The sequence below is a fragment of the Pseudomonas sp. MBLB4136 genome (assembly GCF_051904765.1).
In the GTDB taxonomy this organism is placed as follows: domain Bacteria; phylum Pseudomonadota; class Gammaproteobacteria; order Pseudomonadales; family Pseudomonadaceae; genus Aquipseudomonas.
Window position 1 is genome coordinate 3,892,230 of the sequence record NZ_CP196713.1, and the last position, 219,996, is coordinate 4,112,225.

The 219,996-nt window shown below is 65.6% G+C and carries 228 protein-coding genes, 8 tRNA genes, 6 rRNA genes and 2 riboswitches (2 of these 244 running past the window's edge); of the genes, 93 read left to right on the forward strand and 149 right to left on the reverse strand.

The window, feature by feature from the left end; all coding sequences use genetic code 11:
- Positions 1-144: the 3' portion of a hypothetical protein gene (locus ACSX1D_RS17735; protein ID WP_439859759.1), read on the forward strand. It extends 36 nt beyond the left edge of the window; the window shows 144 of its 180 coding nt (coding positions 37-180); its start codon lies off the left edge, out of view; its stop codon occupies positions 142-144.
- Here ACSX1D_RS17735 and ACSX1D_RS17740 read toward each other — a convergent pair.
- The 3 genes from ACSX1D_RS17740 to ACSX1D_RS17750 form a co-directional block, all read right to left on the reverse strand.
- Positions 141-1,343, reverse strand: a complete 1,203-nt coding sequence (locus tag ACSX1D_RS17740; protein ID WP_439859760.1) for a multidrug effflux MFS transporter — start codon at positions 1,341-1,343, stop codon at positions 141-143. The two genes, ACSX1D_RS17735 and ACSX1D_RS17740, sit on opposite strands and share 4 nt — an antisense overlap.
- Before the next feature lie 108 nt (positions 1,344-1,451).
- Positions 1,452-4,571: an efflux RND transporter permease subunit gene (locus ACSX1D_RS17745; RefSeq protein ID WP_439859761.1), complete on the reverse strand. Its 3,120-nt coding sequence runs from the start codon at positions 4,569-4,571 to the stop codon at positions 1,452-1,454.
- Positions 4,572-4,583: 12 nt separating this feature from the next.
- The gene (locus ACSX1D_RS17750; RefSeq protein ID WP_439859762.1) at positions 4,584-5,729 is read right to left on the reverse strand and encodes an efflux RND transporter periplasmic adaptor subunit; all 1,146 of its coding nucleotides are present in this window, start codon (positions 5,727-5,729) and stop codon (positions 4,584-4,586) included.
- A gap of 147 nt (positions 5,730-5,876) precedes the next feature.
- On the opposite strand from ACSX1D_RS17750, the gene ACSX1D_RS17755 reads away from it, so the two are divergent.
- Positions 5,877-6,500, forward strand: a complete 624-nt coding sequence (locus ACSX1D_RS17755) for a TetR family transcriptional regulator (protein WP_439859763.1) — start codon at positions 5,877-5,879, stop codon at positions 6,498-6,500.
- A gap of 22 nt (positions 6,501-6,522) precedes the next feature.
- Here the strand turns inward: ACSX1D_RS17755 and ACSX1D_RS17760 are convergent, their stop codons facing one another.
- Complete coding sequence (locus tag ACSX1D_RS17760) at positions 6,523-6,720, reverse strand: heavy-metal-associated domain-containing protein (protein WP_439859764.1); 198 nt, start codon at positions 6,718-6,720, stop codon at positions 6,523-6,525.
- 156 nt (positions 6,721-6,876) lie between these two features.
- Between ACSX1D_RS17760 and ACSX1D_RS17765 the strand changes: the two genes are divergently transcribed.
- The 3 genes from ACSX1D_RS17765 (at position 6,877) to cueR (ending at position 10,146) form a co-directional block, all read left to right on the forward strand.
- Complete coding sequence (locus tag ACSX1D_RS17765) at positions 6,877-7,266, forward strand: hypothetical protein (RefSeq protein WP_439859765.1); 390 nt, start codon at positions 6,877-6,879, stop codon at positions 7,264-7,266.
- A 64-nt stretch (positions 7,267-7,330) separates the two neighbouring features.
- Positions 7,331-9,748 carry a heavy metal translocating P-type ATPase gene (locus tag ACSX1D_RS17770; protein ID WP_439859766.1) on the forward strand — a complete coding sequence of 806 codons (2,418 nt, stop codon included), beginning with the start codon at positions 7,331-7,333 and terminating at the stop codon, positions 9,746-9,748.
- Positions 9,745-10,146, forward strand: a complete 402-nt coding sequence (cueR, locus tag ACSX1D_RS17775; RefSeq protein ID WP_439859767.1) for a Cu(I)-responsive transcriptional regulator — start codon at positions 9,745-9,747, stop codon at positions 10,144-10,146. Before ACSX1D_RS17770 ends, cueR begins: the two co-directional genes overlap by 4 nt.
- A 206-nt stretch (positions 10,147-10,352) precedes the next feature.
- Here cueR and ACSX1D_RS17780 read toward each other — a convergent pair whose 3' ends face one another.
- Genes ACSX1D_RS17780 through ACSX1D_RS17795 form a run of 4 tightly spaced genes read right to left on the reverse strand, consistent with a single transcriptional unit; the run spans position 10,353 to position 13,989 of the window.
- Positions 10,353-10,940 (reverse strand): HAD family hydrolase, encoded by a 588-nt coding sequence (locus tag ACSX1D_RS17780; RefSeq protein ID WP_439859768.1) that lies wholly within the window; start codon positions 10,938-10,940, stop codon positions 10,353-10,355.
- On the reverse strand, positions 10,937-11,806 hold the full coding sequence (gene tesB, locus ACSX1D_RS17785) for an acyl-CoA thioesterase II (RefSeq protein ID WP_439859769.1): 870 nt from the start codon (positions 11,804-11,806) through the stop codon (positions 10,937-10,939). Before tesB ends, ACSX1D_RS17780 begins: the two co-directional genes overlap by 4 nt.
- Positions 11,807-11,827: 21 nt before the next feature.
- On the reverse strand, positions 11,828-13,429 hold the full coding sequence (locus tag ACSX1D_RS17790; RefSeq protein ID WP_439859770.1) for a SagB/ThcOx family dehydrogenase: 1,602 nt from the start codon (positions 13,427-13,429) through the stop codon (positions 11,828-11,830).
- A complete protein-coding gene (locus ACSX1D_RS17795; RefSeq protein ID WP_439859771.1) occupies positions 13,426-13,989 on the reverse strand; it encodes a GNAT family N-acetyltransferase in 564 nt (187 codons plus the stop codon). The genes ACSX1D_RS17790 and ACSX1D_RS17795 overlap by 4 nt, the downstream gene beginning before the upstream one ends.
- A 68-nt stretch (positions 13,990-14,057) precedes the next feature.
- Here ACSX1D_RS17795 and ACSX1D_RS17800 point away from each other — a divergent pair, with 68 nt between their 5' ends.
- The 4 genes from ACSX1D_RS17800 (at position 14,058) to ACSX1D_RS17815 (ending at position 19,580) form a co-directional block, all read left to right on the forward strand.
- The gene (locus ACSX1D_RS17800; RefSeq protein WP_439859772.1) at positions 14,058-14,978 is read left to right on the forward strand and encodes a histone deacetylase family protein; all 921 of its coding nucleotides are present in this window, start codon (positions 14,058-14,060) and stop codon (positions 14,976-14,978) included.
- Positions 14,979-15,309: 331 nt separating this feature from the next.
- Positions 15,310-17,250 (forward strand): DNA topoisomerase III, encoded by a 1,941-nt coding sequence (locus tag ACSX1D_RS17805; RefSeq protein WP_439859773.1) that lies wholly within the window; start codon positions 15,310-15,312, stop codon positions 17,248-17,250.
- A 314-nt stretch (positions 17,251-17,564) separates the two neighbouring features.
- Positions 17,565-18,224, forward strand: a complete 660-nt coding sequence (locus ACSX1D_RS17810; RefSeq protein WP_439859774.1) for a TIGR04211 family SH3 domain-containing protein — start codon at positions 17,565-17,567, stop codon at positions 18,222-18,224.
- Positions 18,225-18,341: 117 nt separating this feature from the next.
- Positions 18,342-19,580 carry a TIGR03862 family flavoprotein gene (locus ACSX1D_RS17815; protein WP_439859775.1) on the forward strand — a complete coding sequence of 413 codons (1,239 nt, stop codon included), beginning with the start codon at positions 18,342-18,344 and terminating at the stop codon, positions 19,578-19,580.
- 299 nt (positions 19,581-19,879) lie between these two features.
- Here the strand turns inward: ACSX1D_RS17815 and ACSX1D_RS17820 are convergent, their stop codons facing one another.
- The 3 genes from ACSX1D_RS17820 to ACSX1D_RS17830 all read right to left on the reverse strand — a co-directional run bounded on the left by ACSX1D_RS17820 (position 19,880) and on the right by ACSX1D_RS17830 (position 22,389).
- On the reverse strand, positions 19,880-21,226 hold the full coding sequence (locus tag ACSX1D_RS17820; protein WP_439859776.1) for a DEAD/DEAH box helicase: 1,347 nt from the start codon (positions 21,224-21,226) through the stop codon (positions 19,880-19,882).
- A gap of 71 nt (positions 21,227-21,297) precedes the next feature.
- Positions 21,298-21,909, reverse strand: a complete 612-nt coding sequence (locus ACSX1D_RS17825; RefSeq protein ID WP_439859777.1) for a 3'-5' exonuclease — start codon at positions 21,907-21,909, stop codon at positions 21,298-21,300.
- A gap of 3 nt (positions 21,910-21,912) precedes the next feature.
- Positions 21,913-22,389 carry an NYN domain-containing protein gene (locus ACSX1D_RS17830; RefSeq protein WP_439859778.1) on the reverse strand — a complete coding sequence of 159 codons (477 nt, stop codon included), beginning with the start codon at positions 22,387-22,389 and terminating at the stop codon, positions 21,913-21,915.
- 89 nt (positions 22,390-22,478) lie between these two features.
- Between ACSX1D_RS17830 and ACSX1D_RS17835 the strand changes: the two genes are divergently transcribed.
- The 3 genes from ACSX1D_RS17835 (at position 22,479) to ACSX1D_RS17845 (ending at position 24,221) form a co-directional block, all read left to right on the forward strand.
- Positions 22,479-23,042: a cysteine hydrolase family protein gene (locus tag ACSX1D_RS17835; protein ID WP_439859779.1), complete on the forward strand. Its 564-nt coding sequence runs from the start codon at positions 22,479-22,481 to the stop codon at positions 23,040-23,042.
- Positions 23,043-23,103: 61 nt separating this feature from the next.
- The gene (locus ACSX1D_RS17840; protein ID WP_439859780.1) at positions 23,104-23,766 is read left to right on the forward strand and encodes a YciC family protein; all 663 of its coding nucleotides are present in this window, start codon (positions 23,104-23,106) and stop codon (positions 23,764-23,766) included.
- A gap of 44 nt (positions 23,767-23,810) precedes the next feature.
- A complete protein-coding gene (locus ACSX1D_RS17845) occupies positions 23,811-24,221 on the forward strand; it encodes a VOC family protein (protein WP_439859781.1) in 411 nt (136 codons plus the stop codon).
- A 25-nt stretch (positions 24,222-24,246) separates the two neighbouring features.
- Here ACSX1D_RS17845 and ACSX1D_RS17850 read toward each other — a convergent pair whose 3' ends face one another.
- The 4 genes from ACSX1D_RS17850 to ACSX1D_RS17865 all read right to left on the reverse strand — a co-directional run bounded on the left by ACSX1D_RS17850 (position 24,247) and on the right by ACSX1D_RS17865 (position 26,122).
- Positions 24,247-24,615, reverse strand: a complete 369-nt coding sequence (locus ACSX1D_RS17850; protein ID WP_439859782.1) for a hypothetical protein — start codon at positions 24,613-24,615, stop codon at positions 24,247-24,249.
- Between the two features lie 90 nt (positions 24,616-24,705).
- Positions 24,706-24,993, reverse strand: a complete 288-nt coding sequence (locus ACSX1D_RS17855) for a transporter substrate-binding domain-containing protein (RefSeq protein ID WP_439859783.1) — start codon at positions 24,991-24,993, stop codon at positions 24,706-24,708.
- Complete coding sequence (locus ACSX1D_RS17860) at positions 24,993-25,838, reverse strand: SDR family oxidoreductase (RefSeq protein WP_439859784.1); 846 nt, start codon at positions 25,836-25,838, stop codon at positions 24,993-24,995. Before ACSX1D_RS17860 ends, ACSX1D_RS17855 begins: the two co-directional genes overlap by 1 nt.
- Positions 25,839-25,882: 44 nt before the next feature.
- Positions 25,883-26,122, reverse strand: coding sequence for a CDGSH iron-sulfur domain-containing protein (locus tag ACSX1D_RS17865; protein WP_439859785.1), 240 nt, complete (start codon positions 26,120-26,122; stop codon positions 25,883-25,885).
- A gap of 109 nt (positions 26,123-26,231) precedes the next feature.
- Between ACSX1D_RS17865 and ACSX1D_RS17870 the strand changes: the two genes are divergently transcribed.
- Together ACSX1D_RS17870 and ACSX1D_RS17875 are read left to right on the forward strand one after the other, a co-directional pair.
- Positions 26,232-27,263 carry an endonuclease/exonuclease/phosphatase family protein gene (locus ACSX1D_RS17870; protein ID WP_439859786.1) on the forward strand — a complete coding sequence of 344 codons (1,032 nt, stop codon included), beginning with the start codon at positions 26,232-26,234 and terminating at the stop codon, positions 27,261-27,263.
- A 112-nt stretch (positions 27,264-27,375) separates the two neighbouring features.
- Entirely contained in the window at positions 27,376-28,122 is a 747-nt protein-coding gene (locus tag ACSX1D_RS17875) for a substrate-binding periplasmic protein (protein WP_439859787.1), read from the forward strand.
- A gap of 13 nt (positions 28,123-28,135) precedes the next feature.
- Here ACSX1D_RS17875 and hrpB read toward each other — a convergent pair whose 3' ends face one another.
- A complete protein-coding gene (hrpB, locus tag ACSX1D_RS17880; protein WP_439859788.1) occupies positions 28,136-30,670 on the reverse strand; it encodes an ATP-dependent helicase HrpB in 2,535 nt (844 codons plus the stop codon).
- Between the two features lie 139 nt (positions 30,671-30,809).
- Here hrpB and ACSX1D_RS17885 point away from each other — a divergent pair, with 139 nt between their 5' ends.
- The 4 genes from ACSX1D_RS17885 to ACSX1D_RS17900 all read left to right on the forward strand — a co-directional run bounded on the left by ACSX1D_RS17885 (position 30,810) and on the right by ACSX1D_RS17900 (position 33,291).
- Positions 30,810-31,226 carry a polyribonucleotide nucleotidyltransferase gene (locus tag ACSX1D_RS17885; protein ID WP_439859789.1) on the forward strand — a complete coding sequence of 139 codons (417 nt, stop codon included), beginning with the start codon at positions 30,810-30,812 and terminating at the stop codon, positions 31,224-31,226.
- Positions 31,227-31,303: 77 nt separating this feature from the next.
- Positions 31,304-32,158 (forward strand): cation diffusion facilitator family transporter, encoded by an 855-nt coding sequence (locus ACSX1D_RS17890; protein WP_439859790.1) that lies wholly within the window; start codon positions 31,304-31,306, stop codon positions 32,156-32,158.
- A 342-nt stretch (positions 32,159-32,500) separates the two neighbouring features.
- Positions 32,501-32,980 (forward strand): Lrp/AsnC family transcriptional regulator, encoded by a 480-nt coding sequence (locus ACSX1D_RS17895; RefSeq protein WP_439859791.1) that lies wholly within the window; start codon positions 32,501-32,503, stop codon positions 32,978-32,980.
- A gap of 92 nt (positions 32,981-33,072) precedes the next feature.
- A complete protein-coding gene (locus tag ACSX1D_RS17900) occupies positions 33,073-33,291 on the forward strand; it encodes a DUF2788 domain-containing protein (RefSeq protein ID WP_439859792.1) in 219 nt (72 codons plus the stop codon).
- A 40-nt stretch (positions 33,292-33,331) separates the two neighbouring features.
- Here ACSX1D_RS17900 and ACSX1D_RS17905 read toward each other — a convergent pair whose 3' ends face one another.
- Positions 33,332-33,898 (reverse strand): pseudouridine synthase, encoded by a 567-nt coding sequence (locus ACSX1D_RS17905; protein WP_439862360.1) that lies wholly within the window; start codon positions 33,896-33,898, stop codon positions 33,332-33,334.
- A 204-nt stretch (positions 33,899-34,102) separates the two neighbouring features.
- On the opposite strand from ACSX1D_RS17905, the gene ahr reads away from it, so the two are divergent.
- Positions 34,103-35,137: an NADPH-dependent aldehyde reductase Ahr gene (ahr, locus tag ACSX1D_RS17910; protein WP_439859793.1), complete on the forward strand. Its 1,035-nt coding sequence runs from the start codon at positions 34,103-34,105 to the stop codon at positions 35,135-35,137.
- 81 nt (positions 35,138-35,218) lie between these two features.
- Here ahr and amn read toward each other — a convergent pair whose 3' ends face one another.
- The 6 genes from amn to ACSX1D_RS17940 all read right to left on the reverse strand — a co-directional run bounded on the left by amn (position 35,219) and on the right by ACSX1D_RS17940 (position 42,375).
- The gene (gene amn / locus ACSX1D_RS17915) at positions 35,219-36,691 is read right to left on the reverse strand and encodes an AMP nucleosidase (protein WP_439859794.1); all 1,473 of its coding nucleotides are present in this window, start codon (positions 36,689-36,691) and stop codon (positions 35,219-35,221) included.
- 72 nt (positions 36,692-36,763) lie between these two features.
- On the reverse strand, positions 36,764-37,093 hold the full coding sequence (locus ACSX1D_RS17920; protein WP_439859795.1) for a DUF3703 domain-containing protein: 330 nt from the start codon (positions 37,091-37,093) through the stop codon (positions 36,764-36,766).
- Positions 37,090-37,581, reverse strand: coding sequence for a PaaI family thioesterase (locus tag ACSX1D_RS17925; RefSeq protein WP_439859796.1), 492 nt, complete (start codon positions 37,579-37,581; stop codon positions 37,090-37,092). Before ACSX1D_RS17925 ends, ACSX1D_RS17920 begins: the two co-directional genes overlap by 4 nt.
- A gap of 4 nt (positions 37,582-37,585) precedes the next feature.
- The gene (locus ACSX1D_RS17930) at positions 37,586-39,238 is read right to left on the reverse strand and encodes an acyl-CoA dehydrogenase family protein (protein WP_439859797.1); all 1,653 of its coding nucleotides are present in this window, start codon (positions 39,236-39,238) and stop codon (positions 37,586-37,588) included.
- Entirely contained in the window at positions 39,235-39,876 is a 642-nt protein-coding gene (locus ACSX1D_RS17935) for a TetR/AcrR family transcriptional regulator (protein WP_439859798.1), read from the reverse strand. Before ACSX1D_RS17935 ends, ACSX1D_RS17930 begins: the two co-directional genes overlap by 4 nt.
- 90 nt (positions 39,877-39,966) lie before the next feature.
- Positions 39,967-42,375 (reverse strand): 7TM diverse intracellular signaling domain-containing protein, encoded by a 2,409-nt coding sequence (locus ACSX1D_RS17940; RefSeq protein WP_439859799.1) that lies wholly within the window; start codon positions 42,373-42,375, stop codon positions 39,967-39,969.
- Positions 42,376-42,676: 301 nt separating this feature from the next.
- On the opposite strand from ACSX1D_RS17940, the gene ACSX1D_RS17945 reads away from it, so the two are divergent.
- The 5 genes from ACSX1D_RS17945 (at position 42,677) to ACSX1D_RS17965 (ending at position 46,743) form a co-directional block, all read left to right on the forward strand.
- The gene (locus tag ACSX1D_RS17945) at positions 42,677-43,471 is read left to right on the forward strand and encodes a hydroxymethylpyrimidine/phosphomethylpyrimidine kinase (protein ID WP_439859800.1); all 795 of its coding nucleotides are present in this window, start codon (positions 42,677-42,679) and stop codon (positions 43,469-43,471) included.
- 13 nt (positions 43,472-43,484) lie between these two features.
- On the forward strand, positions 43,485-44,114 hold the full coding sequence (gene thiE / locus ACSX1D_RS17950) for a thiamine phosphate synthase (RefSeq protein ID WP_439859801.1): 630 nt from the start codon (positions 43,485-43,487) through the stop codon (positions 44,112-44,114).
- Positions 44,115-44,168: 54 nt separating this feature from the next.
- Positions 44,169-45,458, forward strand: a complete 1,290-nt coding sequence (gene hemL, locus ACSX1D_RS17955) for a glutamate-1-semialdehyde 2,1-aminomutase (protein WP_439859802.1) — start codon at positions 44,169-44,171, stop codon at positions 45,456-45,458.
- Positions 45,458-46,102, forward strand: coding sequence for a DUF6962 family protein (locus ACSX1D_RS17960; RefSeq protein ID WP_439859803.1), 645 nt, complete (start codon positions 45,458-45,460; stop codon positions 46,100-46,102). Before hemL ends, ACSX1D_RS17960 begins: the two co-directional genes overlap by 1 nt.
- 92 nt (positions 46,103-46,194) lie before the next feature.
- Positions 46,195-46,743: a tetratricopeptide repeat protein gene (locus ACSX1D_RS17965; RefSeq protein WP_439859804.1), complete on the forward strand. Its 549-nt coding sequence runs from the start codon at positions 46,195-46,197 to the stop codon at positions 46,741-46,743.
- A gap of 111 nt (positions 46,744-46,854) precedes the next feature.
- Here ACSX1D_RS17965 and ACSX1D_RS17970 read toward each other — a convergent pair whose 3' ends face one another.
- Positions 46,855-47,178 carry a DUF1820 family protein gene (locus tag ACSX1D_RS17970; protein ID WP_025167604.1) on the reverse strand — a complete coding sequence of 108 codons (324 nt, stop codon included), beginning with the start codon at positions 47,176-47,178 and terminating at the stop codon, positions 46,855-46,857.
- Between the two features lie 130 nt (positions 47,179-47,308).
- Here ACSX1D_RS17970 and miaB point away from each other — a divergent pair, with 130 nt between their 5' ends.
- From miaB to lnt, 5 genes are all read left to right on the forward strand, one after another.
- Entirely contained in the window at positions 47,309-48,637 is a 1,329-nt protein-coding gene (gene miaB / locus ACSX1D_RS17975; protein WP_439859805.1) for a tRNA (N6-isopentenyl adenosine(37)-C2)-methylthiotransferase MiaB, read from the forward strand.
- 147 nt (positions 48,638-48,784) lie between these two features.
- On the forward strand, positions 48,785-49,786 hold the full coding sequence (locus ACSX1D_RS17980; protein WP_439859806.1) for a PhoH family protein: 1,002 nt from the start codon (positions 48,785-48,787) through the stop codon (positions 49,784-49,786).
- Positions 49,779-50,252, forward strand: a complete 474-nt coding sequence (gene ybeY, locus ACSX1D_RS17985) for an rRNA maturation RNase YbeY (protein WP_439859807.1) — start codon at positions 49,779-49,781, stop codon at positions 50,250-50,252. The genes ACSX1D_RS17980 and ybeY overlap by 8 nt, the downstream gene beginning before the upstream one ends.
- A 31-nt stretch (positions 50,253-50,283) precedes the next feature.
- Complete coding sequence (locus ACSX1D_RS17990) at positions 50,284-51,123, forward strand: HlyC/CorC family transporter (RefSeq protein ID WP_439859808.1); 840 nt, start codon at positions 50,284-50,286, stop codon at positions 51,121-51,123.
- A gap of 127 nt (positions 51,124-51,250) precedes the next feature.
- Positions 51,251-52,771: an apolipoprotein N-acyltransferase gene (gene lnt / locus ACSX1D_RS17995; RefSeq protein ID WP_439859809.1), complete on the forward strand. Its 1,521-nt coding sequence runs from the start codon at positions 51,251-51,253 to the stop codon at positions 52,769-52,771.
- Between the two features lie 4 nt (positions 52,772-52,775).
- Here lnt and ACSX1D_RS18000 read toward each other — a convergent pair whose 3' ends face one another.
- A complete protein-coding gene (locus ACSX1D_RS18000) occupies positions 52,776-53,555 on the reverse strand; it encodes a YdcF family protein (protein ID WP_439859810.1) in 780 nt (259 codons plus the stop codon).
- A gap of 95 nt (positions 53,556-53,650) precedes the next feature.
- A complete protein-coding gene (locus ACSX1D_RS18005; protein ID WP_439859811.1) occupies positions 53,651-54,100 on the reverse strand; it encodes a hypothetical protein in 450 nt (149 codons plus the stop codon).
- Between the two features lie 201 nt (positions 54,101-54,301).
- Between ACSX1D_RS18005 and leuS the strand changes: the two genes are divergently transcribed.
- From leuS to lipA, 6 genes are all read left to right on the forward strand, one after another.
- On the forward strand, positions 54,302-56,908 hold the full coding sequence (gene leuS / locus ACSX1D_RS18010) for a leucine--tRNA ligase (RefSeq protein WP_439859812.1): 2,607 nt from the start codon (positions 54,302-54,304) through the stop codon (positions 56,906-56,908).
- Positions 56,909-56,966: 58 nt separating this feature from the next.
- Positions 56,967-57,575, forward strand: coding sequence for an LPS-assembly lipoprotein LptE (locus ACSX1D_RS18015; protein WP_439859813.1), 609 nt, complete (start codon positions 56,967-56,969; stop codon positions 57,573-57,575).
- A gap of 43 nt (positions 57,576-57,618) precedes the next feature.
- Complete coding sequence (gene holA, locus ACSX1D_RS18020) at positions 57,619-58,665, forward strand: DNA polymerase III subunit delta (protein WP_439859814.1); 1,047 nt, start codon at positions 57,619-57,621, stop codon at positions 58,663-58,665.
- Positions 58,666-58,751: 86 nt separating this feature from the next.
- The gene (gene arfA, locus ACSX1D_RS18025; RefSeq protein ID WP_439859815.1) at positions 58,752-58,910 is read left to right on the forward strand and encodes an alternative ribosome rescue factor ArfA; all 159 of its coding nucleotides are present in this window, start codon (positions 58,752-58,754) and stop codon (positions 58,908-58,910) included.
- A gap of 72 nt (positions 58,911-58,982) precedes the next feature.
- A complete protein-coding gene (locus ACSX1D_RS18030) occupies positions 58,983-60,263 on the forward strand; it encodes a lytic murein transglycosylase (protein WP_439859816.1) in 1,281 nt (426 codons plus the stop codon).
- A gap of 130 nt (positions 60,264-60,393) precedes the next feature.
- Positions 60,394-61,446 (forward strand): lipoyl synthase, encoded by a 1,053-nt coding sequence (gene lipA, locus ACSX1D_RS18035; RefSeq protein ID WP_439859817.1) that lies wholly within the window; start codon positions 60,394-60,396, stop codon positions 61,444-61,446.
- Positions 61,447-61,531: 85 nt separating this feature from the next.
- Here the strand turns inward: lipA and lipB are convergent, their stop codons facing one another.
- From lipB to ACSX1D_RS18090, 11 genes are all read right to left on the reverse strand, one after another.
- The gene (gene lipB, locus ACSX1D_RS18040) at positions 61,532-62,161 is read right to left on the reverse strand and encodes a lipoyl(octanoyl) transferase LipB (RefSeq protein WP_439859818.1); all 630 of its coding nucleotides are present in this window, start codon (positions 62,159-62,161) and stop codon (positions 61,532-61,534) included.
- Complete coding sequence (locus tag ACSX1D_RS18045; protein ID WP_439859819.1) at positions 62,161-62,439, reverse strand: DUF493 domain-containing protein; 279 nt, start codon at positions 62,437-62,439, stop codon at positions 62,161-62,163. Before ACSX1D_RS18045 ends, lipB begins: the two co-directional genes overlap by 1 nt.
- Before the next feature lie 67 nt (positions 62,440-62,506).
- Entirely contained in the window at positions 62,507-63,667 is a 1,161-nt protein-coding gene (locus ACSX1D_RS18050; RefSeq protein WP_439859820.1) for a D-alanyl-D-alanine carboxypeptidase family protein, read from the reverse strand.
- 122 nt (positions 63,668-63,789) lie between these two features.
- Positions 63,790-64,797, reverse strand: a complete 1,008-nt coding sequence (locus ACSX1D_RS18055; RefSeq protein ID WP_439859821.1) for a septal ring lytic transglycosylase RlpA family protein — start codon at positions 64,795-64,797, stop codon at positions 63,790-63,792.
- Positions 64,794-65,804: a lytic murein transglycosylase B gene (gene mltB, locus ACSX1D_RS18060; protein ID WP_439859822.1), complete on the reverse strand. Its 1,011-nt coding sequence runs from the start codon at positions 65,802-65,804 to the stop codon at positions 64,794-64,796. Before mltB ends, ACSX1D_RS18055 begins: the two co-directional genes overlap by 4 nt.
- A gap of 17 nt (positions 65,805-65,821) precedes the next feature.
- Positions 65,822-66,925 carry a rod shape-determining protein RodA gene (gene rodA / locus ACSX1D_RS18065; protein WP_439862361.1) on the reverse strand — a complete coding sequence of 368 codons (1,104 nt, stop codon included), beginning with the start codon at positions 66,923-66,925 and terminating at the stop codon, positions 65,822-65,824.
- A gap of 38 nt (positions 66,926-66,963) precedes the next feature.
- Positions 66,964-68,853 carry a penicillin-binding protein 2 gene (mrdA, locus tag ACSX1D_RS18070; RefSeq protein ID WP_439859823.1) on the reverse strand — a complete coding sequence of 630 codons (1,890 nt, stop codon included), beginning with the start codon at positions 68,851-68,853 and terminating at the stop codon, positions 66,964-66,966.
- Between the two features lie 13 nt (positions 68,854-68,866).
- Entirely contained in the window at positions 68,867-69,334 is a 468-nt protein-coding gene (gene rlmH / locus ACSX1D_RS18075; RefSeq protein WP_090445204.1) for a 23S rRNA (pseudouridine(1915)-N(3))-methyltransferase RlmH, read from the reverse strand.
- Between the two features lie 12 nt (positions 69,335-69,346).
- The gene (gene rsfS / locus ACSX1D_RS18080) at positions 69,347-69,706 is read right to left on the reverse strand and encodes a ribosome silencing factor (RefSeq protein ID WP_439862362.1); all 360 of its coding nucleotides are present in this window, start codon (positions 69,704-69,706) and stop codon (positions 69,347-69,349) included.
- A 37-nt stretch (positions 69,707-69,743) separates the two neighbouring features.
- Entirely contained in the window at positions 69,744-70,403 is a 660-nt protein-coding gene (gene nadD / locus ACSX1D_RS18085; RefSeq protein ID WP_439859824.1) for a nicotinate-nucleotide adenylyltransferase, read from the reverse strand.
- Positions 70,396-71,664: a glutamate-5-semialdehyde dehydrogenase gene (locus ACSX1D_RS18090; protein ID WP_439859825.1), complete on the reverse strand. Its 1,269-nt coding sequence runs from the start codon at positions 71,662-71,664 to the stop codon at positions 70,396-70,398. Before ACSX1D_RS18090 ends, nadD begins: the two co-directional genes overlap by 8 nt.
- A 385-nt stretch (positions 71,665-72,049) precedes the next feature.
- Here ACSX1D_RS18090 and ACSX1D_RS18095 point away from each other — a divergent pair, with 385 nt between their 5' ends.
- From ACSX1D_RS18095 to ACSX1D_RS18105, 3 genes are all read left to right on the forward strand, one after another.
- Positions 72,050-72,322, forward strand: coding sequence for a hypothetical protein (locus ACSX1D_RS18095; RefSeq protein WP_439859826.1), 273 nt, complete (start codon positions 72,050-72,052; stop codon positions 72,320-72,322).
- Positions 72,323-72,437: 115 nt separating this feature from the next.
- Entirely contained in the window at positions 72,438-73,154 is a 717-nt protein-coding gene (locus ACSX1D_RS18100) for a DNA-3-methyladenine glycosylase (RefSeq protein WP_439859827.1), read from the forward strand.
- Complete coding sequence (locus ACSX1D_RS18105) at positions 73,151-74,467, forward strand: bifunctional DedA family/phosphatase PAP2 family protein (protein ID WP_439859828.1); 1,317 nt, start codon at positions 73,151-73,153, stop codon at positions 74,465-74,467. Before ACSX1D_RS18100 ends, ACSX1D_RS18105 begins: the two co-directional genes overlap by 4 nt.
- Before the next feature lie 16 nt (positions 74,468-74,483).
- Here ACSX1D_RS18105 and ACSX1D_RS18110 read toward each other — a convergent pair whose 3' ends face one another.
- Genes ACSX1D_RS18110 through ACSX1D_RS18120 form a run of 3 tightly spaced genes read right to left on the reverse strand, consistent with a single transcriptional unit; the run spans position 74,484 to position 76,159 of the window.
- Positions 74,484-75,074, reverse strand: a complete 591-nt coding sequence (locus ACSX1D_RS18110) for an LON peptidase substrate-binding domain-containing protein (protein ID WP_439859829.1) — start codon at positions 75,072-75,074, stop codon at positions 74,484-74,486.
- A 9-nt stretch (positions 75,075-75,083) separates the two neighbouring features.
- Positions 75,084-75,800, reverse strand: a complete 717-nt coding sequence (locus tag ACSX1D_RS18115) for an LrgB family protein (protein WP_439859830.1) — start codon at positions 75,798-75,800, stop codon at positions 75,084-75,086.
- Entirely contained in the window at positions 75,797-76,159 is a 363-nt protein-coding gene (locus tag ACSX1D_RS18120; RefSeq protein WP_439859831.1) for a CidA/LrgA family protein, read from the reverse strand. Before ACSX1D_RS18120 ends, ACSX1D_RS18115 begins: the two co-directional genes overlap by 4 nt.
- Before the next feature lie 242 nt (positions 76,160-76,401).
- Here ACSX1D_RS18120 and ACSX1D_RS18125 point away from each other — a divergent pair, with 242 nt between their 5' ends.
- The 7 genes from ACSX1D_RS18125 (at position 76,402) to ACSX1D_RS18155 (ending at position 83,586) form a co-directional block, all read left to right on the forward strand.
- A complete protein-coding gene (locus tag ACSX1D_RS18125; RefSeq protein WP_439859832.1) occupies positions 76,402-76,857 on the forward strand; it encodes a MaoC family dehydratase in 456 nt (151 codons plus the stop codon).
- Between the two features lie 129 nt (positions 76,858-76,986).
- Positions 76,987-78,714: a C13 family peptidase gene (locus tag ACSX1D_RS18130; protein ID WP_439859833.1), complete on the forward strand. Its 1,728-nt coding sequence runs from the start codon at positions 76,987-76,989 to the stop codon at positions 78,712-78,714.
- Between the two features lie 32 nt (positions 78,715-78,746).
- Positions 78,747-79,388 (forward strand): oxidoreductase, encoded by a 642-nt coding sequence (locus tag ACSX1D_RS18135; protein ID WP_439859834.1) that lies wholly within the window; start codon positions 78,747-78,749, stop codon positions 79,386-79,388.
- A 30-nt stretch (positions 79,389-79,418) separates the two neighbouring features.
- Entirely contained in the window at positions 79,419-79,772 is a 354-nt protein-coding gene (locus ACSX1D_RS18140) for a DUF5629 family protein (protein ID WP_439859835.1), read from the forward strand.
- A 17-nt stretch (positions 79,773-79,789) separates the two neighbouring features.
- On the forward strand, positions 79,790-80,401 hold the full coding sequence (locus ACSX1D_RS18145; protein WP_439859836.1) for a class I SAM-dependent methyltransferase: 612 nt from the start codon (positions 79,790-79,792) through the stop codon (positions 80,399-80,401).
- Between the two features lie 93 nt (positions 80,402-80,494).
- Positions 80,495-83,113 (forward strand): EAL domain-containing protein, encoded by a 2,619-nt coding sequence (locus ACSX1D_RS18150; RefSeq protein ID WP_439859837.1) that lies wholly within the window; start codon positions 80,495-80,497, stop codon positions 83,111-83,113.
- 101 nt (positions 83,114-83,214) lie between these two features.
- Positions 83,215-83,586, forward strand: coding sequence for a thiol-disulfide oxidoreductase DCC family protein (locus ACSX1D_RS18155; RefSeq protein WP_439859838.1), 372 nt, complete (start codon positions 83,215-83,217; stop codon positions 83,584-83,586).
- Between the two features lie 6 nt (positions 83,587-83,592).
- Here ACSX1D_RS18155 and ACSX1D_RS18160 read toward each other — a convergent pair whose 3' ends face one another.
- The 3 genes from ACSX1D_RS18160 to mpl are packed head-to-tail and all read right to left on the reverse strand — an operon-like array spanning position 83,593 to position 85,874.
- Positions 83,593-83,895 (reverse strand): YceK/YidQ family lipoprotein, encoded by a 303-nt coding sequence (locus ACSX1D_RS18160; protein ID WP_439859839.1) that lies wholly within the window; start codon positions 83,893-83,895, stop codon positions 83,593-83,595.
- Positions 83,888-84,520 carry a flavin prenyltransferase UbiX gene (gene ubiX, locus ACSX1D_RS18165; RefSeq protein WP_439859840.1) on the reverse strand — a complete coding sequence of 211 codons (633 nt, stop codon included), beginning with the start codon at positions 84,518-84,520 and terminating at the stop codon, positions 83,888-83,890. The genes ACSX1D_RS18160 and ubiX overlap by 8 nt, the downstream gene beginning before the upstream one ends.
- 1 nt (position 84,521) lies before the next feature.
- Complete coding sequence (gene mpl, locus ACSX1D_RS18170) at positions 84,522-85,874, reverse strand: UDP-N-acetylmuramate:L-alanyl-gamma-D-glutamyl-meso-diaminopimelate ligase (RefSeq protein ID WP_439859841.1); 1,353 nt, start codon at positions 85,872-85,874, stop codon at positions 84,522-84,524.
- Positions 85,875-86,228: 354 nt separating this feature from the next.
- Between mpl and ACSX1D_RS18175 the strand changes: the two genes are divergently transcribed.
- A complete protein-coding gene (locus ACSX1D_RS18175) occupies positions 86,229-86,684 on the forward strand; it encodes a GNAT family N-acetyltransferase (protein ID WP_439859842.1) in 456 nt (151 codons plus the stop codon).
- 63 nt (positions 86,685-86,747) lie between these two features.
- On the opposite strand, the gene ACSX1D_RS18180 is transcribed toward ACSX1D_RS18175, so the two are convergent.
- Positions 86,748-88,340 (reverse strand): protein kinase, encoded by a 1,593-nt coding sequence (locus ACSX1D_RS18180; protein ID WP_439859843.1) that lies wholly within the window; start codon positions 88,338-88,340, stop codon positions 86,748-86,750.
- 124 nt (positions 88,341-88,464) lie between these two features.
- Here ACSX1D_RS18180 and ACSX1D_RS18185 point away from each other — a divergent pair, with 124 nt between their 5' ends.
- The 6 genes from ACSX1D_RS18185 (at position 88,465) to ACSX1D_RS18210 (ending at position 94,486) form a co-directional block, all read left to right on the forward strand.
- Positions 88,465-89,304 (forward strand): zinc-dependent peptidase, encoded by an 840-nt coding sequence (locus tag ACSX1D_RS18185; RefSeq protein ID WP_439859844.1) that lies wholly within the window; start codon positions 88,465-88,467, stop codon positions 89,302-89,304.
- Positions 89,305-89,381: 77 nt separating this feature from the next.
- Entirely contained in the window at positions 89,382-89,909 is a 528-nt protein-coding gene (gene ppa, locus ACSX1D_RS18190; RefSeq protein ID WP_439859845.1) for an inorganic diphosphatase, read from the forward strand.
- Positions 89,910-90,340: 431 nt separating this feature from the next.
- A complete protein-coding gene (locus tag ACSX1D_RS18195; protein WP_439859846.1) occupies positions 90,341-91,024 on the forward strand; it encodes a hypothetical protein in 684 nt (227 codons plus the stop codon).
- A 325-nt stretch (positions 91,025-91,349) separates the two neighbouring features.
- A complete protein-coding gene (locus ACSX1D_RS18200) occupies positions 91,350-92,204 on the forward strand; it encodes a DUF6502 family protein (RefSeq protein WP_439859847.1) in 855 nt (284 codons plus the stop codon).
- Entirely contained in the window at positions 92,201-93,577 is a 1,377-nt protein-coding gene (locus ACSX1D_RS18205; protein WP_439859848.1) for a DUF5666 domain-containing protein, read from the forward strand. Before ACSX1D_RS18200 ends, ACSX1D_RS18205 begins: the two co-directional genes overlap by 4 nt.
- Before the next feature lie 156 nt (positions 93,578-93,733).
- Positions 93,734-94,486, forward strand: coding sequence for a hypothetical protein (locus tag ACSX1D_RS18210; protein ID WP_439859849.1), 753 nt, complete (start codon positions 93,734-93,736; stop codon positions 94,484-94,486).
- A 153-nt stretch (positions 94,487-94,639) separates the two neighbouring features.
- Here ACSX1D_RS18210 and ACSX1D_RS18215 read toward each other — a convergent pair whose 3' ends face one another.
- Together ACSX1D_RS18215 and ACSX1D_RS18220 are read right to left on the reverse strand one after the other, a co-directional pair.
- Entirely contained in the window at positions 94,640-96,004 is a 1,365-nt protein-coding gene (locus tag ACSX1D_RS18215; protein ID WP_439859850.1) for a heavy metal sensor histidine kinase, read from the reverse strand.
- A complete protein-coding gene (locus ACSX1D_RS18220; RefSeq protein WP_439859851.1) occupies positions 96,001-96,684 on the reverse strand; it encodes a heavy metal response regulator transcription factor in 684 nt (227 codons plus the stop codon). Before ACSX1D_RS18220 ends, ACSX1D_RS18215 begins: the two co-directional genes overlap by 4 nt.
- Before the next feature lie 193 nt (positions 96,685-96,877).
- Here ACSX1D_RS18220 and ACSX1D_RS18225 point away from each other — a divergent pair, with 193 nt between their 5' ends.
- The 4 genes from ACSX1D_RS18225 (at position 96,878) to ACSX1D_RS18240 (ending at position 98,661) form a co-directional block, all read left to right on the forward strand.
- Positions 96,878-97,132 (forward strand): DUF2933 domain-containing protein, encoded by a 255-nt coding sequence (locus tag ACSX1D_RS18225; protein ID WP_439862363.1) that lies wholly within the window; start codon positions 96,878-96,880, stop codon positions 97,130-97,132.
- A 100-nt stretch (positions 97,133-97,232) separates the two neighbouring features.
- On the forward strand, positions 97,233-97,448 hold the full coding sequence (locus ACSX1D_RS18230) for a hypothetical protein (protein ID WP_439859852.1): 216 nt from the start codon (positions 97,233-97,235) through the stop codon (positions 97,446-97,448).
- 107 nt (positions 97,449-97,555) lie between these two features.
- Positions 97,556-98,371 (forward strand): redoxin family protein, encoded by an 816-nt coding sequence (locus ACSX1D_RS18235; protein ID WP_439859853.1) that lies wholly within the window; start codon positions 97,556-97,558, stop codon positions 98,369-98,371.
- Between the two features lie 89 nt (positions 98,372-98,460).
- Positions 98,461-98,661, forward strand: a complete 201-nt coding sequence (locus tag ACSX1D_RS18240; protein ID WP_439859854.1) for a heavy-metal-associated domain-containing protein — start codon at positions 98,461-98,463, stop codon at positions 98,659-98,661.
- Positions 98,662-98,740: 79 nt separating this feature from the next.
- Here ACSX1D_RS18240 and bufA2 read toward each other — a convergent pair whose 3' ends face one another.
- Positions 98,741-99,001 carry a BufA2 family periplasmic bufferin-type metallophore gene (gene bufA2 / locus ACSX1D_RS18245; protein WP_439859855.1) on the reverse strand — a complete coding sequence of 87 codons (261 nt, stop codon included), beginning with the start codon at positions 98,999-99,001 and terminating at the stop codon, positions 98,741-98,743.
- Between the two features lie 289 nt (positions 99,002-99,290).
- On the opposite strand from bufA2, the gene ACSX1D_RS18250 reads away from it, so the two are divergent.
- The 7 genes from ACSX1D_RS18250 to ACSX1D_RS18280 all read left to right on the forward strand — a co-directional run bounded on the left by ACSX1D_RS18250 (position 99,291) and on the right by ACSX1D_RS18280 (position 105,328).
- Positions 99,291-99,488, forward strand: coding sequence for a co-regulatory protein PtrA N-terminal domain-containing protein (locus ACSX1D_RS18250; RefSeq protein ID WP_439859856.1), 198 nt, complete (start codon positions 99,291-99,293; stop codon positions 99,486-99,488).
- A gap of 211 nt (positions 99,489-99,699) precedes the next feature.
- Positions 99,700-101,478 carry a copper resistance system multicopper oxidase gene (locus tag ACSX1D_RS18255; protein ID WP_439859857.1) on the forward strand — a complete coding sequence of 593 codons (1,779 nt, stop codon included), beginning with the start codon at positions 99,700-99,702 and terminating at the stop codon, positions 101,476-101,478.
- Positions 101,479-101,490: 12 nt separating this feature from the next.
- Positions 101,491-102,576, forward strand: a complete 1,086-nt coding sequence (locus ACSX1D_RS18260) for a copper resistance protein B (RefSeq protein WP_439859858.1) — start codon at positions 101,491-101,493, stop codon at positions 102,574-102,576.
- Between the two features lie 9 nt (positions 102,577-102,585).
- Positions 102,586-103,422 carry a c-type cytochrome gene (locus ACSX1D_RS18265; RefSeq protein WP_439859859.1) on the forward strand — a complete coding sequence of 279 codons (837 nt, stop codon included), beginning with the start codon at positions 102,586-102,588 and terminating at the stop codon, positions 103,420-103,422.
- Positions 103,423-103,444: 22 nt separating this feature from the next.
- Positions 103,445-103,879 (forward strand): DUF411 domain-containing protein, encoded by a 435-nt coding sequence (locus tag ACSX1D_RS18270; RefSeq protein ID WP_439862364.1) that lies wholly within the window; start codon positions 103,445-103,447, stop codon positions 103,877-103,879.
- Between the two features lie 192 nt (positions 103,880-104,071).
- Positions 104,072-104,584 carry a TlpA family protein disulfide reductase gene (locus tag ACSX1D_RS18275; RefSeq protein ID WP_439859860.1) on the forward strand — a complete coding sequence of 171 codons (513 nt, stop codon included), beginning with the start codon at positions 104,072-104,074 and terminating at the stop codon, positions 104,582-104,584.
- 3 nt (positions 104,585-104,587) lie between these two features.
- Positions 104,588-105,328, forward strand: a complete 741-nt coding sequence (locus tag ACSX1D_RS18280; RefSeq protein ID WP_439859861.1) for a cytochrome c biogenesis CcdA family protein — start codon at positions 104,588-104,590, stop codon at positions 105,326-105,328.
- A gap of 66 nt (positions 105,329-105,394) precedes the next feature.
- Here ACSX1D_RS18280 and merR read toward each other — a convergent pair whose 3' ends face one another.
- Positions 105,395-105,796, reverse strand: a complete 402-nt coding sequence (gene merR, locus ACSX1D_RS18285) for an Hg(II)-responsive transcriptional regulator (RefSeq protein ID WP_439859862.1) — start codon at positions 105,794-105,796, stop codon at positions 105,395-105,397.
- Between the two features lie 74 nt (positions 105,797-105,870).
- Here merR and ACSX1D_RS18290 point away from each other — a divergent pair, with 74 nt between their 5' ends.
- From ACSX1D_RS18290 to ACSX1D_RS18325, 8 genes are all read left to right on the forward strand, one after another.
- Entirely contained in the window at positions 105,871-106,218 is a 348-nt protein-coding gene (locus tag ACSX1D_RS18290; RefSeq protein ID WP_439859863.1) for a mercuric transporter MerT family protein, read from the forward strand.
- Between the two features lie 13 nt (positions 106,219-106,231).
- Positions 106,232-106,507, forward strand: a complete 276-nt coding sequence (gene merP, locus ACSX1D_RS18295; RefSeq protein ID WP_439859864.1) for a mercury resistance system periplasmic binding protein MerP — start codon at positions 106,232-106,234, stop codon at positions 106,505-106,507.
- A 7-nt stretch (positions 106,508-106,514) separates the two neighbouring features.
- Positions 106,515-106,736, forward strand: a complete 222-nt coding sequence (locus tag ACSX1D_RS18300) for a GDCCVxC domain-containing (seleno)protein (protein WP_439859865.1) — start codon at positions 106,515-106,517, stop codon at positions 106,734-106,736.
- Positions 106,737-106,858: 122 nt separating this feature from the next.
- Entirely contained in the window at positions 106,859-107,638 is a 780-nt protein-coding gene (locus tag ACSX1D_RS18305; RefSeq protein ID WP_439859866.1) for a sulfite exporter TauE/SafE family protein, read from the forward strand.
- Positions 107,639-107,742: 104 nt separating this feature from the next.
- Positions 107,743-107,985: an exodeoxyribonuclease VII small subunit gene (locus tag ACSX1D_RS18310; protein WP_439859867.1), complete on the forward strand. Its 243-nt coding sequence runs from the start codon at positions 107,743-107,745 to the stop codon at positions 107,983-107,985.
- Positions 107,982-108,869 carry a (2E,6E)-farnesyl diphosphate synthase gene (gene ispA, locus ACSX1D_RS18315; protein ID WP_439859868.1) on the forward strand — a complete coding sequence of 296 codons (888 nt, stop codon included), beginning with the start codon at positions 107,982-107,984 and terminating at the stop codon, positions 108,867-108,869. Before ACSX1D_RS18310 ends, ispA begins: the two co-directional genes overlap by 4 nt.
- A 158-nt stretch (positions 108,870-109,027) precedes the next feature.
- Positions 109,028-110,926, forward strand: coding sequence for a 1-deoxy-D-xylulose-5-phosphate synthase (gene dxs, locus ACSX1D_RS18320; protein WP_439859869.1), 1,899 nt, complete (start codon positions 109,028-109,030; stop codon positions 110,924-110,926).
- A 72-nt stretch (positions 110,927-110,998) separates the two neighbouring features.
- Positions 110,999-111,230: riboswitch (cobalamin riboswitch) on the forward strand.
- A 100-nt stretch (positions 111,231-111,330) separates the two neighbouring features.
- A complete protein-coding gene (locus ACSX1D_RS18325) occupies positions 111,331-113,274 on the forward strand; it encodes a TonB-dependent receptor family protein (protein WP_439859870.1) in 1,944 nt (647 codons plus the stop codon).
- A gap of 53 nt (positions 113,275-113,327) precedes the next feature.
- On the opposite strand, the gene ACSX1D_RS18330 is transcribed toward ACSX1D_RS18325, so the two are convergent.
- From ACSX1D_RS18330 to nrdR, 13 genes are all read right to left on the reverse strand, one after another.
- Positions 113,328-114,125, reverse strand: coding sequence for a cobalamin-binding protein (locus tag ACSX1D_RS18330; protein WP_439859871.1), 798 nt, complete (start codon positions 114,123-114,125; stop codon positions 113,328-113,330).
- Entirely contained in the window at positions 114,125-114,541 is a 417-nt protein-coding gene (locus ACSX1D_RS18335) for an MFS transporter (RefSeq protein WP_439859872.1), read from the reverse strand. Before ACSX1D_RS18335 ends, ACSX1D_RS18330 begins: the two co-directional genes overlap by 1 nt.
- Entirely contained in the window at positions 114,538-115,158 is a 621-nt protein-coding gene (ribA, locus tag ACSX1D_RS18340; RefSeq protein ID WP_439859873.1) for a GTP cyclohydrolase II, read from the reverse strand. Before ribA ends, ACSX1D_RS18335 begins: the two co-directional genes overlap by 4 nt.
- 124 nt (positions 115,159-115,282) lie before the next feature.
- The gene (locus ACSX1D_RS18345; protein WP_439862365.1) at positions 115,283-115,930 is read right to left on the reverse strand and encodes a retropepsin-like aspartic protease family protein; all 648 of its coding nucleotides are present in this window, start codon (positions 115,928-115,930) and stop codon (positions 115,283-115,285) included.
- Positions 115,931-115,947: 17 nt separating this feature from the next.
- Positions 115,948-116,682: a substrate-binding periplasmic protein gene (locus ACSX1D_RS18350; RefSeq protein ID WP_439859874.1), complete on the reverse strand. Its 735-nt coding sequence runs from the start codon at positions 116,680-116,682 to the stop codon at positions 115,948-115,950.
- Between the two features lie 11 nt (positions 116,683-116,693).
- Entirely contained in the window at positions 116,694-117,206 is a 513-nt protein-coding gene (locus tag ACSX1D_RS18355) for a phosphatidylglycerophosphatase A family protein (RefSeq protein ID WP_439859875.1), read from the reverse strand.
- Positions 117,199-118,167 carry a thiamine-phosphate kinase gene (thiL, locus tag ACSX1D_RS18360; RefSeq protein ID WP_439859876.1) on the reverse strand — a complete coding sequence of 323 codons (969 nt, stop codon included), beginning with the start codon at positions 118,165-118,167 and terminating at the stop codon, positions 117,199-117,201. Before thiL ends, ACSX1D_RS18355 begins: the two co-directional genes overlap by 8 nt.
- Before the next feature lie 17 nt (positions 118,168-118,184).
- Entirely contained in the window at positions 118,185-118,676 is a 492-nt protein-coding gene (gene nusB, locus ACSX1D_RS18365; RefSeq protein ID WP_439859877.1) for a transcription antitermination factor NusB, read from the reverse strand.
- Positions 118,673-119,149, reverse strand: a complete 477-nt coding sequence (gene ribH / locus ACSX1D_RS18370; RefSeq protein ID WP_213641459.1) for a 6,7-dimethyl-8-ribityllumazine synthase — start codon at positions 119,147-119,149, stop codon at positions 118,673-118,675. The genes nusB and ribH overlap by 4 nt, the downstream gene beginning before the upstream one ends.
- Positions 119,150-119,200: 51 nt before the next feature.
- Entirely contained in the window at positions 119,201-120,295 is a 1,095-nt protein-coding gene (ribBA, locus tag ACSX1D_RS18375; RefSeq protein WP_439859878.1) for a bifunctional 3,4-dihydroxy-2-butanone-4-phosphate synthase/GTP cyclohydrolase II, read from the reverse strand.
- 12 nt (positions 120,296-120,307) lie between these two features.
- On the reverse strand, positions 120,308-120,970 hold the full coding sequence (locus tag ACSX1D_RS18380) for a riboflavin synthase (RefSeq protein ID WP_439859879.1): 663 nt from the start codon (positions 120,968-120,970) through the stop codon (positions 120,308-120,310).
- A 166-nt stretch (positions 120,971-121,136) separates the two neighbouring features.
- A riboswitch (FMN riboswitch) is annotated at positions 121,137-121,302 on the reverse strand.
- An 86-nt stretch (positions 121,303-121,388) separates the two neighbouring features.
- A complete protein-coding gene (ribD, locus tag ACSX1D_RS18385; RefSeq protein WP_439859880.1) occupies positions 121,389-122,507 on the reverse strand; it encodes a bifunctional diaminohydroxyphosphoribosylaminopyrimidine deaminase/5-amino-6-(5-phosphoribosylamino)uracil reductase RibD in 1,119 nt (372 codons plus the stop codon).
- Positions 122,507-122,971, reverse strand: a complete 465-nt coding sequence (nrdR, locus tag ACSX1D_RS18390; protein WP_439859881.1) for a transcriptional regulator NrdR — start codon at positions 122,969-122,971, stop codon at positions 122,507-122,509. Before nrdR ends, ribD begins: the two co-directional genes overlap by 1 nt.
- A 130-nt stretch (positions 122,972-123,101) precedes the next feature.
- Here nrdR and ACSX1D_RS18395 point away from each other — a divergent pair, with 130 nt between their 5' ends.
- The 4 genes from ACSX1D_RS18395 to ACSX1D_RS18410 all read left to right on the forward strand — a co-directional run bounded on the left by ACSX1D_RS18395 (position 123,102) and on the right by ACSX1D_RS18410 (position 125,587).
- The gene (locus ACSX1D_RS18395) at positions 123,102-123,536 is read left to right on the forward strand and encodes a hypothetical protein (protein WP_439859882.1); all 435 of its coding nucleotides are present in this window, start codon (positions 123,102-123,104) and stop codon (positions 123,534-123,536) included.
- Positions 123,533-124,189, forward strand: coding sequence for a class I SAM-dependent methyltransferase (locus tag ACSX1D_RS18400; RefSeq protein WP_439859883.1), 657 nt, complete (start codon positions 123,533-123,535; stop codon positions 124,187-124,189). The genes ACSX1D_RS18395 and ACSX1D_RS18400 overlap by 4 nt, the downstream gene beginning before the upstream one ends.
- Before the next feature lie 86 nt (positions 124,190-124,275).
- A complete protein-coding gene (gene trxA / locus ACSX1D_RS18405; RefSeq protein ID WP_439859884.1) occupies positions 124,276-125,148 on the forward strand; it encodes a thioredoxin in 873 nt (290 codons plus the stop codon).
- Between the two features lies 1 nt (position 125,149).
- Positions 125,150-125,587, forward strand: coding sequence for an acyl-CoA thioesterase (locus ACSX1D_RS18410; protein ID WP_439859885.1), 438 nt, complete (start codon positions 125,150-125,152; stop codon positions 125,585-125,587).
- On the opposite strand, the gene ACSX1D_RS18415 is transcribed toward ACSX1D_RS18410, so the two are convergent.
- Complete coding sequence (locus tag ACSX1D_RS18415) at positions 125,584-125,934, reverse strand: hypothetical protein (RefSeq protein ID WP_439859886.1); 351 nt, start codon at positions 125,932-125,934, stop codon at positions 125,584-125,586. The genes ACSX1D_RS18410 and ACSX1D_RS18415 overlap by 4 nt on opposite strands.
- A 123-nt stretch (positions 125,935-126,057) precedes the next feature.
- Between ACSX1D_RS18415 and ACSX1D_RS18420 the strand changes: the two genes are divergently transcribed.
- The 4 genes from ACSX1D_RS18420 to ACSX1D_RS18435 are packed head-to-tail and all read left to right on the forward strand — an operon-like array spanning position 126,058 to position 129,210.
- Entirely contained in the window at positions 126,058-126,654 is a 597-nt protein-coding gene (locus ACSX1D_RS18420; protein WP_439859887.1) for a DUF2796 domain-containing protein, read from the forward strand.
- 47 nt (positions 126,655-126,701) lie between these two features.
- Entirely contained in the window at positions 126,702-127,409 is a 708-nt protein-coding gene (locus tag ACSX1D_RS18425) for an ABC transporter ATP-binding protein (RefSeq protein ID WP_439859888.1), read from the forward strand.
- Position 127,410: 1 nt separating this feature from the next.
- A complete protein-coding gene (locus ACSX1D_RS18430) occupies positions 127,411-128,676 on the forward strand; it encodes an ABC transporter permease (protein WP_439859889.1) in 1,266 nt (421 codons plus the stop codon).
- A gap of 9 nt (positions 128,677-128,685) precedes the next feature.
- Positions 128,686-129,210: a DUF3299 domain-containing protein gene (locus tag ACSX1D_RS18435; RefSeq protein ID WP_439859890.1), complete on the forward strand. Its 525-nt coding sequence runs from the start codon at positions 128,686-128,688 to the stop codon at positions 129,208-129,210.
- Positions 129,211-129,360: 150 nt separating this feature from the next.
- Here ACSX1D_RS18435 and ACSX1D_RS18440 read toward each other — a convergent pair whose 3' ends face one another.
- Genes ACSX1D_RS18440 through ACSX1D_RS18465 form a run of 6 tightly spaced genes read right to left on the reverse strand, consistent with a single transcriptional unit; the run spans position 129,361 to position 134,231 of the window.
- Positions 129,361-130,458, reverse strand: coding sequence for a hypothetical protein (locus tag ACSX1D_RS18440; protein WP_439859891.1), 1,098 nt, complete (start codon positions 130,456-130,458; stop codon positions 129,361-129,363).
- A 1-nt stretch (position 130,459) separates the two neighbouring features.
- Entirely contained in the window at positions 130,460-131,152 is a 693-nt protein-coding gene (locus tag ACSX1D_RS18445) for an energy transducer TonB (RefSeq protein ID WP_439859892.1), read from the reverse strand.
- Positions 131,152-131,562, reverse strand: a complete 411-nt coding sequence (locus ACSX1D_RS18450) for an ExbD/TolR family protein (protein ID WP_439859893.1) — start codon at positions 131,560-131,562, stop codon at positions 131,152-131,154. Before ACSX1D_RS18450 ends, ACSX1D_RS18445 begins: the two co-directional genes overlap by 1 nt.
- 11 nt (positions 131,563-131,573) lie before the next feature.
- A complete protein-coding gene (locus tag ACSX1D_RS18455) occupies positions 131,574-132,059 on the reverse strand; it encodes a MotA/TolQ/ExbB proton channel family protein (protein ID WP_439862366.1) in 486 nt (161 codons plus the stop codon).
- Between the two features lie 55 nt (positions 132,060-132,114).
- Entirely contained in the window at positions 132,115-133,464 is a 1,350-nt protein-coding gene (locus ACSX1D_RS18460; protein ID WP_439859894.1) for a MotA/TolQ/ExbB proton channel family protein, read from the reverse strand.
- Positions 133,461-134,231, reverse strand: coding sequence for a DUF3450 domain-containing protein (locus ACSX1D_RS18465; protein WP_439859895.1), 771 nt, complete (start codon positions 134,229-134,231; stop codon positions 133,461-133,463). Before ACSX1D_RS18465 ends, ACSX1D_RS18460 begins: the two co-directional genes overlap by 4 nt.
- 187 nt (positions 134,232-134,418) lie before the next feature.
- On the opposite strand from ACSX1D_RS18465, the gene ACSX1D_RS18470 reads away from it, so the two are divergent.
- Positions 134,419-135,102, forward strand: a complete 684-nt coding sequence (locus ACSX1D_RS18470; protein WP_439859896.1) for an OmpW/AlkL family protein — start codon at positions 134,419-134,421, stop codon at positions 135,100-135,102.
- Between the two features lie 61 nt (positions 135,103-135,163).
- Here ACSX1D_RS18470 and ACSX1D_RS18475 read toward each other — a convergent pair whose 3' ends face one another.
- Genes ACSX1D_RS18475 through ACSX1D_RS18490 form a run of 4 tightly spaced genes read right to left on the reverse strand, consistent with a single transcriptional unit; the run spans position 135,164 to position 138,896 of the window.
- Positions 135,164-136,099 carry an NAD-dependent epimerase/dehydratase family protein gene (locus ACSX1D_RS18475; protein ID WP_439859897.1) on the reverse strand — a complete coding sequence of 312 codons (936 nt, stop codon included), beginning with the start codon at positions 136,097-136,099 and terminating at the stop codon, positions 135,164-135,166.
- On the reverse strand, positions 136,089-136,976 hold the full coding sequence (locus ACSX1D_RS18480) for a sugar nucleotide-binding protein (protein WP_439859898.1): 888 nt from the start codon (positions 136,974-136,976) through the stop codon (positions 136,089-136,091). Before ACSX1D_RS18480 ends, ACSX1D_RS18475 begins: the two co-directional genes overlap by 11 nt.
- 22 nt (positions 136,977-136,998) lie before the next feature.
- Positions 136,999-137,490 (reverse strand): single-stranded DNA-binding protein, encoded by a 492-nt coding sequence (locus ACSX1D_RS18485; RefSeq protein WP_439859899.1) that lies wholly within the window; start codon positions 137,488-137,490, stop codon positions 136,999-137,001.
- Positions 137,491-137,507: 17 nt separating this feature from the next.
- A complete protein-coding gene (locus ACSX1D_RS18490) occupies positions 137,508-138,896 on the reverse strand; it encodes an MFS transporter (protein WP_439859900.1) in 1,389 nt (462 codons plus the stop codon).
- Between the two features lie 134 nt (positions 138,897-139,030).
- Here ACSX1D_RS18490 and uvrA point away from each other — a divergent pair, with 134 nt between their 5' ends.
- Complete coding sequence (uvrA, locus tag ACSX1D_RS18495) at positions 139,031-141,865, forward strand: excinuclease ABC subunit UvrA (protein ID WP_439859901.1); 2,835 nt, start codon at positions 139,031-139,033, stop codon at positions 141,863-141,865.
- A 48-nt stretch (positions 141,866-141,913) separates the two neighbouring features.
- Here the strand turns inward: uvrA and katG are convergent, their stop codons facing one another.
- The 61 genes from katG to tyrS all read right to left on the reverse strand — a co-directional run bounded on the left by katG (position 141,914) and on the right by tyrS (position 193,135).
- The gene (katG, locus tag ACSX1D_RS18500) at positions 141,914-144,064 is read right to left on the reverse strand and encodes a catalase/peroxidase HPI (RefSeq protein WP_439859902.1); all 2,151 of its coding nucleotides are present in this window, start codon (positions 144,062-144,064) and stop codon (positions 141,914-141,916) included.
- 470 nt (positions 144,065-144,534) lie between these two features.
- On the reverse strand, positions 144,535-145,890 hold the full coding sequence (locus ACSX1D_RS18505) for a Na+/H+ antiporter NhaC family protein (RefSeq protein ID WP_439859903.1): 1,356 nt from the start codon (positions 145,888-145,890) through the stop codon (positions 144,535-144,537).
- A 167-nt stretch (positions 145,891-146,057) separates the two neighbouring features.
- Positions 146,058-146,444 (reverse strand): 50S ribosomal protein L17, encoded by a 387-nt coding sequence (gene rplQ / locus ACSX1D_RS18510; RefSeq protein WP_439859904.1) that lies wholly within the window; start codon positions 146,442-146,444, stop codon positions 146,058-146,060.
- Between the two features lie 42 nt (positions 146,445-146,486).
- Positions 146,487-147,488, reverse strand: coding sequence for a DNA-directed RNA polymerase subunit alpha (locus tag ACSX1D_RS18515; protein WP_213641485.1), 1,002 nt, complete (start codon positions 147,486-147,488; stop codon positions 146,487-146,489).
- Positions 147,489-147,510: 22 nt separating this feature from the next.
- Positions 147,511-148,131, reverse strand: a complete 621-nt coding sequence (gene rpsD / locus ACSX1D_RS18520; protein WP_213641486.1) for a 30S ribosomal protein S4 — start codon at positions 148,129-148,131, stop codon at positions 147,511-147,513.
- Between the two features lie 17 nt (positions 148,132-148,148).
- Positions 148,149-148,538 carry a 30S ribosomal protein S11 gene (gene rpsK, locus ACSX1D_RS18525; protein ID WP_013789773.1) on the reverse strand — a complete coding sequence of 130 codons (390 nt, stop codon included), beginning with the start codon at positions 148,536-148,538 and terminating at the stop codon, positions 148,149-148,151.
- 30 nt (positions 148,539-148,568) lie between these two features.
- Positions 148,569-148,925, reverse strand: a complete 357-nt coding sequence (gene rpsM, locus ACSX1D_RS18530) for a 30S ribosomal protein S13 (protein ID WP_255837044.1) — start codon at positions 148,923-148,925, stop codon at positions 148,569-148,571.
- Between the two features lie 133 nt (positions 148,926-149,058).
- Positions 149,059-149,175, reverse strand: a complete 117-nt coding sequence (rpmJ, locus tag ACSX1D_RS18535) for a 50S ribosomal protein L36 (RefSeq protein WP_002555468.1) — start codon at positions 149,173-149,175, stop codon at positions 149,059-149,061.
- A 28-nt stretch (positions 149,176-149,203) separates the two neighbouring features.
- Positions 149,204-150,532, reverse strand: a complete 1,329-nt coding sequence (gene secY, locus ACSX1D_RS18540; RefSeq protein ID WP_439859905.1) for a preprotein translocase subunit SecY — start codon at positions 150,530-150,532, stop codon at positions 149,204-149,206.
- Entirely contained in the window at positions 150,533-150,967 is a 435-nt protein-coding gene (gene rplO / locus ACSX1D_RS18545; protein ID WP_318643704.1) for a 50S ribosomal protein L15, read from the reverse strand.
- Positions 150,968-150,970: 3 nt separating this feature from the next.
- A complete protein-coding gene (gene rpmD / locus ACSX1D_RS18550; protein WP_298118328.1) occupies positions 150,971-151,150 on the reverse strand; it encodes a 50S ribosomal protein L30 in 180 nt (59 codons plus the stop codon).
- A gap of 2 nt (positions 151,151-151,152) precedes the next feature.
- The gene (gene rpsE / locus ACSX1D_RS18555) at positions 151,153-151,653 is read right to left on the reverse strand and encodes a 30S ribosomal protein S5 (RefSeq protein ID WP_255837040.1); all 501 of its coding nucleotides are present in this window, start codon (positions 151,651-151,653) and stop codon (positions 151,153-151,155) included.
- A 3-nt stretch (positions 151,654-151,656) separates the two neighbouring features.
- Positions 151,657-152,007, reverse strand: coding sequence for a 50S ribosomal protein L18 (gene rplR, locus ACSX1D_RS18560; RefSeq protein WP_255837039.1), 351 nt, complete (start codon positions 152,005-152,007; stop codon positions 151,657-151,659).
- 10 nt (positions 152,008-152,017) lie between these two features.
- Entirely contained in the window at positions 152,018-152,551 is a 534-nt protein-coding gene (rplF, locus tag ACSX1D_RS18565) for a 50S ribosomal protein L6 (RefSeq protein ID WP_255837038.1), read from the reverse strand.
- A 12-nt stretch (positions 152,552-152,563) separates the two neighbouring features.
- Positions 152,564-152,956, reverse strand: a complete 393-nt coding sequence (gene rpsH / locus ACSX1D_RS18570) for a 30S ribosomal protein S8 (RefSeq protein WP_160347652.1) — start codon at positions 152,954-152,956, stop codon at positions 152,564-152,566.
- Between the two features lie 183 nt (positions 152,957-153,139).
- Positions 153,140-153,445 (reverse strand): 30S ribosomal protein S14, encoded by a 306-nt coding sequence (gene rpsN, locus ACSX1D_RS18575; protein WP_439859906.1) that lies wholly within the window; start codon positions 153,443-153,445, stop codon positions 153,140-153,142.
- A 13-nt stretch (positions 153,446-153,458) separates the two neighbouring features.
- Entirely contained in the window at positions 153,459-153,998 is a 540-nt protein-coding gene (gene rplE, locus ACSX1D_RS18580) for a 50S ribosomal protein L5 (protein ID WP_013789764.1), read from the reverse strand.
- 20 nt (positions 153,999-154,018) lie between these two features.
- Positions 154,019-154,333 carry a 50S ribosomal protein L24 gene (gene rplX, locus ACSX1D_RS18585; protein WP_009397501.1) on the reverse strand — a complete coding sequence of 105 codons (315 nt, stop codon included), beginning with the start codon at positions 154,331-154,333 and terminating at the stop codon, positions 154,019-154,021.
- An 11-nt stretch (positions 154,334-154,344) separates the two neighbouring features.
- Positions 154,345-154,713, reverse strand: coding sequence for a 50S ribosomal protein L14 (gene rplN, locus ACSX1D_RS18590; protein WP_003243907.1), 369 nt, complete (start codon positions 154,711-154,713; stop codon positions 154,345-154,347).
- A 23-nt stretch (positions 154,714-154,736) separates the two neighbouring features.
- On the reverse strand, positions 154,737-155,003 hold the full coding sequence (gene rpsQ / locus ACSX1D_RS18595; protein WP_031303185.1) for a 30S ribosomal protein S17: 267 nt from the start codon (positions 155,001-155,003) through the stop codon (positions 154,737-154,739).
- A 2-nt stretch (positions 155,004-155,005) separates the two neighbouring features.
- Positions 155,006-155,197 (reverse strand): 50S ribosomal protein L29, encoded by a 192-nt coding sequence (gene rpmC, locus ACSX1D_RS18600; protein WP_002555481.1) that lies wholly within the window; start codon positions 155,195-155,197, stop codon positions 155,006-155,008.
- On the reverse strand, positions 155,197-155,610 hold the full coding sequence (gene rplP / locus ACSX1D_RS18605) for a 50S ribosomal protein L16 (protein ID WP_003243901.1): 414 nt from the start codon (positions 155,608-155,610) through the stop codon (positions 155,197-155,199). Before rplP ends, rpmC begins: the two co-directional genes overlap by 1 nt.
- A 12-nt stretch (positions 155,611-155,622) precedes the next feature.
- The gene (gene rpsC / locus ACSX1D_RS18610; RefSeq protein ID WP_318643766.1) at positions 155,623-156,309 is read right to left on the reverse strand and encodes a 30S ribosomal protein S3; all 687 of its coding nucleotides are present in this window, start codon (positions 156,307-156,309) and stop codon (positions 155,623-155,625) included.
- Positions 156,310-156,322: 13 nt separating this feature from the next.
- Positions 156,323-156,655, reverse strand: coding sequence for a 50S ribosomal protein L22 (gene rplV, locus ACSX1D_RS18615; RefSeq protein ID WP_003103908.1), 333 nt, complete (start codon positions 156,653-156,655; stop codon positions 156,323-156,325).
- 13 nt (positions 156,656-156,668) lie between these two features.
- The gene (gene rpsS, locus ACSX1D_RS18620) at positions 156,669-156,944 is read right to left on the reverse strand and encodes a 30S ribosomal protein S19 (protein ID WP_010486981.1); all 276 of its coding nucleotides are present in this window, start codon (positions 156,942-156,944) and stop codon (positions 156,669-156,671) included.
- 16 nt (positions 156,945-156,960) lie between these two features.
- On the reverse strand, positions 156,961-157,785 hold the full coding sequence (gene rplB / locus ACSX1D_RS18625; RefSeq protein ID WP_255837033.1) for a 50S ribosomal protein L2: 825 nt from the start codon (positions 157,783-157,785) through the stop codon (positions 156,961-156,963).
- Between the two features lie 14 nt (positions 157,786-157,799).
- The gene (rplW, locus tag ACSX1D_RS18630) at positions 157,800-158,099 is read right to left on the reverse strand and encodes a 50S ribosomal protein L23 (protein ID WP_069901955.1); all 300 of its coding nucleotides are present in this window, start codon (positions 158,097-158,099) and stop codon (positions 157,800-157,802) included.
- The gene (gene rplD, locus ACSX1D_RS18635; protein WP_439859907.1) at positions 158,096-158,698 is read right to left on the reverse strand and encodes a 50S ribosomal protein L4; all 603 of its coding nucleotides are present in this window, start codon (positions 158,696-158,698) and stop codon (positions 158,096-158,098) included. The genes rplW and rplD overlap by 4 nt, the downstream gene beginning before the upstream one ends.
- A gap of 12 nt (positions 158,699-158,710) precedes the next feature.
- Complete coding sequence (gene rplC / locus ACSX1D_RS18640) at positions 158,711-159,346, reverse strand: 50S ribosomal protein L3 (RefSeq protein ID WP_439859908.1); 636 nt, start codon at positions 159,344-159,346, stop codon at positions 158,711-158,713.
- Positions 159,347-159,429: 83 nt separating this feature from the next.
- Entirely contained in the window at positions 159,430-159,741 is a 312-nt protein-coding gene (gene rpsJ, locus ACSX1D_RS18645; RefSeq protein ID WP_213641498.1) for a 30S ribosomal protein S10, read from the reverse strand.
- Between the two features lie 141 nt (positions 159,742-159,882).
- Complete coding sequence (gene tuf / locus ACSX1D_RS18650) at positions 159,883-161,076, reverse strand: elongation factor Tu (protein WP_015278291.1); 1,194 nt, start codon at positions 161,074-161,076, stop codon at positions 159,883-159,885.
- A 30-nt stretch (positions 161,077-161,106) separates the two neighbouring features.
- Positions 161,107-163,236 (reverse strand): elongation factor G, encoded by a 2,130-nt coding sequence (gene fusA, locus ACSX1D_RS18655; protein WP_439859909.1) that lies wholly within the window; start codon positions 163,234-163,236, stop codon positions 161,107-161,109.
- Between the two features lie 30 nt (positions 163,237-163,266).
- Positions 163,267-163,737: a 30S ribosomal protein S7 gene (gene rpsG / locus ACSX1D_RS18660; protein WP_008089143.1), complete on the reverse strand. Its 471-nt coding sequence runs from the start codon at positions 163,735-163,737 to the stop codon at positions 163,267-163,269.
- Between the two features lie 108 nt (positions 163,738-163,845).
- A complete protein-coding gene (gene rpsL, locus ACSX1D_RS18665) occupies positions 163,846-164,217 on the reverse strand; it encodes a 30S ribosomal protein S12 (RefSeq protein WP_003186084.1) in 372 nt (123 codons plus the stop codon).
- Positions 164,218-164,363: 146 nt separating this feature from the next.
- Entirely contained in the window at positions 164,364-168,563 is a 4,200-nt protein-coding gene (gene rpoC / locus ACSX1D_RS18670) for a DNA-directed RNA polymerase subunit beta' (protein WP_439859910.1), read from the reverse strand.
- Positions 168,564-168,627: 64 nt separating this feature from the next.
- Positions 168,628-172,701, reverse strand: coding sequence for a DNA-directed RNA polymerase subunit beta (gene rpoB, locus ACSX1D_RS18675; RefSeq protein WP_439859911.1), 4,074 nt, complete (start codon positions 172,699-172,701; stop codon positions 168,628-168,630).
- Between the two features lie 219 nt (positions 172,702-172,920).
- Entirely contained in the window at positions 172,921-173,289 is a 369-nt protein-coding gene (gene rplL / locus ACSX1D_RS18680) for a 50S ribosomal protein L7/L12 (protein WP_255837027.1), read from the reverse strand.
- Positions 173,290-173,372: 83 nt separating this feature from the next.
- On the reverse strand, positions 173,373-173,873 hold the full coding sequence (gene rplJ / locus ACSX1D_RS18685) for a 50S ribosomal protein L10 (RefSeq protein ID WP_213641505.1): 501 nt from the start codon (positions 173,871-173,873) through the stop codon (positions 173,373-173,375).
- 212 nt (positions 173,874-174,085) lie between these two features.
- Entirely contained in the window at positions 174,086-174,781 is a 696-nt protein-coding gene (rplA, locus tag ACSX1D_RS18690; RefSeq protein ID WP_439859912.1) for a 50S ribosomal protein L1, read from the reverse strand.
- On the reverse strand, positions 174,782-175,213 hold the full coding sequence (gene rplK / locus ACSX1D_RS18695; RefSeq protein ID WP_213641507.1) for a 50S ribosomal protein L11: 432 nt from the start codon (positions 175,211-175,213) through the stop codon (positions 174,782-174,784).
- 116 nt (positions 175,214-175,329) lie between these two features.
- The gene (gene nusG / locus ACSX1D_RS18700; protein WP_255837023.1) at positions 175,330-175,863 is read right to left on the reverse strand and encodes a transcription termination/antitermination protein NusG; all 534 of its coding nucleotides are present in this window, start codon (positions 175,861-175,863) and stop codon (positions 175,330-175,332) included.
- Positions 175,864-175,872: 9 nt separating this feature from the next.
- On the reverse strand, positions 175,873-176,241 hold the full coding sequence (gene secE / locus ACSX1D_RS18705) for a preprotein translocase subunit SecE (protein ID WP_439859913.1): 369 nt from the start codon (positions 176,239-176,241) through the stop codon (positions 175,873-175,875).
- Between the two features lie 43 nt (positions 176,242-176,284).
- A tRNA-Trp gene (locus tag ACSX1D_RS18710) sits at positions 176,285-176,360 on the reverse strand.
- Between the two features lie 53 nt (positions 176,361-176,413).
- Positions 176,414-177,607 carry an elongation factor Tu gene (gene tuf / locus ACSX1D_RS18715; protein ID WP_015278291.1) on the reverse strand — a complete coding sequence of 398 codons (1,194 nt, stop codon included), beginning with the start codon at positions 177,605-177,607 and terminating at the stop codon, positions 176,414-176,416.
- Positions 177,608-177,692: 85 nt separating this feature from the next.
- Positions 177,693-177,768, reverse strand: a tRNA-Thr gene (locus ACSX1D_RS18720).
- 26 nt (positions 177,769-177,794) lie between these two features.
- Positions 177,795-177,868 (reverse strand) — tRNA-Gly (locus tag ACSX1D_RS18725).
- 24 nt (positions 177,869-177,892) lie between these two features.
- Positions 177,893-177,977 (reverse strand) — tRNA-Tyr (locus ACSX1D_RS18730).
- A gap of 133 nt (positions 177,978-178,110) precedes the next feature.
- The gene (locus tag ACSX1D_RS18735) at positions 178,111-178,791 is read right to left on the reverse strand and encodes an SPOR domain-containing protein (RefSeq protein ID WP_439859914.1); all 681 of its coding nucleotides are present in this window, start codon (positions 178,789-178,791) and stop codon (positions 178,111-178,113) included.
- Positions 178,792-178,793: 2 nt separating this feature from the next.
- The gene (locus ACSX1D_RS18740; protein WP_439859915.1) at positions 178,794-179,543 is read right to left on the reverse strand and encodes a pantothenate kinase; all 750 of its coding nucleotides are present in this window, start codon (positions 179,541-179,543) and stop codon (positions 178,794-178,796) included.
- Positions 179,533-180,486 carry a bifunctional biotin--[acetyl-CoA-carboxylase] ligase/biotin operon repressor BirA gene (gene birA, locus ACSX1D_RS18745; protein ID WP_439859916.1) on the reverse strand — a complete coding sequence of 318 codons (954 nt, stop codon included), beginning with the start codon at positions 180,484-180,486 and terminating at the stop codon, positions 179,533-179,535. Before birA ends, ACSX1D_RS18740 begins: the two co-directional genes overlap by 11 nt.
- Before the next feature lie 136 nt (positions 180,487-180,622).
- Positions 180,623-180,738, reverse strand: a 5S ribosomal RNA gene (gene rrf, locus ACSX1D_RS18750).
- Positions 180,739-180,878: 140 nt separating this feature from the next.
- Positions 180,879-183,769: ribosomal RNA gene (locus tag ACSX1D_RS18755) — 23S ribosomal RNA — on the reverse strand.
- 250 nt (positions 183,770-184,019) lie between these two features.
- Positions 184,020-184,095: transfer RNA gene (locus tag ACSX1D_RS18760), tRNA-Ala, on the reverse strand.
- Positions 184,096-184,126: 31 nt separating this feature from the next.
- Positions 184,127-184,203 (reverse strand) — tRNA-Ile (locus ACSX1D_RS18765).
- Positions 184,204-184,268: 65 nt separating this feature from the next.
- Positions 184,269-185,805: ribosomal RNA gene (locus tag ACSX1D_RS18770) — 16S ribosomal RNA — on the reverse strand.
- 386 nt (positions 185,806-186,191) lie between these two features.
- Positions 186,192-186,307, reverse strand: a 5S ribosomal RNA gene (gene rrf, locus ACSX1D_RS18775).
- A 140-nt stretch (positions 186,308-186,447) separates the two neighbouring features.
- A 23S ribosomal RNA gene (locus tag ACSX1D_RS18780) occupies positions 186,448-189,338 on the reverse strand.
- 250 nt (positions 189,339-189,588) lie between these two features.
- A tRNA-Ala gene (locus ACSX1D_RS18785) sits at positions 189,589-189,664 on the reverse strand.
- Positions 189,665-189,695: 31 nt separating this feature from the next.
- Positions 189,696-189,772: transfer RNA gene (locus ACSX1D_RS18790), tRNA-Ile, on the reverse strand.
- 65 nt (positions 189,773-189,837) lie between these two features.
- Positions 189,838-191,374 (reverse strand): 16S ribosomal RNA (locus ACSX1D_RS18795).
- The 16S, 23S and 5S rRNA genes sit together here with 4 tRNA genes alongside, the layout of an rRNA operon.
- 561 nt (positions 191,375-191,935) lie before the next feature.
- A complete protein-coding gene (gene tyrS, locus ACSX1D_RS18800; RefSeq protein WP_439859917.1) occupies positions 191,936-193,135 on the reverse strand; it encodes a tyrosine--tRNA ligase in 1,200 nt (399 codons plus the stop codon).
- 213 nt (positions 193,136-193,348) lie between these two features.
- Here tyrS and ACSX1D_RS18805 point away from each other — a divergent pair, with 213 nt between their 5' ends.
- Positions 193,349-194,770: a peptidoglycan DD-metalloendopeptidase family protein gene (locus tag ACSX1D_RS18805; RefSeq protein ID WP_439859918.1), complete on the forward strand. Its 1,422-nt coding sequence runs from the start codon at positions 193,349-193,351 to the stop codon at positions 194,768-194,770.
- A gap of 5 nt (positions 194,771-194,775) precedes the next feature.
- On the forward strand, positions 194,776-195,867 hold the full coding sequence (locus ACSX1D_RS18810; RefSeq protein ID WP_439859919.1) for an anhydro-N-acetylmuramic acid kinase: 1,092 nt from the start codon (positions 194,776-194,778) through the stop codon (positions 195,865-195,867).
- A gap of 75 nt (positions 195,868-195,942) precedes the next feature.
- Here ACSX1D_RS18810 and erpA read toward each other — a convergent pair whose 3' ends face one another.
- The 4 genes from erpA to argC form a co-directional block, all read right to left on the reverse strand.
- Complete coding sequence (gene erpA, locus ACSX1D_RS18815) at positions 195,943-196,293, reverse strand: iron-sulfur cluster insertion protein ErpA (RefSeq protein ID WP_208707100.1); 351 nt, start codon at positions 196,291-196,293, stop codon at positions 195,943-195,945.
- Positions 196,294-196,371: 78 nt separating this feature from the next.
- On the reverse strand, positions 196,372-196,782 hold the full coding sequence (locus ACSX1D_RS18820; protein ID WP_439859920.1) for a bactofilin family protein: 411 nt from the start codon (positions 196,780-196,782) through the stop codon (positions 196,372-196,374).
- A gap of 9 nt (positions 196,783-196,791) precedes the next feature.
- Entirely contained in the window at positions 196,792-197,523 is a 732-nt protein-coding gene (locus ACSX1D_RS18825) for a DUF6776 family protein (protein WP_439859921.1), read from the reverse strand.
- Complete coding sequence (gene argC / locus ACSX1D_RS18830) at positions 197,523-198,557, reverse strand: N-acetyl-gamma-glutamyl-phosphate reductase (protein WP_439859922.1); 1,035 nt, start codon at positions 198,555-198,557, stop codon at positions 197,523-197,525. The genes ACSX1D_RS18825 and argC overlap by 1 nt, the downstream gene beginning before the upstream one ends.
- 135 nt (positions 198,558-198,692) lie before the next feature.
- Between argC and hemJ the strand changes: the two genes are divergently transcribed.
- The 4 genes from hemJ to ACSX1D_RS18850 all read left to right on the forward strand — a co-directional run bounded on the left by hemJ (position 198,693) and on the right by ACSX1D_RS18850 (position 202,112).
- Complete coding sequence (hemJ, locus tag ACSX1D_RS18835; RefSeq protein WP_439859923.1) at positions 198,693-199,121, forward strand: protoporphyrinogen oxidase HemJ; 429 nt, start codon at positions 198,693-198,695, stop codon at positions 199,119-199,121.
- Positions 199,122-199,148: 27 nt separating this feature from the next.
- The gene (locus ACSX1D_RS18840) at positions 199,149-200,111 is read left to right on the forward strand and encodes an NAD(P)H-dependent flavin oxidoreductase (RefSeq protein WP_439859924.1); all 963 of its coding nucleotides are present in this window, start codon (positions 199,149-199,151) and stop codon (positions 200,109-200,111) included.
- Between the two features lie 121 nt (positions 200,112-200,232).
- Positions 200,233-201,201, forward strand: coding sequence for a DUF805 domain-containing protein (locus tag ACSX1D_RS18845; RefSeq protein ID WP_439859925.1), 969 nt, complete (start codon positions 200,233-200,235; stop codon positions 201,199-201,201).
- A 119-nt stretch (positions 201,202-201,320) separates the two neighbouring features.
- Positions 201,321-202,112: an SDR family NAD(P)-dependent oxidoreductase gene (locus tag ACSX1D_RS18850; RefSeq protein ID WP_439859926.1), complete on the forward strand. Its 792-nt coding sequence runs from the start codon at positions 201,321-201,323 to the stop codon at positions 202,110-202,112.
- A gap of 12 nt (positions 202,113-202,124) precedes the next feature.
- On the opposite strand, the gene ACSX1D_RS18855 is transcribed toward ACSX1D_RS18850, so the two are convergent.
- Positions 202,125-203,609, reverse strand: coding sequence for an AAA family ATPase (locus ACSX1D_RS18855; RefSeq protein WP_439859927.1), 1,485 nt, complete (start codon positions 203,607-203,609; stop codon positions 202,125-202,127).
- Between the two features lie 78 nt (positions 203,610-203,687).
- Between ACSX1D_RS18855 and ACSX1D_RS18860 the strand changes: the two genes are divergently transcribed.
- Both ACSX1D_RS18860 and coq7 read left to right on the forward strand, forming a co-directional pair.
- A complete protein-coding gene (locus ACSX1D_RS18860; protein ID WP_439859928.1) occupies positions 203,688-204,026 on the forward strand; it encodes a histidine triad nucleotide-binding protein in 339 nt (112 codons plus the stop codon).
- 114 nt (positions 204,027-204,140) lie between these two features.
- Complete coding sequence (gene coq7 / locus ACSX1D_RS18865; protein ID WP_439859929.1) at positions 204,141-204,788, forward strand: 2-polyprenyl-3-methyl-6-methoxy-1,4-benzoquinone monooxygenase; 648 nt, start codon at positions 204,141-204,143, stop codon at positions 204,786-204,788.
- A gap of 58 nt (positions 204,789-204,846) precedes the next feature.
- Here coq7 and speD read toward each other — a convergent pair whose 3' ends face one another.
- Both speD and ACSX1D_RS18875 read right to left on the reverse strand, forming a co-directional pair.
- Positions 204,847-205,641, reverse strand: coding sequence for an adenosylmethionine decarboxylase (gene speD, locus ACSX1D_RS18870; protein WP_439859930.1), 795 nt, complete (start codon positions 205,639-205,641; stop codon positions 204,847-204,849).
- Positions 205,642-205,860: 219 nt separating this feature from the next.
- Positions 205,861-206,283 (reverse strand): OsmC family protein, encoded by a 423-nt coding sequence (locus ACSX1D_RS18875; RefSeq protein ID WP_439859931.1) that lies wholly within the window; start codon positions 206,281-206,283, stop codon positions 205,861-205,863.
- Positions 206,284-206,522: 239 nt separating this feature from the next.
- Here ACSX1D_RS18875 and crp point away from each other — a divergent pair, with 239 nt between their 5' ends.
- Positions 206,523-207,167, forward strand: coding sequence for a cAMP-activated global transcriptional regulator CRP (gene crp / locus ACSX1D_RS18880; RefSeq protein WP_208707113.1), 645 nt, complete (start codon positions 206,523-206,525; stop codon positions 207,165-207,167).
- A 54-nt stretch (positions 207,168-207,221) separates the two neighbouring features.
- Here the strand turns inward: crp and trpC are convergent, their stop codons facing one another.
- From trpC to rpe, 6 genes are all read right to left on the reverse strand, one after another.
- On the reverse strand, positions 207,222-208,058 hold the full coding sequence (gene trpC, locus ACSX1D_RS18885) for an indole-3-glycerol phosphate synthase TrpC (protein WP_439859932.1): 837 nt from the start codon (positions 208,056-208,058) through the stop codon (positions 207,222-207,224).
- On the reverse strand, positions 208,055-209,104 hold the full coding sequence (gene trpD, locus ACSX1D_RS18890; RefSeq protein ID WP_439859933.1) for an anthranilate phosphoribosyltransferase: 1,050 nt from the start codon (positions 209,102-209,104) through the stop codon (positions 208,055-208,057). The genes trpC and trpD overlap by 4 nt, the downstream gene beginning before the upstream one ends.
- Entirely contained in the window at positions 209,101-209,697 is a 597-nt protein-coding gene (locus tag ACSX1D_RS18895) for an aminodeoxychorismate/anthranilate synthase component II (RefSeq protein WP_439859934.1), read from the reverse strand. Before ACSX1D_RS18895 ends, trpD begins: the two co-directional genes overlap by 4 nt.
- Positions 209,698-209,709: 12 nt before the next feature.
- The gene (trpE, locus tag ACSX1D_RS18900) at positions 209,710-211,188 is read right to left on the reverse strand and encodes an anthranilate synthase component I (protein WP_439859935.1); all 1,479 of its coding nucleotides are present in this window, start codon (positions 211,186-211,188) and stop codon (positions 209,710-209,712) included.
- 261 nt (positions 211,189-211,449) lie between these two features.
- Complete coding sequence (locus tag ACSX1D_RS18905) at positions 211,450-212,139, reverse strand: phosphoglycolate phosphatase (protein WP_439859936.1); 690 nt, start codon at positions 212,137-212,139, stop codon at positions 211,450-211,452.
- Positions 212,136-212,810 (reverse strand): ribulose-phosphate 3-epimerase, encoded by a 675-nt coding sequence (gene rpe, locus ACSX1D_RS18910; RefSeq protein ID WP_439859937.1) that lies wholly within the window; start codon positions 212,808-212,810, stop codon positions 212,136-212,138. Before rpe ends, ACSX1D_RS18905 begins: the two co-directional genes overlap by 4 nt.
- A gap of 134 nt (positions 212,811-212,944) precedes the next feature.
- Between rpe and ACSX1D_RS18915 the strand changes: the two genes are divergently transcribed.
- Complete coding sequence (locus tag ACSX1D_RS18915) at positions 212,945-213,931, forward strand: alpha/beta hydrolase family protein (protein ID WP_439859938.1); 987 nt, start codon at positions 212,945-212,947, stop codon at positions 213,929-213,931.
- A gap of 15 nt (positions 213,932-213,946) precedes the next feature.
- Here the strand turns inward: ACSX1D_RS18915 and ACSX1D_RS18920 are convergent, their stop codons facing one another.
- From ACSX1D_RS18920 to ACSX1D_RS18930, 3 genes are read right to left on the reverse strand one after another with little or no spacing between them, the layout of a single operon-like run.
- Positions 213,947-214,708, reverse strand: a complete 762-nt coding sequence (locus ACSX1D_RS18920) for a TerB family tellurite resistance protein (RefSeq protein ID WP_439859939.1) — start codon at positions 214,706-214,708, stop codon at positions 213,947-213,949.
- A 1-nt stretch (position 214,709) separates the two neighbouring features.
- Positions 214,710-215,381, reverse strand: coding sequence for an N-acetylmuramate alpha-1-phosphate uridylyltransferase MurU (murU, locus tag ACSX1D_RS18925; protein ID WP_439859940.1), 672 nt, complete (start codon positions 215,379-215,381; stop codon positions 214,710-214,712).
- Positions 215,378-216,403 carry an aminoglycoside phosphotransferase family protein gene (locus ACSX1D_RS18930; protein ID WP_439859941.1) on the reverse strand — a complete coding sequence of 342 codons (1,026 nt, stop codon included), beginning with the start codon at positions 216,401-216,403 and terminating at the stop codon, positions 215,378-215,380. The genes murU and ACSX1D_RS18930 overlap by 4 nt, the downstream gene beginning before the upstream one ends.
- A 125-nt stretch (positions 216,404-216,528) precedes the next feature.
- Here ACSX1D_RS18930 and ACSX1D_RS18935 point away from each other — a divergent pair, with 125 nt between their 5' ends.
- Entirely contained in the window at positions 216,529-219,288 is a 2,760-nt protein-coding gene (locus ACSX1D_RS18935; RefSeq protein ID WP_439859942.1) for an LPS-assembly protein LptD, read from the forward strand.
- A gap of 4 nt (positions 219,289-219,292) precedes the next feature.
- On the forward strand, positions 219,293-219,996 hold the 5' portion of the coding sequence (locus ACSX1D_RS18940; protein WP_439859943.1) for a peptidylprolyl isomerase. Its footprint extends 565 nt past the window's final position; 704 of the gene's 1,269 nt are visible here — the first part of the coding sequence; the start codon lies at positions 219,293-219,295; the stop codon falls past the right edge of the window.

Genomic DNA, 219,996 nt, shown 5'->3' on the forward strand with positions numbered 1-219,996 from the left:
GGGCTGCGCTGGCAAGTCAGTTTCGCCAAGCACAGCGTGAGCTTTCGCAGCGAGGCCGAGGCCCGCCTGTTCGTCGCCACCCTCGAGGCACGCCTGCGCGCCCCGCACCCGCTGCCGCCGGCCGAGCAACGCGCCGCCGGCTAGCCGGGGCCTCCGCTCAGCGGCTGCGGCAGCCGCCGCTCGGACCACAGGGTCAGGCGCGATGCCATGGTGGCCAGCACGCCACAACCGCAGATCACCGCCGCCATCGGCCAGGCCGTGCCGTCGTGCAGCGCACCGACCAGGGCCGCGGCACTGGCGGCGATGGCGAACTGCAGGCTGCCGAGCAGGGCCGAGGCGCTGCCGGCATGCCGCCCCTGGCCGGCCATGGCGCAAGCCGTAGAGTTGGGCAGCAGCACGCCGAGGCTGGCGATGCAGCCGAACAGCGGCAGCAGCAGCGGCCACAGCGCCGCGGGCTGGCCCAGGGCAACGACCAGCAGGGCCAGGCTGCAGGCCAGATAGAACCACACCAGGCGCCGCAACCAGTAGCCCGGGCCATGGCGCGCCACCAGCCAGGCATTCAGCTGGGCGGCGAGGATGAAGCCGGCGGCATTGCTGCCGAACAGCCAGCCGTAGTGCGCCGCCGGCACGCCGTACAGCTCGATGAAGACGAAGGGCGAGCCGGCGATATAGGCGAACATCCCGGCGATCGACAGGCCGCCGGTCAGGGCGTGGCCGATAAAGGGCCGGTCGCCCAGCAGCCGGCGGTATTCGCCCAGAACGCCACTCAGGGACGCCGGGGCGGCCTCCTGGCTCAGTGTCTCGGGCAGCCACAGCGCTACCGCCAGCATGCACAGGGCGGCGAACAGCGCCAGGCAGAGGAAGATCGACTGCCAGCCCAGGCTGCTCAGCAGCAGGCCGCCGGCCAGGGGCGCGAGAATCGGCGCGATACCCATCACCAGCACCAGCTGGGAGAACACCTTGGCCGAGGTGATCGGGTCGCACAGGTCGCGCACCACCGCGCGGGTCACCACCATGCCGGCGCAACCGCCGAGGGCCTGGACGAAACGCGCGGCGATCAGCGTCTCCAGGCTGCTCGCCAGGGCACAGGCCAGGGACGCCAGGCCGAACAGCAGCACCCCGACCAGCAACGGCCGGCGCCGGCCGAAGCGGTCGGCCAGGGGGCCGTAGACCAGCTGGCCGAGGGCCAGGCCGACGAAATAGGCGGCCAGGGACAGCTGCACGTGCTCGACGTCGGTGGCGAAGGCCCGCGCCAGGGTCGGGAAGCTCGGCAGGTAGAAGTCGATGGCCAGGGGGCCGAAGGCGCACAGGGCCCCGAGGATCAGCAGCAGACGTAGGTTCATTCGCTCTCTCGCATGTTGCGCCCGGAAGGCTGCCGGCACCGGCCCAGTCAGTAGGGTACGCCGCGCGCACCGAAAAACTGCCCCCTGCCGGGGTGCGCACGGCGCACCCTACATACTTTGCTTGCCCCTCCCGGTGAGTTTTTCGGCCAGGGATTCGACCAACAGGTAGAACATCGGGATCAGGAAGATCGCCAGCACGGTGGCCGCCAGCATGCCGCCGATCACCCCGGTGCCGATCGAGTGGCGGCTGGCCGAGCCGGCGCCACTGCTGATGGCCAGCGGCAGCACGCCGAGGATGAAGGCCAGCGAGGTCATGATGATCGGCCGGAAGCGCAGCCGCGCCGCCTCCAGCGCCGACTCGAACAGGCCCATGCCCTGCTGGCGGCAGAGCACGGCGAATTCGACGATGAGGATGGCGTTCTTCGACGCCAGGCCGATCAGGGTGAGCAGGCCGACCTGGAAGTACACATCGTTTTCCAGGCCGCGCAGCCACACCGCGAGAATCGCCCCGAACACGGCGAAAGGCACCGCGGTGACCACCGCCAACGGCAGGGTCCAGCGCTCGTACTGGGCGGCGAGAATCAGGAACACCATGATCAGGCCGAAGACGAAGGCGATGCTGCCCGAGCCCTGGGTCGCCTGTTCCTGGAACGCCGAGCCGGTCCAGCCGATGCTGTAGTCGCTGCCCAGCACCTCATCCGCCACCTGCTGCACCGCCGCCAGGGCCTGGCCGGAACTGTAGCCGGGCGCCGGCCCGCCGAGGATCTTCGCCGCCGGGTAGACGTTGAAGCGCGCATAGGTGTCGGGCCCGAGCACCCGCTGCACCTTGACCAGGGTCGCCAGCGGTACCAGCTCGCCGCCGGCCGCGCGCACGTAGACCTGGGACAGGTCCTCCGGCTTGCGGCGGAAGTCCGCCTCGGCCTGCAGGCTGACCTGGAAGGTGCGGCCGTACAGGCTGAAGTCGTTGACGTAGTAGCTGCCGAAGGTCGCCTGCATGGCGGTGAATACCTCGTTGATCGGCACGCCCAGGGCCCGCGCCTTGGTGCGATCGAGGTCGATGTAGTACTGCGGCACGTTGGCGCTGAAGGTGCTCTGCACCCCCGCCAGCTCGGGACGCTGGCGCGCCGCCTCGAGGAACGCCGCGACCTTCTGCGCCAGCTGCGCGGTGCCGCCGCCGCTGCGGTCCTGGATATAGCCCTCGAAGCCGCCGGTGGTGCTCATGCCGCGGATCGGCGGCGGGTTGAAGGTCATCACCATGCCGTCCTTCTGCGCCGCGCCCATGCCCATGAACGCGCGCGGCAGGTTGCGCGCGTCGAGCTCCGGCGTGGTGCGCTCGCTCCAGTCCTTGAGCGGCACGAAGGACACCCCGGCATTGCTGCGGGTGCCGAAGGTGAGGATGTCGAAGCCGGCGAAGGTCACCACGTTCTCCACCGCCGGGTGGGCCATCAGCTGCTCGGTGACCTCGCTGGTCAGCGCCTCGGTGCGGGTCAGAGACGCCGCCGGCGGCAGGAAGTAGGCGTTGATTACGTAGCCCTGGTCCTCGCTCGGCACCAGGGAAGACGGCACCCGGCCGAACAGCACCAGCATCAGCGCGATCATCGCGCCGAACAGCAGCAGGCCCAGGGCGCTGCGCTTGAGAAAGAAGCGCACGCCGGCGCTGTAGCCGTCGGTCAGCCGCTCGAACAGCCGGTTGAAGGCGCGCAGCGGCGCCGCCGGCTGCTGCTGCCCGGGCTTGAGCAGCAGCGCGCAGAGCGCCGGGCTCAGGGTCAGGGCGACGATGCCGGAGATCACCACCGACACGGCGATGGTGATCGCGAACTGCTTGTACATCTCCCCGGCCAGTCCGCCGAGGAAACCCACCGGCACGAACACCGCGCAGAGCACCAGGACGATGGCGACGATCGGCCCGGTGACCTCGCCCATCGCCTTGATGGTCGCCTCGCGCGGCCCCAGCTTGTCGTTGTGCATCACCCGCTCGACGTTCTCGATCACCACGATGGCGTCGTCCACGACGATGCCGATGGCCAGCACCATGCCGAACAGGGTCAGCAGGTTGATCGAGAAACCCAGCAGGTACATGCCGGCGAAGGTGCCGATCAGCGACACCGGAATCGCCAGCACCGGGATCAGCGTGGCGCGCCAGTTCTGCAGGAACAGGAAGACCACCAGCACCACCAGCACCAGGGCCTCGAAGAAGGTGTTGATCACCTCCTGGATCGACACCTTGACGAACTTGGTGGTGTCGTAGGGGATCTTGTAGGTGATGCCCTCGGGAAACTTCTGCGCCAGGCGCGCCAGGGTGTCGCGCACCGCCTGGGCGGTGTCCAGGGCGTTGGCCCCCGGCTGCAGATAGATGCCGAAGGCGGCGTTCTGCTGGCCGTTGAGAGAGGTCATCAGCGAGTAGTCCTGGGCCCCCAGCTCGATCCGCGCCACGTCCTTGAGCAGCAGGCTGGCGCCGGTGGCATCCGAACGCAGGATCACGTTCTCGAACTCCTCGGGGTCGGTGAAGCGGCCCTGGGTGGTCACCGTGTAGGTGAAGTCCTGCTCCTGCTGCAGCGGCTGCTGGCCGAAGCTGCCGGCGGCGAACTGCGAGTTCTGCTCGCGGATCGCCGCGACCACGTCGCTGGGGGTCAGGTTGAACTGCGCCAGCTTGTCCGGGCGCAGCCAGATGCGCATGGAGTAGTCCTTGGAGCCGAACTGGCGGGCATCGCCGACCCCCGGCAGGCGCTTGAGCTCGTCGATCACGTTGATCAGCGCGTAGTTGCTGATATACACCGGGTCGCGCGAGCCGTCGGGGGAGAACAGGTTGACCACCTGGAGGATGTCCGAGGACTTCTTCTCGACCCGCACCCCCTGCCGGCGCACCTCTTCCGGCAGCTTGGCCAGGGCCGCCTGGACCCGGTTGTTGACGTCGATGGTGGCCTGGTCCGGATCGGTGCCGACCTGGAAGTACACCGACAGGCTCATGGCGTTGCCGCCGGAGTTGGACTGCTGGTAGATCATCCCCTGCACGCCGTTGATCGACTGCTCCAGGGGCGCCGCCACCGTCTCGGCGATCACCTGGGCGCTGGCCCCGGAATAGCTGGCGCTGACCGACACCTGGGGCGGCAGGATCTCCGGGTACTGGGCGATCGGCAGGGCGCGCATGGCCATCAGGCCGGCGAGAACGATGACCACGGAGATGACCGAGGCGAACACCGGGCGGTCGATAAAGAAGCGTGAGATCACGGGCAACGCTCCTCAGGACTGCTTGTCGGTTACGGCGGTGGGCGCGGCGATGCTCACCGGGGCATCCGGGCGCACCTTGGGCAGCCCCTCGACGATCACCCGTTCGCCGGCGCTGACGCCGGACTCGATCACCCAGCGGCCATTGGCCGTGCGCCCGGTGCTGACCTGACGCTGACGGGCGATGCCCTGCTCGTCCACCACATAGACGAAGGTGCCGCGCGGGCCCTGGGCGACGGCGCGCTCCGGCACGGTGATGGCGTTGGCCAGGCTGATGCCCTTGACCAGCACCCGCACGAACTGGCCGGGCAGCAGCTGCTGCTCCGGGTTGGGCACCACGGCGCGGACGCCGACGGTACCGGTGCTGCGGTCGACCAGGCTGTCGGTGAAGTCCACCTTGCCCTCCAGCGGATAGCGGGTACCGTCGCCGAACTGGATCTCCACGCGCATCTGCTTGCCATCCAGGGTCAGGGCGCCGCTCTGCAGACTGCCGCGCACGTTCTCCACGTCACGATCGGGGGCGGCGAAGTTGACGTAGATGGGGTCGAGCTGGGTGATGCGGGTCAGCAGGCTGGCATTCGGATCGCCGGCGATCATCAGGCTGCCCTCGGACACGGTTTCCTTGCTGGTGATGCCGGAGATCGGCGCCTCCACCGTGGTGTAGTCGAGGTCGATCTGCTTGGACTGCACCTCGGCCTCGGCGGCCTGGATATTGGCCTTGCTCTGCTCGAAATTGGAGATCGCATTGTCCAGCTCGCTCTCGCTGGCGAAGCCCTTCTTCTGCAGCTCGCGGATGCGCTTGAGGTCGCGCTCGGTCTGCCGGTAGCGCGCCTGCTCCTGGGCCAGCGCGCCCTTGGCCCGCGCCAGGGCGGCCTGGTAGGTACGCGGGTCGATGCGGAACATCACCTGGCCCTGCTTGACCGGGCTGCCCTCCAGGTAGGTGCGCTCCTGCAGGATGCCGCTGACCTGGGCGCGCACCTGCACCTCGCGAAAGCCCGCGGTGCGAGCCGCATACTCGAAGACCAGCGGCAGTGGCGCGGCCTCGACGGTTTCCACCAGCACTTGCGGGGGCGGCGGCGCGTCGGCCGCCTGGACGGCAGACAGCCAGATACTGCAGGCGAGAACGCCGAGGGCGAGAGGAAGGTGGCGGGCAAAGGACATGGGTGTCTCCGGGACAGCGCGGGGCAGAGTGCAGAAGGAAGGGGATGCTAGTTACATACAAGGCTGTTTGTAAACGCCTGACTGGCGCTAAAATCACGACAGACTGTTGCACAGACCTTGAGCCTAGCCGGAGCGCCCCCGACCGCCATGCGCCGCACCAAAGAACAAGCCGAGCAGACCCGCGCCGAGATTCTCGCCGCCGCCGAGACCCTGTTTCTGGAAAAAGGCGTGGCCCATACCGGCCTGGAGCAGATCGCCAGCCACGCCGGGGTGACCCGCGGCGCGGTGTATTGGCACTTCGCCAACAAGGCGGACCTGTTCAACGCCCTGCTCAACCAGGTGCGCCTGCCACCGGAACAGCTGGCCGAGCGCCTGGCCGGCTGCGACGACGGCGCCCCCCTGCTGTCGCTGCGCAACCTGATCATCGAAGCCATCGAGAACCTGGCCCGCGACGAACGGCAGCGGCGCATCTTCACCATCCTCCTGCACCGCTGCGAGTTCACCGACGAGTTGCGCGAGGCCGAGCGCCAGCACAGCGACTTCGTCAACCTGTTCATCCGCCTGGTGGAGGACCTGCTCAGCCGTCCCGCATGTCAGGCGCGCCTGCACCCGGGGGTGACCCCGCGCCTGGCCGCCCGTGCCCTGCATGCCCAGGTGGTCGGCCTGTTCACCGACTGGACCCGCGACCCGGCGCTGTTCGATCCCTGGCAGGAGGCTGCCGGCCTGATCGACGCGGTGCTGCGTGGGCTGGTCCGCGACTGGCGGGCCTGAGTCCTGGCCGGCACATGGCCGCTCAAGCCAGGCTGACGCTATAGCCCTCCTCGAAGATCGCCTCGATCAGCGCCTCGCTCGGCAACGGGCTGTCGATGCGTACCTCGCCGGCGACCAGGTCGACCTGCACCTCGGCGAGCGGATCGCGATCGCGCACCGCGTCGGTAATGGCCCGCACACAATGACCGCAGCTCATGCCCTGCACCTTGAACACCTGCATGGTTCCACTCCTCATGTTGCCCATGGCCCGGCCGGGATGGCCGCTGGCTCGAGGCCAGTGTCCGCCTTGCCATGGCGGCAAGGTCAAGACCGGCGCTTGCCCGGTCGGCGAAGCTCGACCAAGCTCAAGACTCCCCCGCCGACTGGGAGCCACCGCATGTCCCGCTGGATCCTTGCCCTGCTCGCCTGCCTGCCCTGCACCCTCGCCGCGGCCCAGGCGCTGGCTCCCGCGACCACCCAGGCCGCCGGCTATGCCGTACTGATCGTCTCGCGCGAGCGCCTGCAAGTGGCCACGCCCTGCGAGATCGGCCTGTACCTGCACGAGCAGCTGGCCGCCCGCCTGCACCAGAGCCAGTCGGTGGCCTTCAACCTGCCACCCGGCAAGGTCGCGCTGCGCCTCGCCAGTCTCGGCAGCGGCAGCTGTCAACCCGGCATCGCCGCGCCCCACCGCGAGGAGGTCGACCTGCAGGCCGGCGAAGTACGGCGCCTGCGTATCTCCCAGGATGCCAGCGGGCTCCATCTGCTGGCGGCGCCGAGCATGCCATGACCGGGGCTTGACCTTACCCATGGGTCAAGGTTGATCCTAGGGGCGAACCCAAGGGAGACCATCCATGTCCAGCCTGACCACCTTCGATCTGCCCGTAGCCGGCATGACCTGCGCCAGCTGTGCCGGCCGCGTCGAGCGTGCCCTGCGCAAGCTGCCCCAGGTCGCCACCGCCAACGTCAACCTGGCCAGCGAGCAGGCGCGCGTCGAGGCGCCCGAAGGCAGCCTTGCCGCGCTGATCGCCGCCGTCGAAGGCGCCGGTTACCAGGTGCCGAGCGAGCCGCTGGAACTGGCCATCGACGGCATGACCTGCGCCAGCTGTGTCGGCCGCGTCGAACGCGCCCTGACCCGGCAGCCGGGCGTGCTGGCGGTCAGCGTCAACCTGGCCAGCGAGCAGGCGCAACTGCGCATCGCGCCAGGAACCGATCCACAGCCGCTGCTGCAGGCAGTCGCCGATGCCGGCTATTCGGCCAGCCTGCTGGATATCGACAAGCCGACCCGCCCCAGCGCCGAGCGACTGCTGCAGCGCGAGCGCTGGCACCTGCTGGCGGCCATCGTCCTGTCGCTGCCGCTTGTGATCCCGATGCTCCTCGAGCCCGTCGGCCTGCACTGGATGCTGCCGGCCTGGCTGCAGTTCGCCCTCGCCACACCGGTGCAGTTCTTCCTCGGCGCCCGCTTCTACCGCGCCGCCTGGCAGGCCCTGCGCGCCGGCGCCGGCAACATGGATCAGCTGGTCGCCCTGGGCACCAGCGCCGCCTACGGCCTGAGCCTGTACCAATGGGCAGTGGCTCGGCCCGGGGTCATGCTCGAGCTGTACTTCGAGGCATCGGCGGTGATCATCGCCCTGATCCTGCTGGGCAAGTACCTGGAAAGCCGCGCCAAGCGCCAGACCAGCAGCGCCATTCGAGCCCTGCAGGCCCTGCGCCCGGATCAGGCCCGGCGCCTGCGCGACGGCCGCGAGGAAATGGTCGCCCTCAGCGCCCTGGCCCTGGGCGACCGCATCCTGGTCAAGCCCGGCGAGCGCTTCCCGGTCGACGGCCAGGTGCTCGAAGGCCAGAGCCACGCCGACGAGGCGCTGATCAGCGGCGAGAGCCTGCCCCAGCCCAAGCAGCCAGGCGATGCGGTCACCGCCGGGGCGATCAACGGCGAGGGCCGCCTGCTGGTCGAGACCACGGCCCTGGGCGCGGAAACCGTGCTGGCCAAGATCATCCGCCTGGTCGAAGACGCCCAGGCGGCCAAGGCGCCGATCCAGAAGCTGGTGGACCGGGTCAGCCAGGTGTTCGTCCCGGCGGTGCTACTGATCGCCCTGGCCACCCTGCTGACCTGGCTGCTGCTCGGTGAGTCCCTGACCACGGCCATGCTCAACGCCGTGGCGGTGCTGGTGATCGCCTGTCCCTGCGCCCTCGGCCTGGCCACCCCGACCGCGATCATGGCCGGCACCGGGGTGGCGGCGCGCCACGGCATCCTGATCAAGGACGCCGAGGCCCTGGAGGTCGCCCACGGGGTCGCGGTGGTGGCCTTCGACAAGACCGGCACCCTCACCTCCGGCACGCCGAAGATCGCCCACCTGCAGGCCCTCGATGGCGACGATGACGAGCTGCTGCGCCTGGCCGGCGCCCTGCAGCGCGGCAGCGAGCACTCGCTGGCCAAGGCCGTGCTGGACGCCTGCAGCGAACGCGAACTGAGCCTGCCCGAGCTGGCCGACAGCCAGGCGCTGCCCGGCCGCGGCATCGCCGGGCGAATCGGCGAGCGGCGCCTGGCCCTGGGCAATCGCCGCCTGCTCGAGGACTGCGCCCTGCAACCGGGCGAGCTGGCCGAGCAGGCCCGGCAGTGGGAGGCCGAGGGTCGCACCCTGTCCTGGCTGCTGGAGCAACAACCGCAACCGCGGGTGCTGGGCCTGTTCGCCTTCGGCGACACCCTCAAGGACGGCGCCGCCGAGGCGGTCGCCTACCTCAAGGAGCAGGGCATCGACAGCCACCTGATCAGCGGCGACAACCGCGGCAGTTGCGCCGCCGTGGCCGAGACCCTGGGCATCGGCCAGGTGCATGCCGAGGTGCTGCCGGCGGACAAGTCGAAGCTGGTCGACGAACTCAAGGCCGGCGCGACGGTGGCGATGGTCGGTGACGGCATCAACGACGCGCCAGCGCTGGCCGCCGCCGACGTCGGCATCGCCATGGGCAGCGGCACCGACGTGGCCATGCACGCCGCCGGCATCACCCTGATGCGCGGCGACCCGCGCCTGGTGCCGGCGGCCCTGGACATCAGCCGGCGCACCTACAACAAGATCCGCCAGAACCTGTTCTGGGCCTTCATCTACAACCTGGTCGGCATCCCCCTGGCCGCCCTGGGCCTGCTCAACCCGATGATCGCCGGCGCGGCCATGGCCGCCTCCAGTGTCAGCGTGGTGAGCAACGCCCTGCTGCTCAAGACCTGGCGACCCAGGTCCCTGGGCTCGACACAGGCGAACACGGGAGACGCGCGATGAATATCGGCCAGGCCGCACGCAAGACAGGGCTCAGCGCCAAGATGATCCGCTACTACGAGTCCATCGACCTGCTGCCGGCCGCCGGACGCAGCGACAGCGGCTACCGCCAGTACGGCGCCCAGGACCTGCACCGCCTGGCCTTCATCAAACGCGCCCGCGACCTCGGTTTCTCCCTGGCCGAGGTGGCCAAGCTGCTGGCCCTGTGGCAGGACCGCGGGCGCGCCAGCGCCGACGTCAAGGCCCTGGCCGCCGGGCATATCGCCGAGCTCAACCACAAGATCGCCGAACTGACCGGCCTGCGCGACACCCTGCAGGAGCTGATGGACCACTGCCAGGGCAACCACCGCCCCGACTGCCCGATCCTCAGGGACCTGGAGTCCGGCGGCAGTCACCACTAGCCGAACGAACGTTCCGTCGGGTGCGCCTGCGCACCACCGGGCAATCGGACACCGGGTGCGCGCGGCGCACCCTACTCGCCTGGGAACGCCGCAGGGTGGATGACGCTTTCTTCATCCACCTCGGCGACACAATCGGTGGTTCGATGAGAGTGTAGGGTGCGCCATGCGCACCACTAAGTGGCCCCCAGCGGGCGCGCGGCGCCCCCCTACAGCGCCTGCTGCAACGCGTGGCAATCCACGGCGAAATGATCGACCAGCTCGGGCCAGGGATTGTCCGCCAGGTTGACCAGCACGCTGCAGGCCCCGGCGGCGCGGGCGCATTCCAGGTCGAAGCGGTAGTCGCCGACCATCACCAGCTCGCCCGGTGCCACCTGCCAGCGCTCGGCCAGGTGCAGCAGGCCGCCGGGGTGGGGCTTGGGCGGCGCCTCGGCGCGCCCGACTATGTCCGCCGTGGCGAAGCAGTCGCCCAGGCCGATCGCCTGCAGGGTCAACAGCGCCAGTTCGTGGGCGTTGCGGGTGAGGATGCCGAGCCGGCAGTCGCGCGCCCGCAGGGCCCGCACCAGCTCGACGGCCCCCGGCGCCGGCCGCGCCCGCAGCGCCAACTCACGCTCATGCTCGAGCAGCCAGGCATGCTTGGCCGCCGCCTCGTCCTCGGGCAGGCTCGCCAAATGCTGGAGGATGTCGTGTTCCTGGGGAATCGCCAGGGTGCGCTTGATCGCCGCGAAGTCATGGGCCGCCAGGGTCAGGGTGCCGTCCATGTCGAACACCCAGTGGCGCGCCGCAGCCAGTTTCACTTCCAGTCCTCGCGCAGGCGGATCAGGCCTTCCTGGGCCACCGAGGCGACCAGCTGGCCCTGGCGGTTGAACACGCTGCCACGGGAGAAACCGCGGGCATTGCCGGCCCAGGGGCTGTCCATGGAGTACAGCAACCAGTCGTCCAGGCGCAGGTTGCCGTGGAACCACAGCGAGTGGTCGAGGCTGGCGACCTGCATGAAGCGCTGCCAGACCGACACGCCGTGGGGCAGCATCGAGGTGGTCAGCAGATTGAAGTCGCTGGCGTAGGCCAGCAGGTACTTGTGTAGCTGCGGATCGTCCGGCAGCTCGCCGGCGGCGCGGAACCACACGTGCTGGACCGGCTCGCTGCGCTCGGGGGCGAAGGGGTTGGCCACCGTCACCGGACGGATCTCGATCGGTTTGGCACCCACCACCCGCTCGCGGATGCGCTCGGGCAGGGCGTCGGCGACCAGACTGGCCAGCTCGGTCTCCGACTGCAGGCCTTCCGGGCCCGGCACGTCGGGCATCGGATTCTGGTGGGCAAAACCCTCCTCGTCGTACTGGAACGAGGCGCTGCAGGTGAAGATCGGCTGGCCCTTCTGGATCGCCGTTACCCGCCGGGTGCTGAAGCTGCCGCCATCGCGGACCCGGTCGACCTGGTAGACCACCGGCAGGCTGGCGTCGCCCGGGCGCAGGAAGTAGCCGTGCAGCGAGTGCACGTGGCGCTCGGCCTCGACCGTCTGGCTGGCCGCCGACACGCACTGGCCGAGCACCTGGCCGCCGAACAGCTGGCGGAAGCCCAGGTCCTGGCTGACCCCGCGGAACAGGTTCTCTTCGATGGCCTCCAGGCTCAACAGGGCGACCAGTTCGTCCAACACCTGACTCATGCTGCATCTCCTCTGGGCCGCCTAGGTCGGCGGCAAACGGTGTTCGGGATAGGCCGGCAAGGTGGACAAGCGTTCGTCCCACAGGGCACGGCCGATGGTGAAATGGTAAAGACTTTGCCAGCGGCTGTCGGCAAGTCCGAGCAATTCGTGCACCGCCTCGTCGAAATAGCAGCCGATGCCGGTGGCCGACAGCCCCGCCGCCTCGGCCTCCAGGTACAGCAGCTGGCCGATCTGCCCGCACTCCCAGTACAGCCGCGGGTAGCGCCAGGGGCCATCGGCCAGCGCCGCGTCGAAGCGCGCCAGCATGGCCACCGCGACGCAACCGTCGCTGGCGATGTCCTGGCCGCAGGAGAGGAAACCGGCCAGGCCGCGGGCGTCGCCCTCCAGCAGGCGGTACAGCGGCAGCTCGGCGTCGACCCGCTGCCACAGGAAGTCCTCGCGCAGGCCGTCCTGGATCTGGCCATCGCTGCGCGCCAGCCAGTACAGGCCGGGCATCAGCCCCTGCACCCGGTGGACGAACAGCAGCAGGTCGACCGCCGCCGGCTCGCCGCTCACGGCCAGGGGCACCGGCGAGTTGGCCGGCAGCAGCCGGCGCAGCCAGGCCAGCAGCAGCTCGGCGTGAATGCCGCTCTTGCCGTCCATGGCCTGGGCGCTGCGCCGCCGATGCAGGATCGGCCGTAGCGGCAGTCCCGGGTTGTCCGCCTGAAGCCGCCCCGGCTCGGCGTTCCAGGCGGTGACGGGCAGGGCCGGGGCACGGCACAGCGCATGCACCCGCGCCAGCTCCGGCCAGTCGCGGTAGTGACGCGACAGGCGATTCGGCGCGCCGGTCAGCTCAAGCCGAGCGATGCCTTGCAGCAGCGTGCCAGGCAAGGCGAACTCGGCGTCCTGGGCCGGGCCGACCCACAGCAGGCAATCGCCGTGCTCAGCCTCGTGGAAGCCCTCGCGGTCCAGCCCCAGCAGGCCGTCCAGGCGCGCCTCGGCGACCCCGCGCAGCAGGCGCACCTGCCAGCCCAGGGTACTGGCGGCAATGGCCACGGCGGCCAGGGCGTGGCCGAGGTCGTGCTGGCAATAGCGATAGGCGCGCTCGCCGTACTTCCAGGCCTCGCGCCAGAGGATGCTGGCCAGGCCGAGCAGCAAACCGCCGGCCGGCAGCGCCTGGCTCAGCGGCTCGGCCAGGGCCGCCGGCAGCTCGGCGCGCACCTCCAGGGCGTGCGCGTCCGGCGCGTAGTGGGCCAGCAACGCCCCCTCCTCCAGGCTGCCCGCCGGCAACAGCAGGTAGGCCTCGGTCGGGTGCAGGTTGCCGGACGAGGGGTTGACCCGCAGCGCCCAGCGGTTGCCGCCGGCCTCCTTCCAGGCCGACAGCCCCAGGCTGTCGTACAACAGCTGGGAGACGCTGGCCCGGTTCAACGGCGCAGGCGTGCCCAGGGGCGCGGCAAACACCGCGTCGTAGCCCGGCGACTCCTCCAGCGGGCGCTGGTACAACTCGATCAGCCGGGCGCCGGCGTAGCGGCGAAACGGCGCCGGCTGGGTCGCCCAGTCCAGCCGCCCCGGGCCCGGGGCGAAGCGCTGCGGCTGGTGCTTGCTCAGCTGGTGGTAGGCGCGCACCTGGTCGATCTCGTTCATCGGCCCGCCTCCCAGTCGGCGCGACTCAGGCGATAGAGCATATGCCGGCGCAGCCGATGGCCTTCCGCCAGGGCCGGATGGTCGAAGTCGCCGGCCGGATCGTGGCGCATGCCGATGGCCTGCATGAGCCGCTGCGAGGCTAGGTTTTCCGGCGTGGTGAAGGACACCACCTGCGCCAGGCCCAGCCGGGTGAAGCCACAGGCCAGGGCCGCGCGCGCCGCCTCGCTGGCCAGGCCCTGACGCCAGTGGCTGCGGGCCAGGCGCCAGGCGATCTCCACCGCCGGGCAGAACGGCGCGGCGAAGGTCACCGGGCGCAAGCCGGTGAAGCCGATGAAGGCGCCGCTGTCCTTGCGCTCCAGGGCCCAGAAACCGAAGCCGTGCTCGGCGAAGTCCGCCTCGATGCGCTCGGCCACGCGGTCGCTCTGCTCAGGGCTGAGGCAGGCGGGAAAATGCCGCATCACCTCGGGGTCGCCGTTCATGGCGGCGAAGGCCGCCCGGTCATCGGCGCGCCAGCGGCGCAGCAGCAGGCGCGGGGTGTGCAGTTCGATCGAGGCAGGCATCGGCCCTCCGCTTGAGTCAGAACCGGCGGCGCCGCCATACTCGTACGCTGCCGAAAAGAGCCCATTGTATGCCGCTGCCGCTGGTCTACCACGACGATTACAGCCCGCCCTTCCCGGCCGAGCACCGCTTCCCCATGGACAAGTTCCGCCTGCTGCGCGACCACCTGGTGGCCAGCGGCCTGGTCACCGACGCCGAACTGCTGCGCCCGGAACTCTGCCCACCGCAGGTGCTGGCCCTGGCCCACTGCCCAGCCTATATCGAGCGCTACATGAGCGGCGAACTGCCGCGCGAGGACCAGCGCCGCCTCGGCCTGCCCTGGAGCGAGGCCCTGGCCCGGCGCACCGTGCGCGCGGTGGGCGGCTCGCTGCTGGCCGCCGAACTGGCCCTGCAGCACGGCCTGGCCTGCCACCTGGCCGGCGGCACCCACCACGCCCACTACGACTTCCCGGCCGGCTTCTGCATCTTCAACGACCTGGCGGTGATCGCCCGCTACCTGCTGGCGGCCGACCAGGCGCAGCGCGTGCTGATCTTCGACTGCGACGTGCATCAGGGCGACGGCACCGCGCGGCTGCTGGCCGACTGCCCGGAGGCGATCACCGTGTCGCTGCACTGCCAGCAGAATTTCCCGGCGCGCAAGGCCGAGAGCGACTGGGACATCCCCCTGCCCCGGGGCATGGGCGACGCCGAATATCTGAAGGTGGTGGAGGATGCGCTGAACTACCTGCTGCCGCTGTACCAGCCGGACATCGTGCTGTACGACGCCGGCGTCGACGTGCACCGCGACGATGCCCTGGGCTACCTGCAATTGAGCGACCAGGGCCTGGCCGCCCGCGACGAAGCGGTGCTCCGCCACTGCCTGGGCCGCGACATCCCGGTGATGGGGGTAATCGGCGGCGGCTACGACAAGGACCGCGCCGCCCTGGCCAGACGCCACGGCATCCTGCATCACAGCGCGGCCAGGGTCTGGGCCGAGCGCGGCTTGGGCTGAACGATTCGCCCAGCCAGTAGCCTGGATATCCCCCTCGGTGGAAAAGGCTCCGCCGTTTTCCACCCTACGCGAGCTGGCAGGCCATGCAGGGTGGACAACGCTCCGCTTGTCCACCGATCGGCTAGCCTGGATCCCCCTGTACTCGCGCACGATCACAAGTCGTACCGGCGGCGAGCCCACCCCGCCGCGCCCGCTGGAAAACACTCCCCCCTGCTGACTCAAGGCAGATGATTCGGCGACACATTAACTGTACATGCATACAGATAATTCTTGCCCGAACGGCGCTTTCTGCCCATGCTTGGCGCCATCGCGACCCTCAGTGCCGAGCGCCATGCGTCTATTTCTGTGTGAAAAACCCTCCCAGGCCAAGGACATCGCCAAGGTGCTCGGCGCCAACCGGCGTGGCGACGGCTGCTGGCTCGGCGCCAACCTGACGGTGACCTGGTGCATCGGCCACCTGCTGGAGACCGCGCCGCCGGATGCCTACGACGCCCGCTACAAGCGCTGGAACCTCGCCGATCTGCCCATAGTCCCGCAGCAGTGGAAGATGCTGGTCAAGAGCAAGACCGCCGGCCAGTTCAAGGCCGTCAAGCGCCTGCTCGGCGAGGCCGACGAGCTGGTGATCGCCACCGATGCCGACCGCGAGGGCGAGATGATCGCCCGCGAACTGGTCGAGCACTGCCGCTTTCGCGGGCCGATCCAGCGCCTGTGGCTGTCCGCCCTGGACGAGGCCTCGATCCGCAAGGCCCTGGCGGCGCTCAAGCCGGGGGCCGCGACCTTCAACCTGTACCACGCGGCGCTCGGGCGCTCGCGCGCCGACTGGCTGATCGGCATGAACATGAGCCGGCTGTTCACCCTGCTTGGGCGCCAGTCCGGCTACCAGGGCGTGCTGCCGGTGGGCCGGGTGCAGACGCCGACCCTGCGCCTGGTGGTGGACCGCGACCGCAGCATCGCCGCCTTCGTACCGGTGCCCTACTGGGCCATCGAGGTGCAGCTGGAAAGCGCCGGCACGGCCTTCAATGCCCAGTGGCGCGCCGCGCCGGATGCCTGCGACGAGCAGGGCCGCTGCCTCATCCAGGCGCTGGCCCAGCAGGCGGCCGATGCCATGACGGCCGCCGCCAGCGCCCGCCTGGAGCGCCTGCGCACCGAGCGCATGCGCGAGGTCGCGCCCCTGCCGTTCGACCTGGGCACCCTGCAGGAAGTCTGCTCCAAGCGGCTCGGCCTGGGCGCCCAGGAGACCTTGGACATCGCCCAGGCGCTCTACGAGACCCACAAGCTCATCACCTACCCGCGCAGCGATTGCGGCTACCTGCCATTGAGCCAGCACGGCGAGGCGCCGGCGATCCTCGCGGCCCTGGGCCGCGCCGATCCGGCCTTGGCCGAGCTGATGCCGCATATCGATCCGCAGCGCCGCTCGCGGGCCTGGAACGACGCCAAGGTCGCTGCCCACCACGGCATCATCCCCACGGCAGTCGCGCCGGACCCAAGCCGCCTGGCCGGCAAGCCACGCGCGGTCTACGAGCTGATCCGCGCCCGCTACCTGGCGCAGTTCCTGCCCGACCACCAGTTCGACCGCACCCAGGCCGACTTCGACTGCGCCGGACAGGCCCTGCGCGCGGTGGGCAAGCAGATCGTCGAGCCCGGCTGGAAGCGCGCCCTGCCCCAGGCCCTGGCTGCGGCCAGGAACGGCGACGACACCGCCACGCAAGCCCTGCCGTCCCTGCGCGAGGGCCAGGCCTGCGCGGTCGCCGCCGTGCACCTCAAGGACCAGCAGACCCAGCCGCCGAAGCCCTTCACCGAGGGCGACCTGATCAAGGCGATGAAGAACGTGGCCAGGCTGGTGGACGATCCGCGCCTCAAGCAGAAGCTCAAGGACACCACCGGCATCGGCACCGAGGCGACCCGCGCCGGGATCATCCAGGGCCTGCTCGAGCGCGGCTACCTGCGCAAGCAGGGCAAGGCCCTGGCCGCCACCCCGGCCGCCTTCAGCCTGATCGACGCGGTGCCCCGGGCCATCGCCGACCCCGGCACCACCGCCATCTGGGAGCAGGCCCTGGACATGGTGCAGAGCGGCGAGATGAGCCTGGACGAGTTCGTCGCCAAGCAGTCGGCCTGGATGAGCAAGCAGGTGCAGCGCTGCGCCGGCTTGCGCCTGAGCATCAGCGGCCCGGCGGCGACCCGCCCGGCTGCCGCTCCCTGGAAGAAGAAACGTCGGGCGGGCAAGGCCAAGACGGCCACCAGGCGCCCGCGCAAGACCCCGGCTCCGGGCTGATCGCGCCGCGCAATGGCACCGGTGTAGGCCTTTCCCGCCCCCGTCTTGCTCGCCTCGCGCCCCTCGCTTCAGCCATCGGCGTCACGCGCCCGGTAGGACGCCTCGCCGAAATGAGTGAACCCACGGCGACATGAGCGGTCTGTGTCCGGGAGGCCTCAGGGATGACGCGGCGGGTCCAGATCGATTCCCCCTCCTCTCGCCCGACCGCTCCGGGCGTGCCAGCCGGGTCGGCTGGCACCACGCGCAGGGCAGCGGCCCCTGCTTTCACCGGCCCGGTCATCGGGGCCTTTACCCTTATTCACGTGAAGATAGCCATGTCCCCAACCCATCACCTTTCGTCCCCGGGCTCCGGCCTTTCCCGACGCCTGCGTCGCGTCTTCGCCGGCGCCCTGCTCGGCCTGCTGGCCAGTGGCCTGGCCCAGGCCGCCGGCAATCAGCGCTGGGTCAGCGACAGCTTGCAGACCTACGTGCGCAGCGGCCCGACCGACGGCTACCGCATCGTCGGCACCCTCAAGTCCGGGCAGAAAGTCGAGCTGCTCGCCACCCAGGGCGACTACAGCAAGGTGCGCAGCGAGTCCGGCGACAGCGTGTGGATTCCCAGCCGCGACCTGCAGGAGATGCCCGGCCAGGCCGAGCGCCTGCCCCAGCTGGAACAGCAGGTGACCGAACTCAGCGCCCAGCTCAAGAACATCGACGACAGCTGGAAGACCCGGGTCCAGGGCCTGCAGGAGACCCTGGACTCGCGCAAGGCGCTGATCGACGAGCTGCAGGCCACACGCAAGGCCCTGACTGCAGAACTGAGCGCGACCCAGTCGGAGCTGCGCAGCACCCAGGCCCAGCTGGGCGATGAGAGCAACCGCCTGCTAATGCGCTACCTGGTCTATGGCGGCGGCATCGCCGGCGCCGGCCTGCTGCTTGGGCTGATCCTGCCGAGCATGACCCGCCGGCGCAAACGCAACGATCAGTGGTCCTGAGGCGGTCGCGGGCTGCCACGTCCCGCTAGCGCACGAGCGTTGCTCAGGCATCCTCGGAGGCGTCGACGGCGCGCTGCGGTAGAATGCGCCGTCTCCACCTCGACTCGCCCCGCAACCATGACCGATTCCCCACGCGCCCCTGCTCCACACGTCGCCATCATTGGCGGCGGCCCCGCCGGCCTGATGGCCGCCGAGGTGCTGGCCCAGGCCGGCGTTCGCGTCGATCTGTATGACGCCATGCCCTCGGTGGGCCGCAAGTTCCTTCTGGCCGGGGTCGGCGGCATGAACATCACCCACTCCGAGGCGAAGGACGCCTTCCTCTCGCGCTACGGCGCGCGCCGCGAGGCGATCGCCCGGCTGCTGGCGGACTTCGACGCCGACCGCCTGTGCCAATGGATTCATGGGCTGGGCATCGACACCTTCGTCGGCACCTCGGGCCGGGTGTTCCCCACCGACATGAAGGCCGCGCCGCTGCTGCGCGCCTGGCTCAAGCGCCTGCGCGAACTGGGCGTGCACATCCATACCCGGCATCGCTGGCTGGGCTGGACCGCGGACGGCGCCCTGCATCTGGCCACGCCAAGCGGCGAGATAAGCGTGCAGGCCGACGCCACCCTGCTGGCCCTGGGCGGCGGCAGCTGGGCGCGACTGGGCTCCGATGGCGCCTGGGCGGCGCTGCTGCAGGGACGCAGCATCGAAGTCGCACCGCTGCAACCGAGCAACTGCGGCTTCGAGGTGACGGACTGGAGTGCGCTGCTGCGGGAGAAGTTTGCCGGTGCGCCGCTGAAGAACGTCAGCCTGCGCCTGGACGACGAACCGCAGCGCCTTGGCGAGTTCGTCCTCACCGCCACGGGCGTCGAAGGCAGCCTGGTCTACGCGCTGTCGGCCGCCATCCGCGAGCGGATCAACCAGGCCGGCAGCGCCACCGTCTACCTCGACCTGCTGCCGCAGAGCCCGCTCGGCAAGGTGCAGGCGGCGCTGAGCAAACCACGCGGCTCGCACTCCATGGCCAAGCACCTGCATCGCCAGGTGGGCATCGACGGGGTCAAGGCCGCGCTGCTGCGCGAGCTGGCGCCGAAAGACTGCTTCGCCGAACCGGCGCGCCTGGCCGCCGCACTCAAGACCCTGCCACTGGCGCTGGTGCGACCGCGGCCGCTGGACGAGGCCATCAGCAGCGCCGGCGGCGTGCCGTTCGAGGCGCTGGATGAACGACTGATGTGCACGCGGCTACCCGGCCTGTTCTGCGCCGGCGAGATGCTCGACTGGGAAGCGCCGACCGGCGGCTACCTGCTCACCGCCTGCTTCGCCAGCGGCCGCGCCGCCGGGCTGGGCATGCTCGACTGGCTGAAAAACCCGTAGGGTGCGCCGCGCGCACTATAGCCAACGCGTGCTGATGCCATTGGTGCGCATGGCGCACCCTACTGTTTCCGGCCGCCCTTGGCCGGGCGTGCTGCCTACCTCAATGCGGCCGCGACAGGTGATCGCCCCAGAACGGTGGGTTACGCGGCACCATTATCGGTTGCCGACCAAACCTCATCACGCCGCTAACCCACCCTACGGGTTGGAGTTGTTGCTGAGCCCGTAGGGTGCGCCGCGCGCACCATGGCCCACGAGTGCTGATGCCATTGGTGCGCATGGCCTCGGCGGCCCCGCGCACCCTACGGCTTGCGGCTGCCCTTGGCCGGCTTGCCGGCAAAGCTCGGCACCTTGCGCACTGCCTTGGCCTTGGGCGTATCGTCTTCCTCGAACCAGTTGCCGAGGTGGATCTTGCCCTTGCCGGCGGCCTTGCCCGCACCGGGTATCAGTTTCTGCTTGGGCTTCTTCGGTTTCTTCAGCACCACGCCGCCGGCCTGGGTGACGGGCACGCGATGGTCGGGGATGAAGTCCGGTTCGTCGACGCGCTGGATCACCTGGTTGATCAGGGTCTCGATGGCCGCCAGGTGTTCCACCTCGTCGGCGCATACCAGCGACACCGCCTGGCCCGTGGCCCCGGCGCGACCGGTGCGGCCGATGCGGTGCACGTAGTCCTCGGCGACGATCGGCAGGTCGAAGTTGACCACCAAAGGCAGGTCGTCGATGTCCAGGCCGCGGGCCGCCACGTCGGTGGCCACCAGCACCTGCACCTCGCCCTGCTTGAAGCGTTGCAGGGCGCGCAGGCGGGTCGGCTGCGGCTTGTCGCCGTGGATCGCCTCGGCATCGATGCCGGCCTGCTGCAACTGCGCCTCCAGCTCGTCGACGCCCTTGCGGGTCTTGGCGAACACCAGCACCTGGCTCCAACGCTTTTCCTGATACAGGTGCAGGAACAGCTCGGCCTTGCGCTTCTTGTCCACCGGGATCAGCCATTGCTTGACCGACTTGGCCGCGGCGTTGCGCGAGCTGACCTCGATCGACAGCGGGTCGCGCAGCAGCTCCTTGGCCATGGCGCGGATGGCCTCGGAGAAGGTCGCGGAGAACAGCAGGGTCTGGCGCTTCTTCGGCAGGGCGCAGAACAGCTCGTCCAGCTCGCGGGCGAAGCCCAGGTCGAGCATGCGGTCGGCCTCGTCCAGCACCAGGGTCTGCAGCTGGTTGAACTTCACCGCGTTCTGCCGGTACAGGTCGAGCAGCCGCCCGGGGGTGGCCACCAGCACGTCGAGGCCCTTGCGCAGCTTCATCATCTGCGGGTTGATGCTGACCCCGCCGTACACCGCGTAGCTGCGCAGCGGCAGGTGCTGGCCGTAGGCCTGGAAGCTCTGCTGCACCTGCTCGGCCAGTTCGCGGGTCGGCACCAGCACCAGGGCGCGCACCGAGTTGGCCGCCACCACCGGCCCCTCCATCATCAGTCGCTGCAGCAGCGGCAGGGCGAAGCCGGCGGTCTTGCCGGTGCCGGTCTGCGCCGCGGCCATCAGGTCGCGGCCCTTGAGGATCGGCGGAATGGCCTGGGCCTGGACGGGGGACGGGGTCTGGTAGTCGAGGCCGGCGAGGCTGCGCAGCAGCGGCTCGATCAGGCCGAGGGAGGCGAAAGTCATGGCGATTTAACCGGGCGTCAGCGCGCGAATGCAAAGACGCGCAGTTTACCAGCCCCGGCGCCGGCCGGCGCTCAGTTCAGTCGCGCCAGGGTCTGGGCGATCTTCGCCGCCGGCACCTTCTGCAGGCGGCACAGCAGCTCGTGGCTGACCTCGGCAATGCCATGGCGCTCGCGCAGCAGTGTCGCCATGAAGGTCAGCAGGTTGGCCGCCATCTCGGCGTCGGCCAGGGCGCGGTGGGCCTGGCCGGTGTCCGGCAGGCGGGCCCAGCGGTTGAGCACGCCGAGCTTGTGGCTGGGCGCCTGGGGCAGCAGGCGCCGAGCCAGCAACAGCGAGCAGGCGAAGGGCAGCAGGCGCCGGCGACCGACCAGGGCCAGCTCGGCATCCCAGAACTTCTGGTCGAAGGAGGCGTTGTGCGCCAGCAGCGGCGCATCGCCGACGAAGTCGGCCACCTCGTGCATCACCTGGGCCGCCGGCGGCGCGTCGCGCAGCATGGCGTTGCTGATGCCGGTGAGCTGCTCGATGAACGGCGGCACCCGCACGCCGGCGTTCATCAGGCTCTGGTAGCGGGCGACGATGCGCCCGCCCTCGACCAGCACCACGCCGACCTCGGTGGCGCGGGCTTGCTGCGCCGGGGACAGGCCGGTGGTCTCGAAGTCGAGCACGGCGATAAGTTCGGCGGGCATGGTTCAGTTTCTCAACAGCAGATTGCCTTCGATCGGCACGTAGCGGCTGGCCGCGCGCACCAGCGATTGCGCGGTCAGCCCCGGCACGCCGTAGGCCACCGCCTCGACGCCGTAGCTGCGCACCTTGTCCAGCAGCAGGTCGAAGTCGCCGTCGCCGGAGGCCAGCACCACCTGATCGACCCGCGGCGCGGCGTCCATGATGTCGATGGTGATGCCGACGTCCCAGTCACCCTTGGCCGAACCGTCGCTGCGCTGGATATAGGGCTTGAGCTTCACGGTGAAGCCGAGGTTGCGCAGGATCTGCTGGAACTGCTGCTGCTTGGCGTCGCCGCGATCGATGGCATAGGCGTAGGCCTCGACGATCTGCCCATGCTGGCCGATGTCGGCCCACAGCGCGGCATAGTCGAAATGGCAGCCATGGGCCTGGCGCACGGTGTAGTAGAGGTTCTGAACGTCGGCGAATACGGCGATTTTCTTCACCGGGAATCCTCGGCAGGCGGCTGACGGGCGGGAGCGCGCGGGTTAAATTCGACGCCCAGTATGCCAGCCCGCGACCAAGGACAGTCGAAATGCTCAAGCAAGACGCTCATAGCGCGCCCACCGCGGCCCTGTTGATCATCGATATGCAGCAGGGCATCCGCGACCTGGCGCTCCCGCGCAACAATCCCCGGGCCGAAGCATGCATCGCCGCCCTGCTCGCGCGCTGGCGCCGGGCCGGCTGGCCAGTGGTGCACATCCGCCATATGTCCCGGCAGGCCGATTCGGTATTCGCCCCTGGCCAGCCGGGCGCGCGGTTCCAGCCCGAACTGGCGCCCCAGCCCGGCGAGGCGGTGTTCGAGAAGAACGTCACCGACGCCTTCGTCCACAGCGGCCTGGAGCGTTGGCTGCATGTGCGCGGCATTGGCCGGGTGGTCATAACCGGGGTAGCCAGCGAGAACTCGGTGGAGGCCACGGCGCGCAGCGCCAGCAACCTGGGGTTCGTCACCCGGGTGGTGGCGGACGCCTGCTACACCTTCGCCAAGCGCGACTATGGCGGTCGCCCGCGCAGCGCCGAGGAGGTGCACGACATGGCCATGGCCAACCTGCGCGACGAATATGCCGAGGTGCTGCAGAGCGGCGCGCTGCTGGATTAGCCGCGCGCTGGGGCGATCGGCTAGAGTGGGTGCCTGCTCACTCGACGATGATGTCCTATCGATGAATCCCCTCCTCGCCCTGCGCGACGCCCTGTTCTTCTTCAGCCACAACCTGGTCGCCATCGCGGCGCTGTGCCTGCCGCTGGTGGTGCTCGAGGGCGTGGTGCAGCAACAGGTGACCGGCATAGTCGGGCTCGACTCGGCGATGCCCTACCGCCTGCTGGTGGGCCTGCTGTTCTACCCGCTGTACACCGGCGCATTGATCCTGTTTCTCGATGCACGCAGCGAGGGCCAGGTGCCGCGTCTGCGCGACCTGCTCGCCGCCAGCCTCGGCCTGTGGCCGCGCTTCGCCCTGTTGGCTGGGCTCAGCGCCCTGGCGATCATGCTCGGCGCATCGCTGTTCATCCTTCCCGGGCTGTGGATCATGATCAAGCTGTCGTTCGCCGAGTTCCTGCTGCTTTTGCGCGGCCTCGGCCCGCTGAAGGCGCTGCAGGAAAGCTTCGAGCTGACCACCGGCTATTTCTGGCAGATCCTGCTGTGTGTGCTCGGGGTGATGGTGCCGCTGTGGCTGCTCGACTGGGCGACCCAGGCTGGCGAGGGCGAGCAGCCCGATCTGTTGCTCGGCCTGCTGCTGTACAGCCTCAATGGTTTCCTCCAGCTGTTCGCCACCGTGGTGCTGTTTCGCCTGTTCATGCTGCGCAGCGCGCTGCCGCTGGAGGACTGAAAACGGGCTAGGCTGGGAAGGTCGTTTTCTCGGAGCAGAACCCCATGGCCGACGCCACCCCCAGCATCCTTTCGCACATCTCCCTGGGCAGCAATCGCTTCGACGAGGCCGTTGCCTTCTATGACCAGGTGCTGCCGACGCTCGGCTGCCGACGTATCCTCGCCCACCCCGGCGCCGTCGCCTACGGCCGCGACTACCCCGAGTTCTGGGTGCAGCGGCCCCACGACGGGCGCCCGGCCAGCGTCGGCAATGGCAGCCACGTCGGCTTCATCGCCCCTGAGCGGGACGCGGTGGATGCCTTCTACCGCGCGGCACTAGCCGCCGGCGCCCGCGACGAAGGCGCTCCCGGCCCACGCCCGGACTACGGCGAGCCCTACTACGGCTGCTTCGTCCGCGACCTCGACGGCCACAAGATCGAAGCCACCTACTGGGACCCGCACGCGCTCCAGGAATAGCGCAGCGGCACACAGCCTTGCGGCGTCAGGGTGTCTGCAGCTGGTAACGCTGCGCCGCCCGCGCGATCCAGCCTTCGGCCTGGAGCTGCCCGAGGGCCTGGCTCAGAAGGCGGTGCTCGTCCGGCAAAGGCCGCCGCCGGGACAAGCCGATGTACAACTCGGTGCGCACCGGCGGGTGGTACGCCGCCTTGGCGATGCGCGCGGCCCAGCGCGGCTGGCGCAGTTCGTAGTCGACCTGGCAATCGGTGCCGATCACCGCCCCCAGGCGCCCGCGGGCGAGCATTCCGAGCAGCTGGGCCTCGTTGTTGACCGCCGACTGGTGCAGGTTCCGATCCGAATCGTACGGTTCGAAGTAGGCTGAGCCCAGCACCTGGCCGACACGCAGCCCGCCCAACTGGTGGTAGCTGTGCAGCGCCGACGCCTGCTCGGGGCTGGTGTAGAAACGCGGGGCGCAGGCGAAATAGGGGCGCGCGAGGTAGCGGACCTAGGCTTCGCGTTCGGCGGTCTTCGCCAGCCCGGTCATCAGGTCGGCCTTGCCCTGCTCCAGCGCGGCCGGGCCGCGGGCCCAGGGCGCACGCCATACCTCGAAACGCAGGCCGGTGCGCTGGCTCAGCTGCGCCAGCAGGTCGATATCCAGGCCGCGCAGTTCGCCGTGGTCGTCGAGCATGCGAAGCTGCGGCCAGAGGTCGGTCATCACCAGCAGCGGCGCGGGCTGCGCCGCCTGCAGCGCACTGCCCAGCACCAGCAGCAGGGCCAGCACGCCGGCGCGCATCAGGCGCGGCCGGCCCGCTGCGGCTTGAGTCCCGACAGGCGCGGCAACAGCACCCGCTCGAAAATCCGTGGAAAGAATCGTGCGAGCAGCCGCGCGCGCCAGTCGACATTGGACAGGATCAGCAGGCGCTTGCGCTTGAGCGCACCATGGTAGATGGCCTCGGCGACATCCTGCGGCGACGCCACCTTGCCCATCGCCAGCGGTGGCTGGGCGGCCACCGAGCCATCGCCGACCAGGGCGTTCTTGCGCAGGTCGGTGGCGGTGAAGCCGGGGCACACCAGCATGACGTTGACCCCCGAGCCCTTGAGCTCGTAGCGCAGGGTCTCGAACAGGCCGTGCAGGGCGTGCTTGCTGGCGTTGTAGGCGCTGCGGTAGAGCAGAGGGGCGAAGCCCGACAGCGAGCTGAGCACGATGACCTGGCCGCGGCGGGCGATCAGGCTGGGCAGCGCCGCCTGGGTACAGTGCACGGCGCCAAAGTAATTGACCGCCATGACCCGCTGGAACACCTCCAGCCCGGTTTCGGCGAAGCTGCTGCGATGGGTGATGCCGGCGTTGTTGACCAGCACGTCGATGCCGCCGAAGCGCTCGATGGCCAGGGCCACGGCCCGCTGCACCGCCTCGGCGTCGGCGACGTCGCAGACCAGGCCCAGGGCCTCGGCGTTGTGATGGTCGTCCAGATGCTGCACCAGGCTGTCCAGCGCCTGCTGCTGCAGGTCGAAGATCACCAGCCGCGCCCCGGCCTGGGCCAGGCGCACGGCCAGGGCGCGACCGATACCGGCGCAACCGCCGGTGATCAGCACCACCTTGCGGTCGAATACTTTGTTGGCGAACACCTTGCGGTACATACCCTGCCCCCCGGCATCTCTTGCTCTTCGGCTCCCGGCGCTCACTACAACCGGTTATGGCTGCCATCGCAACAGGGTGGCGTGCCGGTGTGCTTGCAGCCGCAAAAATACAAGGTATCACTGCTTTCGGCATGGTACTTCAACGGCGACAGGCCGGTTCCCTTGTGGCTGCCGTCGCAGAAGGGCTGATTGGCGCTGCGTCCGCAGCGACACCAGAAGTAGTCCTTGCCGGCGATCACCTCGACCGCATAGGGGCCGCGCTGGGCAATCAGTGCTTCGGTCATTCCCGCATCCTCTTGGGCGAGCAGCAGGGCGAGGGTCGGCGCGAGGGCGCATCTCCGGTATGCTCGCGTCCTTCCAGCATAGTTCAAGGCCCCCTGGCCCCGCCTGCCCATGCCTCTGCCGCGCCCATTGCGTCTCGCCCTGCTCGGCCTCGCGCCGACCCTCGCCCTGCTGCTCGTCCTGATCTATGGCCTGGCCTGGCGACCGGCCGCGCGCGAAGCCGCTGCGATCGCCTGCGCCGCCCAGGCCCCGGTGCTGCAGCCGGGCCAGGCACTGAAGGTGATGACATGGAACGTCCGGTACCTGGGAAGCGGGCAGCACGATCCCGGATACGACCCGGCGCGGGCGCTAGAGAATGTGCTACGGGTGCTGCGCGAGGAACAGGCCGATATCGTCCTGCTGCAGGAGCTACAGGGCGGCGGCGCCCAGCAGGACCAGCTGGCGCGCCTGCAGTCGCACCTGAGCGAGCTGTACCCCTGCAGCAGCCAGACGCCATACTGGAAGGCCGGGCTTGTCGCCCCCTTGCACGCCGGCGGCAGCGCCGAGCTGAAGCTGGCCACCCTGAGTCGCTACCGCCTGAACCGCGCCGAACGCCTGCAGCTGCCGCGGAAGCCGGCCAACCCGCTGCAGCAGCCGTTCCAAGCGCAGCGAGCGCTGCTGGTCAGTTACCTGGCGGTGCGTGGCGGCGGCCAGCTGGCGGTGGTCAACAGCCAACTGGACAGCGCCGCCGAAGGCGCTGACACCCAGCGCCGGCAGGTGGCGATGACCGCCCGCCTGCTGCAACGGCTGCAGCGCCAGGGTACGCCCTGGCTGCTCGGCGTCGACCTCAACCCGCTGCGGCCGGAGCAGCAGCCGAGGCCGGCCGTGAACAGCCGCGGTGACGCAGCGGGCGAACTGGCCCGACTGGCCAGCCGCTACCCGATGATTCCCAGCCTGGAGCAGGCCAGCGGCCCGCAGCAGGCTGCCTGGCACACCCACTTCGCCAAGGATGGGCACGAAGCGGGCGCCGGGAGCACCCTCGACTACCTGCTCCACAGCCCACGCCTGACGCCGCTGGATGCCCAGGTGCGCCAGCACGACACCCGCGACATCGCCGGGCATCTGCCACTGCTGGCCCGCCTGCTGCTGCCCGCGCTCGACTAGACTGATTCGGGATGACTGCAACGCGCGCTGGACAAATGCCTTGGCACTTGGCCATTCTCCGTGGCGCGAACTCCTGATAACAACAAGACGGCCAAGAGCCGCCGGGTCCTCGATGCCAAGACTCCTCTGCCTCGTCCTTGTTGCGGCCCTGTACTGTGCGACCAGCCAGGCCCAGACCGTCACCGACAGTCCGCGGCCGGTGATCCAGGTCGGTTTCTATGAGTTCCCCCCCTACTCCTACTGCGACGAGCAGGGCCGGCCCCAGGGCCCCGCTCTGCGCCTGACCGAGCGTCTGCTGCAACAGGCCGGCTACCAGGCGCATATCCGCGCCTATCCCAGCGCCCGTCTGTACAGTGAACTGCAGGATGGCGGCGTGCATATCTGGCCCGGCGCACCGGGCAAGCCCGAACTGGCGGAGCACACCCTGGAAAGCCGCACGCCTCTCGGCGAGGCGGTGCTCAACCTGTATTTTCGCCGCGATACCCTGCTGCCACGCATCCCCGACGACCTGTACGGCCGTGGACTGATCCTGATCAGCGGCTACAGCTACTGGCCGTCGGTCAATCGCCTGATCGACGACCCGGCCCTGGATATGCGCCAACACCGCACCGGCAGCCACGCCTCGGCGCTGGAAATGCTGCAGCGCGGGCGCGGCGACTTCCTGCTGGACTACCAGGCCCCGGTCGAGCTGGCGCGCAAAGAGCTGGGCATGCCGGAGCTGCCCTTCGTCCAGTTGCACCGCCTGCCGCTGAGGCTGATCATCTCGCGCCATGCCCCGGGCGCAGAGGCCCTGCGCGATGCCCTGGACCGCGCCTACCAGGAACTGCAGGCCGCCGGCGAGGACCTGCGCCTGCATTGAGCACCACGCTGCCTCACTTGCGCGGTTTGGCCCGCGCGGTGGGCTCGGCGATCAGCGGATCGTCCGGCCAGTAGTGCTTGGGATAGCGCCCCTTGAGGTCCTTCTTCACTTCGGCATAGGTGCTGGCCCAGAAGCTGGCCAGATCCTGGGTCACCTGCACCGGCCGCCGCGCCGGCGACAGCAGGTGCAGCTTGACCGGCTGGCGGCCGCCAGCCAGGCGCGGCGTCTCGGCCAGGCCGAACAGCTCCTGCAGGCGTACCGCCAGCACCGGCGGGCGCTCACTGTAGTCCAGGGCGATGCGCGAGCCGGAGGGCACCTGCAGGGTGCGCGGCGCCAGTTCGTCGAGGCGCTGCGGCAGTGGCCAGGGCAGCAGGTTGTGCAACAGGCCGGGCAGGTCCAGGTTGGCGAAATGGCTGAGGCGGCTGACCTTGTCCAGGTAGGGTTGCAGCCAGTCCTCCAGACGCTCGAGCAGCGCCGCGTCGGACAAGTCCGGCCATTCGCTCTGGCCCTTGGCGGCCAGGTCGAGCTCACGCAGCAGCTGCACCCGCGCCTGCCATTGGCGCAGTTCGACGGTCCAGGGCAGCAGCTCCAGGCCCTTGCGCCGCACCAGCCCCAGCAAGGCGCGGCTGCGCTGCGCCTCGTCCAGCGCGGCCAATGGCTCGCGGCCGAGCACCAGCTCGCCGACCTTGCGCTGGCGCTCGGCGCGCAGCACGCCCTCGCGCTCGTCCCAGTCGAGCAGCTCAAGCTCGCTGACCTGCTCGGCCAATACCGTGTCGAACAGCGCCGGGTCGAGGTCGGCGGCCAGGTAGATGCGCTCCTCGCGCTGGCCCTGGCGACTGCCCAGGTCGGCCAGCACCAGCCAGGAATACTTCATCAAGCCATCGACCTCGGCGAACAGCGCCGCGCGGCCGTTGGCCAGGCGGTACTCGGCGCCGCCGGCGCGGCGCTGGCAGGCGACCCGGTCCGGATAGGCGAAAGCCAGCAGCGCGCCGAGCCAGCGCGGATGCTCGGGATCGCCCACCGGCTCGTTGACCGGCCGCCCCTTGAGCAGCCCCAGGAACTGTCGAGACAGCTGTCGTACCCGCTGCACCCCGCCTTGCGCCGGGCGTGAGGCGCGGCTTTCGCCGCCGAGCAGAGCCAGGCGGCTGTGCAGGTCGGCGCCGGCGCCGCGCAGGGTGTCGCGTTCCGACAGCAGCGCGGCGAGGTTGCAGGCCAGGGTGCCGAGGCCGAGGTCCTGGCCACGCAACAGCAGGTGGGCGATGCGCGGATGGCTTGGCAGCTCGGCCATGGCCTGGCCGTGGGCGGTCAGCGCGCCGCCCTCGTCCAGGGCGCCGAGGCGCAGCAGCAGGTCGCGGGCCTGGGCGTAGGCCGCCGGCGGCGGCGGATCGAGCCAGACCAGCTCGTCCGGGGCGACGCCCCAGCGCGCCAGCTGCAAGGCCAGGCCGGCCAGGTCGGCCTGGAGGATTTCCGCCGTCGAGTAGCTCGCCAGCTGTTCATGCTGGGCCTGGGACCACAGGCGGTAGCAGGCCCCCGGCTGCAGACGACCGGCACGCCCGGCGCGCTGGGTGGCCGAGGCACGGGAGATGCGCTGGGTGTCCAGGCGGGTCATGCCGCTGCCCGGATCGAAACGCGGCACCCGCGCCAGGCCGGCGTCCACCACCACGCGCACGCCGTCGATGGTCAGGCTGGTCTCGGCGATATTGGTGGCCAGTACCACCTTGCGCGTGCCAGGGCTCGCCGGCTCGATGGCCGCGCGCTGGGTGCTCAGCTCCAGCTCGCCGTGCAGCGGGCACAGGCGGATGTCATCGCGCTCGCCCAGGGCCTCGGCCAGCTGCTGGTTGACCCGGCGAATCTCCGCCTGCCCTGGGAGGAACACCAGCAGGCTGCCCGGCTCGTCGGCGAGCGCCTGCAGCACGGTCTGCACCACCCGCGGCTCGAGCCACTCGCCGGCCTGGGTCGGCTGGCCCCAGCGGATGTCCACCGGATACATGCGCCCTTCGCTGCGCAGCACCGGCGCCTCATCGAGCAGCGCGGCGAGGCGCTCGCCTTCCAGGGTCGCCGACATCAGCAGCACCTTCAGCGCCGGCTCGCCGCTGTCCGCCCCGCGCAGCATGGCGCGGCCATTGAGGCACAGGGCCAGGGCCAGGTCGGCGTCGAGGCTGCGCTCGTGGAATTCGTCGAAGATCACCAGGCCGACGCCCTCCAGGGCCGGATCGTCCTGCAGGCGCCGAGTGAGGATGCCCTCGGTGACCACCTCGATGCGCGTCCTGGGGCCGACCTTGCTGTCCAGGCGGATGCGGTAGCCGACCGTCTCGCCAACCCGTTCGCCCAGCTCGCTGGCCAGGCGCTCGGCGGCGGCGCGGGCGGCCAGGCGGCGCGGCTCGAGCATGATGATGCGCTGCCCGGCCAGCCAGGGTTCATCCAGCAGGGCCAGCGGCACGCGGGTGGTCTTGCCGGCGCCCGGGGGCGCCTCCAGCACCGCCTCGTGGCTGCCGGCGAGGGCCAGGCGCAGGTCATCCAGCAGGGCGTCGATAGGCAGGGCAGTCATGGGCACTCCAGTTCAGGCCGGCGATTATACCGGCCCTGCGCACGCCTGCCCGAGGCCCGCGACGACCTTGTTAACGGCGCAGCGGCTTTGCCCCGGGCGCCTTGCTATAGTTGCGCCAACTTTCATATGGAGGTGCCCGATGCACATGCAAAACCGCCTGATCAGCGGCGTCCTCGCCGCCACCCTGCTCACCCAGCTGAGTGCCTGCGGCACGCTGTTCTATCCCGAACGCCGCGGCCAGATCGAAGGCAAGGTCGACCCGGTAGTGGTGGCCATGGACGCCATCGGCATCCTGTTCTTCGTCATTCCCGGGCTGATCGCCTTCGGCATCGACTTCGCCACCGGCGCCATCTACCTGCCCAACGGCCAGTATTCCATGGCCCCGGACACCCTCAGACAGGCGCTGAACGCCGAGGGCCGCGTCGACAACGCCAAGCTCAAGGCGCTGATCGAGCAGCACACCGGCCAGCGCCTGCCGCTGGACGACCCGCGGCTGATCCGCCACAGCGGCAACGTCGAGCAACTGGCCGCCTTCGGCCTGGCCCCGGCGGCGTAAATGCGCGGCTGCCCGACGCAGCGCCAGGCTGTGGGGGCGCCTGAGCCGTGAAGCTAACGGCACAACAGGCGCGCCTGATGCGCCTGGCCACCGCCGCGGCGCTGGCCACGGCGCTGACCCTGGCCCTGGCCAAGGCCATCGCCTGGTGGCTGAGCGGCTCGGTGAGCCTGCTCGCCGGCCTCACCGACTCGCTGCTCGACGGCGTCGCCTCGCTGCTCAACCTGCTCGCCGTGCACTACGCGCTGCGCCCGGCGGACGAGGACCACCGCTACGGCCACGGCAAGGCGGAGGCCCTGGCGGGACTCGGCCAGGCGCTGTTCATCGCCGCCAGTTCGGTGCTGGTCGCGGTGCAGGGCATCAAGCGCCTGCTCGAGCCGCAGCCGCTGACCGCCGAGGCGCTAGGTATCGCGGTGATGCTGCTGTCGCTGGCGCTGACCTTCGCCCTGCTGCTGTTTCAACGGCACGTGGTGCGCCAGACCGGCTCCACGGCCATCCACGCCGACTCGCTGCATTACCGCTCCGACCTGCTGCTCAACGGCAGCATCCTGCTGGCCCTGGTCCTGGCCGGCCTCGGCTGGCCGCAGGTCGATGCGCTGTTCGCCATCGGCATCGCCGGCTACATCCTCTGGAGCGCCATCAGCATCGTCCGCGAGGCGGTAGCCGTGCTGATGGACCAGGAGCTGTCACCGCAGATCAGCGAGCAGATGCATGCCCTGGCCTGCAACGTGCCCGGGGTGCTCGGCGTGCACGATCTGCGCACGCGCATCTCCGGCACCCGCTGGTTCGTCCAGTTGCACCTGGAGTTGCCCGGCGCCATCAGCCTGGCCCAGGCCCACGCCCTGTGCGTCCAGGTGGAAACGGCAATCCGCCAGCGGTTCCCGCGGGCCGAGGTGATGGTGCATGCCGACCCTGCCGAGCCGGTGCGGCCCTGAGCGAGCCGTCGGCCCTTTCCTGCGGGCAAGAAAAAGGGGAGACCTGGCGGCCTCCCCTCTGCAATGGTGTCCTGTACTGGCGATGATGTCGCCGCTTTCGTCGCCCGCCTGGTTGGGCAGTGCGGACCCGGGTGCCGTGGCGGCCCGGTAGGGCCGGCGGCGCCGGCGCACCTGATTGGGCGTGCCGGGTGGACGTGTCGTCCGGGCCGTGAAACTGAGGTAAATCTTAGGGCAACGGCCGCGACAGATGATTGCTAAGATTGCTAAATATTGCATTGCTTGCGCAATTTTTAGCTAATCAGGCATGATTTACCGCAAGCAACCGGATAAAGCCGTGAAAACATGAACAGACTTGACCGCTACGACCTGAACATCCTCGCCGAATTGCAGCGCGACGCCACCCTGTCCAACCAGGACCTGGCCGAGCGCATCGGCCTGTCGCCTTCGCCCTGCTCGCGGCGGGCCAAGCAACTGCAGGACGACGGCTATATCCTCGGCCAGGTGGCCCTGCTCGATCGCAAACGGCTCGGCCTGACCCTCACCGCCTACGTGCTGATCGGCATGGACCGCCACACCCCGGAACGCTTCGAGCATTTCCAGGCGTCCATCCGCCAATGCCCGGAGGTGCTGGAATGCTGCCTGGTCACCGGGATGGACGCCGACTACCAGCTCAAGGTGGTGGTGCCGGACATGGACCACTACCAGCAGTTCCTGCTCGGTACCCTGACCCGCATCGAAGGGGTGTCCAGCGTGCGCTCGAGCTTCGTCCTGCAGCAGATCCTCTCGACCACCCAGTTGCCGCTGCAGCACCTGCGCGGCTGATCGCCGCAGCCCGACCGGTGCCTGCGGCAGGCGCGGCCAGGACGGGTATAATCGCCGCCCGCCGTTGTCCCAGCCCTATCCGCGAGGCCCCCATGGAAACCGAACAGTTCGAAGCCCTGATGATGTACGTCCTGGTGGGCGGATTGATGCTGTTCATGTTCTTCATCATCTGGGACCTGGCCAAGAAGTCCAAGGCCGGGCGCCTGGGCACCGCTATCCTGTTCCTCGGCCTGGGCCTGTGCCTGTTCGCCTTCCTGGCCAAGCCGATCATCACCTACTTCATCGAAGTGGCCCGCGGCATCCAGGGCTGAGGGTACTCGCGCCAGGTCGCTTGCGCGCCCTGCGCCACGCCTACAGCTGGGCCGGCACCTCGCGCCACTGCCCCGGCTGCAGATCGTCGAGCGCCCAGGGGCCGATGCGCACACGCACCAGGCGCAGGGTCGGCAGGCCCACCGCGGCGGTCATGCGTCGTACCTGACGGTTGCGCCCCTCGCGAATCACCAGTTCCAGCCAGGTGGTCGGCACGCTCTTGCGAAAGCGTACCGGCGGGTTGCGTGGCCACAGCTGCGGCTCGTCCAGCACGCGCGCCTCGGCCGGCAGGGTCGGGCCATCGTTGAGCTGCACGCCCTCGCGCAGCGCCTGCAGCTGCGCGGCCGTCGGCTCGCCCTCCACCTGCACCCAGTAGGTCTTGGCCAGCTTGTGCCTGGGGTCGGCGATGCGCGCCTGCAGGCGGCCATCGTTGGTCAGCAGCAGCAGGCCCTCGCTGTCGCGGTCCAGGCGCCCGGCCGGGTAGACGCCGGGAACCGCGACGAAGTCCTTGAGGGTGGCGCGGCCCTGCTCGTCCTGGAACTGGGTCAGCACGTCGAACGGCTTGTTCAGCAGGATCAGCCGCGGCTCGCTCGGCGGCGCCTTGGCCACGCGGCGGGCGGCGGGCTGGGCGGAGGGGCGGCGAGGAGCGGTGGAACGGGGCGGGCGCGACATGGTCCTTCCAGCGGCGGTCGAGGGGAGGCGCAGTGTAACCGACAGCGTTGTCCCATCATCACCCGCGCTGATCGAGACGCCGGCCACCCGCCAATGCGACTAAGCTGGCGGGGTTGTCCATCTGCATACCGAGGCCGTCCCATGAGCAGTTCCGCATCCGTACTCGAGCGTTTCACCGGCTGGGCCGCCACCGCCCCCGGCGCCGCCCTGCAACCTCATAGCTACGACCCCGGCCCACTGGGCGCCGAGGAGGTGGAGGTGGCCGTCGAGTACTGCGGCATCTGCCACTCCGACCAGTCGATGATCGACAACGAGTGGGGCATGAGCCGCTACCCCTTCATCCCCGGCCACGAGGTGGTCGGCACCGTCGTGCGCCTCGGCGAGCAGGCCCGCGGCCTGAAGCTCGGCCAGCGCGTCGGCATCGGCTGGTACAAGGGCAGCTGCATGCACTGCAGCTCCTGCATCGAGGGCGCGCATCAGCTGTGCGGCACGGTCAAGCCGACCATCATCGGCAGCAACGGCGGCTTCGCCGACCGCCTGCGCAGCCACTGGGCCTGGGCCGTCCCGCTGCCGGCCGGACTCGACCCGGCGCTGGTCGGCCCGCTGTTCTGCGCCGGTTCCACGGTGTTCAGCCCGCTGCTAGACTTCGGCGTCAAGCCCACCGACCGGGTCGGCGTGGTCGGCATCGGCGGCCTCGGCCACCTGGCCCTGGTTTTTCTCAACGCCTGGGGCTGCGAGGTAACCGCCTTCACCTCGTCCATGAACAAGCAGGACGAGGCCAAGCGCCTGGGCGCGCACAAGGTGGTGGCCTCCACCGACAGCACGGCACTGGAGGCCATCGCCGGCAGCCTGGACTTCCTGCTGATCACCGCCAGCGCCGACCTCGACTGGCCGGCACTGATCGGCACCCTGCGCGGCAAGGGCCGCCTGCACTTCGTCGGCATCGCGCCGAGCGCCATCCCGGTGCACGTGTTCAACCTGATCCCGCAGCAGAAGAGCCTGTCCGGCTCGCCGGTGGGTTCGCCGGCGAACATGGCGAAGATGCTGGAGTTCTGCGCCCGTCACCAGATCCTGCCGCAGGTCGAGCACTTCCCCATGAGCCGCGTCAACGAGGCCATCGACCACCTGCGCGCCGGCAAGGCGCGCTACCGGGTGGTGCTGGACGCCAGTAAGTAGGTGTCTGCCCGGCAGGGTGGGCCGTGCGCACCAGGCGTCCACAGGCAAAGGTGCGCACGGCGCACCCTACCCCCTGCCGACCTAGCGGAACGGCGGCTCGTCGAAGCTGCGCAGCTTGCGCGAATGCAGCGAGTTGAGCTGGCTGCGCAGCAGGTCCAGGGCGGCGATGCCGATGTGCAGGTGCTGGGTCACCGCGCGCTCGTAGAAGGCCCCCGCCGCGCCCGGCAGCTTGATCTCGCTGTGCAGCGGCTTGTCCGAGACGCACAGCAGGGTGCCGTAGGGCACCCGCAGGCGATAGCCTTGCGCGGCGATGGTGCCGCTCTCCATGTCCACCGCCACGGCCCGCGACAGGTTGATCAGCGGCCGCTCCTGGGCCCAGCGCAACTCCCAGTTGCGGTCGTCGTAGGTCAGCACGGTGCCGGTGCGCAGGCGTTTCTTCAGCTCGTCGCCCTCCTCGCCAGTCACCGTCCTGGCCGCCTGCTGCAGCGCCTGTTGCACCTCGGCCAGGGCCGGCAGGGGGATGTTGGGTGGCAGCACCCGGTCGAGGATGCCGTCGCGGCGCATATAGGCGTGGGCCAGCACATAGTCGCCGATGGTCTGCGATTGGCGCAGGCCGCCGCAGTGGCCGATCATCAGCCAGCAGTGCGGGCGCAGCACCGCCAGGTGGTCGGTGATGTTCTTGGCGTTGGACGGGCCGACGCCGATATTGACCAGGGTGATGCCATCGCCGTCGGCGGCCTGCAGGTGGTAGGCCGGCATCTGGTAGCGGTGCCAGACCACCGTCTCGATGATCGCCTGCATCTCGCCCTCGGCCATGCCGCGCTCGATCACCACGTTGCCCGGCAGCACCATGCGCACGAAGCGCGACTCGCCGACCAACACGTCCAGGCCGTGGCGGATGAACTGGTCGACGTAGCGGTGGTAGTTGGTCAGCAGGATCCACGGCTGCACGTGGCGCCAGTCGCTGCCGGTGTAATGCACCAGGCGGCGCAGGGAGAAGTCCACCCGCGCCGCGTCGAACAGCGCCAAGGGCAACGGGTCGGTGTTCTCCCAGTCGTTCAGGCCGTCGGCGGTGCCGTCGGTGGCGGCCGACAGGTCGGTACTGGGGAACACCCGCGCCAGCTCGGCGGCGGTGACCCCGGAGCCGGCCAGCTCATCGCCCTGCTCGACCACATAGGGATAGGGAATGTTCTGCTGGCTGGTGCCCACCTCCACCCGCACGGTGAAGTCCTGCATCAGCGGGCCGAGCTGCTCCAGCAGGTATTTGCGGAAGGCCGCCGGCTGGGTGACCGTGACGCTGTAGGTGCCGGGCACCTGGACCTTGGCAAAGGCGCGTACGCTGGCCGGCGCCTCGCCCTGGCCCTGGTAGGTCAGGCGCAGCTCGGGGTAGCGGAACTGGCGATGCTGTTCGGCGTCGGGCTTGACCCGCTCCTTGAGATAGCGCTTGAGCGCCTGGCTCAAGGCGCCGGTGGCTTGCTGATGCAGGGCGGCCAGGCGGTCCACCGCCTCCTCCGCACTCTGGGCGACGACGAAGTCTTCGGAACAAGGGTTCACGGTTACGCTTCCTGGCTGGAGATACCGTTCTATCTTGCCCGCTTCGCCACGCCTAGGGATAGCGCGACGTGCTCAGCGCAGCAGCGCCTCCAGGTCCTCCGGCAGCGCCTGCGGCGTCAACGCCCCCACGCGCCGGGTGCCGGGGTTGCCCAGGGGATAGAGGCCGAGCAGCGAACCCAGGCTGCCCGGCAGGCGCAGCAGCTGGGCCAGCAGCTCCGCCGCGTCGCGCTGGCGCCAGGCCCAGGCCAGCAGCCACAAGTGGCTGCTCAGGTGATCGAGAAAACGCGGCTGGCCGAGGATGTGGGCGCGCTCCAGATGACGCAGCTCGCCGAAGACATCGCCGGCGCCTCGCTGCTGGCGCGCCTGTTGATACTCGTTGCGAAAGGCCTGTTTCCGGGTCATGACGGTAATTCCACAGTGAACGGGCCATCAGTCTGCAAGCCCGGGGCGGCCCCTAGGTCAACCCCCTGCGGGCGGCCTGGCTGGACAAAACGCGCGCAGGCCTGGGCACAAGGCCGCCCATGACGATCACATAGCGTGGCCTCGGCGAACACCGCACGGCCCTCGCGCCGCAGCAGGCGGGCCTCGACGGCCAGCGGCAGCGCCTGCGCGCCGAGCGGCCGCAGGTAGGTCACCTCGAGTTTGGCCGTGACATGGACGGCGTCCGGCTCGGCTGCGGAGTAGACCGCCAAGCCCAGGGCGGCGTCGAACAGGGTGGCGGTGTAGCCACCGTGCACCGTCCCCAGGGGATTGAAGTGCTCGGCCATCGGCCGTGCGACAAAACGCGTCCAGCCGTCCTCGGCCTGCATGGCCGAGATGCCATAGGCACGACCGGCGCTGCCGCCAAGCCAGTCGTGCAGGCGCTGGAAGATGCTGGCCTCACCGTCCATGGCCCTAGACCAGGTGCGGCGTGCTGCGTGCCAGCAGCGCCTGGACATCCACGCCGCGCGGCAGGGTGCCGTAGACCCGTCCGCCCTGCCCGCCCAGACGGCTGGCGATAAAGGCGTCGGACGCCGCCGCGTTACCGGCCTCCAGCAGCAGCTTGGCCTGCAGCGCCAGGGCCACGTCCTCGGTCAGCTGGCGGGCGCGGTACTGGATATCCTGCTTGTCGGCGAAGGCCGCCTGCAGCCCCTGGATATGGGCCTGGAGGCGCGCATCGCCATGGCCGTCGCCGAGCTCGGTGAACAGCGCATCGAGCACCCCGGGCTCCTTGGCCAGGGCGCGCAGCACGTCCAGGCACTGCACGTTGCCCGAGCCTTCCCAGGTCGAGTTGACCGGCGCCTCGCGGTACAGCCTTGGCAGGATGCTGTCCTCGACATAGCCGGCGCCGCCCATGCACTCGGCGGCCTCGTTGATCATCGCCGGGGCGCGCTTGCAGATCCAATACTTGCCCACGGCGGTGACCAGGCGGGCGAACTTGTCCTCCTGCTCGTCACCGGCCTGGTCCAGGGCCCGGCCCATGCGCAGGGTCAGGGCCAGGGCCGCTTCGCTCTCCAGGGCCAGGTCGGCCAGCACGTTCTGCATCAAGGGCTGCTCGGCCAGCACCCGGCCGCCCACCTGGCGGTGCGCGCAATGGTGCGCGGCCTGGGTCAGCGCCTGGCGCATCAGCGCGCTGGAGCCGATCATGCAGTCGAAGCGGGTCAGCGCCACCATCTCGATGATGGTCGGCACGCCGCGCCCCTCCTCGCCGATCATCCAGGCCAGGGCGCCGCGGTACTCCACCTCGCTGGAGGCATTGGACCAGTTGCCCAGCTTGTTCTTCAGGCGCTGGATATAGAACTCGTTGCGCGTGCCGTCTGGACGGTGGCGCGGCAGCAGGAAGCAGGTCAGGCCCTTGTCGGTGTAGGCCAGGGTGAGGAAGGCGTCGCACATCGGCGCCGAGCAGAACCACTTGTGGCCGACCAGCTCGTAGGCCTGGCCCGGACCGCCGGCGCCGACCGGGTAGGCGCGGGTGGTGTTGGCGCGCACGTCGGTGCCGCCCTGCTTCTCGGTCATGGCCATGCCGATGGTGGCACCGCTCTTCTGCTCGAACGGCAGGTTGCGCGGATCGTACTGGGTCGAAAGGATCTTCGGCAGCCACCGTTCGGCGAGGTCCGGCTGCAGCCTGAGCGCCGGCACGCTGGCGTAGGTCATGGTCAGCGGGCAACCGCTGCCGGCCTCGGCCTGGCTGTGCAGATAGCTCATGGCGGCGCGTGCCACCTGAGCGCCGGGCCTGGGGTCGGTCCAGGGCAGGGAGGGGATGCCGTGCTCGATCGCCGCGCCCATCAGCTGATGGTAGGCCGGATGGAACTCGACCAGGTCGATGCGGTGGCCATAGCGATCATGGCTGTGAAACACCGGCTTGTTCTCGTTGGCGAGGAAGCCTGCGGCCATCAGCTCGCCGCCGGCCAGGGCACCGTAGGTGTCGATCCGCGCCTCGGCCCAGTCGCCCTGGTAGCGGCGCGTCCACTCCTGCAACGGCAGGTCGAGGCGGTAGAGGTTGGCGCCATCCAGCGGCGGCACCTGATTGAGTACCTCGTGGGTTTCGACGAGCAGGTTCGGTTTCATGGCTGTGGCTCCTCGGCGCCGACGGCGCGCAGGCAGAAGGTGACCAGGTTCTGACTGACTTCGCCCAGATCCTGGGACAGACGGCCAGCCTCGCGGGCCGCTCGCGCAGGTGGCGACAGCGGCCCGACCAGGGATTCGGCAATGGCACCGACCAGGCAGGCGGCAGTCAGGCCGGCATCGGCCAGGCGAAAGTCGCCGCAGGCGACGCCCTCTTCCAGCAGGCTGATGAACAGTTCGGCATAGGCCTCGCGATACAGCAGGCGCTGCTCGTCGACTTGGGGGTCGACCGGTTCGGCAATCAGGGCAAAGGCCAGGCGGCGACTGTGCCAGGCACGGGCGGCGAACTGGCGCAGGCCGGCGGCCAGCCGTACGCTCGGGCGGCCGGACCCGCCCAGGACGGCGGCGAGGGCATCCACTTCACGCTGGCTGGCGGCGGCGAACACCTCGACGGCCAGCTCATCCTTGCCGCGAAAATGGCGGTACAGGCTGCCGGTGGCGATGCCCACGTCCTCGGCCAGGGCCTGCATGGTCAGGGCGGCAAAACCGCCGGCGCTGACCCGCGCCAGGGCGCAGGCGAGGATGCGCTCGCGCAGTTCTTGATTGCGCTCGAGGGGCAAGATCGCGGTGCGTTCAGTCATGGGCTGAATCCTGATTCACTGTCCATTCAGTGAATCAGGATTCAGGCAGGGTAAAAAGGGGGATCCACGGCAAAACAGAGGCTAAATCCGTCAGGACGACTGCGCCGCGCCCTGCTCTTCCGGCCGTCGACTCAGCACCCAGGCGTGCAGCAGCACGCGCAGCTCCTCGAACTTCACCGGCTTGGCCAGGTAGTCGTTCATCCCGGCGGCCAGACAGCGCTCGCGATCGCCACTGTGGCTGTGCGCGGTGATCGCCAGCACCGGCAGCTCGGTACAGGCCGGGAAGGTCCGCAGCGCCCGGCAGGTGGCGAAGCCGTCCATCACCGGCATCTGGCAGTCGAGCAGCACGGCGTCCACCGCCTCGGCGCGCAGCACCTCGAGGGCCTCGGCGCCGTTGTCGGCGGTGCGCACCCGGTAACCGAGCTTGAGCAGCATGCCGCGGGTCACCAGCTGGTTGATCGCGTTGTCCTCCACCACCAGCACCGTGCATTGCTCGGGACGGCGCACGGCCGGGGCGTCGACGCGGCGTAGCGGGGCAACCTGGCTCGGGCGCTGCACCGGCAGGCCCAGGGTCAGCTCGAGCCTGAAGCGACTCCCCTGGCCGGGCCGCGACTCGTGATTGAGGCTGCCGCCAAGCAGCTCGACCAGCTGCCGGCAGATCGCCAGACCGATACCCAGGCCACCGTACTTGCGGGTCATGGAGCCGTCCAGCTGCTGGAAGCTGCGATACAGGAGCGCATCCTGAGGCCCGTCGAAGCCTTCGCCGCTGTCGCGCACCTCGATGCCCAGCGGCAGCCCCTCGCCCTGGCCGCCCGCCCGGGCGACCCGCAGGCCGACTTCCCCCGCGGCGGTGAACTTGATGGCGTTGTCGAGCAGGTAGCCCAGGCTCTGGGCCAGCTTGGCGGCATCGCCCTGCAGGGTGTCGGGCAGGCTCTCGTCCAGTTCGAGGACGAAGCGCAGCCCCTTGTCCTCGGCCCGCGGCGCGTACTGCGCCACTAGCCCGTCGAACAGCCCGCGCAGGCTGAACGGCTCGCAGCGCGGGTAGAGCTTGCCGGCCTGCAGTTCGGTCAGCGCCAGGATGTCGTTGACCATGCCCATCATGTCCCGCGCCGCGCCCGCGGCGGTCTGCTGGTACTGCGCCAGCTCGGCGTCCAGCTTGAGCGTCTGCATCAGCTCCAGGGAACCGATCACGCCGTTCATCGGCGTGCGCAGCTCATGGGTGACGGTGGCGAGGAACTCGTCCTTGAGGCGGTTGCTGTTGGCCAGTTCCTGGTTCAGCGCCTCGAGCTTGTGGCCGCTGTCCTGGAGAATCCGCGTGCGCTCCTCCTTCATCGCGTTGATCCGGTCGGCCAGCGCCAGGGACAACAGGCCGACCTCCAGGGCCGAGCCGATCTGGCTGGCGTACATGGTCAGGAACACGTTGGGCAGGTAACCGAGCACCATCAGGGTGTTGATCACCCCACCGGCCAGGAACGCGCTCCAGGCGATGATGAAATAGCGCGCCACACGCAAGCCGCGCAGCCAGGCGATGATCCCCGCGGCGAAGATCAGCACGGTGAACATCAGCGCCAGGTAGGTCGCCAGGCGCAGCGCCAGGGCGTAGCTGGCGGTCAGCGCCAGGATCATCACCGCGCCGGCGATGGCCATCATCAGCAACAGGGCCCGATCGACCCAGGGGCTGTGGGCGCCGGTCTGCAGGAAACTGCGGGCGAACTGGCAACCGAACAAGCCCGCCGCGCCGATCAGGAAGGGCGTGGCGGCATTCGCCCACCAGGGGTTGTCCGGCCAGAAGTACTCGATGCCGGCGCCGTTCACCGAGACCTGATAGAGGCCGAACGAGGCGATATAGAGGATGTAATAGAGGTAGCTGGTGTCACGCACGCTCAGGTAGATGAACAGGTTGTAGACCAGCATTCCCAGCAGCACGCCGTAGATGATGCCGAGCACATAGATGCGCCCCGGCTGTTCCTCCAGGTAGGCGGTCGGCGACCAGAGGGTCAGCGGCGCCTGGATCGACCCCTGGCTCTGCAGGCGCAGATAGATGCGTCGGGCCTGGTTCGGCTGGAAGTCGAGGTCGAACAGGTAGTTGTGCTGCTTGATCTGCCGGCTGGCGAACGGCAGGCCGTCGCCCGTGCGCTGGGCCAGGCGGAAGCCGCCCTGGCCATCTTCCAGGTACAGCTCCACCTGATCCAGCGGCGGATAGGCCAGCTCTAGCAGCCAGGACTGGCGCCCCGGCGAACCTTGCGGGCGATACTGGAGATCCAGGCGCAACCAGAACACCGAGCGCGAGTAGCCGGCGTTCAGCACCTCCTTGTCGTGACGGCGGAAACTGCCTTGTAGCGCCGACGAGGTGATGTCAGCGATGGTCGCATCGCCGCGCACGTCCTCGAACACATGCAAGGCCTGGCCGAGAGGCAAGGCGCGGGTGTATTCGTCGAACTCCAGGGCACAGCCGAACAGCGGCCAGAGGGCGAGCAGAAGGGTCAGGAGGTAGCGCATGAAGCCCCACAAAGGCAATGTCGGAATCCGCCGGAGAGCCTCACCCTCGCTGAGGTGCCGCCTCGCATGGCCTGGTTGGACGATTGCCGGCAACTCTAGCACAGCCCCGGCGCGAAGATCCGCCCGTCGCGACTGCCAGGTCACTAACAGAACGCTTCTGGAACGGGGCCTGCAAGGCGCCTGCCGGCCGCCACTGCGAGTCAGGCCGGAAACCGGACGCGCCCACCACCACGTAGGGCGCAGTCGCCTGCGGCGGCCCGACACGGTCCAAAACGGTCGAATAATGCTAAGCTCGCGCACCATGAAAACGCCCACTTCCCGCCCCGTAGTGCTCTGCCTGTCCGGCCACGACCCCAGTGGCGGCGCCGGCCTGCAAGCCGATATCGAAGCCCTGCTCGCCCAGGGCTGCCATGCCGCCCCCACCGTGACCGCGCTGACCGTGCAGGACACGGTCGATGTGGCCGACTTCCGCGTGCTCGACCGCGATTGGGTGCTGGCCCAGGCCCGCGCCGTGCTCGCCGACCTGCCGGTGGCCGCGATCAAGCTGGGCATGCTCGGCTCGGTGGAGATGGTCGACACCGTGCTGCAGCTGCGCCAGCAGCTGCCGGACGTGCCGCTGGTCTGCGACCCGGTGCTGCGTGCCGGCGGCGGCGGCGCCCTGGGCAAGGACGAGGTCGGCTACGCCATGCGCGAGCGGCTGTTGCCGGTGTCGACCATCGCCACGCCGAACCTGCCGGAGGCGCGCATCCTCGCCGAACTGCCGCATGGCAGCGCCGACCAGTGCGCGGAAAAGCTGCTGCCTTATATCCGCCACCTGCTGATCACCGGCGGCCACGGCGACGAGCAGCAAGTGCACAACCGCCTGTACAGCCGCGACGGCAGCCACCACAGCTTCACCTGCCAGCGCCTGCCCGGCAGCTACCACGGTTCCGGCTGCACCCTGGCCAGCGCCCTGGCCGGGCGTCTGGCCCAGGGCGAAGAGCTGGTCAGCGCCGTGCGTTCGGCCCTCGACTACACCTGGCGCACCCTGCGCGACGCCGAACAACCCGGCCACGGCCAGTACATTCCCCGCCGCCTGCCGCTGGATGCCTACTGAAGGAGCCTTCGCCATGACCCTGAACGGCCTCTACGCCATCACCGACAGCCAGCTGCTGGCCGGCGGCAGGCTGCTGCCCTATGTCGAAGCCGCACTGAACGGCGGCGCCCGGTTGCTGCAGTATCGCGACAAGTCGACCGACGAGGGCCGCCAGCAGCGCGAGGCCGAGGCCCTGCTGAAACTGTGCGAACGCTACGGCGCGACGCTGATCATCAATGACGATGCCGAGCTGGCCGCGCGCCTCGGCGTCGGCGTGCACCTGGGCCAGAGCGACGGCTCCCTGGCCGCGGCCCGCGCCCTGCTGGGCGGCCAGGCGGTCATCGGCGGCACCTGCCACGCCCGCTTCGAGCTGGCCGAGCAGGCCGCCAAGGAAGGCGCCAGCTACGTCGCCTTCGGCCGCTTCTTCGAGTCGCACACCAAACCCGGCGCACCGACCGCCACGCCGGAGCTGCTGGACCAGGCCAAGAGCCACCTGCAGCTGCCGGTGGTCGCCATCGGCGGCATCACGCTGGACAACGCCGCACCGCTGATCGCCCACGGCGCCAGCATGATCGCGGTGATCCATGCCCTGTTCGCCGCCGACTCGGCCGCCGAGGTCGAACGCCGCGCCCGCGCCTTCAGCGCCCTGTTCGCGCACAACTGATTATTTTTCCGGGCGAGCCGGCTCGCCCCGAGACGATTACTGAAGAGGTCTGCCATGTCCCGTTCCGAAATCCTGTTCACCAACGCGCAGAAGCACATCCCGGGCGGGGTCAACTCGCCGGTGCGCGCCTTCAAGAGCGTCGGCGGCACCCCGCTGTTCTTCAAGCACGCCGCCGGCGCCTATGTCACCGACGAGGACGACAAGCGCTATGTCGACTATGTCGGTTCCTGGGGTCCGATGATCCTCGGCCACAGCCACCCGGAGGTCATCGACGCGGTGCGCCGGCAACTGGAGCACGGCCTGTCCTTCGGCGCGCCGACCGCCATGGAAAGCGAGATGGCCGAGCTGGTGTGCAGCCTAGTGCCGTCCATGGAAATGGTGCGCATGGTCAGCTCCGGTACCGAGGCGACCATGAGCGCCATCCGCCTGGCCCGCGGCTACACCGGTCGCGACAGCATCATCAAATTCGAAGGCTGCTACCACGGCCATTCCGACAGCCTGCTGGTCAAGGCCGGCTCCGGCGCCCTGACCCAGGGCGTGCCGAGCTCGGCCGGGGTGCCGGCGGCGTTCGCCAAGCACACCCTGACCCTGCCGTTCAATGACCTCCAGGCAGTCGAGCGCATGCTCGGCGAAGTCGGCCAGGAGGTGGCGTGCATCATCGTCGAGCCGGTGGCCGGCAACATGAACTGCGTGCCGCCGGCACCGGGCTTCCTCGAAGGCCTGCGCGCACAGTGCGACAAGCACGGCGTGGTGCTGATCTTCGACGAGGTGATGACCGGCTTCCGCGTCGCCCTCGGCGGCGCCCAGGCCCATTACGGCGTCACCCCGGACCTGTCCACCTTCGGCAAGATCATCGGCGGCGGCATGCCGGTCGGCTGCTTCGGCGGCAAGCGCGAGATCATGGGCTGCATCGCCCCGCTGGGCCCGGTCTACCAGGCCGGCACCCTGTCCGGCAATCCGCTGGCCATGGCCGCCGGCCTGACCACCCTGAAGCTGATCAGCCGCCCCGGCTTCCACACCGAGCTGACCGACTACACCAGTCGCATGCTGCAGGGACTGCAGGAGCGCGCCGATGCGGCCGGCATCCCTTTCGTCACCACCCAGGCCGGCGGCATGTTCGGCCTGTACTTCAGCGGCGCCGACGACATCGTCACCTTCGACGACGTGATGGCCAGCGACGCCGCGCGCTTCAAGCACTTCTTCCACCTGATGCTGGAGGGCGGGGTCTATCTGGCGCCGAGCGCCTTCGAGGCCGGCTTCACCTCCATCGCCCACGGCACGGCCGAGCTGCAGATCACCCTGGATGCGGCAGAGCGCGCCTTCGCCCGCCTGCAAGACGCCTGATGCAGCCCGCGGTCTTCTCCGGCGCCCTGCTGGCGCTGGCCTGCCTGGCCTGCGCCGTCGCGCTCGGCAAGGCGCGCCGACACTACGGCGAGGGCGAGCAGCCGGCGCTGTTCTGCGCCCTGCTGGGTTTCCTGCTGCCGGCGGCGGCCGCCGCTGCCGGCGCCCTGCGCCACGGCGTCGACCCGGGCTGGCAGGCCGCCCAGCTATGGCTGAGCCAGGCCAGCATCTTCCTCGCCTGGCCGCTGCTCGGCGCCGCCGCCCTGACCCTGGCGCGCGGCTGGCTGTGGAGCCGCCCCAACTGGGGGCGGCTGGTGCTGGGACTCTGCGCCTTCTTCGAACTGTTCCGGCAGATGCACCTGCTCGAGGACTATCGCCTGCTGCTCAGCCTGGCCAGCCTGCTGCTGATCCTCTACGCCGGCGCCGTGCAATGGCCGCAACGCCGGCCGCTGCTGGCCGCGCTCGCCGTCGCCGGGCTGCTCGTGCTCGGAGAATGGCTCTCCGCCAGTCAGGACTCGCTCGGCCCGCTGCACCGAGTCGAGTTGGCCCAGCTGCTGCTGATACCGGCGTACGGCCTGCTGGCCTGGCTGCTGCTGGCCCTGCCCGGCAGCGACGGACAAACAGAAAAGCCGGTAAAGACTTTGTAAGAACCCCATGGCTTATTTCATAATGTGACGGCCGACGCGTTCCGTTGGCCGGGCACGAGGCCCGCCCCGCACCCTGAGGTACACGGATTTCCATGAACTGCACCGGCCGCACCCTGACCCTGGGCTGCCTGTTGCTGCTATTGCCGCTGCTGGCCTGCGCCGGCGGCAACTCGCTCCTGATCCCGGCAACCGGGAGCTGCTCGCTGAACACCGCCCCCGCGGACCTGCCGGACGCCCTGGCCGCCTGCCAGCAGGCGGCGCGCAACGGCGACGCCCAGGCCGAGTACGAGCTGGGGGAATTCTATTACGACGGCGAACGCACCCCACGCGACCTGCCCCAGGCGCTTAGCTGGTTCGAGCAGGCCTCACTGCAGGGCCACGCCGAGGCGCAGCACCGCCTGGGCATGATGTTCTTCCACGGCGAAGGGGTGCCGGCGAACAACGTGCAGGCCTACATCGTCTTGAAAATGGCGGCGGTCAATGGCTCGGACGAGGCGATGGACAGCGCCGACCTGGTATCCGAGCAGATGCAGCGCGAGGAACTGGAGATCGCCAGCCAGGTACTGGGGCAGATCTTCCGCAACTACCTGCTGGAACTGCAGACCGCGGAAAGCCCCTCGCCGTTCGCCCCGCTGCCGTAGGGTGGAAAACCGCGAAGCGTTTTCCACCGCGCGGCTTTCAGCAGCGCACTGACGCAGAACGGAGGATGTAAAAAGCGACATCCACCCTACGACCACAACCCAGCTAAACCGCTACTTGTCCGGCATCGGCATGGGGAACGGCATGATATTGCCGCCGCCCTTGGCCTCGCTGATCTTCGGCGTGCCCAGGCGCTCCACCTCGTCGATGCGGATGATCGCGTGCATCGGCACGAAGCTGCGCACCACGCCATCGAACTGGGCCTTGAGCTTTTCCTCGCTGGGGTCGACCACTACCTGGGTGCGCTCGCCGAAGACGAACTCTTCCACCTCGAGAAAGCCCCACAGATCGCTCTGGAAGATCTGCTTGGCATACATCTCGTAGACCTGGCCCTGGTTGAGGAAAATGACCTTGTAGATAGGCTCGCGCTTGCTCATGGATGGCAGTTTAGACTGAAGGAAAAATGAAGGGCGCAGATCATAGCACAGCCACCGGGCAGGCAATGCTAGGAAGCCAGGCGCCCGGACACTATAATGCGCGGTCCTTCGAACAGCCCTTTGAGCCCGCATGACCAAGAAGCTTTATATCGAAACCCACGGTTGCCAGATGAACGAGTACGACAGCTCGCGCATGGTCGACCTGCTGGGCGAACATCAAGCCCTGGAAGTCACCGAACGTGCGGAGGACGCCGATGTCATCCTGCTCAATACCTGTTCGATCCGCGAAAAAGCCCAGGACAAGGTGTTCTCCCAGCTCGGCCGCTGGCGCGAACTGAAGCTGGAGAAACCCGACCTGGTGATCGGTGTCGGCGGCTGCGTGGCCAGCCAGGAAGGCGCGGCGATTCGCGACCGCGCGCCCTACGTCGACGTGGTGTTCGGCCCGCAGACCCTGCACCGGCTGCCGGAAATGATCGACGCCGCGCGCAGCACCAAGAAGCCCCAGGTGGACATCTCCTTCCCCGAGATCGAGAAGTTCGACCGCCTGCCCGAGCCGCGGGTCGACGGCCCCAGCGCCTTCGTCTCGGTGATGGAGGGCTGCAGCAAGTACTGCACCTTCTGCGTGGTGCCCTACACCCGCGGCGAAGAGGTCAGCCGGCCGCTGCAGGACGTGCTCGCGGAGATCATCCACCTGGCCGAGAACGGCGTGCGTGAAGTGACCCTGCTCGGGCAGAACGTCAACGGCTACCGCGGCGAGACCCCGGGCGGACAGATCGCCGACTTCGCCGAACTGCTGTATGCCGTGGCGGCGATCGACGGCATCGACCGCATCCGCTACACCACCAGTCACCCGCTGGAGTTCTCCGACGCCCTGATCGAGGCCCACGCGCAGATCCCCGAACTGGTGAAGTACCTGCACCTGCCGGTGCAGTCCGGCTCCGATCGCATCCTCGCGGCGATGAAACGCAATCACACCGCCCTCGAATACAAGTCGCGCATCCGCAAGCTGAAGGCCGCGGTACCGGACATCCTGATCAGCTCGGACTTCATCATCGGCTTCCCCGGCGAGACCGAGAAGGACTTCGAGCAGACCATGAAGCTGGTCGAAGAGGTCGGCTTCGACTTCTCCTACTCCTTCATCTACAGCTCCCGGCCGGGCACGCCGGCGGCGGACCTGGTCGACGAGACCCCGGATGAGCTGAAGAAGCAGCGCCTGCAGATCCTGCAGAACCGCATCAACCAGCAGGGTTTCGAGAACAGCCGGCGCATGGTCGGCAGCCGCCAGCGCATCCTGGTCAGCGACTACTCGAAGAAGGACCCGGGGATGCTCCAGGGCCGTACCGAGAACAATCGCATCGTCAACTTCCACTGCGACAATCCGCGGCTGATCGGCCAGTTCGTCGAGGTGCATATCGACGACGCCCTGCCCCACTCGCTGCGCGGCAGCCTGCTGGCTTAGCAGGCCGCGTATCAACCCAGCGCGCCGGGGTGGACAAGGGTCCATCCTGGATGCGGCTAAAGCCGCAGTCGAGTGAGCTTTCCCCCTTCGACGGCTAGCGCTATTCTTCGCCTCACAACCCCTGCCGACTGGCGGCCATCTACGACCTTGAACGCACCCATAGAACCCCATCGCTTCATCCTCGAACCCTTCGAGGCTCGCCGCTTCGCCAACCTCTGCGGGCAATTCGACGAACACCTGCGCCTGATCGAACAGCGCCTGGCGATCGAGATCCGCAACCGCGGCAACCAGTTCGAGCTGATCGGCCCCGCCGAGCAGACCGCCGCCGCCGAGCAGCTGCTGCACCGCCTGTACCGCGAGACCAAGAGCACCGAGCTGTCGCCCGACCTGGTCCACCTGTTCCTGCAGGAGTCGGCCATGGAGACCGTTGGCGACAAGAGCGAAGTCGGCGTGACCCTGCGCACGCGCAAGGGCAGCATCCGTCCGCGCGGCGCCAACCAGCAGCGCTACGTCAAGGCGATCCTCGACAACGACATCAACTTCGGCATCGGCCCGGCCGGTACCGGCAAGACCTACCTGGCCGTGGCCTGCGCGGTGGACGCGCTGGAACGCGAGCAGGTGCGGCGCATCCTGCTGGTGCGCCCGGCGGTGGAGGCCGGGGAGAAGCTCGGCTTCCTCCCGGGCGACCTCGCGCAGAAGATCGACCCCTACCTGCGCCCGCTGTACGACGCGCTGTACGAGATGCTCGGCTTCGAGCAGGTGGCCAAGCTGATCGAGCGCCAGGTGATCGAGATCGCCCCGCTGGCCTACATGCGCGGCCGCACCCTGAACAACAGCTTCATCATCCTCGACGAGAGCCAGAACACCACCCTGGAACAGATGAAGATGTTCCTCACTCGCATCGGCTTCGGCTCCACCGCGGTGATCACCGGCGACATCACCCAGGTCGACCTGCCGCGCGGCACCCGCTCCGGCCTGACCCACGTGATCGACGTGCTGCACGAGGTGCCGGGCATCAGCTTCACCCACTTCAAGCCCAAGGACGTGGTGCGCCACCCGCTGGTACAGCGCATCGTCGAGGCCTACGAGCGACACGACAACCGCATGCACGGCAAGCTCGACGACGCACAGGACAACGCCGATGGTTGAACTGGACCTGCAGGTCGCCAGCCAGGCAGCCGAACTGCCCGGCGAAGCACAGTTTCGCGCCTGGTGCGAACTGGCCCTGCGCCAGCGCACGGCCGACTCCGAGCTGACCATCCGCCTGGTCGACGAGACCGAGGGGCGCGAACTCAACAGCACCTACCGGCACAAGGACTACGCGACCAACGTGCTGTCCTTTCCCGCCGACCTGCCGGATGGGCCGGACGGCGAACCGCTGCTGGATATCCCGTTGCTTGGCGACTTGGTGATCTGCGCCCCGGTGGTCGCCCGCGAGGCCGGCGAACAGGGCAAGAGCCTGGAAGCCCACTGGGCCCACCTGGTGATTCACGGCTGTCTGCACCTGCTCGGCTACGACCACATCGAAGAGGCCGAAGCCGAGGAAATGGAAGCACTGGAACGAACACTGCTCGCCGAGCTGGGGCATCCCGACCCCTACGCCGGCGACGACTGATTGCCCACAAGCAAGGATCCCGAGTACCCCAATGAGCGAAGATCGATCGAGCAACGAGCAGAAGTCCTGGCTGAACAAGCTGACCCAGGCTTTTGCTCATGAGCCGAAAAACCGTCAGGAACTGCTGGAAGTGCTGCGCGACGCGCACCAGAACAAGCTGCTCGACAGCGAGGCCCTGGCCATTGTCGAAGGTGCCATCCAGGTCGCCGACCTGCAGGTTCGCGACATCATGGTCCCCCGTTCGCAGATGATCAGCATCAAGGCCAGCCAGACACCCAGGGAATTCCTGCCGTCGATCATCGACGCCGCCCACTCGCGCTACCCGGTGATCGGCGAAAGCCTCGACGACGTGATCGGCATCCTGCTGGCCAAGGACCTGCTGCCGCTGGTTCTGCAGGACGAACAGCACAGTTTCAACATCAAGGACCTGCTGCGCCCGGCGACCTTCGTCCCCGAGTCCAAGCGCCTCAACGTACTGCTGCGCGAGTTCCGCGCCAACCACAACCACATGGCCGTGGTGATCGACGAGTACGGCGGCGTCGCCGGCCTGGTGACCATCGAGGACGTGCTCGAGCAGATCGTCGGCGACATCGAGGACGAGCACGACGTCGAGGAAGACAGCTACGTCAAACCACTGCCCAGCGGTGACTTCTTGGTCAAGGCGCTGACGCCGATCGACAACTTCAACGAAGCCTTCGAAACCCAGTTTTCCGACGACGAGTTCGACACGGTCGGCGGCCTGGTCATGAGCGCCTTCGGCCACCTGCCCAAGCGCAACGAGGTGACCGAGATCGGCGAGTTCCGCTTCCGCGTGCTCAACGCCGACAGCCGGCGCATCCACCTGCTGCGCCTGACCCCCTTGATGCGCTGAGGCGCAGGCTGCCTGCCTGTCGGCGCCGCGTCCGCGGCCCGACAGGCAGGCCATCAGCCGCACCTGCTTTCCCCCTCCCGCGTTCCGCTCTACTCTTGCGCCACCCCAATCCAAGGACCTGCACGCGATGCACTGGATAACTCGCCCCGGCTGGCCGGGCAACCTGATCGCCCTGGCGGCCGGCGCCGTCACGCCCCTGGCACTCGCCCCCTTCGACCTGTGGCCGCTGGCGATCCTGTCCATCGCCCTGTTCTACCTCGGCCTGCGCGACCTGCACGCACGCCAGGCCGCGGGGCGCGGCTGGTGCTACGGCTTCGGCCTGTTCGCCGCCGGCACCAGCTGGGTCTACGTCAGCATCCACGACTATGGCGCCGCCTCGCCGCCCCTGGCCGCGCTGCTGACCCTGGCCTTCGTCGCCGGCCTCGGCCTGTTCTATGCCCTGGCCGCCTGGCTGTGGGCGCGCTGGCTGCGCCGCGTCGAGGCGCCACTGGCCGACGCCTTGGCCTTCGCCGCCCTGTGGCTGGCCCAGGAGGCCTTTCGCGGCTGGTTCCTCACCGGCTTCCCCTGGCTCTATGCCGGCTACAGCCAGCTCGACGGCCCGCTGGCCGGACTGGCGCCGCTGGGTGGCGTCTGGCTGCTGTCCTTCGTCCTGGCGCTCAGCGCCGCACTGCTGGTCAATCTGCGCCCGCTGCGCGCCCGCCCCGCCTTCCTCGTCGCCGGCCTGGTGCTGCTGGCCGCGCCGTGGATCGCCGGGGGCCTGCTCAAGGGCCACGCCTGGACCACGGCAACCGGCGCCCCGTTGCGGGTGGCAGCCATGCAGGGCAATGTGCCGCAGAACCTGAAATGGGACCCGGTTCAGCTCAACGCGCAACTGGCGCTGTACCGCGACCTGAGCTTCAGCGCCCGGCCCACCGACCTGATCGTCTGGCCGGAGACCGCGGTACCGGTGCTCAAGGAGCAGGCCCTCGGCTATCTGGGGGTCATGGAGCATTTCGCCCGCGAGCGCGGCGCCGCGCTGATCACCGGCGTGCCGATCCGCCAGGCCAACGAACGCGGCGAGCCGCGCTACTACAACGCGGTCAGCGTGGTCGGCGAGGGAAGCGGTGACTACCTGAAACAGAAACTGGTGCCCTTCGGCGAATACGTACCCCTGCAAGAGCTGCTGCGCGGCCTGATCGCCTTCTTCGACCTGCCGATGTCGGACTTCGCCCGCGGGTCGGCCGACCAGCCTCTGCTGCAGGCCAAGGGCCATAGCATCGCCACCTATATCTGCTACGAAGTGGTCTATCCGGAGTTCGCCGCCGGCCTGGCCGCCCAGAGCGACCTGCTGCTGACGGTGAGCAACGACGCCTGGTTCGGCAGTTCGATCGGCCCCCTGCAGCACCTGCAGATGGCGCAGATGCGCGCCCTCGAGGCCGGACGCTGGATGATCCGCGCGACCAACAACGGCATGACCGTGCTGATCGACCCCTTCGGCGAGATCAGCGCGCAGCTGCCGCAGTTCGAGCGCGGAGTGCTCTACGGCGAAGTGCAGCCGATGCAGCACTTGACGCCCTACCTGCAATGGCGCGCCTGGCCGCTGACGATCCTCTGCGCGCTGTTGCTGGGCTGGGCCCTACTGGCCAGCCGCATGGCCAGGACGTTCTAGGCCCTCACTCGCCGGAAGGGGCCTGGCCGTAGAACAGCGGGTAGGCGAGCAACCCGATCGCCTCGTTGAGCAGCAGCGCGCTCTGCCACAGGGCCTTGGCTTCCGGCAGCCAGCCGGCGGCGGGGCGGCCGTTGGCCACCCCGAGAAAGCCCACCGGCGCCGCCCGTACCTGCAGACCCTGTTGCTCGAAACACCAACGCGCCCTGGGCATGTGCCAGGCCTGGGTGACCAGCACCACCCGGGTGACGCCCGCCTGGCGCAAGAGGTCGGCGCTATGCGTCGCATTTTCCCACGTGGTGCGGCTCGCACCCTCCTGCCAACGTACGGCCACCCCGTGATCCCGCTCCAGTACCTGGGCCATCAGGGCCGCCTCGCTGGGCGGGTGGCCAAAGTGCAGGCCGCCGCTGGTCAGCAGCGGCAAGCCGCTGGCCCTGGCCAGCCGCGCGGCGTAGCGCAGGCGCTCCAGGGCCATGGCGGCAGGCTGGTCGCCACCCCAGGCCGGATCATCGCGCTCGCGCCCGCCACCCAATACCACGATCGCCTCGGCCTGCCGCGCCAGCGCCGGCCACTGCGCCTCGGCCAGCGCCCCATCCCGCTCCAGCAGACGCGCAGCCCACTCCACCGAGACCGGCAGGCTCATCAGGCACAACCCGCCGAAGCCGAGCACGAAGCAGCCGGCCGCCAAGCGCGGCCAGCGCCTGCGCAGCCACCAACCTGCCAGCAGCAGAAGCAGCAGCACGCCGGGCGGCATGAACAGTTGTTTAAGGATGTAGCGAATCGGCATCGGGCACCCTCCACTGGGGCGCCAAGCCTATCAGCTCGCCGGTGGATGCCAACCAGGAGCGGGCCACAGCAACGCAGAAACCTCCGATGGACGCGCTATCGATGACTGCCGCGGGCGCGGAACAGCTGCGAGCCGCACGCCGTACAGGCCTCCACGCCCTGCCCCGGGCGCCAGTCGACGTCCTCGCCACACAGCGCACAACACAGCAGCACCTGCTGCCTGGCCGAGCCTGACGCGCCGCCTAGGGCCCGGCTCATCGCGCGTTTCAGGGCCTGCCCGGACTTCGCCTCGCGCACCGGCAACTGTTCGATCTGCGCCAGCTCCTCGGCCGCGGCGTGCCAGCCGCGCAGCCAGTTGAGATCGTGGTCCATATAGGCGCGGATCAGCTCCAACTCGGCCGCCGTCAGTCCGCGCAACTCCAACTCACCCGGCGGCGACTCGCTTATCCGCCCGAGGCTGTCGGCCTCGTCCAGCGCCAAGGCAAGGCGTTGCAGCAGCCGCTTGTACAAATCGCCGCTCCCTTGCGCTCGCCGCAACTCACCCATCCAATCACCTCGCGTCGGGCTTTATCGAACAGCCCTACTGCAAGCTTAGCGGTCGCCCTCCGCGCAGCCGGGCCCGGCGACCAACGGCAGGCCGGCCTTTGGCCGCCGGGCCGCACGAGCAATCAGGGTTTCCCTCAGTCAAGGGGGGTCATGTATGCTACGGCGTTTCCCGCAAGCCTCCATTCCCTAGCGCCAGTAGCCATGCACGAACAGTATCAGCCACGCGAAATCGAAGCCGCCGCGCAGTCCCACTGGGACGCGCAGAAATCCTTTGTAGTGAGTGAACAGCCGGGCAAGGACACCTTCTACTGCCTGTCGATGTTCCCCTACCCCAGCGGCAAGCTGCACATGGGCCACGTGCGCAACTACACCATCGGCGACGTGATCGCCCGCTACCAGCGCATGCAGGGCAAGAACGTGCTGCAGCCGATGGGCTGGGACGCCTTCGGCATGCCGGCGGAAAACGCGGCGATGAAGAACATGGTCGCCCCGGCCAAGTGGACCTACGAAAACATCGACTACATGAAGACCCAGCTCAAGAGCCTGGGCCTGGCCATCGACTGGTCGCGGGAAGTCACCACCTGCAAGCCGGACTACTACCGCTGGGAACAGTGGCTGTTCACCCGCCTGTTCGAGAAGGGCGTGATCTACCGCAAGAACGGCACCGTCAACTGGGACCCGGTGGACCAGACCGTACTGGCCAACGAGCAGGTCATCGACGGCCGCGGCTGGCGCAGCGGCGCGCTGATCGAGAAGCGCGAGATCCCCATGTACTACTTCAAGATCACCGCGTACGCGGATGAGCTCCTGAGTAGCCTGGACGAGCTGGACGGCTGGCCCGAGCAGGTCAAGACCATGCAGCGCAACTGGATCGGCAAGTCGCGCGGCATGGAAGTCAGCTTCCCCTACGACGCCGAGAGCATCGGCGAGAGCGGCGCGCTGAAGGTCTTCACCACCCGCCCCGACACCCTGATGGGCGCCACCTACGTGGCGGTGGCCGCCGAGCACCACCTGGCCACCCTGGCGGCCCGGGACAATGCCGAGCTGCAGGCCTTCATCGACGAATGCAAGCGCGGCGGCGTGGCCGAAGCGGACATCGCCACCCAGGAAAAGAAGGGCCTGCCCACCGGGCTGTTCGTCGTCCACCCGCTGACCGGCGAGAAACTGCCGGTATGGGTCGCCAACTACGTGCTGATCCACTACGGCGACGGCGCGGTGATGGCAGTACCGGCCCACGACGAGCGCGACTTCGAGTTCGCCCACAAGTACGACCTGCCGCTCAAGGCCGTGGTGCGCACCAGCGCCGGCGATGAGACCCCGGCGCCCTGGCAGGACGCCTACGGCGAGCACGGCCAGTTGATCAACTCCGGCGAGTTCGACGGCCTGGACTTCGAAGGCGCCTTCGACGCCATCGAGATGGTGCTGCGCAACAAGGGTCTCGGCCAGTCGCGCACCCAGTTCCGCCTGCGCGACTGGGGCATCAGCCGCCAGCGCTACTGGGGCTGCCCGATCCCGATCATCCACTGCGACAGCTGCGGCGACGTACCGGTGCCGGAAGACCAGCTGCCGGTGGTACTGCCCGAAGACGTGGTGCCGGATGGCGCCGGCAGCCCGCTGGCGCGCATGCCCGAGTTCTATGAGTGCAGCTGCCCGAAGTGCGGAGCGCCGGCCAAGCGCGAAACCGACACCATGGACACCTTCGTCGAGTCGTCCTGGTACTTCGCCCGCTACGCCTCGCCGCAGTACACCGGCGGCATGGTCGACCCGGCCGCGGCCAACCACTGGTTGCCGGTCGACCAGTACATCGGCGGCATCGAACACGCCATCCTGCACCTGCTGTACGCGCGCTTCTTCCACAAGCTGATGCGCGACGAGGGCCTGCTGTCCTCCAACGAGCCGTTCAAGAACCTGCTGACCCAGGGCATGGTGGTCGCCGATACCTACTATCGCCTGGCGGATAACGGCGGCAAGGACTGGTTCAACCCGGCCGACGTGATCGTCGAGCGCGACGCCAAGGGCAAGGTCATCGCCGCCAAACTGAAGAGCGACGGCCTGCCGGTGGAAATCGGCGGCACCGAGAAGATGTCCAAGTCGAAGAACAACGGCGTCGACCCCCAGGCGATGATCGATGCCTACGGCGCCGACACCTGCCGCCTGTTCATGATGTTCGCCTCGCCGCCGGACATGAGCCTGGAGTGGTCCGATTCCGGCGTCGAGGGTGGCAGCCGCTTCCTGCGTCGCGTCTGGCGCCTGGCCCATGGCCATATCAGCCAGGGCCTGCCGGCTGCATTGGACACCACCAGCCTGAACGACGGGCAGAAGGAAATCCGCCGCGCCATCCACCTGGCCATCAAGCAGGCCAGCCAGGATATCGGTCTACACCACAAGTTCAACACGGCCATCGCCGCGGTGATGACCCTTATGAACGTGCTGGAGAAAGCACCGCAGGCCAGCGCCGCGGATCGCGCCCTGCTGCAGGAGGGCCTGGAGACCGTGGTCCTGCTGCTGGCACCGATCACCCCGCACATCAGCCACCAGCTGTGGCACGACCTGGGCCATGCCGAGGCGGTCATCGACGCCCGCTGGCCGACCCTGGACGAGTCCGCCCTGGTCCAGGACAGCCTGACCCTGGTGGTCCAGGTCAACGGCAAGCTGCGCGGCCAGATCGAAATGCCGGCCAGCGCCAGTCGCGAGGAAGTCGAGGCAGCGGCGCGGGTCAACGAGAACGTGCTGCGCTTCACCGAGGGCCTGAGCATCCGCAAGGTCATCGTGGTGCCCGGCAAGCTGGTCAACATAGTCGCCAACTGATCAAGCCCGGCGCGACCGCAGTGCGGCACGCCGGGACGCTCTACAAGGGGATACAAAGATGCTGAAAAGGAATCTGTTGGTAATCGGCCTGGCCGCGCTCCTGAGCGCCTGCGGCTTCCAGCTGCGCGGCACCGGCGACGTGCAGTTCGCCCTCAAGGAACTCGACGTCAGCGCGCGCAACGCCTACGGCGACACGCTCAAGCAGGTGCGCCAGGTACTCGAGAGCAACGACGTGCGGGTCTACCCCGGCGCGCCCTACCGCCTGGTACTGAGCAACGAGCGCGAGGACCAGCGTGCGGCCAGCTACACCAGCGCGGCGCGCAGCGCCGAATATGAGCTGACCACCACCCTCGACTACGAGATCCGCGGCAGCCGCAACCTGCTGCTGCTGAGCAACAGCCTGGAGGTGCAGAGCTTCTATGTGCAGGATGGCAATAACCTGATCGGTTCAGCCCAGGAAGCCGCACAGCTGCGCAACGAGATGCGCCGCGACCTGGTGCAGCAACTGGTACAGCGCCTGGAGCAGATCAGCCCGGCCCAGCTCGAGCAGCTGCAGCAGAGCGCCGAAGCCAAGGCCAAGGCGGAAGCCGAAGCCCTGGAGGCCGCCCGCCAGAGCCAGGCGGCGCAACCCCAGCAGTCGCCCGTATCGCTGCCGACCTACCCCTGATACGCCTGCGGGGCCGCACCGCCGGCCCCGCATCGCCCAGCCGATGAAACTCAACCCCGCACAACTCAGCAAGCATCTTCAGGGCAACCTGGCCCCGGTGTATGTGGTCAGTGGCGATGAAGCCCTGCTCTGCCAGGAAGCCTGCGACGCCATCCGCGCCGCGACCCGCCAGCAGGGTTTTGGCGAACGCCAGGTGTTCAACGCCGAAAGCAGTTTCGACTGGGGCAGCCTGCTGCAGGCCGGCGCCAGCCTGTCGCTGTTCGCCGAGAAGCGCCTGCTGGAATTGCGCATCCCCAACGGCAAGCCCGGCGACAAGGGCGCCGCCGCGCTGCTCGAGTACCTGGCACGGCCGGCCGAGGACACCGTGCTGCTGATCAGCCTGCCGAAGCTCGACGGCAGCACGCAGAAGACCAAGTGGGCCAAGGCCCTGATCGATGGTCCCCAGACCCAGTTCCTGCAGATCTGGCCGGTCGACGCCGCCCAGCTGCCGCAGTGGATTCGCCAGCGCCTGGCCCAGGCCGGCCTCAGCGCCAGCCAGGAAGCGCTGGACATGATCGCCGCGCGGGTGGAAGGCAACCTGCTGGCCGCTGCCCAGGAAATCGAGAAACTCAAGCTGCTCGCCGAGGGCGGCCAGATCGACGCCGACACCGTGCTCGCCGCCGTGGCCGACAGCGCCCGCTATGACGTGTTCGGCCTGATCGATGCGGCCCTCAACGGCGAGGCGGCCCACGCCCTGCGCATGCTCGAGGGCCTGCGCGGTGAAGGGGTCGAGCCACCGGTGATTCTCTGGGCCCTGGCCCGGGAGCTGCGCCTGCTCGCCACCATCGCCCAGCAGTACGCCCAGGGCATGCCACTGGACAAGGCCTTCAGCTCGGCGCGCCCGCCGGTCTGGGACAAGCGCCGGCCCCTGGTCAGCAAGGCCCTGCAGCGCCACTCCGCGGCACGCTGGGGCCAGCTGCTGCAGGACGCCCAGCGCATCGACGCACAGATCAAGGGCCAGGCCGCAGGCGACCCGTGGAACGGCCTGAGCCTGCTGACCCTGACGCTCTGCGGCCAGCGCCTGGGGCTGCCCGCAGACCCCGGCCGCTGACCGCCCGCCCCAAGACTGGACATCCCCCACACCCCACCCTCATCATCGGCGCGCCCGCACGCAGCGGGCCCCGCAGAGGACTGTCCATGAGCAGGAAAAGCAAGCATGGCCCGAACAAGGCCAAATCCCTAATCGCCCAGCCGCTGTTTCGCTGTCGCCAGGAAAAACCGCGCAAGGGCAAAGGCAGTTATCGCCGCGAAGCCTCCCAGCCAAACTGGGAGGCTTCGTTCGTTGTGGCCGCCTGAAAGCCCCGCCACAGCCCGCATGGCCGGCCATTCGTGCTAAGGTAAGCGCCTGCAAAACGCCCCGAGACCACCATGCCCTACCTGCTCCTTCGCGGCCTGAATCACACCGCCACGGCCTGCCTGCTTGTACTCCTGAGCGCCTGTGCCGAAGCCCCCGCACAACCCCTGGCCTCCTCTCCTGCAGCGGCAGTCACCTCTGCCATCGGCCCGAGCTCGACGGTCGCCGCCCCGCTGCTCAGCTTCGAGGAGTGGCGCAGCCTGCTGCGCAGCGATGCCATCGCCGCCGGCATAGATGCCGCCCTGTTCGACCGTGCCTTTGCCGGCGTCACCCCCGACCCCAAGGTCATCGCCGCCGACAGCAACCAGCCGGAGTTCAGCCGCCCGGTGTGGGAGTACCTGGATGGCGCCCTTTCGCCGCTTCGCGTGGCCCAGGGGCGTGTGCTCAAGGCCCAGCACCGGCCGACCCTGAAAGCCATTCGCAGCGCCTACGCCGTCGACCACGAGGTGTTGATCGCCATCTGGGGCATGGAAAGCAACTTCGGCAGCAACATCGGCAGCAACAACGTGATCCGCTCCCTGGCGACCCTGGCCTTCGACGGTCGCCGCCAGGCCTTCTGGCGCAGCCAGCTGCTGGCGGCCCTGCAGATACTGCAGGCCGGCGACAGCCCGTCGCAGAAGCTCGTGGGCTCCTGGGCGGGGGCCATGGGGCAGACCCAGTTCATGCCCACCACCTTCAATCAGTACGCGGTGGACTTCGATGGCGACGGTCGCCGCGACCTGTGGCACTCGACCGCCGATGCACTGGCCTCCGCCGCCCACTACCTGCACAACTCGGGCTGGGACAATGGCCAGCCCTGGGGATTCGAGGTGCGCCTGCCGAGTGATTTCGACTACGCCCTGGCCGACCCGGAAGTGCGCCGCAGCCTGGTGCAGTGGCGCGCCCTTGGCGTCAAGCCGGTCAACCCGGTCGATGCCCGCGAGGACAACCTGGCCAGCCTGTTCCTGCCTGCCGGGCACCGCGGCCCCGCGTTCCTGCTGCTGAACAACTTCCGCAGCATCCTCAAGTACAACAACTCCACCGCCTATGCGCTGGCGATCGGCCTGCTCTCGGACGCCCTCGATGGCCAGCCCGGCGTACAAGCCGCCTGGCCCCGCTCCGACCGCCAACTGGGACGCAGCGAGCGCGTCGAGCTGCAGGAGCGCCTGGCCAGCATCGGCCTGGAGCCGGGCCCGGCCGACGGCATCATCGGCGCCAACACGCGCAAGGCGGTGCGCGCCTACCAGCAGCGCCTCGGCCGGCCGGCCGATGGCTACCCGAGCTACGAGCTGCTGCAACAGCTGCGCAGCCACTGAAGCGATTCCCCCAGGCCGGCGGCGACCGCCGGCAGGCGACCGCCAGCTTGCAAAAAGGCCTTCTGTGATAGACTGCGCGGCGGCCACAAGCCTCTCGCCAATGGAGCCTCTACCGGAGTCCCGATTTCCGATGTCAGACACGTCCTCGCCCAAACCCGTTGCCAGCGGCGACAAATTCCGCACCGTTCAGGGCATCACCGCGATCAAGGATGGCCAGAAGCGCCGCGCCTCGGCCGAACCCCAGGTGTATGAACCCAAGCCCAAATGGCTGCGGGTTAAGGCCCCCGGCGGCAGCCGCTTCGAAGCGGTCAAGCGCAATGTCAGCGAGCATCGCCTGAGCACCGTTTGCCAGGAGTCGCACTGCCCGAACATGGGCGAGTGCTGGTCCAACGGCACCGCCACCATCATGCTGATGGGCTCGGTGTGCACCCGCGCCTGCCGCTTCTGCGCGGTGGATACCGGCAACCCGAACGGCTGGCTGGACCTGGAAGAACCGCAGAACACCGCCAAGTCGGTGGAACTGATGGCGCTGCGCTATATCGTGCTGACCTCGGTGGACCGTGACGACCTGGACGACGGTGGCGCCAGCCACTACGCCGCCTGCGTGCGCGCCATCAAGGAGCGCACGCCAGAGGTGGTAGTGGAGGCCCTGACTCCGGACTTCGACGGTGACCTGCTGGCCATCGAGCGGGTGGTGGATTCCGGCCTGCAGGTGTTCGCGCAGAACGTCGAGACGGTCAAGCGCCTGACCCATGTGGTGCGCGACCCGCGCGCCGGCTACGAGAAGACCCTGAACGCGCTGGCGCACGCCAAGCGCCACCGCCCGGATGTGCTGACCAAGACCAGCCTGATGCTGGGCCTGGGTGAAACCGATGAAGAAATCATCGAAACCATGGACGACCTGCGCGCCATCGGCGTGGACATCCTCACCCTCGGCCAGTATCTGCAGCCCACTCGCAACCACCTGCCGGTCAAGCGCTGGGTCAGTCCGGAAGAGTTCAATCGGTTCCGCGATATAGGCCTGGAGAAAGGCTTCATGGAGGTGGCGGCCGGTCCGCTGGTACGCTCCAGCTACCGGGCCGACAAGGTATTCGAGAAGAACAACCTGGGTCTGGCCGCACCGGTACCGGTGCCGGGCCAGGACGTCGCGCCGAGCCTCATCCCGACGCTCAACCTGAGCTAGGAGCGTCACCCAGGGCGGATGGTGCTGCTTTCATCCGCGGCGAGGACCGACACGGTGGGTGGATGGAACGCCATCCACCCGCTCCCTACGGGTTCGTGTAACCCAGCCGCCGGCGCAGCGCCTGCTCGAGACGCTGCGTCACCTCGTCGAACGAGGGCGGCGCATCGAGCAGATCCCGCAACTGCACCATTTTCAGCCCCGCATAGCCGCAGGGGTTGATCCGCCAGAACGGCGACATGTCCATATCCACATTGAGCGCCAGGCCGTGGAACGAGCAGCCGCGGCTGACCCTCAGCCCCAGCGAGGCGATCTTCTCGCCGTTGACATACACGCCAGGCGCATCGGCCTTGGGCGCCGCTTCCACGTCATAGCCGGCGAGCACATCCACCAGGCTCTGCTCCATCGCCGTGACCAGCTCGCGCACACCCAGGTCCAGGCGGCGCAGGTCCAGCATCAGGTAGGCCACCAGCTGGCCCGGGCCGTGGTAGGTGACCTGCCCGCCGCGCTCCACCTGAATCACCGGAATGTCGCCCGGCGCCAACAGATGCTCGGGTTTGCCCGCCTGTCCCTGGGTGAACACCCGGGGGTGCTGCAGCAGCCAGATTTCGTCGGGCGTCAGTTCATCGCGTTCGGCCGTCAGCCGCCGCATCGCCTCGAGGGTCGGCAGGTAATCCACGACGCCGAGATGGCGTACGACGAGAGTGGCTGCCGCCACTACAGCACCATGTGCACGCAGCCGGTGGCCCGCAGGTCGACGTGGATCGCCTGCAACTGGTCCACGCTGGTGGCGGTGATCAGCACCTGCACCGAGAGGAAGCGGCCGTTGCGGCTGTCGCGCACCACCAGGGTCGAGGCATCCAGATCGGGAGCGTGGCGCTGCACCACTTCCACCACCAGGTCGGCGAAGCCCTCGCTGGCATCGCCGATCACCTTGATCGGGTAGCGCGGGCAGGGGAACTCGATTTTCGGAGCTTGAACGTCAGTATCGGTCATAGGATCAGCGGGCTTGTGACCCGTCCAAAGCAGGACGCCCCGGGTACAGGGGCGTCCTTGGGCTAAATCAGTTGAACAGTCCGTAGAAGAACAGGCGAATGCTATCCCACAGGCGGCGGAAGAGACCACCCTCGTCGACCGCTTCCAGGGCCACCAGGTCGGCGCTGTGCACCACCTCCTCGCCCAGTTTGACCTCGACCTTGCCGATCACGTCGCCCTGCTGGATCGGCGCGGTCAGCTGCGGGTCGAGGGTCATGCCGGCCTGCAGCTTGTCCAGCTGGCCCTTCGGCAGGGTCAGGGTCAGGTCGCTGGCCAGGCCGGCCTTGACCTGACGAGCGGCACCCTTCCACACCTGGGCCTGGGCCACTTCGGCGCCCTTCTGGTAGAAGGTGCGGGTCTCGAAGAAGCGGAAACCGTAGGTCAGCAGCTTCTGGGTCTCCGCGGCGCGGGCCTGTTCGCTGTTGGTGCCGAACACCACGGAGATCAGGCGCATGCCGTCACGCACCGCGGAAGACACCAGGCAGTAGCCGGCTTCTTCGGTGTGGCCGGTCTTCAGGCCGTCGACCGTCTTGTCGCGCCACAGCAGCAGGTTGCGATTGGGCTGCTTGATGCCGTTCCAGAGGAATTCCTTCTGCGCATAGATGGCGTAGTGCTGGGGGTCCTCGTAGATGATCGCCCGCGCCAGTCTGGCCATGTCCTTGGCCGAGGAGTAGTGCTCCGGGTCCGGCCAGCCGGTGGCGTTGCGGAACTGGCTGTTGTCCATGCCCAGACGCTCGGCGGTGGCGTTCATCATGTCGGCGAAGGCCTCTTCGCTGCCGGCGATATGCTCGGCGATCGCCACGCTGGCGTCGTTGCCGGACTGGATGATGATGCCGCGCAGCAGGTCGTCGACGGCGACCTCGTTGCCCACCTCGATAAACATCTTCGAGCCGCCCATGCGCCAGGCCTTCTCGCTGATGCGCACCATGTCGCTGCCCTTGATCTGGCCGCGGTTGATGTCCAGGGTCGCCAGGTAGGCGGTCATCAGTTTGGTCAGGCTGGCCGGGGGCAGGCGCTCGTCGGCGTTGTGCTCGATCAGCACGTTGCCGCTGGCGGCGTCCATCAGCACATAGGACTTGGCGGCCAGCTGCGGCGGCGCCGGAATCACCATCTGGCTGGCCCAGGCGGCCGGTGCGGTGAGCAGCAGTAGTGACAGGAAGATGCGTTGCGCAAAGCTGATGGTTTTCATCCGTCTCTCGAGGTTGCTAAGGGTGGAACAGGCCCGCGAGGGCAAAATTTTCGGTGTCGCGCCGGCCCTCGGGTCGGTCGCGACTCAGTGCTTAGTCAGGCCGGTGGGCAAATAGTGCCGCATCAATCCGCCCTGACCAGGGTCGGCTGGCCCAGATTGGCCAGGCGCACGCTGTCCTGCAGCTGCTCAGCCTCGCCCTGGCTGGCGATCGGGCCCAGGCGCACCCGGTGCAGGATCTGCTGGTTGCGCACCACTGAGCTGATGAACACCGGGGCAGCCACGGTATCGCTCAGCTTGGCCTTGAGTAGCTCCGCAGCGTCCGGATTGGCGAAGGCTCCCACCTGGAGATACAGGCCAGAGGCTCCGACTGAAGCGTTTTTTTTTGCGTCGATCTGCACGGGCAGGACAGCGGCGGCGTGCTGCTGCGGCGGCGGCGAATAGTGCTCGAGCGGCTCGGCCACCGGCTGGGCGATCACCTGGGGCTTGGCCGCCTGCTGCGGCGCCGCCAGCACCAGGGGCACTGGTCGGCCCTGCTGCGCCCACCACTCGTGCGGGTCGATGCCCTCGACCTTGACCCGTGCCGTGCCGCTCTCGGCGTAGCCGAGCTTCTTCGCCGCGGCGAAGGACAGGTCGATGATCCGGTCGGAGTAGAACGGACCGCGGTCGTTGACCCGCAGGATCACGCTGCGCTGGTTGTCCAGGTTGGTGACGCGCACGTAGCTGGGCAGCGGCAGGGTCTTGTGCGCCGCGGTCATGCCATACAGGTCGTAGGCCTCGCCGTTGGCGGTGGCCTGCCCGTGGAACTTGGTGCCGTACCAGGAGGCCGTGCCCACGGCGGTGTAGCGCCGGGCATCGCTGATCGGATAGTACTGTTTGCCGAACACCGTATAGGGGCTGGCCTTGACCGGACCGTAGTGCGGCATCGGCACCGCATCCTGGATGCGCGAGACGTCGACGTCCCACCAGGGCGCGCCGTCCTTGTGCGGACGGTTGTAGTCGCCCGGCCCGGAAATCGCCCCACCGGGCTTCACCGGCGCCACCGACTGCGGCGCACGGGTGCTGGTACAGCTGGCCAGCAGCAGCGCCAGGGCGCCATAAGCAGCGAGTTTCAGGGGCAGCGCTCGCATCATTGCGCCCCCCGGGCATCGGCCAGCAGCTCGGCCAGCTGGTTCACCGCCATGGCATACATGACGCTGCGGTTGTAGCGGGTGATGACGAAGAAGTTCGGCAGCCCCAGCCAGTATTCGGGGCCCTCGGCGCCGTCCAGGCGGAACGCGGTCACCGGAAGTTCGTCATCCAGTGCATCGGCGCTGGTCCAGCCGAGCCGGCGCAACTCGCCGACGTTGTGCAGCGGATCCAGCCCCGGGCTGAGCCCCTGTTCGACCTGCTCGCCCTCGACCCGGGCGGCACTGGCCACCGGCTCGCCGGGCTGCCAGCCGTGGCGCTTGAAGTAGCTGGCGACGCTGCCGATGGCGTCCACCGGATTGCTCCAGATGTTGATCCGGCCGTCGCCGTCGAAATCCACCGCGTAGGCGCGGAAGCTGCTCGGCATGAACTGCGGCAGGCCCATGGCCCCGGCGTAGGAGCCCTTGACGCCGAGCGGGTCGACCTGTTCCTCGCGTGCCAGCATGAGGAACTCGCGCAGCTCCTTGCGGAAGAAGGGCGCCCGCGGCGGGTAGTCGAAGGCCAGGGTCGACAGGGCATCGGCCACCCGGTAGCTGCCGGTGTTGCCACCGTAGAAAGTTTCCACGCCGATGATCGCCACTATCACCTGGGGCGGCACGCCATATTCCTGCTCGGCACGGGTCAGGGCCGCCTGGTGCTGTTTCCAGAACTCGACGCCGCGGGCCACGCGGGCCTCGGTGATGAAGATCGGCCGGTAGGCACTCCAGGGCTTGACCTTCTCCGCCGGGCGCGAGATGGCGTCGAGAATCGCCTGCTTGCGCTCCACCTGGGCGAACAGCTCGAGCAGCTGCTCGCCGGCGAAGCCATAGTCGCGAGTCATCTCGGCGACGAACTCGGCCACCTGCGGTGAGTTCTCGTACTCGGCGGCGAACGCCGGCTGAGCGAGTCCGAAAAGCCCGGCAAAGCCGAGCCAGGAAGCGTGCCGTGCAGCCCAGCCGCGCAGTATGTGCATGGAAATAGTCACCCCAATCAAACCTGAGCGATCCACTTACGATGGGTGTGGATCGACATCAAAATTCCAAATCCAGCCAGCAGCGTGATCAGCGAAGTGCCGCCGTAGCTGATGAACGGCAGCGGCACCCCCACCACCGGTAACAGGCCGCTGACCATGCCGATATTGACGAATACGTAGACGAAGAACGTCATCGTCAAGGCCCCGGCGAGGAGCTTACCGAACAGCGTCTGCGCTTGCACGGTAATCACCAGGCCGCGAGCGATCAACAACACATAGAGCAGCAGCAGCAGACAGACCCCGACCAGGCCGAACTCCTCGGCCAGCACGGCAATGATAAAGTCCGTGTGGCTTTCCGGCAAAAAGTCCAGATGGGACTGGGTGCCGAGCAGCCAGCCCTTGCCCCAGACCCCGCCCGAGCCGATCGCCGCCTTCGACTGGATGATGTTCCAGCCGCTGCCCAGCGGATCACTCTCCGGATTGAGGAAGGTCAGCACGCGCTGCTTCTGGTATTCGCGCAGCACGAAGAACCACATGGCCACCGCGATCGGCCCCAGGGCCGCCGCCGCGCCGATGATCCAGCGCCACTGCAGACCGGCCATGAACAGCACGAAGGCGCCCGAGGTGATCACCAGCAGCGAGGTGCCCAGGTCCGGCTGCAGCAGGATCAGCACGAACGGCACGAGGATCAGCGCCAGGCTGATGGCGATGTGTCGCAGGCTCGGCGGCAGGCTGCGCCCGGACAGGTACCAGGCGATGGTCGCCGGCATGATGATCTTCATGAACTCCGACGGCTGGAAGCGGATCACCCCGGGAATGTTGATCCAGCGGGTGGCGCCCATGGCGTTGTGGCCCATGACATCCACCACCACCAGCAGGCCGACCCCGCCGACGTAGGCCAGCGGCACCCAGCGCGCCATGAAACGCGGCTCGAGCTGGGCGACGATGAACATGCCGACCAGGCCGATGCCGAAGGAGCTGGCCTGCTTGATCAGCAGCTCGACATTCTTGCCGCTGGCCGAATAGAGGATGAACAGGCTGCCGGCCGCCAGGGTCAGCAGCAACAGCAGCAGGATGCCGTCGATGTGCAGGCGCTGCAGCAGGCTGGCGCGGCGACGCAGCACATCCTCGTTGGACAGGGTGCGGTCAAAACTGTTGTTCATAGCTGGCCCACCTTGGTGCCTGCAGGCTGTGCATATTCGGCCTTCAACTGGCCGCTGTCATCGAGCAGCCAGGCGTCCATCACCTGCTTGACCACCGGCGCCGCGACGCCCGAGCCCGACTCGCCGTTCTCCACCATCACCGCCACGGCGATCTGCGGATTCTCCACCGGGGCGAAGGCGACGAACAGGGCGTGGTCGCGATGGCGCTCCTGGACCTTGCTGCGGTCGTACTTCTCGCCCTGCTTGATCGCCACCACCTGGGCCGTGCCGCTCTTGCCGGCGATGCGGTAGACCGCGCTGTCGCCGACCTTCTTCGCCGTACCACGGGCGCCGTGCATCACCTGCACCATGCCGAAGTTGGCGTGATCCCAGGCCTTGGGGTCGCGCAGGACGATGTCCGGCATCGGCTCGCTGTCGACCGGCTGGTGCCCCTCGATGCTCTTGGCCAGATGCGGACGAATCCACTTGCCACGGTTGGCCATCAGGGTCACGGCCTGGGCCAGCTGCAGCGGCGTGGTCTGCATATAGCCCTGGCCGATGCCGAGGATCAGCGTCTCGCCGGGGTACCAGGGCTGACGGTAGCGCGCCCGCTTCCAGTCGCGCGACGGCATCAGCCCGGCCGTCTCCTCGAACATGTCCAGGGACACCCGCTGGCCCAGGCCGAAGCGCGTCATGTAGTCGTGCATGCGGTCGATGCCCATCTTGTGGGCCAGGTCGTAGAAGTAGGTGTCGTTGGAGCGGGCGATGGCCATCTCCATGCTCACCCAGCCGTCGCCGCTGCGGTTCCAGTTGCGGTACTTGTGCGTGTGCCCTGGCAACTGGTAGAAGCCCGGATCGAAGACCCGTGAGGTGGGCGTCACCACCCCGGCATCGAGGCCGGCCACCGCCATCATCGGCTTGATGGTCGAGCCCGGCGGATAGAGGCCACGCAAAACGCGGTTGTACAGGGGGCGGTCGATCGAGTCGCGCAGGTCGGCGTAGGCCTTGAAGCTGATGCCGGTGACGAACGGGTTGGGGTCGAAGCTCGGCTGGCTGACCATGGCCAGGACCTCGCCGCTGGCGGGCTGGATCGCCACCACGGCCCCGCGCCGGCCGCCCAGGGCCTCCTCGGCGGCCTTCTGCAGCTGGGCATCGAGGGTCAGCACGATGTCCTTGCCGGGCAGCGGGTCGGTGCGTTTGAGCACGCGCAACACGCGGCCGCGGGCATTGGTCTCGACCTCCTCGTAGCCCACCTCGCCGTGCAGCTGTTCCTCGTAGAAGCGCTCGATGCCGGTCTTGCCGATATGGTGGGTGCCGCTGTACGCCACCGGGTCGAGCTCCTTCAGTTCCTTCTCGTTGATCCGCCCGACATAGCCCACCGAATGGGCGAAGTGCTCGCCCAGCGGGTAATGGCGCACCAGGCGGGCCACCACTTCGACCCCGGGCAGGCGGAACTGGTTGATGGCGATCCGGGCGATCTGCTCCTCGGACAGCTCGAACAGCACCGGCACCGGCTCGAACGGCCGGCGCCCCTGGCGCACGCGCTTCTCGAACAGCGCCCGCTCGTCCTCGCCCAACGCCAGGACCTCGACTATCACATCCAGCACCCGCTCCCAGTCGCGGGCGCGCTCGCGGGTCAGGGTCAGGCTGAAGCTCGGCCGGTTGTCGGCGATGATCACCCCGTTGCGGTCGAAGATCAGCCCGCGGTTCGGCGGGATCGGCTGCACGTGGATGCGGTTGTTCTCCGCCAGGGTCGAGTGGTGCTCGTACTGCACCACCTGCAGGTAATACAGGCGGGCAACCAGCACCGCGGTGAGCAGCACCACCACCAGGGCACCGACGAACGCCCGCGCACGGATCAGGCGCGCGTCTTTTTCGTGGTCCTTGAGGCGGATCGGCTGCGGCATCAGTGACTGCTGGTTACTTGTGATAGGGGTGGCCGGACAACACCGTCCAGGCGCGATAGAGCTGCTCGCCGATGAGGATGCGCACCAGCGGGTGCGGCAGGGTCAGCGGCGATAGCGACCAGCGCTGCTCGCTGCGCGCCTGAACCTCGGGCGCCAGGCCTTCCGGCCCACCGACCATGAGGTTGACGGTGCGCGCATCCAGGCGCCACTTGTCCAGCTCGACGGCCAGCTGCTCGGTGCTCCACGGCCGCCCTTCGACCTCCAGGGTGACGATGCGTTCCCCCGGTTGCACCTTGGCCAGCATGGCTTCGCCTTCCTGGCGAATCATCCGCGCCACGTCGGCATTCTTGCCGCGCGTGGTCAGAGGAATCTCCACCAGTTCCAGGGCCAGCTCGGCGGGCATGCGCTTGGCGTACTCCTGCCAGCCGTCCTCGACCCAGCGCGGCATGCGCGAGCCGACGGCGATCAGTTTGATGCGCAACGCGGGCGGCCCTTATTCGTGATCCGCGCCATGCTGCGCACGGCTCTGCTCGGCGCCCTGCCACAGGCGCTCGAGGTCGTAGAACTGGCGCGCGGTCGGCAGCATGACGTGCACGACGATGTCGCCGAGGTCGAGCAGGGCCCACTCGCCGCTGTCCAGGCCTTCGCTGCCGAGCGGGCGCACGCCCTGCTCCTTGACCTTCTCCAGCACGTTGTCGACCAGCGACTTGACGTGACGGCTGGAGGTGCCGCTGGCGATCACCATGTAGTCGGTGATGCTGGTCTTCTCGCGCACATCGATGGTGGTGATGTCCTGGGCCTTGATGTCTTCCAGGGCGGCGATCGCCAGTTTGACCAGGTCTTCGCTGCGCATAACTTGATTCTTCATAGGTAACTCATTTGCCTCGTGTTCAGTTCGCTGCACGGTACAGCCCGTGCGCGTGGATATAGGTCAGTACCGGGTCGGGCACCAGGTAACGCACCGACTTGCCGCTCTCCAGCAACCCGCGGATCTGCGTGGCCGACACCGCCAGGGGCGTCTGCCAGACAAAGGAAATCTGCCCGCCCGGCCCATTCAGGGCCAACGGGTCGTTGATGCTGCGCGCCGCGATCAGGTTGCGCAGCGCCTCCGACGGCTCGCTGTCGGCATCCGGGCGCTGCAGCACCAGGATGTGGCAGTGCTCCAGCAACTCATCCCAGCGATGCCAGCTCGGCAGGCCGCAGAAGGCGTCCCAGCCCAGCAGCAGAAACAGCTGATCGTCGGCCGCCAGCTCGGCACGCAGCGACTCCAGGGTGTCGATGCTGTACGACGGCTTGTCGCGCCCCAGCTCGCGATCATCGACGCACAGCGGCGCCAGCCCCGCCACCGCCAGCTGCACCATGGCCAGGCGATCCTGGGCCGACACCTGCGGCGTGCCGCGGTGCGGCGGCCGGGCGCTGGGCACCAGGCGCAACTCGTCGAGGGCCATGAACTCGGCCACTTCCAGGGCACTGCGCAGGTGACCGATATGCACCGGGTCGAAGGTGCCTCCGAAGATCCCAATGCGTCGGGCGTCGCTGCGCTTAGGCATTCTGTCCGCGCAGCTGACCGTCGCCGATCACCACATATTTCTCGCAGGTCAGGCCTTCCAGACCGACCGGGCCGCGGGCGTGCAGCTTGTCGGTGGAGATGCCGATTTCCGCGCCCAGGCCGTACTCGAAGCCGTCGGCGAAGCAGGTCGGGGTGTTGAGCATCACCGAGCTGGAGTCGACCTCGGCGAGGAAGCGCCGGGCATGGCCCTGGTGCTCGGTGACGATGCTGTCGGTATGGTGCGAGCCGTAGCGATTGATGTGCTCGATGGCCTGTTCGAGGCCGTCGACCACGCGGATCGACAGGATCGCCGCCAGGTATTCGGTGCTCCAGTCTTCTTCCGTGGCCGGCTTGGCCTCGATCAGCGCACGGCTGCGCTCGCAGCCGCGCAACTCGACGCCCTTCTCGGCGAACATCTGCGCCATGCCCGGCAGGAAGGCCGCGGCGACCGCCTGGTCGACCAGCAGGGTTTCCATGGCGCCGCAGATGCCGTAGCGGTAGGTCTTGGCGTTGAAGGCAACCTGCCGGGCCTTGTCCAGATCGGCCAGGGCATCGACATATACATGGCAGATGCCGTCCAGGTGCTTGATCACCGGCACCCGGGCGTCGCGACTGATGCGCTCGATCAGCCCCTTGCCGCCGCGCGGCACTATCACGTCGACGAACTCGGGCATGGCGATCAGCGCACCCACCGCGGCGCGGTCGGTGGTTTCCACCACCTGCACCACGGCGGCCGGCAGACCGGCCGCGGCCAGGCCACGCTGGATGCAGGCGGCGATCGCCCGATTGGAATGGATCGCCTCGGAGCCGCCGCGCAGGATGGTGGCGTTGCCGGATTTCAGGCACAGGCTGGCGGCGTCGATGGTCACGTTGGGCCGCGACTCGTAGATGATGCCGATCACGCCCAGGGGCACTCGCATCTTGCCGACCTGGATACCCGACGGGCGGTAGCTCATGTCGCGAATCGCGCCGACCGGATCGGCCAGGCCGGCGATCTGCCGCAGGCCCTCGATCATCCCGTCGATGCGCGCCGGGGTCAGCGCCAGGCGATCCAGCAGCGCCGCATCCAGGCCATTGGCGCGACCGGCGGCGAGGTCTTGGTCGTTGGCCTCGGCCAGCTCGCCGCGCGCGGCGTCCAGCGCCTCGGCGGCGGCCAACAGGGCACGATTCTTCTGCGCGGTACTGGCACTGGCGACGACCCGCGAGGCTTCGCGGGCCGCACGGCCCAGACGGGTCATATAGTCGAGCACGGACTCTGTCATGGTCTCGGGGGCCTGGCACTGGGAAAAGCCGCTGATTATAGCCGCGCCGCGCACCCACGCACAGCGGCGCCGGGCAGATAGCAGACGGAGCGTCCCGCGCGGCAATGCCTTAAGCGCCTAAACGGGCCACAAGCGCCGCCCCAGGCAAGCCCGCACCGCACATTCCCACACCCGCAGCGACCGGCCCGGACGAGTAGAACTTGAGAGCCTGCAAGGCAGGCGTGATAGCATCGCGCCATACACGCGCACAGCCTGACCGCGAATGGAACTCGCCGATGTCACAGAAACTCGTCATGATTGCCTCGATACTAATGGCCCTCTGCCACTTCGCGGCCTGGTTCGCCGCACCGCCACCGTTCTGACATACCGGCCAAGGAAGACCGACATGACCCGCAAAGCACAGCAACTCACCGAACTGCTCACGCTCACCTCGCGCAGCCTCACCCACATGACGGCCGCCATGACCTCGCTGTCGTTCGACCTGTTGCGCAGCACCGACCCGGGCGTGCGCGGCGCCGCCTCGCGGATGATCGCCAGAATGGAGTCGGTCAGCCGCGGCCTGGACCAGCACCTGAAACTGATCAGCGAGCTGACCGGCGACCCTCAGCCGCAGCGCCCCGACGAGGTGGAAGAGGTGCTGCTGCACTCGGTGACCTAGGGCCCGGTCCGGCGCCCGTAAGGCGTTGTGGCAGTTTTTCGCCGGCGGACGCGCCAGACGGCGAACTTAGTCATTATCATGTCGACCATTTGTGCCGCCCGGACCCGCCGCCGCCATGCCCGACAACCGCTTGCTCGACCTGCCCTGGCCCGGTGCCAAGCCGTTGAGCGACGCCTTCTTCGACCGCGACGCGCAGACCCTGGCCCGCGAACTACTCGGCATGGTGATCCGCCATCGGGTCGCCGGGCTCTGGCTCAGCGCACGCATCATCGAGACCGAGGCCTACTACCGGGCGGAGAAAGGCAGCCATGCCTCGCTCGGCTATACCGAGAAGCGCCGCGCGCTGTTCGCCGACGGCGGTCACATCTACATGTATTACGCCCGCGGCGGCGACTCGCTGAACTTCAGCGCCCAGGGGCCGGGCAATGCCGTGCTGATCAAGTCGGGGCACCCCTGGCTGGACGACCAATCGGGTACCGCCAGCCTGGCACGGATGCAGGCCAATAACCCGGATGCCCGCGGCGAGCCGCGCCCGCCGCAGCGCCTGTGCGCCGGCCAGACTCTATTGTGCCGGGCACTGGCCCTGAAGGTGGCGGACTGGGACGCGCAGCGTTTCGACCTCCAACGCCTGTTCGTCGAGGATGTCGGCGAACGCCCCCCACGGATCGTTCAGACCACCCGCCTGGGCATCCCGGCCGGACGCGACGAGCACCTGCCCTACCGTTTCGTCGATGCCGTCTTCGCCCGCCACTGCACCCGCAATCCACTGCGCCGCGGCCAGGTCGAAGGCCGCGACTACCGGCTGCTCGATAACGCGGGGGCGTGCCGGTGAGTGCCTGGCTCGACAGCTTCAGCGCCTACCTCGCGGCCCATCCGCAATGGCTGGGCCTGGCGGTATTCCTGATCGCCTGCGTCGAGTGCCTGGCGATCGCCGGGATCATCGTGCCCGGCACCGTGCTGCTGTTCGCCGTCGCCGTGCTGGCCGGCAATGGCGCCCTGGGCCTGTGGCAGACCCTGGCGCTGGCCTACGGCGGCGGCCTGCTGGGCGACGCCCTGTCCTATGCCGCGGGCCGCTACTTTCACCAGGACATCCGGCGCCTGCCGGGCTTGCGCCACCACCCGCAGTGGCTGGCCGGCGCGGAAGGCTACTTCCGCCGCTACGGCGTCGCCAGCCTGCTGGTCGGCCGCTTTATCGGGCCGCTGCGACCCATGCTGCCGATGGTCGCCGGCATGTTCAACATGCCGGCCGGGCGCTTCGCCGCGGTCAGCCTGGTTGCGGCGGCGGGCTGGGCGGTGGCCTACCTGCTGCCGGGCTGGGCCACCGGCGCGGCCCTGCGCCTGCCGCTGCCGCCAGGCTTCTGGAACCAGGCGGCGGCGCTCGTCGGCGGCCTGGCGCTGCTGCTGCTGGTCAGCGCCCACTGCAGCCTGCGCAGCTATCGCCGCAGCAGCCTGATCGCCGCCGGCCTGAGCCTGCTGCTGTTGCTCGGCCTGATTCTCGGCTGGCCGCGTCTGAGCCAGCTCGATCAGGGCCTGCTGGCGCTGCTGCAGGAACAACGCAGCAGCAGCCTGGATGAGCTGATGGTGCTGGTCACCCGCCTCGGCGACTTCACCACCCAGCTCGCCGCCGGCCTGCTGCTCGGCCTGCTGTTGTTGCTCGCCCGGCAATGGCGCGCGGCCGCGCTCGCCGGCAGCGCGCTGCTGACCACGGCGCTGCTCAATAGCGCGCTGAAGGACTTGTTTGCCCGCCACCGCCCGGATGTACTGCTGGAGCCGCTGGGCAGTTTCAGCTTTCCCAGCGGCCACAGTTCGGCGGCGTTCGCCTTCTTCCTGCTGCTGGGCATTCTCGCCGGCCGCGGTCAGCCGGCACGCCTGCGCCTGAGCTGGCTGCTGCTGGCCGGCCTGCCAGCGGTGGCGATCGCCCTGTCGCGGGTCTACCTGGGCGTGCATTGGCCGAGCGACATCATCGCCGGCGCCTTGCTGGCAGCGGGGCTGTGCGGCCTCTGCCTGGGTCTGCTGGAGTGGCGCGCGCCTCTGCCGGCGCTGCCGGCGAGGGTCTGGTGGCTGGTTCTGCCCGCCTGCCTGGCGCTACTCGGCAGCATCGCCACCTGGCACCTGTCGGAAGGGCTGTTGCTGTACCGCTACTGATGCGACGCGCGCCGGCTCAGGCGCCCAGCTCGCCCTGCAGCTGGTCGAGCGCCACCTGCAGCAACTGCAGACGCTCCAGCGGCTCGTCGAGCACCAGCAGCTGCAATTTCTGTTCGGCAGACAAGGGCAGCAGGTAGGCCAGCTGGTTGGCCAGGGCCGTCTGCTCGTCGACCGCGCCGCCCATGCCGAGCCCCTCGACCAGCGGGTGCTCGGCCAGGGCACCGAGCAACGCGGCCAGGTCGGCGTGTTCGGCGAGCAGGGGCCGCTCGGGGGCGTCCCGCAGCCACTCCACCTCGCCCAGCGTCAACTGGTCGGGCAGAACCTGGGCGCGCTGCACGCGAAAGCGCCGGCCGCCCTCGACGCGGATGCCCAGCAAGCCATTGGGCCGCTGCTGGAAGTCGCGGATCAGCGCCTCGCAGCCCACCGCGGCGAACTGGCTGGCGGCCTCGCCGACCTCCTCGCCTTCGACGATGCACACCACGCCGAAGCCTTCTTCCTGTTTCATGCAGCGGCTGATCATGTCCAGGTAGCGCGCCTCGAAAATCTGCAGGTCGAGCAGGCAGCCGGGAAACAACACGACGTTCAATGGAAACAGGGGTAGGTTCATCGGGCCTCCTTACAGCAACAGAATAACCGCCAGCGGCAGCAGCACCGCCGTGACCATGCCCATCAGGCTCATGGCCAGCGCGGCGAAGGCGCCGCACTCCTCGCTCAGCTGCATCGCCTGCGCCGTGCCCACGGCATGGGCGGTCATGCCCAGCGCCATGCCCAGCGCCGCGTGGTGGCGCACACCGCCCAGGCGCAGCAGTGCCGGGCCGCAGATCGCGCCGAGCACCCCGGTAATCATCACGAACACCGCGGCCAGGGCGGCGATGCCGCCGATCTGCTCGGCCACCAGCATGGCGATGGGCGAGGTCACCGACTTCGGCGCCATGCTCATCAGCATGATGCGCTCGGCGCCGAACAGCCAGGCCAGGGCGACCCCGAGCACCGTCGCCACCACGCCGGCAATCAGCAGGGTCAGCATGATCGGGCCGAACAACTGGCGGATGCGCCGCAGGTTGAGATAGAGCGGCACGGCCAGGGCCACGGTGGCCGGGCCGAGAAACAGGCTCACCGCCTCGGCACTGGCCCGGTACTCGGCGAAACTCAGCCCACACAGCAGCAGCACGCCGATCACCAGCAGCATCGACACCAGCACCGGCTGCAGGAATACCCAGCGGGTCTTTTCGTAGACCGCCACCGCCAGCTGATAGGCGCCCAGGGTCACCCCGGCGCCGAACAATGGATGATGGGTCACCGCCTGCCAGGCGCCGTACCAATCGGGCGTCATGCGCCCTTCCCACGGCGCGACTGGCGCTCGATCAGCTTCTGCATCAGCCAGCCGGCGAACACCACCGACAGCAGCAACGACAGTACCAGGGCGCCGACCACCGCCCAGAAGTCGGCGGCTATCGCCTCGGCATAGGCCATCACGCCCACGGCCGGCGGCACCAACAACAGCGGCAGGTACTTGAGCAGACTGCTCGCGGCCAACTGGACCGGCTCGCCGACCTCGCCGCGCAGCAGCAGGAAACCGAGCAGCAGGAGCATACCGATGATCGGCCCCGGCAGCATGGGTAACAGCAGGACGTTCAGCGCAGTACCGAGCAGTTGGCACAGCACCAGCCAGGACAGGCCGCGTAACAACATGAAGACTCTCCGAAGCGGGAATCGGCTCACCGTGGAGCGGCGCAGCCGAGACCATCCAACAGGGTCCGGACACCCCCGGGGTGCCCGGTCAGAATCCGGCCATTATAGGCCGCACCTTCTGTATCCCTGCACCCTCGCATTCGCGAACTCGGCGCGCTTGACCCGGCGCCCGCGCCATGATGATCTTGGCACGCGCGTCCCTACTCGGTAGATCAACGCGCTCGTCTTCTCAAGGAGGAAACATGCCGTCAGTACCCGTCGCACAACTCAAAGACTATGTAGGCAAGGAACTCGGACGCTCCGAGTGGTTGACCATCGACCAGGAGCGCGTCAACCAATTCGCTGACTGCACCGGTGACCATCAGTTCATCCACGTCGATCCGGAGAAGGCCAAGCTGACGCCGTTCGGCGGCACCATCGCCCATGGCTTCCTCTCCCTGTCGCTGGTGCCCAAGCTGATGGAAGGCATCATGATCCTGCCCCAGGGCCTGAAGATGGCCGTCAACTACGGCCTCGACAGCGTGCGCTTCATCCAGCCGGTCCGGGTTGGTTCCAGGGTGCGCCTGGCGGTCAGCCTGACCGATGCCAACGAGAAGAACCCCGGCCAGTGGCTACTCAAGGCCCGTGTCGTGCTGGAGATCGAAGGCCAAGAAAAGCCGGCCTACATCGCCGAACCCCTGACCCTCTGCTTCGTCTGAGTCCATGAGCCGGCCGGGGTGCTCGAGCCTGGACTCGGACCCCGGCGTGCACTTTCCCGCACGCCACTGCACCGCGTGCGCCGTACTTTGCGGCATACTGCCGGCAACGCTTAGAACCGGATGCCCGCCATGCGCCCGCTCACCACTCTGGCCCCCTTCAGCCTGGCCCTGCTGCTCGCCGCCTGCGGCGACGGCGAGCCGCTGCTGCCGCCGGATGCCGTCCTGCCCGACGGCGCGCGCTACCGCGGCGAGGTGGTCGACGGCTTGCTGCAGGGCCCCGGCCGCCTCGACTACCGCAACGGCAGCTGGTTCGCCGGCTTCTTCAAGGATGGCCAGATGCACGGCGCCGGTGAATGGCAGGGCGCCAACGGCGAGCATTACCTCGGCGACTTCCACTTCGGCGCCTTCCACGGCCAGGGCAGCCTGCACCAGGGCGACGGCAGCCACTATCAGGGCGGCTTCGTCGACGGCCGCTTCGCCGGCGAAGGCACCCTCAAGCTTGCCGGCCAGGTCTATCGCGGCGAGTTCAAGCGCGGCCTGTTCGACGGCCAGGGCCGTCTCGAATGGGCCGACGGCAGCAGCTACCAGGGCCAGTTCCGCAAGGGCCAGCCACACGGCCAAGGGCTGCGCAACGACGCCTACGGCAACCGCTACAGCGGCGAATTCGTCAACGGACAACTGCATGGCCAGGGCAGTTTCGACGGCGCCGACGGTGATCACTACAGCGGCGCCTTTCGCAACGCCCAGTTCCATGGCAAGGGCCGCTACCAGGGCGCCGGCGGCGACGTCTGGAGCGGGCGCTTCAACGATGGCGCCCTGACCGGTGCCGGCCAGTTCCAGGGCGTCGACGGCAGCCATTTCCAGGGCCAGTTCCGCAACTGGACCTACCATGGCCAGGGTCGCCTGCGCCTGGCCGACGGCAGCACTTACGAGGGCCAGTTCAGCCGCGGCGAGCAGGCCGGCGCCGGCACCCTGACCCTCGCCGATGGCACGGCGCAGAGCGGCACCTGGCAGCAAGGCCGACGGGGCCGCGACGCCGAGGGCCGGTTGTTGCCCGACCCGCTGGAGCTGGGCCTGCTGGAGCAGGGCCGCCTGCTCGCCGAAGCCATCGCCGCCCTGCCGCCGTCCACCCCGCAGATCGAGCTCTATGCCCTGACGGTGGCCGGCGATGGCAAGCAGAGCGTGTTCCTGCGCGAGGCCGACTACGTCGCCCGCCTGCTCGGCGAGCGCTTCGCCGCCCGCGGCAGCCTGACCCTGGCCAATCATCGCGACCACCTCGCCGACCGCCCGCTGGCCACCCGCGAGAGCCTGCGCCGAGCCGTGCAGGCCCTGGCCGAACGCAGCGGCGCGGAAGACCTGGTGTTCATCTACTTGACCAGCCACGGCTCGCGCCAGCATGAGCTGAACCTCGACCAGCCGCGCCTGCAACTGGCCGACCTGCCCGCCGACGAGCTGGCCGCCGTGCTGCAACCGCTGCGCGAGCGGCACAAGGTGCTGGTGATCTCGGCCTGCTACTCCGGCGGCTTCATCCCCAAGCTGCAGGACGACAAGACCCTGGTGATGACCGCCGCCCGCGCCGACCGGGTGTCCTTCGGCTGCTCGGAGGAAAATGACTTCACCTACTTTGGCCGGGCGCTGTTCGCCGAAGCCCTGCAACAGACCGATGACCTGCAGCAGGCCTTCGAACTGACCAAGGCCCATGTCGCCGAGCGCGAAGAGGCCGACGGTTTCGAACCCTCCGAGCCGCAGATCTGGGCGCCCAAGGCGGTACTCGCACGCTGGCGCGCGCTCCGCCAGCAGCAGGCCAGCCAGGCCCTGAGCGCCGCCCCCACCGACAAACCGACGAGCAGCCACTAAGCTGAGCGATAACCAGCGGAGATCCGACCTCTATGTATTTGACGCCCCAGCGCATCCTCCTCGCCGGCGCCACCGGACTGACCGGCGAGCACCTGCTCGACCGCCTGCTCAGCGAGCCCACGGTGGCACGCGTGGTGGCGCCGAGCCGGCGACCGCTGGCCGCGCACGCCCATCTGGAAAACCCGGTCGGTGAATTGCTCGAGCTGCTGCCGCAGCTCGACGGAGCAATCGACACGGCATTCTGTTGCCTGGGCAGCACCATCAAGCAGGCCGGCTCGCAGGAGGCGTTTCGTGCCGTCGACCATGACCTGGTGCTGGCCTTCGCCCGGCGTGCCCGCGAACTCGGCGCCCGCCACCTGCTGGTGGTCAGCGCCCTGGGCGCCAACCCGCAGTCGTCGGTGTTCTACAACCGGGTCAAGGGCGAGACGGAACAGGCCCTGCAGGCCCAGGACTGGCCGCAGCTGACCCTGGTGCGGCCCTCGCTGCTGCTCGGCCCGCGCCGCGAATTCCGCCTCGGCGAACGCCTGGCCGCACCGCTGCTGCGCTGGCTGCCGGGCAAGTACGGCGGCATCGAGGCCACGGTACTGGCCCGCGCCCTCTGGCGCTTAGCCCTGGAAGAGGGTGAAGGCGTCCGCGTGATCGAATCCGACCGCCTGCGCCGCCTCGGTCGCTAGCCCCCCTCCCGAATCGAAGACGAGCCCGATATGAGTACGCCCCACAACAGCCTGATCGATGCCCTGCAAGCCGCCGACATGCTCGAGATCGACGGCCTTTACGCCTGGCAGTTCAGCCTCGACAACGAACTGCTGGCCCAGGTCAGCGCCGGCTCGGCCGACGCCGACAGCCAGCGCAAGCCCCTGCTCAAGGCCGAAGGCGTGGACGGCCGCACCCGCCGCCACTGGCAGTTCTCCCTGGGCGCGCTGACGGCGGCCCGCTTCGATGCCGAGCACGACAGCTGGAGCCTGACCGAGGGCGAGGAACGCCACCGACTCAAGTGCCTGGCCGCCATCAGCGCCGACAACGAGCACGACGAGGACGAACCCGCCGACGACGCCTGATCAATGCGAGCGCCGCCATGCAACTCTATGAGCGCTATATCCTGCCGCACCTGATCGACTTCGCCTGCGGCCTCGGCGAAGTCATGCAGACCCGCGCGCAGATCGTTCCCCAGGCCCAGGGCCGGGTGCTGGAGATCGGCATCGGCAGCGGTCTCAACCTGGCCTACTACGATGCCGCCAGGGTCAGTGCCATCGTCGGCGTCGACCCCAACGCCGCCATGCAGAAACTGGCCCGCGAGCGTGCCGCGCGGATCGCCATCCCGGTGGAGATGATCGCCCTGGAGCTGGGCCAGATCCGGGCCGCGGACGCCAGCTTCGACAGCATCGTCTGTACCTTCACCCTGTGCACCATCGCCGACGCCGTGGCCGCGCTGCGAGAGATGCGCCGGGTACTCAAACCCGGCGGCCGCCTGCTGTTCTGCGAGCACGGCCTGGCGCCGGACGCCGGCGTGGTGCGCTGGCAGCATCGCCTGACGCCCTACTGGAAGCCCCTGGCCGGCGGCTGCCACCTGAACCGCGATATCCCGGCACTGCTCGTCGCCGGCGGCTTCCACCTCGGCTCGCTGCAGGCGCGCTACCTCAAGGGTCCCAGGCCGATGACCTATGTCTACTGCGGCTGGGCACAGTAGACCGCACAGCCATGGCCACTTGACATCACTGTTATTTCGATCGTTTCATGCGATAAAGTCCCCCCTGCCGGGCAACTTGCAAAGAGGCGGTCGATGTTGTCCTTCCGCGCCACGCGCCACCTCGTCATCGCGAGTGCGCTGCCCCTGCTGCTGGCCCTGGGCAGCGCGCTGAGCGCACAACCGCGCGAGGTTCGGGTCGGGGTCTACAGCAACCCGCCGAAGATCGCGCTGAGCCAGGACGGCCAGCCCTCCGGCATCCTGGGCGAGCTGCTGGTGGAACTGGCCCGCCAGCAGGACTGGCGCCTGCACGTCGTGCCCTGTGACTGGCAAACCTGCCTGAGCCTGGTGCAGCGCGGCGAGATCGACCTGCTGCCCGACGTGGCCTACAGCGAGGAGCGGGCCAAGCGGCTCGACTTCCATCGCAAGCCCGCGCTGTACAGCTGGTCGCAGCTGTACAGCCGCAAGAAGCTCGAACTCCTGTCGCCCGCGGACCTCAAGCAGCAGCGCATCGCGGTACTCGACGGCTCGATCCAGCACGATTACCTCCTGGCCTTCCTCCCCAGCGCCGACCTGCAGGCGACCCTGCTACCGGTCGCCGAGCTGGCGCAGGGCTTCGCCCTGGTGAGCAGCGGCCTGGCCGACGCGGCGGTCGCCAACAAGCAGTTCGGCGACCAGTACGCCGAGGAGTACGGCCTGCTCGGCACGCCGCTCATGTTTCCACCGCTGCGCATGTTCTACGCCACCCGCAAGGGCGACAACCAGGACCTGCTGGGCGCCATCGACGAGCGACTGTTGGCCTGGGAGCAGGAGCCCGACTCGTTCTACACCCAGACGCTGAAACGCTGGGGCGAGAAGAGCCGGCCCGCGCGCCTACCGCCCTACGTCTGGTGGGGGCTGGCGGGCCTGGCCGCCCTGCTGCTGGCGACCGTCGGCGGCGTGCTGCTGCTGCGCCGCCAGGTCGCGGAAAAGACCTGGCACCTGCGCGCCAGCGAAGCACGCCTGAATACCATCCTCGACAGTGTCGAGGCCTATATCTATATCAAGGACCAGCAGCTGCGCTATCAGTACGCCAACCGCAAGGTCTGCGAGCTGTTCGGCAGGCCCCTGGAGGACGTGGTCGGCCATACCGACGACGAGTTCTTCGACGCGGCCACCGCCAGCAACCTGCACAACAACGACCGGCGCGTGCTGCAGCTGGGCGAGCGGGTCGAGAAGGAGGAAACCAATCACAACCTTAACGACGGCAGCGAGCATACCTACCTCTCCGTGAAGCTGCCCCTGCGCCATCCGGACGGCCGCATCTACGCCCTGTGTGGTATTTCCACCGACATCAGCGAACACAAGAAGAACCGCGACGAGATCCACCGCCTGGCCTTCTATGACCCGCTCACCGGCCTGGCGAACCGGCGCCTGCTGCTCGATCGCCTGCAGCACGCCCTCACCCGCCGTTCACGCCGGCGCCAGGAAGGCGGGCTGCTGTTCATCGACCTGGATGACTTCAAGGACCTCAACGACACCTTCGGCCACGCCGTCGGCGACCAGCTTCTCCAGCTGGTCGGCCAACGCCTGGTCAATCAGGCGCGCATCGAGGATACCGTCGCGCGCCTGGGCGGCGACGAGTTCGTGGTGATGCTCGAAGACCTGAGCAGCCGCCCGGACGAGGCGCTGGCGCAGATCGAGAGCGTGGCCAGCAAGATTCTTCAGGCGCTCGGCGAACCCTACGCCCTGCAGGGGCGCCAGCACATCTGCACTGCCAGCATCGGTATTGCCCTGTTCTCCGAATCGCGCAGCACGGTGGAAGACCTGCTCAAGCGTGCCGACCTGGCCATGTACGAGGCCAAGTCCGCGGGGCGCAACACCCTCAGGTTCTTCAACCCGGAGATGCAGGCGCGGATCAGGGCGCGCACCTCCCTGGAAAGCGAGCTACGCCAAGGCATCCAGCAGAACGATTTCATCCTGCACTACCAACCCCAGGTGGACCAGGCCGGCAACCTGTTGGGCGCCGAGGTGCTGGTGCGCTGGCAGCACCCTACTCGCGGTCTGGTGCCTCCGGCGCAGTTCATCCCGGCGGCGGAGAAATGCGGCCTGATCCTGCCGCTGGGCCAGTGGGTCCTGCTCAGCGCCTGCCGTCAGCTGGCCGCCTGGGCCGACGACCCCGAGTTGGCGCAGCTGAGCCTGGCGGTCAACGTCAGCGCCCGTCAGTTTCACCACCCGGATTTTGTCAGCGAGGTGCTGAGCGCGCTGGAGCAAACCGGCGCCAACCCACTGCGCTTGGAACTCGAGCTGACCGAGAGCCTGCTGGTCGAAGACGTCGAGGCCATGATCGTCACGATGGGGCAGCTGCAGGACAGGGGCATAAGCTTCTCCCTGGACGACTTCGGCACCGGCTATTCCTCCCTCAGCCAGCTCAACCGCCTGCCGCTGAATCAATTGAAGATCGACCGCGCCTTCGTCCATGACCTGCTCCTGTCGGCCAACAACACGGTCATCGTGCGCACCATCATCGCCCTGGCCGAAAGCCTGGAACTGGCGGTGATCGCCGAAGGGGTGGAGACCGTGGAGCAACGCGACGCCCTCCTGCAACTCGGTTGCCACAGATTCCAGGGCTATCTGTACGGCGCGCCACGACCGGTGGAGCAGCTGCTGCTCGGCCCCACGGAGGCGCACCTCGACGGCACCCCGCCCCTCAGCCCGGATGCGGTCGGGTCCTGAGCCTGGCGAACGGCACGGTTTGCTGCCGAATGGCGGGTTGGCGGATCAGCGGGCCCATGCCAGGCTGAATCACAGGACCACCCAAAAAACTGGCCAGCAAGATGAGCAAGCTCAGGGTCTACTACAACAGCGCCTGCCCGGTCTGCCGGGCCGGCATCGACAACCAGCGCGCGCGCATGGCGCGCGGCGCCAGCTGCCCGGTGGAATGGATCGACGTGCACCAGCGCCCCGAGTCGGTGGCGGAACTGGACAGCGACCTGGAGCAGGTGCGCGAGCGGCTCTATCTCAAGGACGAATCCGGGCGCATCGCGATCGGCGTGGACGCCTTCGCCGAGCTCTTCCAGCACACCGCAGGCCAGCGCTGGCTGGGCCGCCTGCTGCGCCTGCCCGGCCTGCAGCCGCTGGCGCGCTGGGGCTACAACCTGTTCGCCCGCGGACTGTACCGCTGGAACCGCTGGCTGAAGCACTGGTGAGCGCGGCTAGAGTCCGCCGCTGACACCCAGGCTCACGCCCAGTTCGACGGCCAGGGAGAAGGGCAGCAACAGTGTGTCCAGCAGCGCGCTGGCCGGCAGGTCGAGCGCCGGATACGCGGGCGCCTCGGCGCCGAAGCGCTCCAGCGGGCAGCAGCCGCCCTCGATCGCGTACCAGTCCAGGCGGGTGCCGGCGTAGATCAGCGGGGCACCGGGCTTGGCCGCATCCAGGGTGCGCACGCTGGCGCAGCCGCCGAGCAGGCTCAGCGCCAGCGGAAGCAGCAGCGCCTTGCCCCAGCCGCGGTCACTCATCGCCGCTGACCTGATGATGCTCGCCCCAGCGCGGCAGCATGTCCTGGGGAATGTCCAGACAGTTGAGGATGCGCGCGACGACGAAATCGATCAGGTCGTCGAGGGTCTGCGGCTGGTGATAGAAGCCCGGCGCCGCCGGCAGAATGGTCGCGCCCAGATTGGACAGTTTGAGCATGTTCTCCAGGTGGATGCTCGACAGCGGCGCCTCGCGCGGCACCAGGATCAGCTGGCGCCGCTCCTTCAGCACCACATCGGCGGCACGCTCGATCAGGTTGTTGCAGGCGCCCGTGGCGATTGCCGAGAGGGTCCCGGTCGAGCAGGGCACCACCACCATCGCAGCCGGCGCCCCGGAACCGGACGCCACCGGCGCCATCCAGTCCTCCTTGCCGTAGACGCGGATCTGTCCCGGTGCGGCGCCGGTGTATTCGCTGAGGAAGGCCTGGATCGCCTGGGGCTTGCCCGGCAGGCTGACGTCGGTCTCGGTGGCCATGACCAGCTGCGCGGCCTTGGAGATCAGGAAGTGCACCTCGCGGTCCTCCTGCACCAGGCAGTCGAGCAGGCGCAGGCCGTACTGGGCGCCCGAGGCGCCGGTCATGGCCAGGGTGACGCGTTCGGGACCCCTCATCCTAGTTCTCCAGTGCCGCGGCCAGCTTGCCGTGCAGACCGCCGAAGCCGCCGTTGCTCATGACCACCACCTGGGTGCCAGGGGCCGCCTCGGCCTTGACCCCATCGATGATCGCCTCCAGCGAGTCGCACACCCGGGTCGGCACAGTGCTCGCGGCCACGGTTGCCGCCAGGTCCCAGCCAAGATTGGCCGGCGCGTACCAGTACACTGCATCGGCCTGCACCACCGAGGCCGGCAGGCCGTCGCGGTGGGCGCCGAGCTTCATCGAGTTGGAGCGCGGCTCGATGATGGCGATCAGCTTGCTGTCGCCGATGCGCTTGCGCAGGCCATCGAGGGTGGTGGCGATCGCCGTGGGGTGGTGGGCGAAGTCGTCATAGATGGTCACGCCACGGACCTCGGCGACCTTCTCCATGCGCCGCTTGGCGTTCTTGAACTGGCACAGGGCGGCGCAGCCCAGCTCCGGCAGCACCCCGACGTGGCGCGCCGCGGCAAGCACCGCCAGGGCATTGGCGACGTTGTGCCGGCCGGTCAGCGGCCAATCGACCGTCCCGGCCGGCTTGCCCTCGAACAGCACCTCGAAGCGCGAGGCGTCCTCGCTGAGCAGGCGCGCCTGCCACTGCCCGCCTTCGCCGGTGGTCTCGACCTTCGTCCAGCAGCCCATCTCGATCACCCGCTCGAGCGCCGGCTCGCGGGTGGGGTGGATGATCAGGCCGTCACCGGGGATGGTCCGTACCAGGTGGTGGAACTGCCGCTCGATAGCCGCCAGGTCGGGGAAGATGTCCGCGTGATCGAACTCCAGGTTGTTGAGGATGGCGGTGCGCGGGCGGTAGTGGACGAACTTGCTGCGCTTGTCGAAGAAGGCGCTGTCGTACTCGTCGGCCTCGACCACGAAGAACGGCGTGCCGCCCAGGCGCGCCGACACGCCGAAGTTCTGCGGCACCCCACCGATCAGGAACCCCGGGCTCATGCCGGCATGCTCCAGCACCCAGGCCAGCATGCTCGAGCTGCTGGTCTTGCCGTGGGTGCCGGCCACCGCCAGCACCCAGCGGCCCTGCAGCACATGGTCGGCCAGCCACTGCGGGCCGCTGACATAGGGCAGGCCCTGGTTCAGCACCTGTTCCACCGCCGGGTTGCCGCGCGACAGGGCATTGCCGATCACCACCAGGTCCGGCGCGGGGTCAAGTTGCGCCGGATCGTAGCCCTGGGTCAGCTCGATGCCCTGGGCCTCGAGCTGGGTGCTCATCGGCGGGTAGACGTTGGCGTCGGAACCTGTGACCCGGTGGCCCAGTTCCTTGGCCAGGACGGCCAGCGACCCCATGAAGGTGCCGCAGATGCCGAGAATATGGATATGCATGAATCCCCCCTGAAACGGGCCCGATCAGACCCGGTAGAAACTCGCCGCAGGTTAGCACAGCGGCTGCTGGCGCGGCCTGCCCTCAGCCGCGCAGCTGAGACCACCGCCGGGCGAGAAAGGTCGCCGCGCACCGCCAGGCAAGCGAAAATCCCTGCAACGGACAGCAACGAACGGCGGTCATGGCGCCGCGAGAGGCGGCCTGCCACCCGGCCGGCGCTTATGGCCGCCTGTTCGGCGGATAAATCAAACGCTTGCTTGGATTGCGCTTTCAAAAAGCCTTAGGCAGCATCGCGACGTTTGCTGGCATCGCACCTGCATTGCCGTATCCGCCCACCCAATAACGTCGAGGCCGCCATGCGCATAGTCCCTGCCACGCTGGAGCATCTGGACCTGCTGACCCCGCTGTTCGTAAAGTACCGCGAGTTCTACGGCGAATTGCCCTACCCGGATTCCTCGCGCAAGTTCCTGGAAACCCGCCTGCGCCGGCAGGAGTCGGTGATCTACCTGGCCCTGGCCGACGATGACGACCGCCTGCTCGGTTTCTGCCAGCTCTACCCGAGCTACTCTTCGCTATCGCTCAAGCGCGTGTGGATTCTCAACGACATCTATGTCGCCGAGGATGCCCGCCGCCAACTGGTCGCCGACCGACTGCTGCAGACCGCCAAGAAAATGGCCAAGGAGACCAACGCGGTGCGCATGCGCGTCGCTACCAGCAGCGACAACCAGGTCGCGCAGAAGGTCTACGAGTCCATCGGCTTCCGCGAAGACAGCCAGTTCAAGAGCTACGTGCTGCCGATCAACGGCGACTGATTCACCTGCGTCAACCTCGCCTATATGTGCCGCAGGGATGCGGCTGCAGGCCCGCGCGCCTGTCTACCCGCCCAGCAGGCTAAGCCACAACCCAAGCCCCAGTTGCAGCACCAGCGCCCCCAGCAAGGCCAGGCGCCAGCCCCGCCTGGGCGTTCTGACCCGCGCTGGATTCGCCTGCTGCAGCGGTTGCTGCAAGGCCTGGCGCAACTCCGACAGGGCCGTGAAGCGCGCCGCCGGCTGCGGCGCCAGGGCCCGGGCCAGCACGCCATCCCAGCCCGTCGGCAGGCCGGCGACGAAGCTCGCCAGGGGCACATAGGCTGTAGCCCGGCCCGCGCCGACACGGGCCATCTCCGGCCAGCGACCGCCCAGCAGCCAATAGACCAGCGCAGCCAAGGCGAATTGATCGGCACGCCCATCGGCCGGCCCCGCACCGCGCAGCTCCGGGGCCAGCGGCACCACGTCCGCCGGCAAACGCTGGCGCGGCACCCCAGGCAACAGCGCCGCCTGCTCCGGCAATAGCAGCACCTGCCCCAGGGCATCGACCAGGATGCTTCGCGGGTCCAGCCACAACCCCTGCATGCCGCGACGCTGCAAGGCCCGCACCGCGGCGATCAGCGGGTCGAGCAGCGCCAGCAGGGCCACCGCGTCCGGGCGACCATGGGCGGCGATCCAGTCCGTCAGGCTGCACAGGCCAGGCGGCGGCGCCTCGAACACGAGGAAGGCATGCCGGCGCGGGCGGCGCGGCGACAGCACCTGCGGCAGGCTGGCCACCGGACTGCGCCGCAGCGCCCATTCGCGCTGCCAGAACGCCTCATCGGCCGCCTGCTCGGCGAGCCACAGCAGGGCCTCGCGCCCCCCTTCCTCGCGGGCACGGAACAGCCGGCCGGGCGGACCGAAGGCACAGGCCTCGAGCAGCGTCCAGCCATCGAGCTGCATGCCGACCGTCACCAGCGGCACCGGCCACTGCTCCCGGGCAGTCGCCGGCGGCAGGCTTGCCGCCGCACCGGCCCGCAGCAGCATGGCCGCCCCGGGCGCACGCAGCCAAGGCGCCAGCTGGGCCGCCAGCTGCTCGCCGGACAGCGTCGCACAATCGTCGCGAAAGCCCTGCAGGTTGCTCACTGCAAGCAGCGGCTGCGGCGCCAGCAACAGTGTCTGGCCCGGCCCCAGCGCCAGACTGTGCTGCACCAGCGCCAGTTCGGCCTGCATGCCCAGCTGCATCCCGTCGCGCCCGGCCAGCCTGTGCAACACGCCATTGTGATAGCGCAGCAGGCCAATGGCCCCGACCTGGAGGAACTGCGCATCGCCTTCTTGCAGCAACAGCAGCCCGGCATTGAGCTGGGGAATCGGCTGGCCGCTGCGCTGCCGGCGAAACAGCTGCTGGTTGAGCGCCGCCAGCACCTGCCGCGCCGCCTGCGCCTCGCTCCAGCCTTGCGGCGTGCAGCGAAAATCGGCGAACAGCGCATCCAGATGGTGCTCCAGGCTCTGCACCACATCGGCGCACTCGCGCGCCCAGAGCAAGGCCACCAGCAGCACCGGTGCGCGCCCCTCGCGCCCGCCCAGCCACATCGCCCGCACCCGCGCCGCCTGGCCCGGCAGGTCGATGCCGTGGCCGTGCAACAGGCTCGCGGCGGGATGATCCAGACGTTCTATCGACATCGCCAGTCCTCCTCGCGGTCGTCACTGCCCGGTACGCTGCAGCCTTTGTGCCGGTTCGCCACGGCTTGCCGACCAGGCGGGCGCCACTTAAGGTGGGCCATTCGCCACCCCGAGCCGATTCTCCATGTGGTCATTCCGCGCCTGGCGCCGCCGACGCATCCTTGCCCGCCATCCGGTCAAACCCGCCCACTGGGACGCCGTCCTGCAACGCCTGCCGATTCTCGACGGCCTGAGCGAGGCGGAAGCCCTGCGCCTGTGCGAGCTCGCCGTGCTGTTCCTGCACGACAAGCGCGTCAGCGCCCTGCCCGGTGTCGAGCTGGACAGAGTCGACCGCCTCGCCCTCGCCGCCCAGGCCGTTCTGCCGCTGCTGCACCTGGAGGAGCTGAACTGGTATCAGGGCTTCCACGAGATCGTGCTGTACCCGGACGACTTCGTCAGCCCGCAGCGCCACCGCGACGCCAGCGGCGTGGTCCATGAGTGGGACGCCGAACACAGCGGCGAGGCCTGGCAGCGCGGCCCGGTGATCCTGGCCTGGCCCGGCGTGCAGGCCAGCGGCGGCTGGGACGCCTACAACCTGGTGATCCACGAACTGGCGCACAAGCTGGACATGCTCGGCGGCGACGCCAACGGCCTGCCGCCACTGCACCGCGACATGCGTATCCAGGACTGGGCCAGTGCCATGCAAGGCGCCTACGACCGGCTCAACGCCCAGCTGGATGCCGACCCGCAGGCCGACACGGCCATCGACCCCTATGCCGCCGAAGACCCGGCGGAGTTCTTCGCGGTAGCCAGCGAGTACTTCTTCAGCGCCCCGGACCTGCTGCACCAGGCCTTCCCGGCCGTCTATGCGCAGCTCGCGCGCTTCTACCGGCAGGACCCGCAGGCGCGCCTGCAGCGCTTGCAGGCCGCGCACCCGGACTACCAAAGCCCCCCAAAAGAGACGCCAGGCGCGACCAATGGCTAAACAGCCCGGCATAGCCAGCGTCGGGGAATGTGCCTATAATCGCGCCACTTTTTTGGCCCATCCCCGGGAGTCGCCCCATGAGCTACAGCAAGATTCCAGCTGGTAAAGACCTGCCGAACGACATCTACGTCGCCATCGAGATCCCGGCCAACCACGCGCCGATCAAATACGAGATCGACCACGAGACCGACTGCCTGATGGTCGACCGTTTCATGGCCACGCCGATGTTCTACCCGGCCAACTACGGTTTCATCCCCCACACCCTGGCCGACGACGGTGACCCGCTCGACGTGCTGGTGGTCACCCCCTACCCGGTGGCCCCGGGTTCGGTGATCCGCGCGCGCCCCGTCGGCGTACTGCACATGAGCGACGAAGCCGGCGGCGACGCCAAGCTGGTCGCCGTACCCCACGACAAGCTGACCGTACTGTACAAGGACGTTCAGGAATACACCGACCTGCCGGCCCTGCTGATCGAGCAGATCAAGCACTTCTTCGAGAACTACAAGGATCTGGAGAAGGGCAAGTGGGTCAAGGTCGAAGGCTGGGGCGGCGCCGAAGAGGCCCGCGGCCTGATCAACAAGGCGGTCGCGGCTTACCAAAAATAAGCCCTGACTCCCCCCTAAAAGCCGGCCACAAGCCGGCTTTTTTATTGCGCCAGGTCTTGCCCCGAGCACCTGATTCGCCCCTGCTACATCCCTCCCCTTCCGACAAGGCCAGGCGAAATCGCGCCGGCTCGAAGCCAGTTGCCGAGTTCGCCCCCCCCCGCGGCGGCGGACCGACACCAAAAACTCCAAACTCGCCGAGTCCTGACAGTCGGTCGTTGACACTCGGATTGGCAGGTCTAACCTAGTGATGTGGGAAAAATTCCCACACAACGATGCTAGCTGGCTCAGAAGGATCTTGCGGAGACCGCAGTTGCCATTCACTGCAGATAGTTGGCCGCGCTGGTTGGCTGACCGCCCGATGGGCGGCGGGAATTAACTGGTTGCTGACTTCGATACCGACGTAACCAGGCAACGCTAAGCGGAGGTTCATCATGCTGCTCAAGAAATGTTTACTGGCTCTGGCCATTGGCGGAGTCCTATCGGCATCAACGGTTCTGGTACCCGACTACATTGGCGGTTTCTCCAGCGTCTATGCCAAGGATGGCGGCAGCAGCGGCAGTGGTGGTGGGGGATCCGGCAGCGGCGGCTCCGGCAGTGGAGGCTCAGGAAGCGGCGGACACGGCGGAGGCGGACATGGCGGCGGCGGCGGCGGCGGCCACGGAGGCTCGGGCGATGGCCACGGTCATGGACATGGCCACGATGGCGTCCGGGATGCGGCCAGAGACGCCGCAGACGCAGCCCGAGACTCGGCCAGAGATGCTGCCGATGCAGCCAGGGAGGCCGCCAGAGATGCCGCAGACGCGGACAGGGACGCTGCCCGAGCGGCTGGCGTTCCGGAAGCCGAGGCAGATGCTGCCAGAGATGCTGCCAAAGCCGAGGCAAATGCAGTCAGGGACGCCGCCAAAGCCGAGGCAGATGCAGCCCGGGACGCTGCCAGGGCTGAGGCAGATGCGGCCAGAGGGCCTGACGACGACGAAGCCGATGCAGCCAGGGAGGCAGCCGAAGACGCCGCCGACGCAGCCCGAGAAGCGGCTGAAGACGCAGCCGATGCAGCCAGAGAAGCACTCGAAGACCTGGTGAATGCGTCGAGAATGGCTGCCCAGACTAGCAACTAAGCCCCTCGGGCCAGAGGCGAAGTCGTCGCTTGCCGGCGGAACCAGGCGGCGCCTCAAGGCAGCGGATGTCGACCTTGCCGAGGCAGGTCGGCAAGGCCAGCGCGCTCGGAAATGAGCACGCTGGCCCACTGATAGAGCGCATCCGGACGCTTGAGGGACGCATCTGGAAAGCGTCATGAAGAAGCGCCACACGTTCATCCCAGGGTCGATACTGCTACAGGCTCCAGGCGATGAAGGTCCAAGCGCAGAAAATCTGAAAGCGAGACGGCGGCCCGAGCGCTCAGAACAGCCTCCCCGCCCACCAATGTCCTAAGGTAAGCCGTAGATGCGATTGCCCACTCTGCCTCCTTCCCTGTTGCCGGCGCTGCAACACGTCATGCGCCCATTGGTGAGGCTGATGCTGAAGAACGGGGTCACCTATGGCGGCTTTGCCGAATTGCTCAAGGCGATCTTCGTCGAGGTTGCCGAGCGCGAGTTTCGTCTCGACGACAAGCCCCCGACCGACAGCCGGGTCAGCCTGCTGACCGGGGTGCATCGCAAGGATGTCAAGCGCCTGCGGGCCAAGGCGCACGAGTCGGAAGTGGCGCTGCCCGAGATCATTTCGTTTGGCGCCCACTTGGTCAGCGTCTGGCTGAACAACTCACCGTTCTGCGCGCAACCCGGCAGTCCGCAGCCTCTGGCGCGCCTGGCCAGCACGGGTGGCGAGTGCTCGTTCGACGCGCTGGTGGCTCAGGTCAGCAAGGATATTCGCGCACGCGTCGTGCTCGACGAGTGGCTGCGCCTGGGCGTCGTGCGCTTGGACGACCAGGACCGCGTCCACCTAGAGACCAAGGCGTTCATTCCAAAGAGGGGGTTTGACGAGAAGGCCGCCTATTTCCGGCACAACCTGCACGACCATGCCTGCGCCGCCGTGCATAACCTGAGCGAAGACGGGGAGCCCTTCTTCGAGCGCAGCGTGCACTACGACAGCCTGTCCCCCGCCGCGGTTCGCCAACTGCGCGAAGCCGTCCAGGCCGAAGGCATGCAGCTGCTGATCGGCTTCAACCAGCTGGCCGCCGAGCTGGAGAAGCGGGACGCACCGCCCCCGAACGCCCGACAGCGCATCACCATCGGCCTTTATTTCTACACTGAACCCAGCCCGCCGGCAGGCGCCCCCCCGACCGAGGCCAGTTCGTCATGAACACTGCTTCTCGACTCCTGTACGCGATCGTTTTCCTATGCGGACCTTTGCTGCTCGCCTCGACGCCGCTGGGCGCGGCTCCCGCCTGCGTCGACCCGGGCGGCATCGGCGGCACGGGCGCCGTTGCCACCGGCGGCATCGGCGGCACCGGTGCGCCCGCCGATGAAGGAGGAATGGGCGGCACGGGCATTGTCGGCACCATCACCGGCTTTGGTTCCATCTGCGTCAATGGCGTGGAAGTGCACTTCGACGCCACGGTTCCACTCAGTGAGAACGGCGTTCCCGCCAGCAGCGACAAATTGGCCATCGGCCAGGTGGTGGCGGTGGAGGCCAGCGCCTCGCCCCACGGACTGCGGGCGCGCAGCATCGCCATCCTGCATGCCTATGAAGGCCCGATCACGGAGGCCCGGGCGGGCGCCGCCTCGCTGCGCGTAATGGAGCAACCGGTTCACCTCGCGCCGGGAGCCCGGGTCGCGGCAGGCTTGCGCATCGGCGAGCCGGTGCGGGTCAGCGGCCTGCGCAATGCCCGGGGCGAAGTGGTTGCCAGCCGCATCGATCGGGCACCGAACCTGGCGCAGGTCAGCGCGATCGGCGCCGTGGAGCGCGCCGGCAACCTGCAAGGGCTGGCCCTGAGCAAGCCGCTGGCACCCAGCGGCGAGGTACTGGTGCGCGGTACCTGGGATGGCCAGCGCCTGAATGTTGCAAGGACGCAACGCGATCCCGGCGCTCCCTTCGCCGGACGGGTGCGTAACGCGCTGGTGGAGGGACTGGTGCGCGGGCAACAGGGCAATCGCATCGAGTTCGGTGGCTTCACCGCTTATGTGGATCGCAGTACCGCCTACTCCGGCGGGCAGGTCGGCGACCTGGCGGTCGACCGGCGCATCCGGGTGACCGGCGTGTTCGGCACGGATCGGGACATCCGCGCCGCGCGCATCGAATTCGCCCCTGAGCGCCCCGCCACCTCCATCCAGCAGGGCTCTGGCGAGCATGGCTCGGCCACGAGCGAATCCGAACAGCACGAGAGCCGGGGCTCGGATCGGGACGTCAGCGAGTCCTTCGAGCGCAGCCACGAAGGCGAGACGAGGGAGCGGATCGAGCGCCGGGAGGAATCGGCTTCCGGCGAACTGGAGCGCCGCGAGCGGATCGAGATACGTGAATCCGCCGACCGCCTGGAAACCCGGGAGCGGATCGAAATCTTCGAGAACGGCGTGCGGGTAGAGCGGATCGAAAGGATCGAACGGATAGACCGCGATGACACACCGGAGCGGATCGAAAGGATCGAGCGGATAGACCGCGATGACACACCGGAGCGGATCGAGCGCATGGACAGGCCCGAGCGGGTCGACAAGGTGGACCGCTCCGGACCGAGCTGAAGCGAGATGCCGATAGCCGGCTAAGCTAAAGCGGGTGCGCTGGTCTTCCCGCTTGGCCCACCGGGGAGCAGGGGTAATCGGACGCGATGAGGCTTGCGTCGGGGCGGGCCGCGACCTAAATCCGAGCTTCGATATCGCGATAGCAACGAGGTAGACATGAGCGGCCTTCGAGTGACCCTGCCGGGCTTGCTGGTGTTCCTGGCCATGCCCGCCCTTGCCGAGTCGTTCACGGTGACGACGGGCCTGGACTACTCGCGGGGCCGCTATGGGACGCCTGCCACCAGCGAGACCTGGTATGTACCGGTGATCGCCAAGTACGAAACTGGCCCGCTGATCTACAAATTGACCATCCCCTACCTGCGCATCACCAATCCCTCGGTGGGCCCGGATGGCGAGCCCTTGCCGGGGGGCTGCGCCAGCGTTGAAAGCGGCCTGGGTGACACCGTCGCCAGCGCCGGCTATGCGCTGTTGGACGGCAGTCAGGCCGGCGGGCTGATACTGGATCTGGTCGGCAAGGTCAAACTGCCGACGGCCGACGAAGACCATTGCCTCGGTACCGGCAAGACCGACTACTCGGCCCAGATCGACCTCGCTCGGACCTTCGGAGCAATCGGCAGTTTCGCCACCCTGGGCTGGAAGAAGTTCGGCGACCCCGCGGGCACGGACTTCCGCGATCCGCTCTATGCCTCGCTCGGCTTCGTTACCAGGCTTGCGCCTGCGACGTCCGTGGGCGTGGCCTATGACTGGCGCGAGAAAGTGACGGCCAAAGGCCATGAGACCCAGGAGATCACCCTGTTCCTGAGCCATAGGCTCAGCCCGGCCTGGAAGGTCCAGCTGTACGCGCTCAAGGGGTTTTCCGATGCCAGCCCAGACGCCGGCGGTGGCTTGCTGCTCAGCCATACGTTCTGAGTGGCTTGCCCGCCTGTCAGTGGACGACGCCCATCACCGGTGGGCGGCACCGATACGGCTCGCCATCGCCTGAAGACCTCACTGGGCCCGCCAGCATTCGCCCCCTCAAGAAGCGCTTGCAGTTCGCCCTGAGCATGGGCCCGCCGGACAACGCTAGCGGGCGAACGCCATGTGGAAGGCCGTCCTGCCATTCGCCGAGCTGCACCAGATGCGCCCGCCGTGGGCCTCGACGATCGAGCGGGTGATCGCCAGCCCCAGGCCGGCGTTGCTCGGTCCGCCCTCACGGCGCGCCGGATCGGCCCGGTAGAACCTGTCGAACAGGCGCTCGAGGTGTTCCGGCGCAACGGTTTCTCCCGGGTTTTCCACGACCAGCTCGATGGCCGCATCGCTCTGCCGGATATCCACCGAGATGGCCTGGCCTTCCGCGGTGTAGCGCAGGGCGTTGGACAGCAGGTTGGAAATGGCGCGGTGCAACATCAGCACGTCGCCACGTACGCTGGCCGCCCCCGAGACCCTGAGCGCAATCCCGCGTTCCTCGGCCAGCAGCTGGTAGTAGTCGAACAGCTTGCTCACCACGGACTCGAGGGCGACCGGCTGCTGCTGCGGGATGATCAGCCCGTTGTCCGACTTGGCCAGAAACAGCATGTCGTCGATCATCCGCGCCATGCGCCTGAGGTCCTCGAGGTTGGAATGAAGGTTCTCCTCGTAGGCTTCGACGTCGCGCTTGCGACTGAGGATGACCTCGGTGTGGGTCATCAGGCTGCTCAGCGGCGTGCGCAGTTCGTGGGCGATATCCGCGGAGAAGCTGGAGAGGCGCACGAAGGCCTCGTCCAGCCGGCCCAGCATGGCGTTGAACGAGGTCGCCAGTTGCTGCAGTTCCAGCGGCACCGGCTCCAGCGGAATGCGCTCATTGAGCGACTTGGCCGACATCGATGCCGCCAGCTCGGTGACCCGGCGCAAGGGCCGCAGCCCGCTGCGCGCCACCACCCAGCCCAGCCCGGCGCTGACCAGGGCGCTGATGGCCAGGCCGAACCAGAACCAGCGCTGCAACGTGCCGAAGAACGACATGTGGGTGGTCACGTCGAGCGCCAGCAGCACCGTCAGCGGCTCACCGCGCGCTACCGGTACGGGCGCGGTGATGCCGCGGTACATGCGCTTGCCGGCCTGCCACTCCCACAGCGTGGCCTCGGGATAGCGGCGATACTGTGCCGGGATGCTAAGCGAGTCCGTACTGGAGAACAGCACGCTGCCATCACCATCGAGGATCAGCGCGCTCAGATCATGGTGCGCGCCCAGCAGCGCATTCAGCTGCCCCCGCGCCTTCGCCAGGTCGGCGCCGGGCGCCGCCCGGAGGATGCCCTGGGTGGAAGCGAGCTTGTCCTCCAGGGTCTGACGATCGAGCAATTCGAAATGATGCTGGCTGAGGCGATTGAAACTCAGCGCCGCGATAGTCAACACCGCGGCCACCGCCAGCATGAACATCAGGCTCATGCGGGCCGTCAGGGACAGCCGACTCATCGCGACTCCGGCTCGTCGAGCATATAACCCATGCCGCGCACGGTATGGATCAGCTTGACCGCGAACTCATCGTCGATCTTCGCCCGCAGGCGGCGCACGGCGACCTCGATGACATTGGTGTCGCTGTCGAAGTTCATGTCCCACACCTGCGAGGCGATCAGCGACTTGGGCAGCACCTCGCCGCGGCGACGCAACAGCAGCTCGAGCAGGGCGAACTCCTTGGCGGTCAGTTCGATACGCTTGCCGGCGCGAATGGCCCGGCGCTTGAGCAGGTCGACCTCCAGGTCGGCGACCTGCAGGCTGGCCAGGCTCGGCGCGCTGTTGCCGCGACGCAACAGCGTGCGCACCCTGGCCAGCAGCTCAGAGAAGGCGAAGGGCTTGATCAGGTAGTCATCGGCGCCCAGTTCGAGCCCCTTCACCCGGTCCTCGACGCGGTCGCGGGCGGTGAGGAACAGCACCGGCATCGACTTGCCGGCGGCCCGCACCAGGCGCAGGACCTCCCAGCCGTCCAGGCCGGGCATCATCACATCGAGAATCAGCAGGTCATAGGGCTGTTCGAGGGCACATTGCAGGGCCTCGGCGCCGTTCATCACCCGGTCCACGCTGAAGCCGGCCTCGCTGAGGCCCTGCTGCAGGTAGATACCGGTCTTGGGCTCATCTTCGGCCACCAGAATTTTCATGGGCGATTTTCCGGGTTGCTAAGACGGCGAGTGTGCAGCGAATCGGACACACCAACCAGCAGCTTACGCAAATGTAATCTCCGTATCAGCTGCCTGACAGGGGCACTGTCTAGGCTGTGAATGAGGCGTCCAAGTGTTCGCCGCCTTCGCGGAGCGCCGCCTGCCGCGCCCAATTCGCCACGGGAGTCGCCTGATGCCCCACTCGCCACCTAGCTCCGATCCCCCCACGCCGCCTTTCTGGAAAAGCAGAAACGGCGTGGTGCTGATGATGCTGCTGGCCATCGCCCTGTTCTATCTGGCCCGGGAACACTACGGGCATATTTCGCAGCTTCTGCCCTACCTGATCCTGCTGCTATGCCCGCTGATGCACCTGTTCGGCCATCATCATGGTGGTCATCGCCATCGGCATGGCGAATCGGGCAGCAGCAGGCACGAGCCGAGGGAATGAGTCCTGCCCTGCGCCTACGGCAGGTCGCCATCGACTGATCGAGGACGCCGGGCGCCCCTGCACCCGACTAATGTATCAACCCATAGCCCGGAGACGACCGATGCATGACACCACGATGTGGCCACTCGGGCCTTTGATGATGCTGCTCTTTGCCGCCCTGATCATCCTGCCATTCTGTCTGATCTTCAAAAAGGCCGGGTATTCGCAGTGGCTGGGGCTGCTGATGATCGTGCCGCTCGTCAACCTGATCCTCCTGTATTTCCTGGCGCTCTCTACCTGGCCCCGAGACAAGGCAGAGGATAACCTGGGCGACTGAACGCCCTCACGGCCTGGCAGCTAGCGCCGCTACCTATCGCCCCCGCGGGAATTCGTGCAGCGCGCGCCCGCGCACAATCATCAGCCAGGTAGCCGGGAGGCTCTCGCGTGTTAACCGTCAACCTGGGTCCGCTGACCCTGGACGTATCCCACCTGCTGCTGATCGGCAGCCTGCTGCTGGCGACGCTGAGCGGCTGGTGGGCTGGCCGCGCCAGCGGCCGCAACCCCGAACAACAGGTGTTCCGGCTGTTGCTGATGGCCTTGCTGGTCGCCCGCCTGGCGTTCGTGGTGAGCTATCTCGAGCACTACCGAGACGCGCTGTGGAAGGTCGTGGACATCCGTGACGGCGGCTTCATCGCCTGGCCCGGAGTCCTCGCTGCGCTCGTGTTGGGGGCCTGGCAGGCCTGGCGCGACCGCGGCCTGCGCAGGCCGCTCGGCGTGGCGCTGGCCGTCGGGGTACTGAGCTGGGGAATCGGCACACTCGCCTGGCAGGCACTGGAACAAGGCACCCGCCTGCCCGCGCTGACGCTGCGCGACAGCCATGGCACCCCGGTCGCGCTGCAGGACTACCGGGGCAAACCGCTGGTGATCAATCTCTGGGCGACCTGGTGTCCGCCGTGCCGGCGGGAAATGCCGGTCCTGGCCGAGGCCCAAGCCCGGGAGCCGGCACTGACCTTCCTGTTCGTCAACCAGGGCGAGGGGCCGGGCGAGATCCGTCGCTTCCTCGACCACGGCGGCCTCCAGTTACGCAACGTACTGCTCGACAGCGACGGGCGCCTCGGCCAGCAGGTCGGCTCCATGGCGCTGCCGACCACGCTGTTCTACGACGCCGAGGGCCGCCAGGTCGGCAACCACCTGGGCGAACTGTCCCGCGCCAGCCTCGCGCGCGCCCTGGAAATCCTGAGAGAGAATGGCCAGCCCTGATGCGCGGTGAAACCGGGCTTGACCTTGCCATGATGTCAGGGTCGATGCTGCCGCCGTGGCAATGACGCCACACAGCACGAGGACAGACCATGTTCGCTCTAGACGTTTCCGGAATGGGTTGCGGCAGTTGCGTCAGCAAGATCACCAAAGCCATCCAGGCCCTGGACAGCCAGGCCAAGGTCGAAATAGACCGAGCGGCCGGCAAGGTGAAGGTGGCGAACGCCGAGAGCCCGGAGGACATCCGCGCGGTGATCGAAGGCCTGGGCTATCCCACGCAACTCAGCGCCTGAAACGGATGCCGTTCAGGGGATGGCGACTGCCCGTTCGGCCCCGTGACCGGGGGAGTGACTAGCACTCCCCCGCCTGACTTCACTCGCCAGCCTTGCCACCGGCCTCATCACACTTGGCCTGGGTCATCAGCTGAAAACCCTGGCCCTTGCAGGCGCCTTGGCCCTTGCAGGCATTGGTGGCGGTCATGCAGTCATTCTGGCCTTTGCAGGCGTTGACGCCGAAGCACTGCACTTCGGCGGTCTGCGCCTCCTCGGCCGCTTGCGCCGGCAGGGTGCTGAAGAGGCTGGCCGCCGCCAGTGCCAGTGCCGCGCCGGTGGCGGCGGTGGATTTGCTCGACATATCGTTATCTCTCTTGAGTGCTTGGCGTGAGGTCGGCAGCGGCACTCGCCGAACCGACCGAAAGAAACCCAGGCATCGCAGCCTGATATGCCAGGGAGGCACGAGCATGACAGTACAGAGACGCGCGGTGGCCCTTCAAGAATAAAAACGCATCCTGACAGAACTGTAATCTCTATCTCAGCGTCCTGACAGGCGCCGCCGGCTAAGGTGGGTTCGAGCCTGAAGCTCACCCCGCCGTTCGAGCACAGCGTGCTCGGCGGTCCGAAACGACGCTACCGAGGATTCCCACATGAACACGCTGAAAACCTTCTTCGCCATCGCGGCCCTGAGCCTTTCCTCCCTGGCCATGGCCGAAGGCGGCGGCGACCGCACCTTCGCCCGCATGCAGTCGACAGAAACCGTCGCCACGCAGGTAGCCCAGCAGCCAAAGGCCGCAGCGCCGATGACCGGAATGAAGATGAAAAAGGCCGAACATGCCAAGTGCTGATCGGTCCCCGTCGGCCAACCTTACAGAAATGTAATCACCCTGAAGGTTGGAATATGGCAATTTTTACCCCCGCTGACGCGCGCCCGGGCGGCGTCAGCGGACAAACGTGCAGGGAGTCGGAAGCCCCCTGACCAACGCGGCACCAACCTCGAGCCATAAGGCGGTTGGTCGCCCAGCACTGGTTTCCTTCGATAGATTGGACATAAACGGCATGCACGCGAAAACCTCGAGGCGAACATTCGTCAAAGGCCTGACCGCCGGCGGCCTGCTGGCCGGACTGGGCCTGTGGCGCACACCGGTGTGGGCCGTCACCAGCCCTGGACAGCCGACCATGCTGGCGGGCACCGACTTCGAACTGTTCATCGGCGAAACCCCGGTGAACATCACCGGCAAGGCCCGCACCGCGATGACCATCAACGGCAGCCTGCCGGGCCCCATCCTGCGCTGGCGCGAAGGCGACACCGTGACCCTGCGCGTGCGCAATCGCCTGAGCGAAGACACTTCGATCCACTGGCACGGCATCATCCTGCCGGCCAACATGGATGGCGTGCCGGGCCTGAGCTTCCACGGCATCGCGCCCAACGGCATGTACGAGTACCGGTTCAAGGTGCAGCAGAACGGCACCTACTGGTACCACAGCCACTCGGGGCTGCAGGAGCAGGCCGGGGTCTATGGACCGATCATCATCGACGCCAAGGAGCCGGAACCCTTCCAGTACGACCGCGACTACGTGGTGATGCTCACCGACTGGACCGATGAAGACCCGAATCGCTTGATGGCCAAGCTGAAGAAGCAGTCGGACTACTACAACTTCAACAAGCGCACGGTCGGCGACTTCATCGACGACGTCAGCGAGAACGGCTGGTCCGAGGCCGTGGCCGATCGCAAGATGTGGGCCGAGATGAAGATGAGCCCCACCGACCTGGCCGATGTCAGCGGTTATACCTACACCTACCTGATGAACGGCCAGGCGCCCAATGGCAACTGGACCGGCCTGTTCAAGCCCGGCGAGAAGCTGCGCCTGCGTTTCATCAACGGCTCGGCCATGAGCTATTTCGACGTGCGCATCCCCGGCCTGAAGATGACCGTGGTGGCCGCCGACGGGCTGCACGTGGAACCGGTCAGCGTCGACGAGTTCCGCATCGCCGTGGCGGAAACCTATGACGTGATAGTCGAGCCGGCCAGCGCCGAGGCCTACACCATCTTCGCCCAGTCCATGGACCGCACCGGCTATGCCCGCGGCACCCTGGCCGTGCGCGAGGGCCTGAGCGCTCCGGTGCCCGAGGTCGACCCACGCCCGCTGATCGGCATGGACGACATGGGCATGGACCATGGCAGCATGGGTGGCATGGATCACGGCAGCATGGCTGGCATGGACCACAGCCAGATGGCCGGAATGGACCATGGCGCCATGGACCACAGCCAGATGGCGGGCATGGGCGCCATGGCCGGCATGAGCGCGCAGATGCAAGCCCATCCGGCCTCGGAGGCGAACAATCCGCTGGTCGACATGCAGACCATGATGCCCACCTCGAAACTCGATGACCCGGGCATGGGCCTGCGCGACAACGGCCGCCGGGTACTGACCTACGCCGACCTCAAGAGCACCTTCCCCGACCCGGACGGCCGCGAGCCGAGCCGTACCATCGAGTTGCACCTGACCGGGCACATGGAGAAGTTCGCCTGGTCGTTCGACGGCATCAAGTTCTCCGACGCCGAGCCGGTGCGCCTCAAGTACGGCGAGCGACTGCGCATCACCCTGGTCAACGACACCATGATGACCCACCCCATCCACCTGCACGGCATGTGGAGCGACCTGGAAGACGACAACGGCAACTTCAGGGTGCGCAAACACACCATCGACATGCCGCCGGGCTCCAAGCGCAGCTACCGGGTCACCGCCGACGCCCTGGGCCGCTGGGCCTACCATTGCCATCTGCTGCTGCACATGGAAATGGGCATGTTCCGTGAAGTGCGAGTGGACGAGTAAGGGAACCTAGAGATGAACAGCTCACTGAATACAGCAAGACGGGTCGGCGGCGCCCTGGCGCTCGCCCTGGGCGTGGCCGGCATGGCCAATGCCGCCGGGCAGATGGACCACTCGAAAATGGACCACGCAGCGATGGGCCATGGCAGCGCTCAGCCGGCGCCCAAGCCCCAGGCCATGGACCATGGTCAGATGGACCACGGCAGCATGGATCACAGCCAGATGAACCATGGGCAGATGGACCACGGTGCCATGGATCCCGGCAAGATGAGCCCGAAGCAAATGGATCATGGCGCCATGGATCACAGCCAGATGGACCATGGACAGATGGACCATAAGGCCATGGGCCATGGCGGCGCCTACCAGGGCAGCCGCGCGCCCGCTACGAGCAGCCGCACCCCGATCCCGGTGCTGACCGACGCCGACCGCGCCGCCGCGTTCCCGCCGCTGCCCGGCCATGCCGTGCACGACAAGATGCTCAGCTGGTTCCTGCTGTTCGACCAGCTGGAGTACCAGAACGCCGACGAAGGCAGCGTGCTCAGCTGGGATGCCTCGGCCTGGGTGGGCGGCGACATCGACCGCCTGTGGCTGCGTTCGGAGGGTGAGCGCACCAATGGCATGACCGAAGAGGCGGAACTCCAGGCGCTCTGGGGGCACGCCATCGGCCCCTGGTGGGAACTGGTCGGCGGCCTGCGCCAGGACTTCAAGCCGGGCCCGGCGCAGACCTGGGGTGCCTTCGGCATCCAGGGCATGCCGCTGTACGGCCTGGAAGTCGAGGCCACCGGCTTCGTCGGCGAGCAAGGACAAAGCGCCCTGCGCCTGGAGGGCGAGTACGACATGCTGCTGACCAACCGGCTGATCCTGCAGCCCACCGCCGAGCTGAACTTCTACGGCAGGAACGACCACGAACGCGGCGTAGGCTCCGGCCTGGCCAGCAGCGAAGTGGGCCTGCGCCTGCGCTACGAAATCCGCCGTGAGTTCGCACCCTACATCGGCGTCACCTGGAATCGCGCCTACGGCAATACCGCCGACCTGGTGCGCGAAGAAGGCGGTGATGTCAGCGAGGCGCGCCTGGTCGCCGGTATCCGGATGTGGTTCTGAGGAGCTGAGATGAAAAGAACAGTCAAGACCCTGGTCGCCGCGAGCCTGGTCGGCGGGGCCGCGGCCACCGCCGGCGCCTACTTCGGCCTGGTCAACGTCGGCGCCGATGACCCGCACCTGCCGGCCGTGTACGCCTTCCTGAGCATGGCCCGCGACCGCTCCATCGAGGTGCGCTCGCGGGACATTCAGGTGCCCGACCTCAACGATCAGGAGCTGATCCGCGCCGGGGCGGGTAACTACAACTCGATGTGCATCGGCTGCCACCTGGCCCCCGGCGTCGCCGCTACCGAACTGAGCCAGGCGCTCTATCCCGCGCCGCCGAACCTGGCCGAGATCGGCGTCGACGGCAACCCGGCGGCCGCCTTCTGGACCATCAAGCACGGCATCAAGGCCACCGGCATGCCGGCCTGGGGCAAGAGCATGGCTGACCCCTATATCTGGGGCATGGTCGCCTTCCTGCAGCAGCTGCCGGAACTCGATACCCAGCAGTACCGGACCCTGGTCGCCTCCAGCGGCGGCCACCAGCACGGCGGCGGCGAGTCCGACATGCATAACCATGAGAATCAGCACGGCACGCCGGGCGACGATCACCACGCCGGTGAGATGGCCGGCATGAGCCATCATGACGAGGCCGCGGATGACCATCACGCTGGCGAGGCGGCCGGCGCCAGTCACCATGATGTCGCCGCCGACCATCATGGCGCTGAACTGGCCAGCGCCGACCACCATGCCGGCGAAACGCCCGGCGCCAGCCACCACGACGCCCAGCCGGCGGCCGCGGCGCCCAAGCCGGCAACCAAGACCCACACCCACGCCGACGGCAAGGAGCACGTGCATGCCCACTAAATCCAACCTGTACCGAGCCAGCATGCAGGCCAGCGCCTTGGCCGCCCTGCTGTTCGGCGCCGCGGCCCAGGCCGCCGAGCCACTGAGCATCGACGTGCACCGCGACGCCAACTGCGGTTGCTGCAAGAAGTGGGTCGCACATCTGCAAGACAGCGGCTTCACGGTCATCGACCATGTCGAGTCCGACATGCATGCGGTCAAGCAGCGCCTCGGCGTGGCACCCCGCCTGGCCGCCTGCCACACGGCGGTGATCGACGGCAAGTTCGTCGAGGGCCATGTGCCGGCGGCGCAGATCATCGAGCTGAGCCAGCGTTCCGACCTGGTCGGCATCGCCGTGCCGGGCATGCCGGCCGGTTCACCGGGCATGGAGGTCGGCGGCAAGCAGCAGGCCTACCAGGTGATTGGCTTGACCCAGGCGGGCACCGACCAGGTGGTAGCCGACTATCCGGCGAACTAGGCAAGCGCGCCCCGCCGCTCAACAGTGCCCGGGGCCAATTGACTACACTGAAGGCAAGACCGTCGTGCGCAACTGCAGCCGGCACCCCGCGGCATGACGCGACGAGGGCAAAGCATGGACTGGCATACACCGACCCGGAGTGCGCTCACACCGCTTGAATGCCCGGCGCCAAGCCGGGCTTGGCCCCTGGCCGTGGCCAGCCTGCTGCTCCTATTCCTGCAGACCGCTGCGGCCGCGCCCCCTGCCGACCTGACGATCTGGCCCGAGCCGAAGACCGTAGCCGCAGTCGAATTTACCGATAGCCAGGGCAAGCCGCGCACCCTCAGCGACTTCAAGGGCCAGATTGTCCTGCTCAACCTCTGGGCCACCTGGTGCGGCCCATGCCGTGAGGAGATGCCGACCCTGGATCGGTTGCAGGGGCAACTCGGCGGCGCCGATTTCCAGGTGCTGGCCCTCTCGCTCGACCCGGACGGGGAACAGGTGGTGCGGGACTTTTACGCGGAAATCGGCATCCAGCACCTCGAGCTCTATATCGACGAGAGTGCCCGGGCCATCGGCAGCCTCGGCGCCTTCGGACTGCCCGCCACCCTACTGCTCGACCGCCATGGCCGGGAGCTGGGCAGGAAACTGGGCGCCGCCGAATGGGACAATCCCGAGGTCATCGAGTACCTGCGCGAACTCATCGGCACGCCCCAGGGGGGCTGAGCGGTGCCGACGCTAAGCGATATCGGCATCCTGAGCGCCTTTGCCGCCGGGATGATCTCCTTCATTTCCCCCTGCGTGCTGCCGCTGGTGCCCGGCTACCTGTCGTTTATCGCGGGCCGCTCGGTGGACGAACTGCAATCGATGCAGAACCGCCGCGAACGTATCGCCGTAGTCGGCATGAGCCTGACCTTCGTCCTCGGCTTCTCCACTGTGTTCGTCGTACTGGGTGCCAGCGCCAGCGCGCTGAGCAAGCTGCTGCTGACCTATCAGCAGCAGACAAACCTTATCGGCGGCGCCATCGTGATCACCTTCGGCCTGTTCATGACCGGCCTGGTCAACCCGCGCTGGCTGCATCTGGATGTACGCCTGGTCCATCGTGTCAATGCCAGGCTCGGCCCTGTGGCCACCTATGCCCTGGGCGCAGCGTTCGCCTTCGGCTGGACGCCCTGCATCGGCCCGATCCTGGGCAGCATCCTGACGATCAGCGCCTCCGGCACCAGGGTTGACGGCATCGCGCTGCTGTCCATCTACTCACTGGGCCTGGGCGTGCCGTTCCTGCTGAGCGCCCTGTTCATCAACCATTTCCTGGCGCACCTGAAACGGCTTCGGCGCTGGAGTCGGGTCATCCATCTAGGAGCGGGCGTCATCCTGATTTTCATGGGACTGGCCATGATCACCGGTCAACTGGCGGCCTTGTCCTACTGGTTTCTGCGGGTGTTTCCGGCGCTGGGCAGGATAGGATAGCGGCGCACGAAGGTCCGCCACGGCTGATGAAGAGGTCGAGCCGATCGTCATCTATCGCCACTGCGCTCAACCCGCCCTGGCCAGCACCTCGATGATCGGACAGCTCGCCTCAGCGCCGCCCGCGTCGCACCGGCCGACCAGTTCGCCCAGCACCTGCCGCATCGTCGCCAGCTCGGCCATCTTCCGCTCGATCAGCGCCAACTTGCGCGCCGCCAGCGCGCGCGTCTCGGCGCAGGCGCTGGCCGCGTCCAGGCTGAGCAGATCGGCCACCTCCGCGAGGCTGAAGCCCAGCGCCTGCGCCCGCTTGATAAAGCACAGGCGCGCGACCATCGCCGCCGGGTAGCGGCGCTGGCCACCCGGCGGCCTGGGCGGTTCAGCCAGCAGGCCACGGCGCTGGTAGTAGCGAATCGTCTCGACGCTCACCTCGGCGGCCTTGGCCAGTTTGCCGATACTCAATTCGACGCTCATCCACAACTCCTTGACTCTGTACCCAGGTACGGAATTTAGACTAGTCCCAGCGTACACAGGTTCAAGGAGTCGACATGAGCATGCTTAGCGGAAAAGGCTCGCTGCTGGCGGGCGGTTTGGCGGCCATAGGCGCGTCGCTGTGTTGCGTCGCACCACTGGCGTTGCTGGCGCTCGGCATAGGCGGCTCGTGGATGACCAGCTTGACGGCGCTGGAGCCGTACCGGCCGATCTTCATTGGCTTGACCCTGCTGTTCCTCGGCCTGGCGTTTCGCCGACTGTACTTCGTGCCGCAGGTCTGCGCGCCCGGAGCGCCCTGCACCGACCCACGCGCGCTGAGGCGCCAGCGCCTGCTGTTCTGGATCGTCACGCCGCTGCTGCTGGCGTTGCTCGCCGTGCCCTGGCTTGCCCCACTGCTCTACTGAAAGGAGGTGTCCCATGCGCAAACTGCTGCTGACGGCCCTGGCCGCCTTGCCCCTGCTGGCGCTCGCCGCCCCACCGCAAGCGCTCACTCTCGAGGTGCAGAACATGACCTGCGGGCTCTGTCCGCTGACGGTCAAGCGGGCCCTGCAACAAGTGCCGGGGGTCGAGAAGGTGCAGGTCGATTTCGAACGCAAGACCGCCAGTGTCCAATACGATCCCGACCGGGTGCAGCCGGCGACGCTGATAGAGGCGACCGGCAATGCCGGTTACCCCTCCAGGGTACGGGAGTAGCACCGCGATGAAACCCGTCGTCCTCGAATCCGTGCTGACCTGCCCGCACTGCGGCTTCGCCAAGCAGGAGAGCATGCCCACCGACGCCTGCCAGTACTATTACGAGTGCAGCCAGTGCAAGGCACTGCTGCGCCCCAAACCGGGGGACTGCTGCGTGTTCTGCTCGTTCGGCTCGGTGCAGTGCCCGCCGATTCAGCAGGCGGGTCGCTGCTGCGCGCGCGGTGACTAGGCTGCCGACAGTTGCAGCGCGCCAGCACGACAGCCCGCCGTTTCGCGCACACACCACCTTGGTCGGCTTGGCCGTCGGCACCGCGCTGGGTAAGCTCGACTCCTTCTTTGCGCGGATCGCCCATGAGCCTGAACGATATCCTGTTGCTGGTGCTGGCCGGCTTCGCCGCCGGCGGCATGAACGCGCTGGCCGGCGGCGGCACCTTCTTCTCCTTTCCGGCCCTGCTCGCCGCCGGCCTGCCGCCGGTCACCGCCAACGCCACCAACGCCGTGGCCCTGTGGCCGGCCAGCCTGGCCGCGGCCTGGGCGGCGCGCAGCAGCCTGCGCCCGCTGGGCCGCTACCTGCTGCCGCTGCTGCTGGCCGGTTTGCTCGGCGGTTTGGGCGGCGGCCTGCTGCTGCTGGCCGGTGGCGACGAGATCTTCCGCCACCTGATCCCCTGGCTGTTGCTGACCGCCACCGCGCTGTTCGCCGCCAGCCCCTGGCTCAGTCGCCTGCTGGCCGCCCGCCGGGCGCAGGCGGCGCCAAGTGCGCAGCCGCCGCACAGCCCGCTGTCGCTCGGCGCCCATGTCGGCGTGTCGATCTACGGAGGCTACTTCGGCGCCGGCATGGGCATCCTGCAACTGGCCGCCTTCTCCATCGAGGGCCATCCGGTGGCCCGCGCCAACGCCCTGAAGAACCTGATCTCGGCGGTGATCTACAGCATCGCCACCGTCACCTTCGTGGTCGCCGGGCGGGTCAGCTGGTACGAGCTGGCCATCCTGCTGACCGGCGCCACCCTCGGCGGCTACGCCGGTGGCGCCCTCGGCCAGCGCCTGCCACCGGCCTTGCTGCGCGCCCTGGTGATCGGCGTGGGCGGCGGCATGACCGCCTATTACTTCTGGACCACCTATTTTGCCGGCTGAGCGAGGCCCCTGCGCGCGCCCGGCGATTTGCCCGCACGCCGCGCCTCTGCTAGTGTCGCGCCGGTCACACACCCTGCCAGAGCCCCCTCCAGAGACCGTCCGCCATGGCCCGTAAGAAAGCCGCGCTCGACTTCGAGCAGTCCCTCACCGACCTGCAGAGCCTGGTCGAGCGCCTGGAAAGCGGCGAGCTGTCGCTGGAAGACTCGCTGAGCGCCTTCGAGCAGGGCATTCGCCTGACCCGCGACTGCCAGGCCGCCCTGACCCAGGCCGAGCAGAAGGTGCAGATTCTCCTGGAACGCGACGGCGAGCTGGAGGAAGCCCCCTTCGACGCGGATCGCCCGGCATGATCGCGGCCTACCAGGCGCAGTGTCAGCGCCGCGTCGACGAGGCCCTGGATGCGCTGCTGCAGCCCCCAGGCGCGGAGCTGCAAAGGCTCTACCAGGCCATGCGCTACAGCGTGGTCAACGGCGGCAAGCGGGTGCGCCCGCTGCTGGTCTACGCCGCCTGCGAAGTCCTCGGCGGCCAGGTGCAAGACGCCGACGGCGCGGCCTGCGCGGTGGAGCTGATCCATGCCTACTCGCTGGTCCACGACGACCTGCCGGCCATGGACGACGACGACCTGCGCCGCGGTCAGCCGACCACCCACAAGGCCTTCGACGAGGCCTGCGCCATTCTCGCCGGTGACGGTCTGCAGAGCCTGGCCTTCGAGGTCCTCGCCGACGCCCGCCGCAACCCCCACGACGCCGAGCTGCGCCTGGCGATGATCGCCGCCCTGGCCCAGGCCGCAGGCCCCGCGGGCATGGTCGGCGGCCAGGCCATCGACCTCGGCTCGGTCGGCCAGCAGCTGGACCAGGCGGCCCTGGAAACCATGCACCGGCACAAGACCGGCGCGCTGATCGAGGCCAGCGTGCGCCTCGGCGCCCTGGCCAGCGGCCGCGCCGACGAGGCCGCGCTGAAGGCCCTTCACGCCTATGCCCGGGCCATCGGCCTGGCGTTCCAGGTGCAGGACGATATCCTCGACGTGGAGAGCGACACCGCCACCCTGGGCAAGACCCAAGGCAAGGATGAGGCCAACCACAAGCCGACCTACCCGGCCCTGCTCGGCCTGGAACCGGCCAAGGCCTACGCCCTGGAGCTGCGCGACCAGGCGCTGCACGCCCTGCGCGCCTTCGACAACGGCGCCGAGCCGCTGCGCGAGCTGGCCCGCTATATCGTCGAGCGCCGCCACTGAGGCACCTGGCCGAGCCGCGCCCCGACGGGGACACCGGCCTGCGCGGGTGAATCAGGCCGGGCGGGCAACCCCGCCGCGCTTGCGCGGAGTTATGGCTTAAAGCTTGGCATCGCTTTCGGGTAAACTGCCGCATCTTTTTGCCTATAACGATTCGCCCGATGCCGACGACCTTCGATGAGATCCCCCGCGAGCGCCCGCTGACGCCCCTGCTCGACCGCGCGAACACGCCGGACGAACTGCGCCGCCTGGGCGAAGCCGAGCTGGTGAGCCTGGCCGACGAGCTGCGCCAGTACCTGCTCTACACCGTCGGCCAGACCGGCGGGCACTTCGGTGCCGGGCTCGGGGTGATCGAACTGACCATCGCCCTGCACTACGTCTTCGACACCCCGGACGACCGCCTGGTGTGGGACGTCGGTCATCAGGCCTATCCGCACAAGATCCTCACCGGCCGCCGCGAGCAGATGAGCAGCCTGCGGCAGAAGGACGGCATCGCCGCCTTCCCACGCCGCAGCGAGAGCGAGTACGACACCTTCGGCGTCGGCCACTCCAGCACCTCGATCAGCGCAGCCCTGGGCATGGCCATCGCCGCCCGCCTGGACAACAGCAAGCGCAAGAGCGTGGCGGTGATCGGCGACGGCGCCCTGACCGCCGGCATGGCCTTCGAGGCGCTGAACCACGCCTCGGACGTCAGCGCCAACATGCTGGTGATCCTCAACGACAACGACATGTCGATCTCCAAGAATGTCGGTGGCCTGTCCAACTACCTGGCCAAGCTGCTCTCCAGCCGCACCTACGCCAGCATGCGCGAAGGCAGCAAGAAGGTGCTGTCACGCCTGCCCGGCGCCTGGGAGATCGCCCGCAAGACCGAGGAACACGCCAAGGGCATGCTGGTGCCCGGCACCCTGTTCGAGGAACTGGGCTGGAACTACATCGGCCCGATCGACGGCCACGACCTGCCGACCCTGCTGGCCACCTTGCGCAACATGCGCGACCTGGAGGGGCCGCAGTTCCTCCACGTGATCACCAAGAAGGGCAAGGGCTTCGCCCCGGCCGAGGCCGACCCGATCGGCTACCATGCGATCACCAAGCTGGAGCCGATCAACGCGCCGGCGAACGCGCCGAAGAAGCCCTCCGGGCCCAAGTACTCCAACGTCTTCGGCCAGTGGCTGTGCGACATGGCCGCGCAGGACAACCGCCTGGTCGGCATCACCCCGGCGATGAAGGAAGGCTCCGACCTGGTGGCCTTCAGCGAGCGCTACCCGCAGCGCTACTTCGACGTGGCCATCGCCGAGCAGCATGCGGTGACCCTGGCCGCCGGCATGGCCTGCGACGGCGCCAAGCCGGTGGTGGCGATCTACTCGACCTTCCTGCAGCGCGCCTACGACCAGCTGATCCACGATGTCGCGGTGCAGAACCTCGACGTGCTGTTCGCCATCGACCGTGCCGGCCTGGTCGGCGAGGACGGCCCGACCCACGCCGGCAGCTTCGACCTGTCCTACCTGCGCTGCATCCCCGGCATGCTGGTGATGACCCCCAGCGACGAGAACGAGCTGCGCCGCATGCTCACCACCGGCTACCAGTACCTGGGCCCGGCGGCGGTGCGCTACCCGCGCGGCAGCGGCCCCGACGCCAGCATCGAGCCGGGCCTGCAACCGCTGGAGATCGGCAAGGGCGTGGTCCGCCGCCAGGGCAGGCGCATCGCCCTGCTGGCGTTCGGCGTGCAACTGGCCGAGGCGCTGAAGGTCGGCGAGACCCTGGACGCCACGGTGGTCGACATGCGCTTCGTCAAACCCCTGGACGAGGCCCTGCTGCGCCAGCTGGCCACCGAGCACGAGCTGCTGGTGACCATCGAGGAGAACAGCATCATGGGCGGCGCCGGCAGCGCGGTCAGCGAGTACCTGGCCCGTGAGGACCTGCTCAAGTCGGTGCTGCACCTGGGCCTGCCGGACTACTACGTGGAGCACGCCAAGCCGGCGCAGATGCTCGCCGAATGCGGCCTTGACGAGGCCGGCATCGAGGCCGCCATCCGTCGCCGCCTGGCCATGTTGCCAGCCTGATCGACGCGGCGCGGGCGACCAACGTCCGCGCCGCAGCATTGCTTTACCCGCCGCAGCCCCTTATGGTGCGCGGCGTTTCAAGTTGTCCGAGGTCGCGGCCATACCAGCCGCGTGAAAAGGGAAGCAGGTGCGCCGCTGTCAGCCGACAGCCGCCAAGCCTGCGCTGCCCCCGCAACGGTAATCGACAGCCGCCGAGCGACACCCGCTCTGGCGCCGGCTTTCCCGACACACCACTGGGTACGCCCGGGAAGGTGGGAAAATCGCAGTCGACAGCCCGGAGACCTGCCTCGGCGCAATCTGACTGGTGTTGCGGAGGGCATCACCGTCAAGCGCTGGCACCCGTCCGCTTGCCCGTGCTTGTCCCTGCCCTCCTCAAAAGACTTCTCCCTTTTGAGGATTTACCCATGAAACTGTCCCCTCTCGCCCTCGCCGTAGCGCTGACCCCGAGCCTGGTACTGGCTGCCGAGCCCGCCGAACCCTATCAGGCCCAGCCATTGGTGGTGACCCGCGGCACCCCCCTGCAGAAGCCCGCGCCGGCCAGCGTCCGGGTGATCGACCGCAAACAGATCGAGAAAAGCGCCGCCCACAACCTGATCGAAGTGCTGCGCGGGCAGGCGGGGCTGCAGGTTCGCGACACCCTGGGCGACGGCAACCGCGCGTCGATCAGCCTGCGCGGCTTCGGCGAGAATGCGGTGAACAACACCCTGGTGCTGGTCGACGGCCGCCGCCTGAACAATCCCAGCCTCAACGGCCCCGACCTCAACAGCGTGCCCCTGGCCAACATCGAGCGCATCGAGATCATCCGCGGCGCCGGCACCGTGCTCTACGGCGACCAGGCGGTAGGCGGGGTGATCAACATCATCACCCGCACGCCAGTCGACAACGAAGCCTATGTGGAGACGACCCAGGGCAGCCACGACCTGGAGGCCTATCGCGGGCATCTGTTCCAGCAGCTAGGCGCCGGGTTCTCCGTCTATGCCAGCGGCGAAACGCGCCACACCGACAATTATCGCGACCACAACAACGCCAGCTACAGCAACGGTTTCGCCCGGCTGCGCTACGATCACGCCGATGGTTGGGCACTGTATGAGTACCAGAGCACCGACGATGAACTGCTCTACCCCGGCGCCCTGACCATTGCCCAACGCCGCGCGGACCGCAAGGCGAGCACCTCCAACGAGTGGAACGACAGCAAGACCCAGGTCCACCGCTTCGCCTTGGAACAGGCCATCGGCGCCAACTGGACCGGCAACTTCGATTACAGCTTCCGCGACTCCGATGGCGTAGGCCTGATTTCCGGCAGCCCGTTCAATGACGGCACCCGTGTGGAGAGCTTCAGCCCGCGCCTGACGGCCCACTTCGATAGCGGCCTGGGGCGCAGCGAGTGGCTGATCGGCCACGACCACATCACCAGCGATTACCAGGCCGCCTACGCCAGCTTTCCGAGCTTCAGCAGCCTGGCGCGCCAGACTCAGCGCGACTGGTACACCCAACTGAGTCAGCCCCTTGCCAGCGATGTCAGCCTGATCCTGGGCTACCGCGCCAGCGAGGCGGAGGACCGCAACAAGCGCAACGACCTCAGTCATACCGACCGGGAAGGCAGCACCAGCGTTGCCCTGCAGTGGCAGGCGAATCAGCAGACCAGCCTGTTTATCAAGCGCGAAGATGTGCTGCGCTGGGCCAACGTCAATGAGAACGCCTCAGTCGGGCCCGGCGTGACCTTCCTCAAGCCACAGACCGGTGAGTCCTGGGAAAGCGGAATCGAGTGGCGCGATGGCAGCCAGCGTTACCAGGCCACTCTCTACCGCCTGGATCTGGAGGACGAGCTGCTGTACGACCCGCTCGCCGAACACTCCGTATTCGGCCCTGGCGCCGGCGCCAATATCAACCTGGACAAGACCCGTCGCCAGGGCCTGCTGCTCGAGGGTGAGGGTTCGCTGACCAACAAGCTCAGTGTCGGTGCCCAGTACAGCTTCACCGACTCGGAGTTCCGCGCCGGCCAGAACAAGGGCAACGAAGTGCCCTGGGTGTCCCGTCATAGCGCCGGCGCACACCTGAACTACATCGTCCTGCCGGGACTGAACGCCTATCTGGAAGCGATCTACACTGGCGCCCGCTACCTCTCCAGCGACGACGCCCATGTCCTGCCGCGCGAAGGGGGCTATACCCTGTTCAACGCCGCCCTGAAATACGAGTACCGCCAGTTCAACGCCAAGCTGCGGGTCAACAACCTCACCGGCAAGCGCTACGACAGTTTCGCCACCTACTCCGCCTGGACACCGGGAAACAAGGGACTGTATCCAGCACCGGAAGAAGATGTGCAACTGAGCGTCGGCTATCGCTTCTAAGCCGCCACCTACAACAAGGCCCCGCAATCGCGGGGCCTTGTGCATTCAGAGGGCTACTGCGCGTCCGCCAGCCGGGCGCACAGTTTCTCGGTCGCCGCCAGCATCTGGAAACTGGGCCGTTCCAGGCCCTTGTCCGGCACCGGCCAGAGTTGCTTGCGCTTTACCGCGGTCAACTGCGGCCAGCGCCGCCAGCCGTCCAGCTGGGCGCCGCTGCCGGCGAGGATAACCTCGGGATCGCGCTGCAACACGGACTCGACGCTGACCTGCGGCGCCGGCAGGCTCAGGTCGGCGAAGACGTTCTCGGCGCCGCACAGGCGCAGGGCGTCGCTGATGATCTGGCGCCCGCCTATGGTGTACAGCGGCTTGTCCCAGATCTGATAGAACACCCGCAACGGCCGCTCGCGGCGATAGCGCCGGCTCAGCTCGGCCCGGCGCTCGTCGAAGCGCTGGCGCAACGACTCCCCTTGCGCCTGGCGACCGATGCGCGCGCCGATCTCGGCGAACTGGGCGGCGAGATTGGTCAGGTCGCGTGGTTCCACGACCAGTAGGGGAATGCCGAACGCCTGCAGCTGCTGGCGCTGGGCCGGGCCGATGCTGTCGGGCCAGAGCAGTACCAGATCGGGCTGCAGCTTGAGCAGGCTTTCCATTTCCAGCTGGCCATAGCGCCCCACCGACGGCAGGTGGCTCAGCGCGGCGGGGCGCTCGCCGCCATCCAGCACGCCGACCAGCAGGTCGGCAGCTTCGAGCTCCAAGACGATCTCACTGAGCGAGGGTGCCAGGCTGACCACCCGCTCCACCGCCAGCGCCGGCCAGGCCAGCAGCGCGAGCAGGCACAGCCCCAGGCGCGTCATCAGCCGAGCTGGCGGGGAATACGGTAGAGGTAGAACAGCACCAGGCTGGACAGCGCCAGGAGCAGCAGCGGAATGCCCTCCAGACCGGCGAACAGCGCAACGGCGGCGACCCAGGCCGGCAGCGCGGCGACCAGCATGGCCCGCCCTCGGCACTCGCCCAGCGCCTGCCAGGCGGCTGGCTCCTGCGGCGTATCCAGGGCTTTCTCGGTAGCCACCAGGGCACGCTTGTAGGCACGAAACAGCGGCAGGCTGGCGAACATCGCCAGCAGGCCGGCGATGAACAGCGGCATGGCCAGCGGCCCCGGCTGGCGAGCGCCGCCGAACACCAGGTTGAGGACGAACAGCGGCGCCAGGGCCAGGGTCAGCAGCCCCCACCAGCGGAGCGCCAGGCGCCGGCGCTGCTCGCTGCGACTCACGGCGCTTCCTCGACCTCGCCCTGGTGCAGGCTGCCGAGCAGATGGCCGAGCTTGCCGGCCTTGGTCGCCAGGTACTTCTTGTTGTGCGGATTGTGGTCGATCTGCAGCGGCACACGGGTGGCCACGCTGATGCCCATGTCGCCCAGAGCCTTGACCTTGCGCGGGTTGTTGGTCATCAGCTTGAGTTCGCGAATGCCCAGGTGCTCGAGCATCGGCCGGCAGATCGCGTAGTCGCGCTGGTCGGCGCCGAAGCCCAGGCGCTCGTTGGCCTCCACGGTATCGGCGCCGCCATCCTGCAGCTCGTAGGCGCGGATCTTATTCAGCAGGCCGATGCCACGGCCTTCCTGGCGCAGATAGAGCAGCACGCCACGGCCCTCGCTGGCGATCGCCCGCAGGGCCGCCTCGAGCTGGAAGCCGCAATCGCAGCGCAGGCTGAACAGCGCGTCGCCGGTCAGGCATTCGGAGTGCAGGCGCCCCAGCACCGGCTCGCCGTCGGCCACATCGCCGAAAGTCAGCGCGACATGCTCCTTGCCGGTGGCCTCCTCGAGAAAACCATGCATGGTGAACACGCCAAACGGCGTGGGCAGTTGGGAGGCGGCGACGAACACGACAGGCACCGGATGCTCCTAAGAAGAATAAGGGCTGGGAAGTGGCAAGGGCGGCATTGTAACAGCAGCCCCCGCCGGCGGGTCAGCCTGAATTACCGATGATAGGTATCGAAACGCGCCGATCGGCCCGGGCTCAGTGCTTGGACTCGAGCATCAGCACATCCTGCTCGACCTTCCAGCCGACCCGGCTGAGAAAGCTCATGCCGAGCAGGGCCTCGGTCGGCGCGCCGCCCTCCAGCACCACCGCCTCGACGCCCAGCACCTCGAGGCCGCCGACCTTGACGCTCTTGAGGTCGACCCGCCAGCCGCGCGCCGTGCCGCTGGCGGTGTTGACCTGCAAGGGCCGGCCGCTCACCCGGTAGTCGATACCCAGACGCCGGGCCTGGCCATCATTGAGGGCGACCGCGGTGGCCCCGCTGTCGACCAGGAACTGCACCGGATGGCCATTCACCGAGCCGGCCACCCAATAATGCCCGCCGACGCCCTTGGCAATGCTCAACTGGCGCTTGCTCGCCTCGGCGAAGCCATCGCTGTACTCGCGACTGAGGCCATAGCTGCGCTCGACGCCATCGACCCGCAGCACCGCCCCGCGGCTGTCGGCACTGACCAGCTCCACCCCGCCGGGGCCAACCTGGCCGACCTTCACCAGCTTGCGCTGGCCGTCGACATTGATCACCGCAGCCCCGGGAAACAGACCGACCACGCGCACCTGGGTGGCCGCCCAGAGCGGTTCGACGGCCGTCAACAGCAGGCCGATGGCCAGCGCCTTCACACTCTGCATCATGCGTCTTGCACTCCTTACTCGAACGGATAGGGCTGCTGCCAGCGCGCGAAAACCGCTCGCAGACTGCCGCGCTTGACCAGCTCATCCATACGCTGGTCGAACAGCCGGGCCAAGGCACGCCCTCGCGGGTTGTCGGCGAAACCCAGATACAGCGGCAGGCTGGTCGCCGGGGTGATGCGAAAACGCGTCGGATCGGCCGCCTGCTCGAGGACCGCCTCGACCTCGGCACGCGAGTCGATATAGAAGTCGGCACGGTGATACAGCAGCATTCGCGGGATATCGCTGTCGCGCTGGATTTCCCGGTAGTTTTTCAGATCCGGCAGATAGCGCTGGAAGGCATAGCCACGCATCCACACCAGCTGCGCCGCGCCGAGCGTGTCCAGGGTGGGCGCCGGGCGCTCGGCCAGGCCCAGGGCGGTGATCTGGTCGGCATCGTAGTGCCAGCGCGGGTAGATCACGCCGCGGTCGATCTCATCCCGGTAGGAACCGACCCAGGCATCCGCCTCGCCCCGCTGGACCAGGCCGATGGAGCGGGTATAGGGCACGCTCTGGATCGCCAGCAGGACACCGGCGGGCTCAAACACCTGACGCAGGATGTCCCAGGCCAGGCCGCTGCCGTCGGCCTCGGTATCGTCTTCCCAGACCTCGCTGGCCAGACGGATGTGCGTCGGCCCCGCCGGTTCGGCTTGGACGCCGCTCCAGCTCAGGAGTCCCAACAGTAATGCCAGCCAGCAACCCAGCAGCTTCATCCCCGGTCTCGCTAAAGGCCCAGTCCCGCGGCCAGGCCGTTGGCCCAGCCCCACACCAGCAGTTGCATCGCCAGCCAGGCGAACACCCCGGCCAGCACATCGTCGAGCATGATGCCGACGCCGCCGTGCACGTGCCTGTCGACCCAGCTGATCGGCCAGGGCTTGAGGATGTCGAACAGGCGGAACATGAGGAAGCCTAGCAGCAGCCAGATCCAGCCTTCTGGTACCAGCCAGAGGGTGATCCACATGCCGACCATCTCGTCCCAGACGATGCCCTCGTGGTCATGCACCCGCAGGTCCTCGGCGACCTTGCCACACAGCCAGAAGCCGAACAGCATGGTCAGGCCGAGCATCAGCCAGTAGCCCCAATCCGGCAGCATCTGCCACAGTGGGATGAATGGCAGGGCCACCAGCGAGCCCCAGGTTCCCGGCGCCTTCGGCAGGGTGCCCGAGCCGAACCCAAAGGCCAGGAAATGCCAGGGGTTACGCCAGACCGAAGGTGGCACTCTCGAAGTCTCAGACACCGCTGCTCCCGAAATGCTGATAACCGCGCGCTGGCGGTGTAAGGCTGCGCCCCTGTTCGTCCAGCAGCTGCACGCCCTCGCCGGCCGCGACCCGGCCGACCACCTGCACCGGCCAGCCGGCTGCCTGCAGGCCGTGCAGATGCTGCGCCGGCAGGGTAAAGGCCAGCAGGTAGTCGTCACCGCCAGCAAGCGCGCACTGCCGCGCGGCGTCTTCGCCGAGCAGAGCGCGCAGGGCGCTCGACAGCGGCAACCGCGCCTGCTCGACCAGCAGCGCCACCCCGGAGGCCGCGGCAATATGCCCGCAATCGGCCAGCAGGCCGTCGGAGATGTCCAGCGCCGCCGTGGCCTTGCCGCACAGGGCCTGGCCCAGGGCCAGCTGCGGCTGCGGCGACCAGTAGCGCGCCAGCAAGGGCTCGGCGATCTGCGTCGAGGCCTGGCGCCGTCCCAATACCAGGGGCAAAGCACCGGCCCCGTCGCCGAGGCATCCGCCGACGCAGAGCAGGTCGCCTACCTGCGCACCGCCGCGGGTCAGCGCCTGCCCCGCCGACACCCGGCCAAACACGGTGACGGTCAGGCTCAGTGGCCCACGGGTGGTATCGCCGCCGATCAGACGCGCGGCACACTGCCGCGCCATCTGGTCGAGGCCGCGGGCGAAGGCTTCCAGCCAGGCCGGCTCGGCGCGGGGCAGGGTCAGGGCCAGGGTGAAGCCGATGGGCGTCGCGCCCATGGCGGCCAGGTCGCTCAGCGACACACCGAGTGCGCGCTGGGCTAGCAGGTAGGGGTCGGCCCCGGTGGGGAAATGCACGGCCTCGACCAGGGAGTCGGTGGACACCGCCAGCTGTTCGCCGGGCGGCACCTCCAGCAGCGCGCAATCATCGCCGATGCCCAGGGCCACGCCTTCGCCGGCCTGCGCGCAGGACGCGGCGGCGAAGTAGTGACGGATCAGTTCGAACTCACCCAAGGCCAGGCGCGTCCGAATCAGCGCTTGTGCGCGCGAACTTCGTCGGACCGCAGACGCGGCGCCAGCTTGTCCAGCACGCCGTTGACGAACTTGTGTCCGTCGGTGGCGCCGAACACCTTGGCCAGCTCGATGCCTTCGTTGATCACCACCCGATAGGGGATATCGATGCGGTTCTTCAGCTCGTAGGTGGACAGGCGCAGGATCGACAGCTCGACCGGATCGATCTCGTCCAGCGGACGATCCAGCAGCGGGGTGAAGGCCTCGTCGATCTCGGTCTTCTGCCGCGCCACGCCATGCAGGATCTCATGGAAGTAGGCGCCATCGACGGCACTGAAGTCGTTGTCCACGCGGAACTGCGCTTCGATCTCGTTCAGCGCCTGGCCAGCGATGTGCCAGGAGTACAGCGCCTGCATGGCCAGGGTGCGCGCCTCGCGGCGCGCCAGGGTCTTGGCGCTGGGGCCCTTCTTGGCCGGCTGCGGCTTCTGGCCGTGGCTGTCGTTCTGGCTCACTTGGCCTCCAACTGCGCCAGCAGGCTGACCATTTCCAGGGCCGACAGCGCGGCTTCCGCACCCTTGTTGCCAGCCTTGGTGCCGGAGCGCTCGATGGCCTGCTCGATGGAGTCCACGGTCAGCACGCCGAAGGCCACCGGCACGCCGAACTCCATGGAGACCTGGGCAAGGCCCTTGGTGCACTCGCCGGCGACGTATTCGAAGTGCGGGGTACCGCCGCGGATCACCGCGCCGAGGGCGATGATGGCGTCGAACTCGCTGCGCTGGGCGACCTTCTGCGCCACCAGGGGAATCTCGAAGGCACCCGGGGCACGGATGATTGTGATGTCGCTTTCGCTCACGCCGTGACGCACCAGGGCGTCAACTGCGCCGCTCACCAGGCTTTCGACGACGAAGCTGTTGAAGCGGCCGACCACCAATGCAAAGCGGCCCTTGGGGGCGATGAAAGTACCTTCGATGGTCTTCAGGGTCATAGCGGGTCTCGTCTGGATAAAGAGCCGGGGCGCCCGGGGCGCCCCTCGGGGTTATTCGGAGGGCAGGTATTCTACAACTTCCAGGTCGAAACCGGATATTGCGTTGAACTTCATCGGCGAACTCATCAGGCGCATCTTGCGCACGCCGAGGTCACGGAGGATCTGCGAGCCGGCGCCGACCGTGCTGTAGGTGGTCGGGTTGACCACTTTCGCCTCGTGCCCCAGCTGGCGGTCCAGGTGGGCCAGCAGGTCCGGGCCGGTCAGCGGGTTGCCCAGCAGCAGGACCACACCACTGCCGGCCTCGGCGACCTTGCTCATGGCCGCCCGCAGGCTCCAGCGCCCCTCCTGCTTTACCATGAACAGGTCGCGCAGCGGATCCATGTTGTGCACCCGCACCAGGGTCGGCAACTCGGGGCTGATGGTGCCCAGGGTCAGGGCCATGTGCACGTCGCCCTCCACCGCATCGCGGTAGGTCACCAGGTTGAACTGGCCCAGCTCGGTGTCCAGTTCCTGCTCGCTGATGCGCTCGACGGTGCGCTCGTGGATCAGCCGGTAGTGGATCAGGTCGGCGATAGTGCCGATCTTGATGCCATGCTCGGCGGCGAACTCCTCCAGCTCCGGGCGGCGGGCCATGGTGCCGTCGTCGTTCATGATCTCGCAGATCACCCCGCTCGGCTCGAAGCCGCCCATGCGCGCCAGGTCGCAGGCCGCCTCGGTGTGACCGGCGCGGGCCAGCACGCCGCCGGGCTGGGCCATCAGCGGGAAGATATGGCCGGGGCTGACGATATCGTCGGCCTTGGCGTTCTTCGCCGCCGCGGCCTGCACGGTACGCGCCCTGTCGGCAGCCGAGATGCCGGTGGTGACGCCCTCGGCGGCCTCGATGGAGACGGTGAACTTGGTGCCGAAACCGGAGCCGTTGCGCGGCGCCATCAGCGGCAGCTTGAGCAGCTCGCAGCGCTCGCGGGTCATCGGCATGCAGATCAGGCCGCGGGCGAAGCGCGCCATGAAGTTGATGTGCTCGGCGGTGACCGCTTCCGAGGCGATGATCAGGTCGCCCTCGTTCTCGCGATCCTCGTCATCCATGAGGATGACCATCTTGCCGGCGCGAATGTCTTCGATCAGTTCTTCGATGCTGTTGAGTGCCATGCTGGCGGTTCCTTAATTCTTCAGGTAGCCGTGTTCGGCCAGAAAGCTTTCCGTCAGGCCGGCGGCCTTGGGTTCGGCGGCCTTGTCGCCGAGCAGCAGGCGCTCCAGGTAACGCGCCAGCAGGTCGACCTCAAGGTTGACCTGCCGCCCTGGACGGTAGTCGACCATGATGGTCTCGGCCAGGGTGTGCGGGACGATGGTCAGCTCGAACTCCGCGCCGCTCACCGCGTTCACTGTCAGGCTGGTGCCGTCGACGGTGATCGAGCCCTTGTGGGCGATGTACTTGGCCAGCTCGCGCGGCGCGCGGATCTTGAATTGCACGGCGCGGGCGTTGTCCTCGCGCGAGATCACCTCGCCGACGCCGTCGACATGGCCGCTGACCAGGTGCCCGCCGAGGCGGCTACTGGGTGTCAGGGCCTTCTCCAGGTTGACCGGGCTGCCGGGTTTGAGGTCGATGAAGGCGGTGCGCGCCAGGGTCTCGCGGCTGACGTCGGCCCAGAAGCCATCGCCGGGCAGCTCCACGGCAGTCAGGCACACGCCATTGACCGCGATGCTGTCGCCCAGCTTGACGTCGCCCAGGTCGAGCTTGCCGGTCGCGACGTAGACACGCACGTCGCCGCCCTTGGGGCTCAGCGCCCGGATACTGCCGATGGCCTCGATTATGCCGGTGAACATAGCGCCTCCGCGGACTCGGAAACGACACGAGGCGGATGGAACACGCCGCGCGCCGGGGTCGAGTGATAAGCCTGTGACATATGGACGAACTCCTGTTTATCAAAAACAGGGCGTGACTGATCGAAAGGGATCTAGCAGGCGCCCGCAACGGCGCCCTTTCAGACAATCCCGCTCTCTCTTTATCCGGACTGTGACCGTCGGCCCCGGAATCACACCGGGTCTGCTGACCTTACCCTCGCCCCCTCGGGGGACAGCAGGCAAGCGCTCGCGGGCTAGGCGCCTTGCGCGCCATTACCGCCGGTGGGGAATTGCACCCCGCCCTGAGAACGTTGCGGCCACCTGGGTGGCCGAGACGCGTTTTACCACAATTGACCACAGCCTGCATGGGCGCAAGGCCGCCGTGCCGGCGATTGGCCGATCAGTCCTTGCCCCTGGGCACGGCGATGATCCGCCAGTCGTCGCCGACTGCGCGCATGTCGACGATCTTCAGCTCCTGCGCCTCGGCCATGCGCGCCAACGGCAGGTCGAGCAACGGGCGGGCGCTGGAGCCGAGCAGCTTGGGCGCGACGAACAACTGGTACTCGTCGACCAGGCCCTGGCGGGCGAAGGCCCCGGCCAGGCGCGGCCCGGCCTCGACCAGCACCTCGTTGGCGCCGCGCGCGGCCAGCTCGGCCAGCAGCTTGCCCAGGTGCACATGGCCATTGCTGCCCGGAACGGCCAGCAGCTCATGGCCTGCCTCGAGAAAGCGTTCGCGCGCCGCGGCGGCGGCGCAGGTGGCGACCAGCGCCGGCCCGGCCTGGAAGAACGGCACGTCGAGCGGCACCCGCAGGCGCCCGTCGATCAGCACCCGCAGTGGCGGACGATTGGCGGCCAGGGCGGTCAGCTCGGCGCCCAGGCCCAGCTCGTCGGGGCGCACGGTCAGGCGCGCACCGTCGGTCAGCACCGTGTCGGCGCCACTCAATACCACGCTGGAACGGGCACGCAGGCGCTGCACCGCGGCCCGCGCCGCCGGGCCGGTGATCCACTGGCTTTCGCCGCTGGCCATGGCGGTGCGACCGTCCAGGCTCATCGCCAGCTTGACCCGGACCAGCGGCAGGCCCAGTTCCATGCGCTTGATGAAGCCGGCATTGAGGGTCCGCGCCTCGGCCTCGAGCACACCGCCGAGCACCTCGATGCCGGCCTGCTGCAGGCGCGCCAGACCGTTGCCGGCCACCTGCGGATTGGGGTCCTGCATGGCCGCGACCACCCGGGCCACGCCCGCGGCGACCAGCGCATCGGCGCACGGCGGGGTGCGACCATGATGGCTGCAGGGTTCCAGGGTGACATAGGCGGTGGCGCCGCGGGCCTGGTCGCCGGCCTGGCGCAGCGCATGCACCTCGGCGTGCGCCTCGCCGGCGCGGGCATGCCAGCCCTCGCCGATGATCCGCCCGTCGCGGACGATGACGCAGCCGACGCGTGGATTCGGATGGGTGGAATACAGGCCCTTGCGGGCCAGCTCGAGGGCTCTGGCCATGAAGGCCTGGTCGCAGTTCGGCATCACCCTTTCGACGGCTCGCGGGACAGCCGGTCGATCTCCTCGCGGAATTCGTTGAGGTCCTGGAAGCGCCGGTAAACCGAGGCGAAGCGGATGTAGGCCACTTCGTCGAGCTTCTGCAGCTCGCCCATCACCAGTTCGCCGAGCACCAGCGACTTGACCTCGCGCTCGCCGGTGGCGCGCAGCTTGTGTTTGATATGGGCGATCGCCGCCTCCAGGCGCTCGATGCCCACCGGGCGCTTCTCCAGGGCCCGCTGCATGCCGGCGCGCAGCTTCTCTTCGTCGAACGGCTGACGACTGCCGTCCTGCTTGATCAGCCGCGGCATCACCAGCTCGGCGGTTTCGAAGGTGGTGAAGCGCTCGCCGCAGGCCAGGCATTCGCGCCGACGGCGCACTTGCTCGCCTTCGGCGACCAGGCGCGAGTCGATGACCTTGGTGTCGTTGGCACCGCAGAACGGACAGTGCATAGGGGGCTGCAGCCTTTAACCGGAAGGCGCCATGGTAGCGCATCCCGCAGGCAAGACAAGCCGCCTACTTTGCGGTATACAGGCGCGCCTGCAACTAAGCTTTCTGGCAACCCCGCCGATGGACTCACTCATGTCGCCCAGACCGCTTGCCGCGCTCGCCCTGGCCCTCCTGCTCGGCGCCTGCGCCAGCGCCCCGGACAGCCCCGCTCCAGCGCCCAGCCCGGTGCCGGCACCCGCGCCAGAGACCGTGCCCGAGCACCTGCGCGAGCTCAGTGGCCAGCTGCTCGGCGTGCCCAGCGGCGCCGAGGTCGAGCTGGCCCTGCTGGTCCTCGATCAACGCGGCCTGCCACAGCGCCTGCTGGGCAATATCCAGCTGAGCGGCAACGGCGGCGCCCTGCCGTTTCGCCTGCACTTCAACCCGCAGTCCTTCGCCCACGACTCGCGCGTCGAGCTGCGCGGCCGCGCCCACCAGTCCGGCCGCCTGATCCTGCGCCTACCGCCGCTGACCATCCGCCATGCCGACAACCAGGCCATGGGCCAGCTGTATCTGGTCCCCGCGCCATGACGCCGCCCCATGAACTGCAGGCAGCCCTGAACCGGCTGCTCGGCGACGCCCGCCTCGCCGCCACGCCCCTGCCCGGCACCGAGCTGCAGCTGTGGCTGATCGATGCGGCCAACATGGACCGCGCCTTCAGCCCGGAAGAAACCCGACGCATCCTCGAGGAGCCGCCCTACTGGTGCTTCTGCTGGGCCAGCGGGCTGATCCTGGCGCGCTGGCTTGCCGAGCACCCGCACTGGGTGCACGGCAAGCGGGTGCTGGACTTCGGCGCCGGCTCCGGGGTGGCGGCGATCGCCGCCGCCAAGGCCGGCGCCCTCGAAGTGGTGGCCTGCGACCTGGACCCGCTGGCCCTGCAGGCCTGCCGAGCCAACGCCGAACTCAATGGCGTCGAGCTGAGCTACTCGGCGGACTTCTTCACCGAAGCCGACCGTTTCGACCTGATCATCGTCGCCGACGTACTCTACGACCGCGCCAACCTGCCGCTGCTCGACCAGTTCCTCAGCCGCGGCCGCCAGGCCCTGGTCGCCGACTCGCGGGTGCGTGATTTCCGCCACCGGCTGTATAGCCGCCTCGCCGTGCTGGAGGCCTGCACCTGGCCGGACCTGGCCGAGCCGGCGGAGTTTTGCCAGGTCAGCCTGTACCACGCCCAGCGTGCCTGAACGCCATAGCAGCCGCCGCCCTTGTATCCAAGCGCGCGCGGCCACACTTATAGTCCTATCCACTCTGCCCCTGTCCGAGACCGACCATGAGCGACACCCCTTATATCTTTGACGTATCCGGCGCCGCCAACTTCGAGCAGCTGGTCATCCAGAACTCCTTTCACAAGCCGGTACTGGTGGACTTCTGGGCCGAATGGTGCGCCCCGTGCAAGGCGCTGATGCCGCTGCTGGCGCAGATCGCCGAGGGCTATCAGGGCGAACTGCTGCTGGCCAAGGTCGACTGCGACGCCGAGCAGGAGATCGTCGCCCGCTTCGGCATCCGCAGCCTGCCCACCGTGGTGCTGTTCAAGGACGGCCAGCCGGTCGACGGCTTCGCCGGCGCCCAGCCGGAGTCGGCGATCCGCGCCATGCTCCAGCCCCACGTCGCCGAGCCGCCACCACCCCAGGCCGACCTGCTGCAGAGCGCCCGGGAGCTGTTCGCCGACGGCCGCATCGGCGAGGCGGAGAACCTGCTCAAGCAGCTGCTCATCGAAGACAATGAAAACGCCGCCGCGCTGATCCTCTATGCCCGCTGCCTGGCCGAGCGCGGTGAGCTCGGCGAAGCCGAGACCGTGCTCGATGCGGTCAAGGGCGACGAACACAAGCAGGCCCTGGCCGGCGCCCGCGCCCAGCTGACTTTCCTGCGCCAGGCCGCCGACCTGCCGGAGGTCGCCAGCCTGAAGAGCCGCCTGGCGCAGAACGCCGAGGACGACGAGGCGGCCTACCAGCTGGCCATCCAGCAACTGGCGCGCCAGCAGTACGAGGCGGCGCTGGATGCCCTGCTCAAGCTGTTCGTGCGCAACCGCGGCTATGCCGACGGCGTGGCGCACAAGAGCCTGCTGCAGGTGTTCGACCTGCTCGGCAACGACCACCCGCTGGTGACCAGCTACCGGCGCAAGCTGTACCAGGCGATCTACTAAAGTGCAGCCGCCCTTTCAGTTGCTGCTGCGGGTGCGCTATGCCGAGTGCGACGCCCAGCAGGTGGTGTTCAACGCCCGCTATGCCGACTACATCGACCTGGCCGCCGGGGAGTTCTACCGGGCGCTGCTCGGCGGCTATCGGGCCTTGCTGGAGCGAGGCCTGGACACCCAGGTGGTGCGCCTGAACATCGACTGGAGCGCATCGGCGCGCTTCGACGAGGTGCTCGAACTGCAGGTGCAGACGCTGCGCATCGGCAACAGCTCCTACAGCCTGCAGGTGGACATCCTGCGCCACGAGGACCAGCGCCTGCTGGCAAAGGGCGAAGTGACCTACGTCATGGTCGATAGCACGGCCCTGCACAAGGTCAGCGTCCCCGACGACCTGCGCGAAATGCTGCAGCGCGGCGCGCCGGGGGTGCGCATCGACCAGGCCGGCTAGTCGCCCTGCCAGTGATAGACCGGCGCGTCGGTGGCGGTTTCCACCCGTACCTGGGGGCAATGGCGCAGGCGCACCAGCAGGCGCTTGCCCGCGGCCTCGCCGCCGGCCAGGGCGGCCAGCTGAGCCAGCAGCTGCGGTCCTTCGACCCGCCCGGCCTCGCGCAGCAGGTCCAGGGTGGTGCGCCACAGCGCATCGCTGCCCTGCGCGCCCGACCGCCTCGCGTCGGCCGGCTCTACGGCAGCGGCCGCCGCCGGCAGGTGTTCGGCCAGCTGCGCCCAGTCCTCGGCATCCAGCTCCAGGGTCAGGTCCACCGGCCAGTCACCGATACGTCCACGGATACGCAGCATCTTGTCGCCCTCGATTGCTCAGCCGTCATGCTCCCACGTCGCCTCCGTCCGGCCAAGGGACTGGCCAGCGGCGCCCTAAATTCGTTATAACGTAACAACTTTAGTGCCTTCGCGGAGACCACTATGCACCGCCTGCTGCTTGCCCTGCCCTTTACCCTGCTGCCCCTGGCCCTCGCCCAGGCCACCGCGTCCCATCACGGACATGCCGAGCACGCCCATGAACACGCCGAGCCCGCCAGCCTGGCCGCCCACGAGCACGGCGCCGCCCAGCTTAACGCCGTGCTGGACGGCCAGACCCTGGAACTGGAGCTGCGCAGTCCGGCCAGCAACCTGGTCGGCTTCGAACATGCCGCCGCCAGCACCGCCGACCGCGCCAAAGTCGCCGCGGCCCACGGCCTGCTGCAACAGCCCGTGGCGCTGTTCGATCTAGGCGCCGGCGATTGCACGGTTGCCGAGCAGAACCTGGAGAGCCCGCTGTTCGTCACCGACGAGCACGACCACCACGATCACAGCCAGGCACCCGAGCACGGCGGCGAACACAGTGAGATCCATGCCCACTACCGCCTCCGGTGCCAGCAGCCGGAAGCCCTGCAACGGCTGGACCTGAGCGAATTGTTCAAGCGCTTTCCCGCCACCGAGAAAATTCAGGTACAACTGATCGGCCCAAACGGCCAGCAAGGCGCCGAGCTGAGCCCAGCCGCGCCGACCTTGAGCCTCTAGTTCACCTATTCGCAGTAGATCGGTCGGGGCAACCCGGCCGCCTGGTCATGAGTTCAGCACTGATCACGCTGTCCAACCTCGGCTTCGCCTGGCCCGGCCAGGCCGAGCTGCTGGACATCCCCTGCTTCACCCTGCAACGTGGCGAAAGCCTGTGTCTCAAGGGCCCCAGCGGCAGCGGCAAGACCACCCTGCTCGGCCTGCTGGGCGGCGTGCAGCGCGCCCAGCGCGGCAGCATCGAGCTGCTCGGCGAGGACCTGGGCAAGCTGTCGGCCGGCGCCCGCGATCGCTTCCGGGTCGACCACACCGGCTACATCTTCCAGCAATTCAACCTGCTGCCGTTCCTCTCGGTGCGGGAGAACGTCGAGCTGCCCTGCCGCTTCTCGCGCCTGCGCAGCCAGCGCGCCGCCCAGCGTCACGGCAGCGTCGACGGCGCTGCCGCCGCCCTGCTCGACCACCTGGGGCTGAACGCCGAGCTGCTCGAGCGGCGCGCCGGCGAGCTGTCCATCGGCCAGCAGCAGCGCGTCGCCGCCGCCCGCGCGCTGATCGGCCAGCCGGAACTGGTGATCGCCGACGAGCCGACCTCGGCCCTGGACTACGACGCCCGCGAGGCCTTCCTGCAGCTGCTGTTCGCCGAATGCCGCACGGCCGGGGCCAGCCTGCTGTTCGTCAGCCACGACCAGAGCCTGGCCCACCTGTTCGACCGCAGCCTGTCGCTGGCCGAGCTCAACCGCGCCGCCGCGCCCCGGGAGGCCTGAGATGCACCTGCTGCGCATTGCCCTGGCCAGCCTGGCCAACCGCCGTTTCACCGCGCTGCTCACGGTCTTCGCCATCGCCCTGTCGGTGTGCCTGCTGCTGGCCGTCGAACGGGTGCGCAACGAGGCGCGGGCCAGTTTCGCCAACACCATCAGCGGCACCGACCTGATAGTCGGGGCGCGTTCGGGCAGCGTCAACCTGCTGCTGTACTCGGTGTTCCGCATCGGCAACGCCACCAACAACATCCGCTGGGACAGCTTCCAGCACATCGCCGCACACCCCCAGGTGAAGTGGGCCATCCCCCTCTCCCTCGGCGACTCGCACCGCGGCTACCGGGTACTGGGCACCAGCGCCGCCTACTTCGAGCACTATCGCTACGCCCGCGGCCGGCACTTGCAGCTGGCCGAGGGCCGGCCTTTCGAGCGAGATCCGTTCGAGGTGGTGCTCGGCGCCGAGGTGGCCGAGGCGCTGGACTACCCGCTCGGCGCCGAACTGGTGCTGGCCCACGGCGTGGCCAGCATCAGCCTGGTCAAGCACGACGACAAACCGTTCAAGGTGGTCGGTATCCTCGCCCGCACCGGCACGCCGGTGGACCGCACCCTGCACATTTCCCTGGCCGGCATGCAGGCGCTGCACCTCGACTGGCGCAGCGGCATGCCGGCGCGCGGCGCGGCGAGGATCTCCGCCGAGCAGGCGCGCACCCTGGACCTGCAGCCCGAGGCCATCACCGCGATGCTGCTGGGGCTGAACAGCAAGATCGCCACCTTCGGCCTGCAGCGCGAGATCAACGAGTATCGCGGCGAGCCGCTGCTGGCGATCCTCCCCGGGGTCGCCCTGCAGGAGCTGTGGAGCCTGATGGGCACGGCGGAACAGGCGCTGTTCGTGGTGTCGCTGTTCGTCGTGCTGACCGGGCTGATCGGCATGCTCACGGCGATCCTCACCAGCCTCAACGAACGGCGGCGGGAGATGGCCATCCTGCGTTCGGTGGGCGCCCGTCCCTGGCACATCGCCGGCCTGCTGGTGCTGGAGGCCCTGGCCCTGGCCCTGGCCGGTCTGCTGCTCGGCCTGTTCCTGCTGTACCTGGGCATCGCCGCCGCCCAGGGCGCCGTGCAGGCCCACTACGGCCTGTACCTGCCGCTGAATGCGCCGACGCCCTATGAGTGGTCGCTGCTCGGCGCTATCCTTGGCGCCGCCCTGTTGATGGGCGGCGTGCCGGCCTGGCGCGCCTATCGGCAGTCGCTCGCCGACGGTCTGTCCATTCGCCTGTGAGGCTCCCGCATGTCCCGCCCCCTGCTTCTCGCCCTGTTGTTCGCCCTCGCCCTGCCGTCCTGGGCCGAGGCGGTGCGCGAGCTGACCTGGTCCGAGCTGATCCCCGCCGACGCCCCGCCGCAGATCAGCGAGCCGCTGCCCATGCACGACCTGTCGCAGCTGGCCGACGCCCTGGCGGCGGAATCGGCGCCAGCGGCCAGGCAACAGGCGCCGGACGCCCCGGTGGTCAAGGCACTCGACGGCCAGGCGGTGAGACTGCCCGGCTATATAGTGCCGCTGGATGTCAGCGAGGAAGGCCGCGTCACCGAATTCCTCCTGGTGCCCTACTTCGGCGCCTGCATCCACGTGCCGCCGCCACCGTCGAACCAGATCGTCCACGTCACCAGCGAACTGGGCGTGCTGCTCGACGCCCTCTACCAGCCGTTCTGGATCGAGGGCCCGCTGCAGGTCGAGGCGAGTAGCAGCGAACTGGCCGAAGCCGGCTACCAGATGCAGGCGCACAAGATCTACGCCTATGAGCTGGAGGACGGCTGAGTACCGCCCTGGCACGCGTGAAGTCCCAGTAGCGCAAGTCGTTCATCCCGAGCCCGGCGCGGCTCGTCCCTGCCCGCAATGCCGCTTCGCTCCACGGGCTGGGCCTGAGGCTGAACCGCCCTGCGCCATCATCTATCGCACCTGCCGAGTTCAGCGCGCGCTCGCCAGGCGGTCCTGCTGCGCGAATGCCAGTTCCTGCTGCGCCCAGTCGCGCCAGGCGCGGACCTGGCGGCGCTCGGCGCCGGCCTGTTCGGCCTTGTTCAGGGCCGCCAGGCCGGCGCGCCAGCGTTGCTGCTCCAGTTCCAGCTGGGCCAGGTTGAGCCAGTGCCGGGCGCTGCCGGTGCGCCCGGCCAGTTCGCGGAACAGCGCCGCCGCTGCGCCACGCTCGCGGGCCTGCCACCAGAGCAGGGCGAGACGTTCCTCGCGCTCAGGCGTGCGCGGCAGCAGGCCGCTTTCGAGCATGCCGGTCAGCAGCTGGGCGCCCTGCCAGGGTTGCTCCGCCGCGCCGGCCAGCAGCGCCAGGTTGTCCAGCTCGCCGGCGCTGAAGGCCAGGCCCTTGCTGTGGGCCGTGCGCAGGGTCGCCAAAGCCTTGGCGTGCGCGCCGGCCAGCTGCTGCAGGGCGGCCAGCTGGCGCCAGCGCTGGCTTTGCTCGGGCGCGCGCAGCAGCAGCTGGCGCTGCCAGCGTTCGGCGGCCGGGTAGCGCTTGAGGTCGGCGTTCACCGCCACGAGAAACTGCAGCCAGCTGTCCTCCGCCTGCGGATGGGCCTGGACGTAACGCTCGGCCAGCGGCAGGGCCTTGGCCGCCTGGCCCAGGCCCTGATAGGCCTGCACCAGCAGCTGCAGGCGCTCTTCGTCGGCGGCGCCCTGCTGCGGCGCGAGCAGAGCCACCACCTGCGCATAGCGGCCCTCGAGCAGGTTCAGCCTGGCCAGGTTCAACTGTTCGGCGGCCACCAGGTCGGCGGCCAGCTTGCCGCTGCCCAGGGCCTTCGCCAGCCAGTCTATGGCCGCGGCGTGCTGCCCTTGCGCCCAGGCCAGGTAGCCACGACTGCGCCACAGCAGCGCCTCTTCCAGACTGCCGGGCCGGGCCTCGACGCCATCCAGGGCACGCCGGGCGGCGGCATGGTCGCCCTGCTGCTGGGCGCTCTGGGCGGCATTCAGGGCCTGCAGCACCGCCGGTTCGACGCGCTGCGCGGCGGCCTGCACGGCACCCGCCACGCAGAGCAGCCCGATCAGCAATAGATGACGCATCTCAGCTTCCTTCCTCGAGACGGAAATACAGGGTCTTTACCGCTTCGCGGGCCACGGCCAGGCCGTTCTCCGTGCGCGGGGCGAAGCGCCAGCGCACCGCGGCGCGGCGCGCCTCGCGCTCGAAGACATTGGCCGGGCTGGCCTCGAGCACCCGCAAGTTCTCCACCGCGCCGGCCCGGTTGATGGTGAAGGCCAGCTTGACGTGGCCCTGGATGCCGCGCTGCAGGGCGTAGCGCGGGTAGTCCGGGCTGACGTCGTTGAGCGGCATCACCTCGCTTTCCACCGCCCCCGGCTGGCCGGCGGCCTCGCTTCCCGCCGCCGCACCGGGCGCCGCCGCGCTCGTCGCCGCGGCCGCCAGGCCATTGAGGCTGGGCGTCGGCGCACTGGCGAAACTGACCGCGCTGCTCAGGTTCGGCAGCGGCAGGTCCAGGGTCGGCAGCGTGGCGCTCGGCGCCGCCGCCAGCGGCGTGGGTGCCGGCGGCGCCTGGGTTGGTGGGGCCTGGGGCGGTTGCGGCGCCTGCTGGCGGCTGCGGGTGGCGGCCTGGCTCGACTCGCCGTCCAGGCGCACGAAGTTGGCCACGGTCACCGGCGCATCGCTCGGCTGGCTGCTCGGTGGCGCGACCATGTAGAGCATCAGGGCGAACAGCGCCAAGGCCACCGCGCAGGCGCCGAGGAACGACAGCGCCAGGCGCATCAGAGCGCTCCCGTGCTGGCCGCCAGGGCGACGTCCTGCACCCCGGCCAGGCGCGCCTGGTCCATCACCTGCACCACCAGGCCGGTGCGCGCATCCTGGTCGGCCTGCACCACCACCGCGCCGTCCGGCTGGTCGACGCGCAGGCGCTCGACGTGGGCGCGCACGCTGCGCACGTCGACCACGCGCTTGTCCATCCACACCTGACCGTCGGCGGTGATGGCGATGAGGATATTGCCCTTGTCCTGGGGGCTGGCGGTCTGCGCCTGGGGGCGCTGCACCTCGACGCCGGCCTCCTTGACGAAGGAGCTGGTGACGATGAAGAAGATCAGCATGATGAAGACCACATCGAGCATCGGCGTCAGGTCGATGCCGGTGTCTTCGTCTTGCTGATGATGGCGACGCATTCTCATGATGGGCAGTCTCAGTCGTGACGCAGCTGGTCGGCCAGCCGCTCGAGGGCCCGGCGGGCGTCGCGTTCCAGACGCGCCAGGCTGAACAATCCGCTGATGGCCAGGACCATCCCGGCCATGGTCGGCAGGGTCGCCTGCCACACCCCGGCGGCCATGCCGCGCGGGTTGCCGGTGCCGTTGAGCGCCAGCACGTCGAACACCGCGATCATGCCACTGACGGTGCCGAGCAGGCCGAACAGCGGATACAAAGCCACCAGGGTCTTGCCCAGGCGCAGCGGCCCGCTCAGCTGCTGCCGGGCCTGGGCCAGCCAGGCGCTGCGCACCGCGCGCTGCCAGCTGCCGCTGTCCTCGCCGAGCAACTGCCGCCAGGCCCGGCGGCGCTCGCCGACCCAGCGCGGAAAGACCCGGCGGATGAACCACAAGCGCTCGAACACCAGGGTCCAGAACAGCACGCAAAGCCCGGCCAGGGCCCACATCACCGGGCCGCCGGCGGCCATGAAGTCGCCCAGCGCATGGCCGCTGTCGAGCAGCCGCAGCCATAGGCCGAGGCCGTCAGTCACGGCGCGGCGCCCCGGACAGGTGCAGGGCGATCAGGCCGGCGCTCTGCTGCTCGAGCAGCTGGATCAGGCCCTTGCTGCGACTCGCCAGCAGGCTGTGCAGGAACAGCAGCGGAATCGCCACCACCAGCCCCAGCACCGTGGTCACCAGGGCCTGGGAAATGCCGTCGGCCATCAGCCGCGAATCCCCGCCACCGCCCTGGGTGATGGCCTGGAAGGTGACGATCATGCCGGTCACCGTGCCCAGCAGGCCGAGCAGCGGCGCCACCGCGGCCAACAGCTTGAGCAGGCCCTGGCCCTTCTCCAGCGGCGGGGTCTCCTGCAGGATCGCCTCGTCGAGCTTGAGCTCCAGGGTCTCCAGATCGGCCAGCTGCGGCTTGGGCCCGAGCACGCCGATCACCCGCCCCAGGGGGTTGTCGTCGCGCGGGCTGCCGAGCTGACGGATCTGCGCGCTCACACCCCGGCCGACCCGGCCCAGGTAGAGCAGGCGCCAGAGCGCCAGCAGCAGGCCGCCGGCCCCCAGGGCGACAATCAGCCAGCCGACCAGGCCGCCCTGCTGCAGGCGATCCCACAGGGTCGGCTGGCGCTGCAACTGCGCCAGCAGAGTGCCACGACTGGGATCGACCGGCAGCGGCGCCAGCGCCTGCTCGCCGTCCAGGTAATCCGCCACCAGGCCCAGGCCGCCGGGCTGGCGCGGCGGCGCCAGCAGCTCACCGGCATCGGCGTCGTAGCGCAGGAAGGCCGTCTCGGCGAAGGCGGAGAAGCTGCCGACACGCAGCACCGGCTGCTCGCTGCGGCTGCCATCGGCGGCCACCACCGGCAACCTCACCTGCTCGATCCGCCCGCTGGCGGCGAGGTCTTCGAGCAGCAGCAGCCAGTAGCCCTCGAGGTCTTCGGCCGAAGGCAGGCTGCGACTCTCGGCCAGGGCCTTGAGGCGCTGCAGGCGCTGCGGGTACTGGGCATTGAGCAGGCTGTCCTGCCACTGCCCGGCGACATCGCCGGCGCTCTGGCGGACCACGCCGAACAGCTCGCCGAGGTGACCGGCACGCTGGGCCAACAACTTTTCCTGCGTGGCCAGTTCGGCCTCCAGACGGTCGAACTCGGCCTTCAGGCGCGCGGCCTCGGCTTCCTGTACCTGCAAGGCGGCCTTGGCCGTGGCCAGCAGGCGCGCGCGCTCGCCACGCTCGGCGACGAAGGCCTGCTCACGGACGGCCATGGCCGACACCTCGGCGGCGCGCTCGCTGCGAATGCGCTGCAACAGTTGATCCGGACTCAGCGGCTCGGCGGCGCCGGCTAGCGCCGGTAGCAGGCCGAGGAAGATCGCGGTGAGAACTCGAAGACTCATTGGCCTGCCTCCTGGCTCAGCGTGCGCACCGGCAACTCGAGCAGCGTCGGCGCCTGCTCCTGGCGGGCGATGGCGATGGCCCGGTGCAGCGGCCGCCGGGCATCTCCATTGAGCAGCTGCCAGCTGCGGCTGTGCGGGTTCCACCAGCCGCTCTCGTGGCCGTCGAGGGTCTGGTAGTAGAGCATGGCCCGGCCCAGGCGCAGGAACTCGACGCTGCGCGCGCCCGCCTCACCCGGCAGCTCGCCGCGCCAGGCTTCCAGGGTGCGGCCGTAGTCGCTTTCGACCTGATAGGCCTCGAGAATGCGCCGGTACTTCTCCGCCAGGCTGACATCGGCGCGCGGCAGCAACTCCTGCAACTGCGCCAGGCGATCGGCGCGCTCCTCGGGGAGGAACGGCAGATCGGCGGCGATGAACTGACCGAGCACCTCGACCATCCGGCGCATCTGCGGCGTCACCGCCTCCTGGGTGCGCTCGATGCCGTCCAGCTGGCGCTGATAGCCCGCCAGCTCCTGGCGCTGGGCGGCGACCAGCTCGCGCAGCTGGCTGTTGTAGTCCTGCAGGGCTTCGGCCTGCTGCAGGGCATTGCGGTACTCGGCGAGCATTTCGCGACTGGCGTCATCGAGCTGCGCGATGCGCGCCTGCGAGGCCTTGGCCTCGGCGGCCAGGCGCTGGCTTTCGTCCAGCGCGGCGTCCAGCGGAGCCGCCAGCAGCGGTGCACTGCCGAGCAGCAGCGCCGCGGCGAGCGCGCGGGGGGCGTGAGGGGACATGGGAACAGTCCTCGTCCTTAGGGCTTGGATAAAAAAGAGAAACATTATCATCCGCAATCAGCATGAAGGCAACGGACAAAGCGAACGCGGCCACCGGCGCATTCGTTGCCCTGGATCAAGGCCGCATTCGCTTAGCTCCCTAACATTGCCCGCAGTTTTCCACTGCTGATCCGATCGGAGCCCCACCATGCGTCACATTCTGCTTGCCCTCTCCCTGCTGGCCACCGCAACCGCCGCCCCCCTGGCCCAGGCCTACCAGGCCGGCGACCTGATCCTGCGCGCCGGCGCCGCCACGGTCGACGCCCGGGAAGACAGCGGCGACATTCACCATGCGCTGCTGGGACCGGTGGCCGGGACAGGCGCCACGCTGGACAGCGACACGCAGCTGGGCCTGAACTTCGCCTACATGCTCAGCGAGCACCTGGGCGTCGAACTGCTGGCCGCCACCCCCTTCAGCCACGACGTCGGCGTCAAGGGAATGCCCGGTGCCCTGGCCGGCCTCAACGGCAATCTCGGCAGCCTCAAACACCTGCCACCGACCCTGAGCCTGGTCTACTACCCCATGGCTGGCACTTGCCCCCTGCAGCCCTACGTGGGTGCAGGCATCAACTACACTTGGTTCTTCGACAGCGAGCTGAGCAGCGAAGCCGAAGCCAAGGGCTTCCAGGGCTTCGATCTGGACAACTCCTGGGGCCTGGCGGCCCAGGTCGGTATCGACGTCATGCTCAGCGACCATCTGCTGCTCAACGCCCAGGCGCGCTATATCGACATCGACACCACCGGCACCACCCATCTCGCCGGCGACAAGGTCAAGGTCGATCTGGAGGTGGACCCCTTCGTCTATATGGTCGGCCTGGGCTACAGGTTCTAGACGCTTCCAGCGCCCACAAAAAAGCCGGCATCGCCGCCGGCTTCTTCGGGTTTCGGGCCCGTCAGGCGAGGCCCAGCAGCTGCTTGAGCCCCTGGCGCAGCGGTGTCGGCGAAGGCAGCCGGTAGCTGGCCTGCAACCGCTGGTTATTCGCCCGCGAGTGGCGAATGTCGCCCGGCCGCGGCGGCAGGTAGCTGACCGGCGGCAGGCCACCGAACAGATCGCCCACCTCGGCCAGCAACTGGTTGAGGCTGGTGGCCTGGTTCCAGCCAACGTTGACCGCGCCGTTCACCACCTGCGGCGCCAACAGGGCCTGCTGCAGCAGCTCGACCAGGTCGGCGACATAGAAGAAATCACGGGTCTGCTCGCCATCGCCGAACACGCTGATCGGCAGGCCCTGCTGGGCGCGCTGGGTGAAGATACTGATCACCCCGGAATAGGGCGAGGACGGGTCCTGGCGCGGCCCGAAGATATTGAAGAAGCGGAACACCGCCGGTTCCAGGCCATGCTGGCGGCGATAGAAATCCAGGTAGTGCTCGCTGGCCAGCTTGTCCGCCGCATAGGGCGTCAGCGGCGCCTTCGCCGTGTCCTCGTCGATCGCCTGGCCTTCGCCGTTGTTGCCGTAGACCGCCGCGCTCGAGGCGAACAGCACCCGCTTGACGCCGTGTTGGCGCATGGCCTCACAGACGTTGAGGGTGCCGATGAAGTTGCTCTGGTGGGTGCTCACCGGATCGTCCACCGACGCCTGCACCGAGGCCACCGCGGCCAAGTGCGCGACCGCCTGGCAGCCAGCCAGGGTCTCGCTCACCAGCGCGGCATCGGCGACATCGCCCTCGACCAGCTGCAGGCGCGGGTTGTCCAGGGGCAGGTTGCCGCGCTTGCCCATCGACAGGTTGTCCAGCACCCGTACCCGGAAACCCTGCACCAGCAGGGCATCGACCAGGTGCGAGCCGATGAAACCGGCACCGCCGGTGACCAGGATGGGCGCGTCAGATGACATGGCGATAGTAGCGATCCAGTAGGCTCGGCAGTCCGGCGCGCCAGGAGCGCGGCTTGATGCCGAAGGTGTGGAAGATCTTCTTGCAGGCCAACACCGCATGCTGCGGCTCTTCCGCGACGTCGGGGCGGGCGGCGTGGGCCTGGGCGGTGAGTTCCTCGACCAGGTTGCTGCGGTAGTTGCGCGCCTCGCTCAGCACCGCCTGGCCCAGCGCCAGCGCCGTGGTCGCCTCGTGGCCACCGTAGTGGTAGGTGCCCCAAAGCGGCGACTGACAGTCGAGCTGCTTGAGCACGGCGAGAATCACCCGCGCGGCATCGTCCACCGGGGTCGGGTTGCCCCGTCGATCATCGGCCAGGTACAGCGCCTGCTCGCCCTCGGCGCGCGCCAGGAAGCGGGCGAGCAGCCCTTCGGGGCTGTCATCCAGCAGCCAGCCGAAGCGCAGCAGTACATGCTTGGGGCAGGTCGCGCGCACGCTCTGCTCCAGGCGCCAGAGGGTGCGACCGCGCTCGCCCAGGGGCTGCGGCTCTTCCTTCTCGCTGTAGGCGGTGACCCGCGAGCCGTCGAACACCCGGTAGCTGGAGGGCTGCAACAGGCGGATCTCGTGATGCTGGCACAGCTCGGCCAGGCGCTCGACCGCCCGCACCTGGGCGGCCAGGCGCTCACTGTCGACCGCCTCGGCCTGAAACCAGTCGAAGTAGTACGCCAGGTTGACCAGGGCGTCGGGGCGGGTGTCGTCCAGCAGCTGGGTCAGGCTGGCCGCATCCCAGCCGGCGTCCGGGGGGCGCGGGGCGAGGAAGCCGATGTCCTCCTCGGCGCCGAGACGGATCAGGGCCTGTCCCAGCGCATTGCCGCCCCCCAGGAGCATCAGGCGCATTCGCATGATTTAGGCTGAACTCAGGCGATCAGAACGGGATGTCGTCGTCGAAGCTGTCGAAATCCGCCGCCGGCTGGGCCGGCTGCTGTGCGGCCGGACGCGGCGCCTGCTGCTGCGGTGCGCGCTGCGGCGCCGGGCGCTGCTGACGCGGTGCGCTGTCGCCACTGTCGCCGCTCGGACGGCCGCCGAGCAGCTGCATGGTGCCCTGCATGTCGACGATGACCTCGGTGGTGTAGCGTTTGATGCCGTCCTTTTCCCACTCGCGGGTCTGCAGCTTGCCCTCGATGTACACCTGGGAGCCCTTGCGCAGGTACTCGCCGGCAATCTCGGCGACCTTGCCGAACAGCGAGACGCGGTGCCATTCGGTCTTCTCGACCTTCTGCCCGGTCTGCTTGTCGGTCCACTGCTCGCTGGTGGCCAGGCTCAGGTTGGTGACCGCGTTGCCGCTGGGCAGGTAACGGGTTTCCGGGTCCTGTCCGCAGGTGCCGACCAGAATGACTTTGTTAACCCCACGGGCCATAACGTTCTCCTAGGCTTTCAGCACGTCGCCGGCGCCGAATTGATCAGGCGCTCCAGGGACATGCGATCCAATTGTTGGGTATCCACTTTGATATAGATGGCGGCCTCGTCACGCACCACCACGGCATCCGCCACTCCAGGCACTGCCAGTAATCGCTCGGCCAACCCCGCTTCTTGCAATGCCGCGGCTGTAAGCGGCAAGCGCAGGCTGGTGACATAAGGCGGTTCGCGCATAGTAACAGCAAAGACCAGCCAAAGCAGGGCCAGCACGGCGCAGCCGAGGAACACGCCCGACAGGCTGTAGTGCTGATACAGCCAGCCGCCGAGGATGCCGCCCAGGGCCGCGCCGAGGAACTGGCTGGTGGAGTACACGCCCATCGCCGTGCCCTTGCCGCCGGCCGGTGCGACCTTGCTGATCAGCGAGGGCAACGAGGCCTCCAGCAGGTTGAAGGCGGTGAAGAACACCACGGTGCCCAGCACCAGCGTCCGCAGGCTGGCGCCGAAGGCGAAGAAGTACAGCTCGCAGGCCAGCAATACCGCCACCGAGCCGAGCAGCACGCGCTTCATCTGGCGCTTCTTCTCGCCATAGATGATGAACGGCAGCATGCCGAAGAAGCCCACCAGCAGCGCGGTCAGATAGACCCACCAGTGTTCCTCCTTGGGCAGCCCGCCCTGCTCCACCAGGGCCAGCGGCAGGGCGACGAAACTGGCCATGAGGATGGCGTGCAGGGCCAGGATGCCGAAGTCCAGGCGCAGCAGGTCGGCGTGCTTCAGGGTCGGCCACAGCGCCTGCCCGGCCACCCCGGACTCGCGGTGCTGCAGCGGCCCGGCCGTGCGCGGCACCAGGCCGGCGACTATCAGCATGCCCAGCAGGGCCATGGCAGCGGTCACCCAGAACAACCCGGACAGGCCGAAGGCGCGGGTCAGCAGCGGCCCGACCACCATGGCCACGGCGAAGGACAGGCCAATGCTCATGCCGATAAACGCCATCGCCTTGGTCCGGTGCTGCTCGCGGGTCAGGTCCGAGAGCAGCGCCATCACCGCCGCGGAGATGGCCCCGGCGCCCTGCAGCACGCGCCCGGCGATCACCCCCCAGATCGAATCGGCGTTGGCCGCCAGCACGCTGCCGGCGGCGAAGATCAGCAGGCCGACGTAGATCACCGGACGCCGGCCGATGCGGTCGCTGAGCATGCCGAAGGGAATCTGCAGCAGCGCCTGGGTCAGGCCGTAGGCACCGATGGCCAGGCCGATCAGCGCCGGCGTGCTGTCGCGCAGCTCCATGCCGTAGGTCGCCAGCACCGGCAACACCATGAACATGCCGAGCATGCGAAAGGCGAACACCAGCGCCAGGCCACCGGCCGCGCGGGTCTCGCCGCCACTCATGCGCTCGCTGTGCGGATCGTGCATTTACCAAGGCCCCATTCGAACAAGCCGGCGATTCTAGCAGCCATCCCGCCTGCGGCACAGGCACGCACTTTGCCGCAGGGTGCGGGCGAGCCGTATACTCGAGGGTTTCCGCCCGCCAAGCGAGGCCGCTGTTTGTGGACAAGATTCTGATCCGTGGGGCACGCACCCATAACCTGAAAAACATCGACCTGACCCTGCCGCGCGACAAGCTGATCGTGATCACCGGGCTGTCCGGCTCCGGCAAATCCTCCCTGGCCTTCGACACCCTCTACGCCGAGGGCCAGCGCCGCTACGTCGAGTCGCTGTCGGCCTATGCCCGGCAGTTCCTGTCGATGATGGAGAAGCCCGACGTCGACACCATCGAAGGCCTGTCCCCGGCCATCTCCATCGAACAGAAGTCCACCTCGCACAACCCGCGCTCCACCGTCGGCACCATCACCGAGATCTACGACTACCTGCGCCTGCTCTATGCCCGTGTCGGCATTCCGCGCTGCCCGGACCACGACGTGCCGCTGGAGGCGCAGACCGTCAGCCAGATGGTCGACCAGGTACTGGCCCTGCCCGAGGGTCGCAAGCTGCTGCTGCTGGCCCCGGTCATTCGCGAGCGCAAGGGCGAGCACCTGTCGGTGTTCGAGGAACTGCGCGCCCAGGGTTTCGTCCGCGCCCGGGTCAACGGCAGGCTCTACGAGCTGGACGAGCTGCCCAAGCTGGACAAGCAGAAGAAGCACTCGATCGACGTGGTGGTCGACCGCTTCAAGGTCCGCGAGGACCTGCAGCAGCGCCTTGCCGAGTCTTTCGAGACCGCGCTCAACCTGGCCGACGGCATCGCCCTGGTGGCGCCAATGGACGGGGAAGAAGGCGAGGAGATCATCTTCTCCGCGCGCTTCGCCTGCCCGCACTGCGGCCACTCGATCAGCGAGCTGGAACCCAAGCTGTTCTCCTTCAACAACCCCGCCGGTGCCTGCCCGACCTGCGACGGCCTGGGGGTCAAGCAGTTCTTCGACGCCAAGCGCCTGATCAACGGTGAGATGACCCTTGCCGAGGGGGCGATCCGCGGCTGGGACCGGCGCAACGTCTACTACTTCCAGATGCTCGGCTCACTGGCCGCGCATTTCGGCTTCAGCCTGGAAGTCCCCTTCGACGAGTTGGCCGCCGAGCAGCAGAAGGTCATCCTGTTCGGCAGCGGCGCGCAGAACGTCGACTTCCGCTACCTCAACGACCGCGGCGACATCGTCAAGCGCGCCCACCCCTTCGAGGGCATAGTGCCGAACCTGGAGCGCCGCTACCGCGAGACCGAGTCGGCCAGCGTGCGCGAGGAGCTGGCCAAGTTCCTCAGCACCCAGCCCTGTCCCGACTGCCGCGGCACCCGCCTGCGCCGCGAGGCCCGCCATGTATGGATCGGCGAGCGCACCCTGCCGGCGGTCACCGGCCTGCCGGTGGGCGAGGCCTGCGACTACTTCGGCGACCTGCACCTGAGCGGTCGTCGCGGCGAGATCGCCGAGAAGATCCTCAAGGAAATCCGCGAGCGCCTGCAGTTCCTGGTCAACGTCGGCCTCGACTACCTGACCCTGGACCGCAGCGCCGACACCCTGTCCGGCGGCGAGGCCCAGCGCATCCGCCTGGCCAGCCAGATCGGCGCCGGCCTGGTGGGGGTCATGTACATCCTCGACGAGCCCTCCATCGGCCTGCACCAGCGTGACAACGAACGCCTGCTCGGCACCCTCACCCACCTGCGCAACCTGGGCAACACGGTGATAGTCGTGGAACACGACGAGGACGCCATCCGCCTGGCCGACTACGTGGTCGACATCGGCCCCGGCGCCGGCGTGCACGGCGGCCAGATAGTCGCCGAGGGCACCCCGGACGAGGTGATGAACCACCCCGACTCACTCACCGGCAAATACCTCTCCGGGCGCGAGCGCATCCGCTACCCGGAGCGCCGCACCCCACTCGACCGCAAGAAGCTGCTCAAGCTCAAGGGCGCGCGCGGCAACAACCTGCGCAACGTCGACCTCGAGCTGCCGGTCGGCCTGCTCACCTGCGTCACCGGCGTGTCCGGCTCGGGCAAGTCGACCCTGATCAACAACACCCTGTTCCCGCTGACCGCCACCGCCCTGAACGGCGCCACCACCCTGGAGGCCGCGGCCCACGACAGCTTCGACGGCCTGCAGCACCTGGACAAGGTGGTCGACATCGACCAGAGCCCGATCGGCCGCACGCCGCGCTCGAATCCTGCCACCTACACCGGCCTGTTCACCCCGATCCGCGAACTGTTCGCCGGGGTGCCGGAGTCGCGCTCGCGCGGCTACGGCCCGGGGCGCTTCTCCTTCAACGTCAAGGGCGGGCGCTGCGAGGCCTGCCAGGGCGACGGCGTGATCAAGGTGGAGATGCACTTCCTGCCGGACATCTACGTGCCCTGCGACGTGTGCAAGGGCAAACGCTACAACCGCGAGACCCTGGAGGTGAAGTACAAGGGCAAGAGCATCACCGAGGTGCTCGACATGACCATCGAGGAGGCCCGCGGCTTCTTCGACGCGGTGCCGGCCATCGCCCGCAAACTGCAGACCCTGATGGACGTCGGCCTGTCCTACATCAAGCTGGGGCAGAGCGCGACCACCCTGTCCGGTGGCGAGGCGCAGCGGGTCAAGCTCAGTCGCGAGCTGTCCAAGCGCGACACCGGCAAGACCCTCTACATCCTCGACGAGCCGACCACCGGCCTGCACTTCGCCGACATCCAGCAGCTGCTTGATGTGCTCCATCGCCTGCGCGACCACGGCAACACCGTGGTGGTGATCGAGCACAACCTGGACGTGATCAAGACCGCCGACTGGCTGGTCGACCTCGGCCCCGAGGGCGGCTCCAAGGGCGGCCAGATCATCGCCTGCGGCACCCCGGAAGAGGTCGCCGAAATGCCCCAGTCGCATACCGGCTATTTCCTCAAGCCGCTACTGGCACGCGAGCACGCCTGAAACGAAGAAGCCCCGCTCAGGCGGGGCTCCTTCGTAGCACAGGCAGACTCACGCCAGATCGAAGCGATCCAGGTTCATCACCTTGGTCCAGGCCGCGACGAAGTCCTTGACCAACTTCTGCTTGCCGTCGGCACTGGCGTAAACCTCGGCATAGGCGCGCAGCACCGAGTTGGAACCGAAGACCAGGTCGCTGCGGCTGCCGGTGTACTTCACCTTGCCACTGCTACGATCCCTGCCCTCGAACACCTCCGCGCTGCTATCCACAGCCTTCCATTCGACACCCATGTCCAGCAGGTTGACGAAGAAGTCGTTGCTCAGCACGCCGACCTTGTCGGTGAACACGCCTTGCTGGCCGCCATCGAAGTTGGCACCCAGTACCCGCAGGCCACCGACCAACGCCGTCAACTCAGGCGCACTCAGCGTCAGCAACTGCGCCTTGTCGATCAGCATGGCCTCGGTCGGTACACCCAGCTTGCCTTTGCTGTAGTTGCGGAAGCCATCGGCCACAGGTTCCAGCACCTCGAACATCTCGATGTCGGTCTGCGCCTGCGTGGCATCGACACGCCCCGCCGCAAAAGGCACCTCGACCTTGACACCGGCGGCCTTGGCCGCCTGCTCCACACCGACATTGCCGGCCAGCACGATGACGTCCGCCAGCGATGCCTTGCCCGATGCCTTCTGAATCTCCACCAGTTTGGGCAGCACCTTCATCGCACGCTGGTTGACGGCCCAGTCCTTCTGCGGCGCCAGCGCCAGGCGCGCACCGTTGGCGCCGCCCCGCTTGTCGCCGCCGCGGTAGGTCGAGGCCGACGCCCAGGCGACCGAGACCAGGTCACCCACCGACAGACCGGAGGCGGCAATCCTGGCCTTGAGGTCGGCGATGTCGGCCGCACTGGGGTTATGCGTCGCCGCCGGCAGCGGATCCTGCCAGATCAGGTCCTCTTTCGGCACCTCCGGCCCGAGATAGCGCGCCTTCGGCCCCATGTCACGGTGAGTCAGCTTGTACCAGGCACGGGCGAATGCATCGGCAAAGGCCTGGGGATCATTCAGGAAGCGCTTGGAGATCTTGCCGAACTCCGGATCGAAACGCAGGGTTAGGTCGGTGGTTAGCATGGTCGGCTTGTGGAACTTGCCCGGCACATGCGCATCCGGAATCACTTCCGGCGCGTCCTTGGCCACCCACTGCTTCGCCCCGGCCGGTGAAGCGGTCAGCTCCCACTCGTACTGGAACAGGTTCTCGAAGAAATTGTTGCTCCATTGCGCCGGGGTTTGCGTCCAGGTCACCTCGATGCCGCTGGAGATGGTGTCCTTGCCATGACCGCTGCCGAAGTTGCTCATCCAGCCCAGGCCCTGGGCCTCGATGGACGCCGCCTCAGGCTCCGGCCCCTTGTGCGATTCCGGCGCGGCGCCATGGGCCTTGCCGAAGGTGTGACCACCGGCGATCAGGGCGACAGTCTCCTCGTCGTCCATGGCCATGCGCCCGAAGGTACTGCGGATGTCCTTGGCCGCCTCCAGATAGTCGCCACTGGCGTTGGGCCCTTCCGGGTTCACATAGATCAGGCCCATGTGGGTCGCGCCGAACGGTGGGGACAGTTCACGATCGCCCTTGACGCGCTCGGGGTCGACACCCAGCCATTGCGTTTCGGCGCCCCAGTTGACGTCCATGTCCGGTTCCCATACGTCTTCGCGACCGCCGCCAAAGCCGAAGGTGCGAAAGCCCATGGACTCCAGCGCCACGTTACCGGCCAGAATCAGCAGGTCCGCCCAGGAGATGCGCTGGCCGTACTTCTGCTTGATCGGCCAGAGCAGGCGGCGAGTCTTGTCGATGTTGACGTTGTCCGGCCAGGAGTTGAGCGGCGCGAAGCGCTGCTGGCCGCGCCCGCCGCCGCCCCGTCCGTCGGTCGTCCGGTAGGTGCCGGCAGCATGCCAGGCCATGCGGATCATCTGCGGACCGTAGTGGCCGAAGTCCGCCGGCCACCAGTCCTGAGAGTCGGTCATCAGCTTGACCAGGTCGGCCTTCAGCGCCTGGTAATCCAGCTTCTTGAATTCCTCGGCGTAGTTGAACGTCTCGCCGAGCGGATTGGATTTCTCGGAGTGTTGGTTGAGCAGGTCTACGCGCAGCTGCTTAGGCCACCAGTCCTTGTTTGTGGTCCCGCCACCCGCGACGTGATTGAACGGGCATTTACCTGGGTTCGACATCGTAATCTCCTTCTCCTCATCGGGTCGGCTCATTTAATTGCAACCGACGATGGAAGAAGATTAGACCCGCCTTTAAAGATGAACCAATTTATGAAAGACAAGAAGCTAATAGGTATTTTCTTTCATAGAACATCTAACTGAATTCCCTGATCTTCCCCACCGTGAACCCGCATAAACACCGGACCGAGTGGCGGCCAACTCGCCTCCAGCACTGCACGTTCGTCAAGCGGGCTGACAGGAAGCCTGCATTCCCAAGCCCCCGTGCAACGCACTAACGCAAAGAGGTGGAGGCCCCACCTTCAGGCTGTGGCCAGCCGCTAGCAGCCGCACCATCCGGGCGAACAGCGCACGCCTGACCTTACCAGCATCGAAGCAACCAGCTCGCTGACGGCGTCCAAGAGACCGTGCGGCGCACCATGCACAGCGCTATTGGCGCAGCACCGAATTGGGCCTTACTGGCTCGCCGCAGCTCAGGCGATCAACAGGAATCCGGCGATGGCCAGCCCAGCCGCTATCAAGGTATAGGGCAACTGGGTCAGTGCATGGCTGATCAGGTTGCAGCCCGAACCCTGCGCCGCCAGCACGGTGGAGTCGCTGTAGAAACACGCCTGGCTGCCAAAGGCCGAGGCCGACAGCAAGGCGCCGATCACCAGGGGGATATTGGCATCCAAGGCGTAAGCCAACGGCATGACGATCGGGATGGTCACCGCGAAGATACCCCATGACGACCCGGTGGCGAACGCCAGCAGCGCCATCGCCACGAACACCAGCGCCGGCAGAAGCTGCGCGCTCATATAAGGCTGCAGCGCTTCGACGACGAACTGCGGCAACAGCAGCTGATCGCAGACATCCTTGAAGATGAAGGCCGCGATTACCGTGCCGATGGCCGGCAGCATGGACTTGAAGCCGTCCATCATCTGCTCGAGCATCTCGTCCAGCGGCATAAGGCCCTGCACCAGGTAGAAGGGCACCACCAGCGCCAGGGTCGCGAGCATGCCCATCCACACGTCGATATCGAAATACACGGTGAAACCGACCAGCAACAGCAACGGCAAGAGGAAGTTGTGCAGCTTGCCGCCCGCCTCGTCTCCCTGCGCGTCGATTTCCGCCGCCGATGCCAGCTCGCCGACGTGCATGGCGCCCGCCGAGCCATGGGTGGCGAGCATCTCGGCCTTGCGCATCGGCCCTATGGCCGGAACCAGCCCGACGGCCACCAGCACCACCAGCAACACCGACAGCCAGGCATAGAACATGTAGGGAATGGCCTGCATGTACACGCTGATCCCCGCCCCGGACTCGGCGATGCCGTTGCTCTCCAGCAGGCCGCCGAAGAACACCGCCCAGGTGGACAGTGGTACCAGCACGCACACCGGCGCTGCGGTGGAGTCGACCACATAGGCGAGCATCTCCCGCGACACCTTGAAGCGATCGGTGACGCGCTTCATGGTCTCGCCGACGGTCAGGGCATTGAGGTAGTCGTCGACGAAGATCACCACGCCGAGCACCCAGGTCATCAGCAGCGACGAGCGTCGCCCCTTGGCCAGCTTCAACGCCGCCCGGCCGAAGGCTAGGGCGCCGCCGGTGCGCACCAGCAAGGCAATCAGCGCGCCGAAGCTACCGCAGACCAGGATCAGCCAGCCGATGGTTTCATCCTGCATCACCTTCAGCGAAATCGCCGCGAAACTGGCCAGTGAGCTCTGCGGTCCCAACAGCAACAGACCACTGATGGCGCCGAGCACCAGCGCGAGGATCGGCCGACGCAGCCAGATGGCGCAGACCAGGACGACAACAGGAGGGAGCAGGCTTAAAGCGGTAGGGTCGGACATGATGGGAACTTGTTCTTGTAGGAGGCCGGCAGGCGGCGGAAACGGAGACCAACCAACCCTACCCGAGGCCACTCATGAACACAATATCAAACACCACGTTCGGAATATCATTCGTCCAGACAACAAAAAACCGGGCCTAGGCCCGGTTCTTCGTCACAACCTGCAACTTACTCAGCAGCTTCCACTGTGCCGCCGACCGGACGGTCGACCAGCTCAACGTAAGCCATCGGAGCATTGTCACCAGCGCGGAAACCGCACTTGAGGATGCGCAGGTAGCCGCCCTGACGGGTGGCGTAGCGCTTGCCCAGGTCGTTGAACAGCTTGCCGACGATGGCCTTCGAACGAGTACGATCGAATGCCAGGCGACGGTTGGCAACGCTGTCGATCTTGGCCAGAGTGATCAGCGGCTCAGCGACGCGACGCAGTTCTTTGGCTTTCGGCAGAGTAGTTTTGATCAGCTCGTGCTCGAACAGCGAAACCGCCATGTTCTGGAACATGGCCTGGCGGTGGGCGCTGGTACGGCTCAGGTGACGGCCACTTTTACGATGACGCATGGTTCAATTCCTTACCAAACTCACGTTCGGTGATGATGACGATCAGGCAGTCGCCTTATCGTCTTTCTTCAGACTTGCCGGCGGCCAGTTGTCGAGGCGCATACCGAGGGACAGACCGCGAGAGGCCAGAACATCCTTGATTTCAGTCAGGGATTTCTTGCCCAGGTTCGGCGTTTTCAACAGTTCTACTTCGGTGCGCTGAATCAGGTCGCCGATGTAGTAAATGTTTTCCGCCTTCAGGCAGTTGGCCGAACGCACGGTCAGTTCCAGGTCGTCTACCGGACGCAGCAGGATCGGATCGATCTCGTCTTCCTGCTCGACTACCACCGGCTCACTGTCACCCTTGAGGTCGACGAACGCGGCCAACTGCTGCTGCAGAATGGTCGCGGCACGACGGATAGCCTCTTCCGGATCCAGGGTACCGTTGGTTTCCAGGTCGATAACCAGTTTGTCCAGGTTGGTACGCTGCTCGACGCGAGCGTTTTCCACCACGTAAGACACACGGCGCACCGGGCTGAACGAAGCGTCGAGCTGCAAGCGACCGATGCTGCGGCTCTCGTCTTCGTCGCTCTGGCGTGCGTCTGCCGGCTCGTAACCGCGGCCACGGGCCACGGTGAGCTTCATGTTCAACGCGCCATTAGCGGCCAGGTTGGCGATTACGTGGTCGCCGTTGACGATTTCGACATCGTGATCCAGCTGAATATCGGCGGCGGTAACTACACCCGAGCCCTTCTTCGCCAGAGTCAGTGTCACTTCGTCACGACCGTGCAGCTTGACAGCCAGACCTTTAAGGTTGAGCAGGATTTCAATCACATCTTCCTGAACACCTTCGATGGCGCTGTACTCATGGAGCACACCGTCAATCTCGGCCTCGACTACTGCACAGCCAGGCATGGAGGACAACAGGATGCGGCGCAGCGCGTTGCCCAGGGTGTGGCCGAAACCACGCTCGAGAGGCTCGAGGGTGATCTTGGCGCGGGTCGGACTGACCACCTGCACATCGATATGGCGGGGGGTCAGGAACTCATTTACCGAAATCTGCATGGATGCACCTATTTTCTAGCCCTTACTTGGAGTAGAGCTCGACAATCAGGCTTTCGTTGATGTCGGCGGAGAGGTCACTGCGAGCCGGGACGCTTTTGAACACGCCGGACTTCTTCTCAGTGTCAACTTCTACCCATTCAACGCGGCCACGCTGGGCGCACAGCTCAAGAGCCTGAACAATGCGCAGCTGATTCTTCGACTTCTCGCGAACAGCAACGACGTCGCCAGCTTTAACCTGGTAGGACGGGACGTTTACGGTCTGACCGTTGACGCTGATCGCTTTGTGCGAAACCAGCTGACGGGATTCTGCACGGGTAGCGCCAAAGCCCATACGGTAAACCACGTTATCCAGACGGCATTCCAGCAGCTGCAGCAGGTTTTCGCCGGTGGCGCCCTTCTGGCTGGCAGCTTGCTTGTAGTAACCGCTGAACTGACGCTCCAGCACGCCGTAGATACGACGGACTTTCTGCTTTTCGCGCAGCTGGGTGCCGTAGTCGGACTGACGGCTACGGCGCTGGCCGTGAATACCCGGGGCTGCTTCGATGTTGCACTTCGATTCCAGAGCGCGAACGCCGCTCTTCAGGAACAGATCGGTGCCTTCACGACGAGACAGTTTGCATTTGGGACCAATGTAACGAGCCATTTCTCACTGTCTCCTGATTACACGCGACGCTTCTTCGAAGGACGGCACCCGTTATGCGGGATGGGCGTCACATCGGTGATGCTGGCGATCTTGTAACCGCAGCCGTTCAATGCACGGACAGCGGACTCACGACCCGGACCCGGGCCCTTGACGTTGACGTCGAGGTTCTTCAGGCCGTATTCCAGCGCGGCTTGACCAGCACGCTCAGCAGCCACCTGGGCAGCGAACGGGGTGCTCTTACGCGAGCCGCGGAAACCCGAACCACCGGAGGTAGCCCAGGACAGAGCGTTGCCCTGACGGTCGGTGATGGTCACGATGGTGTTGTTGAAAGAAGCGTGGATGTGGGCGATGCCATCAACCACCGTCTTTTTGACTTTCTTACGAGTACGAGCAGCAGGTTTTGCCATGACTAAATTCCTGTCGATTCGCCAATGCGATTACTTGCGGATCGGCTTGCGCGGGCCCTTACGGGTGCGGGCGTTGGTCTTGGTACGCTGACCGCGAACCGGCAGACCACGGCGATGGCGCAGGCCGCGGTAGCAGCCCAGATCCATCAAGCGCTTGATTTTCATGTTCACTTCACGGCGCAGGTCACCCTCGGTATTCACCTTGGCGACTTCACCACGCAGCTGCTCGATCTGCTCGTCAGAGAGATCCTTGATCTTTACCGCCGGATTAACTCCGGTAGCAGCACAGATTTTCTGTGCGGTTGTGCGACCGACACCAAAGATGTAGGTCAGCGAGATAACAGTGTGCTTGTTATCCGGAATGTTTACGCCTGCAATACGGGCCATTCAGTGGAACTCCAATTGACAGCTACCTACGCCCCGGAAGCCAAGAAATAGGGCGCGAGATATTAACGCTGTAGAAACAAATAATCAACCCGGCAGCGCACTAGCTGCCGGGCTTATCACGCTTCACTCACACTCAGCCTTGGCGCTGCTTGTGACGCGGCTCCGCGCTGCAGATCACGCGCACGACACCTTCGCGACGGATAATCTTGCAGTTACGGCACAGCTTTTTCACCGATGCACGAACTTTCATCACCAACTCCTCGAACCTTATGGACACGTCAGCGCATCATGCCGCTGCCGTAGCCCTTCAGGTTGGCTTTCTTCATCAGGGATTCGTACTGGTGCGAAACGAGGTGCGATTGTACTTGCGACATAAAGTCCATCACAACCACCACCACGATCAGCAACGAGGTCCCGCCAAGGTAGAACGGTACGTTGGCCGCCACCACCAGAAACTGGGGCAACAAGCATACGGCCGTCATGTACAGAGCACCGAACATGGTCAAGCGGGTCAACACGCCATCGATATAGCGTGCGGACTGCTCGCCCGGACGGATGCCCGGAATAAAGGCACCGGACTTCTTCAGGTTTTCCGCTACGTCTTTCGGGTTGAACATCAATGCCGTGTAGAAGAAGCAGAAGAAAATGATCCCTGCACTAAACAGCAAAATGTTCAACGGCTGACCAGGAGCGATAGCCTGCGAAATATCCTGCAGCCAGCCCAGACCCTCGGACTGACCAAACCAGGCACCCAGCGAGGCCGGGAACAACAGAAGGCTACTGGCGAAAATAGCCGGGATGACCCCCGCCATGTTCACCTTCAACGGCAGGTGGCTAGTCTGCGCAGCGAAGACCTTGCGGCCCTGCTGACGCTTGGCGTAGTGCACCGCAATACGGCGCTGACCACGCTCAATGAACACCACGAAACCGATGATCGCTACTGCCAACAAACCGATGGCGATCAGCGCGAAGATATTGATATCGCCCTGACGCGCAGACTCGAAAGACTGCCCGATCGCCGCCGGCAGACCGGCCACGATGCCTGCAAAAATCAGCATCGAGATACCGTTGCCAACACCGCGCTCGGTGATTTGCTCGCCCAGCCACATCATGAACATCGCGCCAGCCACAAAGGTGGTGATCGCGACGAAGTGGAAGCCGAAACCGTCCGAGAACGCTACGCCCTGACTGGCCAAGCCCACGGACATGCCGATCGCTTGAACAAAAGCCAGGACGAGGGTGCCGTAGCGGGTGTATTGGCTGATCTTGCGACGACCAGCCTCACCTTCCTTCTTCAACTGCTCCAGCTGCGGGCTGACAGCGCTCATGAGCTGCATGATGATCGACGCCGAAATGTACGGCATGATCCCCAGTGCAAAGATGCTCATCCGCTCCAGCGCGCCGCCGGAAAACATGTTGAACAAGCTAAGAATGGTCCCCTCATTCTGCCGAAACAGGTCCGCCAGCCGATCAGGGTTTATTCCCGGCACTGGGATGTGTGCGCCGATCCGGTAGACGATGATCGCCATGAACAGGAAGCGCAGACGAGCCCAGAGCTCGGATAACCCGCCATTGCTGAGCGCTGAGAGAGCACCTTGCTTAGCCATTTAGTCCTCGAACTTACCGCCAGCTGCTTCGATAGCCGCGCGCGCACCTTTGGTGGCGGCGATACCTTTAAGGGTGACCGCGCGAGTAACCTCACCGGACAGCATGACTTTCACACGCTGTACGTTTTGGTTAATCAGGTTGGCATCCTTCAGCGCCTGCAGAGTAACAACGTCGCCTTCGATCTTGTTCAGCTCGGAGGTACGCACTTCAGCGCGATCCATAGCCTTCAGAGACACGAAACCGAACTTGGGCAGACGGCGGTGCAGAGGCTGCTGGCCGCCTTCAAAACCCGGAGCAATGGTGCCGCCGGAGCGCGAGGTCTGACCCTTGTGGCCACGGCCACCGGTCTTGCCCAAGCCGCTACCGATGCCACGGCCCGGACGGTGCTTCTCGCGACGGGAACCCGGCGCAGGACTCAAATCGTTCAGGTACATGGATTAACCCTCCACGCGCAGCAGATAGTAAGCCTTGTTAATCATGCCGCGGTTTTCCGGAGTATCCAGAACCTCTACGGTGTGATTGATGCGGCGCAGGCCCAGGCCCTTGACGCAAGCTTTGTGGTTGGCCAGACGGCCATTCACGCTCTTGATCAGCGTGACTTTCACGGTATTAGCCATGGTTAGAGAATCTCCTCGACGCTCTTGCCACGCTTGGCCGCAACAGACTCTGGAGACTGCATAGCCTTCAGACCCTTGAAGGTGGCATGGACCACGTTCACTTGGTTGGTCGAGCCGTAGCACTTGGCCAGAACGTTCTGCACACCCGCCACTTCCAGCACGGCACGCATGGCGCCGCCGGCGATGATACCGGTACCCTCGGAGGCCGGCTGCATGTAGACCTTGGAGGCGCCGTGGGCGGCCTTCATGGCGTACTGCAGAGTGGTGCCGTTCAGGTCCACCTGGATCATGTTGCGACGTGCAGCTTCCATTGCCTTCTGGATGGCAGCCGGCACTTCACGGGACTTGCCTCGGCCGAAACCGACGCGACCCTTACCATCACCCACCACGGTCAACGCGGTGAAAGTGAAGATACGGCCACCCTTAACGGTCTTGGCAACGCGGTTAACCTGTACCAGCTTCTCGATATAGCCTTCGTCGCGCTTTTGGTCGTTATTTGCCATAACTTAGAACTCCAGCCCGCCTTCACGAGCAGCATCAGCCAGCGCCTTGACGCGGCCGTGGTACTTGAAGCCAGAACGGTCGAATGCGACCTGAGTCACACCAGCGGCTTTCGCACGCTCAGCAACCAGCTGACCAACTTTCTTGGCCGCGTCGACGTTGCCAGTGGCGCCATCACGCAGTGCTTTGTCCAAGGTAGAGGCGCTGGCCAGAACCTTGCTGCCGTCGGCCGAAATGACCTGGGCGTAAATGTGCTGCGAGGAGCGGTACACGCAGAGACGCACGACTTCGAGCTCGTGCATTTTCAGGCGTGCTTTGCGCGCGCGACGCAGTCTTGTTTCTTTCTTGGCGGTCATTTGCTAGGCCCTACTTCTTCTTGGCTTCTTTACGACGGACGACTTCGTCTGCGTAACGAACACCTTTGCCCTTGTAAGGTTCAGGACGACGGAAGTCACGAATTTCCGCAGCAACCTGACCAACCAGTTGTTTGTCGACACCCTTGATCAGGATATCGGTCTGGCTCGGGGTTTCGGCGGTCACGCCTTCCGGCAGCTCGTAGTCGATCGGATGGGAGAAGCCCAGAGCCAGAGACAGAACCTGACCTTTGGCTTGCGCCTTGTAACCAACGCCGACCAGCTGCAGCTTGCGCTCGAAGCCAGTGCTAACGCCGATCACCATGTTGTTGACCAGGGCACGAGTGGTACCGGCCATTGCGCGAGTCTGCTGGTCGCCATTGCGAGCAGCGAAACGCAGCTCATCGGCTTCCTGGACCACTTCAACAGACGAGTGAACCTTCAGTTCCAGAGTACCCTTGGCACCCTTTACCGAAAGCTGCTGACCGGCGAGTTTGATCTCGACGCCAGACGGCAGCTTGACGGGGTTTTTAGCAACGCGAGACATGGCTATCCCCCCTTAGAACACAGTGCAAAGCACTTCGCCGCCGACACCGGCAGCGCGCGCAGCGCGATCCGTCATCACACCCTTGTTGGTGGAGACGATGGATACGCCAAGACCGCCACGAACCTTCGGCAGATCATCGACGGACTTGTACTGGCGAAGGCCTGGACGGCTAACGCGCTTCACTTCTTCGATGACCGGACGGCCTTCGAAGTACTTCAGCTCGATGGACAGCTGCGGCTTGCTTTCGCCGCTGATCTGATAACCCGCAATATAACCTTCGTCTTTCAAAACTTTGGCTACAGCCACCTTCAACGTGGAAGACGGCATGCTTACGACGGACTTTTCAGCCATCTGGGCATTACGGATACGAGTTAGCATGTCCGCTAACGGGTCCTGCATACTCATGGGCTAGACGCTCCTGATACAAAAAGAATTAGCCTCGCGGCTAAGAGTCACCGAATGCCCGGGCAAAAAACGGCCCAGGCTCAGGCGAGCCGAACATTCTAGAGACTGCTCAAAAATGAATCAAGCCCCAAAGGGGCCTGATTCACAGAAAGACAAAGCCGGCACAAGGCCGGCTTCGCTTTTTTACCAGCTGGCTTTCACCAGGCCCGGTACATCGCCACGCATCGCCGCTTCACGCAGCTTGATACGGGACAGACCGAACTTGCGATAAACGCCGTGCGGACGACCGGTGATGCGGCAGCGGTTGCGCAGGCGCGAGGCGCTGGCGTCACGCGGCTGCTTCTGCAGGGCTACCTGGGCTTCCCAACGCGCCTCCGGACTGCTGTTCGGATTGGCGATGACAGCCTTCAGCTCGGCACGCTTCTTCGCGTACTTGGCTACCGTTTGCTGACGCTTCAGCTCACGGTTCTTCATGCTCATTTTGGCCATGATCGAACTCCAGTCAGTTGCGGAACGGGAATTTGAAGGCGCGCAGCAGGGCACGACCTTCATCATCCGTACGGGCGGTGGTGGTCAGGGTGATATCCAGACCGCGCAGCGCATCGATTTTGTCGTAATCGATTTCCGGGAAGATGATCTGCTCTTTCACGCCCATGCTGTAGTTGCCGCGGCCGTCGAAGGACTTGGCATTCAGGCCGCGGAAGTCACGCACGCGCGGCAGGGAGATGGACAGCAGACGATCGAGGAACTCGTACATACGTTCGCGGCGCAGGGTTACCTTGACGCCGATCGGCCAGCCCTCACGAACCTTGAAGCCTGCAATCGACTTACGGGCATGAGTCACAACGACTTTCTGACCGGTGATCTTTTCCAGGTCGGCAACCGCGTTCTCGATGACCTTCTTGTCACCGATCGCTTCGCCCAGGCCCATGTTCAGGGTGATCTTGGTGATGCGCGGAACTTCCATCACATTGGCGAGCTTAAGTTCTTCCTTAAGCTTCGGCGCGATTTCTTTCCGGTAAATCTCTTTTAGTCGTGCCATGGTCTTCTACCTAGCAGTGTTCAAGCATCAACCGCTTTTTGGGTCGACTTGAAGACACGAATTTTCTTACCGTCCTCAACCTTGAAACCAACGCGGTCAGCCTTGTTGGTTTCGCCGTTGAAAATGGCCACGTTAGAAGCGTGCAGCGGCGCTTCTTTCTCGACGATACCGCCTTGAACGCCCGACATCGGGTTCGGCTTGGTATGGCGCTTGACCAGGTTGATCCCGCCCACGACCAGACGGTCGTCAGCGAGCACCTTCAGCACCTTACCGCGCTTACCCTTGTCCTTGCCGGCGATCACGATGATCTCGTCGTCACGACGAATCTTTTGCATGTCGGATCTCCTTACAGCACTTCAGGGGCGAGCGAGACGATCTTCATGAACTTCTCGGAACGCAGTTCACGGGTCACGGGCCCAAAGATACGGGTGCCGATCGGCTCTTGCTTGTTGTTCAGCAGAACAGCAGCGTTGCCGTCGAAGCGAATGATCGAGCCATCGGCACGGCGCACGCCGTGACGGGTACGGACGACGACAGCAGTCATCACCTGGCCCTTCTTCACCTTACCGCGCGGAATCGCTTCCTTGACGGTAACTTTGATGATGTCGCCGATGCCAGCGTAGCGGCGATGCGAGCCACCCAGCACCTTGATGCACATGACGCGGCGTGCACCACTGTTGTCGGCCACATCGAGCATGGATTGAGTCTGAATCATATAATTTCTCCGACCCTTAGCCCTTAGACTTCCACTGCGCGTTCGAGAACTTCAACCAGCGCCCAAGACTTGGTCTTGGCCAGCGGACGGGTTTCACGGATGGAAACCTTGTCGCCGATGTGGCACTGGTTGTTTTCGTCGTGCGCGTGCAGCTTGGTCGAACGCTTGACATATTTGCCGTAGATCGGGTGCTTAACGCGACGCTCGATCAATACGGTGATGGTCTTGTCCATCTTGTCGCTGACAACTCGGCCGGTCAGCGTACGGACTGTTTTTTCGGCTTCAGCCATGATCACTTACCTGCCTGCTGGTTGAGCACAGTTTTCACACGAGCGATGTCGCGCTTAACTTGCGAGAGCAGGTGAGACTGCCCCAACTGGCCAGTTGCTTTCTGCATGCGCAGATTGAACTGGTCGCGCAGCAGGCCGAGCAGTTGCTCGTTCAGCTGCTGTGCTGATTTTTCACGAAGCTCATTCGCTTTCATCACATCACCGTCCGCTTAACAAAGGTGGTGGCGAGCGGCAGCTTTGCAGCAGCCAGGGCGAAAGCCTCACGCGCCAGCTCTTCGGAAACGCCTTCGATTTCATACAGGACTTTGCCTGGCTGAATCTGGGCTACCCAATATTCAACGCCACCCTTACCTTTACCCATCCGCACTTCCAGAGGCTTCTTGGTTACCGGCTTGTCAGGGAACACGCGAATCCAGATCTTGCCGCCACGCTTTACGTGACGGGTCAGAGCACGACGAGCGGACTCGATCTGGCGGGCGGTGAGACGACCGCGGGCCACAGACTTCAGCGCGAACTCGCCGAAGCTGACCTTGCTACCGCGCTGAGCCAGACCACGGTTGTGGCCGGTCATCTGCTTGCGGAATTTTGTACGCTTTGGTTGCAACATTTGGCGTACCCCTTACTTGGCAGCTTTTTTACGAGGAGCGGGCGCCTGCGGCTTCAGCTCTTCTTGGCGGCCACCGATGACCTCACCCTTGAAGATCCAAACCTTGACACCGATCACACCGTAGGTGGTGTGCGCTTCGTAGGTGTTGTAGTCAATGTCAGCGCGCAGGGTGTGCAGCGGCACACGACCTTCGCGGTACCACTCGGTACGTGCGATTTCCGCACCGCCGAGACGACCACTTACCTGGATCTTGATGCCTTTGGCACCAATGCGCATGGCGTTCTGTACGGCGCGCTTCATGGCGCGACGGAACATCACACGACGCTCCAGCTGCTGGGCAACGCTTTGGGCAACCAGCATCGCGTCGAGCTCCGGCTTGCGGATCTCTTCGATGTTGATGTGCACCGGCACACCCATTTGCTTGGTCAGGTCCTGACGCAGCTTCTCAACATCTTCACCTTTCTTGCCGATCACGATACCGGGACGGGCGGTGTGGATGGTGATGCGTGCGGTTTGAGCCGGGCGAGCAATGTCGATACGGCTTACGGACGCGCTTTTTAGTTTGTCTTGGAGATACTCACGCACCTTCAGATCAGCGAACAAGTAGTCCGCATAAGTCCGACCGTCTGCGTACCAGACGGAGGTGTGATCCTTGACGATTCCCAGGCGAATGCCAGTGGGATGTACTTTCTGACCCATCTGATCGACTCCGTTACTTGTCCGCAACCTTGACAGTGATATGGCAAGACCGCTTGACGATGCGATCAGCGCGGCCCTTGGCACGCGGCATGATTCGCTTCAGCGAACGCCCTTCGTTAACGAAAACGGTGCTGACCTTGAGGTCATCCACGTCGGCGCCTTCGTTGTGCTCGGCGTTGGCAACGGCCGACTCCAGCACTTTCTTCATAATTTCCGCGGCTTTCTTACTGCTGAAAGCCAACAGGTTGAGCGCTTCGCCCACCTTCTTCCCGCGGATCTGGTCGGCGACCAAGCGGGCTTTCTGGGCGGAGATTCGAGCGCCCGACAACTTAGCGGCTACTTCCATCGTTCCTTACCCCTTAACGCTTGGCTTTCTTGTCAGCCACGTGCCCACGATAAGTGCGGGTACCGGCGAACTCGCCCAGTTTGTGACCGACCATGTCTTCGTTCACGAGAACCGGGACATGCTGACGACCGTTATGTACAGCGATGGTCAGACCGACCATCTGCGGCAGGATCATCGAACGGCGCGACCAGGTTTTCACCGGCTTGCGATCGTTCTTCTCCACCGCCACTTCGATCTTCTTCAGTAGGTGAAGATCAATAAAAGGACCTTTTTTCAGAGAACGTGGCACTGTCGTATCCCTCTATTTACTTGCGACGACGGACGATCATGTTATCGGTGCGCTTGTTACCACGAGTCTTCGCGCCCTTAGTCGGGAAGCCCCATGGAGACACCGGATGACGACCACCAGAGGTACGACCTTCACCACCACCGTGTGGGTGGTCGACCGGGTTCATGGCAACACCACGAACGGTCGGGCGAACGCCACGCCAGCGCTTGGCACCGGCCTTACCCAGCGAACGCAGGCTGTGCTCGGAGTTCGAGACTTCGCCCAGGGTCGCACGGCACTCGGCCAATACTTTGCGCATCTCGCCGGAACGCAGACGCAGAGTCACATAGACGCCTTCACGGGCGATCAGCTGAGCCGAAGCACCAGCGGAACGAGCGATCTGGGCACCCTTGCCCGGCTTCAGCTCGATACCGTGAACGGTCGAACCCACCGGAATGTTGCGCAGCTGCAGGCTGTTACCGGCCTTGATCGGCGCCATAGCACCGGATACCAGCTGATCGCCAGCTACCACGCCCTTGGGCGCGATGATGTAGCGGCGTTCGCCGTCGGCATACTTCAGCAGAGCGATGTGAGCAGTACGGTTCGGATCGTATTCCACGCGCTCGACGGTGGCTGGAATGCCATCCTTGTCGTTGCGACGGAAGTCGACCAGACGGTAATGCTGCTTATGGCCACCACCGATATGACGGGTGGTGATACGGCCATTGTTGTTACGACCGCCAGTCTTCGACTTCTTCTCGAGCAGCGGAGCGTAGGGAGCGCCTTTGTGAAGCTCCTGGTTGACCACCTTGACCACAAAACGGCGGCCAGCGGAAGTCGGTTTGCATTTAACGATTGCCATGATGCACCCCTTCCTTACTCAGCACTGCTGGCGAAATCGAGATCTTGGCCCGGCTGAAGGGAGATGATCGCCTTCTTCCAGTCGTTACGCTTGCCCAGACCGCGAGCGGTGCGCTTGCTCTTACCCAGAACGTTCTGAGTAGTCACGCGCTCAACCTTCACGCTGAACAGGCTTTCGACGGCCTTCTTGATTTCCAGCTTGGTTGCATCGGTTGCAACCTTGAAAACGAACTGGCTTTTCTTGTCAGCCAGCAGAGTGGCCTTCTCGGAGATGTGCGGGCCAAGCAGCACTTTGAATACGCGTTCCTGGTTCATCCCAGCAGCTCCTCGAATTTCTTCACGGCAGAAACGGTGACCAGCACCTTTTCGTACGCGATCAGACTGACCGGATCGGAACCCTGCACGTCACGAACATCGACATGCGGCAGGTTACGGGCAGCCAGGTACAGATTCTGGTCAACGGCATCAGACACGATCAGAACGTCGTTCAGACCCATGCCATTCAGCTTGCCCAGCAGTTCTTTGGTCTTCGGCGCTTCTACGGAGAAGTCCTCAACCACGACCAGACGGTCGGTACGCACCAGCTCAGCAAGAATCGAACGGATGGCCGCGCGATACATCTTCTTGTTCAGCTTCTGGTCGTGATTCTGCGGACGCGCCGCGAAAGTCACGCCACCGCCACGCCAGATCGGACCACGGGTGGTACCGGCACGGGCACGACCAGTGCCCTTCTGACGCCACGGACGCTTGCCGCCGCCAGACACGTCGGAACGGGTCTTCTGCTGCTTGCTGCCCTGACGGCCGCCAGCCATGTAGGCCACAACTGCTTGGTGAACCAGGGTCTCGTTGAACTCGCCGCCGAAGGTCGCTTCGGAAACTTCGATCGCCTGAGCGCCATTTACATTTAATTGCATGTCAGCTTCCCCTTAACCGCGAGCCTTGGCTGCCGGACGCACAACCAGGTTGCCGCCAGTAGCGCCAGGAACGGCACCCTTGACCAACAGCAGGTTGCGTTCAGCGTCGACGCGCACTACTTCCAGGGACTGCACAGTCACACGCTCAGCGCCCATGTGACCGGACATTTTCTTGCCCTTGAAGACGCGACCCGGAGTCTGGCACTGGCCGATGGAGCCCGGTACGCGGTGGGACACGGAGTTACCGTGAGTGTTGTCTTGGCCGCGGAAGTTCCAACGCTTGATGGTACCGGCAAAGCCTTTACCCTTGGACTGACCGGTGACATCCACCAGCTGACCAGCTTGGAAAATTTCAGCGTTGATCTGGTCGCCAGCCTGGTACTCGCCGTCTTCGAGACGGAATTCCCAAACACCACGACCCGCCGCGACGTTCGCCTTGGCGAAGTGACCGGCCTGAGCCTTGCTGACACGAGAGGCGCGGCGCTCGCCGACAGTGACCTGCACTGCGCGATAGCCATCGGACTCCTCAGTTTTGAACTGGGTGACGCGATTCGGCTCGATCTCAATGACCGTGACCGGAATGGAGACACCTTCTTCGGTGAAAATGCGGGTCATGCCGCACTTACGACCGACTACACCAATAGTCATGTTGTAAACCTCATGAGTGTACGGGGCTCTCACCCGCTATGGCCGCCCATTTCAGAGCGTTACACGACTAAAACCCCAAGGTTTTAGCCGAGGCTGATCTGCACTTCCACGCCAGCCGCAAGATCGAGCTTCATCAGCGCATCGACGGTTTTATCCGTCGGCTGGACGATGTCCAGAACACGCTTGTGGGTACGAATTTCATACTGATCACGCGCGTCTTTGTTGACGTGCGGAGAAGTCAGCACTGTGTACCGCTCTTTGCGGGTAGGCAGAGGAATCGGACCACGCACCTGAGCACCAGTACGTTTCGCGGTTTCCACGATTTCCTGGGTAGATTGATCGATCAGGCGATGGTCAAAAGCCTTCAACCGAATACGGATTTGTTGGTTTTGCATTTTGACCTCAGATTCCAAGCTGCTATTCCCAACGGACGCAATACGCCCGTTAAAAGGAGGCGCAATTCTATAGACGCCCCCTATGGGTGTCAACCCAATAAAAAAGCCCCCGCAAGCGGGGGCTCTTCTCAGATCAATCGATTACTCGACGATCTTGGCAACCACGCCGGCACCAACGGTACGGCCGCCTTCGCGAATCGCGAAACGCAGGCCGTCTTCCATGGCGATCGGCTTGATCAGGGTGACAACCATTTTCACGTTGTCGCCCGGCATTACCATCTCAACGCCTTCCGGCAGTTCGCAGCTACCGGTTACGTCGGTAGTACGGAAGTAGAACTGCGGACGGTAGCCCTTGAAGAACGGGGTGTGACGACCACCTTCTTCCTTGGACAGCACGTACACTTCAGCTTCGAACTTGGTGTGCGGCTTGATGGTGCCCGGCTTGGCCAGAACCTGGCCACGCTCTACGTCGTCACGCTTGGTGCCGCGCAGCAGGACGCCACAGTTCTCACCAGCACGACCTTCGTCGAGCAGCTTGCGGAACATCTCGACACCGGTGCAGGTGGTCTTGGTGGTGTCACGCAGACCAACGATCTCGATTTCTTCCTGGATCTTGACGATACCGCGCTCGACACGACCGGTAACCACGGTGCCGCGACCGGAGATCGAGAACACGTCTTCGATCGGCATCAGGAACGGCTTGTCGATGGCACGAACCGGCTCAGGGATGTAGGTATCCAGAGTCTCGACGAGCTTCTTGACGGCAGTGGTGCCCATCTCGTTGTCGTCCTGGCCGTTCAGAGCCATCAGCGCGGATCCGATGATGATCGGAGTGTCGTCGCCCGGGAAGTCGTAGGTCGACAGCAGGTCACGAACTTCCATCTCGACCAGCTCGAGCAGCTCGGCGTCGTCGACCATGTCGGCCTTGTTCAGGAACACGACGATGTACGGTACGCCTACCTGACGGGACAGCAGGATGTGCTCGCGAGTCTGCGGCATCGGGCCGTCGGCAGCGGAGCAAACCAGGATAGCGCCGTCCATCTGCGCAGCACCGGTGATCATGTTCTTCACATAGTCAGCGTGGCCAGGGCAGTCAACGTGCGCGTAGTGACGAATGTTGGAATCGTACTCTACGTGCGCGGTGTTGATGGTGATACCACGAGCCTTCTCTTCCGGCGCGCTGTCGATCTTGTCGAAGTCGACGCGAGCGGAACCGAAAACTTCCGAGCAGACGCGAGTCAGAGCAGCGGTCAGAGTGGTTTTACCGTGGTCAACGTGACCGATGGTGCCAACGTTGACGTGCGGTTTGTTACGTTCAAATTTTTCTTTAGCCACGACAGTGAACCTCTTGCCTAAAGGGCTGAATCAGCCTTGTTTTTTAACCAGTGCTTCGACGATGTTCGACGGAGCTTCGGAGTATTTGGAGAATTCCATGGAGTAGCTGGCGCGACCCTGAGACATGGAACGGACGTCGGTCGCATAACCGAACATCTCACCCAGCGGAACTTCGGCACGGATAACCTTACCGGACACTGTGTCTTCCATACCCTGGATCAGACCGCGACGACGATTCAGGTCACCCATCACGTCACCCATGTAGTCTTCAGGGGTTACCACTTCCACTTTCATGATCGGCTCAAGCACAACACCGCCACCCTTCTGGGCCAGCTGCTTGGTCGCCATGGAGGCCGCCACCTTGAACGCCATCTCGTTGGAGTCGACGTCATGGTAGGAACCGTCGAACACGGTCGCCTTGAGGCCGATGAGCGGATAACCGGCAACTACGCCGTTCTTCATCTGCTCTTCGATACCCTTCTGGATGGCCGGGATGTATTCCTTCGGAACCACACCGCCCACGACTTCGTTGACGAATACCAGACCTTCCTGACCTTCGTCTGCCGGAGCAAAGCGGATCCAGCAGTGACCGAACTGGCCACGACCACCAGACTGACGCACGAACTTGCCTTCGATCTCGCAGCTCTTGGTGATCTTCTCGCGGTAGGAAACCTGCGGCTTGCCGATGTTGGCCTCGACGTTGAACTCGCGCTTCATGCGGTCAACGAGGATGTCCAGGTGCAGCTCACCCATACCGGAGATGATGGTCTGACCGGTCTCTTCGTCGGTCTTGACGCGGAACGACGGGTCTTCCTGAGCAAGCTTGCCCAGTGCGATACCCATCTTCTCCTGGTCGGCCTTGGTCTTCGGCTCAACAGCTACCGAGATCACCGGCTCCGGGAAGTCCATACGCTCGAGGATGATCGGCTTGTCGGCGTTGCACAGGGTGTCACCAGTGGTGACGTCCTTCATGCCGATCAGAGCAGCGATGTCACCTGCGCGTACTTCTTTGATCTCTTCACGCTGGTTGGCGTGCATCTGCACCATACGACCAACGCGCTCTTTCTTACCCTTGACCGAGTTGATCACGGAGTCGCCCGAGGTCAGGAACCCCGAGTAGACGCGCACGAAAGTCAGAGTACCAACGAACGGGTCGGTAGCGATCTTGAACGCCAGGGCCGAGAACGGCTCGTTGTCATCCGCATGACGCTCATCATAATCAGCCTCAACCAGCTCTTCTTTCGGCTTCTCGATGAGGTCAGGGTGAATACCCTTGATCGCCGGAATCTCGGTCGGAGCAGGCAGGAAATCGATGACAGCATCGAGAACCAGAGGGACGCCCTTGTTCTTGAAGGAGGAACCGCAAACAGCCGGAACGATCTCGCTAGCCAGGGTGCGCGCACGCAGACCTGCCTTGATCTCTTCGACGGTCAGCTCACCTTCTTCAAGGTACTTGTTCATCAGCTCTTCGCTGGCCTCGGCCGCAGCCTCGACCATGTTCGAACGCCACTCTTCAGCGAGCTCCAGCATATCGGCCGGAATTTCTTCCTCACGATAGGTGGTGCCTTTGTCGTCTTCGTTCCAGTAGATAGCCTTCATCTTGATCAGGTCGACCTGACCCTGGAAGTTATCTTCCGAACCGATGGCCAGCTGGATCGGCACCGGAGTGTGACCCAGACGGTTCTTGATCTGACCGATGACGCGCAGGAAGTTGGCACCCGCACGGTCCATCTTATTCACGTAAACAACACGCGGAACGCCGTACTTGTTGGCCTGACGCCATACGGTTTCGGACTGAGGCTCAACACCGGAAGTGCCGCAGAACACCACGACGGCGCCATCGAGTACGCGCAGCGAACGCTCTACTTCAATAGTGAAGTCAACGTGGCCGGGGGTATCGATGACGTTTACGCGGTAGTTGTCATACTGACCAACGGAGCCTTTCCAGAAGGTGGTAACGGCAGCGGAGGTAATGGTGATACCGCGCTCCTGCTCCTGCACCATCCAGTCGGTGGTGGCAGCACCGTCGTGCACCTCACCCATCTTGTGGCTGAGACCTGTGTAGAACAGGATCCGCTCGGTAGTAGTGGTCTTGCCCGCGTCAACGTGCGCACAGATACCAATGTTACGGTAGCGGTTAATTGCTGTAGTACGAGCCATAAAGCCCTCGCAAAATTAGTGTTGCCAGAATTAGAAGCGGTAGTGCGAGAACGCCTTGTTGGCTTCAGCCATGCGGTGCACGTCTTCACGCTTCTTAACTGCAGCACCTTTGCCTTCAGCGGCATCCAGCAACTCGCCAGCCAAACGCAGAGCCATAGACTTCTCGCCGCGCTTGCGGGCGTAGTCTACCAACCAGCGCATGGCCAGAGCGTTACGACGAGACGGACGAACTTCGACCGGAACCTGGTAAGTCGCACCACCAACACGGCGCGACTTCACTTCGACCAGCGGAGCGATGGCGTCGAGAGCTTTCTCGAAGATTTCCAGGGGATCGCTGTTCTTGCGCTCTTTAACTTTGTCCAGCGCGCCATAAACGATACGTTCGGCGACGGCCTTCTTGCCGCTTTCCATTACGTGGTTCATGAACTTGGCGAGAATCTGGCTTCCGTATTTCGGATCGTCCAGAATCTCACGCTTGGCTGCTACGCGACGTCTTGGCATTGATAAGCCCTCAAACGGTCTTCAGGTTAGCCCGGGACCCCACCCTTAGGTGTCGCCCGACCTTACTCTTATCGACTCAATAAATAGAAAATCAGTCAGCGCACCGAATTATTTCGGACGCTTGGTACCGTACTTCGAACGACCCTGGTTACGGCCCTTCACACCGGAGGTGTCCAGGGAACCGCGCACGGTGTGGTAACGCACACCCGGAAGGTCTTTTACACGACCGCCACGGATCAGCACCACGCTGTGCTCTTGCAGGTTGTGACCTTCACCACCGATGTACGAGGAAACCTCGAAACCGTTGGTCAGGCGCACACGGCATACTTTACGCAGTGCCGAGTTAGGTTTTTTCGGCGTAGTGGTGTACACGCGGGTGCACACGCCACGACGCTGCGGGCAGTTCTGCAGCGCAGGCACGTCGGACTTCTCGACGATACGCTTGCGCGGCTGACGTACCAGCTGGTTGATAGTTGCCATCTACTAGCTCCACTGTTGTCTTTCGACATAAACAAAATGGCAGAGCTGAACGCCCTGCCAAATTTAGGGGTGCATGAGTCTAATGAGACACGCCCCCTTCGTCAAGGCTAAGCCCCGCGAGCAAGCTCGCGGGGCCACCCCCTCGATTAGCTACCGCTGGAGTTCAGCGCTTCGGTCAGTGCGGCTTCCACCTCACTGGCGCTGACGCGGACCGGCTTGTCGGCATCACGCTTGCGCTTGCGCTCGCTGTGATAGGCCAGACCGGTACCGGCGGGGATCAGACGACCCACCACAACGTTTTCCTTGAGGCCACGCAGGAAGTCGCGCTTGCCAGTCACCGCCGCTTCGGTCAGAACGCGGGTGGTTTCCTGGAACGACGCCGCCGAGATGAACGACTCGGTGGACAGCGAGGCCTTGGTGATACCCAGCAGTACGCGCTCGTACTTGGCGATGAAGCGATCGTCGCCGGACAGGCGCTCGTTCTCTTCCAGCACCTGGGTCAGTTCCATCTGGTCGCCCTTGATGAAGCTGGAATCGCCCGACTCGGACACTTCGACCTTGCGCAGCATCTGCCGCAGGATGGTCTCGATGTGCTTGTCGTTGATCTTCACGCCCTGCAGGCGGTAAACGTCCTGGATCTCGTTGACGATGTACTTGGCCAGCGCGCTGACACCGAGCAGACGCAGGATGTCGTGCGGGTTGCTCGGACCGTCGGAAATGACTTCGCCCTTATTCACCTGTTCGCCTTCGAAGACGTTGAGGTGACGCCACTTCGGAATCAACTCCTCGTAAGGATCGCTGCCATCGGTCGGCGTGATCACCAGGCGGCGCTTGCCCTTGGTTTCCTTGCCGAAGGAGATGGTGCCGCTGATCTCGGCGAGGATCGACGGCTCTTTCGGCCGGCGTGCCTCGAACAGGTCGGCAACGCGCGGCAGACCACCGGTGATGTCGCGGGTCTTCGAGGTTTCCTGCGGGATACGTGCGATGACGTCACCCACGTTGACCTGACCACCGTCAGCCACACCCACCAGGGCGTTGGCCGGCAGGAAGTACTGGGCCGGCACGTCGGTGCCCGGCAGCAGCAGTTCCTTGCCAGAGGCGTCGACCAGCTTGACCGCCGGGCGGATGTCCTTGCCGGACGCCGGACGATCCTTCGGATCGAGAACCTCGATGTTGGTCAGACCGGTCAGTTCGTCGGTCTGGCGCTTGATGGTGATGCCTTCTTCCATGCCGACGAAGGTCACGGTACCCATCATCTCGGTGACGATCGGGTGGGTGTGCGGGTCCCACTTGGCGACGATTGCGCCCGCTTCGACCTTGTCACCTTCCTTGACCGAAATCACCGCACCGTAAGGCAGCTTGTAGCGCTCGCGCTCGCGACCGAACTCGTCGGCCACCGCCAGCTCGCCGGAACGCGAAACCGCGACCAGCGCGCCATCCAGGCGCTCGACGTGCTTGAGGTTGTGCAGGCGGATCGCGCCGCCGTTCTTCACCTGGACGCTGTCGGCTGCGGAGGTCCGGCTGGCCGCACCACCGATGTGGAACGTACGCATGGTCAGCTGGGTACCCGGCTCACCGATCGACTGTGCAGCGATAACGCCGACCGCCTCACCGATGTTCACCTGGTGACCACGGGCCAGATCACGACCGTAGCACTTGGCGCAGATGCCGTAGCGGGTTTCGCAGCTGATCGGCGAACGCACGATCACTTCGTCGATGCTGTTCAGCTCGATGAACTCGACCCACTGCTCGTCGACCAGGGTGCCGGCCGGGACGATGACTTCGTCGGTGCCCGGCTTGAACACGTCACGGGCGATCACTCGGCCCAGTACGCGCTCACCCAGGGGCTCGACCACGTCGCCGCCTTCGATGTGCGGGGTCATCAGCAGACCCTGCTCGGTGCCGCAATCGACCTCGGTCACCACCAGGTCCTGCGCCACGTCGACCAGGCGACGGGTCAGGTAACCGGAGTTCGCGGTCTTCAGGGCGGTATCCGCCAGACCCTTACGGGCACCGTGGGTGGAGATGAAGTACTGCAGAACCGAGAGACCTTCGCGGAAGTTCGCGGTGATCGGCGTTTCGATGATCGAGCCGTCCGGCTTGGCCATCAGACCACGCATACCGGCGAGCTGGCGGATCTGCGCAGCAGAACCCCGCGCACCGGAGTCGGCCATCATGTACATGGAGTTGAAGGACTCCTGCTCGACTTCGTTGCCATCGCGATCGATGACCTTCTCTTTCGACAGGTTGCCCATCATCGCCTTCGACACTTCGTCGTTGGCCTTCGACCACAGGTCGATCACCTTGTTGTACTTCTCGCCCTGGGTTACCAGGCCGGAGGCGTACTGGCTCTCGATCTCCTTCACTTCCTCGGTGGCGGCGTCGATGATCCGCGCCTTCTCGTCCGGGATGACGAAGTCGTTGACGCCGATCGACACACCGGAAATGGTCGAGTAGGCGAAACCGGTGTACATCAGCTGGTCGGCGAAGATCACGGTGTCCTTCAAGCCAACGGTGCGGTAGCACTGGTTGATCAGCTTGGAGATCGCCTTCTTCTTCATCGACTGGTTGACCACGTCGTAAGGCATGCCGGCCGGAACGATCTGGAACAGCAGCGCGCGGCCGACGGTGGTGTCGACGATGCGGGTGTTCTTGGTGATCGAGCCGTCCTTTTCCTTGATGGTCTCGTTGATCCGGACCTTCACGCGAGCATGCAGCGAGGCTTCGCCGGCGCGGAACACCCGGTCGACTTCCTGCAGGTCGGCGAACACGCGGCCTTCGCCCTTGGCGTTGACGGCTTCGCGGGTCATGTAATACAGACCCAGTACCACGTCCTGCGACGGCACGATGATCGGCTCGCCGTTGGCCGGCGAGAGGATGTTGTTGGTCGACATCATCAGCGCGCGCGCTTCCAGCTGGGCTTCCAGCGTCAGCGGCACGTGTACGGCCATCTGGTCACCGTCGAAGTCGGCGTTGTACGCCGCGCAGACCAGCGGGTGCAGCTGGATCGCCTTGCCTTCGATGAGCACCGGCTCGAACGCCTGGATACCCAGACGGTGCAGGGTCGGCGCACGGTTGAGCAGCACGGGGTGTTCGCGGATCACCTCGGCGAGCACGTCCCACACCTCCGGCAGCTCGCGCTCGACCATCTTCTTGGCGGCCTTGATGGTGGTCGCCAGACCACGCATTTCCAGCTTGCCGAAAATGAACGGCTTGAACAGTTCCAGGGCCATCTTCTTCGGCAGACCGCACTGGTGCAGGCGCAGGGTCGGGCCCACGGTGATCACGGAACGACCGGAGTAGTCCACGCGCTTACCCAGCAGGTTCTGACGGAAGCGACCCTGCTTACCCTTGATCATATCGGCCAGGGACTTCAGCGGACGCTTGTTCGAGCCGGTGATGGCGCGACCGCGACGGCCGTTGTCCAGCAGGGCGTCGACCGCTTCCTGCAGCATGCGCTTTTCGTTGCGCACGATGATGTCCGGCGCGGACAGATCGAGCAGGCGCTTGAGGCGGTTGTTACGGTTGATCACCCGGCGATACAGGTCGTTCAGGTCGGAGGTGGCGAAACGCCCGCCGTCCAGCGGTACCAGCGGACGCAGGTCCGGCGGCAGCACGGGCAGCACGGTGAGGATCATCCACTCCGGCAGGTTGCCGGAGCCCTGGAAGGCTTCCATCAGCTTCAGGCGCTTGGACAGCTTCTTGATCTTGGTTTCCGAGTTGGTCTGCGGAATCTCTTCGCGCAGGCGACCGATCTCGTGCTCCAGGTCGATGGCGTGCAGCAGCTCGCGCACGGCTTCGGCGCCCATGCGCGCGTCGAAGTCGTCACCGAACTCTTCGAGGGCTTCGAAGTACTGCTCGTCGTTCAGCAGCTGGCCCTTCTCCAGGGTGGTCATGCCCGGGTCGATCACCACGTAGCTCTCGAAATAGAGCACGCGTTCGATATCACGCAGGGTCATGTCCATCAGCAAGCCGATGCGGCTCGGCAACGACTTGAGGAACCAGATGTGGGCACAGGGCGAGGCCAGTTCGATGTGCGCCATGCGCTCACGACGAACCTTGGCCAGGGCCACTTCGACGCCGCACTTCTCGCAGATCACGCCGCGGTGCTTGAGGCGCTTGTACTTGCCGCACAGGCACTCATAGTCCTTAACCGGGCCAAAGATCTTGGCGCAGAACAGACCATCGCGCTCGGGCTTGAAGGTACGGTAGTTGATGGTTTCCGGCTTTTTAACTTCACCGAACGACCACGAACGGATCATCTCAGGCGAGGCCAATCCGATACGGATGGCGTCGAACTCTTCGATCTGACCCTGGTTTTTCAGCAAATTCAGTAGGTCTTTCAAGGCCTTTCCTCCTGGCGGAGCAGGGAGTGGGCTACAGCGCCCCACTCCCGATTCGCGTCACGTGTTATTCGGTTTCCAGATCGATGTCGATACCGAGCGAACGGATCTCTTTGATCAGTACGTTGAAGGACTCGGGCATGCCCGGCTCCATACGGTGATCGCCGTCCACGATGTTCTTGTACATCTTGGTCCGGCCGTTCACGTCGTCCGACTTCACGGTCAGCATTTCCTGCAGGGTGTAGGCGGCACCGTAGGCTTCCAGTGCCCACACCTCCATCTCACCGAAGCGCTGACCACCGAACTGCGCCTTACCACCCAGCGGCTGCTGGGTGACCAGGCTGTAGGAACCCGTGGAACGCGCGTGCATCTTGTCGTCCACCAGGTGGTTCAGTTTCAGCATGTACATGTAGCCGACGGTGGTCGGACGCTCGAACTGGTTACCAGTACGGCCGTCGAACAGGCGCATCTGGCCGCTCTCCGGCAGATCGGCGAGCTTGAGCATCGCCTTGATCTCGCTTTCCTTGGCGCCGTCGAACACCGGAGTGGCCATCGGCACACCGCCGCGCAGGTTCTTCGCCAGGTTCAGCACTTCCTGGTCGCTGAGCTCGTCGAGGTTTTCCTGACGCCCGCCGATCTCGTTGTAGATCTGCTGCATGAACTGCCGCAGCTCGGCGACCTTGCGCTGCTCTTCGAGCATGCGGTTGATCTTCTCGCCCAGGCCCTTGGCCGCCAGGCCCAGGTGGGTTTCGAGGATCTGCCCGACGTTCATACGCGACGGTACGCCCAGCGGGTTGAGGACGATGTCCACCGGCGTGCCATTGGCATCGTGCGGCATGTCCTCGACCGGCATGATCACCGAGACCACACCCTTGTTACCGTGGCGACCGGCCATCTTGTCACCCGGCTGGATGCGACGGCGGATGGCCAGGTAGACCTTGACGATCTTCAGCACGCCCGGTGCCAGGTCGTCGCCCTGCTGCAGCTTGCGCTTCTTGTCTTCGAACTTGTCGTCGAGCAGCTGACGGCGGTCGGAGATGTAGGCCTGGGCCTTTTCCAACTGCTCGTTCAGCGCGTCGTCGGCCATGCGCAGCTTGAACCACTGGCCGCGCTCGAGGCCGTCGAGGAACTCGTCGGTCACCTCGGTGCCTTTCTTCAGGCCGGCACCGCCCTCGGCGATCTTGCCGACCAGGGCCGAACGCAGACGCTCGAAGGTGGCGCCTTCGACGATGCGGAACTCCTCGTTGAGGTCCTTGCGGATCTCGTCCAACTGCATCTTCTCGATCGACAGGGCACGGGCATCACGCTCGACACCATCACGGGTGAAGACCTGCACGTCGATGACGGTGCCCTTGGTGCCGGTCGGCACGCGCAGGGAGGTGTCCTTCACGTCGGACGCCTTCTCACCGAAGATCGCACGCAGCAGCTTCTCTTCCGGAGTCAGTTGGGTCTCGCCCTTGGGCGTGACCTTGCCGACCAGGATGTCACCGGCGCCGACTTCGGCACCGACATAGACGATACCGGCCTCGTCCAGCTTGTTCAGCGCAGCCTCACCTACGTTCGGGATGTCCGCGGTGATTTCTTCCGGGCCGAGCTTGGTGTCACGGGCCACACAGGTCAGTTCCTGGATGTGGATCGTGGTGAAGCGGTCTTCCTGGACCACACGCTCCGACAGGAGGATGGAGTCTTCGAAGTTGTAACCGTTCCACGGCATGAACGCGACGCGCATGTTCTGACCCAGGGCCAGTTCACCCATGTCGGTGGACGGGCCGTCGGCGAGGATGTCGCTGCGCTCGACCTTGTCACCCTTGCTCACCAGCGGACGCTGGTTGATGCAGGTGTTCTGGTTGGAGCGGGTGTACTTGGTCAGGTTGTAGATGTCGACGCCGGCTTCACCGGTTTCGACTTCGTCGTCGTTGACCCGCACCACGATGCGGCTGGCATCGACCGAGTCGATCACCCCGCCACGACGCGCGACCACGCAGACGCCGGAGTCACGGGCGACGTTGCGCTCCATGCCGGTACCGACCAGCGGCTTGTCCGAACGCAGGGTCGGCACCGCCTGACGCTGCATGTTGGAGCCCATGAGGGCGCGGTTGGCGTCGTCGTGCTCGAGGAACGGGATCAGCGAGGCCGCGACCGAAACTACCTGCTTCGGCGAAACGTCCATCAGGGTGACGTCTTCCGGCGCCTTGACGGTGAACTCGTTGAGGTGACGCACGGCCACCAGCTCATCGACCAGCTGGCCCTGTTCGTTCATCGTCGCCGAAGCCTGGGCGATCACGTGATCGGCTTCTTCGATGGCCGACAGGAACACGATCTCGTCGGTGACCAGGGTGTCCTTTACCACACGGTACGGGCTCTCGAGGAAGCCGTACTGGTTGGTGCGGGCATAGGCCGCCAGGGAGTTGATCAGACCGATGTTCGGACCTTCAGGGGTCTCGATCGGGCACACGCGGCCGTAGTGGGTCGGGTGTACGTCACGGACTTCGAAGCCGGCACGCTCACGGGTCAGACCGCCCGGGCCGAGCGCGGAAACGCGGCGCTTGTGGGTGATCTCGGAGAGCGGGTTGTTCTGGTCCATGAACTGCGAGAGCTGGCTGGAACCGAAGAACTCCTTCACCGCGGCCGCAACCGGCTTGGCGTTGATCAGGTCCTGCGGCATCAGGCCTTCGCTTTCGGCCATCGACAGACGCTCCTTGACCGCGCGCTCGACGCGCACCAGGCCGACACGGAACTGATTCTCGGCCATCTCGCCGACGCAACGCACACGACGGTTACCCAGGTGGTCGATGTCGTCGACGATGCCCTTGCCGTTGCGGATGTCGACCAGGGTCTTGAGGACCTCGACGATGTCTTCGCGGCTCAGCACGCCGGAACCTTCGATCTCGGTACGACCGATACGACGGTTGAACTTCATCCGGCCAACGGCGGAGAGGTCGTAGCGCTCGGCGCTGAAGAACAGGTTGTTGAACAGGGTCTCGGCGGCATCCTTGGTTGGCGGCTCGCCAGGACGCATCATCCGATAGATCTCGACCAGCGCTTCCAACTGATTGGTGGTGGAGTCGATCTTCAGGGTATCGGAAATGAACGGACCGCAATCGATGTCGTTGGTGTAGAGGGTCTCGATGCGCACGACCTGGGCCTTGGCGATCTTGACCAGCAGATCCAGGGTCAGCTCGGTGTTGCACTCGGCGATGATCTCGCCGGTAGCCGGGTGCACGATCACCTTGGCCGTGGTGCGGCCGATCAGGTAGTCGAGCGGAACCTCCAGCTCCTTGATGCCAGCCTTGTCCAGCTGGTTGATATGGCGCGCGGTAATGCGGCGGCCCTGCTCGACGATGACCTTGCCGTTGCCATCCTTGATGTCGAGCACGGCGACTTCGCCACGCAGGCGCTGCGGCACCAGTTCCAGGCTCAGGGAATCGCCCTTCACATGGAACACGTTGGTGTCATAGAAGGCGTCCAGCATCTCTTCGGTGCTGTAACCCAGGGCGCGCAGCAGGACCGAGGCCGGCAGCTTGCGGCGGCGGTCGATACGCACGAACACGGCGTCCTTCGGATCGAACTCGAAGTCCAGCCAGGAACCGCGGTACGGAATGATCCGCGCGGAGTACAGCAGCTTGCCGGAGCTGTGGGTCTTGCCGCGGTCGTGGTCGAAGAACACGCCCGGGGAGCGGTGCAGCTGGGAAACGATGACGCGCTCGGTTCCGTTGATAACGAAGGTACCGTTCTCGGTCATCAGGGGGATTTCCCCCATGTAAACTTCTTGCTCTTTAATGTCCTTGATCGCTTTGTTCGACGATTCTTTGTCGAAAATGATCAAGCGAACCTTCACCCGCAGCGGCACCGCGAAGGTCACGCCGCGCAGCACGCATTCCTTGACGTCAAAGGCCGGTTCGCCCAGGCGATAACCGACATACTCCAGAGCAGCATTGCCGGAATAGCTGATAATCGGGAAAACGGACTTGAAGGCCGCATGCAGGCCGATGTCGCGAAACTGGTCCTTGGTCGCTCCCGCCTGCAGGAATTCGCGATACGAATCCAGCTGGATGGCCAGGAGATAAGGCACATCCATGACATCCGGCAACTTGCTAAAGTCCTTGCGGATACGTTTTTTCTCAGTGTATGAGTAAGCCATCAGCGTTCCCCAGCTTGGTCACCTGCTTATTTGGCCTCTCCGACGGGAGCAGCCAGAAAATCTTGCAAACCCTAGGTTTGCGCCACCCTCAGTGGGTGGGAATTCCCGCGCCAGGCCGAGCCATGAATACTCGAGCTAGAACGGAAAAAGGCCGGTGGCAAGAGCCACCAGCCATCAGCCTTATGCGAGACGCTTAGGCTGCAGACGCAAAGTCGTCGCTTACTTGAGCTCGACAGTGGCGCCAGCTTCCTCCAGTGCCTTCTTGGCAGCTTCGGCTTCGTCTTTCGAAGCGCCTTCCTTGACCACGCCCGGGGCGCCGTCAACAACAGCCTTGGCTTCTTTCAGGCCCAGACCGGTCAGCTCGCGAACGGCCTTGATGACGTTCACTTTCTTCTCGCCGGCGGAAACCAGAACGATGTTGAACTCGGTCTGCTCTTCGACAGCAGCAGCGGCAGCAGCCGGGCCGGCAGCAACAGCAGCGGCGGCGGTAACGCCGAACTTCTCTTCCATTGCCTTGATCAGTTCAACAACCTGCATCACGGACATGTCGGATACGGCGTTGATGATGTCTTCGTTGGTCAGAGCCATGACTCTAATTCCTGTATTGGGGGACAGCCTTCGCGGCCATCAAATTAAACAAATAAGATTGAAAGGGGACTATACGGCCTGAATCAGGCGGCAACGCCTTCTTTCTGGTCGCGAACGGCCGCCAAAGTACGAACGAACTTGCTGGTAGCGCCTTGCATCACGCTCATCAGCTGAGAAATCGCTTCGTTGTAAGTCGGCAGTGTTGCCAGTACGTCGATCTGATTGGCTGCGAGGAACTGACCCTCGAACGCAGCTGCCTTGATCTCGAACTTGTCCTGACCCTTCGAGAATTCCTTGAAGATACGAGCAGCAGCGCCCGGATGTTCGTTGGAGAACGCGATCAGGGTCGGGCCTTTGAACACGTCGTTGAGCACGTCGAACTGAGTGCCTTCAACGGCGCGGCGCAGCAGGGTGTTACGTACGACTTTCACGTACACACCAGATGCGCGGGCCTCTTTACGGAGTCCGGTCATAGCACCTACGGTCACGCCACGGGCATCGGCCACGACAGCGGACAGGGCAGCTTTGGCAGCCTCGTTGACTTCAGCGACGATGGCCTTCTTGTCTTCGAGTTTAATTGCCACGGGTTTACTCCTGGATGTTACCGTTTCGTCCAACCGAAGCTGGACGGCGTTTTGGTGTCTGATTCGGTACGAATCGGGAGCACCATCTGCGTAGGCTGGCGGGGATCGCTCCCCGGGTTTAAGGCTTGCGCCACCTACGGTCTTGGACAGCCCCCGCCAGGCAGGGACCCCAATCTTTCAGGCCGACGGAGCAACTCCGCCGGCCAATTTCATTACACGTCCAGCGATGCCTGATCGATGACCAGACCCGGGCCCATGGTGGTGCTCAGGGTCACGCGCTTGACGTAGATACCTTTGGAAGTCGACGGCTTCAGACGCTTGAGGTCAGCAATCAGCGCCTCAACGTTCTGCTTCAGCTTCTCGGCTTCGAAGCCAACCTTGCCGACGGAACCGTGGATGATGCCGTTCTTGTCGGTACGGAAACGCACCTGACCAGCCTTGGCATTCTTCACCGCGGTAGCGACGTCCGGAGTCACGGTACCGACCTTCGGGTTCGGCATCAGACCGCGCGGACCCAGCACCTGGCCCAGCTGACCGACAACGCGCATGGCGTCCGGCGAAGCGATGACCACGTCATAGTTCAGGTCGCCGCCTTTCATTTCGGCAGCCAGGTCGTCCATGCCAACGCGATCAGCGCCAGCGGCCAGAGCAGCCTCGGCGCCCGGACCCTGGGTGAACACGGCGACGCGAACGCTCTTACCGGAGCCGTTCGGCAGCACGGTAGCGCCACGTACGACCTGATCGGATTTACGCGGATCGACGCCGAGGTTTACCGCAACGTCCACCGACTCGGAGAACTTGACGGCCGACAGCTCAGCCAGCAGCGCGGCTGCCTCCACGAAGTTATAAGCCTTGCCGGCTTCGACTTTCGCGGCGATTGCCTTTTGACGCTTAGTCAACTTAGCCATTTACACACCCTCCACGTTCAGGCCCATGCTGCGAGCGGAACCGGCGATGGTACGCACGGCCGCATCCAGGTCAGCTGCAGTCAGATCAGCCTCTTTGGTCTTGGCGATCTCTTCCAGCTGGGCACGGGTTACGGTGCCGACCTTGACGGTGTTCGGACGAGCCGAGCCGCTGGTCAGACCTGCCGCCTTCTTCAGCAGAACCGAAGCCGGGGTGCTTTTGGTTTCAAAGGTGAAGCTGCGGTCGCTGTATACAGTGATGATCACTGGAGTCGGCAGACCGGGCTCCATGCCCTGGGTCTTGGCGTTGAACGCCTTGCAGAATTCCATGATGTTCACACCGTGCTGACCCAGAGCCGGGCCAACGGGCGGGCTCGGGTTGGCCTGTGCAGCCTTTACTTGCAGCTTGATGTAAGCCGTTATCTTCTTAGCCATGAGCTACTCCAATTACGGGTCCTAACGCCTTGCGGCTCCCCGGTGATTACATATTTATCCCAGTGACGACAAAACCCCGCAGTCCGAGACTGCGGGGTATGGGATGCTTGTGTCAGTTATGCCTTTTCGACCTGACTAAACTCCAGCTCGACCGGTGTCGAACGACCAAAAATGGTCACCGCCACCTGGATACGGCTCTTTTCGTAATTGACTTCTTCGACGACGCCGCTGAAATCAGCGAATGGGCCATCGACCACGCGGACCATCTCGCCCGGCTCGAACAGGGTCTTCGGCTTCGGCTTGTCACCGCTGTCGGCGACGCGACGCAGAATGGCCTCAGCCTCTTTGTCGGTGATCGGCGCCGGCTTATCGGCAGTGCCGCCAATGAAACCCATGACTCGCGGGGTATCCTTGACGAGGTGCCAAGTCCCCTCGTTCATGTCCATCTGCACCAGGACATAGCCCGGAAAGAACTTGCGCTCGCTCTTGCGCTTCTGGCCATTGCGCATCTCTACCACTTCTTCGGTAGGGACCAGAATCTCGCCGAAGCCATCTTCCATGCCAGCGAGCTTGACGCGCTCGATCAACGAGCGCATAACATGCTTCTCGTAACCCGAGTAAGCATGCACGACGTACCAACGCTTAGCCACGGGACACCCTTAACCTACGATCAACGAAACAAGCCAGCCCAGCAACGAATCAAGCCCCCACAATACCAGCGCCATCACAAGGACGACAGCTACCACGATGAGCGTGGTCTGAGTGGTTTCCTGACGCGTCGGCCAGACGACCTTGCGAATCTCGACGCGCGCTTCCTTGGCCAGCTCGGTAAACACTTGCCCCTTAGCGGTCTGCAGCGCCACAGCGCCCGCAACACCAGCCAGAACCAGCAAAACCAGAACACGGTACAGAATCGGCTCGGCAGAGAAGTACTGATTACCGACCACACCCACGACGACCAGAGCGACTACAACCAGCCACTTGAGCAGATCGAAGCGCGAGTCTTTGGCCTCAGCATTAGCATTCATTTACGAGGATCCTGTGAAAGACACGCCATATTCGCTAGAAATATGGCAGGTCAGGAGGGAATCGAACCCCCAACCTGCGGTTTTGGAGACCGCCGCTCTGCCAATTGAGCTACTGACCTAGATGAAAATCAGGCCGACCATTATGCCGGCCTGACGGAGACAGATCAACCGATTACTCGACGATCTTGGCAACCACGCCGGCACCAACGGTACGACCGCCTTCGCGAATCGCGAATCGCAGGCCGTCTTCCATGGCGATCGGCTTGATCAGGGTGACAACCATTTTCACGTTGTCGCCCGGCATTACCATCTCAACGCCTTCCGGCAGCTCGCAGCTACCGGTTACGTCGGTAGTACGGAAGTAGAACTGCGGACGGTAGCCCTTGAAGAACGGGGTGTGACGACCACCTTCTTCCTTGGACAGCACGTACACTTCAGCTTCGAACTTGGTGTGCGGCTTGATGGTGCCCGGCTTGGCCAGAACCTGGCCACGCTCTACGTCGTCACGCTTGGTGCCGCGCAGCAGGACGCCACAGTTCTCACCAGCACGACCTTCGTCGAGCAGCTTGCGGAACATCTCGACACCGGTGCAGGTGGTCTTGGTGGTGTCACGCAGACCAACGATCTCGATTTCTTCCTGGATCTTGACGATACCGCGCTCGACACGACCGGTAACCACGGTGCCGCGACCGGAGATCGAGAACACGTCTTCGATCGGCATCAGGAACGGCTTGTCGATGGCACGAACCGGCTCAGGGATGTAGGTATCCAGAGTCTCGACGAGCTTCTTGACGGCAGTGGTGCCCATCTCGTTGTCGTCCTGGCCGTTCAGAGCCATCAGCGCGGATCCGATGATGATCGGAGTGTCGTCGCCCGGGAAGTCGTAGGTCGACAGCAGGTCACGAACTTCCATCTCGACCAGCTCGAGCAGCTCGGCGTCGTCGACCATGTCGGCCTTGTTCAGGAACACGACGATGTACGGTACGCCTACCTGACGGGACAGCAGGATGTGCTCGCGAGTCTGCGGCATCGGGCCGTCGGCAGCGGAGCAAACCAGGATAGCGCCGTCCATCTGCGCAGCACCGGTGATCATGTTCTTCACATAGTCAGCGTGGCCAGGGCAGTCAACGTGCGCGTAGTGACGAATGTTGGAATCGTACTCTACGTGCGCGGTGTTGATGGTGATACCACGAGCCTTCTCTTCCGGCGCGCTGTCGATCTTGTCGAAGTCGACGCGAGCGGAACCGAAAACTTCCGAGCAGACGCGAGTCAGAGCAGCGGTCAGAGTGGTCTTACCGTGGTCTACGTGACCGATGGTGCCGACATTGACGTGCGGCTTGTTACGTTCAAACTTCTCTTTAGCCATTTTGACCGTCTCCCAATGAAGGATTGAGCAAGCCACGCTGCCCATTAAAACAAAGGCAGATATTCTCATATCTGCCTTCATCAAATGGAGCTCATGAGCGGATTTGAACCGCTGACCTCACCCTTACCAAGGGTGTGCTCTACCAACTGAGCTACATGAGCGAAACACTTGTTACCGACTGAAGACCTGGAGCGGGTAGCGGGAATCGAACCCGCATCATCAGCTTGGAAGGCTGAGGTTCTACCACTGAACTATACCCGCGGAGCCTTCAGCTCACGCTAAATCTGGTGGAGGGAGAAGGATTCGAACCTTCGAAGTCGATGACGTCAGATTTACAGTCTGATCCCTTTGGCCACTCGGGAATCCCTCCAAAAGGTGGCGGCATTCTCTTTTCATGCCACCCTACTGTCAAGCATTTTCTCATTTAAAATCTTGAGGTTAGCTGCTTTTCCAGTCGCCCCACAGATCCATCGCTGGACCCACCCTGCGAAGCGGGCGCCATTCTATTCAATCCGCGAGGGCCTTGCAATGCTTTCGCACGGTTTTATTTGATGCTGTAAGCCTTTGAAGTCTAAAGCCAAACGCTGCAGCAACGAATCCTCGGCCAGACGCCGACTCTCCGGTGCGACCCTCACCCAGTAGCTGCGCTCGGCACGCGACAATTCCTTCAGCAGCGGCTCATAGCCCGCGCCGCGCAAACGCTCGACGACACTCTGCGCCGAGTCGCTTCTCGGGAATATTCCCAGCGATATACCGTTCGCCAGCTCACCCTCGGCAATGATGTAGCTGTCGATCTTGCGCGCCTGCAGCTCCTTGAGCAGGCGCAGCGACGCCTGACGGGACGCCAGCGGCGGAAGATAGACCCAATAGTCGACGCCGGCAGTGGCATCGATCGCCTGCACGCTCGAACGGATGTCCAGACTGATCAGGCGCTGTTCCAACGCCTGAGCTGCTGCTCTCTGCTCGAAGCTGCCCAAGAACAGACAGACCGTATCCTCAAGCGCCGCCCTGGGCTGCTCGCGCGGCAGTGGCACGGCTGACTCGCTGAGCAGGCGGATATCGCCCTGGCCACTACGCAGCAGAGCTAGCGGCGCGACCTCTTTCGCACGCATCGGCGCCTGCTGTTGGTGCCAGACGTAATAGAACAGGTTGAGTACGAGCAACAGCAGGAAAATCCAACGCATCGTCAACCTCGACTCAACGGACAGGCGAGCGCGAGACCGATAAACACCAGATCCGGGACCACCCGAGCCCTCGGCAGCAAACCCGCCACGAGCGCTGCATCGCCCCCGGTAAGAAATACCTCGAACGAATCGCCCCAGTACTCTCGCGCAAGCTCCAGCTGGGTGTGCACGAACCCTTGCAGCATCAGTGAGCAGCCTCGCTCTACTGCTTCGGCCGTAGAGCGGCCTGGGGCCAGGCTATGCAAGGCGCGCTCAGCCACCTTATCGTCATAACGTATGCGCCGGGTATGGGTGCGCAGCTGGCCGCGCATCAACGGCACGCCCGGACAAATGAAGCCGCCCAGATGCCGACCACCGGCGTCGACGTAGTCGGAGGTCACTGCGGTGCCCAGATCCAACACCAGGCAGGCACCGCTTGCCAGATGATAGGCGCCGACCAGAGCCAGCCAGCGATCCAGCCCCAGGCGCTCATGCTCCTCGTAGCCGTTGCTCACACCAGCCAGTTCGGCCGCCGTCTCAGCTCGCGCACAATCAAGCGAGAACGCCTCGCTCAGGGCACTAACCAGATTGGATGTTTCCTCATCGCTGCGCACGCTAACCAGGCGGCAGGCACTCAAGCCCACCGCCCGCCCGCGCAGGGCGTCCACTAGCTCCTGATCGGATCCGACCACGCCGCAGCAGGCAACCGCATCTTCTCGGTCGATAACCCGCCACTTGATAAAGCTATTGCCGCAATCGAGCTCAAGAATCATCCGACAACCTCAAGCTGAGCTCCCCACCACTGAAATGCCGCTCCACGCCATCCACCAGTAAGCGTAAGGCTCCTGTTACATCTACCCCCAGGACCACACCTACTATCTCCTGTGCGCCGGCGGTAAGCCTAACCTGGCGCCCCTGCCACAAGTGACAGCCCTGCCACTCCTCGAGCAGCGCTGAGAATCCACGCTGCTGATGCAGGCTCAAATAGCCCATCAGTTGCTTATTCAGGCCACTGACCAGCTCATTGCGGTCCACCCCACAACCCAGCACGGCGCGCATCGAGGTCCAGGGCTGGTCTATGGTCGACGCTTGCCCAGGCATCATATTGACGTTGACCCCTATACCGATCACGACATGGCAGACATCCGCGGGGTCCCCGGACAGCTCCAGGAGTATGCCGGCGATCTTGCGCCCATCGACCAGCAGGTCGTTCGGCCACTTCAAGCCGACACCCTCGACCCCCATGCCACGAATGGCCCGCACCAAGGCCAGCCCGACCACCAGACTGAGCCCTTCCAGCTGCCGCATACCACCCTCTACTCGCAGCACTAGGCTGTAGTAGAGATTTTCGGCGAAAGGACTGATCCAGGTACGCCCACGGCGCCCCCTGCCAGCCGTCTGCCGCTCGGCAAGCACGCTAAAAGGCACCGACTGAGCGGCCTCTAGACGGCGTAATGCCTCCGAATTTGTCGAGTCGACAGAATGCAGCACACTCACCGGCCAAGCTTCCTCGCTCAGCTTGCGCTCATCAAGCAGACGAAGCGGGCTTGCCAAGCGGTAGCCCCGGCCGCGAACCTTATAGACCGGCAAGCCGAGCTCGGCCTCCAGCGAACGCAATTGCTTCCAGACTGCGGCGCGACTGATGCCCAGCGCCGCCCCGAGCGCCTCGCCGGAATGGAAGCGGCCATCTTGGAGAAGCCTTAGTAATGGCAGCATGCTGCCTCCCCTCGGAGCAATAAGGCACGCATGATAACGATGCCCCTGCCACTTGCCTACAAACGTAAAGAGGCGTTTCCAGCGCGCAAAAGCAAACCCCCGACCTGCTTACGCGGGTCGGGGGTTTGGGATAGGTGCTTGACGATGACCTACTCTCACATGGGGAAACCCCACACTACCATCGGCGATGCATCGTTTCACTACTGAGTTCGGGATGGGATCAGGTGGTTCCAACGCTCTATGGTCGTCAAGCAATTCAGCAGGGGAGTCGCGGTTGAGGCGCTTCCCCGAATTGGGTATGTGATATGCGGTATTGCGTGTTCTGGCAAATTTTCGGTTTGTTGTCGACTTCAGCCGTCTGACACACAAACAACAAATTGTTTGGGTGTTATATGGTCAAGCCTCACGGGCAATTAGTATGGGTTAGCTCAACGCCTCACAGCGCTTACACACCCCACCTATCAACGTCGTAGTCTTCGACGGCCCTTTAGGGAGCTCGAGGCTCCAGTGAGATCTCATCTTGAGGCAAGTTTCCCGCTTAGATGCTTTCAGCGGTTATCTTTTCCGAACATAGCTACCCGGCAATGCCACTGGCGTGACAACCGGAACACCAGAGGTTCGTCCACTCCGGTCCTCTCGTACTAGGAGCAGCCCCTCTCAAATCTCAAACGTCCACGGCAGATAGGGACCGAACTGTCTCACGACGTTCTAAACCCAGCTCGCGTACCACTTTAAATGGCGAACAGCCATACCCTTGGGACCGGCTTCAGCCCCAGGATGTGATGAGCCGACATCGAGGTGCCAAACACCGCCGTCGATATGAACTCTTGGGCGGTATCAGCCTGTTATCCCCGGAGTACCTTTTATCCGTTGAGCGATGGCCCTTCCATACAGAACCACCGGATCACTAAGACCTACTTTCGTACCTGCTCGACGTGTCTGTCTCGCAGTCAAGCGCGCTTTTGCCTTTATACTCTACGACCGATTTCCGACCGGTCTGAGCGCACCTTCGTACTCCTCCGTTACTCTTTAGGAGGAGACCGCCCCAGTCAAACTACCCACCATACACTGTCCTCGATCCGGATAACGGACCAGAGTTAGAACCTCAAGGTTACCAGGGTGGTATTTCAAGGATGGCTCCACGCGAACTGGCGTCCACGCTTCAAAGCCTCCCACCTATCCTACACAAGTAAACTCAAAGTCCAGTGCAAAGCTATAGTAAAGGTTCACGGGGTCTTTCCGTCTAGCCGCGGATACACTGCATCTTCACAGCGATTTCAATTTCACTGAGTCTCGGGTGGAGACAGCGCCGCCATCGTTACGCCATTCGTGCAGGTCGGAACTTACCCGACAAGGAATTTCGCTACCTTAGGACCGTTATAGTTACGGCCGCCGTTTACCGGGGCTTCGATCAAGAGCTTCGCTTTCGCTAACCCCATCAATTAACCTTCCGGCACCGGGCAGGCGTCACACCCTATACGTCCACTTTCGTGTTTGCAGAGTGCTGTGTTTTTAATAAACAGTCGCAGCGGCCTGGTATCTTCGACCGGCATGAGCTTACGCAGTAAATGCTTCACCCTCACCGGCGCACCTTCTCCCGAAGTTACGGTGCCATTTTGCCTAGTTCCTTCACCCGAGTTCTCTCAAGCGCCTTGGTATTCTCTACCTAACCACCTGTGTCGGTTTGGGGTACGGTTCCTAGTTACCTGAAGCTTAGAAGCTTTTCCTGGAAGCATGGCATCAACCACTTCGCATTCTAAAAGAACGCTCGTCATCAGCTCTCGGCATTAAGCGCCCGGATTTACCTAAGCACTCTGCCTACCACCTTAAACACGGACAACCAACGCCGTGCTGGCCTAGCCTTCTCCGTCCCTCCATCGCAGTAACTAGAAGTACGGGAATATTAACCCGTTTCCCATCGACTACGCATTTCTGCCTCGCCTTAGGGGCCGACTCACCCTGCGTCGATTAACGTTGCGCAGGAAACCTTGGTCTTTCGGCGTGCGAGTTTTTCACTCGCATTGTCGTTACTCATGTCAGCATTCGCACTTCTGATACCTCCAGCAAGCTTCTCAACTCACCTTCACAGGCTTACAGAACGCTCCTCTACCGCTCATCCTAAGATGAACCCGTAGCTTCGGTGTATGGTTTGAGCCCCGTTACATCTTCCGCGCAGGCCGACTCGACTAGTGAGCTATTACGCTTTCTTTAAAGGGTGGCTGCTTCTAAGCCAACCTCCTAGCTGTCTAAGCCTTCCCACATCGTTTCCCACTTAACCATAACTTTGGGACCTTAGCTGACGGTCTGGGTTGTTTCCCTTTTCACGACGGACGTTAGCACCCGCCGTGTGTCTCCCGTGCTGACACTTGCTGGTATTCGGAGTTTGCATCGGTTTGGTAAGTCGGGATGACCCCCTAGCCGAAACAGTGCTCTACCCCCAGCAGTGATACACGAGGCGCTACCTAAATAGCTTTCGAGGAGAACCAGCTATCTCCGAGCTTGATTAGCCTTTCACTCCGATCCACAGGTCATCCGCTAACTTTTCAACGGTAGTCGGTTCGGTCCTCCAGTCAGTGTTACCTAACCTTCAACCTGCCCATGGATAGATCGCCCGGTTTCGGGTCTATACCCAGCGACTAAACGCCCTATTAAGACTCGCTTTCGCTACGCCTCCCCTATTCGGTTAAGCTCGCCACTGAATATAAGTCGCTGACCCATTATACAAAAGGTACGCAGTCACCCAACAAAGTAGGCTCCCACTGCTTGTACGCATACGGTTTCAGGTTCTATTTCACTCCCCTCTCCGGGGTTCTTTTCGCCTTTCCCTCACGGTACTGGTTCACTATCGGTCAGTCAGTAGTATTTAGCCTTGGAGGATGGTCCCCCCATATTCAGACAAAGTTTCTCGTGCTCCGTCCTACTCGATTTCACTTCTAAGATCCTTTCGCGTACAGGGCTATCACCCACTATGGCCGCACTTTCCAGAGCGTTCCGCTAAAATCAAAGAAGCTTAAGGGCTAGTCCCCGTTCGCTCGCCACTACTAAGGGAATCTCGGTTGATTTCTATTCCTCAGGGTACTTAGATGTTTCAGTTCCCCTGGTTCGCCTCACACACCTATGTATTCAGTGTGTGATACCCAGCTTATGCTGGGTGGGTTCCCCCATTCAGAGATCTCCGGATCAAAGTCTGTTTGCCGACTCCCCGAAGCTTATCGCAGGCTACCACGTCTTTCATCGCCTCTGACTGCCAAGGCATCCACCGTATGCGCTTCTTCACTTGACCATATAACCCCAAGCAATCTGGTTATTGTCTATAACGTGAAGACGACATTCGCCGAAAATTTGCACTTGAGAACAACGCAAATTTTACCTTGACCAAATTAATTACCAGTGAAAGTAATTAATCAGTCACTTCTATCACATACCCAAATTTTTAAAGAACGATTTTCGTACTGGTCAAAGACCAGAAATCAACATTCAACTGACGATCTCAGGAATGTTCATTTCTGAACTCTACACAACGATGCTGTAAGTGGTGGAGCCAAGCGGGATCGAACCGCTGACCTCCTGCGTGCAAGGCAGGCGCTCTCCCAGCTGAGCTATGGCCCCATATTCTACCAAGGCCAAACCCCACAACAATTGGTGGGTCTGGGCAGATTCGAACTGCCGACCTCACCCTTATCAGGGGTGCGCTCTAACCAACTGAGCTACAGACCCAATCGTCTTTCGCAATGAATCAAGCAATTCGTGTGGGAGCTTATAAGGAAGCTGATGTCGTCGATTAAGGAGGTGATCCAGCCGCAGGTTCCCCTACGGCTACCTTGTTACGACTTCACCCCAGTCATGAATCACACCGTGGTAACCGTCCCCCTTGCGGTTAGACTAGCTACTTCTGGTGCAACCCACTCCCATGGTGTGACGGGCGGTGTGTACAAGGCCCGGGAACGTATTCACCGTGACATTCTGATTCACGATTACTAGCGATTCCGACTTCACGCAGTCGAGTTGCAGACTGCGATCCGGACTACGATCGGTTTTATGGGATTAGCTCCACCTCGCGGCTTGGCAACCCTTTGTACCGACCATTGTAGCACGTGTGTAGCCCTGGCCGTAAGGGCCATGATGACTTGACGTCATCCCCACCTTCCTCCGGTTTGTCACCGGCAGTCTCCTTAGAGTTCCCACCATAACGTGCTGGTAACTAAGGACAAGGGTTGCGCTCGTTACGGGACTTAACCCAACATCTCACGACACGAGCTGACGACAGCCATGCAGCACCTGTGTCTGAGTTCCCGAAGGCACCAATCCATCTCTGGAAAGTTCTCAGCATGTCAAGGCCAGGTAAGGTTCTTCGCGTTGCTTCGAATTAAACCACATGCTCCACCGCTTGTGCGGGCCCCCGTCAATTCATTTGAGTTTTAACCTTGCGGCCGTACTCCCCAGGCGGTCAACTTAATGCGTTAGCTGCGCCACTAAAATCTCAAGGATTCCAACGGCTAGTTGACATCGTTTACGGCGTGGACTACCAGGGTATCTAATCCTGTTTGCTCCCCACGCTTTCGCACCTCAGTGTCAGTATCAGTCCAGGTGGTCGCCTTCGCCACTGGTGTTCCTTCCTATATCTACGCATTTCACCGCTACACAGGAAATTCCACCACCCTCTACCGTACTCTAGCTTGCCAGTTTTGGATGCAGTTCCCAGGTTGAGCCCGGGGCTTTCACATCCAACTTAACAAACCACCTACGCGCGCTTTACGCCCAGTAATTCCGATTAACGCTTGCACCCTCTGTATTACCGCGGCTGCTGGCACAGAGTTAGCCGGTGCTTATTCTGTCGGTAACGTCAAAATTGCAACGTATTAGGTTACAACCCTTCCTCCCAACTTAAAGTGCTTTACAATCCGAAGACCTTCTTCACACACGCGGCATGGCTGGATCAGGCTTTCGCCCATTGTCCAATATTCCCCACTGCTGCCTCCCGTAGGAGTCTGGACCGTGTCTCAGTTCCAGTGTGACTGATCATCCTCTCAGACCAGTTACGGATCGTCGCCTTGGTGAGCCATTACCTCACCAACTAGCTAATCCGACCTAGGCTCATCTGATAGCGTGAGGTCCGAAGATCCCCCACTTTCTCCCGTAGGACGTATGCGGTATTAGCGTTCCTTTCGAAACGTTGTCCCCCACTACCAGGCAGATTCCTAGGCATTACTCACCCGTCCGCCGCTGAATCAGGTAGCAAGCTACCCTCATCCGCTCGACTTGCATGTGTTAGGCCTGCCGCCAGCGTTCAATCTGAGCCATGATCAAACTCTTCAGTTCAATACTGCTTGGGTTTTGAGAAAACCCTAAACTTGGCTCAGCAATCGCAAACCTCTTACTTAAAAGAGTTAACTCTCGAATTAACGAGTGTTGCTTTGTGATGCTGATAATCAGTTGACTATCAGTCTTACCCCACAAGCACCCACACGAATTGCTTGATTCAGTTGTTAAAGAACAGTTGGTTAAGTCTTTCGTCTCAACCGAGGCGCGCATTCTACAGCAGCCTCATCTTCCGTCAAGCAGTTTCGAAAATTTCTTTTCTACTTCAACCACTTGGTGAAACTTAGCGGCTTTCGCCAGCGCTTCACGCCCAAGTACAAATCTTAGGCTTTCACTAAAAGACAAACCCCCGACCTGCTTACGCGGGGCGGGGGTTTGGGATAGGTGCTTGACGATGACCTACTCTCACATGGGGAAACCCCACACTACCATCGGCGATGCATCGTTTCACTACTGAGTTCGGGATGGGATCAGGTGGTTCCAACGCTCTATGGTCGTCAAGCAATTCAGCAGGGGAGTCGCGGTTGAGGCGCTTCCCCGAATTGGGTATGTGATATGCGGTATTGCGTGTTCTGGCAAATTTTCGGTTTGTTGTCGACTTCAACCGTCTGACACACAAACAACAAATTGTTTGGGTGTTATATGGTCAAGCCTCACGGGCAATTAGTATGGGTTAGCTCAACGCCTCACAGCGCTTACACACCCCACCTATCAACGTCGTAGTCTTCGACGGCCCTTTAGGGAGCTCGAGGCTCCAGTGAGATCTCATCTTGAGGCAAGTTTCCCGCTTAGATGCTTTCAGCGGTTATCTTTTCCGAACATAGCTACCCGGCAATGCCACTGGCGTGACAACCGGAACACCAGAGGTTCGTCCACTCCGGTCCTCTCGTACTAGGAGCAGCCCCTCTCAAATCTCAAACGTCCACGGCAGATAGGGACCGAACTGTCTCACGACGTTCTAAACCCAGCTCGCGTACCACTTTAAATGGCGAACAGCCATACCCTTGGGACCGGCTTCAGCCCCAGGATGTGATGAGCCGACATCGAGGTGCCAAACACCGCCGTCGATATGAACTCTTGGGCGGTATCAGCCTGTTATCCCCGGAGTACCTTTTATCCGTTGAGCGATGGCCCTTCCATACAGAACCACCGGATCACTAAGACCTACTTTCGTACCTGCTCGACGTGTCTGTCTCGCAGTCAAGCGCGCTTTTGCCTTTATACTCTACGACCGATTTCCGACCGGTCTGAGCGCACCTTCGTACTCCTCCGTTACTCTTTAGGAGGAGACCGCCCCAGTCAAACTACCCACCATACACTGTCCTCGATCCGGATAACGGACCAGAGTTAGAACCTCAAGGTTACCAGGGTGGTATTTCAAGGATGGCTCCACGCGAACTGGCGTCCACGCTTCAAAGCCTCCCACCTATCCTACACAAGTAAACTCAAAGTCCAGTGCAAAGCTATAGTAAAGGTTCACGGGGTCTTTCCGTCTAGCCGCGGATACACTGCATCTTCACAGCGATTTCAATTTCACTGAGTCTCGGGTGGAGACAGCGCCGCCATCGTTACGCCATTCGTGCAGGTCGGAACTTACCCGACAAGGAATTTCGCTACCTTAGGACCGTTATAGTTACGGCCGCCGTTTACCGGGGCTTCGATCAAGAGCTTCGCTTTCGCTAACCCCATCAATTAACCTTCCGGCACCGGGCAGGCGTCACACCCTATACGTCCACTTTCGTGTTTGCAGAGTGCTGTGTTTTTAATAAACAGTCGCAGCGGCCTGGTATCTTCGACCGGCATGAGCTTACGCAGTAAATGCTTCACCCTCACCGGCGCACCTTCTCCCGAAGTTACGGTGCCATTTTGCCTAGTTCCTTCACCCGAGTTCTCTCAAGCGCCTTGGTATTCTCTACCTAACCACCTGTGTCGGTTTGGGGTACGGTTCCTAGTTACCTGAAGCTTAGAAGCTTTTCCTGGAAGCATGGCATCAACCACTTCGCATTCTAAAAGAACGCTCGTCATCAGCTCTCGGCATTAAGCGCCCGGATTTACCTAAGCACTCTGCCTACCACCTTAAACACGGACAACCAACGCCGTGCTGGCCTAGCCTTCTCCGTCCCTCCATCGCAGTAACTAGAAGTACGGGAATATTAACCCGTTTCCCATCGACTACGCATTTCTGCCTCGCCTTAGGGGCCGACTCACCCTGCGTCGATTAACGTTGCGCAGGAAACCTTGGTCTTTCGGCGTGCGAGTTTTTCACTCGCATTGTCGTTACTCATGTCAGCATTCGCACTTCTGATACCTCCAGCAAGCTTCTCAACTCACCTTCACAGGCTTACAGAACGCTCCTCTACCGCTCATCCTAAGATGAACCCGTAGCTTCGGTGTATGGTTTGAGCCCCGTTACATCTTCCGCGCAGGCCGACTCGACTAGTGAGCTATTACGCTTTCTTTAAAGGGTGGCTGCTTCTAAGCCAACCTCCTAGCTGTCTAAGCCTTCCCACATCGTTTCCCACTTAACCATAACTTTGGGACCTTAGCTGACGGTCTGGGTTGTTTCCCTTTTCACGACGGACGTTAGCACCCGCCGTGTGTCTCCCGTGCTGACACTTGCTGGTATTCGGAGTTTGCATCGGTTTGGTAAGTCGGGATGACCCCCTAGCCGAAACAGTGCTCTACCCCCAGCAGTGATACACGAGGCGCTACCTAAATAGCTTTCGAGGAGAACCAGCTATCTCCGAGCTTGATTAGCCTTTCACTCCGATCCACAGGTCATCCGCTAACTTTTCAACGGTAGTCGGTTCGGTCCTCCAGTCAGTGTTACCTAACCTTCAACCTGCCCATGGATAGATCGCCCGGTTTCGGGTCTATACCCAGCGACTAAACGCCCTATTAAGACTCGCTTTCGCTACGCCTCCCCTATTCGGTTAAGCTCGCCACTGAATATAAGTCGCTGACCCATTATACAAAAGGTACGCAGTCACCCAACAAAGTAGGCTCCCACTGCTTGTACGCATACGGTTTCAGGTTCTATTTCACTCCCCTCTCCGGGGTTCTTTTCGCCTTTCCCTCACGGTACTGGTTCACTATCGGTCAGTCAGTAGTATTTAGCCTTGGAGGATGGTCCCCCCATATTCAGACAAAGTTTCTCGTGCTCCGTCCTACTCGATTTCACTTCTAAGATCCTTTCGCGTACAGGGCTATCACCCACTATGGCCGCACTTTCCAGAGCGTTCCGCTAAAATCAAAGAAGCTTAAGGGCTAGTCCCCGTTCGCTCGCCACTACTAAGGGAATCTCGGTTGATTTCTATTCCTCAGGGTACTTAGATGTTTCAGTTCCCCTGGTTCGCCTCACACACCTATGTATTCAGTGTGTGATACCCAGCTTATGCTGGGTGGGTTCCCCCATTCAGAGATCTCCGGATCAAAGTCTGTTTGCCGACTCCCCGAAGCTTATCGCAGGCTACCACGTCTTTCATCGCCTCTGACTGCCAAGGCATCCACCGTATGCGCTTCTTCACTTGACCATATAACCCCAAGCAATCTGGTTATTGTCTATAACGTGAAGACGACATTCGCCGAAAATTTGCACTTGAGAACAACGCAAATTTTACCTTGACCAAATTAATTACCAGTGAAAGTAATTAATCAGTCACTTCTATCACATACCCAAATTTTTAAAGAACGATTTTCGTACTGGTCAAAGACCAGAAATCAACATTCAACTGACGATCTCAGGAATGTTCATTTCTGAACTCTACACAACGATGCTGTAAGTGGTGGAGCCAAGCGGGATCGAACCGCTGACCTCCTGCGTGCAAGGCAGGCGCTCTCCCAGCTGAGCTATGGCCCCATATTCTACCAAGGCCAAACCCCACAACAATTGGTGGGTCTGGGCAGATTCGAACTGCCGACCTCACCCTTATCAGGGGTGCGCTCTAACCAACTGAGCTACAGACCCAATCGTCTTTCGCAATGAATCAAGCAATTCGTGTGGGAGCTTATAAGGAAGCTGATGTCGTCGATTAAGGAGGTGATCCAGCCGCAGGTTCCCCTACGGCTACCTTGTTACGACTTCACCCCAGTCATGAATCACACCGTGGTAACCGTCCCCCTTGCGGTTAGACTAGCTACTTCTGGTGCAACCCACTCCCATGGTGTGACGGGCGGTGTGTACAAGGCCCGGGAACGTATTCACCGTGACATTCTGATTCACGATTACTAGCGATTCCGACTTCACGCAGTCGAGTTGCAGACTGCGATCCGGACTACGATCGGTTTTATGGGATTAGCTCCACCTCGCGGCTTGGCAACCCTTTGTACCGACCATTGTAGCACGTGTGTAGCCCTGGCCGTAAGGGCCATGATGACTTGACGTCATCCCCACCTTCCTCCGGTTTGTCACCGGCAGTCTCCTTAGAGTTCCCACCATAACGTGCTGGTAACTAAGGACAAGGGTTGCGCTCGTTACGGGACTTAACCCAACATCTCACGACACGAGCTGACGACAGCCATGCAGCACCTGTGTCTGAGTTCCCGAAGGCACCAATCCATCTCTGGAAAGTTCTCAGCATGTCAAGGCCAGGTAAGGTTCTTCGCGTTGCTTCGAATTAAACCACATGCTCCACCGCTTGTGCGGGCCCCCGTCAATTCATTTGAGTTTTAACCTTGCGGCCGTACTCCCCAGGCGGTCAACTTAATGCGTTAGCTGCGCCACTAAAATCTCAAGGATTCCAACGGCTAGTTGACATCGTTTACGGCGTGGACTACCAGGGTATCTAATCCTGTTTGCTCCCCACGCTTTCGCACCTCAGTGTCAGTATCAGTCCAGGTGGTCGCCTTCGCCACTGGTGTTCCTTCCTATATCTACGCATTTCACCGCTACACAGGAAATTCCACCACCCTCTACCGTACTCTAGCTTGCCAGTTTTGGATGCAGTTCCCAGGTTGAGCCCGGGGCTTTCACATCCAACTTAACAAACCACCTACGCGCGCTTTACGCCCAGTAATTCCGATTAACGCTTGCACCCTCTGTATTACCGCGGCTGCTGGCACAGAGTTAGCCGGTGCTTATTCTGTCGGTAACGTCAAAATTGCAACGTATTAGGTTACAACCCTTCCTCCCAACTTAAAGTGCTTTACAATCCGAAGACCTTCTTCACACACGCGGCATGGCTGGATCAGGCTTTCGCCCATTGTCCAATATTCCCCACTGCTGCCTCCCGTAGGAGTCTGGACCGTGTCTCAGTTCCAGTGTGACTGATCATCCTCTCAGACCAGTTACGGATCGTCGCCTTGGTGAGCCATTACCTCACCAACTAGCTAATCCGACCTAGGCTCATCTGATAGCGTGAGGTCCGAAGATCCCCCACTTTCTCCCGTAGGACGTATGCGGTATTAGCGTTCCTTTCGAAACGTTGTCCCCCACTACCAGGCAGATTCCTAGGCATTACTCACCCGTCCGCCGCTGAATCAGGTAGCAAGCTACCCTCATCCGCTCGACTTGCATGTGTTAGGCCTGCCGCCAGCGTTCAATCTGAGCCATGATCAAACTCTTCAGTTCAATACTGCTTGGGTTTTGAGAAAACCCTAAACTTGGCTCAGCAATCGCAAACCTCTTACTTAAAAGAGTTAACTCTCGAATTAACGAGTGTTGCTTTGTGATGCTGATAATCAGTTGACTATCAGTCTTACCCCACAAGCACCCACACGAATTGCTTGATTCAGTTGTTAAAGAACAGTTGGTTAAGTCTTTCGTCTCAACCGAGGCGCGCATTCTACAGCAGCCTCATCTTCCGTCAAGCAGTTTCGAAAATTTCTTTTCTACTTCAACCACTTGCGCCTCCGATCAACCTCAAGCTTCTCGTCAGCGGGAGGCGAATTCTACAGCGTTTCAAACCGCTGTCAACCGCCTCTTTCACCGCCTCCGATCACCTCAACCGAAGCACCGACAGGATCAACTTGCCACCCAGTCAGCCCGGCGTATTCTACGCAGCCTGCGCTGCTTTGCAACCCCTTATCTAAACTTAACCCTTTGTTTTGCAAAGCGTTTTATAAGAGGCTTACGCCGAAGAAGGCGCGCATTATAGGCAGCGGGCGCAGCAGGTCAACGCTTTATTCTCGCCTATTCAGCCTTGAGGGCGACGCGCGCAAAGGCCTTCTTGCCCGCCTGGCACACATGCACCGCACCAAGTTTGCAGATAAAGGTGCGATCCACCACCTCGCCGTCGACTCGCACACCACCGGAGCCGAGCAGATCCCGCGCCATCGCGGCGTTCTTAACCAACCCTGCCTTATTAAGCAGCGCGGCGATCGGCATATCCTCAGCGGCGACCAGCTCAACCCCTGGGAGATCCTCGGGCAATTCACCATCCTTCATGCGGTTGCCCGCCGATCGATGCGCGCTGGCAGCCGCTTCCTCACCATGGAAACGCGCCACGATCTCTTCGGCCAGTTTGATCTTGATGTCGCGCGGATTGGCTCCCTGCTCGACATCCCGCCTGAACTGAGCGATCTCTTCCATCGAGCGGAAGCTGAGCAACTCGAAGTAACGCCACATGAGCACATCGGGGATGGACACCAGCTTGCTGTACATCACGCCCGGCGCCTCCTGAATACCCACGTAATTACCCAGGGACTTGGACATCTTCTTCACGCCATCCAGGCCTTCGAGCAACGGCATGGTGACGATGCACTGCGAGGCCTGACCGTAGGAGCGCTGAAGCTCACGCCCCATCAGCAGGTTGAACTTCTGATCGGTCCCCCCCAGCTCGACATCGGCACGCAACGCTACAGAGTCATAGCCCTGCACCAGCGGGTAGAGAAACTCATGAATGGCGATAGGCTGATTGCTCGAGTAGCGTTTATTGAAGTCATCACGCTCGAGCATCCGCGCCACGGTGTACTGCGAGGCCAGCCGGATGAAGTCAGCCGGCGTCAACTGATCCATCCAGGTGGAGTTGAAGGCCACCTCGGTTTTCGCCGGATCGAGAATCTTGAACACCTGCGACTTGTAGGTCTCGGCGTTGTCCAGCACCTGCTCGCGCGTGAGCGGCGGCCGGGTCGCGCTCTTGCCGCTCGGGTCGCCGATCATCCCGGTGAAGTCGCCAATCAGGAACACCACCTGATGCCCCAGCTCCTGAAACTGGCGCAGCTTGTTGATCAGCACCGTATGACCGAGATGCAGGTCCGGGGCAGTTGGATCGAAACCAGCCTTGATACGCAACGGCTGACCGCGCTTGAGCTTTTCCACCAGCTCGGACTCAACCAAAACCTCTTCTGCGCCACGCTTGATCAGCGCCAGCTGCTCTTCGACCGACTTCATGACAGGACTCACGACCACTCAAAAACCAAAGGGAACCAACCATACAAGATCGCGGACAAATAACAAGTTTTGCCCCGCGACAGCCGCCCCCGCCTCGCCCAAGCGCCTTCAGGGTTGCCTCACAGACGATTTGGTTATATTTTATACAGTTAGTGCATATTCAGCTCTTTCTTCATCTTTTTTCTTTTCATCTCTTCAAAGTCAAAGCCGCCCATGACCTCTACAAGAAAAGCGCCCCCCCTGTACCCGAAAAGCCACATCCTGGCCGCCAGCGGCGTAGCCGCGATGCTCAGCCTGGCACTCCTGGTGTTCCCATCCCGGGAAGTCGAAGCCAAGCGAACCTACCTTAATCTCGACCTCGACAGCGGCTCGGAACTGGTGGTGCAGGAGAAGGACGACCTGCGACCGGCTGGCCGCCTTGCAGCCGACAACGCCTCGCCGTTCGCCGAAATCGAGGGCGCCGCAGAACAAGTTGTCACCACAGAAGAACAGAGCCCTGAGCTCGCCGAACAAACCACCCCAGCAACAGACCCCCTTCAGAAAACCATCAGCGTTGCCAATGGCGATACGCTTTCCACCCTCTTTGCCAAGGTCGGTCTGTCGGCAACCACCCTGCACGCGGTGCTCAACAGCAGCAAAGAGGCCAAGCAGTTCAGCCGCCTCAAGGTTGGCCAGAAGCTCGAGTTCCAGCTGACGCCGGACGGGGAGCTGGAAAGCCTGCACAGCAAGTTGAGCGACCTGGAAAGCATCAGCCTGGCCAAGACCGACAAGGGCTTTGCCTTCAAGCGCGACCTGATCAAACCGGAAGTTCGCTCGGCCTACGCCCACGGCGTGATCAAGAGTTCGCTGTTTCTGTCGGCCAAGCGCGCCGGCCTGTCCCATGGACTGACCATGGACCTGGCCAATATCTTCGGCTACGACATCGACTTCGCCATGGACATTCGCGAAGGCGATGCATTCGAACTGATCTACGAAGAGAAGGTAGCCAACGGCAAAACGGTAGGCAGCGGCGAGATTCTCTCGGCGCGCTTTACCAACCGTGGCAAGACCTTCACCGCGGTGCGCTACACCGACAAGCAGGGCAACACCAGCTACTACAGTGCCGACGGCACCAGCATGCGCAAGGCGTTCATTCGCACCCCGGTGGACTTCGCGCGCATCAGCTCGCGCTTCTCCAACGGCCGTCGCCACCCGATCCTCAACAAGATCCGCGCCCACAAGGGCGTCGACTACGCTGCCCCGCGCGGCACGCCGATCAAGGCCGCCGGCGACGGCAAGATCGCCTTGGCCGGGCGCAAGGGTGGTTACGGCAACACCGTGGTGATCCAGCACGGCAGCCGCTATCGCACCCTCTATGCACACATGCAGGGTTTCGCCAAAGGCATCCGCACCGGCGGCAGCGTCAAGCAGGGGCAGATCATCGGTTACATTGGCACCACCGGCCTGTCCACCGGACCGCACCTGCACTACGAGTTCCAGGTCAACGGCACCCATGTCGATCCGCTGAGCCAGAAGCTGCCGATGGCCGACCCCATCGCGCGCAATGAAAAACAGCGCTTCCTGCAACTGAGCAAGCCGTTGATGGCCCGGATGGACAAGGAACGCTCCACCCTCCTCGCCCTCAACAAGCGCTAACGCCAATGCCGCTCTACCTCGGCGTGATGTCCGGCACCAGCCTGGACGGCATGGACATCGCCCTGATCGAACAGAGCGACACTACGCGCCTGCTGGCCACGCACTTCCTGCCCATGCCCGACGCCCTGCGCGCCGAGCTACTTGACTTGTGCGCGCCAGGTCCCGACGAGTTGGCGCGCGCGGCAGTGGCCGAACAGCGCTGGGTCGCGCTTGCCGCCCAGGGCATCGGCGCCTTGCTGGACCAGCAGAAACTGACAGCGGAGGCGATCCGCGCGATCGGCAGTCACGGTCAGACGGTGCGCCACGAACCGGCGCGCGGCTTCAGCATCCAGATCGGCAACCCTGCGCTGTTGGCGGAGTTGACCGGGATCTGCGTGGTTGGCGACTTCCGCCGTCGCGACGTCGCGGCGGGCGGCCAGGGCGCACCCCTCGTGCCGGCCTTCCATGAGGCGCTGTTCGGCGCGCCCGGCAGCCATCGCGCCGTCCTGAACATCGGCGGATTCAGCAACCTCAGCCTGCTGCAGCCCGAACAAGCGGTGCGAGGCTTCGATTGCGGCCCCGGCAATGTGCTGATGGACGCCTGGATTCAGCGCCACCGGGGCGTCAGCTACGACCGCGACGGCAGTTGGGCTGCCAGCGGGCATGTGCAACCCGTGCTGCTGCAGGCACTATTGAGCGACCCATTCTTTGCCACCCAGGGCCCGAAGAGCACGGGCCGCGAGCTGTTCAACCTGGCCTGGCTCGATGACCGGCTGAGCCAACTGCCGCGCTTCGCCGCCCAGGACGTGCAGGCCACGCTACTGGAGTTGACCGCAACCAGCACCGTGTCCGCCTTGACGGGCGCCATGGGCCAGCCCGAACAGCTGCTGGTCTGCGGCGGCGGCGCGCACAACCACCGCCTGATGACCCGCCTGGCCGAACTACTGCCGGGCAGCCGAGTGAGCAGCACCGAGGCCCACGGCGTGCCCGCCGACTGGGTCGAGGCCATGGCTTTCGCCTGGCTGGCGCACTGCTGCCTGCAAGGTATTCCCGCCAACCGGCCAAGCGTCACCGGCGCCCGCGGGCTGCGGGTGCTCGGCGCCATCTACCCCGCCTGAGCAGCTTTCTCCGCCCGCAGAAACGACAACGCCGTGCACAAGGCACGGCGTTTCGATCAAAGCGGCAGACGTCGATCAGATCGAGAAGGACGAACCGCAGCCGCAGGTGGTGGTTGCGTTGGGGTTCTTGATCACGAAGCGCGAGCCTTCCAGGCCTTCCTGATAATCCACTTCAGCGCCGGCGAGATACTGGAAGCTCATCGGATCGACGACCAGGCTCACCCCTTCGCGCTCGACGATGGTGTCGTCCTCGGCCACCTCTTCATCGAAGGTAAAACCGTACTGGAAGCCGGAACAACCGCCTCCGGTGACGAACACGCGCAATTTGAGGCGCGGGTTGCCCTCTTCATCGACCAGGCTCTTCACCTTGCTCGCTGCGCCTTCGGTGAACAGCAAAGCTGTGGGGGTGAAGGTTTCGACGCTCATGCTGACTATTCTCCCGGCGCCAAGCGCCATACTGCGTTGAGGCCCTGCATTATCCGCTTACCCTAGAAAAGCGGTCAACTATTGTGCGAGATCCAGACTCTCCGGCAGCTCCAACGGTCGCTGGCCGTCCTTGAGATGGCACAGGCGCCCCTCGATCTGCGCGCCCATGGCCATTTCCATCAGGCCGTAATAGAGATTGCCACGAACCCGCGCCCGGGCACCGAGCTCAAGGTGCTCACTGGCATGCACGTCGCCGATCACCTCGCCGTCGATGACGATATGGGGCGCGCGGATCTCGCCCTCAACCTGCCCCTCGACACTGACCCGCACCATGCCGTCACTGGTCTGCACGTTACCGTTCATGCGGCCGTCGACCTGCACAGCGCCCTGAAAGCGCAGGTCGCCGTTCAGTTCGGCGCCCGTGGCGATCAGGCTGGTCTTGCCAGCGAAGCGCTGCAGGTCGTTCTTGCTCTTGTCTTTATTCCACATCGGGGACTCTTACTCTTCGTCGATCCATTTGAATGTGCGCTCCAAGGGCTTTTCGCCTTTGACTTCGGCGCGCACCCTGACCTGACGTGGCTCGAAGCCCTCAGGTAACTTAAGCTCCGCGAAGCGTCCCGCCTCGGGAATCGCCTGGAAGTGCTTGAAGGTGAAGACAATCGCCTCCTCGCTGAACTGGTCAGGCAATCCCTGGGTCAGCTCCGCCAGCGCCAGACTAACGTCCTTGCCGCCCTGCCGCCCCTCTACGGTCACCCGCAACTTCCCCTGCAGCGGCTTGTCGTCCTTGCCCACCCGGCTAAGCAGCAGTTTGTAGCGAAAATGCCGGGGCGTGTCCGTGGCCTGCAACTCAAAGGCGCGAATACGCAGGCCTTCGCGACGGCTGGCGGGCGCCAGCACGCCCTTGTAGAAAGCCAGGTCCTGCTGCTGCTTGAAGATCTGCTCTTCGAGCAGCTTGATGGTCAGGCGATTCTGCTCGCTGGCCTGCTGGGCGACCTTTTCGCCGCTGCTGAGCACCGCCAGGCTCTGACGCAGCTGATCCAGTTCCCGTTCCTGCGCGCGAAGTCGCTCCTGCAGCGCCTCGTGCTCGGCCATGAAGGCCTGGGTACTGCGAGCCTGCCACCAGGCGCCCGCAGCGAAGGCCAGCGGCACCGCGAGAATCAGCAGCAGCAGTGCCAGGCGTACCCGACCGGCACGCCGTGGATCGCTCGGGCGGACTTCCCAGCCGGCCATCAGGGCAACAGGGCCGCGTGCGCCAGACCGAGCTGCTCATCCAGGCCGAAGAGGATATTCATGTTCTGCAGGGCCTGGCCCGACGCGCCCTTGACCAGGTTGTCGATCACCGACAGCACCACCACCAGGTCACCATCCTGGGGCCGGTGCACGGCGATGCGACAGACGTTGGCACCGCGCACACTGCGGGTTTCCGGGTGGCTGCCGGCGGGCATCACGTCGACGAAGGGCTCGTTGGCGTAGCGCTCCTCGTAAAGCGCCTGCAGGTCCACGCTGCGGTCCACCACGGTGGCGTACAGGGTGGCGTGGATGCCCCGAATCATCGGCGTCAGGTGCGGCACGAAGGTCAGCCCCACCTCGCCACCGGCCGCGCGCCGCAGGCCCTGGCGAATCTCCGGCAGGTGGCGATGGCCCTTGACCGCGTAGGCCTTCATGCTCTCGCCGGCCTCACTGAACAGCGAGCCGACGCTGGCCCCACGGCCGGCGCCGCTGACCCCGGACTTGCAGTCGGCGATCAGCCGGCCAGAGTCGGCCAGGCCACTCTCCAGCAGTGGAATCAGGCCCAGCTGGGCGGCGGTGGGGTAGCAACCGGGCACGGCGATCAGGCGCGCCTGCTTGATCGCCTCACGATTGACCTCCGGCAGGCCGTAGATCGCCTCCGGCAGCAGGTCCGGCGCGCCATGGGGCTGGCCGTACCATTTGGCCCACTCCTCGGCGTCCTGCAGGCGGAAGTCGGCGGACAGGTCGATGACCTTGGTGCCGGCGGCCAGCAACTCGCCGGCCAGGGCGTGGGCAACGCCGTGGGGGGTGGCGAAGAACACCACGTCGCAGGCGCCCAGGGTTTTCACGTCCGGCACACTGAAGGCCAGGTTCGGGTAGTGCCCACGCAGATTCGGGTACATCTCGTCGACGCGCATGCCCGCTTCGGAGCGCGACGTAATGACCTCGACTCGCGCCTGCGGGTGCTGCGCCAGCAGACGTAACAGCTCGACACCGGTGTACCCAGTGCCGCCGACGATACCGACCTTGACCATTAGTTGCCCCTTGCGAAAAAGCCATTGGAAAGTAGCCGATGATAAAGCCGCATCGGCCAGGGGCCAACCGCTGCTGATGACGCGGGTGACAGTGGCCACTACTATCGGGGCTGTTTATATCTCGAGGCTCTACGCATGCTCTATCTGTGGCTCAAGGCCCTGCACATCATCGCCCTGGTCTGCTGGTTCGCCGGGTTGTTCTACCTGCCGCGACTGTTCGTCTACCACGCCATGAGCGAGGACGAGATCAGCCGCGAGCGCTTCTGCGTCATGGAACGCAAGCTGTACCGCGGCATCATGCTGCCCTCGATGATCGCCACCCTGGTGTTCGGCATCGGCCTGCTGAGCCTCAACGCCGGCGCCTACTTCAGCCAGGGCTGGATGCACGTCAAGCTCACCCTGGTGCTGCTGCTGATCGGCTACCACCATATCTGCGGCGCCCAGCTCAAACGCTTCGCCCGCGGCGAAAACCGTCGCAGCCACGTGTTCTATCGCTGGTTCAACGAGGCGCCGGTGCTGCTGCTGATCGCCATCGTCGTGCTGGTGGTGGTCCGCCCGTTCTGATTCGCTCCGTTCATCGAAGGTGTCGCCATGTCCCTGCCTGTCCTGCTCGAACAACGCCTGCGCCTGCCGGTGGTCGCCGCGCCGATGTTTCTGGTGTCCAACCAGCAACTGGTGCTGGCCTGCTGCCGCAACGGCATAGTCGGCAGCTTCCCGGCGCTGAACCAGCGCGAAAGCAGCGGCTTTCGCGCCTGGCTGGAGGAGATCGGCGCGGGACTGGATGAGTCGGCGGCGCCCTATGCGGTCAACCTGATCGTCCACGCCAGCAATCCGCGACTGCAGGCCGACCTGGCAATCTGCGTCGAGCAGCGGGTGCCGATCGTCATCACCAGCCTCGGCGCGGTAAAGGAGCTGGTCGATGCGGTGCACAGCTACGGCGGCCTGGTGTTCCACGACGTGACCACCCGGCGCCATGCCGAGAAGGCCGCCGCGGCCGGGGTCGACGGACTGATCGCGGTGGCGGCCGGCGCCGGCGGGCACGCCGGCACCTGGAGCCCGTTTGCCCTGATCGCGGAGATCCGCCAGTTCTTCGACAAGACCCTGCTGCTCGCCGGCTGCCTCAATCACGGCCACGAGCTGCTCGCCGCGCAACTGCTCGGCGCCGACCTGGCCTACCTCGGCACCCGCTTCATCGCCACCCAGGACAACCAGGCCCCCAATCGGTACAAGCAGATGATCATCGACGCCCAGGCCGCCGACATCATTCACACGCCTGCGGTATCCGGGGTGCCGGCCAGTTTCATGCGCCAGAGCCTCGAGCAGGCGGGCTACGACCTGCAACAGTTGCAGCGCCCGGCCGATATCGATTACGGCGAGAAGCTCAAACCCCTCGACGACGAGGCCAAGGCCTGGAAGACCGTGTGGTCGGCCGGCCAGGGTGTGGGCACCATCGCCGACCTGCCGACGGTCGAGCAACTGGTGGCGCGCCTGGATCGCGAGTACCGCGCCGCCCAGCGCCAGGCGCAGAACCTGCAGCAACGCTGGCCAGGCTGAACGGGGCGCCCCACCGGGCGACTGGGCAGACAGCGAACTTCTGCTCTAGGCTGCTGTGTCAGGGGCCAGCACCCTGCTATTCGGCGCGGCTCCTTCCCCCCGGGACGACAAGGAAGGCTGTATGACACAGACCCGTTTCAAGATTGTCTTCGATGGCGAGCTGATGCCCGAAGTGGCGCTGGAGACGGCCAAGGACAACCTAGCCCGCCTGTTCAAGAGCGATCGCACGCGGATCAACAGCCTGTTCTGCGGCAGCACCGTGGCGATCAAGCGCGATCTGCCGGAAAGCGATGCCGATCAGTATCTTGCCGCCCTGCATCGCGCCGGCGCCAAGGCGCGCAAGGAGCCCGACCCGGGCGCCAGCCTGAGCCTGCTGGCCGGCAAGGAAGCAGATGAGCTTGATGAAACGCCCCAGTTCGCCGCCACCATGGTCTGTCCGAAATGCGGCCAGCAGCAGCGCAAGTCAGCATCCTGCGCCGGTTGCGGCATCATCATCGCCAAGTTCGTCGCCCACCAGGCAGTGTTCTCCCAGGCCGACACCGGCAGCTCCGGCCACTCCACGGCCCCGGCCAACAGCCCCTACGCGACGCCGAAGGCTGCGGTGGCCGCGACCTTGCCGCGCTACGGCGAGCTGAATGTGTTCAGCCTCGAAGGGCGCATCGGTCGCCTGCGTTACCTGGCCTGGTCCCTGGTGCTCAGCCTCTGCGTGGCCGGGATCGTGGGCGTGGTGGCCATCGCCGCCAACATCTCGGAGACACTCGGCCTGGTGCTGGCCGTCGGCGTGGTGCTCGGCATGCTGGTGGTTAGCGTGCAGATCGGCGCGCAACGCCTGCACGACATTGGCTGGAGCGCCTGGCTGCTGCTGCTTAACCTCATCCCGATTTTCTGGCTCCTGATGCTGATTGTCCCGGGTAGCGCCGGCGCCAACCGCTACGGGCCGCCACCGCCGGCCAACAGCCTGGCGGTCAAACTGCTCGCCGGACTGTACCTGGCGGTGCTGCTCGGCGGCCTGCTGATCCTGTTCCTCGGCGGTTTCGCGATGCTCGGCCTGGCCCTGAGCGGTCTCGAGTTGAATCCGGCGCAGCCCTGACCGCCGAAGCGCGGTTTCTTTTGCTGACCGGGCCGCGGGCGGCGGTAATATATGCGCCGCCCAGGCACTCCTGCGGCGCCGCCATGGTCCAACTCGCCCCCATTCCCGGAGACACCCCGATGCCCCGTTACGCCCTGATCACTGGTGCCTCCAGCGGCATCGGCCTGGCCCTGGCCGAGGCCCTGGCACGCCGCGGGCGCAACCTGATCCTGGTGGCCCGGCAACGCCAGGCGCTGGAAAGCATCGCCCTGGAGCTGAGCCAGCGCTTCGCCGTGGAGGTGCTGTTTCGCACCTGCGACCTGAGCCAGCCGCTGCAGGTGTCCGGCCTGCTGCACGAACTGGAACAGAGCGAACTGAACATCGACCTGCTGGTGAACAACGCCGGCCTGGGCAGCTCCGGCGCCTTCATCGCCCAGGACTGGAGCCGCGAGCAGAAGCTGATCGAGGTGAACGTGCTCGCCCTCGCCCGCCTGTGCCACGCCATCGGCGCCAGCATGGCCCGGCAGGGCGGCGGGCAGATCCTCAATGTCGCCTCCCTGGCGGCCTTCCAGCCGGGCGCCTGGATGAGCAACTACTACGCCAGCAAGGCCTACGTGCTGCACTTCTCCGAGGCCTTGCGCGAGGAGCTCAAGCAGCAAGGGGTCAGCGTATCGGTGCTATGCCCAGGCCCCACGCACAGCGCCTTCTTCCGCAACGCCGGGATCGACGAGCGCCCGCTGCAAGGCCGCAAGCTGCTGATGGGCGCCGAAGAGCTGGCACTGCTGACCGTCCGTGCCCTGGAGAAGAAGCGCGCGGTGATCATCCCCGGCTGGCGCAACCGCCTGCTGGCCGCGGCCCCGCGCCTGGCGCCACGCTGGCTGGTGCGCCGCCTCACCGCCCTCATCAACCGGCGCTTTGCCCGTCCGCTTTGAACCGCCCGGCCATCAGCCGTTGGCATTGACCGTGCGACCGCTGGCCCAGGCACGCAGGGCGGCGAGATCCTCGGCCATCACCACCGACAGGGGCGCGGTGCTCTGGATGCCACGCAGCAGCAAGCCCTGATCGACCCCCTGCTGCTGCGCCTGGGCGGCATACAGCCCGCTGACCACCACCTGTTCGATCTCTGCGCCGGAAAATCCGGCACTGGCCGCAGCCAGCACGTCGAGGTCGAAGCTGCCGACGTCCAGTTCACGACGCCCCAGGTGGATGCGGAAGATCTCCGCGCGCACCGCCGCGTCCGGCAGGTCGACGAAGAACAGCTCATCGAAACGCCCCTTGCGCACCAGTTCCGGCGGCAGCCGGTCGATGGCATTGGCGGTGGCCACCATGAACACCGGCACCTTGCGCTCGGCCATCCAGGTCAGCAGGGTGCCGAGTACCCGCTGGCTGACGCCGCCGTCGTGGTCACCGCTGGCCAGACCTTTCTCGATCTCGTCCATCCACAGCACGCAGGGCGCCATCTGCTCCGCGAGCCTGAGCGCCTCGCGCAGGTTGCGCTCGGTCTCGCCGAAGAACTTGTTGTACAGGCAGCCAAAATCCAGACGCAGCAACGGCAGGCCCCACATGCCCGCCACCGCCTTGGCCGCCAGGCTCTTGCCGCCGCCCTGCACGCCGACCAGCAGCACCCCCTTGGGCAGGTCGATGCCCTTGCCCTCGAGGAAAATGCCCTGGCGCTCGCCCAACCAGCGCTTGAGATTGCCCAGGCCGCCGACTTCGGCGAAGCGCGCGGTGTCGTACTCGAAGCTCAACACCCCCTCCAGATCGAGCAACTGGAACTTGGCCTTGTTCAACTCCGGCAGGTCTTCCTGGGTGATCGCGCCGTCGTCGCAGATCAGGTTGCGCGCCAGGCTGCGGGCCTCGCCGTGGCTCAGGCCGCGCAGGTTCTTCACCACCTGCTGCAGGGTGCGGTTGTCGGTGCGCACCCGGGCGTTGCGGTTCTGCTCGCTCCAACGCGCCGCCTCCTCGCGCACGATGCTCAGCAGCTCATCCTCGGATGGCAGCGCCAGGCGGAAGCGCGCGGCGTGGCGCTGCACCTCCGGCGGCAACTTGCAGGCATGGGACACCAGCACCAGGGTCGGCTTGCCCGGACTGCCGCTCAGGGCGACCTCCTTGAGCAGGCGCACCAGCCTGGGGTTGTCGTCGAGAAAGGGGTGCAGGTCGCACATCACATAGAGGTTCGGCTGCGGGTCGGCCTTGATCAGCCGCAGGGCGGCCTCCGGCTCCTGGGTAGCGCCCTCGCCCAACGGGTCGGCACCGAAACCCAGGCGCCGCAGCCCGTCGGTCACCGTCCAGGTGTGCAGGCCGAGGCCGCGCTTGACGGCCAGGCCGGTGAGGGTCTCCAACACGCGCGGCTCGTCCCAGGATTCGATGAGGATCAGCTTGACCTTGGAGTCGAGCACCAGCCCCAGGTCATGGATGTCGTTCTTCACACAGGCTCCTTGTGCACTGGTCGCGGAAAATCTGTCTGGTTACACTCAGGCCTCTTCCAACAGGCCGGGAGACCGTCCATGGACTGTCTGTTCTGCACGATCGTCGCCGGGGAGATCCCCGCGCGCAAGCTCTATGAAGACGACCAGGTGTTTGCCTTCCACGATATCGGCCCGCAGGCGCCGGTGCATTTCCTGGTGATCCCGAAGCAGCACATCCGCACCCTCAAGGACCTCGAGGAAGGCGACAAGGCGCTGCTCGGGCACATGGTCTTCATCGCGCAACGCCTGGCCCGCGAGCAGGGTTGCGAGGAAGGCTTCCGCCTGGTGATGAACTGCGAGGCCCTGGCCGGCCAGAGCGTCTTCCACATCCACCTGCACGTGCTCGGCCAGCGCCCGCTGCACTGGCCACCGGGCTGAGTCGCCGAAACGTCCGTAAAGGCAACGGCCACGGCGCAACTGGCAAGTTCGCGCCTCGGCCCACAGCCGGCAATTGCGATAAACTGCGCGGCGTTGCCCACGCCGGAGGCCCCCATGACCAACGATCGCCACTACTCGCCCGTCGACCGCCTGCTGCTGCAGGCCGACATGGCCCTGCGCACCCTGCTGCCCTTCAGTGGCCAGCCCGGCCGCCCGTCGCCGGCGATCGTGGAGAATGAAGTCGAGCTGGATGCCGAGCAGGCCCGGCATGTTGCCGGCCTCATGCGCATCAACCACACCGGCGAAGTCTGTGCCCAGGCGCTGTATCAGGGCCAGGCGCTGACCGCCAAGCTGCCGGAAGTACGCGCCGCAATGGAGCATGCCGCCGACGAGGAGACCGACCACCTGGCCTGGTGCGAACAACGCATCCGCCAGCTCGGCAGCCAGCCCAGCGTGCTCAACCCGCTGTTCTACGGCCTGTCGTTCGGCGTTGGCGCGGTCGCCGGACTGATCAGCGACCGGGTCAGCCTGGGCTTCGTCGCCGCCACCGAGGACCAGGTGGTCAAGCACCTCGACGAACATCTGCAGCAGCTGCCGCCCGAGGATGGAAAGTCCCGGGCGATCCTCGAGCAGATGCGCGAGGACGAAGCCCAGCATGCCACCAGCGCCGTGGAAGCCGGCGGCCTGCGCTTCCCCGCGCCGGTCAAGCTGGGCATGACCCTGCTGTCCAAGGTGATGACCAAGAGCACCTACCGCCTCTAGGTTGCAGGCGCATGAAAAAGGGCGCCAATGGCGCCCTTTTTTGTCTCGTGCCGTGCGATCAGTGCGGCATGTTGCGCGCGTAGAAGATCTCCAGCATCTCGTGACGCAGACGCTCTTCGACCTGCTGGCGCTGCTCGGGCGTCAGGTTGCGGGTCGCATCGCCGAACAGGTAGTTGTCCAGTTCGAAGTCCTTGAGCAGCATCTTGGTGTGGAACAGGTTCTCCTGGTACACGTTGACGTCGGTCATCTGATACGCCGCCTGGGTGTCGTCGGAGAGGTAGTTCTGGATCGAGTTGATCTCGTGGTCGATGAAGTGCTTCTTGCCATCCACGTCACGGGTGAAGCCACGCACCCGGTAGTCGACCGTGACGATGTCCGAGTCGAACTGGTGGATCAGGTAGTTCAGTGCCTTGAGCGGCGAGATCAGGCCACAGGTGGACACGTCGATATCCACACGGAAAGTGGCGATACCCTCCACCGGATGGATCTCCGGGTAGGTGTGCACGGTGATGTGGCTCTTGTCCAGGTGCGCGAGAATGGTCTCGGGCAGCGGGCCGGGCGACTCCTCGATCTGGCTCTCCGTCGGCTCCACCGGCTGCTCGGAGATCAGGATGGTCACGCTGGCGCCCTGGGGCTCGTAGTCCTGGCGAGCGATATTGAGGATATTGGCGCCGATAATGTCGACAACATCGGTAAGAATCTGGGTCAGGCGCTCGGCGTCGTACTCTTCGTCGATGTACTGGACATAGGCCTGTTGATCTTCCGCGGTTTCCGCGTAGCAGATGTCATAGATGTTGAAGCTCAAGGTCTTCGTCAGGTTGTTGAACCCGTGGAGCCTGAGTTTGCTTTTCATCACCGTTGGAACTCTCTATGGTGGATGCGGCCAGGCCGCGTGATCGAGCATGCCCGTCAGCTGCTAACGATGCAGCTGCGTAGGACGATTAACACCTCTTCGCACTGGCGAGTTTGGTTGTCCGTTCAAAGCGTATGACGCCCCGAAAAATGGGGCGACATTATGCAGATGACGCAGGCCGTCCGCCAGCGTCCGCACCCAGCAAATGATGAAAGGTGATCAACCCAGCTCGACGATTTCGTAGGCGTGGCTGATTTCAACCCCGGCGCGCCCCAGCATGATCGAGGCCGAGCAGTATTTCTCCGCCGACAGCTCGACGGCACGCTTGACCTGGGCCTCCTTCAGCCCGCGCCCCTTGACGACGAAACGCAGGTGGATCTTGGTGAACACCTTGGGCTCCTCGCCGGCGCGCTCGGCCTCGACGAAAGCCTCGCAGCTCTCTACCGCCTGTCGGGACTTCTTCAGAATGTTCACCACATCGAAGTTGCTGCAGCCGCCCAGACCGATCAGCAGCATCTCCATCGGACGTATGCCGAGGTTGCGGCCACCGCTCTCCGGCGGGCCATCCATCACCACCGCATGACCGCTGCCCGACTCACCGAGAAACAGGGCGTCTCCGGCCCACTGAATGCGCGCTTTCATTACCGCGTCTCCGCTGCTAAAAAGGGACGCAGCTTATCACAGCCCTTATTAACGACCCGACCTGTCAACAATGCGTCAACGACCCAGGGCACACGGCCAACCAAAGGGCAAAATGCCCACCGACGCAAAAGTGTCTGGTAAGCTGGCGCCGGATTACTGGCGCACCGTGCCAGGCAACTGAATAAGAAATCGCCTGCTGGAACTAGGCTTACCCTTTTGGCTTCACTCGGGACTCGCGAATGGTCGCTATTACCCTCACACCTAAAATAAAGAATCTCGACAAACTCCTCGCGCACTGCCATCGCCGTCGCTACACGGCGAAGAGCACCATCATCTATGCGGGGGATCGTTGCGAGACCCTGTTCTTCATCGTCAAGGGCTCGGTCACCATCCTGATCGAGGACGACGACGGCCGCGAAATGATCATCGCCTACCTCAACGCCGGCGACTTCTTCGGCGAAATGGGCCTGTTCGAAAAGGACGGCACCGAGAAGGAGCGCAGCGCCTGGGTTCGGGCCAAGACCGAATGCGAGGTGGCCGAGCTCAGCTACGCCAAGTTCCGCGAACTGACCCAACAGGACCCGGACATCCTCTACGCCCTCGGCAGCCAGATGGCCGAGCGCCTGCGCAACACCACGCGCAAGGTCGGCGACCTGGCCTTCCTCGATGTCACCGGCCGCGTCGCGCGTACCCTGCTCGACCTGTGCAAGCAGCCGGACGCGATGACCCATCCGGACGGCATGCAGATCAAGATCACCCGCCAGGAGATCGGCCGCATCGTCGGCTGCTCGCGGGAAATGGTCGGCCGGGTGCTCAAGTCCTTGGAAGAACAGGGCTTGGTGCACGTCAAGGGCAAGACCATGGTGGTGTTCGGCACGCGCTGAATATCGCCTGCATAAAAAAGCCGGCGCATGTGCCGGCTTTTTTATGCACCAGGGTCAGTCGACATCGGGACGACTGATGACCCGCTTGCGCTCGGGAAAGAACAGGCGCTCCAGCTCCGCCCCGGGATTCTCCGCGCGCATGAAGGCCTCGCCGACCAGGAAGGCGTAGACCTGGCTGATCTCCATCAGCTCGACGTCGGCGCGGTTGAGAATGCCGCTCTCGGTCACCACCAGGCGATCGCGGGGAATCCGTGGCAGCAGGTCCAGGGTGGTTTCCAGGCTGACCTCGAAGCTGTGCAGGTTGCGGTTGTTGATCCCCAGCAGCGGCGTGTCGAGGGTCTTCAGCGCGCGATCCAGCTCGGCGCCGTCATGCACCTCGACCAGCACATCGAGGCCGAACTCCTTGGCCACCGCGGCCAGTTCGGCCATCTGCCCATCGGCCAGGGCCGAAACGATCAGCAGCACACAATCAGCCCCCAATGCGCGAGCCTCGACGATCTGGTACGGGTCGATCATGAAGTCCTTGCGGATCACCGGCAGTGCACAGGCGTTGCGCGCCTCCTGCAGGTAGCGGTCGGCGCCCTGGAAGAAGTCGACATCGGTCAGCACCGACAGGCAGGTGGCACCGCCGCGCTCGTAGCTCTGGGCGATGTCGGCCGGCACGAAGTCCTCGCGCAGCACGCCCTTGCTCGGCGAAGCCCTCTTGATCTCGGCGATCACCGCCGGCTGCTTGCGCTTGGCCTGCTCCAGCAGGGCCCGGGCGAAGCCACGGGTGGCATCGGCGCCGCGGGCCTCACGCTCGAGTTCGGCGAGACCGACCAGGGCCCGGCGCGCGGCGACTTCCTCGACCTTGCGCGCCAGAATCTTTTCCAGAACGGTAGGGATGCTCACCCTTGATTCTCCTGTTTGAACACCGCGGTAAAGGACACCAGCTCCTGCAGCTTTTCCCAGGCCAGCCCGGTGTGCAGGGCATCGTGAGCCAGGCGCACACCTTCTTTCAGGCTGCCGGCCAAGTCCGCGGCGTACAGGGCCGCACCCGCGTTAAGCGCGATCATATCGGCGGCCTTCTGCCCCGCTTCCGTGTTGCGCTTGCTCAGGGCGTCGCGGATCAGCGCCAGCGAGGCCTCCGGCCCCTCCACCGCCAGGCCGATCAGGCTCTGGCTCTTGAGCCCGAAGTCTTCCGGCTGCACCTCGTACTCGCTGATCACGCCATCCTTCAGCTCGGCGACGTGGGTGGCGGCGGCCAGGCTGAACTCGTCCAGGCCGTCGCGCGAATGCACCACCAGGATGTGCTGGCTGCCCAGGCGCTTGAGCACCTCGGCCAGGGGACGGCAGAGGGCCTGGGTGAACACCCCGACCACCTGATGCTTGACCCCCGCCGGGTTGGTCAGCGGGCCGAGCATGTTGAAGATGGTGCGCAGGCCCAGCTCGCGGCGCGGCGCGGCGGCATGCTTCATCGCCGCGTGATGCACCTGGGCGAACATGAAGCCGACGCCGACGCTGTCGATGCAGCGGGCCACCTGCTCGGGCGTCAGGTTGAGGTAGATGCCGGCGGTCTCCAGCAGATCGGCGCTGCCGCTCTTGCCGGACACCGCGCGATTGCCGTGCTTGGCCACCTTGCCGCCGGCGGCGGCGACGACGAAGCTGGCGGCCGTGGACACGTTGAAGATATTCGCGCCGTCGCCGCCGGTGCCGACCACGTCGACCACATGCTCCAGGCTGGCCAGGTGCACATGGCTGGCCAGCTCACGCATCACCGCGACCGCGCCGACTATCTCGTCGATGGTCTCGCTCTTCATGCGCAGGCCCATGAGGAAGGCGCCGATCTGTGCGTCGCTGCACTGGCCGGTCATGATCTCGCGCATCACGTCCTGCATTTCCTCGGTGCTCAGGTCGAGCTGGGCCACGACCCGGTTGAGGGCTTCCTTGATGTTCATCGGCGCACGCCTCCGTGTTGCTTGAGGAAATTGGCCAGCAGCTCATGGCCTTGTTCGGTGAGGATGGATTCGGGGTGGAACTGCACGCCCTCGATGTTCAGGGTCTTGTGCCGCAGGCCCATGATCTCGTCGACCGAGCCGTCCTCCAGCTGGGTCCAGGCGGTGACCTCCAGGCAATCGGGCAGGGTCTCGCGCTTGACCACCAGGGAATGGTAGCGGGTCACGGTCAGCGGCATGTTGAGGCCGGCGAACACGCCCAGGTCGCGGTGGAACACCGGGCTGGTCTTACCGTGCATCACCTGGCGCGCGCGCACCACGTCGCCGCCGAAGGCCTGGCCGATGCTCTGGTGGCCCAGGCAGACGCCGAGGATCGGCAGCTTGCCGGCGAAATGCTCGATCACCGCCAGCGACACGCCGGCTTCGGTGGGCGTGCAGGGGCCGGGCGACACCACGATGCGCTCGGGTTGCAGCGCCTCGATCTCGGCGACGCTCAGCTCGTCGTTACGGATGACGTGGACGTCGGCCCCCAGCTCACCGAGGTACTGCACCACGTTGTAGGTAAAGGAGTCGTAGTTGTCGATCATCAGCAGCATGGCGGGACTCCTTTATTCGGTTGTCTGTTCGGCGAGGGCAACGGCACGGAACATGGCGCGACGCTTGTTCAGCGTCTCCTCCCACTCCAGCGCCGGCACCGAGTCGGCGACGATGCCGGCGCCGGCCTGCACGTGCAGCTCGCCGCCCTTGATCACCGCGGTGCGGATGGCGATCGCGGTGTCCATGTTGCCGTTCCACGCCAGGTAGCCGACCGCGCCGCCGTAGACGCCACGCTTGACCGGCTCCAGCTCGTCGATGATCTCCATGGCGCGGATCTTCGGCGCGCCGGACAGGGTGCCGGCCGGCAGGATGGCGCGCAGGGCGTCCATGGCGCTCATGCCGCCCTTGAGCTGGCCGGTGACGTTGGAGACGATGTGCATGACGTTGGAATAGCGCTCGATCACCATCTTCTCGGTGAGCTTGACGCTGCCGGTGCTGGAGACCCGGCCGACGTCGTTGCGCCCCAGATCGATCAGCATCAGATGTTCGGCCAGCTCCTTGGCGTCCGACAGCAGGTCCCGCTCGAGCGCCAGGTCAGCCTCTTCACTGGCGCCGCGCGGACGGGTGCCGGCGATCGGGCGCACCGTCACCAGGTTGTCCTCGACCCGCACCAGCACCTCGGGCGAGGAGCCGACCACATGGAAGTCGCCGAAGTTGAAGAAGTACATGTAGGGGGTCGGATTGATACAACGCAGGGCGCGATACAGGTCGATCGGCGCGGCCTTGAAGGGAATCGACATGCGCTGGGAAATCACCACCTGCATGCAGTCGCCGGCGAGGATGTAGTCCTTGATCGCACCGACCGCCCGCTCGTAGTCCTCGCGACTGTAACTGGAGCGGAACGCCGGTTCGGCAGCGGCAGGGGCATTGAGGTCGACGCCCAAGCGCGGGGTGATCGGCTGGCGCAGTTTATGCAGGATTTCCTGCAACTGCGCCTGGGCCTGCTCGAAGGCGCCGTCCTGCTGGGGATCGGCGAGGACGATGGCGTGCATCTTGCCCGCCAGGTTGTCGAACACCACCACGGCGTCGGACACCATCAGCAGGATATCCGGCGTGCCCAAGGGATCGGGGTTGCCGCCATCGGCCAGCTTGGCCTCGACATAGCGCACGCTGTCATAGCCGAAATAGCCCACCAGGCCGCCGTTGAAGCGCGGCAGGCCCGCCAGGGTCGGCACCCGATAGCGCCCCTGGAACGCCTCGACGAAGGCCAGCGGGTCGGCGCACTCGTGGCGCTCGGTTTCCACCCCGTCGACGCTGATCCGCACGCTGTGATCGTAGGCGCGCAGCACGGTGCGCGCCGGCAGGCCGATAATCGAGTAGCGCCCCCACTTCTCGCCGCCCTGGACGGACTCGAGCAGGTAGGTGTTGGCCTGGTCGGCCAGCTTCAGGTAGATCGACAGCGGCGTGTCGAAGTCCACCAGGGTTTCGCAGGCCAGGGGAATGCGGTTATAGCCGGCAGCGGCCAAACGCAGGAATTCTTCGCGGATCATGATCAGCCTCGTGGCTTGAGGTAAACGGTCGTGTGCAAACGTGCCGACTGGGCGGCCAGAATCGAGTCAGAGGCGCCAGCGCCAACGGGCCAGGGCCTTGATGATTTTCATCCCGGCTCGTGCGAGCCAGAGTCTGCAGGTAACCACCACGGGGGATCTCTTGGGCGGGGTTTGAAGTCCGGCCACACTAGCGCAGGCGCCAGGCCGAATCAACCCGAGCCCCCGTGGTTCGCCCATCCACCCTGGCAGCCGCCGGACGACTCAGGCGCCCGCCAGCAGCTGACGCAGATCGTCGAGCACCAGCGCCGGCCCTTCCTCGGCAATCGGCCGGCCATGGTTGTAGCCGTAACTCAGGGCCACGCAGGGTACCCCCGCGGCCCTGGCGGCCTGCACGTCGTTGCGCGAGTCACCGATGAACAGCGCCTGCCCGGCCTCGACCCGGGCCATGCGCAGCACATGCAGCAGCGCCGCCGGGTCGGGCTTCTGCTGGGGCAGGGTGTCGCCGCCGACTATCCAGCGGAAATAGCGCCCCAGCCCCTTCTCATCCAACAGTGGCGCGACGAAGCGCTCCGGCTTGTTGGTGACGATGGCCATGGGCACGTCCTGCTTGCGCAGCCAGTCGAGGGTGGCCGCCACGCCGGGATAGACCTGGGTCAGCGCATGGCTCTCGGCATAGGCCTCCATGAACACCCGCAGGGCCTGATCGGCCTCGGCGTCCTCGACATGGGCGTGCTCCAGGCCGCCAGCCAGGGCGCGGCGCACCAGCACCCGGGCGCCATTGCCGACCCAGTCGCGGACCCGCTCGATGCCGGCAGGCGCGCGCCCCAGGGCGAGCAGGACCTTGTCCACAGCGGCGGCGAGGTCCGGCACCGAGTCCACCAGGGTGCCGTCCAGGTCGAACATCACCAGGTCCGGCAGGCGGCCACCGAACAGCGCGTGCAAAGGCGTCACGCGCGCACCTGGGCCAGCTCGGCGCGCATGGCGTCGATCACCTCGCGGTAGTTCGGCTGATTGAAGATCGCCGAGCCGGCGACGAAGGTGTCAGCGCCGGCCGCGGCGATCTCGCGGATGTTCTTGACGTTGACCCCGCCGTCGATCTCCAGACGGATTGCGCGACCACTGGCGTCGATCAGCGTCCGCGCCTCGCGCAACTTGTCGAGGGTGCCGGGGATGAACTTCTGCCCGCCGAAGCCGGGGTTGACGCTCATCAGCAGGATCATGTCGACCTTGTCCAGCACATGCTTGAGGCAGTCCAGCGGCGTCGCCGGGTTGAACACCAGGCCCGCCTTGCAGCCGCCGTCACGGATCAGTTGCAGCGAACGATCGATATGCTCGGACGCCTCCGGATGGAAGGTGATGTAGCTGGCGCCCGCCTCGATGAAATCGCCGATGATGCGATCCACCGGCTTGACCATCAGATGGGCATCGATCGGCGCGGTGATGCCGTACTTGCGCAGCGCCGCGCAGACCATCGGGCCGATGGTCAGGTTGGGCACGTAGTGATTGTCCATCACGTCGAAGTGGACGATATCGGCACCGGCGGCGAGCACGTTATCCACTTCCTCGCCCAGGCGGGCGAAGTCGGCGGAGAGGATCGACGGGGCGATGGCGAAGGGTTGCATGGCGCACCTCAGGCAGGACACGAAAGGCGCGCATTGTAGCAGCCCGGACTGGCGCCGGGAGTGGCGCCTGGCGCCTGGCAAGCCACCCCGCAAACCGCTAGGCTGGTCGTCGCACCTTCCGCCGGAGAAGCTCCATGACCTCACGCCCCGCCTGCCTCGCGCTCTGCCTGCTGTTGCTCGGCGTCCATGCGCATGCCGAAGAGCAGGTCGAGAGCGGGGCGCCCGACGCCAAACCGATCGCCGAGCGCAGTCCCCTGCCGGAGCGCAGCGAACTGGCCGCCCGCGCCCTCGCGCGCCAGCTGGGGGACGCTGAACAGCAGCGCCTGCAGGCGGGCAACGAGGCATTCCTCGCCCTCTGGATGCCCGCCAATTCAGGCAAGCCGCACGGCACGGTCATCCTCCTGCCTGGCGACAACCAGAGCGCCGACTGGCCGCGCAGCGTCGGCCCGCTGCGGCGCAAGCTGCCGGACAGCGGCTGGCACAGCCTGAGCCTGAGCCTGCCCGACCCGATCGGCGAGCTGGCCGGCGGACTACCAGGCGCCCCGGCCGACGGCGCCGAACCCGCACCAGAGGCACCGGTCGTGGCCATCTCGACGGAGGAGCTCGGCAGCGCCGAAGCCGCCAGCGAAACGACAGCCCCCGGCAGCGAGTCGGACGCTGCCCTGGCGGAGCTGCGCCAGGCACACAGCGCCCGAGTGCTGGAACGAATCGCCGCGGGCGTGGCCTTCGCCCAACAGCAGCAAGCCAAGCCCATCGTCCTGCTCGGCCACGGCAGCGGCGCCTATTGGGCCGCTCGCTATCTGGCCGAGCGCAAACCCGACGCCGTGCACAACCTGCTGCTGGTCAGTGCCCGACCCGCCGCCGGCTTCGACCCCGACCTGGAGCAACTGATCCTGGAGCCGGGACGGGCGACCGGCGACTTCTACTACCAGGATCAGCCGGCCGAGCGCGACGCCGCCTTGAAACGCCTGTTGGCCAGCGAGCGCCTGAATCACCCCGGCTACACCCAGATCGGCCTCAAGGCCCTGCCGGGCAACCTACAGACCGAGCAGGAGCAGCTGTTCCGGCGCATCCGTGGCTGGCTCGGCAAGCACCTGAATCGCGCCGCGCCGGCGCGCTGAAAGGGGCTGCCCGCGTCAGCGGAAACCGTGACGCTGGCGGATCAGCCCGTAGGCCTGACGCAACTCCCGGGTCCGTTCCGTCGCCTCGCGCACCTGCTCGGCAGTGGCGCCGCTGCCGGCCAGCTTGTCGGGGTGATGCCGGCTCAGCAGCCGGCGATAGGCCTGCTTGATCTGTGCCGGCTCGCTGTCAGCCGCGACCCCGAGCAGGCGCAGGGCCGCCTGGTAGCTGCCGCCGGCAGTCGCGGCGACCGGCCCCTGCTGGGGCGCATAGGCGGCGTTCAGCGCCTCCTGGGTGGCAGCCGGGACATCCAGCCACTTGCCCCACAGCAGAATCAGCTCGCGCTCGGTGCGACTGACCCGACCGTCGACCCAGGCCATCCGCCAACAGGCACGCAGTAGCGCCTCGCCGCGCCCACGATGACGGCGCAGCGGTGCCCGCAGGCTGTCGCGCCCGGTCTTGCCGCGGGCGAACGCCTCGATCGCCCGGCGCTGGGCATCCTGATCCAGCCCCAGGCGCTGCATCTCCGCACGCGCCTGACGGATATGCGCCTGCAGCACCTGGCCGTCGCACTTGGCCAGACGCCCAAGCAGGATGAACAGCAGCACGTCATCCCCTGGAGGCGGCGAAGCACCCAGCCGCTCGCGCAACTCGGCCCAGCCGCGCACACGCAGGCGCCTGTCCGCCACCTGGCCGAGCAGGCCGCCCAGCAGGGCGCCGGGAATGCTGGCCACGCTCCAGCCGGCGATGGCCCCCAGCAGGGTCAAGGGCCAGAGCATTTCAGCGGCTCGTCCCGAGCAGCTGTTCGGCCTCGGCCAACCGCTCATGGCTGCCGACATCGACCCAACGGCCGGCGAAGCGCTCGCCCGTCACCTGCGCCTCGGCCATGGCCGCGCGCAGCAGCGGCGCCAGCTTGAAGGCGCCGGGCCGGCAGCCGGTGAACAGTAACGGCGACAGCACGGCGATGCCGCTGTAGGTCAGGCTCGGCTGCCCCGCCTGTGCATCGGCGACCTGGCCGCGGTCCAGGCGAAAATCCCCCACCGGGTGGTGCGCCGGGTTGTCCACCAGCACCAGATGGGCTAGCCCGGCCAGCGGGCGACTGAGTTCGGCGAAGGGGTAGTCGGTGAAGATATCGCCATTGACCACCAGGAAGGGCTCCTCGCCGAGCAAGGGCAAGGCACGAAAGATGCCACCGCCGGTCTCCAGCGGCTCGCCTTCGGCGGAGTAGCGCAGGCTCAGGCCGAAGCGCGCGCCGTCACCGAGGTGCGCCTCGATCTGCTGCCCCAGCCAGGCATGGTTGATCACCACCTCGCTGAATCCGGCTGCCGCCAAGGCCCTGAGGTGATACTCGATCAAGGGCACGCCCGCCACCCGCACCAGCGGCTTGGGCGTGTGCAGAGTCAAGGGACGCAGGCGCTCGCCCTTGCCGGCGGCGAGGATCATCGCCTTCATGCCGGCACCTCTGCCGGCTGCGGCAGGCCGGCGAGCAGCTCAGCCAACTCGGCCAGCTCGGGGCGCCGCGCCAACACCGCCTGGATATAGGCGAAGAAGCGCGGCACATCCTCCAGGTAGCGGGGCTTGCCGTCCCGGTGACAGATCCGCGCGAAGATGCCGACCACCTTGAGATGACGCTGCACGCCCATCAGGTCGCTGGCGCGCAGGAAGTCCTCGAAGTCTTCCTGCACCGGCACGCCCGCGGCGCGGGCCTGGTGCCAGTAGTCCTGCAGCCACTCGCGCACCCGTGCCTCGGGCCAGCTGAGGAACGCATCCTTGAACAGGCAGGTGACGTCGTAGGTCACCGGGCCATAGACCGCGTCCTGAAAATCCAGCACGCCGGGGTTCGGCTCGCTGAGCATCAGATTGCGCGGCATGTAGTCGCGGTGCACCAGCACCCTGGGCTGAGCCAGCGCGCTGTCGATCAGCAGGGTGCAGACCCGCTGCCAGGCAGCCTGCTGCGTCGCGTTCAGCTCGACGCCGAGGTGGCGGCGCAGGTACCAGTCAGGAAACAGCTGCAACTCGCGCAGCAACAAGGCTTCGTCGTAGCCCGGCAAGCCCGCATCCATCGGCAGGCGCTGGAACGCCAGCAGGGCCTGCAGAGCATCGTCCATCAGGCGGTCTGCGCTCTGCTCATCGATCACCTCCAGGTAGGTCTGCCGACCCAGGTCGTTGAGCAGCAGGAAGCCGCGCTCGAGATCCGCCGCCAGGATCTGCGGCACATTGACCCCGGCCCCGGCCAGCAGCCCGGCGACCTTGACGAAGGGCCGGCAGTCTTCCTGGGGCGGCGGCGCATCCATGACGATCAGGCTGTGCGCACCGGCCTGCCAGCGGAAATACCGGCGAAAACTGGCGTCGCTGCTGGCGGCCGTCAGCGCGGCGTCGGGCACCGCGCCCCAGCCCCGTTCGGCGAATAGCACAGATAACTGCTGGTCGAGCCACTGCTTGAGGAGTTGCAGGCGTACATCTTGATCAGGCATTACAAGGGTCTCCGACGGCGCTAGCCGTTGCGCGGGTCATGCTTTATTATCCAGCATCTTTTTAAGCCCATCGAGAGGCGTGCGGCCCCTGGGCCGATGGCGCGCAGGAAGCCCGGAAAAATAAGATGGCAGTAAAAATCCCCGCGGTTCGTAAAAAATTCCCACTTCTGGTCACTGGCGGTCTTCTAGCCCTTCAACCCGTCGCTGGTCAATTCGCAATTGCAGCCGAACAGTTCGACTGTCGGGCCTCCGCCACCGGCGGCTGGGCCTGTGCCCCGAAAACCAGCGAGGCCGCTTTGCCGGCGCGCCCGGTGCACAGCGGCTCGGCCATCAGTGCCGGCACGAGCGCCGCAACCGACGACAAGGCGGCGCGCACCACCCTGGTGACGGAAAGCCGCGGCAAGGCCCTGGCCTCGCGCAGCGCCGACTACAGCCACCTGGACTGGGTGCCGCGCGAGCAGCTCAACCCCGCGCAACTGGCCGAGGTGGCGCCCTACTGCGCTGGCGCCTATGTCGAGCCGCGCCGGCCGGGCATGAACGACCAGACGCCGATGGACGAGGCGCCGCTGTTCGTCTCCGCCAAGGCCTCGCGCTACGAGCAGCAGGAGCAGGTCGCCACCCTCGCCGGTGACGTGGTGATTCGCCAGGCCGGCATGCAGGTCGAGGCCGACGAGGCCAGCCTGCATCAAGCCGAGAGCCGCGGCGAGTTGATCGGCAACGTGCGCCTGCGCGACCAGGGCATGCTGGTGGTCGGCGACCGTGCCGAGCTGCAACTGGACAACGGCGAAGCCAAGGTCGACAACGCCGAGTATGTGCTGCACAAGAGCCACGTGCGCGGCAGCGCCCTGTACGCCAAGCGCGAAGAGTCGGCGATCATCCGCCTGAAGGACGGCACCTACACCAGCTGCGAACCCGGCAGCAACGCCTGGCACCTGAGGGGCAACAACATCACCCTCAACCCGGCCACCGGTTTCGGCACCGCGACCAACGTGACCCTGCGGGTGAAGGACATTCCGGTGTTCTACACACCCTACATCTATTTCCCGATCGACGACCGCCGCCAGTCGGGCTTCCTGCCGCCGAGCATCGGCAGCTCCAGCGACAGCGGCGTCACGCTGCAGACGCCTTACTACTTCAACCTGGCGCCGAACTACGACGCCACCCTGTATCCGACCTACATGAGCGATCGCGGCCTGCTCATGGAAGGCGAGTTCCGCTACCTGACCAAGAGCAGCGAAGGCCAGGTCGGCGCGGCCTACCTCGACGACAGCAACGACGATCGCAAGCTGCAGTCCGAGTACGAGGACCAGCGCTGGCTGTACAGCTGGCAGCACCGTGGCGGCCTCGACTCGCGCCTGCTGGCGGAAGTCGACTACACCGACATCAGCGACCCGTACTACTTCCAAGACCTGGACACCGACCTGGGCATCGAGACCACCGCCTACGTCAACCAGCGCGGCACCCTGACCTATCGCGGCGACAGTTATACCGCGCGACTGAACGCCCACGCCTACGAACTGGCCAACATCACCGACATCACTCCCTATAACCGCCTGCCGCAGATCACCCTGGACGGCACCCTGCCCTTCCACCCGGGCGGCCTGGACTTCAGCTACGGCAGCGAGCTGGTACGCTTCGATCGCAACCTGCGCTCAGGCAGCTTCATTAACGAGGATGGTGTCGCCGAACAGCTCTGGTACGACGCCCGCCTGCGTGGCCTCGCCCGCGCCAACGGCGACCGCCTACACCTCGAGCCGGGCATAAGCCTGCCGCTGAACTGGAACTGGGGCTTCATCAAGCCCCAGGTCAAGTACCTGCAGACCCACTACAACCTCAGCCTCGACCAGCAGGGCAAGAGCACGCTGCTCGCCGAGCAGGAGTTCAGCGGCAGCCAGGACCGCGGCCTCGGTCTGTTCAGCGTGGACAGCGGCCTGTATTTCGACCGCGACACCCAGTGGTTCGGCAAGGCCTTCCGCCAGACCCTGGAACCGCGCGCGTTCTACCTCTACGTGCCGGAAGAGGACCAGACCGATATCCCGGTGTTCGACACCAGCGAAAGCACCTTCAGCTACTCCTCGCTATGGCGCGAGAACCGCTTCTCCGGCAAGGACCGCATCGGCGACGAAAACAAGCTGTCGCTGGGTGTCACCAGCCGCTGGGTCGAGCCGAACGGCTTCGAGCGCCAGCGCTTCAGCATCGGCCAGGCCTTCTATCTGGCCGACCGCAAGGTGCAGTTGCCGGGCATCGACTACCGCAGCCGCGCCGACGCCCAGGCCTCGCAGTCGCCCTACGCACTGGAATACCTGTATCGCTTCAACCGTGACTGGCGCCTCTCCTCGGACTTCAACTGGGACCCGGACACCCACCGCACCCGCTCGGGCAGCGCGATGTTCCACTACCAGCCGGAAGACAACCCGAACAAGGTGGTCAATGCCGGCTACCGCTACCGCAACGACACCGTGCGTTACGACCAGGCCAGCGGCAACTGGGTAGTCGGCAACGGCGACTACGGCACGCCCGGTACGGCCAACTTCATCAAGGACTACTACAAGATCAGCCAGCACGACTTCTCGGTGATCTGGCCGATCGTCCCGCAGTGGAGCGTGATTTCCCGCTGGCAGTACGACTACAGCCGCAACCGTACCCTCGAGGCCTTCGGCGGCTTCGAGTACGACAGCTGCTGCTGGAAGCTGCGCCTGATCAACCGTTACTGGATCGACTACGACGAAGTCAGTCTCAACCCCTCGCTGAACGACGAAGCCGACACCGGGATCTTCCTGCAGATCGTGCTCAAGGGCCTGGGCGGCGTGACTGGCAACAAGGTGGAGACTTTCCTCGACCAAGGCATTCAAGGTTATCGTGAACGTGAAGACCAAGCTTTCTGATTGCATGCGCCCGCTACTGCTGGGCGCGCTGTTCCTCGGCGCTGCGGCGCAGGCCGAAGTTAAATCCCTCGACCGCGTGGTGGCGATCGTCGACAACGACGTGATCATGCAGAGCCAGCTCGACGCCCGGGTGCGCGAAGTCCAGCAGACCATCGCCAAGCGCGGCGCCGAAGTGCCACCGCAGAGCGTGCTGGATGATCAGGTGCTGGAGCGCCTGATCATCGAGAACATCCAGCTGCAGATCGGCGACCGCTCCGGCATCCGCATCACCGACGAGGAACTCAACCAGGCCCTCGGCACCATTGCCCAGCGCAATGGCATGAGCCTGGAGCAGTTCCGAGCCGCCCTGGCGAAGGACGGCCTGTCCTACGCCGATGCCCGCGACCAAGTGCGCCGCGAGATGATCATCAGCCGCGTGCGCCAGCGCCGGGTGGCCGAGCGCATTCAGGTGACCGACCAGGAAGTGCAGAATTTCCTCGCCTCCGACCTCGGCAAGCTGCAGCTGTCGGAAGAGTTCCGCCTGGCCAACATCCTCATCCCGGTCCCCGAGGCCGCCTCGCCGGAAACCATCCAGGCAGCCGAACGCCAGGCCCGCGAGCTATATCAGCAGCTGCAGCGCGGCGCCGACTTCGCCCAGCTGGCCATCGCCCGCTCGGCCAGTGAAACCGCCCTGGAAGGCGGCGAAATGGGCTGGCGCAAGGCGGCCCA

What these genes read in the sequence shown, in the direction of transcription:
- ACSX1D_RS17740 (WP_439859760.1), bottom strand. Translation starts at nt 1,343, where the DNA reads ATGAACCTACGTCTGCTGCTGATCCTCGGGGCCCTGTGCGCCTTCGGC.
- ACSX1D_RS17750 (WP_439859762.1), bottom strand. Translation starts at nt 5,729, where the DNA reads ATGTCCTTTGCCCGCCACCTTCCTCTCGCCCTCGGCGTTCTCGCCTGC.
- ACSX1D_RS17755 (WP_439859763.1), top strand. Translation starts at nt 5,877, where the DNA reads ATGCGCCGCACCAAAGAACAAGCCGAGCAGACCCGCGCCGAGATTCTC.
- ACSX1D_RS17760 (WP_439859764.1), bottom strand. Translation starts at nt 6,720, where the DNA reads ATGCAGGTGTTCAAGGTGCAGGGCATGAGCTGCGGTCATTGTGTGCGG.
- ACSX1D_RS17765 (WP_439859765.1), top strand. Translation starts at nt 6,877, where the DNA reads ATGTCCCGCTGGATCCTTGCCCTGCTCGCCTGCCTGCCCTGCACCCTC.
- ACSX1D_RS17770 (WP_439859766.1), top strand. Translation starts at nt 7,331, where the DNA reads ATGTCCAGCCTGACCACCTTCGATCTGCCCGTAGCCGGCATGACCTGC.
- cueR (WP_439859767.1), top strand. Translation starts at nt 9,745, where the DNA reads ATGAATATCGGCCAGGCCGCACGCAAGACAGGGCTCAGCGCCAAGATG.
- tesB (WP_439859769.1), bottom strand. Translation starts at nt 11,806, where the DNA reads ATGAGTCAGGTGTTGGACGAACTGGTCGCCCTGTTGAGCCTGGAGGCC.
- ACSX1D_RS17790 (WP_439859770.1), bottom strand. Translation starts at nt 13,429, where the DNA reads ATGAACGAGATCGACCAGGTGCGCGCCTACCACCAGCTGAGCAAGCAC.
- ACSX1D_RS17795 (WP_439859771.1), bottom strand. Translation starts at nt 13,989, where the DNA reads ATGCCTGCCTCGATCGAACTGCACACCCCGCGCCTGCTGCTGCGCCGC.
- ACSX1D_RS17800 (WP_439859772.1), top strand. Translation starts at nt 14,058, where the DNA reads ATGCCGCTGCCGCTGGTCTACCACGACGATTACAGCCCGCCCTTCCCG.
- ACSX1D_RS17805 (WP_439859773.1), top strand. Translation starts at nt 15,310, where the DNA reads ATGCGTCTATTTCTGTGTGAAAAACCCTCCCAGGCCAAGGACATCGCC.
- ACSX1D_RS17810 (WP_439859774.1), top strand. Translation starts at nt 17,565, where the DNA reads ATGTCCCCAACCCATCACCTTTCGTCCCCGGGCTCCGGCCTTTCCCGA.
- ACSX1D_RS17815 (WP_439859775.1), top strand. Translation starts at nt 18,342, where the DNA reads ATGACCGATTCCCCACGCGCCCCTGCTCCACACGTCGCCATCATTGGC.
- ACSX1D_RS17820 (WP_439859776.1), bottom strand. Translation starts at nt 21,226, where the DNA reads ATGACTTTCGCCTCCCTCGGCCTGATCGAGCCGCTGCTGCGCAGCCTC.
- ACSX1D_RS17825 (WP_439859777.1), bottom strand. Translation starts at nt 21,909, where the DNA reads ATGCCCGCCGAACTTATCGCCGTGCTCGACTTCGAGACCACCGGCCTG.
- ACSX1D_RS17835 (WP_439859779.1), top strand. Translation starts at nt 22,479, where the DNA reads ATGCTCAAGCAAGACGCTCATAGCGCGCCCACCGCGGCCCTGTTGATC.
- ACSX1D_RS17840 (WP_439859780.1), top strand. Translation starts at nt 23,104, where the DNA reads ATGAATCCCCTCCTCGCCCTGCGCGACGCCCTGTTCTTCTTCAGCCAC.
- ACSX1D_RS17845 (WP_439859781.1), top strand. Translation starts at nt 23,811, where the DNA reads ATGGCCGACGCCACCCCCAGCATCCTTTCGCACATCTCCCTGGGCAGC.
- ACSX1D_RS17855 (WP_439859783.1), bottom strand. Translation starts at nt 24,993, where the DNA reads ATGCGCGCCGGCGTGCTGGCCCTGCTGCTGGTGCTGGGCAGTGCGCTG.
- ACSX1D_RS17860 (WP_439859784.1), bottom strand. Translation starts at nt 25,838, where the DNA reads ATGTACCGCAAGGTGTTCGCCAACAAAGTATTCGACCGCAAGGTGGTG.
- ACSX1D_RS17865 (WP_439859785.1), bottom strand. Translation starts at nt 26,122, where the DNA reads ATGACCGAAGCACTGATTGCCCAGCGCGGCCCCTATGCGGTCGAGGTG.
- ACSX1D_RS17870 (WP_439859786.1), top strand. Translation starts at nt 26,232, where the DNA reads ATGCCTCTGCCGCGCCCATTGCGTCTCGCCCTGCTCGGCCTCGCGCCG.
- ACSX1D_RS17875 (WP_439859787.1), top strand. Translation starts at nt 27,376, where the DNA reads ATGCCAAGACTCCTCTGCCTCGTCCTTGTTGCGGCCCTGTACTGTGCG.
- hrpB (WP_439859788.1), bottom strand. Translation starts at nt 30,670, where the DNA reads ATGACTGCCCTGCCTATCGACGCCCTGCTGGATGACCTGCGCCTGGCC.
- ACSX1D_RS17885 (WP_439859789.1), top strand. Translation starts at nt 30,810, where the DNA reads ATGCACATGCAAAACCGCCTGATCAGCGGCGTCCTCGCCGCCACCCTG.
- ACSX1D_RS17890 (WP_439859790.1), top strand. Translation starts at nt 31,304, where the DNA reads ATGCGCCTGGCCACCGCCGCGGCGCTGGCCACGGCGCTGACCCTGGCC.
- ACSX1D_RS17895 (WP_439859791.1), top strand. Translation starts at nt 32,501, where the DNA reads ATGAACAGACTTGACCGCTACGACCTGAACATCCTCGCCGAATTGCAG.
- ACSX1D_RS17900 (WP_439859792.1), top strand. Translation starts at nt 33,073, where the DNA reads ATGGAAACCGAACAGTTCGAAGCCCTGATGATGTACGTCCTGGTGGGC.
- ahr (WP_439859793.1), top strand. Translation starts at nt 34,103, where the DNA reads ATGAGCAGTTCCGCATCCGTACTCGAGCGTTTCACCGGCTGGGCCGCC.
- ACSX1D_RS17920 (WP_439859795.1), bottom strand. Translation starts at nt 37,093, where the DNA reads ATGACCCGGAAACAGGCCTTTCGCAACGAGTATCAACAGGCGCGCCAG.
- ACSX1D_RS17925 (WP_439859796.1), bottom strand. Translation starts at nt 37,581, where the DNA reads ATGGACGGTGAGGCCAGCATCTTCCAGCGCCTGCACGACTGGCTTGGC.
- ACSX1D_RS17930 (WP_439859797.1), bottom strand. Translation starts at nt 39,238, where the DNA reads ATGAAACCGAACCTGCTCGTCGAAACCCACGAGGTACTCAATCAGGTG.
- ACSX1D_RS17935 (WP_439859798.1), bottom strand. Translation starts at nt 39,876, where the DNA reads ATGACTGAACGCACCGCGATCTTGCCCCTCGAGCGCAATCAAGAACTG.
- ACSX1D_RS17940 (WP_439859799.1), bottom strand. Translation starts at nt 42,375, where the DNA reads ATGCGCTACCTCCTGACCCTTCTGCTCGCCCTCTGGCCGCTGTTCGGC.
- ACSX1D_RS17945 (WP_439859800.1), top strand. Translation starts at nt 42,677, where the DNA reads ATGAAAACGCCCACTTCCCGCCCCGTAGTGCTCTGCCTGTCCGGCCAC.
- thiE (WP_439859801.1), top strand. Translation starts at nt 43,485, where the DNA reads ATGACCCTGAACGGCCTCTACGCCATCACCGACAGCCAGCTGCTGGCC.
- hemL (WP_439859802.1), top strand. Translation starts at nt 44,169, where the DNA reads ATGTCCCGTTCCGAAATCCTGTTCACCAACGCGCAGAAGCACATCCCG.
- ACSX1D_RS17960 (WP_439859803.1), top strand. Translation starts at nt 45,458, where the DNA reads ATGCAGCCCGCGGTCTTCTCCGGCGCCCTGCTGGCGCTGGCCTGCCTG.
- ACSX1D_RS17965 (WP_439859804.1), top strand. Translation starts at nt 46,195, where the DNA reads ATGAACTGCACCGGCCGCACCCTGACCCTGGGCTGCCTGTTGCTGCTA.
- ACSX1D_RS17970 (WP_025167604.1), bottom strand. Translation starts at nt 47,178, where the DNA reads ATGAGCAAGCGCGAGCCTATCTACAAGGTCATTTTCCTCAACCAGGGC.
- miaB (WP_439859805.1), top strand. Translation starts at nt 47,309, where the DNA reads ATGACCAAGAAGCTTTATATCGAAACCCACGGTTGCCAGATGAACGAG.
- ybeY (WP_439859807.1), top strand. Translation starts at nt 49,779, where the DNA reads ATGGTTGAACTGGACCTGCAGGTCGCCAGCCAGGCAGCCGAACTGCCC.
- ACSX1D_RS17990 (WP_439859808.1), top strand. Translation starts at nt 50,284, where the DNA reads ATGAGCGAAGATCGATCGAGCAACGAGCAGAAGTCCTGGCTGAACAAG.
- lnt (WP_439859809.1), top strand. Translation starts at nt 51,251, where the DNA reads ATGCACTGGATAACTCGCCCCGGCTGGCCGGGCAACCTGATCGCCCTG.
- ACSX1D_RS18000 (WP_439859810.1), bottom strand. Translation starts at nt 53,555, where the DNA reads ATGCCGATTCGCTACATCCTTAAACAACTGTTCATGCCGCCCGGCGTG.
- ACSX1D_RS18005 (WP_439859811.1), bottom strand. Translation starts at nt 54,100, where the DNA reads ATGGGTGAGTTGCGGCGAGCGCAAGGGAGCGGCGATTTGTACAAGCGG.
- leuS (WP_439859812.1), top strand. Translation starts at nt 54,302, where the DNA reads ATGCACGAACAGTATCAGCCACGCGAAATCGAAGCCGCCGCGCAGTCC.
- ACSX1D_RS18015 (WP_439859813.1), top strand. Translation starts at nt 56,967, where the DNA reads ATGCTGAAAAGGAATCTGTTGGTAATCGGCCTGGCCGCGCTCCTGAGC.
- holA (WP_439859814.1), top strand. Translation starts at nt 57,619, where the DNA reads ATGAAACTCAACCCCGCACAACTCAGCAAGCATCTTCAGGGCAACCTG.
- arfA (WP_439859815.1), top strand. Translation starts at nt 58,752, where the DNA reads ATGAGCAGGAAAAGCAAGCATGGCCCGAACAAGGCCAAATCCCTAATC.
- ACSX1D_RS18030 (WP_439859816.1), top strand. Translation starts at nt 58,983, where the DNA reads ATGCCCTACCTGCTCCTTCGCGGCCTGAATCACACCGCCACGGCCTGC.
- lipA (WP_439859817.1), top strand. Translation starts at nt 60,394, where the DNA reads ATGTCAGACACGTCCTCGCCCAAACCCGTTGCCAGCGGCGACAAATTC.
- ACSX1D_RS18045 (WP_439859819.1), bottom strand. Translation starts at nt 62,439, where the DNA reads ATGACCGATACTGACGTTCAAGCTCCGAAAATCGAGTTCCCCTGCCCG.
- ACSX1D_RS18050 (WP_439859820.1), bottom strand. Translation starts at nt 63,667, where the DNA reads ATGAAAACCATCAGCTTTGCGCAACGCATCTTCCTGTCACTACTGCTG.
- ACSX1D_RS18055 (WP_439859821.1), bottom strand. Translation starts at nt 64,797, where the DNA reads ATGATGCGAGCGCTGCCCCTGAAACTCGCTGCTTATGGCGCCCTGGCG.
- mltB (WP_439859822.1), bottom strand. Translation starts at nt 65,804, where the DNA reads ATGCACATACTGCGCGGCTGGGCTGCACGGCACGCTTCCTGGCTCGGC.
- mrdA (WP_439859823.1), bottom strand. Translation starts at nt 68,853, where the DNA reads ATGCCGCAGCCGATCCGCCTCAAGGACCACGAAAAAGACGCGCGCCTG.
- rsfS (WP_439862362.1), bottom strand. Translation starts at nt 69,706, where the DNA reads ATGCGCAGCGAAGACCTGGTCAAACTGGCGATCGCCGCCCTGGAAGAC.
- nadD (WP_439859824.1), bottom strand. Translation starts at nt 70,403, where the DNA reads ATGCCTAAGCGCAGCGACGCCCGACGCATTGGGATCTTCGGAGGCACC.
- ACSX1D_RS18090 (WP_439859825.1), bottom strand. Translation starts at nt 71,664, where the DNA reads ATGACAGAGTCCGTGCTCGACTATATGACCCGTCTGGGCCGTGCGGCC.
- ACSX1D_RS18095 (WP_439859826.1), top strand. Translation starts at nt 72,050, where the DNA reads ATGACCCGCAAAGCACAGCAACTCACCGAACTGCTCACGCTCACCTCG.
- ACSX1D_RS18100 (WP_439859827.1), top strand. Translation starts at nt 72,438, where the DNA reads ATGCCCGACAACCGCTTGCTCGACCTGCCCTGGCCCGGTGCCAAGCCG.
- ACSX1D_RS18110 (WP_439859829.1), bottom strand. Translation starts at nt 75,074, where the DNA reads ATGAACCTACCCCTGTTTCCATTGAACGTCGTGTTGTTTCCCGGCTGC.
- ACSX1D_RS18115 (WP_439859830.1), bottom strand. Translation starts at nt 75,800, where the DNA reads ATGACGCCCGATTGGTACGGCGCCTGGCAGGCGGTGACCCATCATCCA.
- ACSX1D_RS18120 (WP_439859831.1), bottom strand. Translation starts at nt 76,159, where the DNA reads ATGTTGTTACGCGGCCTGTCCTGGCTGGTGCTGTGCCAACTGCTCGGT.
- ACSX1D_RS18125 (WP_439859832.1), top strand. Translation starts at nt 76,402, where the DNA reads ATGCCGTCAGTACCCGTCGCACAACTCAAAGACTATGTAGGCAAGGAA.
- ACSX1D_RS18130 (WP_439859833.1), top strand. Translation starts at nt 76,987, where the DNA reads ATGCGCCCGCTCACCACTCTGGCCCCCTTCAGCCTGGCCCTGCTGCTC.
- ACSX1D_RS18135 (WP_439859834.1), top strand. Translation starts at nt 78,747, where the DNA reads ATGTATTTGACGCCCCAGCGCATCCTCCTCGCCGGCGCCACCGGACTG.
- ACSX1D_RS18140 (WP_439859835.1), top strand. Translation starts at nt 79,419, where the DNA reads ATGAGTACGCCCCACAACAGCCTGATCGATGCCCTGCAAGCCGCCGAC.
- ACSX1D_RS18145 (WP_439859836.1), top strand. Translation starts at nt 79,790, where the DNA reads ATGCAACTCTATGAGCGCTATATCCTGCCGCACCTGATCGACTTCGCC.
- ACSX1D_RS18150 (WP_439859837.1), top strand. Translation starts at nt 80,495, where the DNA reads ATGTTGTCCTTCCGCGCCACGCGCCACCTCGTCATCGCGAGTGCGCTG.
- ACSX1D_RS18155 (WP_439859838.1), top strand. Translation starts at nt 83,215, where the DNA reads ATGAGCAAGCTCAGGGTCTACTACAACAGCGCCTGCCCGGTCTGCCGG.
- ACSX1D_RS18160 (WP_439859839.1), bottom strand. Translation starts at nt 83,895, where the DNA reads ATGAGTGACCGCGGCTGGGGCAAGGCGCTGCTGCTTCCGCTGGCGCTG.
- ubiX (WP_439859840.1), bottom strand. Translation starts at nt 84,520, where the DNA reads ATGAGGGGTCCCGAACGCGTCACCCTGGCCATGACCGGCGCCTCGGGC.
- mpl (WP_439859841.1), bottom strand. Translation starts at nt 85,874, where the DNA reads ATGCATATCCATATTCTCGGCATCTGCGGCACCTTCATGGGGTCGCTG.
- ACSX1D_RS18175 (WP_439859842.1), top strand. Translation starts at nt 86,229, where the DNA reads ATGCGCATAGTCCCTGCCACGCTGGAGCATCTGGACCTGCTGACCCCG.
- ACSX1D_RS18180 (WP_439859843.1), bottom strand. Translation starts at nt 88,340, where the DNA reads ATGTCGATAGAACGTCTGGATCATCCCGCCGCGAGCCTGTTGCACGGC.
- ACSX1D_RS18185 (WP_439859844.1), top strand. Translation starts at nt 88,465, where the DNA reads ATGTGGTCATTCCGCGCCTGGCGCCGCCGACGCATCCTTGCCCGCCAT.
- ppa (WP_439859845.1), top strand. Translation starts at nt 89,382, where the DNA reads ATGAGCTACAGCAAGATTCCAGCTGGTAAAGACCTGCCGAACGACATC.
- ACSX1D_RS18195 (WP_439859846.1), top strand. Translation starts at nt 90,341, where the DNA reads ATGCTGCTCAAGAAATGTTTACTGGCTCTGGCCATTGGCGGAGTCCTA.
- ACSX1D_RS18200 (WP_439859847.1), top strand. Translation starts at nt 91,350, where the DNA reads ATGCGATTGCCCACTCTGCCTCCTTCCCTGTTGCCGGCGCTGCAACAC.
- ACSX1D_RS18205 (WP_439859848.1), top strand. Translation starts at nt 92,201, where the DNA reads ATGAACACTGCTTCTCGACTCCTGTACGCGATCGTTTTCCTATGCGGA.
- ACSX1D_RS18210 (WP_439859849.1), top strand. Translation starts at nt 93,734, where the DNA reads ATGAGCGGCCTTCGAGTGACCCTGCCGGGCTTGCTGGTGTTCCTGGCC.
- ACSX1D_RS18215 (WP_439859850.1), bottom strand. Translation starts at nt 96,004, where the DNA reads ATGAGTCGGCTGTCCCTGACGGCCCGCATGAGCCTGATGTTCATGCTG.
- ACSX1D_RS18220 (WP_439859851.1), bottom strand. Translation starts at nt 96,684, where the DNA reads ATGAAAATTCTGGTGGCCGAAGATGAGCCCAAGACCGGTATCTACCTG.
- ACSX1D_RS18225 (WP_439862363.1), top strand. Translation starts at nt 96,878, where the DNA reads ATGCCCCACTCGCCACCTAGCTCCGATCCCCCCACGCCGCCTTTCTGG.
- ACSX1D_RS18230 (WP_439859852.1), top strand. Translation starts at nt 97,233, where the DNA reads ATGCATGACACCACGATGTGGCCACTCGGGCCTTTGATGATGCTGCTC.
- ACSX1D_RS18240 (WP_439859854.1), top strand. Translation starts at nt 98,461, where the DNA reads ATGTTCGCTCTAGACGTTTCCGGAATGGGTTGCGGCAGTTGCGTCAGC.
- bufA2 (WP_439859855.1), bottom strand. Translation starts at nt 99,001, where the DNA reads ATGTCGAGCAAATCCACCGCCGCCACCGGCGCGGCACTGGCACTGGCG.
- ACSX1D_RS18250 (WP_439859856.1), top strand. Translation starts at nt 99,291, where the DNA reads ATGAACACGCTGAAAACCTTCTTCGCCATCGCGGCCCTGAGCCTTTCC.
- ACSX1D_RS18255 (WP_439859857.1), top strand. Translation starts at nt 99,700, where the DNA reads ATGCACGCGAAAACCTCGAGGCGAACATTCGTCAAAGGCCTGACCGCC.
- ACSX1D_RS18260 (WP_439859858.1), top strand. Translation starts at nt 101,491, where the DNA reads ATGAACAGCTCACTGAATACAGCAAGACGGGTCGGCGGCGCCCTGGCG.
- ACSX1D_RS18265 (WP_439859859.1), top strand. Translation starts at nt 102,586, where the DNA reads ATGAAAAGAACAGTCAAGACCCTGGTCGCCGCGAGCCTGGTCGGCGGG.
- ACSX1D_RS18270 (WP_439862364.1), top strand. Translation starts at nt 103,445, where the DNA reads ATGCAGGCCAGCGCCTTGGCCGCCCTGCTGTTCGGCGCCGCGGCCCAG.
- merR (WP_439859862.1), bottom strand. Translation starts at nt 105,796, where the DNA reads ATGAGCGTCGAATTGAGTATCGGCAAACTGGCCAAGGCCGCCGAGGTG.
- ACSX1D_RS18290 (WP_439859863.1), top strand. Translation starts at nt 105,871, where the DNA reads ATGAGCATGCTTAGCGGAAAAGGCTCGCTGCTGGCGGGCGGTTTGGCG.
- merP (WP_439859864.1), top strand. Translation starts at nt 106,232, where the DNA reads ATGCGCAAACTGCTGCTGACGGCCCTGGCCGCCTTGCCCCTGCTGGCG.
- ACSX1D_RS18300 (WP_439859865.1), top strand. Translation starts at nt 106,515, where the DNA reads ATGAAACCCGTCGTCCTCGAATCCGTGCTGACCTGCCCGCACTGCGGC.
- ACSX1D_RS18305 (WP_439859866.1), top strand. Translation starts at nt 106,859, where the DNA reads ATGAGCCTGAACGATATCCTGTTGCTGGTGCTGGCCGGCTTCGCCGCC.
- ACSX1D_RS18310 (WP_439859867.1), top strand. Translation starts at nt 107,743, where the DNA reads ATGGCCCGTAAGAAAGCCGCGCTCGACTTCGAGCAGTCCCTCACCGAC.
- ispA (WP_439859868.1), top strand. Translation starts at nt 107,982, where the DNA reads ATGATCGCGGCCTACCAGGCGCAGTGTCAGCGCCGCGTCGACGAGGCC.
- dxs (WP_439859869.1), top strand. Translation starts at nt 109,028, where the DNA reads ATGCCGACGACCTTCGATGAGATCCCCCGCGAGCGCCCGCTGACGCCC.
- ACSX1D_RS18325 (WP_439859870.1), top strand. Translation starts at nt 111,331, where the DNA reads ATGAAACTGTCCCCTCTCGCCCTCGCCGTAGCGCTGACCCCGAGCCTG.
- ACSX1D_RS18330 (WP_439859871.1), bottom strand. Translation starts at nt 114,125, where the DNA reads ATGACGCGCCTGGGGCTGTGCCTGCTCGCGCTGCTGGCCTGGCCGGCG.
- ACSX1D_RS18345 (WP_439862365.1), bottom strand. Translation starts at nt 115,930, where the DNA reads ATGCAGAGTGTGAAGGCGCTGGCCATCGGCCTGCTGTTGACGGCCGTC.
- ACSX1D_RS18350 (WP_439859874.1), bottom strand. Translation starts at nt 116,682, where the DNA reads ATGAAGCTGCTGGGTTGCTGGCTGGCATTACTGTTGGGACTCCTGAGC.
- ribH (WP_213641459.1), bottom strand. Translation starts at nt 119,149, where the DNA reads ATGACCCTGAAGACCATCGAAGGTACTTTCATCGCCCCCAAGGGCCGC.
- ribBA (WP_439859878.1), bottom strand. Translation starts at nt 120,295, where the DNA reads ATGGCACTCAACAGCATCGAAGAACTGATCGAAGACATTCGCGCCGGC.
- ACSX1D_RS18380 (WP_439859879.1), bottom strand. Translation starts at nt 120,970, where the DNA reads ATGTTCACCGGCATAATCGAGGCCATCGGCAGTATCCGGGCGCTGAGC.
- ribD (WP_439859880.1), bottom strand. Translation starts at nt 122,507, where the DNA reads ATGCCGAACTGCGACCAGGCCTTCATGGCCAGAGCCCTCGAGCTGGCC.
- nrdR (WP_439859881.1), bottom strand. Translation starts at nt 122,971, where the DNA reads ATGCACTGTCCGTTCTGCGGTGCCAACGACACCAAGGTCATCGACTCG.
- ACSX1D_RS18395 (WP_439859882.1), top strand. Translation starts at nt 123,102, where the DNA reads ATGTCGCCCAGACCGCTTGCCGCGCTCGCCCTGGCCCTCCTGCTCGGC.
- ACSX1D_RS18400 (WP_439859883.1), top strand. Translation starts at nt 123,533, where the DNA reads ATGACGCCGCCCCATGAACTGCAGGCAGCCCTGAACCGGCTGCTCGGC.
- trxA (WP_439859884.1), top strand. Translation starts at nt 124,276, where the DNA reads ATGAGCGACACCCCTTATATCTTTGACGTATCCGGCGCCGCCAACTTC.
- ACSX1D_RS18415 (WP_439859886.1), bottom strand. Translation starts at nt 125,934, where the DNA reads ATGCTGCGTATCCGTGGACGTATCGGTGACTGGCCGGTGGACCTGACC.
- ACSX1D_RS18420 (WP_439859887.1), top strand. Translation starts at nt 126,058, where the DNA reads ATGCACCGCCTGCTGCTTGCCCTGCCCTTTACCCTGCTGCCCCTGGCC.
- ACSX1D_RS18425 (WP_439859888.1), top strand. Translation starts at nt 126,702, where the DNA reads ATGAGTTCAGCACTGATCACGCTGTCCAACCTCGGCTTCGCCTGGCCC.
- ACSX1D_RS18430 (WP_439859889.1), top strand. Translation starts at nt 127,411, where the DNA reads ATGCACCTGCTGCGCATTGCCCTGGCCAGCCTGGCCAACCGCCGTTTC.
- ACSX1D_RS18435 (WP_439859890.1), top strand. Translation starts at nt 128,686, where the DNA reads ATGTCCCGCCCCCTGCTTCTCGCCCTGTTGTTCGCCCTCGCCCTGCCG.
- ACSX1D_RS18440 (WP_439859891.1), bottom strand. Translation starts at nt 130,458, where the DNA reads ATGCGTCATCTATTGCTGATCGGGCTGCTCTGCGTGGCGGGTGCCGTG.
- ACSX1D_RS18445 (WP_439859892.1), bottom strand. Translation starts at nt 131,152, where the DNA reads ATGCGCCTGGCGCTGTCGTTCCTCGGCGCCTGCGCGGTGGCCTTGGCG.
- ACSX1D_RS18450 (WP_439859893.1), bottom strand. Translation starts at nt 131,562, where the DNA reads ATGAGAATGCGTCGCCATCATCAGCAAGACGAAGACACCGGCATCGAC.
- ACSX1D_RS18455 (WP_439862366.1), bottom strand. Translation starts at nt 132,059, where the DNA reads ATGGCCGCCGGCGGCCCGGTGATGTGGGCCCTGGCCGGGCTTTGCGTG.
- ACSX1D_RS18460 (WP_439859894.1), bottom strand. Translation starts at nt 133,464, where the DNA reads ATGAGTCTTCGAGTTCTCACCGCGATCTTCCTCGGCCTGCTACCGGCG.
- ACSX1D_RS18465 (WP_439859895.1), bottom strand. Translation starts at nt 134,231, where the DNA reads ATGTCCCCTCACGCCCCCCGCGCGCTCGCCGCGGCGCTGCTGCTCGGC.
- ACSX1D_RS18470 (WP_439859896.1), top strand. Translation starts at nt 134,419, where the DNA reads ATGCGTCACATTCTGCTTGCCCTCTCCCTGCTGGCCACCGCAACCGCC.
- ACSX1D_RS18475 (WP_439859897.1), bottom strand. Translation starts at nt 136,099, where the DNA reads ATGTCATCTGACGCGCCCATCCTGGTCACCGGCGGTGCCGGTTTCATC.
- ACSX1D_RS18480 (WP_439859898.1), bottom strand. Translation starts at nt 136,976, where the DNA reads ATGCGAATGCGCCTGATGCTCCTGGGGGGCGGCAATGCGCTGGGACAG.
- ACSX1D_RS18485 (WP_439859899.1), bottom strand. Translation starts at nt 137,490, where the DNA reads ATGGCCCGTGGGGTTAACAAAGTCATTCTGGTCGGCACCTGCGGACAG.
- ACSX1D_RS18490 (WP_439859900.1), bottom strand. Translation starts at nt 138,896, where the DNA reads ATGCACGATCCGCACAGCGAGCGCATGAGTGGCGGCGAGACCCGCGCG.
- katG (WP_439859902.1), bottom strand. Translation starts at nt 144,064, where the DNA reads ATGTCGAACCCAGGTAAATGCCCGTTCAATCACGTCGCGGGTGGCGGG.
- ACSX1D_RS18505 (WP_439859903.1), bottom strand. Translation starts at nt 145,890, where the DNA reads ATGTCCGACCCTACCGCTTTAAGCCTGCTCCCTCCTGTTGTCGTCCTG.
- rplQ (WP_439859904.1), bottom strand. Translation starts at nt 146,444, where the DNA reads ATGCGTCATCGTAAAAGTGGCCGTCACCTGAGCCGTACCAGCGCCCAC.
- ACSX1D_RS18515 (WP_213641485.1), bottom strand. Translation starts at nt 147,488, where the DNA reads ATGCAGATTTCGGTAAATGAGTTCCTGACCCCCCGCCATATCGATGTG.
- rpsD (WP_213641486.1), bottom strand. Translation starts at nt 148,131, where the DNA reads ATGGCTCGTTACATTGGTCCCAAATGCAAACTGTCTCGTCGTGAAGGC.
- rpsK (WP_013789773.1), bottom strand. Translation starts at nt 148,538, where the DNA reads ATGGCAAAACCTGCTGCTCGTACTCGTAAGAAAGTCAAAAAGACGGTG.
- rpsM (WP_255837044.1), bottom strand. Translation starts at nt 148,925, where the DNA reads ATGGCCCGTATTGCAGGCGTAAACATTCCGGATAACAAGCACACTGTT.
- rpmJ (WP_002555468.1), bottom strand. Translation starts at nt 149,175, where the DNA reads ATGAAAGTTCGTGCATCGGTGAAAAAGCTGTGCCGTAACTGCAAGATT.
- secY (WP_439859905.1), bottom strand. Translation starts at nt 150,532, where the DNA reads ATGGCTAAGCAAGGTGCTCTCTCAGCGCTCAGCAATGGCGGGTTATCC.
- rplO (WP_318643704.1), bottom strand. Translation starts at nt 150,967, where the DNA reads ATGTACCTGAACGATTTGAGTCCTGCGCCGGGTTCCCGTCGCGAGAAG.
- rpmD (WP_298118328.1), bottom strand. Translation starts at nt 151,150, where the DNA reads ATGGCTAATACCGTGAAAGTCACGCTGATCAAGAGCGTGAATGGCCGT.
- rpsE (WP_255837040.1), bottom strand. Translation starts at nt 151,653, where the DNA reads ATGGCAAATAACGACCAAAAGCGCGACGAAGGCTATATCGAGAAGCTG.
- rplR (WP_255837039.1), bottom strand. Translation starts at nt 152,007, where the DNA reads ATGACCGCCAAGAAAGAAACAAGACTGCGTCGCGCGCGCAAAGCACGC.
- rplF (WP_255837038.1), bottom strand. Translation starts at nt 152,551, where the DNA reads ATGTCTCGCGTTGCTAAAAACCCCGTCAAGCTGCCGTCTGGCGTCGAG.
- rpsH (WP_160347652.1), bottom strand. Translation starts at nt 152,956, where the DNA reads ATGAGTATGCAGGACCCGTTAGCGGACATGCTAACTCGTATCCGTAAT.
- rpsN (WP_439859906.1), bottom strand. Translation starts at nt 153,445, where the DNA reads ATGGCCAAAATGAGCATGAAGAACCGTGAGCTGAAGCGTCAGCAAACG.
- rplE (WP_013789764.1), bottom strand. Translation starts at nt 153,998, where the DNA reads ATGGCACGACTAAAAGAGATTTACCGGAAAGAAATCGCGCCGAAGCTT.
- rplX (WP_009397501.1), bottom strand. Translation starts at nt 154,333, where the DNA reads ATGCAAAAGATTCGTCGTGACGACGAGATCATCGTGATCGCCGGCAAG.
- rplN (WP_003243907.1), bottom strand. Translation starts at nt 154,713, where the DNA reads ATGATTCAGACTCAATCCATGCTCGATGTGGCCGACAACAGTGGTGCA.
- rpsQ (WP_031303185.1), bottom strand. Translation starts at nt 155,003, where the DNA reads ATGGCTGAAGCCGAAAAAACAGTCCGTACGCTGACCGGCCGAGTTGTC.
- rpmC (WP_002555481.1), bottom strand. Translation starts at nt 155,197, where the DNA reads ATGAAAGCGAATGAGCTTCGTGAAAAATCAGCACAGCAGCTGAACGAG.
- rplP (WP_003243901.1), bottom strand. Translation starts at nt 155,610, where the DNA reads ATGTTGCAACCAAAGCGTACAAAATTCCGCAAGCAGATGACCGGCCAC.
- rpsC (WP_318643766.1), bottom strand. Translation starts at nt 156,309, where the DNA reads ATGGGTCAGAAAGTACATCCCACTGGCATTCGCCTGGGAATCGTCAAG.
- rplV (WP_003103908.1), bottom strand. Translation starts at nt 156,655, where the DNA reads ATGGAAGTAGCCGCTAAGTTGTCGGGCGCTCGAATCTCCGCCCAGAAA.
- rplB (WP_255837033.1), bottom strand. Translation starts at nt 157,785, where the DNA reads ATGGCAATCGTTAAATGCAAACCGACTTCCGCTGGCCGCCGTTTTGTG.
- rplW (WP_069901955.1), bottom strand. Translation starts at nt 158,099, where the DNA reads ATGAACCAGGAACGCGTATTCAAAGTGCTGCTTGGCCCGCACATCTCC.
- rplD (WP_439859907.1), bottom strand. Translation starts at nt 158,698, where the DNA reads ATGCAATTAAATGTAAATGGCGCTCAGGCGATCGAAGTTTCCGAAGCG.
- rplC (WP_439859908.1), bottom strand. Translation starts at nt 159,346, where the DNA reads ATGACTATTGGTGTAGTCGGTCGTAAGTGCGGCATGACCCGCATTTTC.
- rpsJ (WP_213641498.1), bottom strand. Translation starts at nt 159,741, where the DNA reads ATGCAAAACCAACAAATCCGTATTCGGTTGAAGGCTTTTGACCATCGC.
- fusA (WP_439859909.1), bottom strand. Translation starts at nt 163,236, where the DNA reads ATGGCTCGTACTACAGCAATTAACCGCTACCGTAACATTGGTATCTGT.
- rpsG (WP_008089143.1), bottom strand. Translation starts at nt 163,737, where the DNA reads ATGCCAAGACGTCGCGTAGCAGCCAAGCGTGAGATTCTGGACGATCCG.
- rpsL (WP_003186084.1), bottom strand. Translation starts at nt 164,217, where the DNA reads ATGGCAACTATCAACCAGCTGGTACGTCAGCCGCGCAAGCGTATCGTC.
- rpoB (WP_439859911.1), bottom strand. Translation starts at nt 172,701, where the DNA reads ATGGCTTACTCATACACTGAGAAAAAACGTATCCGCAAGGACTTTAGC.
- rplL (WP_255837027.1), bottom strand. Translation starts at nt 173,289, where the DNA reads ATGGCTCTGACCAACGAAGACATCATCAACGCCGTATCCGACATGTCC.
- rplA (WP_439859912.1), bottom strand. Translation starts at nt 174,781, where the DNA reads ATGGCTAAGTTGACTAAGCGTCAAAAGGCAATCGCCGCGAAAGTCGAA.
- rplK (WP_213641507.1), bottom strand. Translation starts at nt 175,213, where the DNA reads ATGGCTAAGAAGATAACGGCTTACATCAAGCTGCAAGTAAAGGCTGCA.
- secE (WP_439859913.1), bottom strand. Translation starts at nt 176,241, where the DNA reads ATGAATGCTAATGCTGAGGCCAAAGACTCGCGCTTCGATCTGCTCAAG.
- tuf (WP_015278291.1), bottom strand. Translation starts at nt 177,607, where the DNA reads ATGGCTAAAGAGAAGTTTGAACGTAACAAGCCGCACGTCAATGTCGGC.
- ACSX1D_RS18735 (WP_439859914.1), bottom strand. Translation starts at nt 178,791, where the DNA reads ATGCGTTGGATTTTCCTGCTGTTGCTCGTACTCAACCTGTTCTATTAC.
- ACSX1D_RS18740 (WP_439859915.1), bottom strand. Translation starts at nt 179,543, where the DNA reads ATGATTCTTGAGCTCGATTGCGGCAATAGCTTTATCAAGTGGCGGGTT.
- birA (WP_439859916.1), bottom strand. Translation starts at nt 180,486, where the DNA reads ATGCTGCCATTACTAAGGCTTCTCCAAGATGGCCGCTTCCATTCCGGC.
- tyrS (WP_439859917.1), bottom strand. Translation starts at nt 193,135, where the DNA reads ATGAAGTCGGTCGAAGAGCAGCTGGCGCTGATCAAGCGTGGCGCAGAA.
- ACSX1D_RS18805 (WP_439859918.1), top strand. Translation starts at nt 193,349, where the DNA reads ATGACCTCTACAAGAAAAGCGCCCCCCCTGTACCCGAAAAGCCACATC.
- ACSX1D_RS18810 (WP_439859919.1), top strand. Translation starts at nt 194,776, where the DNA reads ATGCCGCTCTACCTCGGCGTGATGTCCGGCACCAGCCTGGACGGCATG.
- erpA (WP_208707100.1), bottom strand. Translation starts at nt 196,293, where the DNA reads ATGAGCGTCGAAACCTTCACCCCCACAGCTTTGCTGTTCACCGAAGGC.
- ACSX1D_RS18820 (WP_439859920.1), bottom strand. Translation starts at nt 196,782, where the DNA reads ATGTGGAATAAAGACAAGAGCAAGAACGACCTGCAGCGCTTCGCTGGC.
- ACSX1D_RS18825 (WP_439859921.1), bottom strand. Translation starts at nt 197,523, where the DNA reads ATGGCCGGCTGGGAAGTCCGCCCGAGCGATCCACGGCGTGCCGGTCGG.
- argC (WP_439859922.1), bottom strand. Translation starts at nt 198,557, where the DNA reads ATGGTCAAGGTCGGTATCGTCGGCGGCACTGGGTACACCGGTGTCGAG.
- hemJ (WP_439859923.1), top strand. Translation starts at nt 198,693, where the DNA reads ATGCTCTATCTGTGGCTCAAGGCCCTGCACATCATCGCCCTGGTCTGC.
- ACSX1D_RS18840 (WP_439859924.1), top strand. Translation starts at nt 199,149, where the DNA reads ATGTCCCTGCCTGTCCTGCTCGAACAACGCCTGCGCCTGCCGGTGGTC.
- ACSX1D_RS18845 (WP_439859925.1), top strand. Translation starts at nt 200,233, where the DNA reads ATGACACAGACCCGTTTCAAGATTGTCTTCGATGGCGAGCTGATGCCC.
- ACSX1D_RS18850 (WP_439859926.1), top strand. Translation starts at nt 201,321, where the DNA reads ATGCCCCGTTACGCCCTGATCACTGGTGCCTCCAGCGGCATCGGCCTG.
- ACSX1D_RS18860 (WP_439859928.1), top strand. Translation starts at nt 203,688, where the DNA reads ATGGACTGTCTGTTCTGCACGATCGTCGCCGGGGAGATCCCCGCGCGC.
- coq7 (WP_439859929.1), top strand. Translation starts at nt 204,141, where the DNA reads ATGACCAACGATCGCCACTACTCGCCCGTCGACCGCCTGCTGCTGCAG.
- speD (WP_439859930.1), bottom strand. Translation starts at nt 205,641, where the DNA reads ATGAAAAGCAAACTCAGGCTCCACGGGTTCAACAACCTGACGAAGACC.
- ACSX1D_RS18875 (WP_439859931.1), bottom strand. Translation starts at nt 206,283, where the DNA reads ATGAAAGCGCGCATTCAGTGGGCCGGAGACGCCCTGTTTCTCGGTGAG.
- crp (WP_208707113.1), top strand. Translation starts at nt 206,523, where the DNA reads ATGGTCGCTATTACCCTCACACCTAAAATAAAGAATCTCGACAAACTC.
- trpD (WP_439859933.1), bottom strand. Translation starts at nt 209,104, where the DNA reads ATGAACATCAAGGAAGCCCTCAACCGGGTCGTGGCCCAGCTCGACCTG.
- ACSX1D_RS18895 (WP_439859934.1), bottom strand. Translation starts at nt 209,697, where the DNA reads ATGCTGCTGATGATCGACAACTACGACTCCTTTACCTACAACGTGGTG.
- trpE (WP_439859935.1), bottom strand. Translation starts at nt 211,188, where the DNA reads ATGATCCGCGAAGAATTCCTGCGTTTGGCCGCTGCCGGCTATAACCGC.
- rpe (WP_439859937.1), bottom strand. Translation starts at nt 212,810, where the DNA reads ATGCAACCCTTCGCCATCGCCCCGTCGATCCTCTCCGCCGACTTCGCC.
- ACSX1D_RS18915 (WP_439859938.1), top strand. Translation starts at nt 212,945, where the DNA reads ATGACCTCACGCCCCGCCTGCCTCGCGCTCTGCCTGCTGTTGCTCGGC.
- ACSX1D_RS18920 (WP_439859939.1), bottom strand. Translation starts at nt 214,708, where the DNA reads ATGCTCTGGCCCTTGACCCTGCTGGGGGCCATCGCCGGCTGGAGCGTG.
- murU (WP_439859940.1), bottom strand. Translation starts at nt 215,381, where the DNA reads ATGAAGGCGATGATCCTCGCCGCCGGCAAGGGCGAGCGCCTGCGTCCC.
- ACSX1D_RS18930 (WP_439859941.1), bottom strand. Translation starts at nt 216,403, where the DNA reads ATGCCTGATCAAGATGTACGCCTGCAACTCCTCAAGCAGTGGCTCGAC.
- ACSX1D_RS18935 (WP_439859942.1), top strand. Translation starts at nt 216,529, where the DNA reads ATGGCAGTAAAAATCCCCGCGGTTCGTAAAAAATTCCCACTTCTGGTC.